The organism is Prevotella dentasini JCM 15908, assembly GCF_000614065.1.
Taxonomy (GTDB): domain Bacteria; phylum Bacteroidota; class Bacteroidia; order Bacteroidales; family Bacteroidaceae; genus Prevotella; species Prevotella dentasini.
This window is the reverse complement of the sequence record NZ_BAKG01000003.1, coordinates 1-192,899: the sequence shown is the minus strand read 5'-3', so window position 1 is coordinate 192,899 and position 192,899 is coordinate 1. Positions and strand designations below refer to the sequence as shown.

Annotated in this window: 132 protein-coding genes, 2 tRNA genes, 1 other RNA gene and 28 pseudogenes; 77 read left to right on the top strand and 86 right to left on the bottom strand. The window is 51.8% G+C overall.

Annotation, left to right across the window (positions count from 1 at the left end):
• Positions 1-247 precede the first annotated feature (247 nt).
• The 6 genes and pseudogenes from JCM15908_RS02705 (at position 248) to JCM15908_RS11840 (ending at position 6,271) form a co-directional block, all read left to right on the top strand.
• Positions 248-739, top strand: coding sequence for a pyridoxamine 5'-phosphate oxidase family protein (locus tag JCM15908_RS02705; protein WP_025002174.1), 492 nt, complete (start codon positions 248-250; stop codon positions 737-739).
• A gap of 120 nt (positions 740-859) precedes the next feature.
• Positions 860-1,711, top strand: coding sequence for a patatin-like phospholipase family protein (locus JCM15908_RS02700; RefSeq protein ID WP_025002173.1), 852 nt, complete (start codon positions 860-862; stop codon positions 1,709-1,711).
• 135 nt (positions 1,712-1,846) lie between these two features.
• Positions 1,847-2,692 carry a hypothetical protein gene (locus JCM15908_RS02695; RefSeq protein ID WP_025002172.1) on the top strand — a complete coding sequence of 282 codons (846 nt, stop codon included), beginning with the start codon at positions 1,847-1,849 and terminating at the stop codon, positions 2,690-2,692.
• A 400-nt stretch (positions 2,693-3,092) separates the two neighbouring features.
• Positions 3,093-3,985, top strand: a pseudogene (locus JCM15908_RS15705) (peptidase U32 family protein); the annotation flags it as partial.
• Positions 3,986-4,207: 222 nt separating this feature from the next.
• Positions 4,208-5,047: pseudogene (locus JCM15908_RS15700) on the top strand (DUF3656 domain-containing protein); the annotation flags it as partial.
• Positions 5,048-5,145: 98 nt separating this feature from the next.
• Positions 5,146-6,271 (top strand): annotated as a pseudogene (locus tag JCM15908_RS11840) (TFIIB-type zinc ribbon-containing protein).
• Between the two features lie 234 nt (positions 6,272-6,505).
• Here JCM15908_RS11840 and JCM15908_RS02680 read toward each other — a convergent pair.
• The 4 genes from JCM15908_RS02680 to JCM15908_RS02665 form a co-directional block, all read right to left on the bottom strand.
• Positions 6,506-7,504 carry a glycosyltransferase family 2 protein gene (locus JCM15908_RS02680; RefSeq protein ID WP_025002171.1) on the bottom strand — a complete coding sequence of 333 codons (999 nt, stop codon included), beginning with the start codon at positions 7,502-7,504 and terminating at the stop codon, positions 6,506-6,508.
• Complete coding sequence (locus JCM15908_RS02675) at positions 7,501-9,000, bottom strand: oligosaccharide flippase family protein (protein ID WP_025002170.1); 1,500 nt, start codon at positions 8,998-9,000, stop codon at positions 7,501-7,503. The genes JCM15908_RS02680 and JCM15908_RS02675 overlap by 4 nt, the downstream gene beginning before the upstream one ends.
• A gap of 238 nt (positions 9,001-9,238) precedes the next feature.
• Positions 9,239-10,600 carry a dipeptidase gene (locus JCM15908_RS02670; protein ID WP_025002169.1) on the bottom strand — a complete coding sequence of 454 codons (1,362 nt, stop codon included), beginning with the start codon at positions 10,598-10,600 and terminating at the stop codon, positions 9,239-9,241.
• Between the two features lie 214 nt (positions 10,601-10,814).
• Entirely contained in the window at positions 10,815-11,018 is a 204-nt protein-coding gene (locus JCM15908_RS02665; protein WP_025002168.1) for a hypothetical protein, read from the bottom strand.
• 231 nt (positions 11,019-11,249) lie between these two features.
• Here JCM15908_RS02665 and JCM15908_RS14880 point away from each other — a divergent pair.
• The 5 genes and pseudogenes from JCM15908_RS14880 to pyk all read left to right on the top strand — a co-directional run bounded on the left by JCM15908_RS14880 (position 11,250) and on the right by pyk (position 17,071).
• A pseudogene (locus tag JCM15908_RS14880) lies at positions 11,250-13,728 on the top strand (TonB-dependent receptor).
• A gap of 714 nt (positions 13,729-14,442) precedes the next feature.
• Positions 14,443-14,958 (top strand): hypothetical protein, encoded by a 516-nt coding sequence (locus JCM15908_RS14010; RefSeq protein ID WP_051530744.1) that lies wholly within the window; start codon positions 14,443-14,445, stop codon positions 14,956-14,958.
• 20 nt (positions 14,959-14,978) lie between these two features.
• Positions 14,979-15,281 (top strand): hypothetical protein, encoded by a 303-nt coding sequence (locus JCM15908_RS14005; protein ID WP_051530743.1) that lies wholly within the window; start codon positions 14,979-14,981, stop codon positions 15,279-15,281.
• Positions 15,271-15,600, top strand: a complete 330-nt coding sequence (locus tag JCM15908_RS02645) for a hypothetical protein (protein WP_234396354.1) — start codon at positions 15,271-15,273, stop codon at positions 15,598-15,600. Before JCM15908_RS14005 ends, JCM15908_RS02645 begins: the two co-directional genes overlap by 11 nt.
• A 22-nt stretch (positions 15,601-15,622) precedes the next feature.
• Positions 15,623-17,071, top strand: a complete 1,449-nt coding sequence (gene pyk / locus JCM15908_RS02640; RefSeq protein ID WP_025002165.1) for a pyruvate kinase — start codon at positions 15,623-15,625, stop codon at positions 17,069-17,071.
• Positions 17,072-17,415: 344 nt separating this feature from the next.
• On the opposite strand, the gene rpiB is transcribed toward pyk, so the two are convergent.
• The 5 genes from rpiB to JCM15908_RS02610 all read right to left on the bottom strand — a co-directional run bounded on the left by rpiB (position 17,416) and on the right by JCM15908_RS02610 (position 22,755).
• The gene (gene rpiB / locus JCM15908_RS02635; protein ID WP_025002164.1) at positions 17,416-17,862 is read right to left on the bottom strand and encodes a ribose 5-phosphate isomerase B; all 447 of its coding nucleotides are present in this window, start codon (positions 17,860-17,862) and stop codon (positions 17,416-17,418) included.
• A 55-nt stretch (positions 17,863-17,917) separates the two neighbouring features.
• A complete protein-coding gene (locus JCM15908_RS02630) occupies positions 17,918-19,936 on the bottom strand; it encodes a transketolase family protein (protein WP_025002163.1) in 2,019 nt (672 codons plus the stop codon).
• 200 nt (positions 19,937-20,136) lie between these two features.
• On the bottom strand, positions 20,137-20,814 hold the full coding sequence (locus tag JCM15908_RS02625; protein WP_025002162.1) for an NUDIX hydrolase: 678 nt from the start codon (positions 20,812-20,814) through the stop codon (positions 20,137-20,139).
• Positions 20,815-21,329: 515 nt separating this feature from the next.
• Positions 21,330-21,953 (bottom strand): anthranilate synthase component II, encoded by a 624-nt coding sequence (locus tag JCM15908_RS02615; RefSeq protein ID WP_025002160.1) that lies wholly within the window; start codon positions 21,951-21,953, stop codon positions 21,330-21,332.
• 94 nt (positions 21,954-22,047) lie between these two features.
• Complete coding sequence (locus JCM15908_RS02610) at positions 22,048-22,755, bottom strand: phosphoribosylanthranilate isomerase (RefSeq protein WP_025002159.1); 708 nt, start codon at positions 22,753-22,755, stop codon at positions 22,048-22,050.
• Positions 22,756-23,037: 282 nt separating this feature from the next.
• On the opposite strand from JCM15908_RS02610, the gene JCM15908_RS15345 reads away from it, so the two are divergent.
• Positions 23,038-23,166, top strand: coding sequence for a hypothetical protein (locus JCM15908_RS15345; RefSeq protein ID WP_262498836.1), 129 nt, complete (start codon positions 23,038-23,040; stop codon positions 23,164-23,166).
• 5 nt (positions 23,167-23,171) lie between these two features.
• Entirely contained in the window at positions 23,172-23,840 is a 669-nt protein-coding gene (gene rpe, locus JCM15908_RS02595) for a ribulose-phosphate 3-epimerase (RefSeq protein WP_025002157.1), read from the top strand.
• A 168-nt stretch (positions 23,841-24,008) separates the two neighbouring features.
• On the opposite strand, the gene JCM15908_RS02590 is transcribed toward rpe, so the two are convergent.
• The gene (locus JCM15908_RS02590; protein WP_025002156.1) at positions 24,009-24,605 is read right to left on the bottom strand and encodes a sigma-70 family RNA polymerase sigma factor; all 597 of its coding nucleotides are present in this window, start codon (positions 24,603-24,605) and stop codon (positions 24,009-24,011) included.
• A gap of 154 nt (positions 24,606-24,759) precedes the next feature.
• Positions 24,760-25,257 carry a DUF6359 domain-containing protein gene (locus JCM15908_RS02585; RefSeq protein WP_025002155.1) on the bottom strand — a complete coding sequence of 166 codons (498 nt, stop codon included), beginning with the start codon at positions 25,255-25,257 and terminating at the stop codon, positions 24,760-24,762.
• A gap of 583 nt (positions 25,258-25,840) precedes the next feature.
• On the opposite strand from JCM15908_RS02585, the gene JCM15908_RS14975 reads away from it, so the two are divergent.
• Both JCM15908_RS14975 and JCM15908_RS14285 read left to right on the top strand, forming a co-directional pair.
• A complete protein-coding gene (locus JCM15908_RS14975) occupies positions 25,841-26,581 on the top strand; it encodes a chitobiase/beta-hexosaminidase C-terminal domain-containing protein (RefSeq protein ID WP_051530742.1) in 741 nt (246 codons plus the stop codon).
• Positions 26,569-27,303, top strand: coding sequence for a hypothetical protein (locus JCM15908_RS14285; protein ID WP_234396353.1), 735 nt, complete (start codon positions 26,569-26,571; stop codon positions 27,301-27,303). The genes JCM15908_RS14975 and JCM15908_RS14285 overlap by 13 nt, the downstream gene beginning before the upstream one ends.
• Positions 27,304-27,944: 641 nt before the next feature.
• On the opposite strand, the gene JCM15908_RS02570 is transcribed toward JCM15908_RS14285, so the two are convergent.
• The 6 genes and pseudogenes from JCM15908_RS02570 to gap form a co-directional block, all read right to left on the bottom strand.
• Positions 27,945-29,366 carry a glycoside hydrolase family 57 protein gene (locus JCM15908_RS02570; RefSeq protein WP_025002154.1) on the bottom strand — a complete coding sequence of 474 codons (1,422 nt, stop codon included), beginning with the start codon at positions 29,364-29,366 and terminating at the stop codon, positions 27,945-27,947.
• 28 nt (positions 29,367-29,394) lie between these two features.
• Entirely contained in the window at positions 29,395-30,699 is a 1,305-nt protein-coding gene (locus JCM15908_RS02565) for a glycosyltransferase family 4 protein (protein WP_025002153.1), read from the bottom strand.
• 16 nt (positions 30,700-30,715) lie between these two features.
• Positions 30,716-32,658 (bottom strand): annotated as a pseudogene (locus tag JCM15908_RS11815) (glycogen debranching enzyme N-terminal domain-containing protein).
• 301 nt (positions 32,659-32,959) lie between these two features.
• Complete coding sequence (locus JCM15908_RS02555; protein WP_025002152.1) at positions 32,960-33,898, bottom strand: diacylglycerol/lipid kinase family protein; 939 nt, start codon at positions 33,896-33,898, stop codon at positions 32,960-32,962.
• Complete coding sequence (miaA, locus tag JCM15908_RS02550; RefSeq protein WP_199897202.1) at positions 33,891-34,841, bottom strand: tRNA (adenosine(37)-N6)-dimethylallyltransferase MiaA; 951 nt, start codon at positions 34,839-34,841, stop codon at positions 33,891-33,893. The genes JCM15908_RS02555 and miaA (JCM15908_RS02550) overlap by 8 nt, the downstream gene beginning before the upstream one ends.
• Before the next feature lie 171 nt (positions 34,842-35,012).
• On the bottom strand, positions 35,013-36,041 hold the full coding sequence (gap, locus tag JCM15908_RS02545) for a type I glyceraldehyde-3-phosphate dehydrogenase (protein WP_025002150.1): 1,029 nt from the start codon (positions 36,039-36,041) through the stop codon (positions 35,013-35,015).
• 263 nt (positions 36,042-36,304) lie between these two features.
• On the opposite strand from gap, the gene mscL reads away from it, so the two are divergent.
• Positions 36,305-36,730 carry a large-conductance mechanosensitive channel protein MscL gene (mscL, locus tag JCM15908_RS02540; RefSeq protein ID WP_025002149.1) on the top strand — a complete coding sequence of 142 codons (426 nt, stop codon included), beginning with the start codon at positions 36,305-36,307 and terminating at the stop codon, positions 36,728-36,730.
• 404 nt (positions 36,731-37,134) lie between these two features.
• Here mscL and JCM15908_RS14875 read toward each other — a convergent pair whose 3' ends face one another.
• The 9 genes and pseudogenes from JCM15908_RS14875 to JCM15908_RS02490 all read right to left on the bottom strand — a co-directional run bounded on the left by JCM15908_RS14875 (position 37,135) and on the right by JCM15908_RS02490 (position 44,185).
• Positions 37,135-37,293: a hypothetical protein gene (locus JCM15908_RS14875; RefSeq protein ID WP_199897201.1), complete on the bottom strand. Its 159-nt coding sequence runs from the start codon at positions 37,291-37,293 to the stop codon at positions 37,135-37,137.
• A gap of 85 nt (positions 37,294-37,378) precedes the next feature.
• On the bottom strand, positions 37,379-38,266 hold the full coding sequence (locus tag JCM15908_RS02530) for an RluA family pseudouridine synthase (RefSeq protein WP_025002148.1): 888 nt from the start codon (positions 38,264-38,266) through the stop codon (positions 37,379-37,381).
• An 88-nt stretch (positions 38,267-38,354) separates the two neighbouring features.
• A pseudogene (locus tag JCM15908_RS11805) lies at positions 38,355-39,466 on the bottom strand (DegT/DnrJ/EryC1/StrS family aminotransferase).
• A gap of 47 nt (positions 39,467-39,513) precedes the next feature.
• Positions 39,514-40,497 (bottom strand): GNAT family N-acetyltransferase, encoded by a 984-nt coding sequence (locus JCM15908_RS02520; RefSeq protein WP_025002147.1) that lies wholly within the window; start codon positions 40,495-40,497, stop codon positions 39,514-39,516.
• Complete coding sequence (locus tag JCM15908_RS13990) at positions 40,485-40,889, bottom strand: PH domain-containing protein (RefSeq protein WP_025002146.1); 405 nt, start codon at positions 40,887-40,889, stop codon at positions 40,485-40,487. Before JCM15908_RS13990 ends, JCM15908_RS02520 begins: the two co-directional genes overlap by 13 nt.
• Positions 40,886-41,262 (bottom strand): annotated as a pseudogene (locus tag JCM15908_RS11795) (sugar 3,4-ketoisomerase). The gene JCM15908_RS13990 and the pseudogene JCM15908_RS11795 overlap by 4 nt, the downstream one beginning before the upstream one ends.
• A 379-nt stretch (positions 41,263-41,641) precedes the next feature.
• Positions 41,642-42,150, bottom strand: a pseudogene (locus tag JCM15908_RS11790) (metallophosphoesterase family protein).
• Positions 42,151-42,162: 12 nt separating this feature from the next.
• Positions 42,163-42,792: a cytidylate kinase-like family protein gene (locus JCM15908_RS02495; protein WP_025002144.1), complete on the bottom strand. Its 630-nt coding sequence runs from the start codon at positions 42,790-42,792 to the stop codon at positions 42,163-42,165.
• Positions 42,793-42,799: 7 nt separating this feature from the next.
• Entirely contained in the window at positions 42,800-44,185 is a 1,386-nt protein-coding gene (locus tag JCM15908_RS02490) for an MATE family efflux transporter (protein WP_025002143.1), read from the bottom strand.
• Between the two features lie 425 nt (positions 44,186-44,610).
• Here JCM15908_RS02490 and JCM15908_RS02485 point away from each other — a divergent pair, with 425 nt between their 5' ends.
• The 8 genes from JCM15908_RS02485 to JCM15908_RS02455 all read left to right on the top strand — a co-directional run bounded on the left by JCM15908_RS02485 (position 44,611) and on the right by JCM15908_RS02455 (position 54,312).
• Positions 44,611-46,227 (top strand): ABC-F family ATP-binding cassette domain-containing protein, encoded by a 1,617-nt coding sequence (locus tag JCM15908_RS02485; RefSeq protein ID WP_025002142.1) that lies wholly within the window; start codon positions 44,611-44,613, stop codon positions 46,225-46,227.
• 104 nt (positions 46,228-46,331) lie between these two features.
• Positions 46,332-46,910, top strand: a complete 579-nt coding sequence (locus JCM15908_RS02480) for a nucleotide exchange factor GrpE (protein ID WP_025002141.1) — start codon at positions 46,332-46,334, stop codon at positions 46,908-46,910.
• A 147-nt stretch (positions 46,911-47,057) separates the two neighbouring features.
• Complete coding sequence (gene dnaJ / locus JCM15908_RS02475; protein WP_025002140.1) at positions 47,058-48,221, top strand: molecular chaperone DnaJ; 1,164 nt, start codon at positions 47,058-47,060, stop codon at positions 48,219-48,221.
• A 185-nt stretch (positions 48,222-48,406) separates the two neighbouring features.
• The gene (locus tag JCM15908_RS02470) at positions 48,407-49,699 is read left to right on the top strand and encodes a bifunctional folylpolyglutamate synthase/dihydrofolate synthase (protein WP_025002139.1); all 1,293 of its coding nucleotides are present in this window, start codon (positions 48,407-48,409) and stop codon (positions 49,697-49,699) included.
• A gap of 552 nt (positions 49,700-50,251) precedes the next feature.
• Complete coding sequence (locus JCM15908_RS15340) at positions 50,252-50,374, top strand: hypothetical protein (RefSeq protein ID WP_262498835.1); 123 nt, start codon at positions 50,252-50,254, stop codon at positions 50,372-50,374.
• 78 nt (positions 50,375-50,452) lie between these two features.
• A complete protein-coding gene (locus tag JCM15908_RS02465) occupies positions 50,453-51,766 on the top strand; it encodes an MFS transporter (RefSeq protein WP_025002138.1) in 1,314 nt (437 codons plus the stop codon).
• 419 nt (positions 51,767-52,185) lie between these two features.
• Positions 52,186-53,772 (top strand): capsule assembly Wzi family protein, encoded by a 1,587-nt coding sequence (locus tag JCM15908_RS11785; RefSeq protein WP_036892613.1) that lies wholly within the window; start codon positions 52,186-52,188, stop codon positions 53,770-53,772.
• A gap of 69 nt (positions 53,773-53,841) precedes the next feature.
• Positions 53,842-54,312, top strand: coding sequence for a lipocalin-like domain-containing protein (locus JCM15908_RS02455; protein WP_036892611.1), 471 nt, complete (start codon positions 53,842-53,844; stop codon positions 54,310-54,312).
• A 35-nt stretch (positions 54,313-54,347) separates the two neighbouring features.
• Here JCM15908_RS02455 and JCM15908_RS02450 read toward each other — a convergent pair whose 3' ends face one another.
• Positions 54,348-55,457 (bottom strand): MraY family glycosyltransferase, encoded by a 1,110-nt coding sequence (locus tag JCM15908_RS02450; RefSeq protein ID WP_025002136.1) that lies wholly within the window; start codon positions 55,455-55,457, stop codon positions 54,348-54,350.
• A gap of 200 nt (positions 55,458-55,657) precedes the next feature.
• Between JCM15908_RS02450 and JCM15908_RS02445 the strand changes: the two genes are divergently transcribed.
• The gene (locus JCM15908_RS02445) at positions 55,658-57,091 is read left to right on the top strand and encodes a CotH kinase family protein (protein WP_084607807.1); all 1,434 of its coding nucleotides are present in this window, start codon (positions 55,658-55,660) and stop codon (positions 57,089-57,091) included.
• A 543-nt stretch (positions 57,092-57,634) separates the two neighbouring features.
• Here JCM15908_RS02445 and JCM15908_RS02440 read toward each other — a convergent pair.
• The 11 genes and pseudogenes from JCM15908_RS02440 to JCM15908_RS02385 form a co-directional block, all read right to left on the bottom strand.
• Positions 57,635-59,446, bottom strand: coding sequence for an aminotransferase class I/II-fold pyridoxal phosphate-dependent enzyme (locus tag JCM15908_RS02440; protein ID WP_025002134.1), 1,812 nt, complete (start codon positions 59,444-59,446; stop codon positions 57,635-57,637).
• 16 nt (positions 59,447-59,462) lie between these two features.
• Entirely contained in the window at positions 59,463-60,257 is a 795-nt protein-coding gene (locus tag JCM15908_RS02435; protein ID WP_025002133.1) for a LicD family protein, read from the bottom strand.
• Positions 60,250-61,089 carry a glycosyltransferase family 2 protein gene (locus JCM15908_RS02430; protein ID WP_025002132.1) on the bottom strand — a complete coding sequence of 280 codons (840 nt, stop codon included), beginning with the start codon at positions 61,087-61,089 and terminating at the stop codon, positions 60,250-60,252. Before JCM15908_RS02430 ends, JCM15908_RS02435 begins: the two co-directional genes overlap by 8 nt.
• Positions 61,064-61,936: a glycosyltransferase family 2 protein gene (locus tag JCM15908_RS02425; RefSeq protein ID WP_025002131.1), complete on the bottom strand. Its 873-nt coding sequence runs from the start codon at positions 61,934-61,936 to the stop codon at positions 61,064-61,066. The genes JCM15908_RS02430 and JCM15908_RS02425 overlap by 26 nt, the downstream gene beginning before the upstream one ends.
• Positions 61,933-62,784, bottom strand: a complete 852-nt coding sequence (locus tag JCM15908_RS02420) for a glycosyltransferase family protein (protein ID WP_036892630.1) — start codon at positions 62,782-62,784, stop codon at positions 61,933-61,935. Before JCM15908_RS02420 ends, JCM15908_RS02425 begins: the two co-directional genes overlap by 4 nt.
• Positions 62,785-63,151: 367 nt before the next feature.
• Positions 63,152-64,372 carry an O-antigen polymerase gene (locus JCM15908_RS02415; protein ID WP_025002129.1) on the bottom strand — a complete coding sequence of 407 codons (1,221 nt, stop codon included), beginning with the start codon at positions 64,370-64,372 and terminating at the stop codon, positions 63,152-63,154.
• Between the two features lie 3 nt (positions 64,373-64,375).
• Complete coding sequence (locus JCM15908_RS02410; RefSeq protein WP_025002128.1) at positions 64,376-65,698, bottom strand: MATE family efflux transporter; 1,323 nt, start codon at positions 65,696-65,698, stop codon at positions 64,376-64,378.
• A complete protein-coding gene (locus JCM15908_RS02405) occupies positions 65,676-66,656 on the bottom strand; it encodes a hypothetical protein (RefSeq protein WP_025002127.1) in 981 nt (326 codons plus the stop codon). The genes JCM15908_RS02410 and JCM15908_RS02405 overlap by 23 nt, the downstream gene beginning before the upstream one ends.
• The gene (locus JCM15908_RS11780) at positions 66,649-67,950 is read right to left on the bottom strand and encodes a Wzz/FepE/Etk N-terminal domain-containing protein (RefSeq protein ID WP_234396352.1); all 1,302 of its coding nucleotides are present in this window, start codon (positions 67,948-67,950) and stop codon (positions 66,649-66,651) included. The genes JCM15908_RS02405 and JCM15908_RS11780 overlap by 8 nt, the downstream gene beginning before the upstream one ends.
• A 193-nt stretch (positions 67,951-68,143) precedes the next feature.
• Positions 68,144-70,761 (bottom strand): annotated as a pseudogene (locus JCM15908_RS11775) (SLBB domain-containing protein).
• Positions 70,762-70,768: 7 nt separating this feature from the next.
• Positions 70,769-71,389 (bottom strand): sugar transferase, encoded by a 621-nt coding sequence (locus JCM15908_RS02385; protein ID WP_025002125.1) that lies wholly within the window; start codon positions 71,387-71,389, stop codon positions 70,769-70,771.
• Between the two features lie 116 nt (positions 71,390-71,505).
• On the opposite strand from JCM15908_RS02385, the gene dinB reads away from it, so the two are divergent.
• Positions 71,506-72,606, top strand: coding sequence for a DNA polymerase IV (gene dinB, locus JCM15908_RS02380; RefSeq protein WP_025002124.1), 1,101 nt, complete (start codon positions 71,506-71,508; stop codon positions 72,604-72,606).
• Positions 72,607-73,187: 581 nt separating this feature from the next.
• Positions 73,188-74,110, top strand: a pseudogene (locus JCM15908_RS11770) (hypothetical protein).
• Between the two features lie 323 nt (positions 74,111-74,433).
• Here JCM15908_RS11770 and JCM15908_RS02355 read toward each other — a convergent pair.
• Positions 74,434-74,952, bottom strand: coding sequence for a histidine phosphatase family protein (locus JCM15908_RS02355; RefSeq protein ID WP_025002122.1), 519 nt, complete (start codon positions 74,950-74,952; stop codon positions 74,434-74,436).
• Positions 74,953-75,082: 130 nt separating this feature from the next.
• On the opposite strand from JCM15908_RS02355, the gene JCM15908_RS02350 reads away from it, so the two are divergent.
• The gene (locus tag JCM15908_RS02350) at positions 75,083-75,703 is read left to right on the top strand and encodes an HdeD family acid-resistance protein (RefSeq protein ID WP_025002121.1); all 621 of its coding nucleotides are present in this window, start codon (positions 75,083-75,085) and stop codon (positions 75,701-75,703) included.
• Positions 75,704-76,064: 361 nt separating this feature from the next.
• On the opposite strand, the gene udk is transcribed toward JCM15908_RS02350, so the two are convergent.
• From udk to JCM15908_RS02335, 3 genes are all read right to left on the bottom strand, one after another.
• Positions 76,065-76,691, bottom strand: a complete 627-nt coding sequence (gene udk / locus JCM15908_RS02345) for a uridine kinase (RefSeq protein WP_025002120.1) — start codon at positions 76,689-76,691, stop codon at positions 76,065-76,067.
• A gap of 59 nt (positions 76,692-76,750) precedes the next feature.
• Positions 76,751-77,347: a uracil-DNA glycosylase family protein gene (locus tag JCM15908_RS02340; protein WP_025002119.1), complete on the bottom strand. Its 597-nt coding sequence runs from the start codon at positions 77,345-77,347 to the stop codon at positions 76,751-76,753.
• A gap of 207 nt (positions 77,348-77,554) precedes the next feature.
• Positions 77,555-78,598, bottom strand: a complete 1,044-nt coding sequence (locus JCM15908_RS02335; protein WP_025002118.1) for an endonuclease/exonuclease/phosphatase family protein — start codon at positions 78,596-78,598, stop codon at positions 77,555-77,557.
• 272 nt (positions 78,599-78,870) lie between these two features.
• On the opposite strand from JCM15908_RS02335, the pseudogene JCM15908_RS11765 reads away from it, so the two are divergent.
• The 6 genes and pseudogenes from JCM15908_RS11765 to JCM15908_RS15420 all read left to right on the top strand — a co-directional run bounded on the left by JCM15908_RS11765 (position 78,871) and on the right by JCM15908_RS15420 (position 85,485).
• Positions 78,871-81,449: pseudogene (locus JCM15908_RS11765) on the top strand (TonB-dependent receptor).
• A 14-nt stretch (positions 81,450-81,463) separates the two neighbouring features.
• Positions 81,464-82,690: a DUF5689 domain-containing protein gene (locus tag JCM15908_RS02325; protein ID WP_025002117.1), complete on the top strand. Its 1,227-nt coding sequence runs from the start codon at positions 81,464-81,466 to the stop codon at positions 82,688-82,690.
• A gap of 27 nt (positions 82,691-82,717) precedes the next feature.
• Positions 82,718-84,061, top strand: coding sequence for a choice-of-anchor J domain-containing protein (locus JCM15908_RS02320; RefSeq protein WP_025002116.1), 1,344 nt, complete (start codon positions 82,718-82,720; stop codon positions 84,059-84,061).
• A 139-nt stretch (positions 84,062-84,200) separates the two neighbouring features.
• Positions 84,201-84,452 (top strand): type B 50S ribosomal protein L31, encoded by a 252-nt coding sequence (locus JCM15908_RS02315; RefSeq protein WP_025002115.1) that lies wholly within the window; start codon positions 84,201-84,203, stop codon positions 84,450-84,452.
• 90 nt (positions 84,453-84,542) lie between these two features.
• Positions 84,543-85,319, top strand: a complete 777-nt coding sequence (locus JCM15908_RS11760) for a DNA/RNA non-specific endonuclease (protein ID WP_051530740.1) — start codon at positions 84,543-84,545, stop codon at positions 85,317-85,319.
• Positions 85,297-85,485 (top strand): DNA/RNA non-specific endonuclease, encoded by a 189-nt coding sequence (locus tag JCM15908_RS15420; protein WP_051530739.1) that lies wholly within the window; start codon positions 85,297-85,299, stop codon positions 85,483-85,485. The genes JCM15908_RS11760 and JCM15908_RS15420 overlap by 23 nt, the downstream gene beginning before the upstream one ends.
• A gap of 143 nt (positions 85,486-85,628) precedes the next feature.
• On the opposite strand, the pseudogene JCM15908_RS11755 reads toward JCM15908_RS15420, so the two are convergent.
• The 7 genes and pseudogenes from JCM15908_RS11755 to JCM15908_RS11745 form a co-directional block, all read right to left on the bottom strand.
• A pseudogene (locus JCM15908_RS11755) lies at positions 85,629-86,254 on the bottom strand (radical SAM protein).
• Complete coding sequence (locus tag JCM15908_RS02300) at positions 86,227-86,949, bottom strand: carboxypeptidase-like regulatory domain-containing protein (RefSeq protein WP_025002114.1); 723 nt, start codon at positions 86,947-86,949, stop codon at positions 86,227-86,229. Before JCM15908_RS02300 ends, JCM15908_RS11755 begins: the two are co-directional and overlap by 28 nt.
• 468 nt (positions 86,950-87,417) lie before the next feature.
• Entirely contained in the window at positions 87,418-88,824 is a 1,407-nt protein-coding gene (gene dnaA, locus JCM15908_RS02295) for a chromosomal replication initiator protein DnaA (RefSeq protein ID WP_025002113.1), read from the bottom strand.
• A gap of 378 nt (positions 88,825-89,202) precedes the next feature.
• Positions 89,203-90,183, bottom strand: coding sequence for an MlaD family protein (locus JCM15908_RS02290; RefSeq protein WP_025002112.1), 981 nt, complete (start codon positions 90,181-90,183; stop codon positions 89,203-89,205).
• Positions 90,180-91,467, bottom strand: a pseudogene (locus tag JCM15908_RS11750) (N-acetylmuramoyl-L-alanine amidase). The gene JCM15908_RS02290 and the pseudogene JCM15908_RS11750 overlap by 4 nt, the downstream one beginning before the upstream one ends.
• 51 nt (positions 91,468-91,518) lie before the next feature.
• Positions 91,519-91,902: a dihydroneopterin aldolase gene (gene folB / locus JCM15908_RS02280; protein ID WP_025002111.1), complete on the bottom strand. Its 384-nt coding sequence runs from the start codon at positions 91,900-91,902 to the stop codon at positions 91,519-91,521.
• Position 91,903: 1 nt separating this feature from the next.
• Positions 91,904-94,501 (bottom strand): annotated as a pseudogene (locus JCM15908_RS11745) (adenosylcobalamin-dependent ribonucleoside-diphosphate reductase).
• Positions 94,502-94,594: 93 nt separating this feature from the next.
• Here JCM15908_RS11745 and JCM15908_RS02255 point away from each other — a divergent pair.
• Positions 94,595-95,335, top strand: coding sequence for a nitroreductase family protein (locus JCM15908_RS02255; protein ID WP_025002106.1), 741 nt, complete (start codon positions 94,595-94,597; stop codon positions 95,333-95,335).
• A 471-nt stretch (positions 95,336-95,806) separates the two neighbouring features.
• Here the strand turns inward: JCM15908_RS02255 and JCM15908_RS11740 are convergent.
• Positions 95,807-98,305: pseudogene (locus JCM15908_RS11740) on the bottom strand (YfhO family protein).
• A gap of 98 nt (positions 98,306-98,403) precedes the next feature.
• On the opposite strand from JCM15908_RS11740, the pseudogene JCM15908_RS11735 reads away from it, so the two are divergent.
• Together JCM15908_RS11735 and JCM15908_RS02240 are read left to right on the top strand one after the other, a co-directional pair.
• A pseudogene (locus tag JCM15908_RS11735) lies at positions 98,404-99,110 on the top strand (5'-methylthioadenosine/adenosylhomocysteine nucleosidase).
• A gap of 60 nt (positions 99,111-99,170) precedes the next feature.
• Positions 99,171-99,650 carry an S-ribosylhomocysteine lyase gene (locus JCM15908_RS02240; RefSeq protein WP_025002105.1) on the top strand — a complete coding sequence of 160 codons (480 nt, stop codon included), beginning with the start codon at positions 99,171-99,173 and terminating at the stop codon, positions 99,648-99,650.
• 883 nt (positions 99,651-100,533) lie between these two features.
• Here JCM15908_RS02240 and JCM15908_RS02235 read toward each other — a convergent pair.
• The 3 genes from JCM15908_RS02235 to JCM15908_RS02225 form a co-directional block, all read right to left on the bottom strand.
• Positions 100,534-101,235, bottom strand: a complete 702-nt coding sequence (locus JCM15908_RS02235) for a porin family protein (RefSeq protein ID WP_025002104.1) — start codon at positions 101,233-101,235, stop codon at positions 100,534-100,536.
• Positions 101,236-101,457: 222 nt separating this feature from the next.
• Positions 101,458-101,835, bottom strand: coding sequence for a hypothetical protein (locus tag JCM15908_RS02230; RefSeq protein ID WP_025002103.1), 378 nt, complete (start codon positions 101,833-101,835; stop codon positions 101,458-101,460).
• The gene (locus JCM15908_RS02225; protein WP_148295492.1) at positions 101,832-102,365 is read right to left on the bottom strand and encodes a hypothetical protein; all 534 of its coding nucleotides are present in this window, start codon (positions 102,363-102,365) and stop codon (positions 101,832-101,834) included. The genes JCM15908_RS02230 and JCM15908_RS02225 overlap by 4 nt, the downstream gene beginning before the upstream one ends.
• Positions 102,366-102,995: 630 nt before the next feature.
• Here JCM15908_RS02225 and JCM15908_RS02220 point away from each other — a divergent pair.
• Together JCM15908_RS02220 and JCM15908_RS02215 are read left to right on the top strand one after the other, a co-directional pair.
• The gene (locus JCM15908_RS02220; RefSeq protein WP_025002101.1) at positions 102,996-103,955 is read left to right on the top strand and encodes an SPFH domain-containing protein; all 960 of its coding nucleotides are present in this window, start codon (positions 102,996-102,998) and stop codon (positions 103,953-103,955) included.
• Positions 103,956-103,993: 38 nt separating this feature from the next.
• Positions 103,994-104,212: a type II toxin-antitoxin system antitoxin gene (locus JCM15908_RS02215; RefSeq protein ID WP_025002100.1), complete on the top strand. Its 219-nt coding sequence runs from the start codon at positions 103,994-103,996 to the stop codon at positions 104,210-104,212.
• A 451-nt stretch (positions 104,213-104,663) separates the two neighbouring features.
• Here JCM15908_RS02215 and typA read toward each other — a convergent pair.
• Positions 104,664-106,465 (bottom strand): annotated as a pseudogene (gene typA / locus JCM15908_RS11730) (translational GTPase TypA).
• Positions 106,466-106,668: 203 nt separating this feature from the next.
• Between typA and rpsO the strand changes: the two are divergent.
• Positions 106,669-106,943: pseudogene (gene rpsO, locus JCM15908_RS02205) on the top strand (30S ribosomal protein S15).
• Between the two features lie 201 nt (positions 106,944-107,144).
• On the opposite strand, the gene ettA reads toward rpsO, so the two are convergent.
• Both ettA and JCM15908_RS02195 read right to left on the bottom strand, forming a co-directional pair.
• Entirely contained in the window at positions 107,145-108,842 is a 1,698-nt protein-coding gene (gene ettA, locus JCM15908_RS02200; RefSeq protein ID WP_025002098.1) for an energy-dependent translational throttle protein EttA, read from the bottom strand.
• Between the two features lie 704 nt (positions 108,843-109,546).
• A complete protein-coding gene (locus tag JCM15908_RS02195) occupies positions 109,547-110,446 on the bottom strand; it encodes a diaminopimelate dehydrogenase (protein WP_025002097.1) in 900 nt (299 codons plus the stop codon).
• A gap of 319 nt (positions 110,447-110,765) precedes the next feature.
• Here JCM15908_RS02195 and JCM15908_RS02190 point away from each other — a divergent pair, with 319 nt between their 5' ends.
• The 8 genes and pseudogenes from JCM15908_RS02190 to JCM15908_RS11715 all read left to right on the top strand — a co-directional run bounded on the left by JCM15908_RS02190 (position 110,766) and on the right by JCM15908_RS11715 (position 121,355).
• Positions 110,766-111,986 (top strand): HD domain-containing protein, encoded by a 1,221-nt coding sequence (locus JCM15908_RS02190; protein ID WP_025002096.1) that lies wholly within the window; start codon positions 110,766-110,768, stop codon positions 111,984-111,986.
• Between the two features lie 46 nt (positions 111,987-112,032).
• Positions 112,033-113,073: a UDP-3-O-(3-hydroxymyristoyl)glucosamine N-acyltransferase gene (gene lpxD, locus JCM15908_RS02185; protein ID WP_025002095.1), complete on the top strand. Its 1,041-nt coding sequence runs from the start codon at positions 112,033-112,035 to the stop codon at positions 113,071-113,073.
• A gap of 171 nt (positions 113,074-113,244) precedes the next feature.
• Positions 113,245-114,632, top strand: a pseudogene (locus JCM15908_RS11725) (bifunctional UDP-3-O-[3-hydroxymyristoyl] N-acetylglucosamine deacetylase/3-hydroxyacyl-ACP dehydratase).
• A 10-nt stretch (positions 114,633-114,642) separates the two neighbouring features.
• Complete coding sequence (lpxA, locus tag JCM15908_RS02175; protein WP_025002094.1) at positions 114,643-115,413, top strand: acyl-ACP--UDP-N-acetylglucosamine O-acyltransferase; 771 nt, start codon at positions 114,643-114,645, stop codon at positions 115,411-115,413.
• A gap of 9 nt (positions 115,414-115,422) precedes the next feature.
• Positions 115,423-116,320, top strand: a pseudogene (miaA, locus tag JCM15908_RS11720) (tRNA (adenosine(37)-N6)-dimethylallyltransferase MiaA).
• A 72-nt stretch (positions 116,321-116,392) separates the two neighbouring features.
• Complete coding sequence (locus JCM15908_RS02165) at positions 116,393-118,918, top strand: transglycosylase domain-containing protein (protein WP_025002093.1); 2,526 nt, start codon at positions 116,393-116,395, stop codon at positions 118,916-118,918.
• Between the two features lie 2 nt (positions 118,919-118,920).
• Positions 118,921-120,678 carry an AAA family ATPase gene (locus JCM15908_RS02160; protein ID WP_025002092.1) on the top strand — a complete coding sequence of 586 codons (1,758 nt, stop codon included), beginning with the start codon at positions 118,921-118,923 and terminating at the stop codon, positions 120,676-120,678.
• Positions 120,679-120,812: 134 nt separating this feature from the next.
• Positions 120,813-121,355: a hypothetical protein gene (locus tag JCM15908_RS11715; RefSeq protein WP_025002091.1), complete on the top strand. Its 543-nt coding sequence runs from the start codon at positions 120,813-120,815 to the stop codon at positions 121,353-121,355.
• Between the two features lie 150 nt (positions 121,356-121,505).
• Here the strand turns inward: JCM15908_RS11715 and JCM15908_RS14520 are convergent.
• From JCM15908_RS14520 to rnpB, 4 genes are all read right to left on the bottom strand, one after another.
• A tRNA-Cys gene (locus tag JCM15908_RS14520) sits at positions 121,506-121,576 on the bottom strand.
• 374 nt (positions 121,577-121,950) lie between these two features.
• On the bottom strand, positions 121,951-122,358 hold the full coding sequence (locus JCM15908_RS02150; protein WP_025002090.1) for a YkvA family protein: 408 nt from the start codon (positions 122,356-122,358) through the stop codon (positions 121,951-121,953).
• Positions 122,359-122,379: 21 nt separating this feature from the next.
• Entirely contained in the window at positions 122,380-122,805 is a 426-nt protein-coding gene (locus JCM15908_RS02145) for a hypothetical protein (protein WP_025002089.1), read from the bottom strand.
• Positions 122,806-122,879: 74 nt separating this feature from the next.
• An RNA gene (gene rnpB, locus JCM15908_RS14015) (RNase P RNA component class A) lies at positions 122,880-123,258 on the bottom strand.
• A 174-nt stretch (positions 123,259-123,432) separates the two neighbouring features.
• Here rnpB and JCM15908_RS15335 point away from each other — a divergent pair.
• The 6 genes and pseudogenes from JCM15908_RS15335 to JCM15908_RS02110 all read left to right on the top strand — a co-directional run bounded on the left by JCM15908_RS15335 (position 123,433) and on the right by JCM15908_RS02110 (position 132,563).
• A complete protein-coding gene (locus JCM15908_RS15335) occupies positions 123,433-123,564 on the top strand; it encodes a hypothetical protein (protein ID WP_262498834.1) in 132 nt (43 codons plus the stop codon).
• 175 nt (positions 123,565-123,739) lie between these two features.
• Positions 123,740-125,443: a glutamate formimidoyltransferase gene (gene ftcD / locus JCM15908_RS02135; RefSeq protein WP_025002087.1), complete on the top strand. Its 1,704-nt coding sequence runs from the start codon at positions 123,740-123,742 to the stop codon at positions 125,441-125,443.
• A 19-nt stretch (positions 125,444-125,462) separates the two neighbouring features.
• Positions 125,463-127,457, top strand: a complete 1,995-nt coding sequence (gene hutU, locus JCM15908_RS02130) for a urocanate hydratase (protein WP_025002086.1) — start codon at positions 125,463-125,465, stop codon at positions 127,455-127,457.
• Between the two features lie 214 nt (positions 127,458-127,671).
• Positions 127,672-129,146: pseudogene (gene hutH, locus JCM15908_RS11710) on the top strand (histidine ammonia-lyase).
• A 196-nt stretch (positions 129,147-129,342) separates the two neighbouring features.
• Complete coding sequence (gene hutI, locus JCM15908_RS02115) at positions 129,343-130,590, top strand: imidazolonepropionase (protein ID WP_025002084.1); 1,248 nt, start codon at positions 129,343-129,345, stop codon at positions 130,588-130,590.
• 341 nt (positions 130,591-130,931) lie between these two features.
• Positions 130,932-132,563: an anaerobic C4-dicarboxylate transporter gene (locus tag JCM15908_RS02110; protein ID WP_025002083.1), complete on the top strand. Its 1,632-nt coding sequence runs from the start codon at positions 130,932-130,934 to the stop codon at positions 132,561-132,563.
• Between the two features lie 101 nt (positions 132,564-132,664).
• Here JCM15908_RS02110 and JCM15908_RS15330 read toward each other — a convergent pair whose 3' ends face one another.
• The 8 genes and pseudogenes from JCM15908_RS15330 to JCM15908_RS02065 form a co-directional block, all read right to left on the bottom strand.
• On the bottom strand, positions 132,665-132,796 hold the full coding sequence (locus tag JCM15908_RS15330) for a hypothetical protein (protein ID WP_262498833.1): 132 nt from the start codon (positions 132,794-132,796) through the stop codon (positions 132,665-132,667).
• Between the two features lie 384 nt (positions 132,797-133,180).
• Positions 133,181-134,659 carry an MBOAT family O-acyltransferase gene (locus tag JCM15908_RS02100; RefSeq protein ID WP_025002082.1) on the bottom strand — a complete coding sequence of 493 codons (1,479 nt, stop codon included), beginning with the start codon at positions 134,657-134,659 and terminating at the stop codon, positions 133,181-133,183.
• A gap of 75 nt (positions 134,660-134,734) precedes the next feature.
• Positions 134,735-135,508 carry an SGNH/GDSL hydrolase family protein gene (locus tag JCM15908_RS02095; protein WP_025002081.1) on the bottom strand — a complete coding sequence of 258 codons (774 nt, stop codon included), beginning with the start codon at positions 135,506-135,508 and terminating at the stop codon, positions 134,735-134,737.
• Positions 135,509-135,513: 5 nt separating this feature from the next.
• The gene (locus tag JCM15908_RS02090) at positions 135,514-136,266 is read right to left on the bottom strand and encodes an exodeoxyribonuclease III (RefSeq protein WP_025002080.1); all 753 of its coding nucleotides are present in this window, start codon (positions 136,264-136,266) and stop codon (positions 135,514-135,516) included.
• 35 nt (positions 136,267-136,301) lie between these two features.
• Complete coding sequence (gene folE, locus JCM15908_RS02085; protein ID WP_025002079.1) at positions 136,302-136,895, bottom strand: GTP cyclohydrolase I FolE; 594 nt, start codon at positions 136,893-136,895, stop codon at positions 136,302-136,304.
• A gap of 105 nt (positions 136,896-137,000) precedes the next feature.
• Positions 137,001-137,744 (bottom strand): SPOR domain-containing protein, encoded by a 744-nt coding sequence (locus JCM15908_RS02080; protein ID WP_025002078.1) that lies wholly within the window; start codon positions 137,742-137,744, stop codon positions 137,001-137,003.
• 86 nt (positions 137,745-137,830) lie between these two features.
• Positions 137,831-139,929 (bottom strand): annotated as a pseudogene (locus tag JCM15908_RS14280) (BT_3928 family protein).
• Positions 139,916-140,470 carry a DUF1599 domain-containing protein gene (locus JCM15908_RS02065; protein ID WP_025002077.1) on the bottom strand — a complete coding sequence of 185 codons (555 nt, stop codon included), beginning with the start codon at positions 140,468-140,470 and terminating at the stop codon, positions 139,916-139,918. Before JCM15908_RS02065 ends, JCM15908_RS14280 begins: the two are co-directional and overlap by 14 nt.
• Positions 140,471-140,842: 372 nt before the next feature.
• Between JCM15908_RS02065 and JCM15908_RS02060 the strand changes: the two genes are divergently transcribed.
• The 3 genes and pseudogenes from JCM15908_RS02060 to JCM15908_RS11700 all read left to right on the top strand — a co-directional run bounded on the left by JCM15908_RS02060 (position 140,843) and on the right by JCM15908_RS11700 (position 144,699).
• Positions 140,843-142,276 (top strand): CCA tRNA nucleotidyltransferase, encoded by a 1,434-nt coding sequence (locus JCM15908_RS02060; protein ID WP_025002076.1) that lies wholly within the window; start codon positions 140,843-140,845, stop codon positions 142,274-142,276.
• Between the two features lie 372 nt (positions 142,277-142,648).
• Positions 142,649-143,218, top strand: coding sequence for a xanthine phosphoribosyltransferase (xpt, locus tag JCM15908_RS02055; RefSeq protein WP_025002075.1), 570 nt, complete (start codon positions 142,649-142,651; stop codon positions 143,216-143,218).
• 138 nt (positions 143,219-143,356) lie between these two features.
• Positions 143,357-144,699: pseudogene (locus JCM15908_RS11700) on the top strand (nucleobase:cation symporter-2 family protein).
• 99 nt (positions 144,700-144,798) lie between these two features.
• Here the strand turns inward: JCM15908_RS11700 and JCM15908_RS02045 are convergent.
• Positions 144,799-145,581 (bottom strand): radical SAM protein, encoded by a 783-nt coding sequence (locus JCM15908_RS02045; protein WP_025002074.1) that lies wholly within the window; start codon positions 145,579-145,581, stop codon positions 144,799-144,801.
• A 235-nt stretch (positions 145,582-145,816) separates the two neighbouring features.
• On the opposite strand from JCM15908_RS02045, the gene JCM15908_RS02040 reads away from it, so the two are divergent.
• The 6 genes from JCM15908_RS02040 to folK all read left to right on the top strand — a co-directional run bounded on the left by JCM15908_RS02040 (position 145,817) and on the right by folK (position 150,528).
• Positions 145,817-146,695, top strand: coding sequence for a cell division protein FtsX (locus tag JCM15908_RS02040; protein ID WP_025002073.1), 879 nt, complete (start codon positions 145,817-145,819; stop codon positions 146,693-146,695).
• A 123-nt stretch (positions 146,696-146,818) separates the two neighbouring features.
• Positions 146,819-147,061: a DUF3098 domain-containing protein gene (locus JCM15908_RS02035; RefSeq protein ID WP_025002072.1), complete on the top strand. Its 243-nt coding sequence runs from the start codon at positions 146,819-146,821 to the stop codon at positions 147,059-147,061.
• The gene (locus tag JCM15908_RS14970; RefSeq protein ID WP_025002071.1) at positions 147,061-148,077 is read left to right on the top strand and encodes an undecaprenyl-diphosphate phosphatase; all 1,017 of its coding nucleotides are present in this window, start codon (positions 147,061-147,063) and stop codon (positions 148,075-148,077) included. Before JCM15908_RS02035 ends, JCM15908_RS14970 begins: the two co-directional genes overlap by 1 nt.
• 27 nt (positions 148,078-148,104) lie before the next feature.
• Entirely contained in the window at positions 148,105-148,803 is a 699-nt protein-coding gene (gene truB, locus JCM15908_RS02025) for a tRNA pseudouridine(55) synthase TruB (protein WP_025002070.1), read from the top strand.
• A gap of 122 nt (positions 148,804-148,925) precedes the next feature.
• Positions 148,926-150,110: an S-adenosylmethionine:tRNA ribosyltransferase-isomerase gene (locus tag JCM15908_RS02020; protein WP_025002069.1), complete on the top strand. Its 1,185-nt coding sequence runs from the start codon at positions 148,926-148,928 to the stop codon at positions 150,108-150,110.
• A gap of 10 nt (positions 150,111-150,120) precedes the next feature.
• Positions 150,121-150,528 carry a 2-amino-4-hydroxy-6-hydroxymethyldihydropteridine diphosphokinase gene (gene folK, locus JCM15908_RS02015; protein ID WP_025002068.1) on the top strand — a complete coding sequence of 136 codons (408 nt, stop codon included), beginning with the start codon at positions 150,121-150,123 and terminating at the stop codon, positions 150,526-150,528.
• 93 nt (positions 150,529-150,621) lie between these two features.
• On the opposite strand, the gene JCM15908_RS14275 is transcribed toward folK, so the two are convergent.
• Positions 150,622-151,050: a Fur family transcriptional regulator gene (locus JCM15908_RS14275; protein ID WP_084607804.1), complete on the bottom strand. Its 429-nt coding sequence runs from the start codon at positions 151,048-151,050 to the stop codon at positions 150,622-150,624.
• 97 nt (positions 151,051-151,147) lie between these two features.
• Positions 151,148-151,953, bottom strand: a pseudogene (locus JCM15908_RS11695) (GSCFA domain-containing protein).
• Between the two features lie 96 nt (positions 151,954-152,049).
• On the opposite strand from JCM15908_RS11695, the gene JCM15908_RS02000 reads away from it, so the two are divergent.
• Positions 152,050-152,508 carry an NUDIX domain-containing protein gene (locus JCM15908_RS02000; RefSeq protein ID WP_025002066.1) on the top strand — a complete coding sequence of 153 codons (459 nt, stop codon included), beginning with the start codon at positions 152,050-152,052 and terminating at the stop codon, positions 152,506-152,508.
• Between the two features lie 178 nt (positions 152,509-152,686).
• Here the strand turns inward: JCM15908_RS02000 and JCM15908_RS11690 are convergent.
• From JCM15908_RS11690 to JCM15908_RS01960, 8 genes and pseudogenes are all read right to left on the bottom strand, one after another.
• A pseudogene (locus JCM15908_RS11690) lies at positions 152,687-155,166 on the bottom strand (bifunctional UDP-N-acetylmuramoyl-tripeptide:D-alanyl-D-alanine ligase/alanine racemase).
• Between the two features lie 740 nt (positions 155,167-155,906).
• The gene (locus tag JCM15908_RS01990; RefSeq protein ID WP_025002065.1) at positions 155,907-157,979 is read right to left on the bottom strand and encodes a TonB-dependent receptor; all 2,073 of its coding nucleotides are present in this window, start codon (positions 157,977-157,979) and stop codon (positions 155,907-155,909) included.
• Positions 157,980-158,102: 123 nt separating this feature from the next.
• The gene (locus JCM15908_RS01985) at positions 158,103-160,604 is read right to left on the bottom strand and encodes a carboxypeptidase regulatory-like domain-containing protein (RefSeq protein ID WP_025002064.1); all 2,502 of its coding nucleotides are present in this window, start codon (positions 160,602-160,604) and stop codon (positions 158,103-158,105) included.
• Between the two features lie 37 nt (positions 160,605-160,641).
• A complete protein-coding gene (locus JCM15908_RS01980; RefSeq protein ID WP_025002063.1) occupies positions 160,642-161,532 on the bottom strand; it encodes a GLPGLI family protein in 891 nt (296 codons plus the stop codon).
• Positions 161,533-161,580: 48 nt separating this feature from the next.
• Positions 161,581-162,474, bottom strand: a complete 894-nt coding sequence (locus JCM15908_RS01975; protein WP_025002062.1) for a GLPGLI family protein — start codon at positions 162,472-162,474, stop codon at positions 161,581-161,583.
• A gap of 593 nt (positions 162,475-163,067) precedes the next feature.
• Positions 163,068-164,186: an energy transducer TonB gene (locus tag JCM15908_RS01970; protein WP_025002061.1), complete on the bottom strand. Its 1,119-nt coding sequence runs from the start codon at positions 164,184-164,186 to the stop codon at positions 163,068-163,070.
• Positions 164,187-164,270: 84 nt separating this feature from the next.
• Complete coding sequence (locus JCM15908_RS01965; protein ID WP_025002060.1) at positions 164,271-164,792, bottom strand: DUF4251 domain-containing protein; 522 nt, start codon at positions 164,790-164,792, stop codon at positions 164,271-164,273.
• A gap of 60 nt (positions 164,793-164,852) precedes the next feature.
• Positions 164,853-165,317: a hypothetical protein gene (locus tag JCM15908_RS01960; protein WP_025002059.1), complete on the bottom strand. Its 465-nt coding sequence runs from the start codon at positions 165,315-165,317 to the stop codon at positions 164,853-164,855.
• A 733-nt stretch (positions 165,318-166,050) separates the two neighbouring features.
• Between JCM15908_RS01960 and JCM15908_RS01955 the strand changes: the two genes are divergently transcribed.
• The 4 genes and pseudogenes from JCM15908_RS01955 (at position 166,051) to lpxA (JCM15908_RS01940) (ending at position 173,304) form a co-directional block, all read left to right on the top strand.
• Entirely contained in the window at positions 166,051-167,382 is a 1,332-nt protein-coding gene (locus tag JCM15908_RS01955; RefSeq protein ID WP_025002058.1) for an efflux RND transporter periplasmic adaptor subunit, read from the top strand.
• A gap of 187 nt (positions 167,383-167,569) precedes the next feature.
• Positions 167,570-170,832, top strand: a pseudogene (locus JCM15908_RS11685) (efflux RND transporter permease subunit).
• 149 nt (positions 170,833-170,981) lie between these two features.
• Positions 170,982-172,360 (top strand): annotated as a pseudogene (locus tag JCM15908_RS11680) (efflux transporter outer membrane subunit).
• Between the two features lie 161 nt (positions 172,361-172,521).
• Entirely contained in the window at positions 172,522-173,304 is a 783-nt protein-coding gene (gene lpxA, locus JCM15908_RS01940; protein ID WP_025002057.1) for an acyl-ACP--UDP-N-acetylglucosamine O-acyltransferase, read from the top strand.
• A 376-nt stretch (positions 173,305-173,680) separates the two neighbouring features.
• Here lpxA (JCM15908_RS01940) and JCM15908_RS01935 read toward each other — a convergent pair whose 3' ends face one another.
• A complete protein-coding gene (locus JCM15908_RS01935; RefSeq protein WP_306303694.1) occupies positions 173,681-174,631 on the bottom strand; it encodes a DMT family transporter in 951 nt (316 codons plus the stop codon).
• A 201-nt stretch (positions 174,632-174,832) separates the two neighbouring features.
• Positions 174,833-174,906: transfer RNA gene (locus JCM15908_RS01930), tRNA-Pro, on the bottom strand.
• A gap of 191 nt (positions 174,907-175,097) precedes the next feature.
• Here JCM15908_RS01930 and JCM15908_RS01925 point away from each other — a divergent pair.
• The 5 genes from JCM15908_RS01925 (at position 175,098) to tsaE (ending at position 182,573) form a co-directional block, all read left to right on the top strand.
• The gene (locus JCM15908_RS01925) at positions 175,098-176,360 is read left to right on the top strand and encodes a 3-phosphoshikimate 1-carboxyvinyltransferase (protein ID WP_025002055.1); all 1,263 of its coding nucleotides are present in this window, start codon (positions 175,098-175,100) and stop codon (positions 176,358-176,360) included.
• 20 nt (positions 176,361-176,380) lie between these two features.
• The gene (locus JCM15908_RS01920; protein ID WP_025002054.1) at positions 176,381-176,779 is read left to right on the top strand and encodes a hypothetical protein; all 399 of its coding nucleotides are present in this window, start codon (positions 176,381-176,383) and stop codon (positions 176,777-176,779) included.
• Positions 176,780-176,924: 145 nt separating this feature from the next.
• On the top strand, positions 176,925-180,449 hold the full coding sequence (gene porW, locus JCM15908_RS01915) for a type IX secretion system periplasmic lipoprotein PorW/SprE (protein WP_025002053.1): 3,525 nt from the start codon (positions 176,925-176,927) through the stop codon (positions 180,447-180,449).
• A gap of 70 nt (positions 180,450-180,519) precedes the next feature.
• Positions 180,520-182,124 carry a T9SS response regulator signal transducer PorX gene (porX, locus tag JCM15908_RS01910; protein ID WP_025002052.1) on the top strand — a complete coding sequence of 535 codons (1,605 nt, stop codon included), beginning with the start codon at positions 180,520-180,522 and terminating at the stop codon, positions 182,122-182,124.
• A 38-nt stretch (positions 182,125-182,162) separates the two neighbouring features.
• Positions 182,163-182,573 carry a tRNA (adenosine(37)-N6)-threonylcarbamoyltransferase complex ATPase subunit type 1 TsaE gene (tsaE, locus tag JCM15908_RS01905; protein ID WP_025002051.1) on the top strand — a complete coding sequence of 137 codons (411 nt, stop codon included), beginning with the start codon at positions 182,163-182,165 and terminating at the stop codon, positions 182,571-182,573.
• Positions 182,574-182,779: 206 nt separating this feature from the next.
• On the opposite strand, the gene trxA is transcribed toward tsaE, so the two are convergent.
• Positions 182,780-183,094, bottom strand: a complete 315-nt coding sequence (trxA, locus tag JCM15908_RS01900; RefSeq protein ID WP_025002050.1) for a thioredoxin — start codon at positions 183,092-183,094, stop codon at positions 182,780-182,782.
• A gap of 82 nt (positions 183,095-183,176) precedes the next feature.
• Positions 183,177-186,891: pseudogene (gene dnaE, locus JCM15908_RS11675) on the bottom strand (DNA polymerase III subunit alpha).
• Between the two features lie 133 nt (positions 186,892-187,024).
• Here dnaE and JCM15908_RS01890 point away from each other — a divergent pair.
• The 3 genes from JCM15908_RS01890 to JCM15908_RS01880 all read left to right on the top strand — a co-directional run bounded on the left by JCM15908_RS01890 (position 187,025) and on the right by JCM15908_RS01880 (position 188,815).
• Positions 187,025-187,717: a phosphatidylserine decarboxylase family protein gene (locus JCM15908_RS01890; RefSeq protein ID WP_025002049.1), complete on the top strand. Its 693-nt coding sequence runs from the start codon at positions 187,025-187,027 to the stop codon at positions 187,715-187,717.
• 128 nt (positions 187,718-187,845) lie between these two features.
• Positions 187,846-188,541 (top strand): CDP-diacylglycerol--serine O-phosphatidyltransferase, encoded by a 696-nt coding sequence (gene pssA, locus JCM15908_RS01885; protein ID WP_036892591.1) that lies wholly within the window; start codon positions 187,846-187,848, stop codon positions 188,539-188,541.
• A 25-nt stretch (positions 188,542-188,566) separates the two neighbouring features.
• Positions 188,567-188,815, top strand: a complete 249-nt coding sequence (locus tag JCM15908_RS01880; protein WP_025002047.1) for a DUF4834 family protein — start codon at positions 188,567-188,569, stop codon at positions 188,813-188,815.
• Positions 188,816-189,530: 715 nt separating this feature from the next.
• On the opposite strand, the gene pyrH is transcribed toward JCM15908_RS01880, so the two are convergent.
• The 3 genes from pyrH to JCM15908_RS01865 all read right to left on the bottom strand — a co-directional run bounded on the left by pyrH (position 189,531) and on the right by JCM15908_RS01865 (position 191,496).
• The gene (gene pyrH, locus JCM15908_RS01875; protein ID WP_025002046.1) at positions 189,531-190,241 is read right to left on the bottom strand and encodes a UMP kinase; all 711 of its coding nucleotides are present in this window, start codon (positions 190,239-190,241) and stop codon (positions 189,531-189,533) included.
• Entirely contained in the window at positions 190,228-191,016 is a 789-nt protein-coding gene (locus tag JCM15908_RS01870; RefSeq protein ID WP_025002045.1) for a biotin--[acetyl-CoA-carboxylase] ligase, read from the bottom strand. Before JCM15908_RS01870 ends, pyrH begins: the two co-directional genes overlap by 14 nt.
• A gap of 114 nt (positions 191,017-191,130) precedes the next feature.
• A complete protein-coding gene (locus JCM15908_RS01865; RefSeq protein WP_025002044.1) occupies positions 191,131-191,496 on the bottom strand; it encodes a YraN family protein in 366 nt (121 codons plus the stop codon).
• Positions 191,497-191,911: 415 nt separating this feature from the next.
• Between JCM15908_RS01865 and JCM15908_RS01855 the strand changes: the two genes are divergently transcribed.
• Positions 191,912-192,367 (top strand): nucleoside deaminase, encoded by a 456-nt coding sequence (locus JCM15908_RS01855; RefSeq protein WP_025002042.1) that lies wholly within the window; start codon positions 191,912-191,914, stop codon positions 192,365-192,367.
• Positions 192,368-192,899 lie beyond the last annotated feature (532 nt).

Sequence of the window (192,899 nt, the reverse complement as noted above, 5' to 3'; positions counted from 1 at the left end):
AAAAATATTTCTATACGTATAGAAATTTTCCGCTAACCGTATATAATTTTTCCGCTAACCGTATATAAATTTCACCCCCTCCAAACGGCCGTCGGAAACGGACAGGGAAGGCCGTCGGAGGCCACCGCCCGGGCTGCGTCATATTTCTCCTTTCACAATTACAATAAACTCGTGCGAATATGCGTTTTCAAGTAGCGGCCGCATCCGCCGGCCGCCAACAAGGACACGACAAATAAAAACAGAAACGATGAAATACATCAATGAGACCGTGCGCCGGCAAGACCGGCTGATGGACGAGGCGCGCGCCACCGAGCTGCTTGCCACGGCAGAGTACGGAGTATTGAGCATGGTGGCGGACGAAGGAGGGTACGGCGTTCCCGTCAACTTCGTCTGGGACGGCAAGGACAGCGTCTACATCCACTGTGCGCCCGAAGGCCGGAAGCTGCGCGCACTGGAAAAGAACCCCAAGGTGTCGCTCTGCGTCATCGGCAACGTCCGCCTGCTGCCGCGGAACTTCACGACCGAATACGAGAGTGCCCTCTTCTTCGGCGAAGCACGCCTCCGGCTCAGCGACGAAGAGAAGATGGCGGCACTCCGCCTGCTCATCGGCAAGCTGTCGGCAGACTACAGGGAGATTGGCGACAAATACGCCCACAAGAGCTTCCACCGCACGGAGGTCATCCGGATAGACATCAGCGAGTTCAGCGGAAAGCGCAAGAAGGTGCACGTGCCCGACTGAGCAGGAATCCCTGCACCGCCTGCCCTGCTGACGGACACAGGCGGCACGGACGCCGGCAAGCCGCTACGGGCAGACAGAACAAGACAAAACAAATCTCCCACCCCACGAAAAAAAGATTCTATGAAGAAAGGATTAGTACTGGAAGGCGGTGCACTGCGCGGCCTCTTCTCCGCCGGCGTAACCGACGTACTGGCAGAGGCCGGCATCGAGTTCGACGGAATGGTCGGAGTCTCGGCAGGAGCTGCCTTCGGCTGCAACGTGAAGTCGCGGCAGCCCGGACGCGCACTGCGCTACAGCCAACGCCTCGCCCACGACTGGAGATACTGCTCGCTGCGCTCGCTCCTGACCACGGGCGACATCTTCGGGGCCGAATACGCCTACCACTATATGCCCCGCCACATCGACATCTTCGACGAACGGGCCTTCGAGGAAAACCCGATGGAGTTCTGGGCCGTTTGCACCGACGTTGGCTCGGGGCGCGCCCACTATCAGCGTCTCAACCGCGTCGACGACGAATGTCTTGAGTATATCCGCGCCTCCGCCTCAATGCCGCTCGTCTCGCGCATCGTGCGCATCAACGGGAAGAAGCTCCTCGACGGCGGCGTTGCCGACTCCATACCGCTCAAGTTCTTCCAACGGCAGGGCTACGGGCGCAATCTCGTCGTGCTCACCCAGCCCGACGGCTACCGCAAGGAGCCGAACCGCCTCATGCCCCTGATGCGCCTGTCGCTCCGCCACCACCCGAAGATGATACGCGCCATTGCCAACCGCCACCTGATGTATAACGCACAGCTCGACTATGTACGGCAGCAGGAGCGCGAGGGCAACACGCTCGTCATCCGTCCCGACGCCAAGCTGCCCATCAGCCACATCTCCCACGACCCCGAAGAGATGCAGCGCACCTACGACGCAGGCGTGGCGGTAGCCAAGAGGCAGATAGACAAGATACGCAGCTTCCTCGGCAGGGAATAGAAGGCCGGCGCCCTCACCCGGCCCGGCAGCCTGACCGCCCGACGGGAGCCGTCAGCCTCCCACGAAGAAAGAATAAAGTCTAATTTGTATTAATTTCTTTGGCAGTTGGCAGAGGAACTGCTATATTTGCACAATATGAGAAGAATCATCCTATTAGCTACCACCATAGCCCTGTCGCTCACCGCATACGCACAGAGCGGCAACGGCACGGAGAGGAAGGACACCGCCCGCGTCCAGCCCATCGAATCAGCACGCCTGCAAGGACCGAGAGAGGCGACCGAGACCGAGAAAGCCTACGCCCGGCAACTGGCAGAAGAGCGCGAGCAGCAGGAACAGATAGACCGGAATCTTCCGCTCGTGGACACGAACGCGCAGACGCTCACCGCCAACGACGCCTGCTATCCCTACTGGAACTACGGTTGGGGATGGGACACGTGGCGGCTGCACAAGGGACTGAACGTCAACGTGGGCGCATCGGTCTTCGCCAACTTCGGCGACGGATGGGGACACGGCGCAGGCTTCGCGCAGGACGTGTCGCTCATGTACGTCAGCAACCTCTCCAAGAAAGCCACGCTCGCGGTAGGCGGCTATCTGAACAACACCATCTACAGCGGCGACAACTACACTACCGCAGGCATCAACGTTCTCTTCGGCTATCGGTTCGACGAGCACTGGAGCGCATACGCCTTTGTGCAGAAAGCCTTCGTGTCCGACAATTACAGCCGCCTTTACTACGACGGGTACGGCCCTTGGGGCTATGCAGGCTACGGAATGGGCTTCGGCGGATGGGGCTACGGTCCGATGGCGTTCGGCTACGGTGCCAATCCCACCCGGTATATGGACCGAATCGGCGGCGGCGTTACCTACCAGTGGGGCAAGGACAACCAGAACTCGCTCAACATACAGGTTGAGTTCGACCATGTACCCAGCCAGCACGACGGCTTCTACAACAACCGGCGGTACGACTATCCCGTAAGATAACGAATCCCGAAAGCAACAGACCTGACAAGCAACCGCCACTGCCTGTCAGGTTTTTTCTTTATTCCGTTCTTTCACAAGTTCTCCACGCAGGGAGCGAAATGCCCTTACGCACACTGCGCCTTCCCATAACGCAGGGAGCGAAATGCCCTTACGCACGCTGCGTCTTCCCACAACGCAGGTGTCAAAACAGGCGTTCAGCACCCGGCTTTCCTCCCTGCTCATCCGCCATATAAAGCATTTTATATTCATAGTGTTTGCCTAATCTGACGTAAATCACTATCTTTGTGCTTGAATTACAGCTGCCGACGGCAGCGGCGGACACTCGCAGAGGATTAGATACGCCCAGCAACACCTGTCTCCCTGCATCCGAAAGAACAACCCGTTAACATCCAACGCCCGAATGAGCACTCCATCAACACGCGGCACCTCTCGCCCAACACCCATAGAACTCCTCGCCCCGGCCAAGAACCTCGAATGTGGAATAGCCGCCATCGACCATGGTGCCGACGCCGTCTATATCGGTGCAGCCAAGTTCGGGGCGCGGCAGTCTGCCGGAAACAGCGTCGCAGACATCCATACGCTCTGCGACTACGCCCATCGGTTCGGTGCGAAAGTCCACGTTACGGTCAATACGATTATCTACGACGACGAGATGGACGACATGCTCCGGCTCGTCAGGGAACTGGAAGAGGCAGGGGCCGATGCCCTCCTGATTCAGGACATGGGACTTCTGCAGCAGTGCCGCGAGACGCTCCGCACGAAGATGGCACTCCATGCCAGCACGCAGTGCGACACGCGCAGTGCGGAGAAGGTGCGGTGGCTTCGCTCGCTCGGATTCGACCGCGTGGTGCTGGCGCGCGAGCTTTCGGCAGAGGAGATAGCCGCAATACACCGCGAAGTCCCCGACGTGGAGATTGAAGCTTCGTGCACGGTGCGCTCTGCGTCAGCTACAGCGGCGTCTGCTACGTGTCGCAGCACTGCTTCGGACGCTCTGCCAACCGTGGGGCCTGTGCGCAATTCTGCCGCATGGCGTTCGACCTGAAAGACTCCGACGGCAAGGTAATCGAACGGCAACGACATCTGCTCTCGCTGAAGGACATGAGCCAGATTGACCATCTGGAAACGCTGATGCGGTCGGGAGCATGCGCCTTCAAGATAGAAGGGCGGCTGAAAGACATCAACTACGTGAAGAATGTCGTCTCGGCCTACAGCCAACGGCTGAACAAAATCATAGCGCAACATCCCGGCGAGTTCTGCCGGGCTTCGCTGGGAAAGGTTTCATACACGTTTACGCCCGACCTCAACAAGACCTTCAACCGCGGCTACACGAACTACTTCCTCAACGGCAGGCAGCCCGACATCTTCTCGCCCGATACGCCCAAAGCCTTGGGCGAGTTTGTAGGCAGGGTGAAGGAACTGCGCCACGACTCGTTCAACGTGGCAGGTACGGCATCCTTTGCCAATGGCGACGGACTTTGCTTCATCAACAGGGACAACGGCGAGCAGAAAGAAGCCCTTGAAGGATTCCGCGTCAACCGTGCCGTGGGCAACCGCCTCTATCCGTACAAGATGCCGCACGGGCTGAAGCCGGGAATGGCCCTCTACCGCAATCAGGACCAAGCGTTCGACAAGGAGCTGAACGGAAAGACGGCCGACCGCCGTATTCCCGTCAGCCTGCGCTTCTCGCTCACTCCCGACGGCTTTGCCCTTGGCCTCTCGCTCCCGACAGACAAGACTTCCGAAGCCATCGCGACGGTCGTCTTCGACCATCAGCCGGCACAAAAGCCGCAGCGCGACAACATTGTCCGCCAGCTGTCCAAGCTCGGCACGACAATCTACGACTGCGAAAGCGTGGAGATAGAAGACGGTGCCGACCGCTGCTTCGTACCGAGCAGCGTGCTTGCCGAGCTTCGCCGGACAGCCGTCGAGAAGTTCGACGCCCAACAAGCCGTACGGAAGGCTGCCGACCGCCGTGCAGCCGTCCCGCGTGCCACAGCCAGCGAAGGAGGAAGGGCATCGGGGCAGTCCGGCCTCACGATTGCTAATCCGCCGCAATACGGAAAGTTCCCCTACCTTTACAATATCTCCAACCATGCCGCCCGCGCCTTCTACGAACGGCAGGGGATGCAGGACACAAGCCCTGCCTACGAATGTGAGACCACCCACGGCGACGACGCGCTGCTGATGCAGTGCCGGCATTGCATCCGCTTCTCGCTCGGCTACTGCACAAGACGGGGCGGACGCAAGCCTGCATGGCGCGAGCCGCTCTATCTAGAGCTGGGCGACAAACGCCGTTTCAGGCTTGAGTTCGACTGCAAGGACTGCCAGATGAACGTCATCGCCTGCCAGCCGTAATTCAAAGTCCATTACTATTAATTGAGACGACGCCCCGTCCGGTGTCCCCAGACACCGCTGCGGAATAAATAAAGTTCAAACAAAAAAGCCCCACGACAATGAAGACCAACGGACATAAGCGACAGCTGCCTCTGCAGACAGCCACGGCTGCCCTGCCCCTTCTGGCTTTCTGCCTCTCGCTGCTATTACTGACAGGCTGCTATCACAAGAAGACTCCGTCCTACTTCCACCTCCCCGACAGTATTCAGGAGGCACAGATAACCAGCCGCATCAAGGCAAACGGCGACTCGATAAGGCAGCATGGAGAAGCTGACGGACAAGGCGACTGGCAACGGTCTGCCAACCGCACCGACTCGTTCGCCTTCCGCGTGAAGCACCATTATTCGCAGGGATTCAACTTCATCGTCCGTTCCGACTCGCTGATGCTGCTCCGCCAGCAGCCCGAGGAGGCGGTCAACAAGATGGAAACCGACTCGTTCGCCGTCATGCAGGGCAAATCGCTCGTCGTTGCGACATCCGTATTCTTCCGAACGACAAGACCGACTCCGTCTGGGTGCACATCGCCACCGAGGACTATACCTTCGGATGGATTCACGAGAGCCGGCTGCTGAAGCAGGTAGACCCCGACGACCCCATATCGCAGTTCATCTCGCTGTTCTCCAACATGCACCTGCTCATCTTCCTCATCGTCATCTCGCTCATTGCCGTAAGCTACCTGATGCGGAAGATACTCAAGCAGAACGCCCGGATAGTGCACTTCAACGACATCAACTCCTTCTATCCCACCCTCCTTGCCGTCATCGTGGCAGCCTCGGCCACGTTCTACGCCAGCATACAGCTCTTCGCCCCCGAGACGTGGCGCGAGTTCTACTTCCACCCCTCGCTCAACCCCTTCTCCCAGCCGGTGCTGCTGAACATCTTCCTCGTGCTTGTCTGGGCCATGCTCATTATTGCCATCGCCGCCTTCGACGACGTGCGCCGCTGCTCAAGTCGGGCGACGCCATGCTCTACCTCTGCGGACTGGCGGCCGTCTGTGCGGTCAACTACATCGTCTTCTCCGTCCTTACCTTATATTATATAGGCTACCTGCTCCTCGTGGCATACATCGTCTATGCAGTCCGCATATTCCTCCGCCGGAACATTGACACCTACATCTGCGGCAAATGCGGTGCGAGAATCCACCGAAAAGGACGCTGCCCGCACTGCGGCACGCTCAACGAATAAAGCCAAGGGAACAGAGGGACGACAAGACAAGCAAAAACATTCATCCGCACGCTCCGGCAGATTTTTGGACAAAATACCTGAGCTTTTCGGAGAAAGCTCTAAAGCTACTAAAAGAAAGCTCCCGACCATTCAAAAAAAAGTTGGCGAACAATTTGCAAAAAGTTCGCGAACTTTTTGCGAAAAGTTGGCGAACTTTTTGAAATATGCTCATTTGCCGGTTTCAACAACCTGATTTTATCCGGTTTTTCCGATACCCTGTCTTTTCAGAATCCTGCGCAGAAAGAAATACGCCTCTTCCTGCACCCGGAACAGAAACCACGAGAAACGCAAAGGCATGTATCCGAACTTATGGATGCTGCCCCGACGGTCGAGCCGCCCGGTCTCCATAGTCTTCCATACACGGTGCAGCTCCCCCAGTCCGTATGCCGCCCCGGACGGAGAAAGCTCCCTGCGGTGCGTGAAATAGAAATAGTAACGGTCTATCAGATAGAGCCAGCGCATGTTCTCGTAGAGATTCAGTATATCTTCCGGGACATTCAGCTGCTGCAATTCGCGCTTCATCCTCTCGTTCGCCTTCAGATAGTCGAAGCGGCGGACATCTACCCTGTGCGTTACCGACTGGCTGTTCTGCCAGTAATAGTAGATTCCGCCACAGCACCGCACCTCGCGCGAATTGAGATAGTGGAGCCGGGTAACGTTCTCGTCGCCATACACCCCGCCCTCAGCGTCGTAGGGAAACTTCCTGTGGATGGAGGCCCTGACGGCATAGACGCCATGAATACTCCAGTCCAGACTCCGCACGAAGGCATCCCGGCCCGGCAATACGGCAAAAGATTCCATCGGATACTCCCTCTCCTTCTTGTCCTCAACCTCTATCACCCGGAAGAGGACACAGTCCGTCTCGGGACTGGCAGCAAAGACCTCCGCCATCCGCTCCACAGCGTCGGAGGCAAGCCAGTCGTCGCTGTCCACGAAGGCAATCACTTCGCCCTCCGCACGCTTCAGCCCCTCGTTGCGCGCCCGGCCCGGCCCGACGTTCCCGTCCAGCCCTATCACCTCGATACGCCCGTCGCGGAGCGCATAGTCGCGGAGCACCGACAGCGAACCGTCCGTACTGCAATCGTCTATGCAGACAATCTGCAAATCGCCGTAAGTCTGGGTCAGAAGACTATCCAAGCACCGTGGCAAAGTATCGGCAGCATTATAGACTGCAACAAGAATGGTTACCTTCATCTGTTTCCCCGGAATAGCTTTATTATCCGCTGCCTGATAGATTCGCTCAACTGCGTCCTGCGCTTCAAGGCAGACACCGACAGCGAGAGGCTCGCCATGAACAGGACACCGCCCAGCAGCCAGTAGGCCACGCGCGACTCCACTCCCGTACACAGAAACGACAGCACACCGATGGCAACATGGCCCAAGGCATACGACAGCACCGACCTTGAAGGATGGTAGCCGTACTTCCATCCTGCATAGCCATAGTTGCACAGCCATGTGAGGAAGCCTGCCACGAGAATACCGACGCCCGTGCCGTCCAGCCCGTACCTGTCGTAGCAGAAGACGACGGCGGCGACAAGCAGGATGTCGTACACCATCTCCATCAGCAGATACGACTTGGAATCGCCCCGGGCCAAGGGAATATACTCCACGGGCAGCTTGAGCGCACGGAAGTACATGACGAGGATGATGAAGCGCATCATGCCCATGGCCGGATTGAACTTTCCGCTATACAGGAGCGGCAGCAGAACGGGAAGCCCCACCATGAACGCTACCAGCAGCGGCGATACCAAAAGCAGCATTACCTCTATCTGGCGGTTCACCATCGTATTGAACGTAGTCCCCAGCTGCGCCACCCCGGAAAGACGGGGGAAATAATCGGTCTCCATGGCTGAGAAGACCATCCCCACGTAGGTCATGGTCATCATAAAGCCGGCATTATACAGCCCGACCGTCTCCGTACACGAGACGCTGTTCAGGTAGGTCCGTATGAGAAAGTCGGCACCCGACCCGAGCACGCCCGCAATCACGAACGCCGTTCCCAGCCTCACCATTCCCAGTCCCTCACGGAACAGGGTCTTGTGCGACTTCAGGTTGAACGGAAAGATACGGTAGGAACAGACAATGACAAGAAGCATCTGCACCAACGCCATCAGGAAAAGCGACGGGACGATGCCTGCATCGCCGAAGAAATAATAGATGGGGACGGAGATGACAAGGGCTGCCAGCAGGTTATACACCGTCACCGCAGCCAGATGCCGCAGCCTGCGCGCACCCTTCAGTATGGCAAGCTCTCCGCCCGTAATGGCCATCATGCCAACAATGGGCGAAAGAAGGATAAAGTGCAGCAGATGCCCCGACCACGAAAAGGTATAATGGTTGAACAGCGGACTCAGCACCACGCAGAGAACCGTGCCCAACGCCGCCGCCAACAGGCTCCAGTAGCGTATGAGCGCGACGGCACGCTCTATCTTTCCGCTGTCGCTCTGCTCAAACGCCTCCGATATGTGCCTCACGCCGCTCATGGAGATGCCGAAATTGGTAGAGTCGGAAACAAACTTGATGGTAGAGTTGAACAAAGACACAAGCCCCATGCCCTGAGGCCCGAGGATGACGGCTATCAGCTTGTTGCGCACAATACCGACAAGGATGCCCACCCCCTGCACACCGCCAAAAAGCCCGGTATACTTGAGGATATGCGAATAGCTGTCGGTACGCGTTGTCTTTCTCATACTTTACCAAAACGTATATTGATGCTTTTTATTTTACAACAGACTGATTTATTTACATGCCCTGCGAAAGTTTATCCCTATTCCCGTCAACGGGGCACACAGGCGGAACAGACACAGAAAGGGAGCATCGCCCACCCTGCTTCCATATCGCCTCCGACGATACCGGCAGAACGGCCGATGCTCCGTTACTTTCATTGTGGTGCAGGAGAATACTTTCTGCACCGTCCTTGCAGCTCTCCTACAACTTATCGTACTCCTCATGGAAGTGTGCCACCGCCTCTATTCCCTTCCAGAGCATGTCGAGCGGAATATTCTCGTTCGGAGAATGGATGGCGTTCGACTCCAGACCGAAGCCCATCAGTACGGTCTTCACGCCCAGTACGCGCTCAAAGGCAGAGATGATGGGGATGCTTCCTCCGCGGCGAACGGGCAGCGGACGCTTGCCGAAGACTTTCTCGAATCCCTTCTCGGCAGCCTTGTAGGCAGGCAGGTCTATCGGGCAGACATAGCCCTCGCCGCCATGAAGCGGTTGAATGTTGATTTTCACGCTGCGCGGGGCAACACGGTTGAAATAGTCTGCCACGAGCTGCCCTATCTTCTCGTGGTTCTGATGAGGAACGAGTCTGCACGAGAGCTTGGCGTACGCCTTCGACGGAATAACCGTCTTCGAGCCTTCGCCCGTGTAGCCGCCCCATATACCGCACACGTCGAAGCTGGGACGGAACCCGTTGCGCTCTATCGTGCTGTAGCCTTCCTCGCCGAAAAGTTCGTCCACGTCGAGCGATGCCTTATAGCGGGTTTCGTCGAATGGGATTTCCGCAACCAGTCTGCGCTCCTCGGGCGATATTTCCTCCACATCGTCATAGAAGCCGGGAATACGAATCTTCCCGTCTTCGCCCGTAACGTCGGCTATCAGCTTACAGAGTACGTTGATGGGATTGGCCACCGCACCGCCGAAATGCCCGGAATGGAGGTCGTGGTTCGGACCCGTTACCTCTATCTGCCAGTAGGCCAGACCGCGCAGTCCGGTAGTAAGCGACGGCAGGTCGGCAGAGAGCATGCTCGTATCCGAAACGAGGATGACATCACACTTCAGCAGTTCCTTGTTGGCCGCACAGAACTGCGTCAGCGAGGGCGAGCCTATCTCTTCCTCGCCTTCGAGTATGAACTTGACATTATGGCGGAGCTTCCCCTGTCCGGCGACATACTCAAACGCTTTGGCCTGAATGAACGACTGGCCCTTGTCGTCGTCCGCGCCGCGTGCCCAGATATGTCCGTCACGTATTTCCGGCTCGAAAGGCTCGCTCTTCCAAAGCTCGAATGGCTCTGCCGGCATCACGTCGTAGTGGCCGTAGACGAGCACGGTCTTTGCAGCCGGGTCTACTATCTTCTCGGCATAGACGACGGGATTGCCCTCGGTAGGCATTATCTCCACACGGTCTACGCCTGCCTCGGCAAGCAGTTCCGACCAACGACGGGCACACCGCTGCATGTCGTCCTTGTGCAGTTCGGGCTGTGCGCTCACACTCGGAATACGGATGAGGCTATACAGCTCCTCGAGCATCCGCTCCTGATTCTTCTTTATAAATTCCTGTATCATAATATTAAGTTGGGTTGAAAGTTTTGTCTCGTTGTATAGGCCGACCGATTGCCGGTACAGAGCATCTGCGGGAAAGAGTGTTAAACACTGACAGGGAAAGGTGTTAAACACCTATTACGCAAGATAAATTATATTCCAAAGTCGATACTCCGTACCTCCGAAGACCGCAACGAAGCAGCTCCACCGCAAGGTACTGAACACCTTTTCCACTCGCTTACAGCAAAGTCAGCCCGAACTCCGTCAGTACATCGGCTACGTCGGAAGGCTCGTTGAAGAGCATGCCCTCCTCCAACTGCTCGTCCGAAAGCTGTGCCAGCAGTTCCTGTGCCGCCTCTTCGCCCATCAACGGCTCCCCTTTGACATTTCTGCGGTTGAGGAGTTCCGACAATATTTCCTGTTTATAGTCTGCTAATTCCATAGGCTTCCTTTCTTTAACCGTTTGCGTCTTCCCCTCTTCCCCCAGACGGAGGCAACGGGAAGCGGTTTAGGTCGGTAAAGATACAATATATTTTTGAAATAAAAGGGATTATTGCGCCTTTTTCGCCATTTCATCATAAATAAGGATTGCCCCTTAAATAAATTCTCAGTACCTTTGCAACAGCAACCTGAACATTAAGAAATAATATATCCGCAAGCGATGAAACATTACATGACATATCTGGGCAGTCTGCTGCTCTCCCTTACGGCAGTCAGTGCATCGGCTTTTCCCGACGACGTCCCTGCCGACTCGTCGAAGGTCTGCGACATTGACGAAGTCGTCGTGATAGACCAACCCAAGGAAGCCTACCGCCTCCGGCAGCAGCCCCTGAGCAGCTACTCGTTCGACGCTGCCACCCTGAAGCAGCTGAACGTGCAGGACATCCGGCAGCTCTCGGCCTTCGTCCCCTCCTTCTCCATGCCCGAGTACGGCAGCCGCTACACGTCGGCCATGTATATCCGCGGCATTGGCTCGCGCGTCAATGCGCCCACGGTCGGCATCTATGTCGACAACATGCCCTTGCAGAGCAAGAGTGCCTTCAATTTCCAAACCTACGACATCGACCGCATGGATGTTCTTCACGGTCCGCAGGGAACGCTCTATGGCGTGAATACCGAGGGCGGACTCATCCGCCTGTACAGCAAGAATCCATTCAGCTATCAGGGCACTGACCTCCGCCTTTCCTTAGGTACGAAGCTATGGAGAAAGGCCGAAGCAAGCCACTACGCGAAACTAAGCGACAAGGCCGCCTACTCGCTCGCTGTCTTCTACGACGGCCAGAACGGCTTCTTCCGAAACCAATACAATGGCGGACATGCCGACCTCTTCAACGAGTTCGGCGGAAAGGGGAGGCTGCTTTGGCGGCCCTCCAACCGCTGGAACTTCGACTTCATGGCCGACTACCAGTACGTCCGCCAGAACGGATTCCCCTACGGGCAAATCGTCAGTGCCGGAGAGATAGCCGCTGCACCCCTCACCTCGCCCCTCTACGGGCTGAAGGCAGGCACGCAGCGGCCCAGTCAGAACCGCCAGAGCAACTACCGCCGCAATATGCTCAACACGGGTGTAGGCATCAGGTACGCAGGCAACGGATTCGACATCAACTCCATGACGACATGGCAGTTCCTCAAGGATTACATGCTGATGGACATTGACTATCTTCCGCAAGACTATCTGCACGTCGTCCAGCGTCAGCATCAGAACTCGCTGACCGAAGAACTCTCCATCAAGAGCCGCAACGACAGCCCTTGGCACTGGACGTTCGGCCTCTTCGGTTCCTACCAATGGGCAAAGAACAATACGCCCGTCTACTTTGGAAAGGAAATGAACGGCTATCTCTCCAAGACCATCACCGACTTCGCTACAATGGCATGCTCAACGCCATGGCACGGACGATGGCAGAAGGACTCATAGCCAAGGGGATGGATGCCGGACAGGCAATGGCTACGGCACGCGCAACCATGGCCGGAGCGATTGCAGCGGCAGGAGGATGCCGCATTGATATGGAGATGAACCGATTCCGGGGCTTTTCCGTACCCCTGCCTTCAATGCAGGAGTCTACCACGAGAGCAACATCAACCTGACTCCCCGGCTGACCGCTACCCTCGGCCTGCGCTACGACTATTCGCACGTTGCCATCGACTATGCCACATCGGTACGGGTTCAGATGCAGGAAGACGTCATGGGCGTAAAGCTCAGCCCGGTCGTAACCTCCTCCCTGTCCCACCGCGAGAGCGACCACTTCGGGCAGCTGCTTCCCAAAGTCGCACTAACCTACCGCCTCAATAACGGCAGCAACGTATATGCCGTATGGTCCAAGGGCTACCGTGCAGGCGGATATAACTTCCAGATGTTCTCCGACATCTTGCAGGCCGAAGTGCGCAATGCCTCCAACAGGCTGATGGCAGACCTTGACATCCAGCACGACGATGCCGCCTACGAGAACATACGCAAGACCATTACCTACAAGCCGGAAACCAGCTGGAACTACGAAATAGGCTCGCACCTCAACCTGCTCGGCGGACAGATGCACCTCGACTTGTCTGCCTACTACATGCAGATTCGCAACCAGCAGCTCTCCGTCATGGCAGGCAACTACGGATTCGGACGCATGATGACCAATGCCGGACGCAGCCACTCCACAGGCATGGAGGCTACCCTGCGAGGCGGAGCACTCGACAGCCGGCTCTCATACGCCCTCGGCTATGGATTCACCAGTGCACGGTTCGACGAATATACCGACGCTACTCCCGAAGGAACCGTCAGCTACGACGACAAGCGCGTGCCCTTCGTGCCGCAGCATACCCTTTCCGCCAATGCCGACTACCGAATAGACGTTGACCCGGCCGCACTGCCCGACCCCTCCCACCGCTTCCATCTGCGCAGCGTCATGGTAGGACTGAACCTCTCCGCACGGGGCAATACCTACTGGGACGAGGCCAATACCATCAGTCAGAACTTCTACGCCACCCTTGGCGCGCATGCCGATGCCGACTTCGGCCCACTGCACGTAAACCTCTGGATACGCAACCTGACCGATACAAAGTACAATACGTTTGCCGTGCAGAGTGCTGCCACGGGTATGAAATACACCTTCGGACAACTGGGCAATCCCTTCCAGATGGGGGTAGACTTCGCATATCATTTCTAAACCACATATATTATACTGTTAAGAATTGCACGAAACCGCACTGCTCCGTTGAGGAGTGGCGCGGTTTTCCATTGACAGACGGCAAGTCAAGAACGCCCGTAGCCCTACTCCCCTTTACGGCTTTACCGCTCCTTCATCGGCCGACAAGAATACATACCCTGCACCATTAATCACAGCCGCAGCCCTGTCCATAGAAACCATCCGCAACATCCGTTTTCTAAACGCTCCGTTCTCTCCTCGCGAAAGGGACACTTTCGTGCAATGAAAACGACACTTTCGCCGGGCGAAAGTGCCGTTTTCGTCATGCGAAAGGTGCTTGCAGCTTTATCCGTTTGGATGTCCTTGATTGTCAGCTGTTTATGTTTTGCTTTTTCTTGGCCTTGTTTATGATGATGGTCTCAGGCTTATTGGCAGAATTTTCTTTACACAATGATGAGGCCTTCCCCTGTCGGCAGCATTTTTTCCCGAGCATCAGGGACTGTTTGTAGACGGAGAATAAGAAGATGTTTTTTGTGTTCCGATGGTTCGTCCTCGTCCACGGGAGCTGCTGACCGAACCGTATGAGGGCACTTGGGGGGAGACCTCTTGCCATGAGTTCCTTGTCTGCTCGTGTCGGCAGGCCATACCGGGATTTTCGGACAAACAATAAAAGAGGGGTGGAACTTCGGTAATATTGCCTAAAATATTTCCTGTTCCCAAAGAAAAAACTTAATTTTGCAGAATATACAGCTGTTTCCGGCAATTGCGCCAAAGGTTTTTGTTGCGGTGGCAGCGGCTAAGACAGACGAAGAGACGGCAGTCATGGAGTATCGGGTTACTTGCAATCATTGTAGGGGGAGATTTCAAATAGAATCCGGCGATAGGGAGCAGATGCGCTGCACATGTCCCTATTGCTCGCAGTCGCTGTTGGTCAGGCTGCCCCGCCGGCCTGTTGTCGTGTCCCAGCAGGCAGGCTCTTCCGAGCCGCATCCGACAGCCCGGCCACTCCCTGAGAAGCCGGGCGGTATGGCAAGGATGCTCGTTGCGGTATTGGGGGTTGTGCTGTTGGGGGGCGGTGCCGTTGCCGGCTTCGTCTGCTGGCAGCACCATGAGACGGAAGAAGCGGCTCTGGAGCAACGTCAGCGGAAAGCCCACCGCGACTCCGTAGCCCGTCTGCAACAGGCTCTACGAAACAAGGCCATTGCCGAGCTCAGGCCCGACGCCGGCAGGAGTCTACTTGCAGGTTTATAGAGTCTTTCTACAGAAAGGCGGTGCTGGCCGGAGGCGACCCTACCTTTTATGGGCAGTATCTGACGGACAATTGTCGGGTGCGCCTCTTCGGTGCTCCTGTGTTGGACGAACGCTACGAAGCTATTCAGAGAGTAGCATGGTGGGAAACTTTCGGAAGCCTTTCTGCCTCTCCCGACCTCTCGGTCCTCGCAGCAAATCTCCGCGTCTGGCCCGACCACGACGACTGGTACAGGGTACGGCTCTCGCAGGATGGCGTAACAGAATTCAAGTTGGTAAAGGTCGTGTATACGGACGGAAGTTTCCTGATAGACGATGTGGAATAGAAAATCAAGTCAGATGCAGTTTCAGATTACTTGTAAACATTGTGGCAAACCTTTCGGCATAGAGGCGCAGCAGGGACAGACGGTCAGATGTAACTGCCCGTTCTGCGGTCAGTCTGCGGTGGTGGCTACCCCCATGGCAGAGGTTTCGGAACGGCAGGATGCTCCTCTTGATGTCCGACGGCAGCCGGCAGTGCAGTCTGCAAGGCCGGATGGTTGGTCTTTGGGCAGGAAGGTAACGGTCGTGTTCATTGTAGTGCTCTTCTCCCTCATCGCTCTTTCTGCCTTCCTGTACATAATATTCTCCGCCATGTCCAATTAAGTTAAATATCAAACACACAAATATGAAACAGACCAAAATCGTATGCTCTATCAGCGACCGCCGCTGTGATGTAGACTTCCTCCGCAAGCTGTTCTTTGCCGGAATGAATGTAGTGCGCATGAATACGGCTCATGCCACACCCGATGGCATCCGTCAGATTATTCGCAATACGCGTGCCGTGTCTTCCCATTTGGCCTTGCTCATCGACACAAAGGGACCGGAAGTGAGGACGACAGGGGTAGACGAACCTATCAGCTATAAGACGGGCGATATGGTGAAGATATTTGGCCGCCCGGAGGTAGAGTCATCCCACGATATCGTAAACGTCTCTTACCCTGACATTGCACGGGATGTAAAGGTCGGCGACAATATACTTTTCGACGATGGCGCGCTCGGTATGAAGGTGTTGGAAAACGATGGTCCGATGTTGGTGGCACAGGTACAGAACGACGGAGAACTGGGCTCGCACAAGAGCGTGAACGTCCCGGGCGAGCATATTGACCTTCCTGCCCTGACAGAGAAAGATAAGGCGAACATTCTCCTTGCCATTGAGGAGGATATAGACTTCATTGCCCATTCGTTCGTGCGGTCGGCTGCCGATGTGATGGAGGTACAGAAGATTCTCGACGAGCACGGCTCGGACATCAAGATTATCTCCAAGATAGAGAATCAGGAGGGCGTTGACAATATCGACGAGATTATTGATGCCTCCTATGGCATCATGGTTGCGCGTGGCGACTTGGGTATTGAGGTACCTATCGAGCAGATTCCGGGTATTCAGCGCAGCATAATTCAGAAGTGCATTGCCAAGAAGAAGCCGGTTATCGTGGCGACGCAAATGCTCCACACGATGATTAGCAATCCGCGTCCTACCCGTGCAGAGGTAACTGATATAGCCAATGCCATTTACAGCCATACCGACGCGCTGATGCTCAGTGGAGAGACGGCGAGCGGAAAATATCCCTTGGAGGCGGTGCAGACGATGGCCCGTATTGCCGAACAGGCAGAGCAGGATGCCCATAAGCACGGTTTTATGGCTATGCCGTTGAGCAATCGCAGCGACCAACGCGAGTTTTTGGCAAAGAGTGCCATTGAGTCGACGGAGGTATTGGGCGTGAAGGGTATCATCACCGATAGTTCTACTGGACAGACGGCACGCAATCTGGCAGCCTTCCGCGGCCCTAACCCAGTGCTGGCTATCTGCTACAGGGAAAAGGTGCAGCGTTGGCTGAACCTCAGCTATGGCATTATTCCCATCTATCAGCAGCAGCACAAGTCGAGCCAGTATATGTTTAATGCAGCCTTGCGCATGTTACGGCAGAAGGGATATATCAGCCTTGACGACAAGATTGCCTATCTTTCAGGTTCATTTGGTGTTGGCGGTGGCACGAGTTTTCTTGAAATCAACGAGGTTCGTAAGGTATTCGATAAAGATTACCAGTTCCATCTGCCCGACGGGTCGGTAGAATAGCAGGAAGGAAGTTTGAGATACGGGAGACTGAAGTTTGAGACCGGCAGTGCAATTGTCCGTCGAATCGGTCTTCGGCACTGCTCTCGTATGATTTGTTCGGGCTTGAGCGATTTGTGTCTGTAAGCAGATAGCCGTATGATGATTGCCCAATGGGGTTGACTTCTTTCAGGTTCAGGCAAATCGGACAATTTCCTGCAAATGCTTTTCTTTGGCGTTGAGCGTCTGAATGGTCATGGCAGGGCCTGCCGGTTCTCAAAGGCTATGAAGCAATTCAGGGCACCTCCCGTTGGGAAGTGCCCTGTTTTGTTGTTTTTTACTTAGGTTAGTGCAATGAAAGACGGTTGTTATTCGCCCCCCAGTGCAATCTTCTTGACACGGCGTTCGTGGCGGCCGCCCTCAAAACTTGCCTTGAAGAACTCATCCAAAATCTTTTCTGCGGTCTTGTTGTCGATGAACCGGCCCGGCAAAACAAGCACATTGGCATCGTTGTGCTGTCGGATTAATTCGGCTATGTCCTTGTTCCAAGCCAGTCCTGCACGTACACCCTGATGCTTGTTCAGCGTCATTGCCATGCCTTCACCGCTGCCGCAGACAGCTATACCCGGATAAACCTCACCGGCTTCAACGGCTTCTGCCAATGGGTGTGCGTAGTCGGGATAGTCGCAACTGAGGTCGCTGTTGCAGCCAAAGTCCTTTACAGGATAGTTATGCTCTTCGAGATACTGGATAACGAACTGCTTCAATGGGAAGCCTGCGTGGTCGCAAGCAACACCTACTGTCTTAATTTCCATAAGCGTTTAGGTTTTATGAATCCTGTAGCAGCAAAGCTACAGGATTCCGGTTAAATTATTTAGCTATAAACTCTGTTACTTGTTTGCGAACGTTTTCCGCCGTAAAGCCGAGTTTCTCGTCCAATACTTTGTAAGGCGCAGAGAAACCGAAGCTGGACATGCCGAATACTTTGCCGTCGGCACCTACCAGTCCTTCAAGCGTAACGGGGAGTCCGGCAGTGAGTCCGAACTTCTTTGCAGCCTTGGGAAGAATACTTTCCTGATACTCTGCTGACTGGCGACGGAAGAGTCCTTCGGAAGGAACGCTGACTACGCGAACCTTGTAGCCATCCTGACGGAGAAGCTCTGCTCCCTCAACACAGGTAGACACTTCCGATCCGCTGGCAATAAGGATAACGTCAAAGTCTTCGTCCGAACCCTTCACGATATATGCTCCCTTACGTACCTGTTCGTAGTCGGTTCCTTCGGGGAGGCTCTTTATAGCCTGACGAGAGAAGATAAGGGCTGTCGGGGTGTCCATGTTCTCCATGGCCATCTGCCAGCATACCGTGGCAGCCTCGCTGTCGGCAGGGCGGAATACGCGCACGGAGTCCTGTCCGGCATGATTTTGCAACTTCTCCATAAGGCGTATCTGCGCCTCCTGCTCTACAGGCTCGTGTGTCGGCCCGTCCTCTCCAACGCGGAAGGCATCGTGACTCCATACGAATTTGACGGGAGTCCGCATCAGCGCTGCCATACGGACGGCAGGTTTCATGTAGTCGGAGAAGACGAAGAATGTGCCCATTGCCGTGATGACACCACCGTGCAGCATCATGCCGATGCACATGCAGGCCATTGCAAGTTCGCTGACTCCTGCCTGAAAGAAGGCACCTGAAAAGTCGTCGCGCGTCAGTGAATGGGTCTTATTGAGGAATCCGTCTGTCTTGTCGGAGTTGCTGAGGTCAGCGGAAGACACTATCATGTTAGGAACCTGCTCTGCCAAGAGTCCGAGACAGGCTGCCGAAGCGTTTCTTGTAGGCGCATCGCGTTTCTGCTCCAAGCCGCTCCAGTCTATCTTCGGGGCTTCCCCAGAGAACCACTGCCTCATCTGCCCGGCCTTTTCCGGGTTGTTTGCGGCCCATTCTGCCTCTTCCTTGTGGCGTTGTGCCACTATCTTGCGCAGTTCGGCATTGCGTTCGTCGTACATCTTCTGTACTTCGGGGAATATCTGGAACGGGTCTTCAGGATTGCCGCCAAGATTCTTTATCGTGTTGGCATAGGCATCGCCGCCAAGCGGTGCACCATGAGTCTTTATGCTGTGTTCGTAGCTGCTGCCATCGGCCTGTCTGGCCCCCTTGCCCATAACGGTGTTGCCGATAATCAGCGTAGGCCGGCTCTTTTCATCATTGGCCTGCTTGAGAGCCTCGCGGATGGCATCGGGGTCATTGCCATCAATGGTTATGACGTTCCATCCCCAAGACTTGTACTTCATGGCCGTATCTTCGTTCATAACGGCACCGCACTCCGTGGAGAGCTGAATGTCGTTTGAATCGTAGAACATGATGAGATTGTTGAGGCCGAGCGTGCCTGCCAGTCTGCCGACCTCGGCACTGATGCCTTCCTGTACGCCGCCGTCCGAGATGTAGGCGTAAATCTTGTGTTGCATCATGGTACTACCCAAGCGTGCTTCGAGGAACTTTTCAGCAACCGCCGCACCTGCTGCATAGGCGTGTCCCTGTCCGAGAGGGCCTGAAGAGTTTTCTATTCCGTGCTTGATGTCGCGTTCGGGATGTCCCGGAGTGATAGAACCCCACTGGCGGAACTGCCTGATGTCATCGATAGTGAATTTTCCCTGTAGCGTCAATGCGGAATAGAGCATTGGCGACATGTGTCCGGGGTCGAGGTAAAAGCGGTCTCTTCCCGTCCATTCTGGTTGGTCTGGGTCATATACGAGGAACTCGGAAAAAAGCACATTAATAAAGTCTGCTCCGCCCATAGCTCCACCGGGATGTCCCGATTTCGCTTTTTCTACCATCGATGCAGCAAGTATTCGGATATTGTCTGCCGCGCGGTTCATAAGCAATTTGTCGTTCATATTATAGATAGGATTTGTTTTTAATTGTTGCAAATATAGCTAATAATTAGCAGAAAGCAAAATAAAATGGAGACAATTTTCAAAAGATTTATAATCTACCGTGTTGTTGTTTCCTGCCGCTTCTTTTTCTTCTCCCTATTCAAGGCCGTAGTTTGGTATTGGGACACCCGGCTTTGTGGAGCGTGGGGAGTATCTTTTGGTCAGAGCTTGAAGACGGGTGCTATCCGATATGCCTTCAGATTGAATCGGAAAAGTGCCGCTCCGCGTTTACTGCAAGTCTTGTCTATCAGTTCGGTCTTCTCAATATATTCTATCTGCTTGATACGCTTGCGGAAGTTGCGCTTGTCTATTTTCTCGCCTAATACGGCTTCATGAACATGTTGCAGCTGGGTGAGAGTGAAGAGGTCGGGAAGAAGCCGGAAGCTGACAGGTTCGCTCGTGATTTGCTTTCTGAGCAGGATGAGTGCCTTGTCTACCATTTCGGCATGGTCGCCGTAGAGCGGGGGAAGCTGGTCGAGGCTTGCCCATTGCAGTTCAAACTGCTGTAGGAGACTCTCATCGTAGTCGCTTACGTTGATGAGGGCATAGTAGGCAACGGTGATGACGCGGTCGCCGGGGTCGCGGTCTACCTTTCCGAAGGCTCCCACCTGCTGTATGAAGGTCTTGCTGATGCCGGTACACTCGAGCAATACGCGGTTGGCGGCGTCTTTCAGATTCTCGTTGTGCCGGACGAATCCGCCATAGAGCGACCATTCTCCTGCTCCCGGCTCAACTTTTCTGCGCCCGATGAGAAGTTTCAGCTGATTGTCTTCAAATCCAAAGACTATGCAGTCAACAGAGACCAATATCCGCTCTGCCTCCTGATAATATTTTGTCATGTGGCTTATTTTTTAAGTTTCTGTGCCGTAAAATTACTATTTTATTTTCAAAGAAGCAGTAATTTTTCCAATAATTTATTGTATTCATCTTATATTTTTGTGTTCTTCGCCATCTGGCAGGCCTATATGGTGGCATCATCCACCGGCGAACGGCAGGTTCTGTCTTTGCATTTTGCCTGTTATATATAAAAAGGTGTGTGGGTATGGAAACGCTCTTCCTGCCATTTTTCAGAAAGTCTGATAGTTTTATTTGGTCATGCCCGCCTTTCGGCAGAGCAGCACATGTGGTCTTGATATGATAGCACGAATACAGAGGATGGAGATTGCTGATAGTCAGAAGGATAGAGACGGTGAAACGAAAATGCCGCTTTCGCACTGCGAACAAGCCCGTTTCGCGATGCGAAAACGGCACTTTGACATTACGAAAACGGCGTTTTCATTTTACCATTGTAAGCCGTTAATAATCTGATATTTACAAGCCCATCCCTCTATAGGATGATTTCCTGCCGCACATATCACTCTTCCAGCCAGTTGACTATTATCTTCTTTCCCATCGGGGTCAGCACGCTCTCGGGATGAAACTGGATGCCGTGGATAGCGAACTGGCGGTGGCGAAGAGCCATTATATTGCCTTCCGCGCTCTCGGCAGTGATTTCCAAGCAGTCGGGAAATCCCTCTCTCGAGACTGCCCAACTATGATAGCGTCCCATCGTGAGCCGGCCGGGAAGTCCACGGAAGATAGGGTCGTCGGCCACTATGCGCCCTTCGGTCGTCATTCCATGATAGACCTCGGAAAGATTCACCAACTTTCCGCCAAAGACCTCTGCTATGGCCTGATGCCCCAGACACACGCCCAGTATGGGCTTCAGCCCGGCATACCGCCTGATGACGTCGGACAGCAGTCCGGCCTCCGAGGGTACACCCGGTCCGGGACTGAGAATGACTTTGTCGAACGGTTCCAACTGAGAAAGCGCGAACTGGTCGTTGGCATACACCGCAGCATCGGCACCCGCCTCGCGCACCAAGTGGGCCAGATTGTACGTAAAGGAATCGTAATTGTCTATAATGACACAGTTTGTCCGTCTGTGCCTCTGTTTTCCTTCGTAGGAAAAAGCTCTTGTATCTGCCTCTTTATTCATAGGATTCTATCTTCAAGGTTACAGCCCCTTCCCTACCCGTTCGGAACATGGAAGAGGCACACGCCTGTGGCTTCGTGCCGGTGTGCGTGCATTGTCAGTATGCCGGCTGCTTGCGCAAGGCCTGCACGAATGGGACGAGCGTTTCCAAATTCTTGACCGCCGGTCCGACCTCGAAACCGGCGTTTACGTCTACTCCCACGAACCGGGGATGGGAAAGCGAGCGGATGGCCTCCGCATCTTCCGGACCGATACTGCCACCGAGAAGAAACGGCACATCCCCCTCATAGGCTTCGAGAAGACGCCAGTCCGCCGCCTCGCGGCTATCCAGCGTCGCCGATGCCTTGACCTCAAAAAGGAAATAGTCTGCATGGCCTGTGTATTCCCTGCATTTCGCCAAGTCGGCTTCCGACGACAGGGGCAGCGTCTTCACTATCAGGATGCCGGGACGGATGTCGGGGTCAAGCGTCCGGCGCAGGTTATCAATCATCACGCCACTTTCCGACCCATTCAGCTGAACCATGTCAAGACTGTAATTGACCACCCTCGTTATGATATTCTGCGGCATGTCGTCTGCAAAAACGCCACACATCCTGACTTTTCCACACAAAGCGTCTTGTTCCTCACCCGGTTTCAATATCTTGCCGAAGCAGCCATAGTCGGGTATAATGCCTGCCCGGGAGGAGACTTGCCGCACAAAGCGGGGACTGCCGGGGCGGAAATCAAGCCCCAGCCAGTCTATTCCGAGCTGCGCAACGTCGCGGATGTTGTCGGCTTCACGCATGCCACATACCTTTATTATCATAGTTTCTATAAATCTTTATATGCTTATCGGGTAATATTCTTTTCATACTCCATGATTCCGCACTATGGTTTCAGAAGCAGAGTTCCAGTCCCTGAACCATTGGAAACAATACCCTCAAAGGCCCTTTTGTACCGGCAAAGTTAATGAAAAATCGGCAGTCTATGCGGAGTTTACGGGTTTAATTATACAAAATAAAGGAAAACATTTTCAAGCAAAACATAATAATACTACGTTTAAGGCGTTCTTAGCATATAAAAACTCTCTAATAAAAGTATATAGCCTATGATGCAACTATTTACCCCCGAAGAACTGAATCCTTCTGAAAAGACACTCCGCCTTATCAGACAGATTGCTTACACCTATCGTGCCATACAGATAAATGGCAAAACAGAAACCTATTGCCTGAACTAACCAATATGGAAACAATTATTTCCCCCTCACTTCTCTCTGCCGACTTCCTGCATCTGGACCGCGACATAGAGATGATTAACAACAGCGAGGCCGACTGGATTCACATGGACATCATGGACGGCGTCTTCGTACCTAACATTTCATTCGGCTTCCCCGTACTCAAGGCCGTGGGAAAGGCTTGCAAGAAGCCAATGGACGTACACTACATGATAGTGCATCCCGAGAACTACATTCAGCAGACTGCCGATGCCGGTGCCGCGCTGATGAGTGTCCACTACGAGACCTGCCCCCACCTGCACCGCACGGTACAGCAAATCCACCAGACAGGAATGAAGGCCGGCGTCGTCCTCAACCCTTCTACGCCTGTCAGCGTACTGGAAGACATCATCTGCGACGTAGAAGTCGTACTGCTGATGAGCGTCAACCCCGGTTTCGGCGGACAGAGCTTCATCGAGGGTACTATTAATAAGGTAAAGCGGCTACGTGAGCTGATAGCACGGGAAGGCAGCCATGCCATCATCGAAATAGACGGTGGAGTCCAAGACGAGACCGCACCGCGCCTTGTCAATGCCGGTGCCAATGCACTCGTAAGCGGCAGCTATGTCTTCAAGCAGAAAGACCCGATTGCCACCATCCACGACCTGAAGATACTGAGACCGCAAAATCAATTATAACATACCGAAAAAGAATACAGGAACAAACACCCTGCTTGTCTGTCAGATATATGAAAGCTGGCAGGCCGGCAGGGTGTCTGTCCCTATACCTTAGTAAATATTTTATTGCCGATACGGGCATTACCGCCTACCCGTCAGCTTGCGCCAAGACAAGAACGGGAGCTGCTCTTACATCAGCTGCAGGGTTACGTTATTCTCGCGAACCATTCTCCGCATATTCAGAATGGCGTAGCGCATGCGTCCAAGGCTCGTATTGATGCTGACACCTGTCGTCTCTGCTATTTCCTTAAAGGACATTTCCTGATAGTAGCGCATGAAGACCACCTCGCGCTGCGGTGCCGGCAGGAGGTTCATCATCTTCTTGATGTCATTCAGGGTCTGTACGTTTACAAACTGGTTCTCTATGTTTCCTATCGCCAGCTCGCTGCCGGCAATGTTGGACAGGTCGTTCTCCCGGGGGCCGTCGGTCAGCTTCTCGGCACGCTGCGCCCTGTACCAGTCCATTATCACGTTATGGGCAATACGCATGAGCCACGCGCCGAACTTGCCGCTCGGTGCATATTTTCCCTGCTGCAACTTGGTGATGGCCTTTACGAACGTCTCCTGAAAGATGTCATCAGCCACATCGCGGTCGCGAACCACAAAGAGAATATAGGAAAAGAGTTTGGTCTGATTGTGTAGCAACAATAGATCGAAAGCCCTGTTGTCCCCATTAATATAAGATAAGGCCAACTCTTCGTCGGTCATCTCATTCAGATTCTTCATTCCTTAAAGTTTTAATTATGAAGTAATGCTGTTTCGATAGGCTTATTGTTACTACTTGAATAATATATGTAAACGGATTGCAAATATAGTTACTTTAATTGTTTTGACCAAATTTTCGGCACAAAAATATAACAAAACGCTTATTTTCCCGTTATCAGTCGAACCATCCGTAATCTATAATATCCTCCTTCATTCCCCATATACCGAGGTATGTCCGCCTCATTCCGTAGAAGCAGGCTATCCTGCCATAGTTTTCGGGGACACGGCGCAGGCTGAAAATCTCTTTCAGCTCCTTATTGTGCAGCTGTATGGCTATCACTTTCTCCGGATCGGTCTCGCCGGGAGTGTCGGCCAGCAGGATGGCGGCATCATACGAGAATGGCGGTTCCCACTCCGCGCGGCTTATGCTCCTTGCGCAGGCACCGACAATATATCCCCCTACCCAGACCGGACCGTCTAACTGACTGGCTTCCATAAATTCCGGGACCGACAGCAACTGAGCCTCATCATCATCTTCCCCGTCGGCAAATACTGAGTCGCAGCCGGACGAAGGCTCCTCCCCTGCAAGCGTTTCCAGCTCCGCCTTCTCGCAGCCTCCGAAGAATAACATAACCGACAAGCCCAACAGAAACAGAACAAAGATATTTTTCATACGGCAAAAGTTTTTGCAAAAATAGCAAATAATAAGGAGATTGTCAAACTTTTCAGAAGTAACTGTCAAGCTTTTGTGTTGTAACTATCAAGCTTTTCAGAGACAATTATCAAGCTTTTCAGAGACAACTGTCAACCTTTTCAGAGACAATTATCAACCTTTTCAGAATCAAAGGACACACAGATGCAGAACATACGCCCCATTCCGGCGTCATCGGCCGAGCCTGCCGCAGCCGTATCCCTGCACGGCACCGCCCGAGATCATCCAACCGACAAAAAGAGGTTGGTGCAGGATGCTACCAACCTCGGGGAAGATTTAGAAAAATCCAAATCATAAAAAACACATAGGCAAATATAGGAGAAATATTACAAAACGCCAAATATATACCGTGCAAAAACGAGGAATTAACATTGTAGGCGCGCACAGGGGACGCCATGACGCTGCCTGCCGAATATTCGGGCACGCCCAACCCTTAAAATAAACAGACAAAACATTTGCGTTACCAAATAAAAGCCGTATATTTGCAATCTCAAATAATTCATATTCAACTAACAGACTTTATATTCAACTAACAGACTTTATTATGAACAAAATTTTACGCTATGCAGCAGTTGCTGCATTGGCCTTGGTCAGCAGCCTCTCTTTCGCACAAACAACCGTAACGTTCGTTGCCGGAACCGACAACGGACAGAATACCAAAAGCGACAAGCCCGACCAAGTGGTGAAGGAGGGCGTTACCATTGCAGCCGACAACGCCGCATTTGCTGCCGTCAACGGCGGAACGCAGGCCGGAGAGTACCGCATCTACAAGAATGCAACCTTCACCATTACGTCCACGGCGGGCAACATCACCAAGGTTGAGTTCACCTGCGCAACCGCGACCGACAAGAAGACCGGCGACATAAAGTACGGCGGCGACGGATTCGATGAGAACGAGAGCCTGACCGTCAGCGACGACAAGAAGACCGCAACATGGACGGGCGACGCCGCAACCATGTCGCTGACGACCAACAAGGCACAGGTACGCGCAAGCCAGATTGTAGTTACCATAGCAGGCGGCGACACTCCTGCCGGCGTGGCAGCACCGGTCATCAGCGGCGAGGAGTCGTTCTCCGAGGCCACGACCGTAACCATCACCGGGCCGGAAGGCGCAACCATCTACTATACCACCAACGGCCAGACGCCCGACGACCGCGAGGGAACCAAGTACACCGAGCCTTTCACCCTCACCACCAGCGCGACCGTAAAGGCCATCGCCTACGTAGCGACAAGGAAAGCCCCGTCGCCACGAAGGAATTCGTCAAGCAGGAAGTGCACGTGGTAGACAACATTGCCGCCTTCAAGCAGCTCCAGAAGGGCGAAAAGGCCACTCTGGCCCTCAACAACGCACAGGTAATCTACACTTGGACCTCCAACAAGGGCAACACCTCCGCCTACATCCGCGACAACACGGGTGCCATCGTCTTCTACAAGAGCACCCTCGGCCTTGCCGCCAACGAGATTCTGAACGGCCCGGTCAGCGGCAGCTTCGACCTCTACAACTCGCTTCCCGAGTTCCTTGAGATAGAAGGCCTGACCAACCTCAACAACGTAACGCGCTCAAACGGAGAGGCAGCAGCAGCGAAGGCCATCACCGTAGCCGAAGCGATGGACAACCTCTGCGACCTCGTGAAGATTGCAGACACCGAGATTACCTCCGAGACCGTAAAGGACAAGAACGGCAAGGACGTAGTCAACTACTACCTCGTCAGCGGCGAGGCAAAGGTCCAGCTCTATAACGGCTTCCACCTCGACGCCTTCAACGACCTCGGCTCGTTCGCAGTTGCAGGCAAGAAGTACACCGTAGAGGGTATTCTCGGCGCGGTATTCAAGGGCGTTGCCGAAATCTACCCCACCTCCATTACCGAAGAGGCCAACGGCATCAGCAGCCTCAACAACGACGCCCGGAGCCTGAACGCTCCGATTTACAACCTCGCCGGACAGCGCGTAAGCAGCGACTACAAGGGCGTGGTCATCCAGAACGGCAAGAAGATGCTGAAGAAATAAACGGCTCCGCGGCACGATTCGCCGCAAGCCCACTCATCAAAGGCCCGTTGGAAGATTTTCCGACGGGCCTTTTCGTTCAGCGAAACCCGGAGACCTCACGGGGAAGCGCACGAAGTCTGTCCGTATTTTTTACCCCTGCCTCCTGCCCTCTCCTCCCTGTCCGCCGCTCTCCGCAACCCGTCTCCGCATGCGGCAGACGGGCAGAAAAAGACCTTCCCCAAGAACCGTTCACGGATATTTCGGAAGAAATGCAATACGCTGACCATCAGAATATTACAAAAAGCATCAACGCTTCATAAAAAACGTAATTATATTTTAGCGAAAAAGTACGTACTTTTTGCAGAAAAAGTATATACTTTTAGGTGAAAAAGTACGTACTTTTTTATGAAAACGTATATACCTTTTTGTTGGAAGCTATATACCCTTTGCAGAAAAGCACTATAGGCTGTATGAAAAAGCACTATGCCCGTCGCCCGAAATGTAGTATTATTTTACCAAAAACACAATTGCGTTTTCAGCAAAGTCCCGCCTTCCCACGGCCGTCCGGACGGGATGCAGGGGGATAAAGCAAATGCCAGCCGGAAAAATTCCGGCTGGCATTATTCAGAGAAACTTTGCAGGACAGCCCTGCGGCATGCCGGCTACGTCCGTCCGCCGTCCGCCGCCGCATCCTCCGAGCTGCCCTTCCGCGGTGCGGCCTTCTTGGACGCAGGCTTCTTGGCAGGCTTTTTCCGCGCCAGCTGGCCGCGGAGCCTCAGTATCTCGGCATCCATCTTCTCCACCTTCGACTGCAGGCGCGCCACCTCCTTGTCCTTCATCTCTATCTCGTCGCCCTGATTGCGTATGGTCGTCAGCAGGCTGTCCAGCTCGTCGTTGTCCACGTCGGCAGGATAGAGGGTGCTTACCCGGCTGATGAAGTCGCCCAGAATGTTCATGTAGTTGGTGAAGGCATCGAACGGGCTGCTGTAGATGCCGCGGTCTATGCCTACGTGCGTCGGCTTGGTAGACATAAACCTGAAGTTGTTGCTCGCCTGAAGATAGTCCCAGTCCTGATTCAGGCGCGGGTCGTCGGCAATGCGCACCCGGTCGGCCACGCTGTACAGTTCGCTGAAGGCCTCGCGCTGCATCGCATTGCCCAGCCACGTGCTGACGTCGCGCTCCTCGTCCATCCAGCTCAGCGTGTCGGGCACGTCGAGCTGCCCCACGCTCTTCATCTTCATGCAGACCTCGGTGGGCGTGGAGAACGTGATGCCCCTCTGCCGCGCACAGGCCGGCAGGGCCTTGACGAACTCGAGGATGTTGCTCGACAGCGGCTGCTCCATTCCGAGGGCCGAGAGGTTCATGAAGATGCCAATCATCTGCTCCTCCTCGGGCAGCGCGGCAATCTCGTCCATATAGTTGTCGGCAAACAGCGGATAGCCCTCCCACGTGGAGTCGTTGAAGCGCAGGGAGATGTCGTCGCTCAGCTTCACGTCGCGCAGCAGGAGCTTCAGCTTCGGTGCTTGGGCGCAGTGGTAGACGTAGTGCGGGCTCTTCCATCCGAGCACGTGCTTGGCACCCTCGGTGAGCATGGCCTTGAACCCCATCTTCGAGGCAAGGTAGCCAATCTCGTCGCTGTATATCAGCGAAGAGTTCCGGAGCACCTTCGGCGTCTGCCCGAAGTACTCCTGCATCTTCCTGCTCTGGCGTTCCACCTCGGCCCGGAAGCAGTCTTCGTTTGCCAAGGATGACAGGCCGTGCGAGTAAGGCTCTGCCAAGAACTCCACGCATCCCGTGGCGGCGAGTTCCTGCAGCTTGTCGAGTACCGGCTGCGCGTAGGTCTCAAGGCTCTCGAGCCCCACGCCCGAAATGGAGAAGGCCACCTTGAAGAACTTTCCGTTCTCCCGTATCATCTGCAGGAGCGCGTCGAGGGCCGGCAGGTAGCTGCGCTCGGCAATCTCGGTGATGCTGCGCTCGTTCTCGTAGGAGTCGTAGTAGTAATGGTCGGTGCCGATGTCGAAGAAGCGGTAGCGTCTCAAATGGACGACCTGATGTATTTCAAAATATAAGCAAATTGTTTTCATCGTTGTTGAGTTTGGTTCATTATAACTTTTACTGGAATCCCGTGCCGCGGGCAGGCCCGGGAGGGCTATTTCCATCCAAGGTGCGCATGTACAGCTCGCGAATCCACGCGCCTGTCTTCTCCCACGTTATCTGGTCCACCTCGCGCTTTCCCTCCTCCGAGAGATAGTCGAAGAGGCTGTCGTTGTGGCAGATGGAGTACATGGCGTCCGCCATGGCGTGGATGTCCCAGTAGTCTACCTTGATGCAGTTGCTGAGAATCTCCGCACAGCCGCTCTGCTTGGAAATGATGGTCGGCGTCCCGCACTGCATCGCCTCCAAGGGCGAGATGCCGAAAGGCTCGCTGACCGACGGCATGACGTAGACGTCCGAGTTCTTCAGGCACTCGTACACCTCGTTGCCGCGCATGAATCCCGGGAAGTGGAAATGGTCGGCAATGCCGCGCTTGGCCGCCAACTCTATCATCTGCTCCATCATGTCGCCCGAGCCGGCCATGCAGAAGCGCACGTTGCGCGTCCGGCGGAGCACCATGTTGGCAGCCTCGACGAAGTATTCGGGACCCTTCTGCATCGTCAGCCGCCCGAGAAAGGTTACTATCTTCTCCCCGTTCCTGTGGTTGGGACGCGGCAGGGCGGCCACCTCTTCCTTCAGGGGGTAGACGGCGTTGTGAACGGTGAATACCTTCTGCGGCGGCTGGTGGTACTGCCTGATGACCGTCTGGCGCGTCAGCTCCGATACGCACATGATGCAGTCGGCATTGTCCATTCCGTCCTTCTCTATCGAATAGACCGTCGGATTGACCCGTCCGCGCGAACGGTCGAAGTCGGTGGCATGCACATGGATGCACAGCGGCTTGCCCGAAATGCGCTTGGCATGGATTCCCGCAGGATAGGTCAGCCAGTCGTGTGCATGGATGATATCGAAATCGAAGGTACGCGCAACCACGCCCGAAATGATGGAATAGTTGTTTATCTCCTCGTGCAGGTTGCCGGGATAGCCTCCGGCAAAGTCTATCGCCCCGAGGTCGTTGGGGTTCATGTAGTTGAAGTCGGCATAGATATGGTCGCGCAGCCTGAAGTAGAGGTCGGGCTCCATGATGCTTCCGCACCGGTTGGCCACATAGTCGCGGTTCAGCTCTCGGTACGCTACCGGCACGCAGTTCATCGCGACGATATGGGCGTATGTATGGTCCTCGTCGCCGAAGGGGCGGGGAAGGCACAGGACGGTCTCTATGTCGCCTTGGGCATGGAGTCCTTCGGAGATACCAAAGTTTGCAGTAGCAAGTCCGCCATAGACATGAGGTGGATATTCCCACCCGAACATTAAAACTTTCATACTGTTTCCTCCTCCTTTAGTATTTATATTTTTCCAGTAATTCCAACGTGCGGAGCACCTCTGCCACGTTCATTGCAAACGATATGGCACCGCGCCCGTGGAACGGCGGGTTGCCGTCGAACAGCTCGGGCAGCGTCCCGAGGCAGTGATTGAAGATTTCGTCCTCATAGCCGGCCATCTGCCGCTCCACGAAACTGAGGCGCGTCTGCTTGTAGAGCTTCAGGCAGGCCTCGAGATAGAATCCCCCAGCCAAGGCCATGCAGTCCCCTGATGGTAGGCATAGTCGCGCTGGCTCTGCGTCCCGGTATACATCGGATTGTAGCCTCCGCTCTTTGGCGAGAGCGACCGCAGCCCTTTCGGTGTCAGCAGCTCGCGCGTGCAGACGTCGACGACTCCTTTCTTCTGCTTCTGGTCAAGGGGAGAATAGTCGAGGGCAGCCGCCAGAATCATATTCGGACGGACGCTCCAGTCCACCATGTTGCCGTCTACATAGTCGTAGAGGTAGCCGTATTCGTTCAGGAAAGTATCGACGAAGGCCGCCTTGCACTTGTCCGCCAGCTGCTCATAGTGTTGTGCAACCTGCGGATGATTGTTTTCGGCAGCCATCGAGGCAAGGAAGCGGAGGTCGTTGTACCACAGCGCATTGAACTCTACGATATAGCCGGAACGAGGAACCACCGGGCGTCCGTTGGCCGTGGAGTTCATCCACGTGATGGCTTCGTTCTTGCCGTCGGCATAGAGAAGTCCGCTCTCCTCCAGAGTGAGCGTCGGATGCTTGCCGGCCTCAATATAGTCGATTATCTCCCTCAGCAGCTTCCCATAGAGCTTCAGGCACTGCTGCTTGCCGGCAGAACGCGCATACTGCTGGATGGCCCATATACACCACAGCGGAACATCGGGCTTCTCCATCTCGTATATCTTCACCGACAGAGGCTTCCCTTCCATAAACTCACGCAGCCCCTTGGTAGCCGTCTTCATGACCAGCTCGAAGTAATCCTGCTCTTCTATGCTCAGGGTCAGGCCCGGGAGGGCAATGAACTGGTCGCGGGCACGGCACTTGAACCAAGGATAGCCTGCCAGAATGTAGCGTTCGTCGCTCTTGGTGCGGTTGCGGAACTGATGGGCCGCATTTATCAGGCAGTGGAAGAAGCTGTCCCGGGACTTCCGGGCCTCCATCTCCTTCTCGAAAAGCCGCTTAAGGCCCGATGTGCCAATCTCGGAAACAGATGCCGAGAACACAATGCTCTCTCCTTTCTTAATAGGCATCTCGAAATAGCCCGGCACATACAGGTCTTCATTGGAGTCGTAGCCGCGCTCCTGCTCCTTGGGATATTCCAGTCCACGATACCAATACGGCTCAAAATGGAACTCGTTCTTCTTCGAGAACTGCATGAAGAGAGAGGGATAGCCGGCATACATGCACGTGCTGATGCCATTATCTACCTGTGCATAGTCGCGGCTGGCGGCAGAATTTTCATGCGTGAACTGCTTTACGCTGCGGAAGGCAAGGAACGGACGGAACTGAAGGGTTGTCTGCGAATGAGCGTCGACAAGAGTATAGCGGATAAGGATGCGGTCTTCATAATGCTGGAAGACCACCTCCTTGCGTAAAACCACGCCACCGACACGATAGAGTGTCGTAGGAACCTTATCGCAATTGAACTCCCGGATGTACTTATGCCCCTTAGGACTGAAGCTCTCACCCCGATACTTGTGCAGACCCAGATTGAACGCTGCCCCGTGCTGAATGACTGTAGGGTCCAGCGAACTGAGAAGCACATGGTTGTCGTCATCCAGTTCAGGAACGGGAACGACCAAAAGCCCATGATACTTGCGCGTGTTGCAGTCTACAATCGTAGAGCACGAGTAAGCTCCCGAGCGGTTGGTACGCAGCACCTCCCTCGGCAACGAATCCTGTAGGTTCGTCATCAGAGCCTTCTCAAATTTCAAATAGCTCATGTTTCTAAGGTTTTTATTGTATATATTATTGTTGATTCTCACGTTGTCGTCAAAAGCTCGATTTGGTATCCGACCGATGCCATCCTCAAAGGTACGCAAAATATTCCTATTTCCCCCCGTATCCCGACACAATTTTATCGCTCTGAAATATTTTTTATAATACTTGAAACAAATGTTACAAAGACCGCATGTCATTTCCGGGAGCAAACGGGGAACGGATAGGAAAAAACAATCCGGGCTGCCAAAGGCATCCCGGACTATATCAATCAGACTGCATCCGAACATACAAGCTCCCAACCGTCTAAGCCGGGATAAGGAAATTAATGATTTCCTTTTCTACCGTTACCCTGAAAGGCCCTGTAGGCGTGGTATTCATCAGCCGCCCGTCAATACCGACCAAGGTACGCGGGTCAACATGCAATTCCATCTCACGAGTCCGATAAGGGTGCACACTCCGATGATTGAGAAACCTTCCGCGCATAAAGAGGTAGATGCCCTCAAACAGCTGTGTTACTTCCGGGTGATAGACCACCGACACATCAAGCATGCCATTGTAGGGGACGGCATTGGGAGTCTGTCCGTAGCCAAGCGCATTGCCAATGCAGACGGTCATAATCTGCCGCTTCAGCCTGTCCTCATTGATATGCAGGTGCATCATGTAGTCCATCCGCTGAAAGAGGAGAAGCAGAAACGAGAAGAGGAAAGAGAGGGAACGCGACCCCAGCACATGCCGCGTACGCCGGCGAAGATTCATTATATTGGCTATCAGACCGACATTTACACAATTCAGGAAATACCGATGACAACGCTCGGCATCACGGTTCTTGTAGTGGACGCAGCCTAAGTCTATCTTCCGTATCCTGCGTTGCTGCAGCCAGCCGATGGTCTGCTCTATATCGTCCTCATCGAACTGCCAGAAGTGGGCAAAGTCATTCATTACTCCATTGGGAATCAAACCGAGCACGATACTGTCGCGGACGGCAGCACGTTCCTGCATCAGGCAGTTAACGGCATCGTTGAGTGCCGAGTCGCCTCCGAAGATAATGATGGTCTTATAGCCATTGTTGACCAACATTCTTACCAAGCGTTCCACACTGCGCGTGTTCTCGCTCTGCACCATATCGTAGTCGATACCTCTTTCTTTCAGGCACCGTTCTGCACGTTCCCAGCGTTTGCGCGACTGCCGGCCTGCACCTCCTTTGGGACAATAGAGTATCCCCCACTTTTTCTCGTCAACCATTTCTGTATAGTTTTATGATTGTTTCCACCTTCTTTTCCATTGGCAGCGCAGCGTCAATCCAATGGATATGAAGTCCGCGCCGTTCCATTCCACGAAACCATGTCATCTGCCGCTTGGCAAACTGATGGATGGCGATTTCAAGACCGCGGTACATCTCTTCACGGGATGTCTTGCCCACGACATATTCCGTCACGTATTTGTATTCCAGACCATAGTAGACAAGGTCTTCGGCAGGGATGCCTCTGTCCAGCAATCCCCGTATCTCTTCGGCCATTCCCTGCTCCAGACGTTCCCTCAGCCGATGAGAAATCTTGGCCCGACGGGCTTCACGGTCAATGTCAACGCCTATTATCAGCGATTTGACGGGCGGACAGAAACGCTCCTCCGTAGGCGTATGAAGGTTGTAGGTTTCTATTTCTATGGCCCGGACAGCACGTTGGCAGGAGTCCACATCGGTCGTGTTGTGCATCTTGGTTCCTGTTTTCGCCTTCAGGTCCTTAAGCATTGCTGTCAGCTCTTCAAGACTTTTCCCTTCCAGTTCCGCCCTTAAAGACGGATTCGGCGGAACAGGAGAAAGACGGTATCCCTTCAAAACGGCTTCTATATAAAGTCCCGTTCCTCCACAGAGGATAGCCTGCACGCCCCGTCGTTGAATATCTTCATAGACGTTGAGGAAATCGCGCTGGTATTCAAAAAGGTTATACTTCGTTCCCGGCTCGCAGATATCTATCAGATGATAGGGTATTTTTTTCCCGTCCACCACATAGTCGTCCAAGTCCTTTCCCGTCCCAATGGTCATGCCACGATACACCTGACGCGAGTCGGCACTGATGATTTCCGCATCCAGACGGGCGGCAAGTCGAGCGGCAAGGGCTGTCTTGCCACTGGCAGTAGGACCGAGAATCGTAATCAGACACCGGGAACCGCCACCCGGCGTTTCCATATCCGCCTGACTATTCCCACTCTCACGGAAATTCACGATGCCCCGATTACTTTCATTCTTCATAGCGCAAAGATAATAAAAAAATCCCTGCCAGCAAGCTGACAGGGATATATTTTATCCGGCTTTCGCTTTCCCGAACGGAAAGGACAGCGGATTCGGTTGCGAATGGTATTACTTCAGCTCTGCGAAGAACTTGATAGTACGAACCATCTGAGAAGTGTAAGAGTTCTCATTGTCATACCAAGATACAACCTGTACCTGATATGTATCGTCGTCTATCTTGCTCACCATTGTCTGAGTAGCGTCGAACAGAGAACCGAAGCGCATGCCGATGATGTCGGAAGAAACAATCTGATCCTCCGTGTAGCCAAAGCTCTCGTTGGAAGCAGCCTTCATGGCAGCATTGATACCTTCAACGGTAACGTCCTTGCCCTTAACGACGGCAACGAGGATGGTCGTAGAACCTGTCGGGGTAGGAATACGCTGTGCAGAACCTATCAGCTTACCGTTCAGCTCAGGAATAACCAGACCGATGGCCTTGGCAGCACCTGTAGAGTTAGGAACGATGTTGCAGGCACCTGCACGCGAACGACGGAGGTCGCCCTTGCGCTGTGGACCGTCAAGAATCATTTGGTCGCCGGTGTAAGCGTGGATAGTTGACATGATACCAGACTGGATAGGAGCGTATGCGTTCAAAGCTGCTGCCATAGGAGCAAGGCAGTTTGTGGTGCAGGAAGCTGCAGAAATAACGGTGTCAGCTGCGGTCAAAGTCTGGTGGTTGGTGTTGTAAACGATGGTTGGGAGGTCATTGCCTGCAGGAGCAGAGATAACCACCTTCTTTGCGCCTGCTGCAAGGTGAGCAGAAGCCTTTTCCTTAGAGGTGTAGAAGCCGGTACACTCAAGAACTACGTCTACATTGTTGGCAGCCCATGGGCAGTTTGCAGCATCCTTCTCGGCAGAAATCTTAATTTCCTTACCATCGACGATGATAGAGTCTTCTGTTGCCTCTACAGTGTGCTTGCCTTCACCGAACTTGCCTGCGAAACCACCCTGAGCGGTATCATACTTCAACAGATGGGCAAGCATCTTAGGGCTTGTCAAGTCGTTGATAGCGACAACTTCATAACCTTCAGCCTCGAACATCTGACGGAATGCGAGACGACCAATACGGCCAAAGCCGTTAATTGCTACATTTACCATTTTGCTTTATTGTTTTTATAAAAGTATATAAAATGTTTTCTTTTTATCCTTAATTCCAAAGATTTTCCCTATTACGATTGCAAAGATACGATTTTTTTTTTATTTTTGCAGGCGCATTGAATATTAAATATATTAAAAAGTGCGTGCCGTCCCGGCATACCCCACCCTGCTATATGCTTTTTCCAAGAGATTGCAAAGCAGATATGACAAAAGGGGCGACCTACTTTTTTAATCCATTGCACACTTTATTTTATATTATACAAATGGGTAAATTAATTCAAGAGTTTAAAGAGTTTGCCGTAAAAGGCAATGCTGTCGACATGGCTGTCGGTGTAATCATCGGCGGTGCCTTTGGTAAGATTGTCTCATCTATCGTGGACGACATCATCATGCCTCCTATCGGGTGGCTGATTGGCGGCGTAAAGTTCAGCGACCTGAAGTTTACGCTCCCCACCGTCGACATTCCCGGCGTAGAGAAGATGGAGGCTGCCACCATCAACTACGGCAACTTCATCCAGACAACCCTCGACTTCCTCATCATCGCTTTCTGCGTATTCCTGCTGGTGAAAGGCATCAACAAGATGTCAAGGAAAAAGGCCGAAGAGCCGGCAGCTCCAGCCCCTGCTCCGGAACCAACGGCAGAGGAGAAGCTCCTCAGCGAGATTCGCGACCTGCTGAAGAACAAGTAGGCTACGTCTTGGCAGCAGCCTTCCTGCCACATGGGGAAAACACCGCGACAAGCGGTCCTGCGCGAGCAAAAGGCTTCTACCATCTACCATACAGAGGGGTGCCCAACGGGTACCCCTCTATTGCTTTTTAACGGTATGAACATGACCCGTACAAGACAGGAAAAGCACACTCTGATTCGGACAAACGGGAATGGCAGCAAGCACGGGGACAGACTTCCCCGTCTGCCGGATAAACCTGCAATATACCATACGGGCACTTTCGCTGTACGAAAGTGCCCGTATGACATGATGAAAGTGCCACTTTAACCTTGCGAAAACGGCACTTTGGTTTTTCCTTCCAACCACACGGCAGGACAGACGGCATTTATTCCTTATACCTATGCTGCAATTCCTGCCAGAGCAAACTACCCTAACAGGCCCAACACCGACAAGCCCCAACCCAGTATGGCGAGTATGATGATACCGACAACAATGCGGAAAAGACAGCTCGTTATCTTTTTCAACAATACTACTCCTACGATGATAACCGCCAGAAGGGCTATATAATATTCTAAATTCTCCATTGTTCGGATTACTATAAACAGGTCATAAAATATACATGTCGTTCTCTCTGCATGGCTACAGTGCATCCCTTTCTATGCCAAAAGCCTAAAACAGCTTTCGGAAAGGGACGGGAATGGGTGTTTCAAACTCCATCCGCTGATGATTTACCGGATGGTAGAAACAGAGCACATAGGCGTGCAGGCAGAGCCGGTGGAGAGGGTCGTCTCCGTTGCCGTACTTGATGTCGCCACAGACAGGATGCCCCATGTCTGCCGAATGGACCCGAATCTGATTCTTCCGCCCCGTCTCCAACTGGAATTCTACGAGCGAATAGGTCGTCGAACGGTCAAGTACATGGAAGTGGGTAACGGCATACTTGCCCCCATTGTCTACGAGCGAGCTGTAGGTTACGTATGCCTTGTTGTCTTTCAGCCAGTTGGCTATCGTCCCTTCATCGTCAGCCATCTCGCCGCTGACCACGGCTACATAGCGTCGGTCGTAGACTATGTTGTGCCAATCGTGTTCCAGCAGCTGCTCGGTCTGCATGTCCTTGGCATAAATCATCAATCCCGAGGTATCGCGGTCGAGCCGGTGAACGACATGTGCCGTACATTTCTGCCGCGTCCTCCGGAAGTATTCGTCAAGTATGGTCTTCACGTTGAGTGAGGAGTGCCCGGCAGCCATCGAAAGAATACCGACGTTCTTCTCCACCACTACCAGATAGCGGTCTTCGTAGACAATCTTTACGAACCGGTTCCGGAACTGGTCGTTCTTCTTGGTTTTGCTGACCGAGACCTTGTCGCCGGGACGAAGCATGAAATCAAACTGCGTTACGAGTTTTCCGTTCACCTTGATGCCACGATTCTGCAACGTGGCCTTCACCTTGCTCTTACTCTGCTTCAGGTTGGCAAACAGCCACTCCAGCAGCGGTGCCTCTTCGCGGACGACCAAGTGGTCGTACTTATCTTTTTTGTATGGATTCTGTTGTCTCATTGTCTGCAAAATTAGATATTTTTCCTGATATTACAGGAAAATGGTCCCGAAATCAGCCGTCTGGGATATGAAAACAGCCGTATCACGGCTATAACACTACCCTATTGACAGCTTCTGCCACATAGCTTATCTCTTCTTCCGTCATTGCCTGATGGCAGGGAAGGGAAAGTTCCTGACGGTGAATCTGCTCAGTGAGGGGCAGGGAACGGCCGTTCCACTCCCTGTAGGCCTCCTGCCGGTGAGGGGGATGGGATAGTGGATGATGGTCTGTACGCCGTCTTCGCGAAGGGCTGCCTGTAGTTCGTCGCGCCTTTCGGCAAGTATCGGGAAGATGTGGTACACGTTGTCATTCCCGTTGAAACGAGGCAGACAGACAAGCGGCTGGGCAATCTTCTCCCGATACGCCCCGGCTATCTTCCTGCGCCGATTGTTGTCGGCATCAAGGTACTTCAGCTTCACGCTGAGCACGGCTGCCTGAATCTCGTCCATACGGCTGTTCCTGCCCCGATAGGGAAAGACATATTTCCGGGACGAGCCGTAATTGGCTATCGTACGGACAGTCTGTGCCAACAGCTCGTCGTCGGTCGTTACAGCTCCGGCATCTCCCAGTGCTCCGAGATTTTTCCCCGGATAGAAGCTGTGGGCTGCTGCATTGCCAAGACTGCCCGTGCGGTGGTTGCCAAAGCGGCAGCCATGAGCCTGAGCATTGTCTTCCACGAGCAAGAGTCCGTACTTCCGGCAAAGTTCACCCATATAATCGGTATAGGCACATTGCCCATAGAGATGGACGACGAGAATAGCACGGGTACGCGGCGTTATGGCTGCCTCAATGAGACGGTCGTCTATCTGAAGCGTATTCATGTCTGGTTCGACAAGGACGGGGGTCAGCCGGTTCTCCGTGATGGAGAGGATGGAGGCTATATAGGTATTGGCCGGCACAATGACTTCGTCGCCCTCATTCAACCTCCCCAATTCTATGTAGGAACGGAAAATGAGCGACAGGGCATCCAAGCCATTGCCACAAGACACGCAATGGCAAGAACCGATATATCGGGCATATTCGCTTTCAAACCCTTGCACGGCCTTTCCCTGTAGATACCAGCCGGAATCTACCACCTGCTGTACGGCTTCCGAAATCTCAACCCCGTGCATTGCCGTGATGCGCTTGAGCGGCAGGTAGTCTATCTTCATGTTTTCCATCTCTCTTTGTCGTTTTGTTCGTAACGGAATCATTTTGAGTACGAGTTTCAGACAGCCTTGCCTGCCGTTGCAGGACAGCTGCCGGAGCCGGTCTCCCATTCGTACCAGTCGTAGCAGACACCCCTTCCGCCAAAGCCTTCTTTCTGAAAGATGAGGGCGGAATTGAGCTGGCGGCCGTCGCCGTCGGAACTTTTCCCGAAGTCGAAAAAGCCCTTACGGTCGGCATACACCTTATTTATTATATAGTCGAAGAGGAAATCGAGTGCGCCTGTAGCCTTTCCCTCGGGCGAAGCGGATATATATTGGGTATGGACGACCCGTGGCGTCTCATAGACAAGTGTTCCGCCGATGGGCAAGCCATCGGAATTGGAGGCAAGAAAAAGTCTTATGGCTTGGGGGAAACGTGCTTTCAGAAGCTGTAATTCGGAAAGAGTATGGACGGGGTGCGTACCGTATTTCTGTTCCAGATTCCCATTGAGAATAGCCCAAAAAGCAGCAAGGTCGGTGCTTTCACTTACGGCTATTCCTGCGCGCAGGGCCTTGCGGATGCCGCTCCGACGGCTCTCGGTAAACTTCATCCGACAGGAAAACGGAATGACAGAGGAGATGTGGCGCACCGTCAGACGGGCATTGCAAATACTGGTCAGCGCATAGAGGTCTTCCTCGGCAGGCAGCTGGTGATAAATCCACGGAATGGCCTTATATACGACACGGCTGATACCCTGCCCTGCAAGATAGCCATTGATGGCCTCGAAGACCGTACACACACCGGCTGCCGTTGCCTTTGTGCCGGTAATAAGTCCACCGTAGGTCAGTCCCTGATGGGAATAGAGTATGCTGCCCGACTGACAGGCAGGCAGAAGAGCATATATCCGGCCATTGCGGAAGACGACAAGCGAATGGTCTGCAAACCTGTCGGCATGATAGTCCATATAGGACCGGTCGACGAGGAAAGTTCCCTGCTTCGACAATCCGACAAAGCGGTTCCATCCGTCCTGCTGTTCTGCGGTGTATCTCCTTACTTCAAACATTCTATATTGGGATTTATGCTGCACAGAAGTTCCACGAACTCGGCTTGTGCCTTGGGTGAAACAAGCGTGTAGATTCCTTTATTGTAGTCTATGCGCAGACGCCTCATGGAAAGGGCCGGTGCGCTTGACAGGTCGCTCGACTTTGCTATTCTGCTGATACTTCCAATGTCTATGTGCTCGCTTCGGAAACCGCACCGTATGCGCAGGTCGTTGCCGTCTATCATATAGTTACAGGGTATCATACAAACGGCTATCAGAGCATAGCAGAAGAGTATGACAACAAGCCCCGCCCAGCTGAAGTCTTCCACTAAACCGGGAAGAGCTAAAGCGAGAGGCAATGCCACCAGCAACACCAGCCATACATCTACCTTAGACGGAAAAGTCTTCTTCATTTGCCTTTCGTTTCCATATAGTGCAGATAGTCGGAGTAGTCGCGGATGTAATCCTCCTCAAGGAAAGGGTCTTCTGCAAGCACGAGGCAAACTGCCCCGGAGGAGAAGTCTTCGAGCGTTCGCCAGATGTCGGTATCTACCAATAACCCTGATAGGGATGGTTGAGAAGATAGGTGTGCCGTTGTTTCCCGTCGGTCAGCGTAACCGTAAACGAACCACTGACGGCAACGATGAACTCGCGGCAGTGCCGGTGGGCATGTCCGCCGCGACTCTCTCCACCGGGCACGTCGTAGACCCAGTACACCCGAGAGACATTGAAAGGAATATCCTTCAGCTGCTCCGCTACGGTTAGGTTGCCCCTACGGTCGAGCATTTTCGGCAGGTCGATTATTCTGCCTATAGTTGGTGATTGCTGCATGTTCACAATAATTTAAGATAAGTTGGCGTCTCTATTTCTTGGGGTGAATAAATAATTCGTCCGACAAATTCCCGGATGATTCGTATTTCCCGGATTGAAGGTGCGATACCCGTAACTCTTCCGTCTGGCCTGTTTTTCCGTACCTCAAGCGTTTCCCTATAACCGGGACCACTGCTATAGATATGGTTAAGCACAGACAAAAGACAATTCCTTTCTCTATAGCGCATGGAGCAACATCGGGCCCAAACACGCAATTCCACGGCCACATGAATACAAGGAACAGCGGAGCATACTGCATAATCTGCCTGACAAAGCCTTTCATACACTCCATTTCTTATAGTATGTTCTGATGCCTCCCCAAAGTTATCACTTCGCAATCGGAAAACCGGCTGCCGTCAATGACCAATCTTACGAGTGTCCGCTCCCTGTGCCAGCCCATCAGCCTGCCGCACCGGGATTGACATGCAGCAGACTGAGAGTCTTGTCGAACTTCACTTTCAGTATATGCGAGTGTCCGTCCACAAACAGATTGGGCGGTGAGGAGAAGAGCACGCTCCGCACCGAAGGGTCGTAGTTGCCGGGATAGCCGCCTATATGCTTCAGGAGCACGTCCACATCCTCGCACTTGAAACGGAGCATTTCCCTGTAACGGGCACGCAGGTCGTGCCCATCGCAATTGCCGCAGACGGCACGGAATATGGGCTTCATGGACTCAAAGCGGTCAGCAACCTCCAAAGAGCCGATGTCGCCGGCGTGCCAAATCTCGTCGCAGCCGGAGAAATAGTGCTCATATTTCTCGTCCCAATGCCCGTGAGTATCGGAGATGATTCCTATTTTCTTCATGATGGTGTGGGCTTATGGCATAGTATCCTCTTTCCGCCTAATAAATTCTGCAATAAATTCCCTCGTCGCCTCCAGTCCGAGTATACTGGCATCTACGCAGAGGTCATAACATTCGGAATGTCCCCACACCTTGCCTGTATAGTAATTATAGTATTTTGCCCTTTCACTCTCGCCGTTCTCTATCAGCTTTCGGGCGAAGTCTTCATCACATCCCCGCCGTCCGCATACATGATGTATGCGGAACTCCATGGATGCCTTGATGAAAATATTGACGGCTTCGGGCCTGTCGCGCAAAACATAGTCTGCCGTCCGCCCTACAAACACACAACGCGGATTCCTCTCAGCAGCCTCGCGGATGGCATCGCTCTGAAACTGGTAAAGACCTTCCTGCGAGAACTTGCTCGTATAGAAGTTGTTGTCGGGCATCAAGGGGAGATGAATATGGAAGTGGGTCTTGAGAAATCGCTTCTGCTCGTCGTTCTGTTCAAAAAACTTCTCTGAGAAACCACTTTCCTTGGCTGCCAGATTGAGTATCTCACGGTCATAGAACTTACAGCCGAACTCTGCAGCCAGTTCCTTTGCAATGATTCGTCCGCCACTGCCAATCTGCCGTCCAATATTGATGATAAGTTTCTTTTCCATAGTCTATTCACTTCGTTTCCTGATGCTGCCGAACAGCTTCAGTCTTCATCTTTCGGTTAAGTGCACGCATAAAGTAGGCCATTATGATGGCTGCTACAAGGAAAGCCGTAAAATCGCTTACGGGCAGGGAGGCCCAGACTCCGTCCAACTGGAAGAAATGGGGCAGGACAGCCAGCAACGGGAGCAGGAAGAGCAACTGACGGGAAAGCGACAGAAAAATGCTGACCTTCACCTTGCCGATACATTGGAAGAAATTGGTTACGACAATCTGATAGCCGATAAAGGGGAACATCATCATGTTTATCTGCAATGCCTTCATGGCCTCCCTGATGAGGACGGGGTCTGTAGTGAACATTCGCGCGCAGGCATACGGGGCTACCTGCACCACCGTCCACCCCACGACCATAATGGCCGTGGCCACAACCATAGACAGCTTGACCACGCGCATCAGCCTGTCGGTCTGCTGCGAACCATAGTTGTAGCCGGCAATAGGCTGCATGCCCTGATTGAGACCAATGACGAACATGACGAAAATCATCGCAACGCTGTTGGCTATGCCATACGCTCCCACGGCTATATCGCCTCCGTACCTGACCAACTGGTTGTTTATGAAAATGACAACAATGCAGGCACAGACGTTCATCAAAAAAGGAGAAATGCCTATGGCAAGAATATTTTTCACGAGAGCCGGCTTGAGCCGGTAGATGCCCTTTTGGAGATGCAGCAGCTCATTCTTGTCGGCAAACAGCCGCATCTGCCACGCAAGGGCCATCACTTGCGAGATAACGGTAGCCATTGCAGCCCCCCTGATGCCCCAATGCCACCACCAAATGAAAACGATGTCAAGCAGAATATTCATCACGACGGTGAAAATCGTAGCTGCCATGGCGTGCCGCGGCTTGGAGGCAGCACGCAACACTGCATTCATGCCAAAGTACATGTGGGAGAAGACGTTCCCCGCAAGGATAATCTGCATGAAGCTGCGGGCGTACGGCAGAGTGGCGTCGCTGGCACCAAAAAAGCGGAGAATCGAATCAAGGAAAATCAGGCAGACGACGCCGAATGTCAACCCGATAATAAGATTCAGCGTAACCGTATTACCAAGGATATTGACGGCAGTCTTGTAATCGCGCTGGCCGAGCTTCACGCTGATTGTAGTAGAGGCTCCTATTCCGACACCGGCTCCGAAGGCTCCTGCAAGATTCATGAACGGAAACGTAATGGCCAGACCAGAGATGGCCAAGGAACCAACTACCTGACCGATAAAGACACGGTCAATAATATTATAGAGCGAGGCAGCCACCATCGCAATGACGGCAGGCATGGCATACTGCGCCAATAACCTTCCGACGGGCTTTGTCCCCAGCTCCAGAGTTGCTTTCTTATTGTCCATTGAGTATCTCTTCCTTCTTTATACCCTGCAAATGTACGAAAAAAATACGATATGGTAAACGAGTTATGGCATTTTAATTTCCCAAATCACCACACAAAGCCGCAAAAGCAAACCGTTTCGCCCTATCGACGGACACGACGGAAACAGACGAAACAGCCCCGGCCGGCTGTCAGTCCGGACAGCTCTGGAAAGACCGAAAAAACATGACGTCATATTCCCGCAAATATGACGTCATATTCTATTGGAAATGACGTCATATTTTCGGGTATAAACTCCCATAAATCCAAGCCCCCCTGACTTCTGAACTTGCCGGCTGACTCTATGACGCCTGCCCACACGAATATGGTTTTGTTTTGGCAGTCTCATAATATTATTGTACCTTTGCACGGAAATTATCATATAATTAAAGGTATCAGCTACAGACAATGATCACACTTTCAAACCTTGCCATCCAATTCGGAAAGCGAGTTCTTTACAAAGACGTAAACATCAAATTCACCCACGGCAACATCTATGGCGTCATCGGAGCCAACGGTGCCGGCAAGTCGACACTGCTGCGTGCCATCTCCGGCGAGCTTGAACCCAACAAGGGAACTGTAGAGCTGGGGCCGGGCGAACGCCTTTCCGTATTGGAGCAGGACCACTTCAAATACGACGAGTACATCGTCATGGACACCGTCCTGATGGGACACGAGCCACTATGGAAAAACATGAAAGAGCGTGAAGCTATCTATTCCAAGGCAGAAATGACGGAGGAAGACGGCAACCGTGCCGCTGACTTGGAGCTGAAGTTCGCAGAAATGGACGGTTGGGAGGCCGAAAGCAACGCAGCCCAGCTGCTTCAGAACCTCGGCATCAAGGAGGACATGCACCAGAAACAGATGTCTGCACTCTCCAATACCGAGAAAGTGCGCGTCATGTTGGCAAAAGCCCTCTTCGGAAAACCGGAGAATCTGCTCCTCGACGAGCCTACCAACGACCTTGACCTCGAAACCGTAGAATGGCTGGAGGAATACCTCGGAGAAATAGACGAGAATCAGACAGTCCTCGTCGTATCCCACGACCGCCACTTCCTCGACTCTGTCAGCACACAGACCATTGACATTGACTTTGGCAAGGTAACCATCTTCTCCGGTAACTACTCGTTCTGGTATGAAAGCTCACAGCTTGCCCTCCGCCAGGCACAGAATCAAAAGATGAAAGCCGAGGAGAAGAAAAAGCAGCTGGAAGAGTTTATCCGCCGTTTCTCTGCCAATGTCGCCAAAAGCAAACAGACCACCTCGCGCAAGAAGATGCTTGAGAAACTTAACGTAGAGGAAATCCGCCCATCAAGCAGAAAGTATCCCGGCATCATCTTCTCCATGGAGCGTGAACCCGGAAACCAAATTCTCGAAGTACAGGATTTGAAGGCAGTTGACACAGACGGAACGGTATTGTTCGACCATGTCGACTTCAACATCGAAAAAGGACAGAAAACAGTCTTCCTTTCACGCAATCCCAAGGCTATGACAGCCCTCTTTGAAATCATCAATGGCAACCGCGAAGCCACCGCAGGAACCTATAATTGGGGCATCACCATTACGACGGCTTATCTTCCGCTCGACAACACCGAGTTCTTCGACAGCGAACTAAACCTTGTCGACTGGCTGTCGCAATATGGCCCGGGCAATGAAGTGGTAATGAAAGGCTTCCTCGGACGCATGCTTTTCAAGCAGGAAGAGGTCGAAAAGAAAGTCAATGTCCTCTCAGGAGGCGAGAAGATGCGCTGCATGATTGCACGCATGCAGCTTCAGAACGCCAATTGCCTCATTCTCGATACCCCAACCAACCACCTTGACTTGGAGAGTATTCAGGCCTTCAACAACAACCTTGTAGGATTTAAGGGAAATATCCTTTTCAGCTCGCACGACCATGAATTTATCAATACCGTAGCCGACCGCATCATAGAGCTGACGCCCAACGGCATCATCGACAAGCTGATGACCTACGACGACTACATCCACGACGAGCAGATAAAGGAACAGAGAGGAAAGATGTACTAAAGGCACAGGCACATTGAAACAATCTGCCCCAACATAGAAATAAGTCCGACGAAAGAGTTGGCATACAATTTGCAAAGTCTTTATAGATAAATTGTAAAACCGAAATGAGCAACAAAGAAAAGAAGATAAGCATCGAAGGCGAAGAGCCGGAGAAGAACAACGAAGAGACCATTCAGCAGCAGACTGAAGAACAAGCTGAAACCGAGGAGAAAGAAGAAAACAACGAGACGGAAGAAGCAGACCCCATCACTGCCGCCCAAAAAGAGGCCGAGGAATGGAAAGACAAGTTTGTACGTCTCTACGCAGAGTTTGAAAACTACAAGAAGCGCACCCTGAAAGAGAAGGCAGAGCTTATTCTCAATGGCAGCGAGAAGACTATCTCTGCCGTACTTCCTGTCTTGGACGACTTTGAACGGGCTTTAGCAGACAAGACCGAAGAGCCCGAAGCCATCCGCGAGGGCTTTGACCTCATCTTCAAGAAGTTCTACAAGACACTCGAAACACTCGGGGTAAAGAAGATAGAAACCGAAGACAAGGACTTTGACGTTGATTTCCACGAGGCCATTGCCATGGTTCCGGGTATGGGCGACGACAAGAAGGGCAAGGTAATTGACTGTGTTCAGACAGGCTACACCCTCAACGACAAGGTCATCCGACACGCCAAGGTGGCAGTAGGACAATAATATCATCTGAGAAATTAAAGAAGTCAGCAAAGTCAGATAGAGCTGAAGAACAAACACGCAGCATCCTATAACAGACGGGAGAAGGCGTTGTCCTTTAATTCCATCCAACCTTTCCAACTCCCTTTACTCCCAAGCAACATAGAACAAATGGCAAAAAGAGATTACTACGAGGTACTCGGCGTGAGCAAAAGTGCCTCGGAAGACGAGATAAAGAAGGCATACCGCAAACTTGCCATCAAATATCACCCCGACAGAAATCCCGACGACCCACAGGCGGAAGAGAAGTTTAAGGAAGCCGCTGAGGCTTACGACGTTCTCCACGACCCACAGAAGCGACAGCAATATGACCAGTTCGGATTCGACGCGCCGGGTGGCGGATTCGGCGGAGGCAGCCCGTTCGGAGGCGGAGGCTTCTCTATGGACGACATATTCTCCATGTTCGGCGATGTCTTCGGCGGACGTGGAGGCTTTGGTGGCTTTGGCGGAGCAGGCGGACATCGCCAAGCCCCAAAATACCGTGGCTCTGATTTGCGCCTGAAAGTGCGTCTGTCGCTTCAGGAAGTAGCTACAGGAGTTACCAAGAAGTTCAAGGTCCGCAAGGACATTGCCTGCTCCCACTGCCACGGAACGGGTGCCGAGGGTGGCAGTGGTACAGAGACCTGTCCGAATTGTCATGGCAGCGGTATGGAGATTCGCACCCAGCAGAGTATCTTCGGCATGATGCAGACACAGACAACCTGCCACGTCTGCGGGGGAGAGGGAACAGTCATCAAGAACAAATGCACCCACTGCCACGGCGACGGTGTTGTCAAGGGCGAGGAAGTCGTAGAAATAAACATCCCGGCAGGCGTCGCAGAAGGAATGGTCGTAAACGTTCCGGGCAAGGGAAATGCCGGTAAGCATAATGGAGTATCGGGAAACATACAAGTATATATAGAAGAGGAAGAGAACGAAACCTTTGTCCGAGACGGCCAGAACATCATTTACAATCTCCTGCTCGATTTCCCGACAGCTGTCCTTGGTGGGCAGGTAGACATTCCGACTCTTGACGGCAACAACGTGAAGATAAAGATTGAGCCGGGCACGCAGCCGGGCAAAACCCTCCGCCTCCGCGGAAAAGGACTTCCTGCCGTACAAGGCTACGGTAACGGTATGGGCGACCTGATAGTGCAAATCAGCATTTACGTGCCGAAAGAACTCAATCGCGCAGAGAGGAAAGCAATAGAAGAGCTTCGCGAAAGCGAGAACTTCCGCGGCGACTCCTCCACCAAGCGTTCCATTTTTGAGAACTTCAAGAAGCTGTTCAGCTGATAATGCCGGCAAGATAACAGGCCTCTCAATTGTCCGTCCTGTCAACAACAAAATATCATTAGCCCCATTAGGCATATTGGGCCAATGGGGCTAATAAGATTATAAGGCCATTCCCTACAGAAAAGGGAATGACGAATCACCCCTCTTCATTCATAATAACTTCTCCAGAATTTCCGACAAAGCAAATGACCTATCAAGAAACAACGGAATATTTATTCAACAGCACACCCGTTTTCGAGCATGTAGGAGCTTCCGCCTACAAGGACGGACTTGACAACACGCTCGCTTTGGACAAACATTTCGGGCATCCACATACCCATTTCCGCTCCATTCATATTGCCGGCACGAACGGCAAAGGCTCCTGCTCTCATACTTTAGCATCCATCCTACAGGCAGACGGCTATAAGGTGGGACTTTATACAAGTCCGCATCTCGTTGATTTCCGCGAGCGCATCCGCATCAATGGCGAAATGATTCCAGAACAATACGTCATTGATTTCGTAGAACAGGAACGCGGATTCTTCGAACCGCTCCATCCGTCATTCTTTGAACTGACCACCGCCATGGCTTTCAAATACTTTGCCGAGCAGCATGTAGACATTGCCGTCATTGAGGTCGGCTTGGGTGGACGGCTGGACTGCACCAACATCATTACCCCCCTGCTCTCCGTTATTACCAACATCTCTTTCGACCATACCCAGTTCCTTGGCGACACTCTGGGCAAGATAGCTTACGAGAAAGCCGGCATCATCAAGCAGGGAACACCCGTCATCATCGGTGAAGCCGTTCCCGAGACACGGGTGGTATTCGAATCAAGGGCACAGAAGATGGATTCGCTCATCGTCTTTGCCGAGGACATACCTGCCATTACCGCCTCAGCGTCTCTTCCCAGCGGTGGCAGGCATTACGACACCCGGTATTTCGGCCCTGTCAACGGAGAGTTGGGAGGCATCTATCAGGACAAAAATGCCAACACCGTCCTCACGGCAGCCATCCAACTATACAATCAGAATATTATCAGGAGCGTGGACAGCGTTGCCAGAGGATTCGAGACGGTCTGCCAGTCAACAGGACTCATGGGGCGGTGGCAGAAGATACACGATAGCCCCATTGCCATCTGCGATACAGGGCACAATGCAGGAGGATGGAAATACATCTCCCAACAGATTCGCGCACAGCACAATAAGGCGAAACATATTGTATTCGGAATGGTCGACGACAAGGATATCAATACCGTAATGGAACTGCTTCCCGACGACGCACACTATTATTGGACACAACCTTCCAACAAGCGTGCCGTCTCAGCAGAACGCGTCGCAGAGCTGGCAGAGCACCACGGCCTGACAGGAAAAGTCTGTCCGAGCGTGCCGGAAGCCTACCAGACAGCCTTGGAAAATGCCCATGCCGACGACTTCGTCTTTGTAGGAGGTTCCAGCTACGTCGTAGCCGACCTGCTCACTTCGCTGAAAGACAAATAGAAAGGTCCGTCCAACAAGTTTTCTGACAAGTTTTCCGTCAGAAGACATATCCTTGCGGGACTTGTGAAAAATCAATGACCTCTACCCGATTTGAACAGATTTGTCAGCTTTCTGACCACAGGCAGCTCTCCGACAGCAAGGCTATGCCCGTGAGAGCTGACAAATCTGTTCTGATTAAACAAACAATGACTTTCTTCCATAGCAAACGGACAGACCCTGCTAAAACTTAGCACGGCCAACCGACATCCCCACCCGCTTGATTACAAAACCAAATACTGACTCATCAACATGTAATCAAAATGCAACTTAATTGTTTTTAACACACTTAAAAAGTATATTTTCAACGGATGAAACTTGCCATATTCATTTATTTTTAGTTACTTTGCAAAACATCCGCAAATGGCTATAGACAAGGAATAATGGACTACTCCGAAGATATACGACGCCCGTGTGGCTTGAAGCACGAGGATTTTCAGACTACTATTGACGATAAGCCAACCGACTTATATATCTTAAAAAACAGCCGAGGAACAAAGATTGCCGTTGCCAACTATGGCAGTAGCATCGTCGCCGCACTTCCCCGACACTCCCAGCCTTCCCTATCTCCCCTCGGCCATCATAGCCCCACACGAGGAATACACCCCAAAGACTATCCACAGGCTTGGTACAGAATAGAACAACGGGCGAAAACATCCCACAGCGTCCGTCTCCTGCCCGCATCATTAGGAAACAATCAAACAACAATATAGCAAAATGAGCAACACTAAACAAAATGGAAGTATCATTGCCATCATAACAATGATGTTCCTCTATGCAATGATTTCGTTCGTTACGAACCTTGCAGCACCTATCGGAGTAATATGGAAAAGCTCCTTCGGAGGCGAGAGTGCCAACACGGTAGGCATGCTGGGCAATGCCATGAACTTCCTTGCCTATCTCTTCATGGGTATTCCGGCAGGCAAGATGCTGACCAGAGTCGGCTATAAGAAGACCGCCCTCATCGGTATCGGAATAGGTTTTCTCGGCGTTCTGACCCAGTTCTGCTCGGGATTCTTCGCCGATTCCAGAATGACGGGCTTCATTATTTACCTTGTCGGTGCCTTTATCTCCGGCTTCTGCGTCTGTATGCTGAACACCGTTGTGAACCCGATGCTGAACCTTCTCGGCGGCGGCGGCAACCGCGGCAACCAGCTGAACATGATTGGCGGCACGCTGAACTCCCTCGCAGGCACGCTGACACCCCTCTTCGTCGGTGCGCTGATAGGTCAGGTAACCAAGAACACTTCCATGGTAGACGTGAATCCCGTACTCTACATAGCCATGGGCGTGTTTGCAGCAGCCTTCGTCATTCTCAGCTTCATCCCCATTCAGGACCCGGAACTCGGCAAGACAGGTGCCAATACCGTCTTCGAGCACTCACCGTGGGCGTTCCGCCACTTTGTCATGGGCGTTGCAGCCATCTTCGTCTATGTCGGAGTTGAAGTGGGAATCCCCGGTACGATGATTTACTATCTGTCCGACACGACTGCTGCCGGGGGCGGTCTTAACCCACAGACAGCCACGGCCATCGCCGGATCGGTGGCAGCCACCTACTGGTTTCTGATGCTTGCAGGCCGCTTCTGTGGCGGTTTTATTGCCGATAAGATTTCAAGCCGTTCCCTGATGACGGGTGCAACTTCCGTCGCAATGGTTCTGATACTTTCGGCCATGCTCCTCGGCAAGAGCACCACCATTTCCATGCCGGTATTCACGGGCAGTTCTTTCGAGATGGTAGTCGTACCCATCTCCGCCCTGCTTTTGGTTCTCTGCGGACTCTGCACGAGCGTCATGTGGGCCTGCATCTTCAACCTCGCCACCGAGGGACTGGGCAAATACACCGCCTCTGCCTCGGGTATCTTCATGATGATGGTCGTTGGCGGCGGTATCATACCACTGCTCCAGAACTTCATCGCCGACCACGCAGGCTATCTGACCTCCTACATCGTACCATTCTTAGGCGTAGCCTACATGTGCTTCTACGCCATTATAGGCAGCAAGAATGTCAACAAGGACATTCCCGTAGACTAAGTCTGTCTGCCCCATACGGCCCTTCTCCCTCGCGGAGGAGGGCTTTTTCTTTATCCACACTTGCTATCCAGAAAAACTGCCACTTCCTTTATAACGTACGATAAGACCGCCATCGGAACAGGCCATGGACGCATAAGATTTCAGATTCCGAAAGGCCCATTCTAAGAAATAAGAACAGAGGGGAAATGAAGGTGCCGCTTTCGCACCATGAAAAAGCCGTTTCAATGATGCGAAAGCAACACTTTGACACCGCGAAAGCGGCACTATCGTCCTGCCGTTGGGCCGTTGCCGGATGATGGTTTTGAATTTGTTTTACACTCTTGGCCTTCCTTCTGCCTTGCCTTTCTCATTCTGTCCGTCGCTTTGTTGGCAGGTTTCGTTTTTTTTGTTAACTTTGCGGATGAAACTAACTGGAATATATGAGACTTCTTTTGCTTGCTCTTGCAGCATGGACGATGGGCAGTGCAGCCTTTGCACAATACAGGGAACCTGTCAGGAAAGATACTACGAGCCTGCAACCTCTGATGAATTTGCAATACAAGGTGGAGATACAAGGGACTTTCTCGGATAAGAAGACGCCCCTGTGGCTCAATGCCAACCGACACGGATTGAGTTCGTTGGAGGACATGAACGGCTATTTGCGTGGTGCGGTCTTTCGTCCGCTTTCTACCGACGACGGACGCATGTTCGGTCTTGGCTATGGTGTTGATGTGGCTGTACCCCTCGGCTATACGAGCAAGGCGGTAGTTCAGCAGGCATACGTGGAGGGACGCTGGTGGCACGGAACACTGACCGTCGGTGCGAAGGAGCAGCCGTTGGAACTGAAGAACAACCGGCTCAGTTCTGGTTCTCAGACCCTTGGCATCAACGCCCGTCCTGTTCCGCAGGTTCGTCTGGCCTTGCCCGACTACTGGACACTGCCTTTCGGCAACGGATGGCTGCACCTGAAGGGGCATGTAGCTTACGGTATGATGACCGACCAGAACTGGCAGCACGACTTCACCCACCGTCAGTCTAAATATTCTGACCGTGTGCTCTATCACTCAAAGGCCGGCTATCTGAAGATTGGCAACGAAGAGCGGTTTAGTCCGTGGTCGTTGGAGATGGGGCTGGAGATGGTGTCTCTCTTTGGCGGAACCTCGTATGTGCCTGCTGCCGACGGTACACTGGAGCAGAGCAAGGGCGGAACGGGAGTACGCGACTTTTGGAACGCTTTTGTTCCCGGTGGTGCCGATGCCGGCGAGACAACCTATAAGAACGTGGAGGGCGACCAGCTCGGCAGCTGGGTGCTGCGTCTTAACTATGACGGCGACTGGAGCAGTTTCTCGGTTTATGCCGACAAGTTCTTTGAAGACCATTCCTCAATGTTTCAGCTTGACTATGACGGCTACGGAGAAGGAGACGAGTGGCAGGAGAAGAAGCGAAGCCGCTATCTTCTCTACGACTTCAAGGACTGGATGCTGGGACTGGAATACAATTACAAGCCTGATAGCTGGCTGAACGATTTCGTACTGGAGTATCTTTATACCAAGTATCAGAGTGGCCCTGTCTATCACGACCATACCAAGACCGTGCCCGACCATATCGGTGGAAAGGATAATTTCTACAATCACTACATCTTCCCCGGGCATCAGCATTGGGGACAGGCAATGGGCAATCCGCTCTATCGGTCGCCCATATACAATACGGACGGGACTATTTCGTTTGCCAATAACCGCTTCATGGCGTTTCATTTAGGGTTGGGCGGGCATCCTTCCGACTTTCTCAACTGGCGATTTCTTGCCACATGGCAGGAGGGATGGGGTACTTATGACAATCCTTACACGAAAGTGCACCATAACGTCAGTCTGTTGGCAGAGGCCTCCTATACTCTCCACGGGACGAGGATGGCAGACTGGATGAAAGGAATGAGCGTGAGAGTAGGGGCCGGTACTGACTTCGGTGCCATTTTTGGCGGCATAAACTATGGTTTGCAACTGACTCTCAGCAAGTCGGGCCTGTTCTGAAACCAATAATACAAAACTACTAATCAGGCCGTGTCGCCTCGCAGACGACATGGCACAATAAAGCAAAATATGAAGTTAGGGAAATTACGAATATTGTTGTTATTCCTGCCTCTTGTCGTTCTCCTGTTGTCATCTTGCTCGTTGGAGACCGACAATGATGCCGAAGAACTGGAGGGGATGTGGCATCTGACCAAGATAGAATATGTGGCGGAAAGCTCAGAAACGCCTGCCGATCCTGTCGACTTGAGCCGGCAGCACATCTTTTGGTCGTTTCAGGGGAGGCTGTTGGAGCTTGACGACAAGGGCGGCCCTAACAGAAGCTATCTTTATCGCTTCTCGCTGAATGGGGATAAACTGGCATTGACCGACCCGTATATCTTCGACCGTACCTCCGGCGACCGTCCGCTGGAAGCCTACGAGCCGGCTTTGGCCAATTATGGCATTACGGTGCTCACTCCGGTCTTGACGGTCGGGAGCGTGAATAGCAGCAAGCTGATGTTGGATGGCGGCACGGTCCGTCTGTATTTTACGAAGTTTTAGTCTCTCGGTAGTAGTCCTTTCCCGTGTGAAGCGTTCTAACTCTCGGCGAAAGGACTATTTCCTTTCTTTCTGATGGCAATGTCCATACCATAGTGGAACAGGATGTAGGCAACCATATCTATACAGATAATCCATGTTACAAGAATATGATTGAACAGCAAAAGGTTGATTCCTACGAAGAAAAACGACAGGGCTATAATGGAAATCAAGGCCTTGTGGTGGGATAGTCCTGCCCGGATGAGCTTGTGGTGTATGTGGTTCTTGTCTGCCCCGAAAATAGGCTTGCGGTGCTGCAGTCGCACTATGATGACCCGCATTACGTCGAAGATGGGAACAATGAGTAGGGTTATGGACAAGAGCATGGAACCCTTGCGGTAGGGCATGACGTTGGGATTGTGCATGCAGAACTTGATGAGCATCACGCCAAGTATGTATCCCAGTGTGAGACTTCCCGAATCGCCCATGAAAATCTTTTGATGTTTCTCTACTTTCCCCCATATATTGTAATACATGTAGGGAATCAGCACGCCCATCAGGCCTGCTATGAGAATGGAATATATCCAAAGCTGCTCTATGAAGAAGGCATAGAAGAAACCGCCCAAGGCTATGAGGGAGAGGCTGGCGGAAAGTCCGTCAATACCGTCAATGAGGTTGATGGCATTCATAACGAAGACAAGGACGATTACCGTCAATGGTGCACCGACGAGAAAGGGGATATGGTGAATACCGCAAAAGCCGTAGAAATTGTTGAGATAGAGCCATGAAATGGGAAGGAGGCAGGAAACCGCTACCTGAATGATGAACTTCACCTTAGCCTGTAAGCCGAAAATGTCGTCCAGAAGTCCTGTAATGTAGATGACGGCAAGCCCTAAGGCAAAGGAGATGCTCCAAGGGCTGATGCTGATTTTGCACCCTTTGCTGGTGTTTACCCATACGATGGTGGCTACAAGTGCCGCTACAAGCATGCTTGGCATGAACGACACTCCGCCCAGACGTGGGATGGCGTTCTTGTGAACCTTTCGTGCGTCGGGTACGTCATAGAGTTTTCTTTCTTGGCAGAAAGCCATAATCTTGGGTATAATAACGAATCCGCACACAACACTTAGCACGAAGGAAAGCAGGCAGATAGCAAGATACATCAACATATTATTAGAATCTTTTACACTATATAACCCCTCTCCGTGGTAAAATATTGTATGCCGGGCGTATAAAATTGTTTGTTTTTCCTTTGCAATATGCTGGAAAAGGACTATCTTTGCATTATTACGCATGATGTTCAGAACGTCAAGGGCTTGTCGTTCAAAGTAATTGCAAGTTTTTATACTTTAACTTAATATATCTGTTTATGAAATTATTAACTATTAGAAAAATTCTGTTCGGATTGTTGCTGAGTGTTTTCACCGTCCCTGCAATGGGGCAAAATGCTTCGATTGGTACTGATTCGGTGCTCAGTCTGGGATTGCCTGTAGTCTTGGTTACCACGGTAGATGCCGAGGAACCCTCCTGCGAATACGTATCCCATCCCGAAGGATGTATCGGAGACGGTACGAAAAACGCGACGAAAGTTCCCGGTCGTGTGGTGGTACGGCAGGGAAACGATGTTCTTTTCGACAGTGGCGACTATCTGAAGAAAGAGAGCGGAATGACCATCAAGATACGCGGAAACTCCAGTGCCTATCAGGACAAGAAGTCATTCAAGATAAAGCTGGAGAAGAAGGGGGACATGTTGTCGCGCGGTGACGACAAGACCTATAAGGACAAGAATTGGGTTCTGCTGAAGAATGATGTTCTCTGCCTGAACACCCTCATCGGTATGAAGACGCAGGAACTGCTGCATCGTGGATGGACTCCTGCCGTTCGCTGTGTCAATGTGGTCATCAATGGCGACTATAGGGGCGTGTACATGCTCGGAGAGGCTGTGGAGAGAAACGAGAAGTGCCGAATTGATGTAGATAAGAACAATGGATACGTCATAGAGGAAGACCCCTACTGGTGGAACGAGGACGTATCGTTTGCCGGAGGCTACCTTTCCGACTGGTATCTGGACTATTTTAAGTACACGTTCAAGTATCCCGATGCCGATGAGCTTACCCCGGAGCAGTTGTCGTACATAAAGACTGCGGTCTACAATCTCGAAAAATCAATCGAGGATGGGACTTATCCCGATTATATGGATGTCCGCTCCTTTGCGTCATGGCTGCTCGCCCATGATTTGCTGGGCGACAACGACAGTGCCGGATCGAATATGTTTTTGACCAAATACGACGATACTGCGGAATCTAAGTTCAGAATGGGGCCACTATGGGACTTTGACGCCATTATGCGGATGCCCGACATTTGGGCCAGAATACACGACGAATACTACTTCGGGCGTTTGTTCGGCAGTTCCAACCGTACTTTTGCAGAGACATACGAGGCCCTGTGGAATGAAATAACTCCCACTTTTTTCGATGAAATGACTGCTTTCTTGCAGGCTTATCCGCAAACAGAGGAAGGAAAGGCAGCGGAAAGGTCGCGTCAGGCAGACTGGGACAGATGGGCGGACAGCAATTTCAATCCGAAGGGCGGAACGCTTGCTGAGGATGTTGTGGCGGCTGTCAATTGGTTTACGGCCCGCAAGGCTTTCCTTTCCAGCCAAATAGCGACTTTGGGTGTTTCCACTGTGTCGGCGGATAAGCCGCTACGGTCGGGTGAATACTACAATCTGCAAGGTCAGAGAGTAAGTCCGACGACCAAGGGACTGCTTATCCACAATGGCAGGAAAGTATTTAACCAGTAAGGTTCCATCGGACAGAACCGTCTGCTATGCAGAGCTGAAACCGTATAATCAGTCTCTCTGATTGTATTTAGCGTGAATTCGGTATAAGGCAACGCGTTTATGGTATGGCCATAAGCCTTGTTCTTATACCGAACTCGCGTTATTTTTAAGCAGCGACCATTGTCCTTATGCTTCGACGATTCGCTTATTGTTATATGCAACTCGCATAAATTCGCTTCGCTGTAGAGACAGATTGCATGTCTGTCCGCATGCCTATCCCCTTGTCTGTGTCGTCTTTTAGGGACGGACTGGCTGAAAGCCTGCCCTTACATTCGCTTGTTGTTGTATTCAAACAATGCTTATCATTGTTTTGGAATTTTTGCTGTCAGTTTTAACATTCTCTGTAAAAGGTTGAAAAACAGCCTTTTGGGGCATGCTTCCCGCTGACGGGCTGACAGCAAGTTTGGAAACTGGAGTTTTTGACACCTTTACTTCTCTATATGATAAAAGGATGGCAGCCATGACTATGCAATGGCTACTATCCTTTCTTGATAGGAAATGACGTTATAATTCTTTCAGTGCTTTTACCAGACAGTCATTATCCCGTTGGTCGCGGATGGCTATTCGGATGTAGTTTCTCTCCTTCAAAGCATTCTTGCTGTTGCAGTCCTTGATGAGAATGTCGTGTTCCAAGAGCAGGCGACGGGTCAGTTCACCGGATGTGTGTGGCGCATTGACCTTGCAGAGGAAGTAGTTGGCCTGTGAAGGAACTACCTTCAGCCAAGGAATGGCTGTAAGCTCGTGTAGGAAACGGTTGCGCTCGGCTATGAATTTCTTGCAGGCGAGATTGTAGTCTCCGCTGTATTTGTCGTAAATCTGCATGTAGAATTCTGCAAAGGAGTTGATGTTCCAGATGCTTACGTCCTTTTTGATGAAGTCGATGAGTTCTTTATCGGCACTTGCCAATACACCAAGGCGCAGCCCCGGTACTCCGTATGACTTTGAAATGCTCTTCATCACGCACAGATGCCTGTGGCATTGCAGGACGGTATCGTCGAGCAGGGAGTTGGTGGCGTAGTCGTCAGTGAAGTCTACAAACGATTCGTCGACGATGAAACGGATGTTCCGCTCCCCTGTCCATTCTGCCAGCCGAAGCACGTCTGCCTTGCCAATGAAGTTGCCCGACGGATTGTCGGGATTGATGAGCAGCAAAGTGCGGATAGCCTTGTCTTCAAAGAATCGCATCAGGTCGTCAGCAGTATAGGCGCAGTCTTCGTTCCCGGGTACGAAACGAACGATGTCTTCAGCCTTGTAGCGGTTGGGATATTCCTCGAAGGTAGGGAATACGACTCCGATTTTCCCCTCCAGCTTCTCCATAGCACTCTTGATGAGTTCCGCCGCACCGTTTCCGACTACTATATAGTCCTGACTGACTCCGAAATACTTGCCTGCCAGCAGGGAGTTGACGAACATCCCCGACGGGTATTGCGTAAGCAGTGTATCAAAATTAGCCCGCATCTCGTCCTTCATCCGTCGGGACGGGAAGTAGGGATTGACCAGATAGCAGAAGTCCAGCAGCTTCGGAAATCTCCAATAGCCTCCATACCGCCTGTTGAATTTCTGCAGTCGGTCTTCGCCATCGGCAAAGATGGTCTCGGCAATGTCCTTGTCCTGCACGTCGTCTATTTCGTACCACTTCCTGTCTCCGATGGGCAAGGCCTTCACGTCGGTAGAGTTGAGGAATGTAATGATGCGCAGCACCTGTTCGTAGTATTCGTTGTTGCCCAGTGCCTCGCAATAGGCATTGAGGAAAGGCACGTACTTGTGTTTTGAGAACTCCTTGCTGAACTTGTAGATGTTTACCGTCTTATAGTACGAATCGGCATCCTCGTATTTGAAAGCCTGCTTGCCGATGAAGTCGATGATATTGTTGTCCTCGTCTATCTTTACTACCGTGCCGTCCATCCACGTTTCCCACTTGGCTACGAGGGCGATGTTCTGTGCCGGATTGTCGGTAATCAGTTGCAGGATACTATCCTCGTAGATGAGGTCAGACTCCAGAAGAATCGTGTCGTCCTGTGCCAACTGCTCCTTGGCCAATGCGAGCGAGTAGATGTTGTTGGTCTTGTTGTAGACGGGGTTGTTGATGTATTCTATCTTCAGGCGGTCATCGTAGCGGTGCCCGATATAGTCCGTCAGGTTCTGTGCCTGATAGCCTACGACGATGATTACCCTGCTGAGGCCGAGCCGGGACAGCTGTGTCAGCGTGCGGTCTATGAGCCTTATGCCATTGATGGGTAGCATACACTTGGTGTTGTCCTTTGTGTACTCTCCGAGGCGGCGTCCCATTCCTGCTGCCAAAATGATTGCTTGCATGCTTTGTCTTGTTATTTTAATATTTCCCAAAGTCTATGCCCGTGTGGTGGGCAGGCACTTGTTGGTCTGCCGGGGGCAGTTGCATATAATCGCCAAAGACCCCACGGAGATATTCGTCGCAGAGACTGGGTACTGGAAGCTCCGTATCTTCAAACGGCATACGCTTGGTTCCGGCAAAAACCTCCTTGCGGCAGAAAGCCTGACGATAGGTTATCCGTTCCGAAAGAAAGGCATAATAGCCCGTTTTCTCGCCGTCGTATTTCTCTTTCTCGTGCTTGAAGAACCGTTCTATGCAGGGGATGTATTGCGGAACCGACAATGCCATGACGAGTTTCTTAAGCCTTGACGCACTCTTGTAGCCTCTCCGCCTCATCAGGAAGGCCATCCGGTAGCGTGCGCAAAAGTATTGCCACATCCGGCCGGCCTTGGTCGGTGCTGCACCGTCTACCCTGAATATGTCGACAAAGATGCCTAGCTGATTGTTCTTGCCGGCATAGCCCTCCGTCTCTTCCATTCTCGTGCCGCGGAGCTTCACCTTGCAGAAGTCGAGCGGCCAGTCTACCAAACCTTCCTCAAAGTAATACTTCTCCTTATCGAGCTGTTCGCGGCAGATGGATATGAATTTGCGGTAGTTGGGAGGGGTCATCTGTATGTCGAGGTCGTCGTCCCATGGTATGAAGCCCTGATGCCGGACAGCCCCGATGGCAGAACCGCCGTTGAGACTGTATTCTATTCCGTTTCTGCTACAGAGCGCATCAATGTCCTTTGCTATGCTTAAGATGACAAGCTGAAGATGTCTTAGTTCAGTCATTCTGCTTTCTCAGTATTTTTTTATAAGTGAAAACCCTCAGGGAGTTTGGCACGATGCGCACTATGCCGCGGATGGCAGAGTTGGTGAGAAACTCATAGAACGAGGTGAACCCCATCTTGTGGAAGTGCCATTGTGCCCTGATGTCGTCCTTGGCATACTTCCATCCGCCACGGCGGCGGTAGACATCGTAGGAGAAACGGAACCAGAGGAGGCTTTCCTGCAGGTTGTAGAACTTGCAGCCTGTCAGTATCATGTTTATCCAGAGAATGTAATCCTCGGGGAAACTCTGGTAGCCGCCTGCCTTGAGCACCTTGCTCCGCTTGTAGACTACCGTCGGATGATTGACGGGGCAACGGCGACGGGCATATTTCAGTATGTCTTTGTGAAGTTCGGGAAGCGTCCGCTGCGAGCGGATGTTCTGTATATTGTCCTCAAACTCGTCTATGAGCGAGCTGCAAATATCTATATCGGGGTGCGAGGTCATAAACGCGATTTCGCGTTCAAAGCGGTTGGGCTTGCAGATGTCGTCCGTGTCCATGCGCGCCACCAGCTCGTAGGAGCAGTGTTGCAGTCCTATGTTGAGGGCTGTTCCCAGTCCGCGGTTCTCTTTCTGTGGGAAAACCTTTAGTTCGGGATGGCGTTTCTGATAGTCGCTGACCACCTCGTGCAGCTCGGGTGTGAGCGGCCCGTCCTCAATGAGTATGACCTCGTCGGGGGGGAGCGTCTGGTTGAAGACGCTGTCGAGACTCTGCCGCATCCACTGAGGGTTCTCCTTGGCATAGACAGACATCAGGACGGAGAATCTGTTACTGCTGTTTTCCTTTGAGTCCATCTTTCACTCCTTTTGTTATTTGTCTGAAATAAGAACGCCTGCCGGGGCTGATTATTGTATAATAAAAGAACTTGACAATGTATTTTATGCCATTGCCGGCCACCCATCTCTTCGGTGTATAGCGTCGGCGCAGCAGCCAGAGGTAGTTGCGGTACTGATAGTACATGCGGAAGGCTGGCGTAATGTGTATCGCACGCTTCCCTGCCACCTTCTTGGTAGCGATGCCCAAGGTATGTTCCATGAATATATGCGTGTCGTAGAACGACCGTGCGCCGGCCTTGTGCCTTGCCCTCCAGCACCATTCGCAGTCTACTGCATCGATAAAGAGGTCTTCCTCCATTCCTCCTATCTCCTTGAAGAGCGGAACGGGAATAAGCGACATGGAGTTCATCGTGTGGGTTACTTCCAACAGGTCGTGCCCTGCTATCCGCGTCTTCCCTATCTTGGCAATGTTGTAGGTAATCGGCTGGTGGCTGTAATGGTCAATACCGATGGGCGCGACGGCTGCTACCTTGATGCCCTCCTGCTGTAAGTCGGTCATTGTTTGCAGCAGGCGGGCTATCGTATCGTCGTCGATGAGCGTGTCTTGGTCGCACGATATGAGATAGTCGAAGCCACGTTCGGCGAAGTGGCTGATACCCCGGTTTTGTGCAGCGGCTATGCCCTTGTTGCCACCCATGAAGATGTAGTGTGTCTTGCCGTCCGTTTGGTCGAACAGGGCCTTGTTGTTCTGGTCTGAATTGTCTACGATGCAGACTTCTTCCACCTGTCTTAGCAGGCAGCCGACCACCTTTTCCGTCATTTCCCTGTCAGGATGGTAGAGGACGATGAGCGCGCCTATTTTCATTTTTCTTTCTGTTTCGTTAATCCGGCAGCCCATCCCCTGACCATGAATTTCCACCTCTTGCATCCGCCTTTTACCAGTAACGGGAAGTAGACGAAGCGCAGCAGCTGTTTGACGCCCTGTGCCACCTTCCACTGGCGCGGCACATACGTCCGGTGCAGCAGCCACAGATAGTTGCGGCAAGAATAGTAGTAGCGTATGGGGGCAGAGATAATGACGGTGTGCTGCCCTATCCGAAGCTCGTCGGCCCCCACCTTGTGGCGTATCTGCACCTTGGGGGTGATGCCGCAGACATAGCCCTTGGATTCGGCACGCCAGCACCACTCGAAGTCTACAAAGTCGATGAAGAGCCGTGCATCGTTCAGGCCTACCTCGCGCAGTACCTCTGTTGCCACGCAGCTGCCCGACGAGATGACGTCTCTTCTGACGATGAGGCCGTCTTCCGGGGCTGTGTCCTTGTGGAGGGCAGAACGGTATTCCTCTCCGCTGTCGTTTCTTACGACGGTCGGACCCAGCAGGGCGAGCCGCGGCTGCCTTGCCCTGACAGCCTCATACTGCGCGGCTATCTCGTCAGGATAGCCGGCCGATACCCGTGAGTCTTGGTCTAAAAAAACGATATGGCTGATGCGGCCGTCTTCCATAGCCCGTTCCATCCCCCGGTTCTGCGCCTCGGCTATGCCTAAGTTGCCGTGGTTGAAGATATAGTCCATCTGTCCTATATGGTCGGAGGACAATGAGGGCATGGCGGAATTGTCTACAACGACTCCTCTGTAGCGTTCTGCGAGTTGGCGAACGTGGTCGATGTCGGTAGGCTTGGGGTTGTATAAGATGATGATGACCGCTATTTGCATGGTTGTCTTTTTCTCTCCCACAAAGGTAAGTAAAAAGTGCGGACTGACCAAATAATATGTTTTCAACCTTTCCTATGAGTGTTTCCCAGACGAGGAAAAGAGTTTACAATTGTAGCTCTTTTCCCCTTCCGACGGGATATGTTGTTTAGAGTTATTTAGACTTGTAATAGTCGTATAATCAATGGATTATATCTATTTATAAAAACAGGTTTGCGCGTGTGGTTAAAGTGTCTTTTTCGTCATGCGAAAGTGCCACTTTCGACGGACGAAAGTGGCACTTTGGCGTGGCCGTTGAGGCTGAATGGAAGAATGAACGGGGAATTTTCCTTACATTCTCTGACAAGGTCAATCGTATGGATGCTTTTCTCTATTCAGTTTGTTTGCCTGTTATCGCCACCCATCTGACCCGTTGCTGGAGTACCAGCGTGAAGACTATCAGGTACTGGAAGAGCAAGGAGAGACTGAGGATGAGGTTCTCCTGAAAGAACTGGAGTACGAGAATCTCTACCACGTAGGCATAGAGGCAGCGCGAGATAGTGCCACCGTTGCGGCACTGGCGGTAGAGCCAGCCCGTAAACACGCCATAGACCGACGAGAAGAAGGCGACGCCTTTGTAGCCGAAATCCTCGAAGAAGGGTTGGAAGGTGGTGTAGACGTTGGTCGGTATGGGCACCTGTACAAACTCCTGCAGCTTGGGTTCGACGATGAAGTTGCCCCACCCCATCTTGGAGGCAAAGGCATAGAAGAAGGCAAACGAGCGCGACCCGAACTGCGGCGTCAGCTTTTCCTGTACCTGCTCGAATGCCACCGGGGGCGAGAGAATGTACATGGCGAAGAAGTCGAGGAAGGTCGATTCCTCTGTCTGCTTGGCATCGGTAGAGCTTCGCAGGATGTTGATGCCATAGAAAAGAAAGACGGCCAGCCCGCCCCATAGGAGGATGCTCCTCAATTTTATCTTCTCCTTTTGGTAAAGTATGAAGAGGGCCGTGAACATTAGGAAGAACAAGGCTCCCTTCTCCATGATGGCAACGGCACACATGAGGTTGGCTATCGTAACGGTAATGAGCGTTGCCTTGCTGATTTTAGGATATTTCCATACGCAGATGATGAAGAGTGCCTGATTGACGGCATTGATGTATTTCAGGAGTTTGCCCAAGGTGTCTTCTTCCCCTGCATTGGCGAGAATACGGAGATTGAAGAGCAGGTTCTCCGTTCCGAACATGGAGACCACCTTGTATATCTTGTAGACATAGAGAGGAGTGCAGACTATGGAGAGGATATAGAAGGCGAGAAAGAAAAATTTGCTGTAGTTCATCTCCTCTCTGATGGCAGCTGTAGAGCAGTCTACGCCGGGGAAGGCATAGTAGGTCAGTATTCCTGTCAGGCTCATCATCGGAACCCATATCAGCACGCAGGTATAGAAGCGGCTCTGAAGCGGGTAGAGGTCGGTCGTGCTGATTTGGAACATTACGACGATAGCCAGCCACACGCCTGCCGTAATGAACCACGGCGAGAATATATCACCGATGCGGAAGGTGAGGAATGTGGCAAGGAGAATACCTAATATGATGATAATGATTGCAGCCATATACTAATTTTTCCAGATTCCTTTTGCAGTTCCGTCCATCAGCTTCCTGTATTGCAGCCGGTTGACGACGGCTCCGGGCAGATTGACCGTGGCGAGGGCGAGTATCATCCCGGTAATGCCAATATACCGGCTCAAAAGCCACGACAAGGGGAAGTAGGCGACGGCCGCCCCGACGGTGAAGATGAGCTGAAGCGAGAGTGTGCCGATGCCGTTAAGTATGTAGGAGTAGCAGAGACTGCATATAACGATGAAGATATACAGGGCCATGGCTGCCGACATGGTGGTGGGGATTTCTACCGATGTCCCTACCCAGAGACGGTAGACGGGACGAGAGACGGCAACCATCACGACAAGGAGAACGGCGATGCCGAGCAGAATGAGGTGAAGTCTGTGCATGGAGCGTTTTATCCATGCAAAGTCCTTTTTGGTATAGGCATCGGTCGTGGCACTCCAGAAGGGAACGGCTATGACGGTGAATAGCATCATCGTCATGGAAAAATAGCGGTAAGATACCTGATAGGGCGTTACCATGTCGGGAGAGAAGAATCTCGATACCAGCGCATTGGAAGACGCGAAGAGGACGACGCCGGCTATTTGCAATACGAAGAATTTCACGCCGATGCTGAACAGTTCACGTACTGCATGCTTGTTGAAATAGCGGAGGGATGGACGCAGCTTGGGGTAGTAGATGCCGAACGTGACGGGATAGGAGAGCAAATAAACAAGCAGGGGAGCAAGCGTGTAGCAGAGAGCCACCATCAGCAGAGAGTGGATTTCCTGCCAGCGGAGCAGGTAGACGCCGATGAGGGTAAGGGTCTGTCCGCCTACTACCAAGGCGTTGTTGACGGCAGGAAGCTGTAGTCCGAGATATACGTTGCCGATAAAGCGGAAAATGAAGGTTGCGCATACAAGGGCAATGCACATGGATAGAATCTCCTGAAGATTAGGGACTATGGCACTGCTGATGTTCAGCAGATGATAGATGTCTGCCGTATTGACGAGCAGCATCAGGACTATGGCGACGGGAACTATGATGCATACCAGCATGGCGAAGGTGGAGGAGACGCTTTCGCGTGCCTTTTCGTAGTCACCGTTGGCAATCTGTTCGGAGAGCTTGTTGCGGAGTCCGTTGCCCAAACCTATGTCGAGCGAGTCTATCCACAGCAGAATGGAGCTGATGGTCATCCATATCCCGTTCTCGTAATTGCCGAGGCAGAAGAGGGTAACGGGGACGAGCAGCAGCTGTACCATTCCCGACCATCCTTTTATCAAGAAAGAGAAAAGGATGTTCTTGCGTATCAATTTAGATCTGTTGTCTAAGTTCATCGGTCTCGCCTTTCTTTCTTAATTTTATCTTATGCCTTATGAGGACTATCCAGAGTGTAATGAAGAACGTGTAGAACAGCCATACGGCAATGTTCACGAGGCGTTTGGGATGAGAGGGCTGTTGGGGATACGTCTCGTTGACAAGCGTGATAAAGTAGGGGATGGTGCGCTGTACGTGCATCTCCGCCAGCTTGTACTGCTGAATAGAGTTGTTGTATTCCGCCAAGGCATTGTCTACCTTCTGCTGTAACAGGCTCTCTTCAAGTTGTACGGAAGGCTCGAATATGTCCGTGTGGCTGTCTACGAAGCGGGAGTAGGCTTTCATTGCCTTCTCGTATTTGGCCTTCGATTGCGACAGCTCCCGGCTTCGGTTGCCGAGGTCTATCTCTGCTTTCCTGCGGCTGTAGTCGGTAAGATAGGTTTGCAGGCGGGTACAGACGGAGTCGAGGAGTGTAAAGGCGATGTGAGGGTCTTGAGCTGATGTCTGTATGGTAATGACCCCATTGTGCATGTTTACCTCGCACTTGACATTTTCGTCAATGAGTTCGGGCAGCTTTTCTTTCCCCGTGAAGCGTGTCCACCAAGGCTGCTGATAGTCTTGTAGCAGGTATTGGGCAAATGTTTTGGGGCTTGTTCCGTCTTTCTTGCTGACGGTGATGTTCCCCAATTCCATGCGGAAAGTGGACGATTCAAGTATGTTTCGGTAGAGCCATGGGTCGGTGGTAAGGTTTCCCTCCTTCATGCCGAGCTTCTGGGTAATGGAGGAGAAGGCATCGGTACGCTTGAACACCTTGTCCTCGCTGGCATCTATGGAAATCTTCCGCTGTACGTCGTAGGAGTGATGGGAAAGGTCTGTCAGTATCCATGCTATTGCTACGGCAATGGCACAATTGGTAAGGAACAGCCACTTGTGCCGTAGACATTCCTTCCTGACGCTCCATAGCTTTACGCTACTCATTGATGATGACGATGATTTCCCGACGACGCTTGATGATTAGGGCTGTCAGGGCAATTGCCCAGCCCAAGAAAAGAAAGACGGCAAGAATGTATATCTTTGGCGTATTGGCGTGCTTGACGGGGACGGTAGCCGATTGTACGACAGTAAATGCAGGTACCCGCTCTTGCAGTTTGGCGCGTGCCATCTGCAATTGCTGTACGAGCTGGGTGTAGATGTTGTACTTCAGCTGCATGTCGTTCTCAAGGTCTTCCTGTTGAGACCTGATAGACTCCAGTACTATGTCGGTGTTGGCGTCGCTGAAGACGGCATACTTCTTTCGTGCGTCCTCGTAGTTCTTCTTGGCTTCCAGAAATAGCCGCTCCATGTATTTGAGGTCGTTGCGTGCCTTGGAAGTCCTGTATCGGGTGATATATACTTGGAGGCGTTTCTTAACGGAGTCTGCCATGGTTGCCGATACCAAGGGGTCTTGGCTGGTAACTTCTATGTTGATGACATTGGTCTTCTTGTCTACTGAGCAGGCAATATCTCCCTTAATGGAGCTGACAATGTTGAACTGGTCTTTGGTCAGCTCGAATGGATTGACCTTTGTGGAGTCTCCGCGGCTTATTTCTTTCTTCTTGATGAACTTTTTCCCGATGTATTTGGTAAAGCTTTCCATCTGTTTGCTCCACCAAGGTTGCTTTTGGTGGTGTCGGAGATAATCGTAATAGGTGGTGTGGACGGATTTGTCAAGGGTTTCGACTGGAATATCGAACAAACCGATAATGAAGTCGTTGGAACTCATTAGGTCGGGATAAATCTCGGGATAGATGGCATCGCCGGTCGGGTTGGCATCGTTGTATAGTCCGACCATTGAGGCGAGCGACGAAACGCCCGACAACATGTTGTTGTTGGCCGTTTCCGGTGCAAGCATTACGTTGGCCTTGTATATCTTGGGTATCTGAAAGGCTGCCCAAATGCCCAATACTGCAAAGGCAACCGTGCAGGCAGTGGGTATCCACCAGTCCTTTTTCATTGCACGGAATAGCCCGACTACGTTGAAGCCAATCTTGCTTTTCCTTATTGGCTTTTCGTCATTGGCCTGTTGAGGGTTTGGGGAAGAATGTTTTGCCCGCTCTTCTTTGCCTTCTTCTTTTACGTCGGAGGCAGTGTCGTTGTTGCCGTCTTCCTTTGGCATTTCCATGTATTTTTTATTGGAAATATCCTCTGCCTCCCCGGCGCTGTCCGTAGCAGGGGTTTTCTTCCACCTTTCTTGCAGGGCAATCCACTTGCGTTTTAAGTCAAATATATTCATTTTGGGTATGTCTCTATGTTTGTTTGCCATTAACCTTGCTTCTCTCTCAGCTCCAGAATGATGTCGTTCACGAGATAGGTATCGCTCATAAAATGTATCTGATACTTTGGGGGGTGCATCATGCGGCAGGTGTCGGTTCTATAATCTCTTTGTTCAGGATATAGAATCCGTTATACCCGTATAGCTTTCCTGTTTATTTCAGCAGGTTGGCGATGGTTGCAATGACAGCCGCAATACTTGCCGCACTTGATCCGATACTCAGGGTCTCGGCAAGGCTCAGCTTGCTCTGTGCCTTGGTGGGGACAATAATCTCGCATCCCGGACGAACCTTGGCGTTGTGTCCAACCTTAGCCTGCATGCCATTCATGTAGAAAATGTAAGTATTGCGCTTCTTGGCGTCGCTGGAAAATCCGCCGGCCTGATCAATGTAATAGCTGACGCTCTTGCCTTCTACGTATCCTACGGTGTTCGGATTCATAACCGCTCCGTTTATCTTCACCGTACCATTGTATTGTGGAATAATCAGGCGGTCTCCCTCTCGGAGGATAATGTCGGCATCGCTGCCAACGTTTGCAATAGCCTTGTCAAGCTCTATGCCTACAGGATAGGTCTCCGGCACTCTGAATTTCTTCAGTTTGGCTCATTACTTTGCTGTGCTGCCTGAAGCACGGAGGCGTTATTGGTCTTGGAGGCCATTGCCAGCAGGTTCTTTTGCTCCTCTTCCTGCTGTTGCCTGAAGGCGGTTTCCATACGCATTTTTTCTATATCGTTGGGGCGGCGTTCCAGTCGTGCACCCTGAATATAGGCTAAGTCTGTAGCTCCTCCGGCTGCCTTGAACAGGTCGCTCAACCGCATAGAGCGCGACGTCAGCGTATAGTTGCCTGCGAACATGACCTCTCCCTCAACACTAACGTTCTTCAAATCGGACGTACCCGGACTTTTGCGCACGTAGACCTCGTCGTATGGCTGCAGTGTAAATCCGGGAACGCCATCAATAACAAATCCGTCTTTAAGGGCAAAAGAGTAGGAATGGGAAATGATGGAGTCTGTTCTCATTGCCTGAGGATTGATTATCCTACGGGCGACGTCGACCCTGACGGTAGATGCAGTCTGCTTCAAGCCGCCGGCCTGAATAATGAAATCCTCCAACGTCTCGTTGTCTGCATACTTGTAGATGCCGGGGTAGAGCACTTCGCCGTGGATGGTGATGGTCTGTTCTTCCTGTACATCCGTCCTTGTCGGTACAAAGAGAACATCCTCGTTCTGCAAGGGAATGTCAGCAGCCTTTCCTGTCAGTATGCCGTCAATGTCTACAGAAATGACTTCGAGCGAGCGGTCGGCCTTCTGCCGATGCAGGATTGCGTGCCCTCCGAAGGCGACTTCAGTCAGTCCTTCTGCCGCATCGACCAGTCCGCGCACGCTGTTTATCTGTCCGCCTACCTCGTACATGCCGGGGCGGAACACGGCTCCCTTCACCTCTACCATGTTCTCGTAGCGTGGGATAACGGAGTCTACGCTGATTGAATCCTCGTCGGAAATTCGGAAACTGTTCATGTCAAACTCGTTGACATTGAAGATAGAATACTGCCGCCCCGTCTTTCTGCGTACACGTACCGACCGGGTGTAGGCATCGCCTGCGAAGCCTCCGGCATATCCGATGAGCGTCTTGAGGTTCTCGCCTCGCTTCATCTCGTAGTACATGGGGCGTTTCACCTTTCCGCTCACTTGCGCAATCATGTCGTAAGGACCTACAACAATCACGTCGTTGTCCGCCAACCGCACGTTTCCACTCAGATGGCCGCGGCGCAGAAAGTCGTAAACGTCAACCGTACTGATGAGCGATCCTCCTCTATATACCTTAATATTACGCAGTGTACCCAATTCTCCGATACCGCCTGCCATATACAACGCGTTGAAGACGGTGGCAAAGGCAGACAGCGTGTAGGTACCCGGGGTCTTCACTTCACCCACAACATTGACAATAATGGTATGCGTCTGCCCGACGGAAAGCCGGATGCTCGAGCTGCTGTAGCGTTTGCCCAGCTTTTCTCGGATGCGTCTGTTGGCCTGTTCTACAGACAGACCGCTTACCTGAATAGGGCCGAACCCCTCTATGGTAAGAACCCCATCGGGAGCAACAGTGGTCTGATAGGATTTCTGCGAAGCCCCGTAAATGTCGATGAATACGGCATCGCCCGGCCCGAGCCGGTAGTTGCGCGGCAGTGCCATGTTCATGTTCGGCTCGAACGACAGGTTCTTGTTGCTGAAAATATCGCGTCCCCACACCTCTTTTTTATTATGGCTGAGTTGCTTGAGCAGCATTTCGTACATGGCAGCCGTGTCCTGCGGCAGCCAGTTATCCATTTCGTCCTGCATCATCAGGAACTCTCCGTCCTCCTCGTCGTACGTGTGTTGCCGGGAGCGGTTATTGGATATGCGTCCGTTGGAGTAGAGTTCAGTCTCCTGCTGGTCGCGGCTGTACTCCTGACGTGTTTCGTCTGCTATCTGCTTCTTGTTCTTTCCGGGGCGTTGTTGTCCGTTGTTGGTCCGGTTGCGGTCGGCGGTCTTGTCGGTGGTTGATCCAATGGCAACATCGCCTTTCTTCATTTTCTCGTATGTTTTCCTTACCCTTCGTATCTGCGATATATCCACGCCGTTTTGCATCAGCTTGGTAATAATCTGTGCCTGTGCCGTTCCCTTCGATTGTTCCTTGACGATGAAGTCCATCACCTGCGTATCGGTCATGGACGACTGGGCGAAAGTGCCGAGTGTGCACAATGCCATCAGAAAAAGCAGAATGTATCTTTTCATATTCCTTTTAGAATGTTTTGCCACTGATAATTTTTAGTACGGTCTTGACAACGATAGAGAAATCCATCCACAGCGACCAGTGTTGCATATAGTGGATGTCCATCTCCATGCGTCGGAGCATCTTCTCCATCGTGTCCGTGTAGCCGTTATAGATGGTTGCCTCCGACGTTAGTCCCGGCCTAACCTGATATATGAGCGGATAGCGGTCGGTATGCTCCATAATCTTGTCTATGAAGTATTTGCGTTCAGGACGAGGTCCTACGAACGACATATCTCCACGGACGACATTCCAAAGCTGCGGAAGCTCGTCGAGATGATGGTTGCGCAGGAGCTGCTCGAGGGGGGTTGAGGTCGTGCTGTCGCACTGGGCGACCAGTCTGGGTCCCTCTTCCTCGACGACGCTGCTCATTGTCCGAAATTTGAAGATGACGAACGGGCGGCCTTTGTATCCTATCCTGACCTGCCGGAAAAACACCGGTCCGTTGCCCTGCAGCTTCATGGCAATGGCGATTATGGCGAATACGGGAGACAATGCGACAAGTCCAAGGAGGGCCAGACAGAAGTCCAGCAGTCTCTTGATAGTCTTTTGTGCCCAGTTCAGCGGTGCACGGCCATGGTGTAGCGTCATTTGTTTCTTGCGTACTTTCTCGTTCTATATAACTGAATTATTCGTATTTTGTTGCAAAGGTACGTTTTTTTATTTATTTCCCGAATAAAATTTGTGTATCTTTGCAACGCATTAGGATGGAGAAACCTGCTTTGCAACGTAAAATAATACATATAGACATGGATGCGTTCTTCGCTTCTGTAGAACAGCACGACCGTCCCGAACTTCGCGGATTGCCCTTGGCAATAGGCCGCGACGTGCCGCGTGGCGTGGTTTCCACGGCAAGTTACGAGGCGCGTCCTTTCGGTGTGCGCTCCGCCATGTCCATTATGCAGGCCAAGAAACGCTGTCCCGGTCTGCTGATAGTACCGCCGCGGTTCGGGCGTTACAAGGAGGTATCTGGCCAGATACACGCTATCTTCCATGAGTACACCGATTTGGTTGAGCCGCTCTCCATAGACGAGGCCTTTCTCGACGTAACGGAGAACAAGAAGGGCATGGGGTTGGCTATCGACATTGCCCGTGCCATCAAACGGGAGATATACGAGAAGACGGGACTGACGGCGTCGGCAGGTGTCAGCTACAATAAGTTTCTGGCAAAGATAGCGTCTGACTATCGGAAGCCCGACGGTCTTTTCCTCGTCCATCCCGACCGTGCGCTTGACTTTGTCGGGCGTCTGCCCGTTGAGAAGTTTTGGGGTGTGGGGCCCAAGACAGCTCAGACGATGCACGGGATGGGTATCGTTACGGGCGAACAGCTGAGGGAGGTTTCGCTGAGCCATCTGTTACAACGGTTTGGAAAGCAGGGAAAGATTTATTTTGACTTCGCCCGGGGGATAGACAACCGCCCTGTTGTCGTCGACCACGAGAGAAAATCGGTGGGCTGCGAACGTACTTTCATGGAAGACATCAGCTCGAAATCTACCGTTATCATAGAACTCTACCACACCGTACTGGAGTTGGTGGAACGGCTGGAGCGTTCCGGCTTCGAGGGCAGGACGTTGACGCTGAAACTGAAGTGGGATGCCATGACTCAGATTACGCGCAGCATTACCCATACGAAGGCACTCCGCACAAAGGACGAGATACTCCCTTTGGCTAAACGGCTTTTGTCACAGACGGAGTACGGCAGCCGCCCTGTCCGGCTGATGGGGCTGTCGGTTTCGTCTCCAGTCCACGATTCCGACGGTCAGAAACCATGGCAGGAATGGGTGGAGGGATATTTGCAGTTCCATTAGTCAGATGGAGCGGGACGAGAGTCTGTCAATATCTTTCAACAAAAAGATATTGACAAATCCGTAAATGTTATGTGCCTGCGGTGCGACAAGGCCGTTTTGGCCCAGTCGAAGTGCCACTTTCGCATGCTCAAAGTGCCGCTTTCGCATCATCATCAGGCTGTTTCGCAACACCGTGCAGCCGCTTTTAAGAGAGATTCGTATATATCTAATTATCAGATAATTACAAACAGAGTATTCAAAGCCATCCGAAAGACTACAAAGATAAGGATGAAAGAATCGTGTAAAATAAATTCATCCATTCCCCTTCCATCCATCATCAGAAAGCCGATACCTTCCTCCTCATTATAGCCCATGCGCAAGCCACAAGCCTACGCAGCCAACACCACCTTAGTATAATAGGCAGACAGAAACAACCGCACCGCCCCTTCCGTCTTCTCGGCTTGCCCACCGACACCTTTAGGGAAATTCCCCCACCTTATTAGGGAAAATCCTTTCCATTGCTTGTTTTTTATTCGTTTCTTTGCAACGTGATACAGCGAGTCTGACACTTAAGCTAATTATAACAATAAGGAGAAAAGAGTATGAAAAGAATATTAACAGCCTTTGTCGCTTTATTTGCCTTCATAGTAACGGCAAGCGGCATGAGTTACGAACAGGCTCGAAGGCAGGCGTTGTTCCTGACCGACAAGATGGCATATGAACTGAACCTTACCGAAGAGCAGTACGAAGCTGCCTACGAGATTAATCTTGACTACCTGATGAGCGTCAACACGGCAGACGACCTCTACGGAACCTACTGGGCGCACCGCAATCAGGACCTCTGCTACATACTGCTCGACTGGCAATACAGGTCGTTCGTAGCCGCATCTTACTTCTACCGCCCCCTCTGGTGGGATGCAGGCTACTGGCATTTCGGCATCTATGCACGCTATCCGCACCGAGACTACTTCTACTTTGGCCGGCAAGATTCTACGCCCACTACCGCGGAGGCCATAGCTGGAGAATGAACGGAGGAAGAAGCTGGTACAGAGAACGAAACTTTTACGGACGGCGGAACGATAGCGCAAGGTTCGGAATGAGAGACAGATTCCATAGAGGAGACTACAGAAACGGATTCGACGGGCGTCCGACACGATTTGCACAGAACGACAGGACACGTTCATTCGGCAATCATCCGACGCGCTCGTTCGGAGGAAACCGAACAGGAATACCACGCGAAAGCTCTACACGGACGACCGTAAGCCGCGGACAACGTCCCTTCGGCAACGGAGCGGGAGCACCCGGAAGAAGCAGAAACTTCAACGACACGCAACAATACTCCCCCAGTAGGTCGTTCACGCCGTCGGGAGGAAACCGCACCTACAGCACTCCCAACAGGTCGTTTGGCACATCGGGAAGCTCATTCAGGACAAACCGCTCATTCAGCTCGCCCAGCCGCAGTTTCGGAGGCAGTACGAGAAGTTTCGGAGGAAACCGCAGCGGTAGTTTTGGAGGACACAGATAAGACAGACAAACAGAGATGCAGTAACAACAAAAGCCACTTGATACAATATATATACATTACCAACTGCACTACAATTCGCGATAATAGCAGACACAAGCCTACTCACATAGATAATAAAAGGCAATTAGAGAGTTATTTACAGAGAGAGAGGAATTCTACGAGATGTAGAGTTCCTCTTGTTTTTATACCGGCAACGGGAAACCTGACATGTCTGTGACGGCAGCGGCAGGACTATATTCCCTCAGAAAAAACGACGGACAAACCTTGCCGAGCACCCTATCTGACAGTCAAGGGAAAAGAGAGCCGTACTGCATGATGCAGTTCTAAAGCTCCAGCACCCGCACTTCCAGATTCTTCATTGGCAAAATCTCATTCATCGGCTTGGAATAATAAACACTCTGCACCGCCTTGTTGATGATGCCATGTCCGACGGCCAACACCGTCTGACCGGGATATTTCCCGCGAATCCAAGCCAAGAACTTCTCGGCACGCTCCTTCATTGCCGGAAGCGTCTCAATGTCTTTCGGCCACAGCGTGGGGTCGTCGAGATGGGAAAGGCTGGGAATATGCTTGCCCGTAAACGAACCCCAATCGCGCTCACGCAACAAGGGAGTAACGGCAACGCTCCCCCCATGAGGAGCGGCAAGGATGGTACAGGTATCGATGCTGCGCTGCAAATCGCTCGACACAAAAGCATCGATGTGCCTCTCCTGCAAGGCCGTGGCAGCCTCACGTGCCTGTTCCACACCGTGTTCGTTGAGCTGTCCCGGTGTCTGCCCCTGCATAATGCGGTTAACATTGTCGACCGTCTCACCATGCCGAACCAATAGTAATGTTGTCATAGATGTTTATATTTAACGCAAAAGTACGAAAAAACGCTCAGGTAAGCGAGCACAACAGATAATATTTTGTACATTTGCACCATAATCCGACATAGACGACTATCGTCTGTTACACTTATAAGAAACAATTATGAAAGTATTGCAAAGTTCGGTTATCCGTGCCATTGTGGCAATCGTAGTAGGTGTGCTTCTGGTCAAGTACCGGGAAGAGACCATGACATGGATGACCATTACCGTAGGTCTGCTGTTCTTCCTTTCTGGAGCGGTTTCGTGTATCGCCTATTACATGGAACGCGAGCGGACGGCACGACTCAATGCCCAACCCGACAAGAACAGCAACGAAGTTGCCCTCAAGGCTCCCATGTTCCCCATCGTAGGCTTGGGAAGCCTCATTCTCGGTATCATCCTCGCGATGATGCCCGGTACATTCATCACATGGGTAGTCTACATCCTTGCAGCCATCCTTATTCTCGGTTCTATCAACCAGTTTATGAATCTGGCTGCGGCACGGCGGTTTGCTCACGTGCCCGTTGCCTACTGGCTCTTTCCCGTAGTAACGCTGATTGTTGGCATCATCGTCGTTTCCAAACCAATGGAAACGGCCACGCTTCCGCTGAAGATTATCGGGTGGTGCCTGATGTTCTACGGAGTGGTTGAGCTGCTGAACGCTCTGAAGATTAACCAAATGAAGCGGACGTTCGACAAGAACGAGGAAAACAAAATAGTAACGGGAATAGAGATAAAGGAATAAAACACCCGCTGCCTCTTTCTCCCCCCGAAGGAGGAATGTGCCCGACAGGGAAGCAGAAAAAGAAGGTCAGAGCTTCCTTTATCAATACGTGGAAAGTCTGCAAACAGACAGTACGACTTCCCCGCCAGCGTAGAAACCAAAGAGACGCAACACCGTGGAAGGATAGACTTGGCCTATCCACCAAAAAGAACTTTCGGGCTTGCCTTGCCATTCCAACTGGCCGGACAAGCCCGAAAGCCGTCATGGCCCATCCGAGAAATTACTAATAGCAATCCGAAAATATCAACAAAAAAGGGCGATACAGCTTTCTTTCCTTTCGGAAAGACTTGGAAAGGAGTCCTGCCGGCCCTGTGCAGAGTGTTTATTCCTGCGGCACCAGACCTTCGATATACTTGGAGAGGATACCGATACCCTTGACATTCTCGCCTCCCTGCGGAATGATGATATCGGCATACCGCTTGGTCGGCTCGATAAACTGCTCGTGCATGGGCTTCAGCACCTTCAGATAGCGGTCTACCACCATAGAGACGGTACGGCCACGGTCGATGGTGTCGCGCTGAATGTTGCGTATCAACCGTTCGTCGGAGTCGCAGTCTACGAATATCTTCAGGTCCATCATCTCGCGCAGGCGTTTGTTGATAAGTGCCATAATGCCCTCGACGATGATAACCGGCTTCGGTTCCACATGTATGGTCTCGGACAGCCGGTTGCACAGAATATAGCTGTAAGTAGGCTGTTCTATGGCCTTGCCCTCGCGAAGTTCGTTGATTTGCCTGATGAGCAGCTTCCAATCGAAGGCATCAGGATGGTCGAAGTTGATGGCGCGACGCTCCTCTTCGGTCATGTGGGTGGTATCGTTATAGTACGAATCCTGCGGAACGACGGCCACATAGTGAGGTGGCAAGGCCTCGACTATCTTCTTCACGACAGTGGTCTTGCCTGACCCTGTGCCTCCGGCAATGCCGATAATGGTTATCTTATCTTCCATTTTATTGTTTGGTTTTGCTTTTGCTGTTCTGGAAATGGGACTGCCCGGCTCTGCACGACTTACAATCCGGATTCTCCCAACAGGCCTATCTCCTTAAACATCTGTTCATAGTACTCTGCTTTCTTTTCCACTTTCATGGGATAGGCACGGCTGCTGCTTGGCTGACGGTAAAGGCGCAGCACCCTGCCCTCGAAAGAAAACTCCCGGTAGTCGCCCATCTTCATCTTGCGTGCATCAATGCCATAATGGCCGGTGAAGACTTTCGTTGCCAATTGTCCGGCTGCCAAAACAGCCTTGCAATCGGGCAACGAGCGCAGCATGCCATCAAGGTCGGCAGGCTCTACTATCTCCAAATCCTTATCCGAAGCCGTCCCCGTCGTGCGACGGATGCGCAGGGCTGTATCGAAGATGGCTATGCCCTTCTCCTGCAAGAAAGGTTTCAGCAGGCTGAGACGGTAGGTTTTGTTCTCCTCATCAACGAAATGGAGCTTGTCTCCAAAGAAGATGTATCCGAAAATACGCCACATATCGTTGGTGTAGTTAGGATAATACCAGTCCATGCACCATCGTTTCGGTGCCGGAGGAAAAGTCCCGAGCAACAGCAGACGGCCATTCTTGGGTAGCCAAGGCTCAAAAGGATGAGTCTCTATGTCCATTTTCTTTAATTCTATATGAGGATTTAAGGGAACTATAGGAGCTAAGGCAAATGTCTATAGGGAGACGGGGGATGAATGTTGGCTGCCTGTCTATTATCTTATTCGGAACTCCTTGTTGCCCGACATCTCATGCTTGCCACCCACCATCCAACGGAGCTGCAGGCTCAGTTCCTACAGCTCCTCCTGATTCTGCTACTCAGCGGAATATTATTGTTCCTTTACCAAATAGGTTACAACGGGCAAATGGTCGGAGTAGCCGTCCAGCCAGACACCGCCGGCAGTGGTTCGCTTGGTGTTTCCCTTATGCTTTCCAGCTTCTTGAAAGAGATAGTCGCGACGGAAAATCTGACTTTTCCAGTATTTCAGAGAGCTGAAGTCCTTTTGTCCGTTAAGGTTCAGAAGTCCCGGAGAAAGGATAATCTGGTCGAAAAGATTCCATTTTCCCTGATACTGCAACGTACCCGTACCTTCTTTTACCAGCATATTGTACCACGGACTATACATGTCTCCTGCACCAACCTTACTGATTTCTCCCTTTGCCGACAAACACTCGTGCATGCTTTTGTCGGTAGGATCATCGTTCATGTCGCCCATGACAATGACTTTCACCTGTGGGTCGTCAGCAAGAAGCGAGTCTTTCAGCGCCTTCACCTGCCTGCCGCCCGACTCACGATAATACGAACCGGCACCACGACTCGGAAGATGGCAGACTATAAAAGTAACATGCTCGCCTGCCAATGTACCGCTGACGGTCAGGAAACCACGGGTAGCACGGGCACTGTCTTTCGGCAAGTCGTAGACGTATGGGACGAGTTTGCTGTCAAAGACGGTGAATAACTGGGGATTATAGAGCAGCGCGCAGTCAACGCCACGGTGGTCGGGGCCTTCTATATGTATGTATTTATAACCACGACCTGACAACGACGGCTGTGCCACGAGGTCTTCCATAACATGCGCGTTCTCTACCTCGCTCAGGCCGATAACGGCACATCCCACGTTTGGCAGTACGTCCGTACCCATCTCCGATAGCACACGCGACATGTTGTGCAGCTTGTGCGTGTACTTCATTTCGTTCCATTTATAGGAACCTCCAGGCGTAAATTCATAGTCGTTTTTCCCCTCGTCGTGGGTGTAATCGAAAAGATTCTCCTGATTATAGAACCCAACGGCATAGACGGAATACTTTTTCTGAGCTGCCAAAGGCATACATACCAAGACCGCAGCCAAAAGGAAAAATAAATGTTTTCTCATTATTGTTTACTTGTTTTTATTCGATGAAAGAGTCAGACTACCTGCGAGAAAAGTCCCGGGGACGGCATCTGCTCTGCAAATATCGTGAATTATTCCGAAAAATAAGCATCTTTCATAAAAAAATAATCAAAAAATGCTTCTAATTTCAAAATATATTTTGTTACTTTGCACAAGGTAGTCTGTAGACGAGCTGTTTGCAGACAAGGATTTGCAGACTCTGTCTATTTTATCCATACCGCCAAATTATAAAATCAATTAACTATATATCAACTATGCAGAAAAAGCTGACAATTGCCCTGCTTGCTCTTTGCAGCTCGTCGGTGGTATTCGCCCAGAATCCCAAGACCGATGCCAACCGACAGGAACAAACGGCAAACACGATGGATGAATCGGCATTTACCTTCACGGAAGCACAGTTGGGAGAGGACAATGAAATGACGGACAACATTACAATCCTCAATTCCAACACCAATGTCTATGCTTCTCAGGTAGCTATCTCTATTCGCCCATGCGCTTCCGCTACCGCGCGCTCAACCAGAAGTACAACGATGTCTACATCAACGGTGCTCCGATGAACGACATGGAGTCGGGACAGTTCCGCTACTCTATGGTAGGCGGTATCAACCAACAGACCCGCAACGTCGACTTCGCGCTGCCATTCGAAAACAACAACTTCTCCATGACGGGGCTGGCAGGAAGCAACAACTATGATTTCCGTGCCGGTTCTATGGCAGCAGGCAACCGCCTGACACTCTCTGGAGCTAACCGCAACTACACCATCCGCACCATGTACAACTATGCCAGCGGCTTCAATTCCAAGGGATGGGCCATTGCCGCCAGCGTGGCCTACCGATGGGCAAACCGCGGATACGTCGAAGGAACATTCTACAACTCGCTCTCCTACTTCTTCGGCGTGCAGAAGAAATGGGAAAACGGTAACTCTCTCAGCTTCTCCACATGGGGAAATCCCACCGAGCGTGCTTCTCAGGGAGCGAGCACCGACGAGGTTTACTGGCTTGCCAACGACTATCAGTACAATCCATACTGGGGCTATCAGAACGGACACAAGCGCAACAGCCGCGTCGTCAACGATTTTGCACCGTCTGCTATCCTCACATGGGACTGGGACATCAACAAGAAGATGAGGCTGACAACGAGTCTCTTTGCCAAGTATTCGATGTATAAGAGCACGAAGCTGAATTATAACAACAGCGATAATCCTCAACCCGACTACTGGAAAAATCTCCCGAGCAGCTACTATGACGTATGGGGGCAGAATGAGGCACGCCTCCGCACCTCGCAGGCTTTTGCCGACTGGAACACGGCAGTGGCTTGGTGGGGAAGCAAGGAGAACAGACAGATTCAGTGGGACCGCCTCTACTACGCTAACCGACAGGCTGCACAGAATGGTCAGGATGCCCTCTACTATGTACAGGCAAAGCACAACGACAACCTGCTGACCACCCTGTCGTCTTCTTTCACCAACCATATCGGCAAGGACAAGCTCTTCAATGCCGGATTCATCTTGGGACAGAATCTTGGCCGCCACTACCAGACAATGGAGGACTTGCTTGGTGCCAAGAGCTTCCACAACGTCAACACGTATGCCATCGGCACCTATGACGCATCAGATCCACGCGTTCAGTACGACCTTAACACAATGGGCACACAAGGCCTTGGCAACCTCGTCTATGAGGGAGACAAGTTCGGCTACGATTACAACCTCAACGTCCGTCGTGCCAAAATATGGGCCAACTATGCCCAAACCATCGGCCACATCCACTATATGATTGCTGCCAAGATGGGCTACGACAACATGTACCGCCACGGACACATGCGTAACGGCATGTTTGCAGACAACTCCTTCGGCAAGGGAAAGCATGCTGACTTCGTCTCTGGAGGCATGAAATTCAATGGAACATGGACTATCGGAGGCGGAAACGCCCTCTCTCTCGGTCTCGGCTATGAGCATCGTGCACCCAATGCCAGCAATGCCTTCGTCTCGCCGGAGATGAACAACGACTTCATCAAGAACCTCCGCAACGAACGCATCTTCTCCAGCGAACTCAGCTATCAGTATTCCGGCAGTTGGCTTCACGCCAATCTGAGTGCCTACTATAATCATCTGACACATGTAACCGAATGGCAGAACTTCTATTTCGATGACGCCAACTCCTTTACCTACGTCAGTATGACAGGCATCAAGAAGGATTACTATGGCGTAGAGTTCGGGCTGGACTTCAAACTGACGAGCTTCCTTAACTTCAAGACACTCGGCACATGGAGCGAGGCCAAGAACATCAACAACGCAGACGTTGTTTACATGAACTCTACCAAGAACACCTACTACAAGGACATTGTATATAATAAAGGTATGCACGAGGCAAGCACTCCGCTGTCTGCCTATAGTGCCATCATCAGTTTCCATAAGTCGGGCTGGTTCATTGACCTTTCGGGCAACTACTACGACCGCATCTATCTTTCATACGCACCAAGCCTGCGCTATGGAAAGACTTTAACGACAATGGGAACCAAGTTCGGCGGCATTGATACAGACGGCAATTATACACCGTATGCACAGAGTGAAGGCAAGGGCGGCTTCATGCTCGATGCCTCCATCGGCAAGAGCATCTACTTGCCGCACGGAAGCCTGTCCATCAATCTAATGATTACGAATCTGCTGAACAACCAGAGAATAGTCAGCGGTGGCTATGAACAAAGCCGCAGCAACTACACTGTCAACCAAACAACAAGCGAAACGTCAGCCCGTACCTACGACTTCTACCGCAACCCTAAGAAGTATTACGTCAACGGTATCAACGGTATGCTGAACATAGCTTACAAATTCTAAATGTTAGGACCATTATGAAGAATCTGAAATATATATTCATGGCAGCCGTATGCGCCCTGTTCGCTTCCTGCATGGGCGACAGCTACGCCGGAACCGACGAAGACGCACCGGCTCCCTACGGCAATAACGAACTGACAGAGACCAACGTTGTCAGCATTGCAAAGCTGAAAGAGAAGTTTGCGAACTATATTGCGACTGACTACCGCAACGGTGTCAGCTATGCGCAGGTAAAGGAAGACATGCAGATCAAGGGCGTTGTAACCAGCAGCGACGCACAGGGCAACATCTACAACGAGATAGCCTTGCAGGACGAAACAGGTGCCATCATCATTGCCGTAGCGCAGAGCGGCATCTACGGAAGCCTTCCCGTAGGTACTCAGGTATTGGTAAACCTCAAAGATCTCTACGTAGGCAATTACGGAAAACAGGCAGAAATAGGTGTGCCGACAACCAATAAGAACAACGCCACATACGTTGGACGCATGAGCCGTGCCACATGGGACAGCCATTACAAAATACTCGGCAAGGTCAGCAACGTAGAGCCGGCAGAGTTTGCCGTAGGCTCAAACCCGACCAAATGGGACATCAACACCGACGGTGGGAAGCTCGGAATCATCCGCAACGTCAGCTTCAAGAGCAACGACAAGGGAGTTGACGGTACTTTCGCCAATCCCAATGGTGGTGCGGGCAGCGTTAGCTGGACACTGAACGAGCAGGACAGCAAATCTGTCATTGTCTACAACAGCAACTATGCCGACTTTGCCAATGCGAAGATTCCGACAGAAAAGGTAGACATCACAGGTATCTTCAAGCGTTTCAACAACCAGTGGGAAATCATTATCCGCTCTCTCGACGACATTCAGCCGGCTCAGACAGTTGACCCTCTCAATGGTTTGGACGGTACAGGCAAGGGAACGAAAGACGATCCTTTCGATGTCGTACGTGCACTTAGCCTTGCTAATTCCGGGAAAGCCGATGCCACAGATTATTATATCGAAGGCATCATCTCCCAGATAGACGAGATTTCCACACAATATGGCAACGCCACATACTACATCTCAAACGACGGCAAAACCGACAAGCAGCTCATGGTCTTCCGCGGCAAGTTCATCAATGGCGAGAACTTCACCTCTGCCGACCAACTCCGGCAGGGTATGCAGGTGCTTATCATCGGCAAGCTGAAGCTCTACAACGGTACGCCGGAAGTAGACAAAAACAATTGGATTATAGAAATCAAATAACAACAACAGAAATAAAACAAAATCAATATGAAAAAGATATTTTTTTCCATGATGGCACTGGCCGCGGCAGCTTTCGGTTTCACAAGCTGTGAAGATGTACCCATGCCTTACGACATGACTTTTGAAGAGCAAGGCAGCACGCCTACACCCGGTTCGACGGCAGAACCTAAGGGAACAGGAACGGAGGCAGACCCATTCAACGTTGCGGCTGCTATGAAATATATAGAAGCAGGCGAAAATCTCGACAAGGAAGTCTACGTTTCCGGCACTATCGTCAGCGTCAAGGAAATTGATACTGGCAGCTTCGGCAATGCCACTTATTATATATCTGACGACGGCAAGGCAGCAGGTCAGCTGACCGTTTACCGCGGATACGCTCTCGGAAACAAGCACTTCACCTCTGCCAATCAAATCAAGGCAGGCGACAAGGTTGTCGTTTACGGAAAACTGGTCAACTTCAACGGTACAAAGGAGTTTACCCAAGGCAACTACATTTACTCCCTCAACGGAGCCAAGGACAGCTCAGAGCCTGTAGCAGACCTCAATACCGAGGCTACCGCTTGGACGGTTGCAGACGCCATCCAGAAGATTAAGGACAACGGCGGCAACGCCCTCTCAGGCGAAGCATACGTGAAGGGTATCATCTCAGAGGTTGTTTCTTACAACGAACAATACAAGAGCATTACCTATTACATCTCTGACGACGGCAAGGAAAAAGCTCTCCAGATTTATTCCGGCAAAGGCCTTAACGGGGCAGACTTCGCTTCCAAGGACGACTTGAAGGCTGGCCAGACCGTCGTTGTCAAGGGAATCCTGAAGGCATATACCAACAAGGCCGGCGAGACTATAATGGAAATGGACAAGAGCAGCAAGATTGTCGCCCTATCGGAAAGCGGCGAACACTCATCAACAGGTCTCAATGTAACTTTCGCCAAGGACATGGGCAACTTCACCATCGTAGACCTTACCCTTCCGGCAGAACTCACCTTCGTATGGAAACACGATGCCGACAACAGCCAAATGAAGGCATCGGCCTACAAAGACAAGAAGAACTATGCCGCACAGAGCCGTCTCGTTTCCCCTGCCTTCAGCCTTGAAGGCCTGAAAAACGCCACCCTCTCTTTCCAGCACACCGGCAAATACTTCGGAACTGCGGCAGACGAGTGCAAGGTACAGGTTTCTACCGACGGCAAGACATGGAAAGACCTCACCATTTCGGCCTATCCTGACGGGCAGTCTTGGAAATTCGTAGATGCCACCTGCGACCTTTCATCCTACGCAGGCAAGTCTGCCGTCTACATAGCCTTCCTCTATACCAGCACCGACAAGGCCGCTCCAACATGGGAAGTAAAGAACGTCGTAGTAAAGTAAAAAACAATTGAAATATTTGGCAGGGTGCAGAATTATTCGTAATTTTGCACCCTGTGAGTGTCTATACGGCTCAACGAAGCCAAGGCAACACACTGACAAGAACAGGAAAATAGTATTAACAAATTATCATAAACAGAAAATGAAACAAGGTATTCATCCCGAAAACTATCGCCCCGTCGTATTCAAGGATATGTCCAACGGCGATATGTTCCTCTCAAAGTCTACATGCAAGACTACAGAGACAGTAGAATTTGAAGGCGAAACTTACCCAGTGGTAAAGATTGAAATCTCAAGCACCTCTCACCCGTTCTATACCGGCAAGAGCAAGCTTGTTGATACTGCTGGTCGCGTAGACCGCTTCATGAACCGTTACGGTAAGCTGAAGAAGTAGAAGATTAATACCCTATCACATAAAGTGCGGACCGGCATAGTTGCATATATGCTTGCCCGCACTTTTTCTATCCACCAAAAGCCCACTGACATGCCCCACAATAAGAACTTACCATTTCTGTTTTACTTCGCCCTTGCACTCTGCCTGACCGCTTGCAGCAGCGACGACGACAATCCCGACAACAGCAGCAGCACCCCGGCGATTGCAAACGTCAACTCCAACCTGCTTAATTCCAACACTGCCACCCACCGTCTGGAGTTTCCAAAGGTCAAGGGCGGCAGCAGCCTTGTCCTTGTTCACGAAGCACAATTGGCCATTCCAAACAGGAACAAGAACACTTCATACGAGTATGGAATCAATTACAGCACCGAATGGGACACCGGCCTGAAGTCGCAACGCTGGAGCTGTTACCAAATGTACGGCAACAACAGCATACAGAACGTCTCCCGATACGTTGCCGACACCTCTAAGGGCGAAGTGCAGTATCCCTTCAATCCGCTCCTCGGAAGTAACTACGGATTCAATTCAGACCCTTTCTACCGCTCGGGATACGACCACGGACACATCTGTCCGTCGCAAGACCGAGTCAGCACACGCGAGTCAAACATCCAGACCTTCTATCTTACCAACATGCAACCACAGCTGCACACCTTCAATGCCGGTGTGTGGGAGAAGATGGAAACATGGCTGCGCAGCATGAACAAGGCCTCTTTCCGCGACACACTCTATGTAGTGAAAGGCGGAACGATAGACAGCAGCGACAAAATCATCAGGAGGCTGGGCAACGCTCATCGTCCCGAAATATTATTTTGCTGCCATCCTCTGCAAGAAAGGCAGCAGCTATATGGCCATCGGGCTGTGGTTTGAGCACAAGTCAGACGACAGCAGGCTCTCCTCGCCGTACATCCGCAATATCAACGAACTGGAACAGCTGACGGGAATCGACTTTTTCTGCAATCTGCCCGATGACATTGAGAAACACATAGAGACACTGCCACGAGAGAATATTGCCCGTGTGTGGGGAATACAATAGGATTCCTACTGGCAAAAGAAGCACCGTTCATCCTATCACAGTGCAGGGACAATTGTCCCTACACTGCCGTTTGTCCGAATCTCCGATATATTTCTGTATATATTTCAAGCTCTTCGCTCTTGGAAAGGGCTTGAAAACGATTTTTATTTCAGGTATAGTCTCCTATACTTGAACCTTTCAAAACGCGTGAAGCTCATCTTTCTCAGCTCCATTTCGCTTGCTGCCCGGTTTTCTTCCGTATTGAAACTCGGTATCAAAGGCAAGCGAACCAGTACCTTTTCCTGTAAATTCTGACTTGCCAGCCATTCCAGATTACGACATACAAACAGATTGCTGCTACCCGTATAAGCCTGTAGACAGAAGCGTCCATATCCTTTATATCTACAATCCACTCACTGGCAAGCGGAGCAACAGCCTGTACGGAAGCGACGGGCACATTCAGCGAAGTCTCAAGCGTCAGTTTCCAAGCAGGATTCATTATGTCAGAAAACGACCGGATAAATTCTGTCTGCAACAGCGGTTCGCCGCCGCCGAAACAGATACCACCACCTGTCGCGACAAAGTAAAGGTCGTCCATTTCCACCTCACCGTATAGTTCGCCGGGCGTCATTGTCCGCCAAACGCCATCACCATTCAGACATTGCGGATTCAGACAATACCGGCAGCGAAGCGGACAGCCATGAAAGGCAACGAGCGTCGTTACTCCCACTCCGTCGGTAGCCATTCTGTGCCTGCCGATACCTATAAAGGGAGCTGTTGTTTCTCGCATTTCTCCTTGTGCGACTTGGGTTTGTCGTTTTGTCTGTAATACATATCGTCCCCATTAACAGCGCTCACCTCGCCTAAGACAACCACCTCGCCCTGCAATTCAAGGTCATTATCATCCAAGACAATAGCATTGTACCACGAGGTTGAAAGGTCTTCCACCTTTATCGTCTTATCGTTATAGCCGATATACTTTACAACCAACGAGCCGTCCGCAGGGACGCGCACGGCAAACATACCGTCCATATCCGTTATTGTTCCCTTATTCGTTCCCTCCAAAAGAATACTGGCCCCTATCAGGGGTTCGCCGTCTGTCGCGCCTACAACTTTCCCACGCACCGTTACCGAATCGGCACGACCGCCCGACAAGTCTTTCACCTGAACCGTGTCCTTCTTTATCACAGGTGCAGCACCCCGGACTACAGGAGCTTCGTCCGCACTCTGTGCAGCAGCTGACAGGGGCATTATGGCAGCGCATACTCCGGCAGCCACCCCTGCCACCTTTGCTCCCAGACCACTTCGGGAATGTTCCTTGAGCTGTTTCTCCAAATAGCGCACTTCCTGCTCGCACGCCGGACAAGTACCCGGGCAGTCCCCTTCGTAATGGCACTCATGGGGCTGGTAGCTGATGCCGTTCGCATCCGCTATCCGTTGCCGAATCTCTTTCAGCACCTTGCAAGTTGATTTTCCTTTCGCCATAACATCATCTTTTATCGGTAACTGCCGCTCTCTGCTGACACAGAAAACAACATCTCGTCCTTGCAAAGATAGTCTTTTTTATTCAAAAGCCCACACTTCTCCGTCAGAAAAACAACCTTCGGACAAGATGACGAAAAAGAAGAGCGGCAGAGCATGCACCGTCTCCGACGATGGCCGCCCATCAACAAAACAAACAGGAAAGACTAACCGTAAAATGACTATGACGAAGCGGCAAAACGAAAGTGCCGCTTTCGCTGTGTCGGAAAGCCGTTTTCACCATGCGAAAGCGGTACTTTCGTTCATCAGGAAAAACTCATCCAAAACATGAGTGCCAAATGCCCGGAACAACGCTCCCCCCTATTCACTGATGCGATAGACAACGGCCATCTTATCAGGCCTTCCATAAGACGAAATGAAAAAATCCTGCTTCCCCATCCGGGAAGCAGGATTTATGGTTTTTGGATGTATCTATGCCTTCAGCTTGAAGGAGTTTTCAATACTTGCAATCTCGGCATTGAAACCCTTATCCACTTTCAGGCGGTCTTCAATCTTCGTGCAGCTATGAATGACGGTACTATGGTCGCGGTTGCCGACGAGCTTTCCTATTCGGCTGGCAGGCATCTTCGTGTACTTCTGCGCCATATACATGCTCACCTGACGGGCTATGACAATGTCTTTCTTGCGCGAACGCGAGTTGACCGCCGTGGCCGTTACATTATAGTGGGTGCACACTTTCTCCAGAATATCGTCGATGGTCAGCGGCTCGTCGTCAATCTTCACGGCACGTTTGATGACCCTTTCCGCCAGTCGCATGTCAATGTCGCTGTTGTAGACCACGCTGTAGGCGAGGAGCGAATTGATGACACCCTGCAAGTCGCGGACGCTTCCATTGGCAGTCTCGGCAATGAAGCGGACAACGTCTTCGGGGATGTTGAGACCGTCGCGCTTTATTTTATTGTGGAGAATATCGACACAAAGCTGCACATTCGGCTTCTCTAACTCCGCGATAAGACCGCATGCAAAACGGGTCAGCAGGCGGTCGTTCATTCCCTTCAGCTCTACCGGCGGACGGTCGCAGGCCAGAATGATGCGCTTGCCGTTGCGGAAGAGATGGTTGAAGATATGGAAGAAAGTATCCTGCGTCTTCGTTGCCGTTGCCCATTCCTGAATATCGTCAACAATAAGAACGTCTATTGTCTGATAGAAATTAATGAAGTCGTTGGTCGTATTGTGCAGTACGGAGTTGGTATATTGCACCTGAAACAATCGCGCGGAGATATACAGGACACGCTTCTGCGGGTAGAGCTGCTTCGTGCGCAGTCCGATGGCATTGACGAGATGAGACTTTCCGCAACCGGAAGGGCCGTAAATAAACATCGGATTGAACTGCGACGTGTTCGGATGCTCGGCAATGGACAGACCGATGGAACGCGGCAGCTTGTTGCTGTCGCCTTCAATGTAGTTGTTGAATGTCTTATGGATGTCGAGCTGCGGGTCGAGTTCCTGCTCGGCTGCGTCGAGTACGGTCGGACTCTGATTGGCTCTGACAGTAGGATTCTGCGAAGAAATGTCTTCGGCAGTGTCTGCCTGAATATCTTGTGTGAGGTTGTGCGCCTTATCGGTAACCACACGGTAAGTCAGGCGCACGCCTTGTCCGTAAACACGTGTCAGTACCTTGCTGAGCAAACTGACGTAGTTGCCTTCCAGATACTCATATACAAACGGGCTGGATACCTGTACCAACAGCGTCTTCGTAGCCGGCTGATACGACTCGAAGGCTATGGGCTTGAACCACGTATTGTACTGCTGCTCGGAGACATTTTCCTTTATGAGCTGGAGACACTGCTCCCAGAGCATCTTGGGTTGTACGTTCATGTTTACAGATATGTTATCTTTATGTCTTTCGGCAAATCTTCCAATCTATTGAGTCAATTGTTAACTTGCAACTGCAAAGTTAGAAAAAAAATATGAAACCTTATTTATCGCAAATTGCCTCCGTCCGCTCTAAAAGCCGTGTAAGCCTTTCTGTTATTGGGGCTTAGCCATATCACCAAACGAACATTATATTTTCGATGGTTGTATATATCCAACCCCTTATATTTCAAAGACTTACAGGAAGTAGAAAGCAAAAGAACAATGATGGTGAAACATCCTTTATGGGGAGGCAAACGGCTTGATTCTCAAAGCCGTTATGCCTTTGACTTAAAGTGTGGAACTTTAGTTGAGCTATTTAGACTACTTCTAAATTACCCGCTACTTGTCCTTCCGTCCAAAGATAGAGAAGTGCACGTAACGCTTCGGGTGCGCTTTCAGATTGACAAGCAGGCTGTCAGCATCGCGCACAGTATTGGACAGGTGGTGGTAGAGCGAGGGATCGTTCATCAGAAGCCCCATGCTGCCTTCGTTGCTGTTCAGCTTTGCAGTCAGCGTATTGATATGCTCAAGGGCTTGGTTGACCTTGCTCATTGTACCTGCAAGGTCTACTTCGTTCACCTTATTATTTAGATTGTCCATCATTCCACTCGCTCCGCGGATAGCACCACGGGCTTCCGTTATGCCACCATTGGCATTGGCCATCATTCCGCTGGCATTGCCGAGCAGCCCATTGGTACGGGCAATCATACCCGGCAAAGCCCCGTTGACCTGCGCCATGAGCGCATTGAGCTGCCGGGTAGAAGTAGTAAGGTCGGCCGTAATCTTGCTGACGTTGTGCACAGAAGCCTTAACGGCCGGATCAGAGAGGAGCACGTTCACACTGGCAAGGATGCTGTCTATCTTCGGGAGCATCTTCTCAATGGCCGGAACCATCTTCTTTGCCTCACCCAAGGCACCGTCATTGACACGTCCGTCAATCGTTCCGCCGACTGCAAGGTACTCGTTGGTATGGGCAAGGATAAGATTCACCTTCACGTTGCCCATCAGGTCGCTGACGATTTCAGCCGTAGAACCTACCGGAATCTTCATGCTCTCGTCTACATCCACTCCCACCGATATGCCTTTCTCCGGATTGGCGAAGTCGTAGTTGATGCTTTTCACTGCTCCAATCTTATAGCCGTTCGCATAGACAGGACTGGTAATGCTCAGTCCGTCTATATTGTTGAACTTCATTTCGTAGTGTGATTCGGAGGCAAAAAGGTCGAGTCCTTTCAGGAATTGCATCCCGAAAAACAACACGACAATGCCTGCTATTGCCACAAGAGCTATCCTTACTTCAGGAGTAAATAATTTTTTCATTTCGTCTCTGCTTTAGTTTTCTTATTCTTTACGTACTCTGCTATGGCCTCACTGGTGTTTATCCGCCTGCCTTTCTTGAAGGCTACGACAAATGCCTGTGGGAAATCCTTATTCAGTTTATTGCGGAGCCTTACCATTTCGTTATAGTCCTGACTTTCCCCGATGGTATACTTAAACATGTCGCCATCCATAAAATACACCGCGTCCTTGTGTCCCTTGAACTGTTCGCTGCCCGGACGCAGCTGACGGTTAACGGCAAAAATCTGCACCTTGAAGATTGGACTCGGGCGAGACTGCCGCAGCAGATTTCTGCGCCTTGGGCTTCTGTTCTTTCTTTTTGCCGGAAGGCTGTGCCGGAGCAGACTTGGCAGACGCAGCTGTACGCCCGGCAGGCGAACTCACCTTGACGGGTTTCAGGGATTGTCTCGCAGGTGCTGCCACCTCTACCGACGACGGCAGAACACGACCGACCGATATTTGTCGGTTGTTCGCTCCACGATAAGGCAATACAAGATGGTCATCGTACATGTTCTTATATTGTACAAACGCTTCGTAAATGCCACGCGACATGACTTCTACACCCATGTCAGAGTTAAGAAACTGCTCTTCCTCGTCATTGGATATGAAACCCAGCTCTATCAGGCAACTCGGCATGGAAGTCTCACGAAGGACGAGGAAGCCTGCCTGATGGACCCCCTTGTCAGCCCGGTGAGCCGAACCGCAGACCGAACGCTGAATCAATTTAGCAAGCTCTATGCTCTTTGACATGTTCGCATTCTGCATAAACTCAAACATAATATAGCTCTCCGACGACTTCGGGTCAAACCCCTGATAGGTTTGTTGGTAGCCTTTCTCCAACGAAATAACCGAGTTCTCTCGCATGGCCACATCAAGATTGTCCTTCGCACGGTGCATACCGAGCGTATAAACCTGAAATCCCGCAACGCTCGAATGACCTGCAGGAACAGAGTTTGTATGCACGGAAATAAAGAGATCAGCCTTTGCCCGGTTTGCTATTCCGGCACGCTCATGCAACGGAATGAACACATCCGTCCTTCGCGTATATATCACCCGAACTTCCGGCAGATTTTGTTCGACATACCGCCCGAAAGCCAAAGCAACCTTGAGATTGATATTTTTCTCTTGCGAAAAGACCCCGACAGCACCCGTATCGTGCCCGCCATGTCCGGCATCTATAACAAGCGTAAACTTCCCCTTGGCACACGAAGGAGCCAAAAGGAAGACAGAACTCAATACAAAGAGGAGGAATATCTTCTTGACCATACGAAACTAATGAGAGACAAAGATACTAATTTTCAGCTTAAAACAGAGGTTCTACTCCTTGGTTTTATCATTTATTAAATGTAATTCCACACTTGCGCCCGTACAGTCTGCGCCCATCGGCGGATTGAGCTTGGTCAACTCAATATCCAAAGCAGAGATTTCCGGAAACGATTCCTCCAGCCTCCGCGCCAGATTGCCTGCCGCGTGCTCCAAGAGACGGCAGGGCTGTGCCATCACTGCCTTGACAACGGCAAACACCTCGGCATAGTTCAGCGTGTCGGCAACGTCGTCCGACTCCATCGCACGCGCAAAGGGGTATCGCAGGCGAAGGTCAACAACGTATTCGTTGCCAACCTTCTGTTCCTGCTCTCCCACACCGATAAAGGCGTGGAAGCGCAGTCCCTTCAGATGAATACAGCTTGACATCACCCGCATACTATCCACATCTCGATGCACCGCAGTTGGTACAGATAAGGCATCCCTCCTGATAGACAAGCGTCTCCTGCCCACAGACAGGACAGGTCTGCCCGCTTGCCTTCGTGCCGTCGGTTACATACTTCTTCAGCGCACGCTCTACACCATTCTTCCATGTGTTGATGCTCTCGGTCTTCAGCTGCAGCGAACCGACGAGCTTAATGACATGGTCGATAGGCATACGGTAGCGCAGCACTCCGGAAATGAGCTTTGCATAGTTCCAATACTCAGGATTGAACTTCTCGGACAACCCTTCGACGGTGGTTTTATATCCGCGCTTGTTCTCGAACTGGAAGTCGTAGCGGTGGGAGCCGTCGGGATTGGAGTTCTTGATAATCTTTCCCTTCGTAACGCTCTTCGGAAGAGCAATGCCCTCCTCGTCGTCCTGAAGACCCGTAAATATCTCGTAGGGATAGCCATCGAGCAGCCCGACGAACGCCACCCACTTGTCCTTGTTGTTCTGGAAACGCACCACGTCGCAGTCAAGTTCCTTCGGACGCACCTCCACCACGTGAGGCGTATGCAGCATAGGTGCTCGTGCTTCTCCTCGGCAGAAGAGAGGTCTTTCTCCTTCTCCTCGTCTTGCTTGCCTTCCTTCTTCTTATCTTTCTTCGAGACCGAAATCATCACACCCGAACGGCTGCCATCACGATAGATGGTACAGCCCTTGCAACCACTCCGCCAAGCCTCGACATAGAGTTTGTTGACCAAAGCCTCATCGACATTGTTCGGCAGATTGACCGTCACGGAGATGGAATGGTCTACCCATTTCTGTATGGCTCCTTGCATGCGCACCTTCATCAGCCAGTCAACGTCGTTGGCTGTGGCTTTATAATAAGGTGAACGCTTGACCAAATCGTCGATTTCCGCCTGCGAATACTTCTTGGTCGTATCAATGCCGTTAATCTTCATCCACTCCAAGAACTTGCGGTGATAGACAATATACTCCTCAAAGGCATCGCCCACCTCGTCGACAAAGTCCACATGCACGTCCTTATCGTTCGGATTCACCTTGCGCCGACGCTTGTAGACAGGCATGAATACTGGCTCAATGCCCGATGTGGTCTGTGTCATCAGCGAGGTTGTACCCGTCGGGGCTATTGTCAGGCAGGCGATATTCCGGCGTCCGTACCTCACCATATCCTCATAGAGCTGAGGGTCGGCCTCCCTGATGCGGTTGACAAACGGATTGTTTTGTTCGCGCTCTGCGTCGTAAACCTCAAATGCCCCACGCTCTTTCGCCATCGTAACCGACGAACGGTAGGCATTGAGGGCCAAGGCCTTGTGCACGCTGACCGAGAAGTCGGTTGCCTCCTGTGTTCCATAACAGAGTCCCATAGCGGCTATCATGTCGCCCTCGGCAGTGATGCCGACTCCTGTACGGCGTCCCATTCCGCTCTTGCGCCGTATCTTTTCCCAAAGGTGATATTCCGCATCCTTGACCTCAGAAGTCTGCGGGTCGCTCTTGATTTTAGCCATGATGAGGTCTATCTTCTCCATTTCGAGGTCGACAATGTCGTCCATCAGCCTCTGCGCAAGGACAACATGCTGTGTGAACTTTTCGAAATCGAAACGGGCATCCTTCGTAAACGGATTGACCACATACGAATAAAGGTTGACGGAAAGCAGGCGGCAGCTGTCATAAGAGCAAAGCGGTATCTCACCGCAAGTTGGTAGAGACGGTCTGGAATCCCAAGTCGGCATAGCAGTCGGGGATGCTCTCGCGTATGATAGTGTCCCAGAAGAGCACGCCCGGCTCTGCACTCTTCCACGCATTGTGAACAATCTTTTCCCAGAGCTTGGCTGCCGATATTTCCTTGCTGAACTCGGGGTTGTCCGAGTTGGTCGGGAAGGTCTGCCGATAGGGCTTGTCGCCGATGGCTGCTTCCATAAACTCGTCGGTTATCTTCACCGAGACGTTGGCACCGGTAACCTTTCCCTCCTCCATCTTTGCATCGATAAAGGCCTCCGAATCGGGATGTTTGATACTGACAGAGAGCATCAGCGCGCCCCGCCGTCCGTCCTGTGCCACCTCGCGCGTACTATTAGAGTAACGCTCCATAAAGGGCACAAGCCCCGTCGAGGTGAGTGCAGAGTTGTTGACCGGCGACCCTTTCGGACGGATGTGGCTGAGGTCATGCCCTACTCCGCCACGCCGTTTCATCAGCTGAACCTGCTCCTCGTCGATGCGCATAATGGCACCATACGAGTCGGCATCACCGTCCAAGCCGATGACAAAGCAGTTGGACAGCGACGCAACCTGATGATTGTTGCCGATTCCCGTCATGGGACTGCCTGCAGGAATAACGTAGCGGAAATGGTCGAGAAGGTCGAACACCTGCTGCGCACTCAACGGGTTGGGATACTTACGCTCTATCCTTGCTATCTCGTTGGCAATGCGCCAGTGCATATCTGCGGGCGATTGCTCGTAGATATTGCCGAAGCTGTCCTTCATTGCATATTTATTGACCCAAACTCTGGCTGCCAATTCGTCGCCGCCAAAGTATTCCAAAGACGCCCTGTAGGCCTCTTCAGACGAAAAAGTCTGACTTTCTTCCATGTTCGTTTAGTAATTTTTGTGAGTGCGAAGTTACGAATTGTTTTCCGAAATCGGAAACAATTACGTAACTTTGTAGCAATAAAATTTCTAAAAATGAACACTATCAATACACGACGGACCATCAGAAAGTACTCTGAGAAAGAAGTTTCAAACACGCTCTTGAAGAGATTGTTGAGCGAATCCGAGCGAACCCCGACCATGGGCAACCTACAGCTCTACTCCGTCATCGTTACACGCGACAAGGAAATGAAACGAAAAATAGCACCGGCACACTTCAACCAACCCATGGTTGCGGGCGCGCCCGTCGTGCTGACCTTCTGTGCCGACTTCCGCCGTACCACCGTCTGGGCCGAGAACCGGAAAGCAACCCCGGGCTACGACAACTTTCTGTCGTTTCTCAATGCGGCTACCGATGCCTTGCTCTACTGCCAGACATTCTGCAATCTTGCCGAGGCGGAAGGTCTCGGCACTTGCTTCCTCGGAACGACCATCTATCAGCCGCAGGCTCTCATCGATGCTTTCCGCCTGCCACGCCTCGTCATGCCCGTAGCGACGATTACCCTTGGATGGCCCGACGAGCAGCCTGCACTCACCGACCGGCTGCCCTTGGAAAGCATTGTCCACGAAGAGACTTATCGGGACTATACGCCTCAGCTCATTGACGAATACTATTCGCCCAAGGAACAGCTTGAGAAGAACCGCCATTTTGTGGAAATCAACAACAAGGAGACGCTTGCGCAGGTCTTCACCGACCTCCGATATACTAAAAAAGACAACGAGGCGATATCTGAAGGGCTGCTTGAAGCACTGAAACGGCAGGGTTTCCTGAAATAGGACTATTCCGCCTTTGCCCCACGGCAAGACCATCTTCGATGCAAGACAGATACCGACGGAAAGACCGGGAGGTAACAACCTGTCTCTCAACCTCATACAAATGGAAAAACGAAAGTACCGCTTTCGCATGGTCAAAGTGCCGTTTTCGCGCTGCGAAAACGGCACTTTCGCTTTGCCTTTATGGCTTACTCGCAACGGCAGCCCGACTATATCGTGGGCTTCGCCTGCTATCCCGGCCTAACTGTCATGGTACTCCCGTACATAGGAGACTGCCATATACATATTAGCAGAAGGCCATCACACATTCCTATCCCGTGACAATGGACAAGAAAAATCCCGTCCGATGCACCGCCATTGCGGACAGCACAATGCTGCGGAAAAACATTTTCTGCAAACGGGAACATTCCTCCCTATAACAGAGAAAGGGACACAAGCCCCTTGCGCCCCTTTCTCTCTTGATATTTCAAGGCTCTACTTGCGTCGCTTCCACTCCAGATAGCCAGCACCGATGATAGACAACAGCAAGATGACGATGGCTATGTAGGCGATGGTCTCGGTCGTCTGGACACTCGACGGATGGAAGTCAAGCACCACCTTGTGCTGTCCTGCCTTCACGTTGAGCGCGCGGAGAATGTAGTTGACACGCCCTATCACCACAGGATTTCCGTCTACCGTTGCCGTCCATCCGGGATAATAGATTTCGGAGAAGGCCACGATGCCGCCGTTCTTCGAGCCGACGGCGTACTCCAAATGGTTCGGGGCATAGCTTTCGAGCTTCACGGTGGCAGTGGAATCGTTCGCCCTTGCCCCTCCGAGCACGCTCTTAAAGCGTTGGTCAGCGACTGCCTCATGGCGCACGTCTATCCTGCCTACACCGGCATATTCCGCATTGGCATCGGCCACATAGTCAATCTTGTCCACAAACCATCCGTTGCCCTGTGCGTGAATGTTCGTCAATGGTACTGTAGTGCCGTCCTGCATCGGGAGGATAAAGTACTTGGCGTTGAGCATATTCAGTACAGGGAAGGTCTTGTATCCCTGAATCTCGGCCATGTTTCCTCCCTTGGCGGAAATCTCGCGCATGGCAGCCTGCATCTCGGGAGCGATATACTTGTCTATCATCTCCTGATAGCGGCGGAGCTTTGCAGGGTGATAGCCACCGATACTCTTATGGAAGTAGGAGGTAGTATTGTCGTTGAAGGTACTCGTAGAGAAGTTCAGCACACGATAGCCGAGGCTCTTATCGTTCAAAATCTGGCTGTCAGCAGCCGTCGCCTGCTGCGGCATTTCGCGCTCGCTCTTCGGCACAAACATGCCGTCGTTGAGATAACGCTTGTCCACCTGCCACAGGTCAACCAGACAAAGCACGGCCAGCACCACTATCATATAGTTGGCACGGAGCTTCCCGTACCTGTAAAGAATCAGGCTGCAAAGCCTATAAGGATAATGGCCACCGAACGCCAAGCGTCCGCGCTGACCATGGCCTCGCGCATCGAGGCGATGTTGGCGAGAATCATGCTCTGAGTTGACGAGTCCATTCCCTGAATACCGGCTATCATCTGCGTTTCCTGCGCATTGACAAACGGACCATCATGCCCGGCATCAGGGCTATCAGGGCAGCCACACCTGCCGTCAGGGCAAGGCTGATGTAGACAAATTTCATGTTCTTACGGAGCACATCGGGCTCATCCACAATGCGTTTCAGGGCCAAGGCGGCCAAAAGCGGTATGGTGAACTCGGCTATGACGAGGATGCTCGCCACCGTTCGGAACTTGGCATACATCGGTATGTAGTCGAGAAAGAAGTCGGTGAAGCCCATGAAGTTCTTACCCCAAGCCAACAGGACGGAAAGGACGGTAGCTCCGAGCAGTGCCCATTTCATGGGGCCTCTGACGAGGAAGAGGCTGAGAACGAAGAGGAAGATGACAAACGCACCCACATAGACAGGGCCGCTCGTACCGGGCTGTGTGCCGAAATACTGTGGGAAGGCATCGTAAATCTGCGGCAGCATAGACTGAATCTGTCCGTCGGCCTTTGCCATAGCATGCTCGTTCTGACTCAATGGTACACTTGCACCACCCTTGGCATCGGGTACGAGGAGCGTCATGGTTTCGTCTATGCCGTAGCTCCACTGCGTAATGTAGTCGCGGTCAAGCCCGGAACTGGTCTGGTTGGCACTATTCGCCTTCGTCAGCTCGCTCTTTCCGCGCATGCTCTCCTTCTGATACTCCCACGTATGGTACAGATTCGAGATGTTAATGGCTATTCCTATGGCTGCCGCGACGGCCAATGTGCCGATGCCTTGAGGAATCCGGAGAGCTGTTTCTCCCGAATGGCCTTCACAAGGTAGGCAATGACCATGAAAAGAACTATGAACAGATAGTAGTAAGTCATCTGCACATGGTTCGCCTTCACCTCAAACGCCGTGAAGAGAGCCGTAACGATAAAGCCGGAAAGATATTTCCCGCGATACGCGAGCACGATACCGGCTATCATCGGGGGCAGATAGGCCAACGCCATCACCTTCCAGAGGTGTCCGGCAGCAATAATGATGAGGAAATAGGAAGAGAACGCCCAGAGGATACTGCCCAATGCGGCCAACGACTGGCGGAAATCGAAGGCACGGAGCAGGATGTAGAAGCCCAGAAGATAGGCAAAGAGGAACCACACATAGTCGGGAAGCCACAGGTGGTAGGCACTCATCACCTGCGACAGACCGTCGGTAGAGCTATACGACGGGGCGAGCTGATAGGTCGGCATACCGCCGAAGACGGCATTGGTCCAACGGGAAGTCTCGCCCGTTGCCTCCTGATAGTCTTTCAGTTCCTTGCCCAAGCCAACACTGGCAGCCGCATCGTGCTGGAAGAGAATCTTTCCCTGCGTTACGGGCACGAAGAAATAGGCAAAGGAGATTGCTGCAAAAAGCACTACAACGAGCACATCAGGCAGCCACTTCTTCAAAGTATTCATATATTCTTGTCTGTTTGTTATTTGATAAGATGCTTGCAAAGATACAAAAAACTCGTTAGTTACAGCCCCGTCCGTCAACTTTTTCGTATCTTTGCACTATGAAAATAGGAATTATAGTAGCAATGGACAAGGAGTTTGCCCAGCTCAAATCCATTCTTGACAAGGCGACAACGGAACGCCATCATCATAAAGACTTCGTTGTAGGAGAGGTCGGAGGCAAGGAGGTAGTACTACAGAAGTGCGGCATCGGCAAGGTAAATTCCGCTGTAGGAGCCGTTGAGCTTATCAGCAACTACCATCCCGACCTGATAGTATCAAGTGGCTGCGCCGGTGGTGCCGACACATCGCTCAACGTGCTCGACGTAGTTGTCGCCTCGGAATGTGTCTACCACGATGCCTATTGTGGCGACGAGGTGGAGTTCGGACAGATTATCGGCATGCGGCCCGGTTCAGGACGCAGCAGGAATACATTGACAAGGCACTGTCGCTGAACGACCTGCAATGGGAGGGAAAGACCACCGTGCGTGCCGGACTGACCGTCAGCGGTGAATGGTTCGTGAACAGCCGCGAGAAAATGCAGTCCATCCTCAACCGCTTCCCCACGGCCACGGCCGTTGATATGGAGAGCTGCTCCATCGCACAGGTATGCCATATCTACGACGTTCCCTTCGTTTCGTTCCGCGTCATCAGCGACGTGCCCCTCAAAGACAGCAATGCCAGCCAGTACTTTGACTTCTGGAGCCGGATTGCCGAGGGCAGTTTTGAGGTAACAAAGCACTTTATTGAGGCAATTCCCAATTCATGATGTATCACTCATAATTGCGTCAGCAATAAACTCCTAATCCAAACTTCAACATTCAAGACTATGGATAAAATCCCCTCCTTCACCATCAACCACGAGCTGTTACTCCGTGGCATCTATGTCAGCCGCAAGGATGCGGTCGGCAATGAGACCGTAACGACATTCGACATACGAATGAAAGAACCCAACCGCGAGCCGGCCCTGCACGTAGGTGCGCTTCATACCATCGAGCATCTTGCCGCCACCTACCTGCGCAACGACCCGGAATGGAAAGACCGCATCGTCTACTGGGGGCCGATGGGATGCCTGACGGGCAACTACCTTCTGCTGCGTGGCGACTATGAATCGAAGGACATCGTAGAATTGATGCGCCGTACATTCCGCTTCATTGCCGACTATAAGGGCGACATTCCCGGCGCGGCACCACGCGACTGCGGCAACTACCTGCTGCAAGACCTGCCCATGGCAAAGTGGGAAGCACGAAAGTTTCTTGCGGAAGTGCTGGACAATATACGGGAAGAGAACCTGAACTATCCCCAATAAGAGACGGGGAAGGACAACAAACCATCTCGCCCAGCCACCGACATTCGCATGGCCGGTTATTCGGTACATGCTCCTCTATATCGAAGTCTTTGTACCGATTATTCACGAGTACGATTAAAAAAGGCCGGGTGATATATTTCTGTGCGTCGTCCTGACAGATTTGATAAGTCAGGGCCAAAGTATTGCTGCCCTTTTTCTTCATTGACAAGAGCCTTATCTCCGTAGAGCGGAATGTCTCGGGGAGTACCTTCACGATGGCGAACTGCTTGGAGAAATCTATCCGTGTGGTCCCGCCACCTTTTCCCATGAAAGCCGCCATGCCAAAATGGCGGTCGAACTCTTGCTGCGAAGTGATTTTCTCACTGGCAGGAGTCGGTGTTTCGCCGTTGCAGAAATAGTTTTCCGCTACCGTGAAGGAGACATCCTCCCCCGTCCTGCAAGCCGTCAGCACCAACAGGACAACACACGATAAAAATATCAACTTCTTCATCTTGCCATATAATTTCGTTCGTTTTGACAGCGATATATAAGTCTAAGCCTATAGCAAAGCCATCCGCCTAACAAGCGGACAGGACACGGTCTGTACCGTAATAAATATTTACTAAACAAATTCCGAAACACTTCTGCCCGACGATAGTACACCATCCGCCACAGTCAGCTAACACCTTGGCTCACAAGACATTACTTTTCAATCCATTCAAAATGCCACTTCCACATTGCGGAAGTGGCATTTTGAGGATGCGAAAACAACACTTTCGCAGCATGAAAACATCACTCTGACCTTATCATCTTGCCCCTCCCCTTCCGTCAATGCGAATTTTATTTACAATCGGAGACAAGGGGGAGCAAATTCGTTAGAACAGAAAAGCACACCTACCGACCGTTACAAATCGAACTTATAGCCAAGGGTGAACAAAAAAGAACGGTTCTTAGACGAGCCAAAACCATATTTATATATCTTGGTCAGGCCGACATTATAGCGTGCATCCAAAACCACGTGCTGATACTCGTAGCTGATGCCCAACGGGATTGCAATGTCAAACTTCCTCAGAGAATGTGTACCCGTCGTCTCCCACGCATCGTTTTGCCCGTACGTTCGTGCCCCGGTATCGGTGTCAATGGTGAAGTCCTGATTCTCACTGTGCATTTTTGCGCCAATCAGGAAACGGGGCAGGACACCCGCCTTGATGGCAAAGCCTTTCGCAAGATAAATATTCTCCATGATGGGTATCTCAATATAGTCCAAGCTGATGTAGGTGTCGTGGAAGACAGTACCCTTGTTGGCATCCGTCATAACCATAGCATCCTCATATCCGCAGCCCAACCGCGAATAGGCGACACCGGCAGACAAGGCCGACCCGACGGTCATCTGATAGACAACATCCGCGCCCCCGGAGAATCCCGAGGCATATTTGCTTGACATAGGGTTATCGCTGCTTGAGCCGCCTATAAAGATTCCATCAGGAGTCAATGTCGAAACCGATGCCCCGATATGCGGAACAACCGACCATGTTCCCAACTCTGCCTGTGCGCTTGCACCCAATACAGCTGTCAATACGGAAAAAATAGCAATAAGACGCTTCATAATTTATAATGTTGTTTTCTTATAAAACGCCATGCGAAAAGGATTATTATATCAAGGAGGAAGATTTTCCCTGATGGTCTGCTTGAAAACAAATACACAAGTGTCTGTCCCTACGACTACGGATGGCTCCTGCATCCTCCCGAATCATTCCCCAAAACAGCAAGCCACAGCAACAATGTCTCCAATGATTGCACCTAACATAAGTTTCCGTCTTTTGACATTTTATCTTACAACATCTATCTCCTCGTGCGGAAGCTCCATACTCCCCAGTCGGACTCCATCTGTAGAATAAGCGTGCAGAGAAGGATGAATGAAGTTCCTAACAGCGAAATCAGCATCCTCGGGTGCGGGAAGGTCTTCATGCGACAGCTTTACCGTAGTTGTCAGAACCATCCTCCTTGCAAATTCTTGCTCCGCAGCGGGAAGGCTTTTGTCGTCCATACCCATGAAGCCTACAAACTTCTCCTTTAGCACAGTATGCCTGTTCGTTACAGGGTTGATAATGACGGTTAAGAAACCGGGATGTGGAGTATAAAGAACAGTCCTTCCTGCTATCACGACAACAGGGCTTGCCTTTTTCTTATGAATTGCACCCTTCACCCTGTTAGGGTAATATAAGGTTCGTCTTCTGTCTGTATATCATAATTCCAATGCACTTCATCAACCTGCATCTCCGTATATGCACCTATATGGTGTGAGAAAATCTTACTGAGTTTCCTTGCCGACTTATCATACATCCAAATATTATAGAAGTCACAGGTCTCATCCTCGGAATCAGCAATAGGCTGAACAAAGAAATAGAATGTTCCAAAATCATGGACGCCGTTGGCAAGGCAGCTTTGCTGGAGATAGGCCTGCTTTCGGGATGCTTCCAACTGGCCATACGGAATGGTGTCCTGCCCAAGATAGGCTGCGGGGTAGGCATCATCAGGCAAGCCACATGAATGAAAAACAGACAGAGGGTCAGCCCCTGCGGTTGTCTCATTGTTTTTCGCCTCCTGCCGATTCTCCTTGTCAGGAGATTGCGCACGCATGCAAGATGTTAAAGTCAGCATAACCGCCATCAGTACAACGATCTTCCTAATATTCAGCAATAGAGGTAAGGACATATAAGTATTCTCTTTTTCCATCAGAAGTCTGGTCTTATAGTTTATCATTCATGTTGTCAAGTATGCCATGGGGACATCTGACAATGTAGCCCATGGAAATCCTTATACCTTAATTCAACCACAAAGGTAGTAAAAAGAATGATACGAAATACGATTTGTGCATAAAATTATTCTGACTGGGTATTACAAAGAGCGTTATACACAAAGGAGGCAATCCAAATAAACAGGGCAGACTTCTCCTGATAAAAAATCTATCTTCCAGTCTGGCTGACAGGAGTTTGCTGTCAACCCGTCAACGTTTTTAACATTTCTCCCATTGATAATCAAAGTATTACGCAACTTGACAGAATGACAGAAAAAACAAAAAAACTTTTTAGCTGTTCCGTAGGTTGAAAGCATGGGTAAATAAATAGAGGAAACACAAGGAAGAAACACCCGGAACGGATAACCTAAATTGACAGGACATGGGGATAACATCCATGCTCTCTGATAAAGCATGAGAAACGAAAAGATATAGAACATCTGCTTTAGAGCCCATCTGTTAATCAATACTAAAAACACAAACAAACCTATCACAAATATAAAACAAAAAGCATATCTTTGCAATATCATTTTAATATCACAACGTATTAACTTAAAACAAATAGAAATATGGAAACGAAAGAATGTTCATTCTCAGGAGTTGTAATCAATGGCTTTGTCATGCTGATTCTTGACATTATCATGCTTTTGGCAGCTGGCTATCTTGCGGTTATCGGCATTGTCAAACTTGACAACTATGACTATTCGGGTACCTACATGCTGATTGGAGGAATCCTCTTAGGCCTTTTGGGAATACTGACATGGCGTGGCTTCGTGAAGATTGAACCCAACGAAGCGTGCGTGATGATGTTCTTCGGACAATATAAAGGAACATTCACCAAAGTGGGATTCAACTGGGTAAATCCTTTCATCGTAACCAAACGCCTCTCTTTCCGCGCTCGCAACATCGACGCAGAGCCAATCAAGGTGAACGACAAGATGGGCAATCCTGTCATGATTGGCATGGTGTTGGTATGGAAGCTGAAAGACACTTACAAGGCTATTTTCGAGATAGACTCCGAGACGATGGCAGGCGGAGCGGTAACTACCAACAAGGTAAACGACCTGATGAGGGCTTTTGAGCGTTTTGTCAAGATTCAGGGCGACGCCGCCTTGCGCCAAGTTGCCGGGCTGTACGCTTACGACAACAACGAGGACGAAAATGAATCCCAAACACTCCGTGACAACAGCGAAGAAATCAACAAACTACTCGAAACTACGCTTGACGAGCGTCTCGACATGGCAGGCATAGAGATTGTCGAAGCGAGAATCAACTATCTGGCATACGCTCCCGAGATAGCCGCCGTGATGCTTCGCCGTCAGCAAGCAAGTGCCATTATATCCGCACGCGAGCGAATTGTGGAAGGAGCTGTCTCAATGGTAGACATGGCACTGAAGAAACTGAGTGAAGACAACATCATAGAATTGGACGAGGACAAAAAGGCAACTATGGTCAGCAACCTGATGGTGGTTCTGTGTAGCGAGAACGGCACGCAGCCGGTAGTCAATACGGGCACGTTGAACATGTAACACTATTTCGCAACAGTCTTTTGTATTAAAGGGTTAGCATGGCTAAAAAAGAGAGCAAGACAAAGAGCTTCGTCCTACGGGTAGATGCCGATGTCATGGCAGCCATAGAGAAATGGGCTGCTGACGAGTTTCGGTCTACCAACGGGCAACTGCAATGGATTATCACCGAAGCACTGAACAAGGCTCGCCGACTGCCCAAGAAAAGGATAAGAACAAACACGGAAGCACCAGAAGATAGTCAGACAGATGTGAAATAAAAGCAAGAATATGGGAAATATACGCTTGAACAGGACGAAACAAGCATGTCCTTTCCTACAAGAGTTAGCAGGCAGCTGCCTTTGATAGGCTATACGCTACGAAAGTGTGCCATTGTGCTTGCCGTCATTTTGTTCCTCACTGGATTTGAACCATTTTTTCCTCGCGATATTATAACATTTCTAAACACGCTGCCCACTGCCCTAATCACAGGCATCCTTGTCTATTTAATATCAAGCAAAGAATTTAAGAAATAAGAAAGGATACAGATAACGACAAACAAAGAAGGACAAAGTCTTGAGACTTTGTCCTTCGTGTTTTGATGATATGAAATGAGTTTTACTAAGCAAACTGAAAAACGAAGCCATCTGCCTGTCCAAAACTCATGGATACTTGGAGATGGATGCACTGCTATGCCGGAACCACCTCCCGACTTACAATTCAGGATAAGACTTACTCCTTATTCTCTCGCTTGCGCTCCAAGTGGTCGAGTGTAATCTTACGCATACGAATGTTTTCCGGCGTTACCTCAACATACTCGTCTACCTTGATATATTCCAGACATTCCTCAAGGCTCATCTCCGTCTTGGGGATAACACGCGCCTTCTCGTCGGAACCTGACGCGCGGACATTGGTCAGCTGCTTAGCCTTGGTAACGTTGATGACAAGGTCGTTATCGTGAACATGCTCACCGACAACCTGCCCACCGTACACCTCTTCTCCAGCATCAATAAAAAACTTACCGCGGTCTTGCAGCTTGTCAATGGCATAGGCGTAGGCCGTACCTGCCTCCAAGGCAAGCATGGATCCATTGGTGCGACGAACAATATCGCCCTTGTACGGCTGATAGTTCTTGTAGCGGTGTGCCATAATCGCCTCACCCTGACTAGCAGTAAGCACATTGGTACGCAGGCCGATAATACCACGCGAAGGTATCTCGAAAGTGATGTTGACACGTTCGCCCTCAGCATCCATACCGAGCAACTCTCCCTTACGACGGGTAACCATATCAATCATCTTGCTGGAGAAGTCGGTCGGAACATTAATGGTCAGCTCCTCAATAGGCTCGCACCTTTGTCCGTCTATTTCCTTGTAAATTACCTGCGGCTGTCCAACCTGAAGCTCGTAGCCCTCGCGGCGCATTGTCTCTATCAGTACCGACAGGTGGAGCACACCACGGCCGCTGACAATCCACTTGTCCATAGAGCCTTCCACCTGACGGACTCGCAAAGCGAGATTTTTCTCCAGCTCCCTTGCCAACCGCTCACTGATGTGCCGCGAAGTACAGAACTTACCCTCGCGCCCGAAGAACGGCGAATCGTTGATGGTGAAAAGCATGCTCATGGTCGGTTCGTCAACGGCAATAGGCGGCAATGGCTCGGGATGCTCAAAGTCGGCAATCGTGTCGCCAATCTCGAAACGCTCCAACCCGATAACGGCACAGATGTCGCCAGAGTCTACATGGTCGGTCTTCTTGTGTCCCATTCCCTCGAACGTGTGCAATTCCTTAATCCTTGTGCGTTCATGGCTGCCGTCGCGATGGCAGATGGTGATATTCTGACCGTCTTTCAGTGTCCCGCGATGCACGCGCCTACGGCTATTCGCCCCGTGTAGCTTGAATAGTCGAGCGAAGTTATGAGCATCTGAGGTGTTCCCTCCAACTGCTTCGGTGCAGGTATCACCTTAACTATAAGGTCGAGAAGATAGTCAATGTTGTCGGTAGCCGCCTTCCACGACGAACTCATCCAGCCGTTCTTGGCAGAACCATAGACGACTGGGAAATCCAACTGGTCCTCGGTCGCATTGAGGTCGCACATCAGGTCGAACACCATTTCGTAGACCTCTTCGGGGCGGCAGTTGGGTTTGTCTACCTTATTCACGACAACTACGGGCTTCAATCCCAGCTGCAAGGCCTTCTGGAGCACGAAGCGCGTCTGCGGCATCGGCCCCTCAAAAGCGTCGACAAGCAGCAGACAGCCGTCCGCCATATTGAGCACGCGCTCCACCTCGCCACCGAAATCGGAGTGTCCCGGTGTATCGAGAATATTAATCTTTACTCCTTTCCAATTGATACTTACGTTCTTACTAAGAATTGTTATCCCTCTCTCGCGCTCCAAGTCGTTGGAGTCGAGTACTTCCCCACTGTTGTCTTGTCCGTCACGGAACAGTTTGCCAGCGAGCATCATCTTGTCTACCAAGGTCGTTTTACCGTGGTCAACGTGCGCAATAACTGCGATGTTACGAATATCTTGCATGAATTATACTTAAAAGTCTTTCTAAAATCAGGTGCAAAATTACAAATAATATTCGGAAAAGGCTTGTGGTTCAGATAAAAAGTTGTAACTTTGCACCGCATTTTCGGACAATCCGATACATTCGATGTTGCAACCTGTTGTGATTAAGGCAGGTAGGGCGACGGAAGGATGTAATTGCACAAAACATTAATCAACTTAGAATTATGTATTTAAGCAAGGAAAAGAAGACAGAGATTTTCTCACAGTATGGCAAGGAACAGAGCACAACCGACACTGGTTCGGCTGAAAGCCAGATTGCACTCTTCACCTACCGCATCAAGCACCTCACCGAGCACGTAAAGCAGCACCGCAAGGACTTCGTTACTACCCGCTCGCTGACGCAGCTCGTAGGTAAGCGTCGTGCGCTCCTCGACTATCTCTACAGAATCGACATTGAACGTTACCGTGCCATCATCAAGCTCTCGGCCTCCGCAAGTAAGACCTGTCTTGACAGAAATAAAGTCCCCACAGCCATTTGGCCGTGGGGACTTTTCGTATGGCCTGATGCCATCCTACTATAAAAAAGCAGGGCTTAACAGGCAAGTAATGGGTACAAGCCGTCAAGCCCTGCATACGTTATCCAGCCTTAGACGCCCCTCCCCTATCTTTGGAAAGGAGGAGAGGCCAATCAATAAACGCCCTATTCTTCCATCAGCTTGCGATACCGCCCTTTCTTTATATCCTCATTGCCCAAGCGGCGGGCCTTGTTGATTTCGTAATCGGAGAATCCGCCCTCGAAGAATACTACCTCTCCATTGCCCTCAAAGGCAAGGATGTGGGTACAGATACGGTCGAGGAACCAACGGTCGTGACTAATGACAACGGCACAACCGGCAAAGGCCTCCAGACCCTCCTCCAAGGCGCGGAGCGTATTCACGTCTATATCGTTGGTCGGCTCGTCGAGAAGAAGCACGTTACCCTCCTGCTTCAGTGCCAAGGCAAGCTGCAAGCGGTTGCGCTCGCCGCCCGAAAGGACGGAACAGAGCTTGCTCTGATCGGTTCCCGAGAAGTTGAAACGGGAAAGGTAGGCACGGGAGTTGATGTCGCGTCCGCCCATGCGGATGGTTTCGTTTCCCTGCGAAACAACGTCGTAAACCGTCTTCGAGGGGTCAATATCCTTGTGCTGCTGGTCCACGTAGGCAAGCTTTACGGTCTCGCCCACCTCGAATGTGCCGCCGTCGGCCTGTTCCAAGCCCATAATCAGCCGGAAGAGCGTTGTCTTGCCTGCACCATTCGGGCCGATGACACCGACGATGCCGTTAGGCGGAAGCATGAAGTTGAGGTCGCTGAAGAGCACTTTCTCGCCAAAGGCTTTCTGCACGTGCTGCGCTTCTATCACCTTATTACCGAGTCGGGGACCATTCGGGATAAAGATTTCGAGCTTTTCCTCGCGCTGCTTCTGCTCCTCGTTGAGCATCTGCTCGTAGGAGTTCAGACGGGCCTTGCCCTTTGCCTGACGCGCCTTCGGTGCCATGCGCACCCATTCCAGTTCCCGCTCCAAGGTCTTGCGCCGCTTGGATGCCGACTTTTCTTCCTGCTCCATGCGCTTTGTCTTCTGGTCAAGCCATGAAGAGTAGTTGCCCTTCCAAGGTATGCCCTCGCCACGGTCGAGCTCGAGAATCCACTCGCTCACGTCGTCGAGGAAGTAACGGTCGTGGGTAACGGCAATCACCGTACCCTCGTATTGCTGCAAGTGCTGCTCGAGCCAGTCGATGCTCTCGGCATCGAGATGGTTGGTAGGCTCGTCGAGAAGAAGCACATCGGGCTTCTGAAGCAGCAGGCGGCAGAGTGCCACGCGACGACGCTCACCACCCGAGAGATTGGTTACGGGCAGGTCGCCCTTCGGACAGCGCAGTGCGTCCATCGCACGCTCCAGCCGGGAGTCGACGTTCCAAGCGTCGGTAGCATCGATGAAGTCCTGAAGCTCGGCCTGACGCTGCATCAGCTTATCCATCTTGCCGGGGTCGGAATAATACTCTTCCATTCCGAACTTCACGTTGATTTCGTCGTACTCCTTCAGTCCGTCGTAAATCTTCTGAACTCCTTCCATTACATTTTCCTTGACGGTCTTAGTCTCGTCAAGCGGCGGGTCCTGCGGCAGATAGCCCACCGAATAGCCCGGACTCCACACTACCTCGCCCTGCGTAGGCTCTACAAGTCCGGCGATGATTTTCATCAGCGTGGACTTACCTGCACCGTTAAGACCTATGATGCCTATTTTCGCACCATAGAAGAACGAGAGGTAAATGTTCTTCAGAATCTGTTTCTGGTTCTGTGGGATAATCTTCGATACGCCCACCATTGAGAAGATAATCTTCTTGTCGTCTACTGTTGCCATTGATTGTTTCGTTTGTTTTGCCCACAAAGATAAGGAAAATAATCCATATAGGCAAATCGGCACCCTGCCTGCAAGGGCAGACAGGGAGAGACAAGACCGGCCCTTAGACGGCAGGGGGCTTGTCCACAGGCCGCTTCAGGTCTTCTACATGTCCATTTCATTGATATACCTACGCCTCTGACAGACTTTTTTTGATACAGCCCCGATTACCCCGCCCTCGCCCGGCAAAAGATACTATGAACGGGAAAGGCCGAAAGGGCAGCCTTCTGTCTCAGGCAACCAAGGCAGGACGGAAAGCATAAGGGATTTGCGCCGTGGCCTTCATATACGCTATGCGCATCGCCATTGCCACGACAGCATGCCTACAATGGTCGAAGTCCTTAGTCAGTAAACTTCTCAGCGTATTGAAATAACCGTCTCACAATAGTGAGACAACCGTCTCATAATAGTGAGACAATCGTCTCATAACAGTGGGACAATCGTCTCATAATAGTGAGACGATAGCAGAAGCCCTGCACCGGCATTACAGACTACGTATATCCGACTGTCGTCCTGTACGCCAGACAAGCCTGTCCATGTACACCAAACGGCCTAAGCCGCAAAAAGCGTGGCCGCTGTCGGTAATTCAGACTACACGACAACGGCCACGCGCCATTAACAGGGCAGGATGCCAATACGGCCGGCATCCTGCCGCATACAACCGGTTACACCAGCGTTGCTACTATTTCCTCGCGCGTTCCCGGAAGCATATCGATGACCGGAATCTCCGGCATCGTATAGCATCCCGGGGCAAGACGCATGCTCGCACGGGCAACGTTGACCAACACCTGAGCGGTGAGGGCCGGATTGTTGATGCTCATGTTGAACTCGAACCGCTGGTTGGGAGTCTTGCCGCTGACGCCCTTGCGGACCAAGTTCACGCCATGCCCCATATCGCGGACGTCATCGACGCTGGCAACGGCAAAGACATGCGTTTCGTCGTGGGCGAAATAGGGGTCTGCCTTGATGTCGGCAGTAACCTCATCGAGCCTTGCACCCTCTTCCAGTTCCACATACACCATGCGGCGGTGGATTCCCTCACCGAGCGGAATCGTTACAGACAGGGCGTTCCTCACCCCTTTCTTGCCACGGGCGCAGACAGAGTGCCCCATCGACATGCCCGGGCCGAAATTGGTATATGACAATCCCTTGGGAGCGAGGCTCTCCACCAGTACGCGGACGACCGAGTCGGAGCCGGGGTCCCATCCTGCCGAAATGACGCTGACGCGGCCCGCCTTCCTGCAAAGCTCCATCTGCCGGCTGCGGTAGTCGAGTATTCCCGTATGAATGTCGTAAGAGTCGACGGTATTGATGCCGAGAGCCACTATCCTTTCGGCATACTCCGGGCAACTTCGCGTAGGAGTGGCAAGCACGGCCACATCTACGTCCTTCAGCTTCTCTATATCGTCCACCACCTCGTACGGGGTCAGTGCCAGCGGCTTGTCCTTTCCGCCCTGACGGCGTACGACACCCGCAATCTCAAAATCACTTGCTGCCTCCAGTGCCTCAACGGCATATCTGCCGATATTGCCATAGCCGACAACAGCTGCTCTAATCTTCTTCATAACTATACAAACATTGATTTGATAATCGTTTAATTGCGTGCAAAAGTACGCTAAATTTACAAGAACGGTTACTCACGACACGTTTTTTTTAACAAAAAACAAACATAGCTCCACTTCCCCGGAACGGCCGCCCTGCGAGCCTTGCTCCTCCCTTCCGCACGCTCCGGAACAGCCTCCACCTTTCCGAACGCCCTGTCCTGTCCCACCCACGCCCACAACAAAACCAGACCGAGGGCAATAAAGACCCACTTTGGCTGTTATATACAACGGGAAAGGGATTTATCCGACGCTCCCCACTCCTCCAACAATCCAACAGAATATGGCAGACAGCAAGATTATCAACGACCCGGTATTCGGATTCATCAAAGTGCCGCGCGGACTGCTCCTCGACGTCGTGCGCCATCCGCTCATGCAACGGCTCACGCGCATCAGGCAGCTGGGACTGAACCAAGTGGTCTATCCCGGAGCACAGCACACCCGCTTCCAGCACTCCATCGGTGCCTTCCACCTCATGAGCGAGGCCATCCTGCTGCTTCAGCAGAAAGGCATCTATATCTTCGACAGCGAGGCGGAGGCGGTACAGGCAGCCATCCTCATGCACGACATCGGGCACGGGCCGTTCTCGCACGTCTTGGAGAATACCCTCATATCGGGCATCACCCACGAAGAAATATCGCTGATGATGATGGACCGCATCAACCGCGAGAAGCACGGGGCACTGAACCTTGCCATCAGCATCTTCAAGGACGAGTACCCGAAGAAGTTCCTTCATCAGCTCATATCGAGCCAGCTCGACATGGACCGGCTTGATTACCTCCGGCGCGACAGCTTCTTCACGGGAGTAACCGAGGGAAACATAGGCTCGGCACGCATCATCAAGATGCTGAACGTCGTAGACGATGCCCTCGTCGTGGAGTCGAACGGCATCTACTCCATAGAGAACTACCTCACCTCGCGCCGCCTGATGTACTGGCAGGTGTACCTGCACAAGACTACCGTCGGCTACGAGAAGGTACTCGTGAACGCCCTGCGACGTGCAAAGTATCTGACAAGACAGGGCGTAGAGCTGTTTGCCTCGCCTGCCCTGCGTTACTTTCTCTACAACGACGTGGATGCAGCGGTCTTCCATTCCCACAGCGAGGCGCTGGACAACTATGCCGAACTCGACGACAACGACCTCTGGACGGCCATCAAGGTCTGGCAGCACAGCGACGACCGCATCCTCGCCCTGCTGGCCTCCGACTTCGTCAACCGCCGCATCTTCAAGGTAGAAGTCAGCCGCGACCCCTTCCCCGGGGAGCGGATTGCAGCCAAAAGGCTTGAGATAGCCTCGCAAATGGGCATCAGCGAGGCCGAGGCTGCCTACCTGATGGACGTTGCCACCGTGCAGAAAGACATGTACAATATTGACGACGACCATATCGACATACTCGCCAAAGACGGCACGCTGCAAGACATTGCAGAGGCGTCAGACCTGCTCAACGTGGAACTTCTTTCAAAAAAAATTCGTAAATATTACTTTTGTTATCAACGATTCTGACAAAAGTTTGTTATCTTTGCACAATTAAAGACCATATATATAAGGAATGGAATTTACTGCAAAGCAAATAGCGCAATTCATACAAGGCCGTGTCGAAGGCAACGAAGATGCTACCATCAGCACGTTTGCCAAGATAGAGGAAGGCAAACCCGGGGCCATTTCGTTTCTGGCCAATCCCAAATATACACATTACCTTTACGAGACACAATGCTCTGTCGTGCTTGTCGACGAGGACATTCAGATTGACCGGCCCGTCGGCGCGACGCTAATCCGCGTGAAAAATGCGAGAGACTGCGTTGCAAAGCTGCTGCAACTCTATGAGGGAATGAAACCGAAGAAGCAGGGGATAGACCCACTGGCCTTCATCTCCCCGAAGGCAAAGATTGGCGAAAATGTATATATAGGCGCGTTTGCTTACATTGGCGACAACGTAGAGCTGGGCGACGGATGTCAGGTCTACCCCCATGCCACCATCATGGACGGCACTCAGATTGGCAAGAACTGTATCATCTATCCCAACGTGAGCATCTATCACGAGTGCCGCATCGGCAACAGCGTCATCGTACACTCGGGCAGCGTGATTGGCTCTGACGGGTTCGGATTTGCCCCCAACCCCACCTCCAACGCCTACGATAAGATTCCCCAAATAGGCATTGTTACTATTGAGGACGATGTGGAAATAGGAGCAAACACCTGTATAGACCGTTCTACCATGGGCAGTACCTACCTGCGCAAGGGCGTAAAACTCGATAATCTTGTTCAGATAGCACACAATACGGATATCGGCGAGAACACCGTCATGTCCGCCCAAGTAGGCATTGCAGGTTCTACCAAGGTAGGACAATGGTGCATGTTCGGCGGACAAGTGGGCATCGCAGGCCATATCACCATCGGCGACAAGGTTTTCCTCGGTGCGCAATCAGGCGTACCGGGCAGCCTGAAGACCAATCAGTCGCTCATCGGCACACCGCCCATGGAGCCACGTCCCTATTTCAAGTCGCAAGCTATCTTCCAGCGTCTTCCCGACCTGTACAAGCAGATAAACGACTTGCAGAAACAAGTAGACGAACTGAAGAAGAATCAATAACAGACGGTTTAATTTTCAGGGATATAAAGAGAAAAGAAGAAAGTCCGTTTTATCGGACACGGATAAGCAAACAGGATGATGCCCGGCACCCCTACCCGATGTATGGTGGAACGACACCCCAAGGCAGAAAGCATCAGTTCCTCATCTACCCTGACCCTCACATAACAGACAATGGAAACAACAAAGCAGAAAACGCTCAAAGGAAGTTTCTCCCTCTTCGGGAAAGGACTCCATACGGGACTGAACCTCACCGTAACGTTCAATCCGGCTCCAGAGAATCATGGATATAAAATTCAGCGTATCGACCTTGAAGGACAGCCTGTCATTGATGCTGTAGCCGAGAATGTCGTAGACACACAACGGGGTACCGTACTCGCTAAGGGCGAAGCGCGCGTCAGCACTGTAGAGCACGGCATGGCAGCCCTCTATGCCATGGGAATAGACAACTGCCTTATCCAAATCAACGGCCCGGAATTCCCCATCCTTGACGGCTCGGCCGCCATGTATGTAGAGAAGATAAACGAAATCGGAATCGTTGACCAGAACGCACCAAAAGACTATTATATCATTCGCAAGAAGATAGAAATAAAGGACGGACGCGGCTCGGTCATTACCATTCTCCCCGACGAGCAGTTTTCCATCACGGCAATGTGCTCGTTTGATTCCAAGTTCATCAGCAGCCAGTTTGCTACACTTGACGACATCAACAAGTTTGCAGAAGAAATTTCTCCTGCCCGTACCTTCGTTTTTGTACGCGACATTATGCCCCTGATTGAGGCCAATCTCATAAAGGGAGGAGACTTGGACAATGCCATCGTTATCTATGAGCGACAGGTTGCGCAAGACACACTCGACCAACTGGCAGACCTGCTTAAGGTGCCGCGCATGGACGCAGCGAGCATCGGCTACATCCAGCACAAGCCGCTGATGTGGGACAACGAATGTACCCGCCATAAGCTGCTGGACATCATCGGCGACATGGCACTGATAGGAAAACCCATTAAGGGACGCATCGTGCCACACGGCCGGGACATACGGTAAACAACAAGTTTGCCCGACTGATGCGTAAGGAAATCCGCAAACACGAGGTACAGGCTCCTATATACGACCCGAACGAGGAACCGCTGATGGACAACATCCGCATCCGCGAGCTGCTGCCCCACCGTTATCCGATGCAGTTGGTAGACAAAGTCATAGCTATGGGTGCCACCAGTATTATCGGTGTGAAAAACGTAACCAACAACGAACCGTTCTTCCAAGGACACTTCCCACAGGAGCCGGTAATGCCCGGAGTACTTCAGGTAGAGGCCATGGCACAGTGCGGCGGTCTGCTCGTACTCTCCCAACTGGAAGAGCCGGAACGTTGGTCGACCTATTTCCTGAAAATAGACAACGTCAAATTCCGACAGAAAGTAGTTCCCGGAGACACACTCCTCTTCCGCGTCGAACTACTCGGCCCCGTCCGTCACGGCATCAGTTCTATGAAGGGCTATATGTTCGTAGGCGACCACGTTGTAGCCGAAGCGTCATTTACCGCACAAATTGTAAAGAACAAGTAAATCAGACAAAATGAATCAGATAAGTCCGCTGGCTTTTATACACCCGGAAGCAAAGTTAGGCGACAACAACATCATAGGCCCGTTCTGCTATATTGACAAGAATACTGTCATCGGTGATAACAACATCTTCCAGAATAGCGTTACAATCAACTATGGAGCACGCATAGGCAATGGTAACGAGATATTCCCGGGAGCAAGCATTTCTACCAAGCCGCAGGACTTGAAGTTCAGAGGCGAGGACACTATTTGCGAGTTGGGAGACAACAATTCCATCCGTGAGAATGTTACCATCTCCCGTGGCACGGCATCGAAAGGAACTACCAAGGTTGGCAGCGACAATCTGCTGATGGAGAACATGCACGTTGCCCACGACTGTGTACTTGGTTCTCATCTGATTATCGGAAACTCCACGAAGTTTGCCGGTGAGGTTGTTGTAGACGACAATGCCATTGTTTCTGCCTCCGTGCTCTGCCATCAGTTCTGCCATATAGGCGGATATGTCATGGTACAGGGCGGCAGTCGGTTTTCGATGGATATTCCACCTTATATTATAGCAGGCAAGGAGCCTACGCGATATATGGGAATCAACATCATCGGCCTGCGCCGCCACAACTTCTCCAGCGAGCTGATAGAACTCATACACAATGCCTACCGCATACTCTATGGACAGGGTACACGCTCCGAGAATATTCAGAAAATCAAGAGCGAGCTTCAAATCACCAAAGAAATACAGAACATCATAGACTTTGTAGAAGCCTCGCAACGCGGTATTATAAAATAAGTTACGAGTTTGAAAGACAAGACTCTAATCGTCATTACCGGTCCGACGGGAGTAGGCAAAACGGAGTTGACACTCCGACTGGCAGAGCATTTCCACATCCCAGTCCTCAATGCCGACTCCCGTCAGATATTTTCCGAGATTCCAATCGGTACGGCTGCCCCCACGAAAGAGGAGCTTCAGCGAGCTGAACATTACTTTGTCGGCAGCCTTCACCTTACAGATTATTATTCGGCAAGCCTTTTTGAACACGATGTTTTGCAGCTTATAGACAGGCAGCCTTCCCAGCTATCACTCCTTTCCGGAGGTTCTATGATGTATATTGATGCCGTTTGCAATGGCATTGACGACATTCCAACCATATCCCAGCCACTCCGGGACAGTCTCAAGAAACGTCTAGAGACAGAAGGACTCCCTGCACTGCTTGCACAACTCCGGGAATTAGACTGAGCACGGGAAAATAGTCGACCCAAACAATCCAAGAAGAATTGTACATGCCTTGGAAGTATGCCTGCAAACAGGGAAGACCTATTCGTCCTTCAGGTCTAACCGCAAGAAAGAAAGGCCATTCAGAATCATCAAGATTGGCCTAAACAGGGCACGCCAAGAACTATACGACCGCATCAATCAGCGTGTACTACAAATGATTGATAAGGGAATGATAGAAGAAGCGAGGCAAGTCTATCCATACAGAGAGCTAAATTCTCTGAACACCGTCGGCTACAAGGAGCTATTTAACTATTTGGACGGACTTCTCACTTTGGATGAAGCGATTTTCCAGATACAGAGCAACACTCGCCGCTACGCCCGAAAGCAGCTGACATGGTTCAAGCGCGATTCTGACGTACACTGGTTTCATCCCGACAACATTGAAGAAATCTTAAATTATATAGCATTGAACAGCTTGTAATCAACTATTTCGCTATTTTTGTATATCCATCTCTCTAAGTAGGAATATATTCAGACAATTCGATAACATAAAATGATAAAAGGATTCATCAACTTTGCCAAAAAGATTGTTCGAGGGTTTATCAACTTTTTTCCTTGGTATGCAAAACTCTATAAAGGCCGTACATGGTATACCAAGACTGCTCTCGGAATAGTCTCATTCTTTGTAGCCATCTTTCTCTACCTCGGCATGGTAGACATCAATTTCCTATGGCTGTTTGGCAAATCACCCGGATTCATTGAAATAAAGACTCCTCCCACATACGCAGCTTCAGAGATTTACAGTGCCGATTCTGTTCTTATTGGGAAATTCTTCAAGGAAAACAGAACACCTGTAAAATACAACGAAGTAACGTCTGACTTTTGGCACGCTCTCGTAAGTACCGAGGACGAACGTTTTTACAGCCACCATGGGGTCGACTTCATGGGCATTGCAGGTGCCATAAAAGATGCCGTTACCCATCGTGATGCCCGCGGTGCGTCGACGATTACCCAACAGTTGGCAAAGAATATGTTCCGCGTCCGCACACAATACTCCACAGGTCTGCTCGGCCATGTGCCCGGACTGCGCATGCTCGTTATGAAGAGCAAGGAGTGGATTATTGCCATCAAGCTGGAAATGGTATATTCCAAGAAGGAAATTATCACAATGTACGCCAACACCGTAGACTTTGGCAACAATGCATACGGCATAAAAACAGCCGCCAAAACCTACTTCAATACGACTCCCTCCAAGATGACGACGGAGCAGGCAGCCACTCTTGTGGGCATGCTGAAAGCTACAACATTCTACAATCCTATCAGCAACCCGAAGAATTCCATTTCCCGTCGCAACACGGTATTGTACAACATGGTTACTCACCATAAGCTAACCAAAGACCAGTATGAAAGACTGGCACAGCTGCCCATCAGGTTAGACGTCCATGTAGAAGAAACTTACGACGGACAGGCACAATATTTCCGCAGCTATATAGCCGACTACCTTAAGGAATGGGCCAAGGACAATGGCTACGATCTATACAGCAGCGGTCTTAAAATATACACAACCATAGACACGCGCTTGCAAAAATACGCAGAGAAAGCAGTAACCAAGCAAATGCGGAAGATTCAGCGCGACTTCGATAACCACTGGCGTGGCCAAGATCCGTGGCGTGATGCGAAAGGTAACCTTGTTCCCGGATTCATAGAAGGTATAGCCGAGCATCAGCCATTCTACAAGAAACTGGTACAGAAATACCCCAATCAGCAAGACAGCGTACTTTATTACCTGAACAAACCGCACAAGGTGAAGCTCTTCGACTACGAGAAAGGCTATATAGAAAAGGAAATGTCGTCCATGGACTCTATCCGATACATGGTGAAGTTCATGCACTGCTCAATGGTCGCCATGGAGCCGCAGACAGGAGCCGTGCGTGCATGGGTAGGCGACATAGACTTCAACACATGGAAATACGACAAGGTTACCGCTGAGCGTCAGCCCGGTTCTACCTTCAAGCTCTTTGTCTACTCCGAAGCAATGAACCAAGGTCTGACCCCCTGCGACAAGCGACGCGACGAATATATCAGCATGCAGGTGCTCGACAAGAAGACTGGGCTAATGAAAACATGGACTCCCAACAATGCCAACGGAAGATTCTCCAATGACTCCCTTCCCCTGAAAGTGGCCTTTGCCCGAAGCATCAACTCGGTCGCTGTTCGTCTGGGACAGGAGATGGGCATCAAGAACATCATCCGGACAGCACAGGACATGGGCATCAAAAGCCCCTTGGAAGACGAGCCTTCACTGGCTCTTGGCTCCAGCGACGTCAACCTCTTGGAAATGGTCAACTCCTATTGCACCGTTGCCAACGACGGCGAGCATCACGAGCCTGTTGTCGTCTCAAGTATCGTAGACCGGAATGGCAATGAGGTCTACGTAGGTCCGAGAGACAACAACAAGGTTCTGCCCTACAAGACGGCCTTCCTTATGCAGCAGATGCTCAAGGCCGGACTTACCGAAAGTAACGGAACAAGCCAGTCGCTCCGCCAGTATATTACAGCCGATACCGACTGGGGAGGCAAGACCGGCACCACCAACAACCATTCAGATGCTTGGTTTATGGCAGTGAGTCCCAACTTGGTAGTCGGCTCATGGGTCGGAGGTGAATATCGCTGTATCCATTTCCGCACAGGCGCACTGGGACAAGGCTCCAAGACGGCCCTCCCTATCTGCGGCAATTTCATCTACGACGTGATGCGCGACAAAGCTTTCCAGAAATATCATGCCAAATGGCCGACGGAACCTAACGAAGACATCGACCCCACACTATACAACTGTCAGTCGCAGACAACATACAAACCGTTGCCCGACAGCATCAATGCCTATTACAGAGATGAGGAGAACGACCGGCACAGACAGCACGACAATGAGGATGGGGACGAAAACACAGACGAACAGGATGCCGAGAATGAAAATAACAACACGGCCCAGCCTGCTACAGAAAACAACAATACGCAGGAAGGACAACCGGCATCCAGATCCTCGCGCAGGCCACACATAGAACCCATCGAAAGCGAATAGGAATGACGAGAACGGCGTCAGAACTACAACAAACAACAGAAATAGACCTGAATAATCCGGAGTTGCAACAAGCACTCCAGATTATTCAGTTTACGCATAATTCCCTTTTCCTCACAGGAAAAGCAGGAACCGGAAAATCCACCTTCCTCCGCCACATAGCCACAACCACCCGCAAGAAGTGCGTTGTGCTTGCCCCGACGGGCATTGCTGCCATCAATGCCGGTGGCAGCACACTGCACAGCTTCTTCAAACTGCCCTTTCATCCACTGCTACCCAACGATATCCGATACTCGGCAAGGAACATCAGAAAAACACTAAAGTACAACGGAGACAAATGCAAGCTGCTTCGCGAGGTAGAACTTTTCATCATTGACGAAATCAGCATGGTGCGGGCAGACATCATAGACTTCATAGACAAGGTGCTCCGCATCTACAACCGAAATATGCGCGAACCTTTCGGCGGCAAGCAGATGCTGTTTGTAGGAGACATCTATCAGCTCGAGCCCGTAGTCAGGGAAGAAGACCGCCGGCTGCTACAACCTTACTATACAAGCAACTATTTCTTTGATGCTAAGATATTCGGCAACTATCCGCTCATCAGTATCGAACTACAGAAAGTTTATCGCCAGACCGACCCCGTCTTTATTTCCATCCTCGACCACATCCGAACCAATCAGGCATCGGAAGCTGACCTGCGCCTTATCAACCAGCGCGTACAGCCCAAGGAGAATCCGGTAGAAGAAGACCTGACCATAACGCTTTCCACCAAACGTGATACGGTGGACTGGATAAACAATCAGGAGCTTGACAAACTACCGGAAGAACCTATCATGTTCGAAGGCGAAATCAAGGGAGAATTCCCTGAAAGCAGTCTCCCCACCCCGATAGAACTGACACTGAAAACAGGGGCACACGTCATGTTCATCAAGAACGACTCGGAAAAACAATGGGTCAACGGAACACTGGGAATCATCATCGGTATTGACGAGGAGGCAGGACTGCTCTACATCCATACCGACGATGGGAAAGACCTGCAGGTGCAACGCGAGATGTGGGAGAACCTACGCTACCGATTCAACGAAAAGGAACAAAAGATAGAAGAGGAGCTGATAGGCACCTACACCCAGTTTCCCGTCAAGCTGGCATGGGCCATTACCGTACACAAAAGTCAGGGACTCACATTCAAGAAGGTACGGATAGACTTCTCTGGAGGCGTCTTCGCAGGAGGACAGGCATACGTTGCCCTTTCCCGGTGCACCTCGCTTCCCGGCATCACACTGGCAGAACCCGTCCGCAGAAGCGAGATATTCATCAAGGCAGAGGTAGTCAGCTTCGCCCGGCACTACAACGACAACAAGGCCATCCACCTGGCATTGAGGCAGAGCAAGGCCGACAAGGAATATTTCGATGCAGCACAGGCCTTCAAGCGTGGCGACTTCGATGCGTTCATAGACAACTTCTTCCTTGCCATTCACAGCAGGTACGACATTGAGAAACCTGCTGCCAAACGCTACTTCCGTCAGAAACTCAATATCATCAACCAACTGAAAGAAGAGAACAAGGCACTTCGTGCCGAACAAGTCCGACAGCAAGACTATCTGAAAAAGCTGTCGGCCGAATACGTACTGATGGGAAAGGAATGTGAGCACGAAGGAATGACGGAGGCAGCCATCAACAACTACAAGAAGGCACTGGAACTATGCCCCGAACACCCGACTGCCACCAAAAGGCTAAAACGCTTGGAAGACCATCCTACATGAATCTGACCGCCAAGAAGAATACCCATCTCTGTCCGACGGTTTACTTAAAAAGTATCTGAAAACCAAAAGGGCAACAACAATTATCCCATTTACCAAGCAAAGACAAGAACTCAACTTCTCACACCCAACGCAACATGAAAGCAACAAACACTCACCAACTCCTCCCCCTCTTTGCCACAGCCATGATAATTATCGCTGCCCTCACCTCCTGCCGTGCTGGCAGAACAGAAGTAGGACCTATCGGAGATACCGTGGCTGCCAGCGAGTTTGCCCCACTACAGGGCGACACGCTACTCCCGATAGACCTGAAAACCATTACCGGCATCAGGTTTCCAAAATACAAAATTAAGTCGGAAGAGTCCATTACGCCCGATTCGGTCAGCCTGTCCATGGACGAGGAGACCCCTGCAAGCGGCAACTACCTTGCAACCCTCCTGTTAGACACCGTTCCCGAAAAACACTTCTACACCCTGCTTGACAGTATAGCCATGAGAGACTCTTGCTGGGAAACCAACAACTCAGCCTACCAATATGTCAGGAAAGACCGACAGGGAGGAGTCTACAAACTGAACATCATCAAAGGCAGCAGACAAATAATCCTTTCGCATCTCAATGCCGACATGCTGCCCAAGGAGAAGCCTGCAACAGGAAAGAATAAGGCAAGGAAACGCCGTTAGCTCCCCACGACGCGAACATCAGCTGCCCATACGTTATTAACAGAAGCCAAAGAACAGCTGATGATCAGACAGAAACCAATGCCCCTGCATCGCCAAGCTATAACCGGATATAACGAAAAAGGCTTGAAGATAATTCTTCAAGCCACTTAGAGGTGCCTGGCGGAATCGAACCGCCCTACACGGTTTTGCAGACCGTTACCTAACCTCCCGGCCCAGGCACCATTTGCTCGCTGTATCAACCACCGCAATGATTTCACTTAAGCGGTTGCAAAGGTAATAAAAAGAATCTATCCCTCCAAATCTTTCCTTTACTTTTTATCGGGACAGACTGCTTTTCTCCCTATTCTCTTCTTTTGCTGCCGCTGAAATTGCTCGCGTACGGCACATCCGCTGCATCCATGACAAGGGTCATTGGCAGCCCTGACAGCCTTCACGACGAGCCAGACCGCATAGCTACGGCCGACAAGACGAAGACAGCTACGAAACCATACTGTATCAACATAGAGCCTACTAATAAATTATCGGACAGCCCATACCATGCCCCGGGACACGAAATGCCGGTTTATCCTGACTCCCCCATAAAGGGACGGAAACGTCAGACAGGCCCCTCCGTAGGATTGTCGGAGAACAAGCTGTCCACAGCACCGACTTCCTCCTCGTCGAACCACCGCAGCAACCGCGCACGGGCCTTCGCCTTTACTTCTTCGCTCACCTGTCCCCAAAACTTATGAAGCACATAGATGAGCACTGCAAGGTCGTCGCCCAACCCGGCAATAGGGATGGCATCGGGAACAACGTCAAGCGGAGAAATCAGATAGCCGAGTGCTCCCAGTATGATAGCCTTGTCCTTTACAGACACCTTGTCGCTTTCCAACGTATAGTATAACAGCAGTGCTGCATAGACCAGTTTGGCACCGGCCCGCTTTGCCACTCGCTGAATCTTCTCAACGAAACCCTCTTGAGAAAACTTGTCCTTGTAGGACAGAAAATCGGGAAGTTCCATAAACCTGATGTTTAATCGTCATTAAAATTGCCGGACGGCATCCACATACTCTTTCGCCTTCGGATAGTCGCGGTTGGCACGTGCTATGCGCTTCCGCACCAAAGCCTTCATCAGCACCTTATAGATGCCGAAGAGGACGAACCCGACGGCTATGGCAGCCACGACATTCAGATATCCCCGGAAAGGAAGGCTCTTCTCCGGGAAAGCCGACATGACGAGAATAGGAAGGCAGAGCAATATCCCTGCCACCGTATACTGCGACCGCTCCGTCCCCTCGCTGTCCAATGCCGCCTGATAGTCGAACAGATAGTCAGACAGTTCCTGCTCGTCCAGTCCGTGAGGCATCTGCGGAAAGCCGGCCTCGTCCTTATGATGCTTGATTTTATTCTCTATACGATGCTGGAAATCGTCCAGAACGGTCGTATATCTTTCTTCCAAATCGTTCATAATATTCCTCCATGAAGCCCCTCTCACCTTCTCCCCCACCCGGTCGGTCGGCAGGCAGAGCAGGGAGTATGGGTAAAAGCAGTTGTCCTATAAGCCGGGTTCTGTCCCTCCCGTGCGTTTCCGCAAGCGAGGTGCTTGTCATTTATCCAATCCACAAGTCGCCCTGTGGCTTCAGCGTTCTACCCTCCGTCGTGCACTTGGCTCGGACAGGCAATCCTCAAACGACGGTATACATGAACTTGCAGCTCCTGAACGGCACAGCCAGACCGTCGCCAGCCTGCTGGTAGTCTCTTACACCACCTTCTCACCCTTACTGCCCAAGGGCAGCGGTTATTCTCTTCTGCCTACATCTACTGTTACCAATAGCTTCTGTTTTCGGAAGCAGGATGCCTTATGCTGCCCGGACTTTCCTCTCACACTTCAAGAATGTCAGCGACAAAGCCAGACAACTGCCTTTAGAACTGCAAAGATAGCACAAAGGAAACGAAAACCCAAATATATTTATATTTTTTAGGCAGATGGGCGGCAGAAGCCTCTGTGCGAAAACAGCCTGCCAGAACCGTAAGGTGAAAGTGCCGTTTTCGCATGGTCAAAGTGCCGTTTTGACACCGCCAAAACGGCACTTTCATGAAACGATTCCTCCATGCCCGTTCTGGCAGGGCGGAAGAAGGAGAGCATCTTGCCAAAGTTCCGGACGGCAACGGCAGTCGCCATGCAGACGGGAAGAGCCGTCCACGGCATGCCCGCGCAACAGGCTGACATCGGGGAGAACACACCCTGCCGACAGCCGCTCATCCCTCTATTAGAACTAAAATCCGCCCTTAAATCAATTATTTTGTATAGTTTAAGGATAAATATTTTGTATTCCGGCTACTTATTACTACATTTACACCCGAAAAGCTAAACGCCTAAAGTTTAATATCTATATAATTATATGGTACAAGAAAAACAAATCATTGAGTGCGTTCCTAATTTCAGTGAAGGACGCAACAAGGAAGTAATCAAGCAGATTACCGATGAAGTAGAGCGCGTAAAGGGTGTCAAGTTACTCGACGTAGACCCGGGAGAAGCCACCAACCGCACCGTTGTAACCTTCGTGGGCGAACCGCAAGTGGTCGTAGAGGCCGCTTTCCAGTGTGTGAAGAAGGCTGCACAGCTCATCGACATGCGCCAGCACCACGGCGCACACCCCCGTATGGGAGCGACAGACGTCTGCCCCCTCATTCCCGTCGCAGGCATCACGCTCGAAGAGTGTGCAAAACTGGCCCGTCAGCTGGCAGAACGTATCGCTACCGAACTGAAAGTACCATGCTACTGCTATGAGGCTGCCGCAAGAACGCCCGAGAGAAAGAATCTGGCAATCTGCCGCAAGGGCGAATACGAGGGGCTGCCCGAGAGAATGACCGTAGAGAAAGAAGCTCCCGACTTCGGTGCACGCGCATGGGACGAGGGCGTGGCACGCACAGGCTGCACGGCCGTAGGCGCGCGCGACTTCTTGATTGCTACTAACTTCAACCTCAACACCACCTCCACGCGTCGTGCCAACGCGATAGCCTTCGACGTGAGAGAAAAAGGCCGTCCGCAGCGCGAAGGTGGCTCACCAGTAGGAAAGCCGATGAAGGATGCCAACGGAAAGACCATCATGATTCCGGGTACGCTGAAATCGACAAAGGCCATCGGATGGTATATCGACGAGTATGAAATAGCACAGGTTTCGATGAATATCACCGACATCAACGTTACGCCGCTCCACGTGGCCTTCGACGAGGTGTGCCGCTGCGCACAGAACCGCGGCGTACGGGTTACGGGTACGGAAATCGTCGGACTGATTCCGAAGCGCACGCTGATTGAGGCAGGAAAATACTTCCTGAAGAAACAGAACCGCTCTACGGGTATTCCGGAGGACGACATACTGAAAATCGCCATCAAGTCGATGGGCCTCGACGACCTGAAACCGTTCAACCCACGCGAGAAGGTCATCGAGTATCTGCTGGAAGACGCACAGAAGAGTGCCAAGCTCGTAGACCTTACGGTGAAGGGATTTGCCGACGAGACATCGCGCGAGTCTCCTGCCCCGGGCGGCGGTACCATCTCTGCCTACATGGGCGCACTCGGTGCGGCTCTCGGCACAATGGTAGCCAACCTCTCGAGTCACAAGGCCGGCTGGGACGACCGTTGGGAAGAGTTCAGCAACTGGGCCGAGAAGGGCCAGGCCATACAGGCAGAGCTGATGATGCTCGTAGACGAAGACACCGAGGCCTTCAACCGTATCATGGAAGCATTCGGACTGCCGAAGGGAACAGACGAGGAAAAGGCTGCCCGCTCTGCCGCCATTCAGGCTGCTACTTTGTTTGCGACCCAAGTTCCTTTGCACACCATGCAGGCATCGTTCAAGGTGTTCGAACTTTGCAAGGCGATGGCAGAGGAAGGCAACCCGAACAGCGTTTCCGACGCAGGCGTAGGCGTACTCGCTGCCCGTGCCGCCGTACTGGGCGCAGGCCTGAACGTCAAAATCAACGCTTCCGGCCTGAAAGACCGCGAAACTGCCGACAAGCTCGTTGCCGAGGCTAACGAGCTCATCAAGAAAGCCAACGAGGCAGAGGCGGAAATCATGAAGACCGTAGAAGCAAAATTGTAATTTCAAAAAACCTACTACAATGACTAAAGAACAGTTTATAGCTGACATACGTGCCGGCATTCCCGACACGCTGCCTGAATTGCAGGCTTACGACAAGGAAATCAACCACGCCCCGAAGCGCAAGGACATCCTGACAGCAGAGGAGAAGAAGCTCGCGCTGCGCAACGCACTGCGCTATTTCCCAAAGAAATTCCACGCAACGCTCGCACCCGAATTTGCCAACGAACTGGAAACCTACGGACGCATCTACATGTATCGCTTCCGTCCTACATACGAAATGTACGCCCGTCCCATTGACGAATATCCGCACAAGTCGCAGCAGGCTGCCGCCATCATGATGATGATACAGAACAACCTCGACAAGGCTGTGGCACAGCATCCGCACGAGCTTATCACATACGGCGGCAATGGTGCCGTGTTCCAGAACTGGGCACAGTATCGCCTCGTGATGAAATACCTGAGCGAAATGACCGACGAGCAGACCCTCGTGATGTACTCCGGCCATCCGCTCGGACTTTTCCCCTCGCATAAGAACGCACCGCGCGTGGTTGTAACAAACGGCATGGTCATCCCCAACTACTCAAAGCCGGACGACTGGGAGCGTTTCAATGCACTGGGCGTGAGCCAGTACGGCCAGATGACTGCCGGTTCGTATATGTATATCGGCCCGCAGGGTATCGTTCACGGAACTACCATCACCGTGCTGAACGCCGCACGCAAGGTAGGCGGCGATAACATGAAGCTCTTCGTAACTGCCGGTCTCGGCGGTATGTCGGGCGCACAGCCAAAGGCCGGCAACATCGCAGGCGTGGTGAGCGTAACGGCTGAAATCAATCCGCTCGCAGCACGCAAGCGTTATGAGCAGGGCTGGGTGGACGAACTCCACGAAAGCCTTGACGAGCTGATACCTGCCATCCGCAAGGCCGTCGAAGAGAAGCGCGTAGTTTCCATGGCATACGTCGGCAACGTGGTAGACCTCTGGGAGCGTCTCGCAGAAGAGAACGTACACGTAGACCTCGGCTCCGACCAGACCTCGCTCCACAACCCATGGGCAGGAGGCTACTATCCCGTCGGTGTCTCGTTGGAGGAGAGCAAGCGCATGATGGCAGAAGAGCCGGAGAAGTTCAAGGAGAAGGTGCAGGAGTCGCTGCGCCGTCAGGTAGCAGCCATCAACAGACTGACTGCCAACGGTATGTATTTCTTCGACTACGGCAACGCCTTCCTCTTGGAGTCGAGCCGCGCAGGTGCCGACATCATGGGCGAGAACGGCAAGTTCCGCTATCCTTCCTACGTGCAGGACATCATGGGCCCGATGTTCTTCGACTATGGCTTCGGCCCATTCCGCTGGGTATGCTCGTCAGGCGACCCGAAGGACTTGGAGGCTACCGACCGCATCGCCACAGAAGTGCTCGAAGAAATCCGAAAGACCGCAACGCCCGACATCATCGGCCAGCTCGACGACAACATCCACTGGATTAAGGAAGCAGGCAAGAACAAGCTCGTAGTCGGCTCGCAGGCCCGTATTCTCTACGCCGACTCTGAAGGCCGTACAAAGATAGCCTTGGCTTTCAACGAGGCCATCAAGCGTGGCGAAATCAGCCGTCCTGTCGTTCTCGGCCGCGACCACCACGACGTTTCCGGCACCGACTCTCCGTTCCGCGAGACTTCCAACATCTACGACGGCTCACAATTCTGTGCCGACATGGCCGTCCAGAACGTCATCGGCGACTCTTTCCGCGGTGCAACGTGGGTTTCCATCCACAATGGCGGCGGCGTCGGTTGGGGCGAAGTGATGAACGGAGGCTTCGGCATGGTCATCGACGGTGGCGAGGATTCAGAACGCCACATCCGCCAGATGCTCCTCTGGGACGTGAACAACGGCATCTCGCGCCGCAGCTGGGCACGCAACAAGGGTTCAATGGACGCTATCAAGCGTGAGATGGAGCGCACTCCGGGCCTGACCGTAACGCTTCCCAACCTCGTGGAAGACGACATCATCAACAAAGCATTTTAATCAATGAAAACAAGAGGATAGGGAAGCAGCGGAAACGTCCCGGGGAAGCCCTCAAATGGTTCCCAAGGAAGCCCTAAAGCGATTCCTAAGAAAGTCCTAAAGAGATTTCCAAGGAAGTCCTTCGGCCGCTCCCAAGAAAGCGTTTGCACCGCCCGGGCATAACGGCTTTCGGCTGTTTCCCCATCCTTAATAATAATATAACAAATCAACAACAATGACACATCAAATAAGTGCAGAACATCTCTCCATCGAACGCATCGGGGAGATAATAGAAAAAGGTATCAAACTTGAACTCTCTGACGACGCACGCCAGCGCATTGTCCGTTGCCGCGAATACTTGGACAAGAAGATAGAGACATCAGACAAACCAATCTACGGCGTAACTACCGGCTTCGGTTCGCTCTGCAAAATCTCCATCGACAAGCAGCAGCTCTCCGACCTTCAGAAGAACCTGATGATGTCGCACGCCTGCGGTGTGGGCGAACGCGTGCCTAATGACATCGTGAAGATAATGCTTCTGCTGAAGATTCAGTCCCTGAGCTACGGCTTCTCCGGCTGTCAGCTCGTAACGGTAGAGCGTCTGATAGACTTCTTCAACAACGACATCTATCCCGTTGTATACATGCAAGGCTCGCTCGGGGCATCGGGCGACCTCGTGCCATTGGCTCACCTCTGCCTTCCGCTGCTGGGAATCGGCAGCGTGGAACTGAACGGCGAGGTAATCTCCGGCGAAGAAATGCTGAAGAAGATGAACTGGAAGCCCATCCAGCTCGTGTCCAAAGAGGGTCTGGCACTGCTCAACGGCACGCAGAACATGAACGCATTTGCCGTTTGGTGCCTGCTTCAGGCACAGCGTCTGAGCGACTGGGCAGACAAGATTGGAACCATGTCGCTCGAGGCTTACGACGGCCGCATCGAACCGTTCACACACGCCGTACACGCCGTCCGTCCGCATCAGGGACAGATAGAGACCGCTGCACGCATCCGCGAACTGCTCGAAGGCAGCGAGCTTATCAAGCAGCCAAAGGTCAACGTGCAGGATCCATACTCCTTCCGTTGCATGCCGCAGGTTCACGGTGCATCGAAGGACACTATCCGCTACGTGAAGTCAGTCATTGACATCGAAGTGAACGCAGCTACCGACAATCCGACCGTCTGCCCCGACGAAGACCTCGTCATCTCTGCCGGCAACTTCCACGGTGAGCCTATCGCACAGCCGATGGACTTCCTTGCCATCGCACTTTGCGAACTCAGCAACATCTCCGAACGCCGCATCTACAAGCTCGTTTCCGGCACACGCGACCTCCCAAGCTTCTTGGTTGCCAAACCGGGCGTAAACAGCGGCTTCATGATTCCGCAGTACACCGCAGCCTCCATCGTAAGCCAGAGCAAGATGTATTGTACGCCGGCTTCTGCCGACAGTATTCCTTCCTCGCAGGGACAGGAAGACCACGTCAGCATGGGTGCCAACGCAGCCACGAAGCTCTATCAGGTAGTGCTGAACACCGAGCGCGTGCTCGCCATTGAACTCTTCAATGCAGCACAGGCACTCGAGTTCCGTCGCCCTTTGAAGTCTTCTCCGGCCATCGAAGCCATCTTCGATGCCTACCGCAAGGTAGTGCCGTTCGTCGAGAACGACCAGTTCATGCTCCGCACATCGCCAAGTCGGTGGAGTTCCTGCGCAAGTAAATAAAATCCGCTTCCCCTCTCCGAACCGGAGAGGGGGAAACGGATACCGCTACTTGCCGTATTGCAGGCTGTTCCCTTTCTTTCCAAGAGAACTATGAAGCTGTTAAATCATCATTAACCCTATAACAAAATCCTATCCCTCCTCATGTTTCCCCTCCCCTCGCTTTGAGGGAGGACAGAGGGAAAGGCCTCTACTATGAAACTATTAATAACAAACATAGGCATCCTCGCAGGTATCGGACACGACGGCAAACACTGCCTGAAAGGCGAGGAAATGGCACAACTCAATGCCATAGAAAATGCTTTCCTCTATGTAGAAGACGGACGCATCGTGTCGTATGGCCCACGCATTGACACGCCGCAGGTAGACCGCAGCACAATGATTGTGGATGCAGAAGGCGGTGCAGTGCTGCCGTCATTCTGCGACTCCCACACCCACGTCGTCTATGCAGGAAGCCGCGAGGGCGAATTTGTAGACAAGATTCGCGGACTGAGCTATGCGGAGATTGCCAAACGAGGCGGCGGCATCCTCAATTCCGCCGACCGGCTGCACGAACTTTCGGAAGACGAACTCTACGAGCAGGCAATGAAGCGCGTAGACGAAGTCATCCGCAAGGGTACGGGCGCAATGGAGATAAAGAGCGGCTACGGACTGAACCTCGAAGACGAGCTGAAGATGCTGCGCGTCATCCGCCGTATCAAGGAGACCGCTCCCGTAAAGGTGGTGGCAAACTTCCTCGGTGCACATGCCGTAGGACGGGCCTATGCAGGCCGGCAGGCAGAATACGTAGACCATATCATCAACGACATGCTCCCGGCAGTGGCAAAGGAAAACCTTGCCGACTTCATCGACGTCTTCTGCGACGAAGGCTTCTTCACCCCCGACGAAACCCGCCGACTGCTGCAGGCCGGCGCCAAGTATGGCCTGCGCGGCAAGATACACGGCGAGGAACTTGCCGTTTCGGGTGGCGTAGAGGTGGGCGTAGAGTGCAATGCCCTCTCCGTAGACCATCTCGAAGCGATGGACGACCACGACATCCAGCTCCTCAAGGATTCCGAGACCATACCTACTGCCCTGCCCGGCACGTCGTTCTTCCTCAACATGCCGTTTGCTCCGGCCAGAAAGATGATAGAGGCAGGACTGCCGGTGGCCATAGCCTCCGACTACAATCCCGGCTCCACGCCGTCAGGCGACATGAAGTTTGCCGTATCGCTGGCCTGCATCAAGATGCGTCTGATGCCGGCCGAAGCCATCAATGCGGCAACACTGAACTCCGCCTGCGCCATGGGACTGAGCGAGGATTACGGTTCGATAACCGTAGGAAAGGTCGCCAACTTCTACATCACCGCCCCCATCCCGTCCATCGACTTTATTCCCTACGCCTACACTACCCCCATCATTCAGCGCGTATTCCTCAAGGGCGAAGAGTATATACGGGGATAGCCCCATGCACAGGGCCGTTTCCGGCACACTCTCCGCATAACTGCAAATCATCCGACAGGGAAGAACGGTACAACATCGTTCTTCCCTGTCTGCCTTTACGGCATTTTGCAGCCTCAACGATACAGGCATCACCACTTCAACATACACCATCAGACCTGCCGCACATACATCACACAGCCGCCACAACGCCCAAGGGAAACCCCGAGCGACATGCCACTTTTCAACTAAACGCCCGATTTCTTAAGCAAAAAGACAGATAAGCAACAAATAATATAACAGAATTGTCGTACTTTTGCAGTATCCTTAACTGGGTCATTACATAAACATTAAACAAAAAGCCTATGACAATCTTAATGATTATTGAGTTGTTAGTCGTACTCATCGCCCTATGGGTAGGAGCGCGCTATGGTTCGCTGGCCCTCGGTGCCATTTCCGGTATTGGCCTCGCCATCCTCGTATTCGGCTTCCAGCTGAAACCGGGCGAACCGCCTACGGATGTGATTTACATCATCATCGCCGCCGTAACCTGTGCCGGAATCCTCCAAGCCTCGGGAGGAATGGACTGGATGATACAGATTGCAGAGAAACTCCTGCGGAAGCATCCCGACCGTATTACCATCCTCGCCCCGTTCACCACATTCTTCCTGACAATACTTGTAGGTACCGGACACGTCGTCTACACGCTGATGCCCATTATCTGCGACATCGCCCTGAAGAAAGGAATACGTCCCGAGCGTCCCTGCGGAATAGCCAGCATCGCCTCTCAGATAGGCATCACGTGCTCTCCCATTGCAGCCGCAGTAGTGGCCTTTGCCGCCATCTCGGGCGACAACGGATTCAATGTCAGCAACATTCAGGTCATCATGGTGAACATCCCTGCCTGTATTCTCGGAATACTGGCAGCCGTAGCCTATAGCTGGAAGAGGGGCAAGGACTTGGACAAAGACCCCGAATTTCAGAAAAGAATAAAAGACCCCGTCCAGTACGACTACATATACGGCAGCACCGCAACCACCCTCGACAAGGAAATATCGCCCGAAAGCAAGCGTGCCGTGTACATATTCATGGCATCCCTCGCCGTCATCGTCGTCTTCTCCGTTACCAGCATGTTCGGCATCAACATACTGCCTGAATACAGCAGTGTAAAGGCGGTAGACCATGTAACGTCCGTCAGCATGCTTCCGACACAGGAAGACACCACGCTCGTCAGGTCGTACTACATGCAAGGAGCGAAGAAAGTCTACCTCGCAACGGACAAAGACGTCAGGACGGCAGAAGCCAAGGGCCTTCTGATAGAGCACGAGCCTGACACCGTCACCATTGCGGCAAAGACCCCGGGCAGAGTAAGCATAGACACGAAGAAGCTGGTAAGGAGCAGCATCGTCGTGGACGGAATCACGCAGAAGGCCTCCAAGCCGCTCGCCATGAACATCGTCATTCAGATAATCATGCTGACAGCCTGCGCCCTGATGATTGTATGCTGCAAGGCAAAGCCCAAGGCTGCCATATCGGGTCCCGTATGGCAAAACGGAATGGTGGCCGTCGTGGCCATCTACGGCATCGCATGGATGAGCAACACCTACTTCGACAACTATCAGGAAGAGATGCAGCTGCTCCTCGGCGGCATCGTTCAGGACTATCCGTGGGCCATCGCCTTTGCCTTCTTCGCCGTCTCCGTACTCATCAATTCGCAGGGGGCGGTCGTCGTCAGCATGCTGCCCCTCGCCTATTCGCTGGGCATCCCGGGATGGATACTCTTAGGCGTCATGCCGTCGGTCTACGGCTACTTCTTCATCCCCAACTACCCGTCGGACATTGCGACCGTCAACTTCGACCGCTCGGGCACAACCGTCATCGGCAAGTATCTGCTCAACCACTCCTTCATGGCACCGGGAATGATTCACGTCGTCGTCGCCACCATTGCCGGACTGGGCATCAGCTACATCTACCACTTCCTGCTGGGCATGTACTGACAAGCATCCCCAAGGCAAGGAAGGACAAACAGCACAAACGACACACAAGCAGAGACGGGGCGCAGTCCCGTCTCTGTCATTACAGGCACGCCGCAGCGGCATCAACCGTGGCCCTGCATACCGGCATGGCCGTGCCTGTCCAATCCATACGCCACAACATGCTCCACAGAGAGCCTGCCGATGCCCCATCCCCCCTGCACCACCGAAAAGACACCGATTCGCAGCACTGCCATACCGGCACTACAAACGTATCCGACTCATAAAGCCCTTGGACATAGTTTATTATACAAACGTGTATAACTTATTATACAAGCGTATACAGATCATTATACAAACGTGTATAAACCATAAAACGAAAGGGACACTTTGACACGACGAAAGTGTCGCTTTGACGATGCGAAAACGGCACTTTCGTTTTGCTGCCATAAGACTTTCCAAATGGAGCTGTAATAAGTTGAAAACAAAGTGCCGTGAGAGAGGTTCATAAAGACTGACGGACAGCCCTGCCGCTTCTGCCGACTTAACTAATTTGCCTTGGGCTGCCTGCTACGCCACGGGCAGAATTCAATGAGTGGGAAAGGGCGTGGCTGCCGTTTCCTCTGAAGACAAGGGGCCGCCTAAAACTGGGTATATACAAACGGCTGAACGTTGTCCATACTGAGATGAATGACCATTTGGACGACAACGGCAAAGACAATGAACTTCACTATCCACGGAAAGCGGACGAAACGCTGCTGCATCCAGAGGTAATCCGACTCACGAATGGAGTGGAGTTCCAATCCGACGGCAAGAAGAAGCATCCACAGCGGACGTGCCATTACAAAGGGATGGAAGTCGGCCAAGGTAAAATCGTCGCAGACGTTGCCTATCAGCGCAAAGGCTGTGTCTATATCCGGCGAGCGGAAGAATATCCACGCAAAGGCCACGTATCCGAAAGTGACGGACCAGCTGATCACCCTGACGGCGAGGTTGTCGGGGATTCGCTTCAGCAGATGGTTGTTCAGGAACTTGTGGCAGACCAGCCCCACACCATGGAGAAGTCCCCAGACGACGAACATTCCCGATGCTCCGTGCCATAGTCCTGCCACTATCATGGCTATGAAGCTGTTGGCGTAAGTGCGGAGATTCCCCCGCCTGTTGCCTCCGAGAGGAATATAGAGATAGTCGCGAAACCACGTAGACAGCGAGATATGCCAGCGGTGCCAGAACTCTGTCAGGTTGAGGCTCTGGTAAGGAAAGCGGAAATTATCCTTCAGCTCGAATCCCATGAGGGCTGCTATGCCTATGGCGAGGTCGCTGTAGCCGGAGAAGTCGCTGTAAATCTGAAGGGTGTAGCCGAGCACTCCCATCACGTTCTCGAAGCCGGAATAGGCTGTAGGGTCGCTGAATATCCAGTTGTTGTATTGCGCCAGATAGTCGGCAATGACGCCTTTCTTCAATAGTCCGCAGACGATGAGCCACAAACCGCGGTCGACGAGTTCCTTACTGACGGGACGAGGCTGGCTGATTTGGGGTATGAGCACTCCGGCACGGGTGATAGGCCCGGCAACAAGGAGGGGAAAGAAAGTAAGATAGAAGAGATACTCTACAAGTCCTGTTGTCTTCGGAAAGCGTTCTTTGTAGACATCAACGGTGTAGCTGATGGCCTGAAAGGTATAGAACGAGATGCCGATTGGCAGGAAAAGATGTTGCAGGGCAAAGTTGGTCTTCAGCAGGTCGTTGAAGATACTGAGCGTGAAGTCGGTGTATTTATAATACAGAAGGGGCAGAAGTTCAATGAGAATGACGAGCCACAAGCCTGCCCTACGGGGTGTACCGCGCCTGAGACGCATCATCTTCGGGGTGAGAAACCACGAGAGCAGTGCCGTCGTGGGGAGGAGGACCATCAGCGCGCCGTTGGCCTTGAAGGCGAAGAAGAGGCTGAACGCTACGACATAGAGCTGCATCCAGCTCCGCCGCTCCTTGCAGAAGACGAGATAGAGGGCAAAGAACGCCACGAAGGCTGCCATGAACGGAATCGTGCATAGCGACCAACTGCCGTCGGAAGTGGAAAGGAACGACAGCAGAGAGGGGAGTAACTGGCTCGGTTCTATCATCTTTCTGAAGGCTTTGCCGGGTGGAAAGGCATGTCTGGAAGACTGTATTCTGACAGGCGACGCTGCCTTTGTTCATTATTTGGAGGCTCTCTCTCCGTATCCCTCGAATGTGGGTTGAAGAATCTGGGTAGAGGCTGCCTTGTGGTGGCTCTCGGGCTTCTTCAGGAGCAAAGGGCCGGCACAATGGCGGCTTTGCAGGAAGACGGCCACGCTGTCCATCCATTGCGCGGCAGCGGCCCGGGTGGGATGGTAGTGGTCGGGGCCGCGCTTGAGTTGCAGGTGCCGGCTGTCGAAGAAGTGTTCTTCCCCGACCTCTTTCCTGATAATGTCCACGATGCCCGTGTCGCCGTTCCAGTCGGCAGGACCAATCCATACGAATGGAAGCGTGGAGAGCTTGCCGGCAAGCGTTCGGATAAACCGGGTACGCTCCGGAAGGTCGTTGACAAACAGTTCGTTGCTTCCAAGGCAGATTAGCAGGTAGGTGGGCTTGTACTGCTGCACGTAGTGTTCGAGCGTTTGGGTGTTGGCCCACCGTTCCGTGGTAGAGCTGTACCATATCACGGTGTGAAGGGTATGGCCATTCTCCTTGGCATAGTCGCCCAACCGGAGGGAAAGCCCTTCGAGCATCGAATCGCCTATAAAGAGTATTGTCTGACGGGTGGCAAGATGCCGCTGAATCCTTGTCTTCGGTACGGCGGCAGCAGGCCGGAATGGTCGTTCCAAGGCTGCCAAGTTGATTTTTCGCAGTATCAAGCCGCCTATCGACCATTCCGTGGGAATGGCTGCATAGACAATGACGGCTGCCAATACGGCAGCCATCAGCAAAAGCAGCTTGATTTGCTCGCGCATATCATTTATATCTTCAGGTCAACTTCCACTGGACAATGGTCGCTGCCATATACTTCGGTGTGGATTTTGGCTTCTTCGAGCTGGTCGCGAAGACGGTCGGAAACGAGGAAATAGTCAATGCGCCATCCTGCGTTCTTCTCTCTCGCCCTGAAACGGTACGACCACCACGAGTAGGTTATCTGTTCGGGATAGAGCGTGCGGAAGGAATCGAAGAAGCCGTTACCCAACAATGTTGTCATTTTCTCGCGCTCCTCGTCGGTGAAGCCTGCGTTCTTTCGGTTGCTCTTCGGGTTCTTCAGGTCTATCTCCTGATGGGCTACATTCAGGTCTCCGCACACTATGACGGGCTTTTTCTCGTCCAGCCGGTGCAGGTAGGCTTGGAAGTCGTCCTCCCACTGCATACGGTATTCAAGCCGGCGAAGCCCGTCCTGCGAGTTGGGTGTATAGACCGTAACAAGATAGAAGGTCTCCATCTCGAGCGTGATGACCCGTCCCTCATGGTCGTGCTCGTCTATTCCTATGCCATAACCGACGCTTAGGGGCTTGTGCCGTGTGAAGATGGCAGTACCTGAATAGCCTTTCTTGTCGGCGTAATTCCAATAGGAATCATATCCGGGGAAACTGATGTCGAGCTGACCTTCCTGCATCTTCGTCTCCTGCAAGCAGAAGAAGTCGGCATCCAGAGCCTCAAAGCTCTCCTTGAATCCCTTGCCCACGCAGGCTCGCAGCCCGTTGACATTCCATGAAATGAACTTCATTATCTAATTGAATGTTGCTTTACGGTTAATCTTGATTATATTCTCTTGGACTCGGTACGCAGCAGATTCATAAACTCTTCGCGTGTCTTGGCCTGATTGAAGGCTCCGCTGAAGGCACTGGTCGTCGTGATGGAGTTCTGTTTCTCTACTCCGCGCATCTGCATGCACATGTGTTTGGCCTCCACGATGACCATGGTTCCGAGAGGATGAAGCGTATCCTGTATGCAGTCCTTGATTTGTTCGGTCAGCCGTTCCTGCACTTGCAGGCGGTGGCTGAATATATCGATGACACGGGCAATCTTGCTCAATCCCGTGATGTAGCCGTCGGGGATATATGCCACATGCACTTTGCCATAGAAAGGAAGTATGTGGTGTTCGCACATGGAGAAAAAATCGATGTCCTTGACTATTACCATCTGATTGTATTTCTCGGCAAAGAGGGCGTCGGTGAGCACCTTGTGCGGATCCTGCGTGTAGCCTCGGGTCAGTATCTGCATGGCCTTGGCGACGCGCATCGGCGTCTTCTCCAAGCCTTCACGCTGTGGGTCTTCGCCCAAAAGGGTGAGTACTTCCTTATAATGTGCGGCGAGCTCATCAAGACCGTCGCGGAATTGCGTTTCTGGATTCATTGTATCTTTATTTGATATGATTAGATTTTGAATATGAAATTTCGTTGGAAATGACCGGGTCATTGGGGAGGGATAGGGCTTGCCTGACGTTTTCGGACAGCAAACTCATTCCACGGGCGTACTGGTCTTGATTGTTACCATGGTGCGAATGACACAAGCGTGTGGAAATCCTGACGCCTTCAGCTTGCGCATTACCTTGCGTGCTTGTTCATAAGTGGTAAAATTGCCCACTTGACACATCCATCTCGGCGAATAGAAATGCACGTAGACGGGCTGATCGGGATATATCATCTTCACCGACTGACCTGTTTTTTCTGCTTTTTGACGGGCTGCGCGCGTGTTGCCTCCCGAATACGCCTGTACGCGGAAGCCGCGGACTTTCTTTAAGGTCTTCAGTACGCGCTTTACAACTACGCGTCGTTCTCCCGTTTCTCCGTCTGTTGCAGAACGTTGCCGACGCACTTTCCTCATGACGAGCTTTGTTCTCGGGGCAACGGGAGTAGGACTGACGACTACTCGTGGGGCTTCTATCTTGTGATTGTCGGGCTTGGGTGCCGCAATCTTCTTGGTTTCTTGTGTAAGTGTAGTGGTGGTATTGGGCGTGGGAGTCTTTACGGCACCGGCACGGTGGAGCCGTTCCAGTTCCTTGGCTCTTCTCTTTTCTTCTTTCGCGGCTTTCTTTGCCGCTCTCTTTTCAGCCTTGATTTGTTCCTTGGTCTTGGCTGCTGATTTCTTGCCATTGACCAATGCGTCAATGTCAGCACTCTGCGTAACAGTAACGTTTCCTTGCGCACTGGCCGTCATCACGGCACAGCAGGCAATGAATAATATGGTCAGGAGTCTTTTCATCTTCTTGTCTGATTAAAAGGATTCGGCAAGCAGCCGTCTCTGAAAAGGCGGACTGCTTGCTGAATCGGAATGGGACGGAAGTATGATTACTTCTTCCAAGCGTCGATGATACCCTTGAAATCGGCAGCCTTCAGGGAAGCCCCACCTATCAAGCCACCGTCAATATCAGGCTTGGAGAAAAGTTCCGGCGCATTGCTGGCCTTACAGCTGCCACCGTAGAGGATAGAGGTCTCTTCAGCAACTTCCTTGCCATACTTCTCTGCTACAATAGAACGGATGTATGCCAACATCTCCTGCGCTTGGTCAGAGGTTGCAGTCTTGCCTGTGCCGATGGCCCATATAGGTTCGTAAGCGAGGATAATGCTTTTCCATTCCTCGGCTGTCAGGTTGAAGACAGAGCCGTCGAGTTCAGCCTTAACTACCTCGTTCTGCTTTTCAGCCTCGCGCTCTTCGAGAGTCTCACCGCAGCAGAAGATTACTTTCAGACCGTTGGCAAGAGCGAGCTTTACCTTTTCCTTCAGAATCTCTGCAGTTTCTCCGTAGTACTGACGACGCTCGGAATGGCCGAGAATGACGTATTGCGCCCCCGTGCTCTTGACCATGGCAGCAGATACTTCGCCCGTGTAGGCTCCCTTTTCCTTATCTGCACAGTTCTCGGCACCGAGACCAACAATTCCGCTGTCAAGTACACCCGCAACGCTTGCAAGATGAATAAACGGTGTGCATATAACTACATCGCAGTTTGGCTTCTCAGCTTTCAGAGACTCGTTGATTTCCTTTGCCAGTGCGATACCTTCCTGCAAGGTTTCATTCATCTTCCAGTTACCTGCTACAATTTTCTTTCTCATTTGTCTTTTACGTTTTATAAGTTGATATAATCTGTTGGATTGCTCTTTCTGCTTCACCCACTCCTCACGCTTCTTCACCCATTGCGTCCATGCCCAGATGCGGTCGGTGATAATCAGCAATATCAGTGGGAGAATATAGCAAATGATAATCAACACTATCTTCATCCACGTATGATTTTCCGGCTCGTGCCCTTCCTGAATGAGAGATAGCGGTGCGTTGAGCCTCCCGGCAGTGGGAAGGTCGTTCTGACTCCATTTATTGATGATAGTTCCCTGATAGAGCAGTACCAGCCCCGGGCTGCTTCGGATAACCGTTTTCAACGTTATGCCATCAGTGATATAGAACGGATATTCCGCCCCTGTGATGTCGCGCCAATGCCCGATACCCTTTTCCGTACTCGCGGTAAGACCGTAAAAGGCATAGCCATTCGCTTTGGCATATTCGTAAATATGGTTTATCTCATCGAAATTGCTGTCATCTGCCGTCTCCAAATAGGGAGCGACGAGCAGGAATGTATAGCCTTTCTTGTCAAGAATCTGCTGTGTCAGGTCTTCGCCCGTCTCCCCGTCGGTGATGGAAAAATCATGAATGGGCGGCTCGTAACCTTGTTCCAGTATCTCCTGCCTGCTGTCCTTGAACACCCACGTGGTGTCGTTGTACGGGTAATTGTTCTCATCGAATTCTTTCTCTACTCCGTTTTTTACACAGACAAAGGTCGTCTTGTACTTCGTCTGCTTTGCTCCCTCAGGCACTTTCATCCCCTCACTGATATTCTGTCCGATATAATAAGGACGGAAATCGAAGATGGCAGGTGGTAAAGGCTCAATGCCGACGCAACGAGCGTGAAGATTATCGTAAAGTAGATGGCTATCCACTGGTTCGTCTTCGATATAAACCGCACCTGATAGAGAGGATATCTGACAACGACAAGGGCAGCCAAAAGCAGCACTACATTCTTGCCGAACGTCTGCATGTTGGTCAGCCGGATGGCATCACCAAAGCAGCCGCAGTCCTGAATAGGCTCTCCGATAGCCAGCCACAGCGTGACGGCAGTCATAAGAACCATGAACACCGTCGTCATCTTGCTGACCACACGCCGCTGAATAGCCAAGAGCAGCAACACTCCCAACGTAAACTCCATACCGGAAAGCCCGATGGAAACCAGCAACTGCACCCAGTCGGGCAAAGAACCAGCCAATCCCACAGCTTCAAGATAGTCGCCTATCTTGTATTGGGTGCCCAACGGATCAATCGCCTTGACGAATCCGGAGAAGATAAACGTCAATGCCAACAGGGCGCGACAGGTATTGACCAAGTATGACTTAAACTTGTTCATTCAGTTGGATAGCTCCGAAAACGGCGTAATTGATTATGTCCATATAGTTGGAGTCTATCCCCTCACTGACGAGGGTGGCTCCGTTGATGTCCTCCATCTCCTTCACGCGTTCTATTTTCGTGAGGATGAGGTCAGTGTAGCTGCTCACGCGCATATCCCGCCAAGCCTCTCCGTAGTCGTGGTTTTTCTTAAGCATCAGCTCGTAAGCCTCCTTGGCATGCCGGTCGTACAACTCCAGTGCCTCTTCTGCCGATATGTCGACCGTGTCCACAAACCCTTTCTCCAGCTGTATCAGCCCTATCACGCCATAGTTGATAAGGGCAATGAACTCCGAGCGGATATCATCGCCTACCAGATTCTGCCCCGTTATCTCTATGGAACGGATGCGCTTGGCCTTGATGAAGAGCTGGTCGGTAAGCGAGGAAGGACGCAGGATGCGCCACGAAGCACCATAGTCGTGCAGCTTCTTGGCAAAGAGCGTCCTACATTCCACCAGCACTCCCCTAAATTCCTCCTTGGTTTCTGAAGTCTGAGTTGTCATTATCCAATTCTTATTTGACTGCAAAAATACAGAAAATCATTCTAATAAACGAATGATTTACCAATATTCCTGCTCCCGGCAACAAATAACTGAAGCGCAGAAACAAAGCAGCAGCATATCCAAACGCGTTTTAGCGGCTACACCGACTCAGCCTTTCAAAAACTTGAGAGTTCGTTTTTTGGTACTATCTTGGCATTAGACAAACAACGAAAACATCAGAAGCGACGGGAAAGTATTGTGCACCAAACAAGCTGCAAAGCAAGTTTCCGTCCGCTGTTTTTCAGCAGCTGCCATGCCGCTTTGTCTCACTGACGATTTGTGAGACTTGAAGAAAATGATTACCTTTGCAGCCACGAAATAATAAAAACTTATATGCGAGACCTCTCAAATGCCGAACTGGCAGAACTTCTCAATAAAGACATATTCCACAAAATATCCGAGGCGGCCGACAAGCTGGGCCTTGAGTGCTACGTCGTGGGCGGATACGTGCGCGACCTTTTCCTCGGACGGCCTTCCAACGACATCGACGTAGTGGTCGTGGGCAGCGGCATACGGGTGGCAAGCGAGCTGAAGACCATGCTCGGCAAGAAAGCCCATCTCTCCGTTTTCCGGAACTTCGGTACCGCACAGGTGAAATACAAGGGAATGGAAGTGGAATTTGTCGGGGCGCGAAAGGAAAGCTACAGCCACGACAGCCGGAAGCCCATAGTGGAGAACGGTACGCTCGAAGATGACCAAAACCGCCGCGACTTCACCATCAACGCGCTTGCCGTCTGTCTCAACCACAAGCGATTCGGCGAACTGATTGACCCCTTTGGCGGTGTCGACGACCTTTGGGATGGCATCATTGCTACGCCACTCGACCCAGACATCACCTTCTCCGACGACCCCCTGCGCATGATGCGCTGCATCCGCTTTGCCACCCAACTCAACTTTTTCATCGAAGACGAGACCTTTGCCGCCTTGGAGCGGAACGCCGACCGAATCAAGATTATCAGCAGTGAGCGAATAGCTGACGAGATGAACAAGATTATGTCCACTCGCACCCCAAGCAAAGGGTTTATCGATTTACAGCGTTGCGGACTCCTACAGCTCATTCTTCCCGAACTGACAGCACTCGATATAGTAGAAAAACGCAACGGAAAGGCACATAAAAACAACTTCTACCACACCCTCGAAGTGCTGGACAACATCTGCCTCCATACCGACAACGTGTGGCTGCGGTGGGCGGCTCTCTTCCACGACATCGGGAAACCGAAGAGCAAGCGTTGGGATGCAGCGACAGGATGGACGTTCCGCAACCACAACGTCATCGGAAAAAAGATGATTCCGGGCATCTTCCGAAGGATGAAACTGCCCATGGACAGCAAGATGAAGTACGTGCAGAAACTTGTCGACCTCCACATGCGCCCCATCGCGATAGCCGACGACGAGGTTACCGACTCGGCTGTCCGCCGACTGATGAACGATGCTGCCGAAGACATCGACGACCTGATGACGCTGTGCGAAGCCGACATCACGAGCAAGAACTACGTGCGAAAGCAGCACTTTCTCAACAACTTTAGGATTGTTCGCAAAAAACTGGCAGACCTAAAGGAGCGCGACTACAAGCGCGAACTGCAACCCTGCATCGACGGCGACGAGATAATGGAACTGTTCCACCTGAAGCCCAGCCGCGAGGTAGGGGAACTAAAAAAGCACCTGAAAGACGCTGTCCTCGACAACCGCGTGCCCAATGAGCGCGAGCCTCTACTCGTCCTGCTGAAAGAAAAAGCTGCCCAAATGGGGCTGACACAACAGTCCTGAAGACCGGGCCTCCTCACCCGTTTTGCCAAAGTGCCACTTCCGCCTTGTGAAAGTGGCACTTTGACCCTGCGAAAGTGCCGTTCTCGTTTTGCGAGTACGGCACTTTCATTTTTCAAGAAATCCATCTGACAAACACGGATGCCCACAAAGATATGTCCCTACGGACTTTCCCGAATACCGACACATATTTTCCCAACAAGACCTGCAGCTCCGCCGTTTCTCCGCATGGCGTAAAGAATGGATGACGATGACGGAACGACAACTACTTTTTATATGTGGAAAATAACGAAAATACAACATTTTTTTATTACTTTTGCATGCAATTAATTCGGGAGAGCACCTTTGGCTTTCCCCTTAAAAGAATATTATACAATGAAAGCATTAATAGACCGTATCCTGCGCGATGGCAAGTGCTATCCGGGAGGTATTCTGAAGGTAGACAAATTCATCAATCACCAGATGGACCCGAACCTAATGAAGCAGATTGCCGTAGAATTGATTCGCCGCTACGCTTCGACCGAAATCAACAAGATTATCACCGTGGAGGCAAGTGGCATAGCCCCGGCCATCATGATGGGCTTCCTCTTGGATTTGCCCGTGGTCTTTGCCAAGAAAAAGAAGCCGTCTACCATGGCTGACATGCTTTCTACTACCGTCTTCTCGTTTACCAAGCAGCGCGAATATCACATTGTCATCTCGAAGGAATACCTGACCAAGGACGACAAGGTGCTTTTCGTCGACGATTTTCTCGCCTACGGCAATGCCGCCAAGGGCATCATCGACCTTTGCCGTCAGGCAGGTGCGGAGCTTGTCGGGACGGGATTCATCATAGAAAAGGCCTTCCAGCACGGCCGGGAAGTCATAGAGGGGGCAGGAGTGCGCTGCGAGAGCCTTGCCATAATAGACTCTTTGGACAACTGCGAGATAAAACTGAAAGGCTGAGCCTCCCCCATCCTCCCAAGAAAGAGGTGAGAGCCTCACGAAATGCAGCTTTCCGACAGCCGGGCAGACGAAAGCTGCCCGATGCTAAAGGTTCGTTTAGCAGACTATAATACTTCTAACAAAAATAAAAACACACAAATGGAAGAATCGAAAGAACTCATCTATGGACTCGAAGACCGTCCACCGCTGCGCGAGACACTCTTTGCAGCACTTCAGCACCTGCTTGCCATCTTTGTCGCCATCATCACACCGCCCCTCATCATCAGCTCTGCGCTGAAGTTTGACTTGGAGACTACGGGCTTTCTCGTGTCGATGTCGCTCTTCGTATCGGGAATAGCCACCTTCGTTCAGTGCCGCCGTATCGGGCCGTTCGGTACGGGACTGCTCTGTATTCAGGGCACTTCCTTCTCGTTCATCAGTCCGATAATCGGTGCAGGTATGCTTGGAATGGCAAACGGAAAACTTGATACGGAGCAGGCTTTGGCCTATATCTTCGGTGCCTGCCTCGTAGCGTCGGTTGTCGAGATGGTCGTCAGCCGCCTGCTGCCCTATACCCGTAAGATTATCACCCCGCTCGTCTCGGGCATCGTAGTGTCGCTGATAGGTATGTGCCTTATCAAGGCAGGCATCAATTCGTGCGGAGGTGGTCAGTCGGCAGTTGATGCCGGCACATTCGGGTCAATGCAGAATCTGGGCCTTGCCCTCTTGGTACTGGTCAGCATCATTGCTTTCAACCGCTCCAACAACCGCTTCCTGCGCATGGCTTCCATCGTCTTGGGACTCGTCATAGGATGCGTGGCAGCCTACTTCTTGGGAATGATAGACTTTTCGCAGTTGGGCAATGGCAGCGGACTGAATGTCCCCGTGCCTTTCAAATACGGCCTGAGCTTCGACGCAGGCTCCATCATCGCCTTGGGACTTATCTATCTTGTTACGGCCGTGGAGGCTTTTGGCGACATCACTGCCAACTCGCTCATATCGGGGCAGCCCGTTGAAGGCCCTGTCTTTATGAAGCGCGCTCAGGGAGGTATCCTTGCCGACGGCTTCAACTCTATGCTGGCAGCGGTCTTCAATAGTTTCCCGAACTCTATCTTCGCCCAAAACAACGGCATGATACAGCTGACAGGCGTTGCCAGCCGGTATGTAGCTACTTTATAGCCGGTGCGCTCGTAGTGCTGGGACTATTCCCCATTGTCGGGCAGATGTTTTCTCTGATTCCCGACAGCGTCCTTGGCGGTGCTACGCTGCTGATGTTCGGTACGGTGGCTGCCGCAGGAATCCGCATCATAGCCTCTACCGAAATCAACCGCAAGGCTGTTCTCGTCATGGCCATCAGCTTTGCCATGGGTTTGAGCGTAGAACTTGTGCCGGGCATCCTCGACCAGATGCCGGACATAATCAAGAGTATTTTCTCCAGCGGAATCACTACGGGAGGACTTACTGCCATCCTTGCCAACGCCTTCATCAGGATAAAGGAGTAGCCAAACAACACCGGGCACATTCGCCTGCATGCAGTGAACGTGCCCAGATATGAAATCAGGGGGCAGCCGCTTCGGGACTGCCCCTTTTTGCTGTCCTGTTCAGTATGAGGCCGTACAGGGGATTCCGAGTGCCACGACGCGGTCGCGGATGGCATCGAGTTCTTCACGGGTGGCCTTCAGAAGATTCTTGTCGGGCGTCTCGCGGTCGATGGTATAAATCATCACCTCGCGCGGAGCAATGTCGCGGACGGCTTCGAGCCACGGTGCAACGTATGCCTCGCCCGTGTTGTCTACGTCGATGCCGTCTTCGGAAGTACCTTTCATAAAGAGTGTCTGAATGATAGCCTGCCCGTTGAACGACTTGATGCCGTCAACGATACGGCCAACATCGTATGACGGCTGTGTAGGGCGGTCCACCTTATTAATATAGTCGGCACTGATGGTGTCGAGCTTCAGGATATTGTTATCTACCTTTGTCAGTGCCTCGTGAATCTTGGGCCGGTGTATAAACGTGGAATTGCTGAGAACCGAAATCTTCGCCTGCGGGCAATACCTGTCGCGCAGACGAATGGTGTCGTCTATGATTTCGGGGAAGTACGGGTGCGAGGTCGGCTCTCCATTTCCGGCAAAAGTCAGCACGTCGGGGCGTATATCCTCTTCGTGCATTTCCTTCAGCTTGGCTTCCAAAGCCTCGGCAACGGCCTCACGGGTGGGGTGTGGGGTCTTGGTACGGTGGTCTTTGTTGAATCCGCACTCGCAGTAGATGCAGTCGAAGGTGCACACCTTTCCGTCGGCCGGCAACAGATTGATGCCAAGCGAGATGCCGAGACGACGGCTATGTATGGGGCCGAATATGGGAGAGGGGTAAATGATGGTGCTCATAATGATTGTATGAATATGAGATTGAAAAATAACGGGACGCGAAATTTGATACACCGACGGGGTGAATCCGCCGGGCACAATATTCTCAAGCAAAGGTAAGATAAATAAATTGTTTAGTTCGGAGGTTGCAGAGAAAACTTTGTGCAACTCTAAATAAAGCCTAAATTCTTTTGTTTTTCCTCGCTTTTACCGTACCTTTGTATCCAAATACATTGTATTATACGCTTTTTTAGGAATGGCAAAAAGACGAAATAAGGCCCGCAGTCATCACAGTCTGCAGGTTGTTACACTATGTATAAGCACGGCAATGGTGCTTATACTTATCGGCATGGTGGTACTTACCGTGTTTACAAGTCGCAATCTCAGTTCATACGTCAAGGAGAATCTTACGCTGACAATGATTCTTCAGCCCGACATGAGCAACGAGGAGGGGGCACAGCTCTGCAACCGCGTGGAAGGATTGGAGTATATCAACAGTATCAGCTATATCAGCAAGGAGCAAGCCCTCAAGGAGGGCACGAAGGAACTGGGGGCAAATCCTGCCGAGTTTGCAGGGGAAAACCCGTTTACGGCAGAAATAGAGGTGCAGCTGAAAGCCAACTATGCCAACAACGACTCCATCAAGTGGATTTCCAAAGAGCTTCGCGCCTATCGTGGGGTGAGCGATATAACCTATCGGCAGGACCTGATAGAAAGCGTCAATCGGACATTGGGAAAGATTGGACTGGTGTTGCTCATTATCGCCGGACTGCTGACAGTGGTTTCATTCTCGCTGATTAACAATACCATCCGCCTGAGCGTCTACGCCCGTCGTTTCACTATCCATACGATGAAACTCGTCGGTGCTTCGTGGAACTTTATCCGCCTGCCTTTCCTCCGCCGTGCGGTCATCGAGGGATTTATCTCTGCCGTGATGGCCATTGTTGTACTTGGCATCGGCATGTACTTCCTTTATCAGTACGATTCTGAAATATCGGTAGTGCTGAACTGGGAGGTGCTCGCTATTACAGCGGCTGTCATGTTGGCCTTTGGCATCATTATCACCTTCTTTTGCTCTTGGCTTTCTGTCAACAAATTCTTACAGATGAAAGCCGGCGACCTGCATAAGATATAAGGAATATAAGAAGTAAAATAGCAGAAGGGAAAAGAATCTGACAGGCGTTGCCCCGTGTCGGCCATGCCGGTTACGGAAATTCACTGTCGCCTTTCAGGTTCTTAGACATCGAAACAACAGAATATGGATAAGAGAAATTTAGCTTTTGGCAAGGTCAACTTCATCTTGTTGGCTATCGGACTGGCCGTGGTTATCATCGGCTTTGTGCTGATGAGTGGTGGGAACTCAAATGAAACGACATTTGACCCGGGCATTTTCAGTGCCATGCACATAAAGGTTGCCCCCGTCGTTACTTTTATAGGATTCATTTCCATCATCGGTGCCATCATATACAGACCGAAAGATGCCAACGACGCGGAGGTATAATGACACTGCTACAGACCATTATTATCTCTATCGTGGAGGGACTGACGGAGTTTCTTCCTGTCTCGTCTACGGGCCACATGATTATCACTCAGAATCTTCTCGGAGTACCACAGGGCAATGAGTTTGTCCATGCCTTTACGTTTATCATTCAGTTCGGGGCCATCCTCTCGGTAGTCTGCCTGTACTGGAAACGTTTCTTCAAACTTGAAAGCAATCCGGTCATTGCCGAAAACTCCCTATTTGGCAAATTCATAAAGAAGTACTGGTGGTATTGGGGGGTGCTGACAGGATTCGTTGGGGGCTGCATAGCAGGCTATTCCCTTATCAAAGGCGTTTTCCTGACGGGACTGCTGACAGCCGCTATTGTAGCTTTGACGGTGGTGGTACTGGGGTTTGTACTCAGAATCTTCATAGAACGACTGCAATTCTATTGGTTGCTTGTCGTTGGAGTCATTCCTGCGGTGATTGTGGGACTTCTTGCCAAGAAGAGCGGTCTGCTTGACTGGTTGCTCGACTCTGTCTGGGTCGTAGCCGTAACACTGGTTTTGGGTGGAATTTTCATGCTCTTTTGCGATAAGATTTTCAACAAGGGAGCAGACGAGAATATCGTCAACGAAAAGCGCGCATTTCATATCGGTATGTTTCAGTGCCTTTCGGTAATACCGGGCATGAGCCGTTCCATGTCTACAATCGTCGGTGGCATGGCATGCGGACTTACCCGCCGCCGTGCAGCAGAGTTCTCCTTCTTCCTTGCCGTACCCACTATGGCGGGGGCAACGCTACTCGATTTGATTGACTTATTGAGGGGAGACAGCTCTTGGGCTACCTCCGACAATCTGACAATGCTTGCCGTTGGCTGTGTGGTCTCTTTCATTGTGGCTCTCCTTGCGATGAAATGGTTTGTCGATTTCCTTGCCAAATATGGCTTTAAGGCGTTTGGCTGGTATCGTATCATCGTTGGCGGAATCATCCTTGCGATATTGCTATCGGGTGTTTCGTTGAACATGGTAGATTAACACTAACACTTCTAAACCGCCATTCCTATGAATTTCAAAGAGGGAACCATTATCCCGATAGACAAACCATACGGCATTACGAGCTTCAAGGCGTTGGCACACGTGCGCTATCTCTGCACACAGGCGAACGACGGAAAGGTGAAAATCGGACATGCCGGTACACTTGACCCTTTGGCAACAGGAGTCCTGATACTTGCTACGGGCAAGATGACCAAACAGATAGAGACCTTGCAGGCCCACACAAAGGAATATGCGGCAACCATTCAGCTGGGTGCAACTACTCCGAGCTACGATATGGAGCATGAAGTGAACGAAACCTTTCCGACAGAACACATTACCCGTGAACTGATAGAGCAGACATTGCCACTCTTTATGGGTGATATTGAACAAATTCCGCCTACTTACAGTGCTGTAAAAGTAGATGGAAAGCGTGCTTTTGACTACCGTCGGAGAGGTAAGGATGTTACATTGAAACCCAAAAACATACATATAGACGAGATTGAAATCACGGATTTTGATACTGAAAAAATGCAGCTGATGATTCGTGTAGTCTGTGGAAAAGGCACCTATATACGTGCCCTTGCACGCGATTTGGGCCGAGCTCTGAATAGCGGAGCCTACCTGACGGCTCTCCGCCGTACCCGTGTAGGCGAAATTAGGGTGGAGAATTGTGTCGATTACGAGCATTTCGACGAATGGCTCCAGCAGCAGGAAATAGAGAAGTAAAGAGATAAAGCATACAAGAATATAAAAGTAAAAGGTTTCAACAGGCATTGCCGCTTGTCCCCTTGGATGACGCAAGGAGATAAACAGACATACCTGAACACCTTAACTCCTCAAATAGAAATATGAAGCTTTCACAATTCAAATTCAATCTGCCCAAAGAACAGGTGGCTTTGTACCCACATTCGTCCGAGCGCACATTGACGCGGAACGACGGTTCTACCCAAGTCTTCAAGATAACTCGCCGTGATGAGGCTCGCCTAATGGTGTTGCACCGCAAGTCGCAGACCATAGAAATGTACAACAAAGAGGTGAAAGGGAAGGCCACGGAAGAAGATTACATCCGTTTTAAGGATGTTTTCAACTACTTCAATGAGGGTGATACATTCATCTTCAACGATACAAAGGTATTCCCGGCACGCCTCTATGGCACAAAGGAAAAGACAGATGCGAAGATTGAAGTATTCCTGCTCCGTGAACTGAATCAAGAGATGCGGCTCTGGGACGTGCTGGTAGAGCCTGCCCGGAAAATCCGTATCGGGAACAAGCTCTTTTTCGATGAGTCGGGGACAATGGTAGCCGAAGTGATAGACAACACCACTTCGCGAGGAAGAACCCTTCGTTTTCTGTATGATTGTCCGCACGAAGAATTCAAGCGCGAACTCTATGCGCTCGGCGAAGCTCCGCTCCCTCGTTACATCATAGACAACCGGCCGAAAGTGGAGGGAGAAGACTTTGCGCATGCAGATGCCGAGGATATGGAGAACTTCCAGAGTGTCTTTGCTGCCAAGGAAGGAGCCGTAACGGCACCGGGCACCAACATCCACTTCTCAGACCAGATGATGAAGATGATGGAAATACGCGGACTGAAAGCAGCTTTCATTACCCTTCATTGTGGCTTAGGCAATTTCCATGACATTGAAGTGGAAGACCTGACCAAGCATAAAATGGACTCCGAGGAGATGCACATAGATGCCAAGGCCTGCCAGACGGTCAATGACACGAAGCGCGAAGGCCACCATGTCTGCGCGGTTGGGGCCAGTGTAGTGAAAGCCACGGAAACAGCGGTCGGCACAGACGGACTTCTGAAAGAGTATGACGGATGGACCAACAAGTTCATTTTCCCTCCATACGACTTTGGCTTGGCCGATTCCATGCTCGTAAACTTCTATCATCCTTATTCCACCCTGCTGATGGAAACAGCTGCCTTTGGCGGTTACGACCTTGTCATGGAAGCGTATGACAAGGCCGTCAAGGCAGGATACAACTTTGGCTGCTTCGGTGATGCACTGCTGATTTTGAACGATTAAGCAACGAAACATGCACACAGTATATTTAGGTCTTGGCTCCAACCTTGGCAATCGCAAGGCAATCATGCACGAGACCATCGGTAAAATAAACGAGACGATTGGGGACATTGTGCTTCAATCGTCTTTTTTTGAGACTGAACCATGGGGATTCGACAGCCCCAACAAGTTTCTCAATGCCTGTGTCTGCGTTGACACCCAGCTCGCACCCCGTCAGCTGCTGGAGCAAACACAACGGATAGAAAGGGAAATGGGGCGCACGCACAAGTCGGTCAACGGGCGATACGAAGACCGCATCATCGATATTGACATCCTGCTCTATGACGACCTACATATCAACGAACCTGACCTGAAAGTCCCCCACCCTCTGATGGAGGAGCGTGAATTTGTGATGAGACCACTGAAAGAGATTATGAAATAGCTCACAAAAGCATACTTTGCAAGCTCATTTCTATACGCTGCTTCCTCCAATGTCCGTCATAAATGGCCCTATATGACTATACCCATAGCTGCATTATAGGAGCTTCTTCCGTGAGCATTGGGGGCACAACCCCTTGACCATAAAGTTTACGGTCTGGAGAACATAGTCTTCGGGCAGCTGAACTTTGGGGACGGGGATGTCGCTGAGGCAATACGTGCGATGACAATGCTCGCAATAGAAATGGACGTGCATGTCTTCGTCGTGATCCTCGTTATGGCTAAGGCACAATTCATAACGTACAACGTCGTTGCCATCCTCCACCTGATGTACCAAATGGTGATTGCGGAAGAGCGTCAGCGTCCTGAAGATGCCCGACTTATCTATAGTCTGCAGCTTTACTTCCAGTTCTTTCATCGACATTGGATAGCTTTCAGCAGCCAGCGCACCTGCTATCAGCAGCCGGTTGGCGGTCGGCTTGACACCGTGCCGGGTCAGGAGCGAGATTATAGTGTCTTCAGTCATAAGCAAATGCTATAATATAAGGAACTTTCCTTGTTTTCTTTTTCTATTCAGGGCCAGACCTTGACTACATGCGCAGGCAGCCACAACATGGCCATTCTTATGTTTCAGTACAGATTCCGTACTTAGCCATCAGCTTTCTTTCCTTTTCTCGCACGCCGGCTATGAACGCCTTGTACTCCTCGCTCTCGGGATGGAAAGGACGATGCGCCAGAGCCGCCTTCACAGGACTCCATTCCCGCAGAAACTCCCGGGCCGCTTCAGAGAAGCAGACTGCTGCCAAGCGTTCCCAAATATACTCCACCGCCTGATCGGTAGGATGAAGCATGTCGGCCTTATAAAAGCGATAGTCGCGCAGTTCGTCGTTGACAATCTCGTAGGCAGGGAAGTAATAAACCGTGTCCCCATAGAGTTTAGTCAACCTGTCGGCTGCCAAGAGGAGGACTGACTTGGAGAGCTGACTCCCATGATAGCCGTACTTGGCATAGCGGATAGGGCTGACGGTCAGGATAAACCGTGCTGACGGATTTCTGTGCAGGACTTTCCCAACGGCACTTTCAAGGCTTCCACACATTCTTCTACCGATAGTTCCCGCTCCTCAAAAAGCCGTTGGGGACGTTTCCGGCAGTTATCCACTATCTCACCCGTCTCCTTTTCTATATATACGTGGTTGGTTCCCAGCGTGATAACGACCGTATCGAAAGTCCCCTCCACCTTATCTACAGTATGGAGGATGGACACCGGATTGTACATCACGCCAAAAGGATTGACCACCGTGCGAAAACGTTCTTCGCTGAATCGCCGGCCGATATTGTCAGCAAAGCACGAGCCAACAAACAGCATCCGTTCGCAGGGATGCAATTCAAACGCCGGGCGTGGCAGATTGACTATGGTTCTGAAATCCATAGCTACAAAGTTAATAAAAAATAAACAGAGGAAGACAGCTCTATAGGAATATTTTTATACTTTTGTACTGACAATGACACTTAAAGCACTTACCCGATGTACACTTACAGATACCCTCATCCGGCCGTTACGGCCGACTGTCTCGTGTTTGCACACACGAATGACGGCATGAAAATCCTGCTCATTCAGCGAAAGAACAATCCCTGCAAGGGGCAATGGGCGTTCCCCGGCGGATTCATGGAAATAAACGAGACCACAGCCGACGCAGCCCGACGAGAACTGAAAGAAGAGACAGGACTAACCGTAGGAAAGCTCCATCAGATTGGCGCGTTCGACGCCGTAGACCGCGACCCGCGCGAGCGAGTCATCACCGTTGCCTACTATACGGTTCTCGACCATCCCATAGAGGCCACAGGAACCGACGATGCCGCCAAGGCCGAATGGTTTCCGCTGAAAGCGTTACCCCAACTGGCGTTCGACCATCAGGAAATCCTCAGACAGGCAACCGACAGAATCTGCATTGCAGAAGTACAAGGCCGTATGGACGAAAAGTAATCTGCCAAGGGCACAACGGCCCGTTTCTCCAACCTGAACAGCCCCCTCCGAATCACGGACACACTGTTCCGGCCGTCCGGCTAACGGACAAAACGCAGACGATATACCAACAGAAGATGCCGCCCTTCCTGACTATCAGGAAGGGCGGCATCCTCGTCTGTCATCGGCCAGCCTCGCACTAATCCTGAAAATACACTCGCTTCACACGGTTGCTGACCGTTGTCAGCACCTCATAGGGAATCGTTTCGAGCACATCGCTCAAGACCGTAACGGGCAGATGGTCGCCGAATATCTCGACCATATCCCCTCCTTGCAGTCAATGCCCGTAACATCAATCATCGCAACGTCCATGCAGATGTTGCCGACGTACTCTGCCTTCTCCCCGTTTACCAGACAATAGCAGTGCCGGTTGCCCAACCTGCGGTTGAGTCCGTCGGCATATCCGATAGGAATAGCGGCGATGACGCTGTCGCGGTCTGTCGTTCCGCGACGCGAATACCCTACCGTCTCGCCTGCCGGAACGTGCCGGAGCTGAAGTATGGTCGTCTTGAGCGTCGATACATTGTTGATGATTTCGTTGTTGCGCGGATTGATACCGTAAAGCCCCAGCCCCAGCCGGCACATGTCCAACTGCCGTCCCGGGAAGTGCTCTATGCCGGCAGAGTTGTCTATATGGCGGAGAATCCTGTGGCTGAACGATGCCTGCAACTTCTTGCTCCCGGCATCGAAACGGGCAAACTGACCGGCGGAGAAATCGTCGAACCCGTCGCTGTCCGACCCGACAAAGTGGGAGAAGACCGAACGGGGAATGACGGCGTTCTGATGTTTCAGCCGGTCTATGAGCCTGTCCATGTCCGTATCGGGATTGAATCCGAGGCGGTGCATGCCCGTATCGAGCTTGATATGGACAGGAAATCCCGTGATACCCTCCTTCCGGGCAGCCCTGACAAGGGCATCGAGCAGGCGGAAGCTATACACCTCAGGTTCGAGGTCGTAGTCGAAAAGCGTCTTGAACGACGACATTTCCGGGTTCATTATCATGATGTTGCTCGTAATGCCGTTCTTTCGGAGCGTTACACCCTCGTCGGCAACGGCAACGGCAAGGTAGTCCACGCGGTGGTCTTGCAGTGTCTTGGCTATCTCCACCGCACCTGCACCATAGGCGTCCGCCTTAATCATACAGACGAGCTTGGTCTCCGGCCTCATCAGAGAGCGATACCAGTTGAGATTACCGACGACGGCATTGAGGTTGACCTCGAGCACTGTCTCGTGTACTTTCTTTACCAGAAGCTCCGTCAGCCGGTCGAATCCGAACGGGCGCGCCCCTTTCAGCAGAATCACCTCGTCGTGCAGGCTCCGGAACTCCCTGCTGTGAATGAAGTCGGTAACGGTAGCGAAGAAATACTTTTCGCGCAGATGGCGAAAGGCAGCACGCTGCGCCTGCAATGCCGTGCCGATGCCGATGAACTTCTCCACACCGCGCTTCTCGCTGAGGTCGGCCACTTCCTGATAAAGACTCTTCTCGTTTTCTCCCGTCTGGAAGATATCGCTGAGGATGAGTGTACGCCTGCGCCCCTTGTAGTCGGGGCGGCGGTTCATAAAGTCGAGGGCAATGTCGAGGGAGTTTACGTCGGAGTTGTACGAATCGTTGATGAGCGTGCAGCCGTGCTGCCCCTCCTTCACCTCAAGGCGCATGGCGACCGGCTCAAGCCGCAGCATCCGCTCCGCAAGGGCCTCGGGACTGACGCCGAGCCTCAGCGACACGACGGCACAGGTGATGGAGTTGCTGATGCTGGCATCGTCGATGAACGGCAGCGTGTATGCTCCTTCCCTTTCACCCTTCCATACATAGCTGATGGTCGTACTGATGTCTTTCTTCTCAACGGAGCGGATATGGAAAGCCGCCTTGTCGTCTCTCTCCGACCACGACAGCCGCTCGCCCTTATAGTCGAGCACGCCGACGCAGGCGGCTATCGTCTCATCATCTGCCGGATAGACTATGGCCTGAGTGTCGCGGAAGAGGACGAGCTTCTCCCTGCACTTGGCTTCCAAGGTTGGGAAGTTCTCCTGATGGGCGTCGCCCAGTGCCGTCAGCACGCCGATGGTCGGCTGTATGATGTCGCGGAGGGCAGCCATCTCGCCCGGCTCGCTGATGCCTGCCTCGAACACGCCCACCTGCGAGCTCTCGCTGAGCAGCCAGACCGAGAGCGGAACTCCAATCTGCGAATTGTAGCTACGCGGCGAGCGGGTAACCGTCATCTGTGGCGAAAGCAGCTGACAGAGCCATTCCTTGACCATCGTCTTGCCGTTCGACCCCGTGATGCCCACGATGGGAACAGCGAACTCGCTGCGGTGGCGTTCGGCAAGCCGCTGCAACGCCTCCAGCGTGTTGGAAACCCTGAGGAAGTTGGACTGCGGATAGAGTGCCGACCATCCGTCGGGCAGGCTTTCAACTACGAAGTTGCGCACGCCCCGGCGGTATAGCTCGGGAATATAGTTGTGCCCGTCGTTGCGTTCGCTTCGGAGCGCGAAGAAGAGCGTTTCTTCCGGGAAACACAAGGAACGGCTGTCGGTAAGCAAAAAGCCGATGCTGGCATCAGCCTCGCCAAGGCGGTGCGCACCTATGAGCATTGTTACCTTTTCGATGGAATAGTTCATTGTCAATGACTTTTTGAGGGAGGCAGGAGGCCCCTGTCTATGTCCTTCTACGGCATGGCGGTCTGAAGGCTGCCTCCCGTTCTTCGTTCTATTTTGGCTGCAAAGGTAAAAAAAACTATTGACTATGAGTAGCCGCCTTATGTTTTTTTTGCTTTTACCGTCTGTCGTTCCGCCGTTCTGACATCCTCCCGCAGGCTTCTGGCAGACTTAAGCGGAACGGACGAAACCGTTCCCGTATTCCGCCTTCCTTTCTGTTTGCTTTTCAGCCAGAGGCAAAGCCGTTTCATGCTCCTGACGGAACGAATTTATGAGACAAGCTGAACCGAAAAACGAAAGTGCCGTTTTCGTAGGATGAAAGTGCCGTTTTGACCGTGCGAAAACGGCACTTTCATTGTGTCAAAGCGTCCCTTTCATTTCATGGACTATACACGTTTGTATAATAAGTTATACACGACTGCATAATCAGCTATACATGCTTGTATAATAAACTATGTCCAAAGGCTTTATGAAACGGATACTTTCATCGCATCAGACAAACAGAACGGAGGAAGCAGTCTGAACATATCGCCAAGACATCCTTGCTGGACAGGCATGCCGCACAGCCTGCGAGGGGCTTCCGTCAGGCGGGCCGGCAAAACAGACAGAGGCCTTACCCCAATACCGGGCAAGGCCTCCGAACGGTGTATATGGTTGAGATAACGGTGCGGCAATGGCATTGCCGCCTATTCGCTCAAAGACCGTTACAGGCTGACGGCAACACCTGCCACTATCCAAGCACCCGGCTGGACGACGTTGCCATAGTCTACATAGTTCTTGCCAAGGACGTTGTTGCCCTCCACGTAGACATTCCACGTGGCTTCGCTCCAGCTCAGACGGGCATCGAGCACGCCGTAGCCGGCATATTTGCGGACAGCATTGTCGGTGTCAAGATACGTTCCCATGCGGTGCTGAAAGCGGTATCGGGCATCGAGGACGAGCTTTCGCCATACGTTCAGGGAGAGATGGGACGCCAGCTTGTTCTTCAGATACTCCAAGGCATACTTGCTGACAATGCCTGCATGCTCGTTTTCGTGCTGGTTCAGGTAGGTATAGGCTATCTCAAAACGCTTGAAAAGGCGTTGCGAGGGGAACATCCGCCGGAGATTGAAGTCCAACGAAGCCTCTACGCCCAAAGTCCTGATTTTGCCATAGTTGACACTCTGCCAGAGCGGTGCGCCCTTCTCGTCGGTCGTACCGTCGCTAATCCAGTCGATAAGGTTCTTGTGGCGGTTGTAGAAGATGCTCGCCTTGCCCGTTACGGCAGCCGAAGCGTAGCGCACGCCAGCCTCCCATGCCGACAGCTCTTCGGGCTTCAGATGAGGATTGGCCTTGTGTCCGCCTACCGAATAGAAGAGTTCGGTGATGGAGGGCATGCGGAGCGAGGAATTGTATGAGGCATAAATCTTCCAGTCTCTGCCGACCCGGTAGCTGAAGTCCACGCCCGGATAAACGCGCATGTTCATGTCGGCCTGCGTGTTCTTCACGGCGACGAGTCCGGCGGACAGCGTGAAGCGGTCGAGAATGACGTTGTGCTCTGCCATCAGCTGGATATTGGTTCGGTTCAAGCCCTTTTCGTAGCTCCGGCCGGTCTTGTGGACAGGACGGACACGGGCGAGCGGATTGCCGAGGTTGGTGCTCACGAGGTCTTCATTGCGCAGTTCCGCCCCAAGAGCCGTGCGCCCCAGCAGCCAGTCGAAGTAGGCGTTGAGGTTCAGCCCGTACACGTCTGTCCGGTGATAGTTGAAAGGATATTTGCCGGGAGCGTCGCGGAACAGCTCGAAACGGTCCATGCTCCTGTTCCAATAGACGGAGGGCCGGAAACGGAACGCCCCCTGCAGGTTCTCCGCGGTAATGGCGGTGAACGTCTTCAGCGTGTGTTCAAACTGGTCGTCGTACTTTGCGCCATAGAAGGTATTGGAGCCGAAGTCCTTCAGACTGACGCCTGCGTGCCAGCCGACAGCCACCAAGGCATCGTGATAGTTGCCTTGGTAAAATGCCTTTGCGGCACGATAGTCGGCACTGAGCCGCCCTGCCTTGTTGCGAAGATAGCCGTCGCTGCGGAGACAGGAGGCAGACAGCTGGTTGTTCCAGCGTCCGAGGGCAAGGTTGCCCCGCACGCCTGCACCCAGATAACCGTAGGAGCCGGCTTCGGCATGGGCAGATAAAGATGTTGATGAGGGAGTTTTGGTTACTATGTTTATCGCACCCAATAACGAGGAAGTGCCATAAACTCTGCCGGCAGGCCCTTCGAGGACTTCTATCCGCTCGATTTCTCTGATGTCTACGGGGAAATCGAAGGCGTTGTGTCCCGTCTGCGCATCGCCAACCGGGATGCCGTTGAGCAAGACCGTGATTTGCTCGGAGTTTCCTCCACGTATGCTGACGTCCGTGAGTGCCCCCATGGGGCCTTTCTGACGCACATCCACGCCCGTGGCATACTTCAGCAAATCGTTCACACTTTGTACCGGGGCCGCCAGAATGTCCTCGCGGTTCAGTACAGTTACCATTCTCGCCTGCTGACTAACCGTCAGCGGCGCACGCGTTCCCGTTACGCTGACTTCCTCCAACAGCACGTTCCTATTGGCAACTGCCGTGTCGCTCGTAACCTTGTCTTCCTCTACGCTGATGCCCTTGGCTGTAGCATGTTGTAAGGTTGCGACACTCAGTACACCAATAATCACTTCCTTGCCGAGAACGGCAAAGAGCGAGTAGCCGTGGTTGGTGAAGCGGGTAAACTTCAACGCCCTGCGCTTGTTAAAAATTGGTTTGTACATAATAATTATAATATTGCGTCCGCTGCCCCGAATGTTTGGGGACAGCCAGACATTCGGAGTGCAAAATTAGGCAAAATTATCCGTATTAAAGACAGGCAAGGGCTGTTTTTAATAGGGAAACCGTTACAACGAGAACTGCATTTCGACCATCAGCTCTCTCGGACGCAGCTCATACTCGTTGGTAAATACACCGACTCCGCTATACGTTGTGGTGGCGTAGACACGCTTGTTGAGGAGATTGCGGAGCGAAGCCGAGAGGCGGACACGGCGGAGTCGCCACGTCAGTCTGGCGTCAGCAAGGAAAGTATTGACCGATGGCGACGCCTGCAACTCGTTGTGATAGTAGACTCCCGAAACGGAAAGGTCTACTTTCCGAATCGTCGAAGTAAGGGTCAGCCGCTGTACCCAATTGAAAAGCGTAGGCATGGAGGTGCTTCCGCTGTGCGAATTGCCGAGCGTGAACGTACCTTCGTAGTCGGCCTGCATCCACGAAGGGGCGAAGCTGACGGTCGGGTTGAACGACAACTGCCTGTAGCTATAGCCGATGACACTGCCCTGCGAGTATTGGTCGCCGCGGCTGTAAGCTCCCCCGACGCCAAGGGAAGTCTTCAGGTGGAGGTCGTAGAAGCCTTTGGAGACGGTCGCGGACAGGCTGACGTTGTCGCTATGGGTATTGTGCTGCTGATAAGCGAAGAAATAATCACCGTTCAGGACCTGCATGTCGACGACCGAATTGCTCCACATCCGGCTGGCGTTCAACTTCCAATTGATGAAAAATTCCTTTGTAAGCCGCTTGTAAGAGTGGCCAAGATTGACATAGAGCGTGCGGTATTCGGGCAGGAAATCGGGCGAAATGCTGAACGAGCGGTAATCGGTCTGATGCTTTTCCAAGGCAAACTGCGACAGCGAGTTTCCCGATTCTGAGTAGCCGACGGTCAGCCGCGACTCACTCCGATTACTGGCCTTGAACTCCGTATAGAAGTTAGGCGAGAGGAGAAGGTTCCACTTTCCGAGATGCGTATAGCGTTGCAGATTAATACTTTGGAAAAAACTGAGGCGGAGACGACCGCGCTCATACATCCACGAAGGATGGAATTGGAGGAACAGCTTGGCATCGTTGTGCTGCACATGGAGGGCTTCCGTCCCCAAGGCAGTGTAGTAATTCTGTGTCCAATATCTCCGTTTAACATTCCAAGAAAGGCTGTGCTCCGTATGCCAGAGGTTGTTGTTGAGCGACTGGCGAGCCTCATTGAGGTAAAGATCATTGCGCGAATGGTGATAGTCGAGGATAGAACCCCAGCTCATTGTGCCCCTGCGGGTGGTGTAAGTCTTGTTGATGGAACCCGAAAGGTTCAGTTCCGGATTGCGCACCTGCTGCGTTGTCGCCTCGTGTCCCGTACTGTTGAGCTGCGAGAGGGCGTCGCTCTGCGCGGCATCAATGCTGAATTTCAGGCTGCCGAAGTTGTCGTCGTTGTTTAACTTGCGGTTATAGCTCATCTCGAAAGCATCCTCTCTCAATGTCATTCGCTTGCTTTCTTCGGTTCGGGCAGGCATATCGGCAAAGTGATAGACCGACCGGTTGGTGGTGGTCTGGCGGACAACGTTGCGCAGATAACTTGCCACCAGCCTCACTTCGGCGTCGTTCCTGCCTTTGGTCAGATGGTTCAGGCTATAGCTCTGGGAGGTATTGAAGCGCAGGCGTTCCTCGCGGATGGGCGCACTGAGGCCAGCCACCGAATACCAGTTGGGCAATGACGCCGCCTGCGGCGCACCGAAATCGAAGTAAAAACGCTGATTGTTCTGATTGACATCCTGCCCCGAACGGTCGTAGGCGATGTCGTACATCATCTGTTTGCGCTTTCCTATCTGCATAACGTTGACATTTCCCCCCACGTGGGTGGGCTTACCGACCAACAGATGCGGCCGGAGCGTATACGAAAGCTGGTCGCGCGCCGAGTCTTTCAGCACTACATTCATTGCCACGTTGTCGGAATAGACCTTATTGCGCAGTGCCTTGACAGGCTGGTCGTGCTCAATGACCTCGGCTTTCTTTACGTCCTGTGCCTTAATATTCTCCGTCAGCTTGTTGTATTTGCCGTCGCTGAGGTCCAGTCCCTCCACGGTGAAGCGGCTAAGTGCCTTTCCGTTGACGCTGATCTGGCCGTTCTTGGCCACTTCTACGCCCGGGAGCTTCTTCAGAACGTCCTTCAGCGAGTTGTCGCGTTCGGACGCATAGCGTGTCAGGTCGAAGGTGATGGTGTCCTTCCTGCCCGTTACAGGCCCTGCCTTCACGGTAACTTCCTTCATCTCGAACGTCTTCTGCGACAGCCCGATACGGTTTCCCGCCGCTCTGCCTATCCGCTGCCGCTTCTTCGCATAGCCCATTGAGGTAGCTTGCAGCTCCACGTCTGCCAGACGGTACGTACCCGGCAAGGTGAGCCGGAAGCCGCCTTTGTCGTTGGTCCGGGCAAAGGTGATGGTCTTTCCCCCGTGGGTCAGCATGACGGTTGCCTTGGCTACGGCTGCGCCCGAGAGAGAGTCGACCACCGTGCCCGTTACTTCCGTCTGGGCATGGAGGGAGAGTGTGCTGAAAAACACAGTCAGAAGAAGTAGGAAATGTTTCATAGTTACAGGTATATAGAAGTTGAATGTCAGAATAAAACTACCGCTCTATCGGGTTATAAGGCTGTCTGCGCCTGAACGCATCCTCCATCCTCTCCGTACCACCATCGTCGGTAGGAATGGCAACATCGTCGAAGCTAATCTTGATTCCTGCTGCGGTAAGCTGGTCAATAGGGCTTGTCTTGCGCTTCAGTTCCGTAAACTCCTGCGCCGATATAGTCTCCGCCTTGTCGTATTCCTTTCTATAGGTAATATCGGCACTTCCGTCCAGCTGCTGCAAACCGACACCTTCGAAGATATACTGGCGGCTATCGTCGTAGGCACGGAGTATCAAGCCGGGCAGACCGCAGAGTTTCCACGGGCCGAAGTCGAGGGGAATGTCTTCCGTGTACCACGCCGTCCACGTGCGGCCCTTGAAGTTCGCGCGTGCCATCTGGCAGGAATAGCCCATGATGGTGGCACTGCTGTCGGCAACGATGTTCCACCCGGGCTGCCGGGTGGTTTCTTCCATGCGGTAGACATCCCTGAACATACTCTCGAAAACGACCGTCTTGCCTTCGGGATAGTTCTTATAGAGCACCCACGCCATGCTTCCATACTTCATGGAAGGGATGGGGAAATAGTTGCCTTTGTCCAGTTTGGCAGCAATGACAGAATCGTTTTGCTGAATCAGATAACTATAAAAACGGCTCACCTTGTTGCCGATATCGAGCCGCATCACGTCATCCTCGTAGCGATAGTTGCCTGCCGAGTCGCGATAGTTTTCGTCCTTGACGCTCTTCACGCTGTAGGTGATACGGTAGTTCACCTTGTCTATCACCACTTCCGGCTTGGCGTGCTTCGCTTTCCTCGCGTTCTGTGCCTCCACGCCCTGCGTTTGGACGGTCAGTGCCAACAATGTCAAGGCGAAGATAAGGAGTTTTCTCTTCATAGTCTATGGTACTTTATTGCAACAACGCGCCTAAGGAGGAAACCCGTTCTACCGCTCAATCGGATTGTAAGGCATCTTCTGGTTGAGCACATCATCCAGATTCTCCTCGCTGCCGTCGAATGTACTGATGGTCGTATTTTCTGCCGTCATCTTTATTCCCTGCGCAGCCATGATGTCGCCAAAGGTAATCCTGCCGGCGGTCTTGACGAAATCCTTCATTGAGATGCGCTCCGCCATGTCGTTACTGCCATTGTAAATCAGGTCGAAGCTGCCCTTCGGCTGTTGCAGACCGACGCCGTCGAAGATGAATTGTCCCGTCGCATCGCTTGCACGGAGGATAAGGCCGGGCAGGCCACAGAGCTTCCACGGGCCGAAATCGAGGGGAATGTCTTCCGTGTACCACGCCGTCCACGTGCGGCCCTTGAAGTTTGTGCGTGCCATCTGGCAGGGATAGCCCATGATGGTAGCACTGCTGTCGGCAACGATTTCCCATTCGGGCTGCTGCGTAGGCTCCTCTATGCGGTAGCGGTTGCTGAAAATCGCGTCGAAGAAAGACGTCTTGCCCTCGGGATAGTTACGATACATCTCCCACCTGATGGAACCTGAGCTGACACCCGGGCTGGTATCAAAATCGCCCTTCTCCATATTGGCATACAAAATCGAGTCGAAGCGTTCGCGCGTATAGCTGTAAAAACGGCTTACCTTGCTGCCGATGTCAAGCCGCATGTCGTCCATGCCGTAGTCGTAGTTGCCCAGCGAATCCCTTTCCTCGGTGTTGTTGACGCTCTTCGTGCGGTAAGTGATGCGGTACTGCACCTTGTCAATGACAATATTCTTGCCCTGCAGCTTGCCGTCAATGCTGCGTGAGACAGTGCGGCTACCCTGCGCGGCCAGCGACAGAGTAACGAATAATAAACAGAGAACGGTCAAAGTCTTCTTCATTGTAGTATGTTTAAGTGAATGATGGAAAGGCAAAGAGAACACAAAGGCATGTCTTAGGTTTCTCCATGCTTGGTTTTCAATTATTTTGCAAAGATACAACAAACCCGTCAAACCAGAACATTTATACTACAAAAAAAACATAACGGGGTAAAATATCCCGTTTCCGACAGGGCGGCTTCCGTTCCCTGCCGCGGTAAAGAAAGCCCCATCAGGGCAGGATGAAGGGGAGGGGAAGTCCCGGCATGGACAAAATCACGACATAAGCATGACGGTTCTGCCCTGTCATAAACACCTCCTGCACAGACTACGCCGTGGAAGCCGTTGCTACACCGACACGATTTCGGATAGTCTGAAAATAATTTACACACTCATACACCGCCACTCTCACACAACGACAGACAGGAGCAGGGACGAAGATTGGTAAGCTGTTGATAATCAAGGCCATAAAAAGGAGACGGCAAAACGGTATCTGCCACATGCCGAAAACGGCACTTCCGTCTCGCGAAAGTGCCGTTATGACCAGACCGCCAAGCCCCTTTCGCAAGGCGAAACGAGCATTGCGGATGAGCGATTGCGAAGAATCTTTACAACTGCTAATTGATGTTGAGGGGGAAGACGATGTGCGACCAGACCGGCTTTCCGCCCACCTGCGCAGGCTTCCACCGGGGCATCACACGCAGGGCATCCACAACCGCCCTACAGAGACGGCCATCGTAGGAAGCCGTTGTGGGAAGAGCCGTCAGGCATTGCACCGCGCCCGCGTCGTCGATAAGAAAACTTGCCATCACCCTTCCGCTGGGCAGGACGGCAGGGGGAAGCGTCATATACTGCCCAATGAAGTCGGACAATGCCCGATTGCCACCGGGGAACGCTGCCGCAGAGTCGGGCTGCATGCACACCTTGGCTGCCTGCTGTCCGTAGACGACGGTCATGGGCTGTCCGCTGATTTCGTTTCGTGCCGGCATCCTCCTCCAATTGCGGAACGATTTGGAAAAAAGCTCGTCCAGAAAGCTCACTGGCAACAGGGCATAATGGTCTTTTCCCGGTGTCCCGGGGATGGAGAGGCGCACCTCGCTGCCCATAAGGGCAAACTGGCCGGGCACGCTGTCTATCCTGACCTCTCCCTTCTCGGTCGGGTCAACGACCATTGTCTGCCCAATAGCCTGCTCGAAAGAGTAGCGGTAGTCGTAGCTTTCCCAAGTACGCCGCTGGTTGAAGACATCCTGCTGCGTCAGTATCGCCCGGTTGATGAGGTCATAGGTGAAACAGGCGAGGCGTCTTGCCACTACCGCCGTGTCGTTACGCTCCTCCACGGAAGCCATGAACGAGACGTAACGGCCCGTCTCAAGCCAGAGATTTTGCAGTTTCAGGTCGTAGTACGACACCTTCACGCCTTCCCCTTCGGGCATCTTGCCCACTTCGTTGCCCATCGGGCGGATATATGATGCCCATGCCTCGCCGGGCGACGGGGCTGACGTGCCGAAGAAAAACGTCGTCAGGTAGTCCTGCAAAGGCTGTTGCACGTCGCCGGCAAGCAGTCGTGGCCACTCCAAGTCGAGGGAGACGAGCGACAAATGGCCGTCCTTCTCGTAGAGATGGCGTTCCTGCCGGTAGCCGATGGCGTTGCCGACGGTAATCGCGGCTGCCGTCTGGGCGACGGCAGAGAATACTGCCAGCAAGGGCAGCAAGGCGGTTAGGATAATCTTCTTCATAACTATTATGGGTTGACCTCCCGGCAGGCAGTCTGCGACAGGGAACGAACGGCCCCTTTCGTGCCGTTACGAAACAGGGGGCAGTTAACGCTTCGGACTGAACCTGTCGTTGAGTTCCATCTCTCCCGTGAACCGTATCATCTCCTTATTGTCCGGGACTATCGTCAGGTCGATGGCGGCATTGTCGTAGACCAACAGCGTTATCTGATAGCTTTCTATGCCAGAGCGCGTGGTCATCGTGATTCTCACGCCGTCCTTCACGGCCTCCTCCCTGTAAGAGGTAAGCGGCTCTACAAAGTTCAGACCGAGTCCCCTGCCATACGGTACCTGATAGACGCGCCCGAAATAGGGAAGGAACAAGCCGATGGAATCGCCGCTCAACTCCATCCCCCAGTCGTCGCGGAGCGTGTGAGACGGGCCTCGCATCGGGTAGACACGGTCTACAAAGACACGGAAACGGCGTTCCTGAAGGTGCGACTTCACTGCCACCGCCTTCAGCTGTGCCATCTTCTCTTTGGGAACGACGTTCCCCTCACTGTCGTAATAGGTCGTAGCGCAGCCTGCCAGCAGCACGGCCGCCATACAAAGGAATAACCATTTCTTCATCATAACCCTCCATTTCTTTTGATGTCATATACGATTCGGATGGCGCAAGTCCGCCGCTTCCTACTGCTCTATGCTCTCTACCCGGGGCGCGCTAATCTTCTCGACACTCGGAACAGGGGCTGCTTCCGGAGCCGGTCCGGCAGACGGGACAGAGGCCGGAGCCACCTCGTCGACAGGGGCAGCATCGGGAATCTTGACGGCACGGACGGCCGCGGCATCTTCTTCCGCCTTGTCGCTGCTGCCCTTCTTGGCAGCTTCGGCTGCCTTCGCCTTTTCCTCGTCGGTCATCATGTCCTCCTTCGAGGGCTTCATCCTCGGCCAGAGATAATCGCCGACAATGTCGAGCGTGTCGAGCGAGGCTTTCCGCTTCTGCTCTTCCACCTGCTCCTGTTCATCGGCCACGGTATCGTCGTCGTTGACTATCCAGTTATAGAGCATGCCCAACAAGAATAGTACGACAAGACCACAAAGGAGCTTGAAGGTGAGCGAGTGCCTGAACCCGTGTTTCTTTTTCTTTTCTGTCATATCAGAGACTTTATCTTTTTCAGGGATAATGCCGGCAAGGACAACGAAAGCCTGCTTTCCAATTGCCGCGTGCGGTTTATCTCCTGCAAAAATAAAGATTATATTTGGAAACTGCAACAGCCACGTCTTTAAATAAGACGGTGTTTTAGGTTATGTTGTCTCTCCCAAACAAAAAATTAAGGTTATTTAGCAGGCAGTTCCCCGGGCGGCAATGAAGCCTCAACGGAATACAAACAGCGAAACGACCATCACGGCTACGTCTTCCGGGCAACACACAGCCGCAAGACGAAAGTGCCGTTTTCGCATGGTCAAAGTGCCGTTTTCGCATTGCGAAAACGGCACTTTCGACATACGGGCACACCCTTCCAAAGCCGGGACTGAAAAAGAAGTACCGGACGGCTATACACCGCCCAGCCTGACGGCTTGCCAAGATTGCTTTTCCGAAACATTCGGCCTCCCGCTCCTCAGTCTTTTAACAATCGGCAGACAGAGTTGCACAGAATACGGAACAGGGGCCAACCAACGAAGACAAACAGCATAATATTTGTTAATATACCATTGGGGGAAGTACGTCTTTCGGCAGAATTATGTACTTTTGCATGCGAAAACTCTAACACCGTTGTTGGTTTTTCGCTTTTCTATTTTCAGTGGAAGATGAAACTGGCCTCCCATGCCCAACCAATGGAAGACATGGGAGCAAGGAATATAAATTACATTAATTATTAATATAGGTATGAAGAAAAACAAGTTTCTACTGCTGATAGCCTTTGCTGTTGCGGTACTTACAAGTTGTGGTGGTGGACGGCAGAGCCTGCCTACCAGCAATGAGTTTCCTGTAATCACGATTGGCGCGTCCAATGCCCAGCTGAAGACGACCTACCCGGCTACCATCAAGGGAATTCAGGACGTAGAGGTCCGTCCGAAGGTGAGTGGCTTTATCACCAAGCTGTATGTCCATGAGGGAGAGGCTGTCCGTGCAGGACAGGTGCTCTTCGTGGTAGACAACGAGACCTATCAGGCAGCTGTCCGTCAGGCACAGGCACAGGTCAACTCTGCCCAGAGTGCGGTAAATCAGGCACGGGCAGGCGTGGTTCAGGCCAATGCCGCCCTCAATTCGGCCAACGCACAGGCTGCAACGGCCCGTCTGACTTACAATAACAGCAAGAGTCTCTATGATAACAAGGTGATTGGAGAGTATGAACTCCAGACCGCCAAAAACTCTTACGAGACCGCAATGGCCGCCGTCAATCAGGCACAGAGCGGCATAGCCTCTGCCAATGCAGCCGTTCAGCAGGCACAGGCAGGCGTGAAGCAGGCGCAGGCAGGCTTGGCCAGTGCCAAGGAGAACCTTAGCTTCTGCTACGTCAAGAGTCCCGCAACCGGCTTTGTGGGCAGCCTGCCCTTCAAGGAGGGCGCACTCGTCAGCCCGTCTTCGGCACAGCCCGTAACGACTGTGAGCAATGTGTCTACCATGGAAGTGTATTTCTCCATGACGGAATCCGATATTCTCAACCTTTCCCGTACCAACAACGGACTGAACAATGCCCTCAAGGCGTTCCCGAGCGTCAGCCTTCAGCTGGCCGATGGAACAACCTACAATCACGAGGGTACCATCGTGAAGACCAGCGGCATCATAGATGCTGCCACGGGTACGGTCAGCGTCATCGCCCATTTTGCCAATCCGGAACATCTGCTGAAGAGCGGTGGCAGCGGTCAGATAATCATTGCGAAGAACAATAACCACGCCTTGCTCGTTCCGCAGGAAGCAACCGCACAGGTGCAGAACAAGACTTTCGTCTATATAGTGGACGCCAACAACAAGGTGCACTATACAGAAATCACCATCGAACCGCAGAACGACGGCATCAACTACATCGTTACCAGTGGGCTGAAGATGGGCGACAGAATTGTCTCCAAGGGCATAACAAGTCTCGAAGACGGCATGGAAATCAAGGCACTTACGCCTGCCCAGTACGAGGAAGTCATCAAGAAGGCAGAAAAACTCGGCGAGAATCAGGGTTCGGCAGCCGGCTTTCTGAAAGCCATGAAGGGAGACGACAAGTAAGGGAGAGAAAGAATCAGGAAGAACGAAAGCCACGGAGAAACGGCAGACGTTTCGGAACAGAAAGCTGAACGCTCCTTTTAGTATATATAAATAAGGTAGTATCGCGGCCTGCTCTCCCCGGTTCAAAGTTGCTCCGGCAAGGTGTTCCCTATTCTAAAGTCCCAGTTCAACATTATAAAAAGAGATTATGACATTTACTAATTTCATAAAACGACCGGTGCTCTCAACGGTGATTTCCATTGTATTCGTACTTCTCGGTACGATTGGATTGGTATCGCTGCCTGTTGAGCAATACCCCGACATTGCTCCTCCTACGATTTCCATTATGACAGCATACCAAGGTGCCGATGCACAGACGGTATTGAACTCTGTCATTACACCCTTGGAGGAGAGCATAAACGGTGTGGAGAACATGACGTACATGACTTCAACGGCTACCAATGCCGGCTCGGCCATGATTACGGTGTACTTCAAGCAGGGGTCAGACCCCAACATGGCTGCCGTCAATGTGCAGAACCGAGTTTCTCTGGCACAGGCTCTGCTTCCGGCAGAAGTAACGCGCGTCGGCGTTACCGTATCGAAAAGGCAGACTTCCAACGTGCTGATGTACTCTCTGACAACCGACGACGGACGATACGATGACGAGTTTCTGACGAACTACAACAACATCAACATCGTCCCGATGGTAAAGCGCATCAATGGCGTCGGAGACGTTCAGACGCCCGGTATGAAGAGCTACTCCATGCGTATATGGCTGAAGCCGGACAAGATGAAGCAGTACGGGCTTGTTCCCTCCAACATCTCGGCGGCTCTGGCAGAACAGAACATTGAGGCCGCTCCGGGTTCTTTCGGTGAGCAAAGTAACCTGAAGTATGAATACACCATGCGCTATAAGGGCCGCCTGAAGACTGCCGAAGAGTACGGCGACATTATCATTTCCAGCAATACCAGCGGTCAGACGCTGCACTTGCGCGATGTTGCCGACGTGAAACTGGGCGGTCTGCAATATTCCGTGGCTATGAAGAACAACAATCGGGCTGCCGTCATAGGCATGGTCAACCAGATTGCCGGTTCGAACGCCACACAGATAGCCAAGGACGTGAAGGCCGCGCTTGCCGATGCCCAAAAGCAGATGCCGCCGGGAATGAAGGTTACCATCGAACAGGACGTTACCGAGTTCCTCTTTGCTTCTATTGAGGAGGTTGTCTTCACCTTGATGATTACGCTGGCACTCGTTTTCTTCGTAGTGTATGTCTTCCTGCAAGACTTCCGCTCCACGCTGATTCCGATGATAGCAGTGCCGGTTGCCCTGATAGGTACGTTCTTCTTCCTTTGGGTATTCGGCTTCTCGGTCAACCTGCTGACGCTTTCCGCCCTGCTCTTGGCAATTGCATCGTGGTCGACGATGCCATCGTGGTCGTTGAGGCTGTCCATGCCAAGCTCGACCTCGGCTATAAGAGCGCGCTTTCAGCTTCCATTGACGCCATGAACGAAATATCAGGAGCTATCATTTCCATTACTTTGGTGATGTCTGCTGTGTTTGTCCCTGTATCTTTCATCGGTGGAACAGCAGGTACATTCTACCGAGAGTTCGGTGTTACGATGGCGGTTTCAATCGTCATATCGGCCCTGAACGCCCTGACGCTCTCCCCTGCCCTCTGTGCCATGTTCCTGAAACCACACAGCAAGGACGAGGAAGGGAAGAAGCTGTCTCTCGTTGACCGCTTCCACGCAGCGTTCAATGTGCAGTACGATAAGATTAACAAGAAATATCAGAAAGGCGTAGAGAACATCATCAAACACAGCGTTGTTGCCGGTGCATCCGTCGTTGTCGGTATCGTAGCCTTGGTTGTCTCCATGTCATTTACCAAGACCGGACTCATCCCCGACGAAGATACGGGTACACTCTTTGCCATGGTCTCCCTCCCACCGGGCACCTCTCAAGTTGAAACCCAAAAGGTTACCGACCAGATTGACGCCATGTTGGCAAGCAATCCCTACATAGAGCGTCGCGAGCAGATAGTAGGTTACAACTTCCTCGCGGGTCAGGGATCTGATCAGGCAACCTTTATCATCAAGCTGAAGCCGTTCGCTGAGCGTGAATATGGAATGTTCGACCGCATCAAGGCAGTATTCTCGGGCGCAGGCATCGCAGGTCTGTTCATTGACCCTACCTCCTCCAATATGGTGCTCGGCATGATTTACAAGCAGACCTCAAGCATCAAGGGAGCCAAGATTATTGCTTTCGGACCACCGATGGTGTCAGGTTTCGCCATGTCTAACGGTCTTACGTTCTCCTTGCAGGACAGAACGGGCGGCGACCTGAATAAGTTCTTCCAGATAGCACAGGACTATCTGAAGGCCCTCGGCGAACGTCCGGAGTTCAGCCGTGCGCTGACAACCTACAATCCTAACTATCCTCAGTACATGGTAGACGTGGATGTAGCCAAGGCAAAGCAGGCGGGGACATCACCGGCAGCCATCCTTTCCGTACTGCAAGGGTATTATGGAGGTATGTATGCTTCCAACTTCAATGCCTACGGAAAGCTGTTCCGCGTCATGATTCAGGGTACGCCGGAAAGCCGTATGAGCGAAGCAGGACTGAACAGCATCTATGTCCGCACCACCAACGGCATGTCCCCGGTAGGCGAGTTCTGCACTTTGAAGCGCGTCTACGGCCCATCCAACATCGCACGCTTCAACCTCTTCACCTCCATCTCCGTCAATGCCACTCCGGCTGAGGGCTATTCATCCGGTCAGGCCATCAAGGCAGTTGAGGAAGTAGCCAAAGAGAAACTTCCACAAGGCTACAGCTACGACTTTTCTGGCCTGACCCGATCCGAGCAGGAGTCCTCCAACTCTACGGCAATGATATTTGTTCTCTGTATCGTCTTCGTGTACCTGATTCTGAGTGCGCAGTACGAGAGCTACATTCTGCCGCTGGCCGTTATCCTTTCCATTCCTTTCGGTCTGGCAGGAGCGTTCATCTTCACGATGCTCTTCGGACACAGCAACGACGTATATATGCAGATTTCCCTAATCATGCTGATTGGTCTGCTGGCCAAAAACGCCATCCTCATTGTGCAGTTCGCCCTCGAACGCCGCCAGACAGGTATGGCAATCAAGTACGCTGCCATCCTTGGCGCAGGCGCACGCCTTCGTCCTATTCTGATGACTTCCTTGGCCATGATTATCGGTCTGCTGCCATTGATGTTCGCCAGTGGCGTAGGCCGAAACGGAAACCAGACCCTCGGTGCTTCCGCTGTGGGCGGTATGCTGATTGGTACACTCTGCCAAATATTCATCGTACCTGCTTTGTTTGCCTTCTTCCAATACCTGCAAGAGCGCATCAAGCCGTTGGTATTCGAGGATGAAGACAACAAGGATGCAGCCAAGGAACTGGAGCAGTACACCAAAGGCGCACCTCGCGACTACGTGATAGAAGAGTAGAACACAAGGAGACAAAGAAGCGAAAGGAAGTCAAGAGCAATACAGCCTGCCCAAGACACCCAAGCCTCCACCCCCAACAAGAGGAAAGGCACAAGAGCCTGACTCCTTTTCGCTTCCAAATCCTCAACTCCCATAAAACAAAGACTTCAATGAAGAAAACAAATATCATCATCATCGCCTTTGCAGCCCTGTCCCTGACAGGATGCAAAAGCCTGTATGGCAACTATGAGCGTCCTGAAGTGAAGACTGACGGCATCGTCCGCGACCCAGTCAACGACCATGCCACGCTCGAAGGAGCCAACGACTTCGGTAATCTTCCATGGCGCAGCGTCTTTACCGACCCACAGCTACAGACACTCATAGAGAAAGCTCTCGACAACAATCCTGACCTGTTGAACGCTGCCCTCAACATAGATATAGCCGAGCAACAGCTCAAGACCTCGAAACTGGCGTTCCTCCTTCCGTTGCCTTTGCACCGACAGGAACCATCTCCCACTTCGGTTCGCATACCGAAGCAACCCGCTCCTATACCCTGCCCATCACTGCCAGCTGGAACGCAGACCTCTTCGGAAAGCTCCGTTCTGCCAAGAAAGCGGCACAGATGTCGCTCATTCAGATGCAGGACTACAAGGTAACCGTACAGACCAACCTCGTCTGCAACATTGCCAACCTGTACTATACGCTGCTGATGCTCGACCGTCAGAACGAGATTGTAGCCAACATGCAAAACCTCACCAAGGACACATGGGACATGATGAAGCTCCAGATGGAACTGGGACGCGCCCGTTCCACCAGTGTGCAGAGTGCGGAGGCAGCCTATTACAGAGTTCAGACACAGGCAGCAGACATCAAGCGGCAGATTCGCGAAACAGAAAACACGCTCAGCCTTCTCCTCGGTGAGCCGGCACAGGCCATAGCCCGCGGTTCGCTCGACAAGCAGAGCCTGCCGACCAACTTCTCCGGCGGCATCGGCGTAGAACTACTCAGCAACCGTGCCGATGTCCATGCTAAGGAAATGGCACTGGCACAATGCTTCTACATGGTACAAAACGCGCGTGCACAGTTCTATCCCTCCCTGAACATCTCTCCTACCGGCGCATGGACCAACAGCAACGGGATGGTCAACCCGGGCAAACTTCTCCTGACCGCCGTTGCCAGTCTGACGCAGCCCATCTTCGCCCAAGGCAAGCTGAGAGCCAACCTCCGAGTATCGGAAGACCAGTACAAACAGGCCTACAACACTTGGCAGAACAGCATCCTTACCGCAGGTTCCGAGGTCAGCAATGCCCTTGTGGCATACAACGCTGCCGACGAGAAGAACAAATTGGAACAGCAGCAGGTAGACATTCTAAAGAAGAACGTAGAGCATACGGAACTCCTTTACAAGCAGAGTTCAAGCAGCTATCTTGAGGTCATCACCGCACAGCAGAATCTCCTGAACGCCCAAATCTCTCAGATTCAGGACCAGTTCACCAAGCTGCAGTCCATCGTCAGCCTGTACTCTGCACTGGGCGGAGGCTCTAAATAACAGTCTCCCCAAGCCCCTCCGAAAGGAGGGAATGTGCCTGACGGGACACCCGGCCACGCCTGCCCATCCCGGGCAACCGGCCTGCCACGCGTTCCGTGCCCTGCAATCTGATTGCCGGAATCAGGCCATCATCAATAAATCAACATTCAATATTCAAGATTATGAGCAGCGAAATAAGCCCAAGAGCCGAAGTATCTCCTAAAGCAAAGATAGGAAACGGCTGCAAGATATTCCCCTTCGCGTACATAGAGGATGACGTTGTCATTGGCGACAACTGCATTATCTTCCCCTTCGTGAGCATCCTCAACGGGACACGGATGGGCAACAGCAACAAGATTCACCAAGGAGCAGTGCTTGCCGCCCTGCCACAGGACTTCAACTTTGTAGGCGAGAAGAGCGAGCTGATACTCGGGGACAACAATATCATCCGCGAGAACGTAGTCATCAACCGCGCCACCCACCGAGGCTGCAAGACCGTCATCGGTTCCAACAACTTCCTCATGGAGGGTGCACACATCAGCCACGACACCGTTGTCGGCAACAACTGCGTCTTCGGCTACGGCACGAAGATTGCCGGCGACTGCGAAATTGGCGACGGCGCCATCTTCTCGTCCAGTGTTATCGCAAACTCCAAGACCCGTGTAGGCCAGTACTCAATGATTCAGGCCGGCACCACCTTCGCCAAGGACATTCCGCCCTACATCATTGCCGGAGGCACACCTATAGCATACGGCGGAGTGAACAACACCATCGGACGCTCAAGAGGCGTAGACGAGAAGATTCTCAAGCACATAGCCAATGCCTACCGTCTGGTATTCCACGGTCAGACATCCGTCTTCGACGCCTGCATCCAGATAGACCAGCAGGTGCCCGACTCACCGGAGATTCGCAATATCGTGGAGTTCATACGAGGCACCAAAGAAGGAATCATCTGCAAATTATAAAGTTCATACCTATTAAATTTCATGATGAAAAGGAGGGGACAACCGTGAGGTAGCCCCCTCTTCCTTTTTCCGCAACGGCAAGGGAACAGACAGCTTTGCCGTCAGCAAGACTTCCCTTATCCTCCAAGCCGACATGCACACACTATAAGGCTGCAATCTGTATCCATCAGCAACTGACGAGAAAAGACAGAAAGTACGATGGCGACAGAGAATAAAACGACTTCATGCAGCAAGAAAGACAAGACAGAATAACGTCCTTACAACACTCTAAGAGCCAGACGATTAGAAAGACAAAACGAAAGGGGCTTGCTGACCATGCGAAAGTGCCTCTTTCACATGGTCAGCAAGCCCCTTTCGCAAGCCGAAACCATCACAATCAGATGAAGAACAGCGATACACCCACCACGGAGATGACCGCCCCGACAACTCCCTTCAGTGTTATCTTCTCATGGAAAAAGTAATGAGCCGGCAACAGAATCATAATCGGACTGGTCGCCATCAGCGTGCTCGCAATACCGGGATTGGTATATTCGCCTGCCATCAGCGAGAAACTGACTCCGATAAAAGGCCCTGAAAGTACGGCAACCACCATGGCCAACATTCCCTTCAGGTTCTTTACGCTCCCTGCCCAGCGAGGGCCGTCTCCCTTCAGTATCAACCAGATACTCCAGCAGAGCAGACCTGCCACACACCTGATGAGGTTGGCACCAAACGGCATGTAGCCTTCCATTCCCTGCCAGTCGCTCTCCGACACCACAGCCTGCACGTCTGCCTTGTAATATTCCTGCCCTATAAGGCTCAGTACATAGCCTACGCCCTGTCCCATTCCGGCACCGATGCCGAGCAGCACACCCTTCAGAGGAAGCTGCAACGCCACTTTGTGCTTTCCGTCTCCCTTGCTCAACACCGAGATGGCTATACCCGAGATAGTTACAATCATTGCTATCAGACTGATGAAGTTCATTTTCTGCCCCATCATCACCCATGCGCAGAAAGCCGTAAACACAGGCGCGAGGGTCATAAACAACTGTCCGTAGCGCGAGCCTATTACCAAGTAACTGTTGAACAGACACCAGTCGCAGAGGAAATAGCCCACGACGCCCGAGAGCGACAGCCACAGCCACGTATCGTAAGTGGCATGAACAGGCAGCGCATCGCCTGTAAACCACCACATCAGCAGCAAGGACAGCACGAGGGCAAGTCCCATTCGCCACACGTTGGTAACGACCACTCCGAGCCGTTTGCTTGCCACTTCGCACGACATGGCTGCTATCGTCCAAGAGAAGGCAACTCCCAATGAAATAATTTCTCCTAAATAGTGCATCATATTGCTGTTATCATATTCTTTTCGCAAGTACTCTCAAGTACCATTCACGCATATACTCCCTTATTTTAACCCCAAAAGAGGGATAAGCCATAATAACTTATCCCCCTTCTTCTGCTCCAACAAAACGAAAAATCGGTCAGAGCGGCTCTTTATAGGGCAAAGAAAAAGGGACAAGTACAAAGACTTATCCCCATATTTCTGTCGGGATGAGGCGACTCGAACGCCCGACCACTGGTCCCCCAGACCAGCATTCTAACCTACTGAACTACATCCCGATTTCTTTATTGCACTGCAAAATTACTTACTTTTTAAGACATTAGCAAACTTTTCGACTTCTTTTTTCATCTATCACGAGTTTATTTCGTAATTTTGTCAGATATAAAACAACACATCAGCGTTGCTCCCCCCTATTCCCTAAGCATTTATTCAGAGGGAAAGGCAACACGCGTCAAACACGACAAACAATATGCAATATATCGTCAAAGCCCCTACCCTTCTTCGTTCCACCATCTCGCTGCCGGCATCCAAAAGCATCAGCAACCGCGCGCTTATCATCCACTCACTGGCAGGAGGTAAGGCACGGCCCGACAACCTCTCCGACTGCGACGACACAGAAGTCATTGTCCGCGCCCTGAAAGACCGTCCCCATACCATCGACATCAAGGCATCGGGAACGGCCATGCGCTTTATGACAGCCTATCTCAGCACCACGGAGGGAGAACATGTCCTTACCGGAACAGAGCGCATGCGCCACCGGCCCATCAAGGTTCTTGTAGACACACTCCGCTTTCTCGGTGCAGACATACAATACGAAAACGAAGAAGGATTTCCCCCACTCCGCATCCGCGGCCAAAAGCTCGAAGGAGGAACGGCAGAGATACCCGGCAATGTCAGTTCGCAATATATCTCCGCACTGCTGATGGTAGCCCCCACTCTCGAAAAAGGCTTGCAGCTCCGCCTCATAGGCGAAATCGTATCCCGACCCTACATTGACCTGACGCTGCACGTGATGCACGAATATGGCGTGAAGGCCGAATGGAGCGATGTGGACACCATTTCCATTCCGCCCCAGCACTATGCCGACCGCCCGTACACGATAGAAAACGACTGGACAGCATCCGGCTACTGGTATGAGATGCTCGCCCTCACCACCGATGCCGAAGCGAAGATTACGCTGCCGGGGCTGAAAGACGCTTCCCGGCAGGGCGATGCTGCCGTCAAATACATATTTTCGCTGCTCGGTGTGAAAACGGTCTTCGAGGAGAAAGGCAGCGAACTCCCTACGAACGTACACCTGTCGCGGAACAACCGCACCCTGCCCCAAATCGACTACGACTTCAACTATCAGCCCGACTTAGCCCAGACGCTTATCGCTGCGTGCCCCGTGCTGGGCATCCCCTTCCACTTCGAGGGACTGAAAAGCCTCAAAATCAAGGAGACTGACCGCATAAAGGCAATGAAAACAGAAATGCAGAAACTCGGCTATGTCCTCCACGACACCGAAGACGGTGAAATGACATGGGACGGAGAACGATGCGAGCCACAGACACAGCCCGTCATTGAGACCTACGAGGACCATCGGATGGCGATGGCGTTCGCTCCGCTCGCCCTCCGCCTCGGAGAGATTCGCATCAACCATCCCGAAGTAGTGTCGAAGTCCTATCCCCACTATTGGGACGACCTCCGGCAGGCAGGCTTCACGATAGAGAAGACAGACACAACCGACTAACTGCACACTTCCACCGACTTATGAACATTATACTACTGAGCATTGCGGCCATCACCGCCTTGGGTGTACTCGCAGGGGGCATCAGCCTTTTCTCCAAACGGAAAGGAGGCGAGGAAGACCAGATAGTAATAGCCAAAGGCGACTGCTCCACCTGCAACGGAGACGACGAAGCCTGCGAGCAGACCTGCATGATGGAAGCTGCTACCAAGCCCATAGAGTATTACGACGACGAGGAACTCGACCGATTCAAAGGGCGGGCCTCTACCGACTATTCGCCCGAGGAGGCCGAAGAGTTCAGCGAAGTTCTCTATACGATGCGGCCCGAAGAGGCGAAAGGATGGAACCGCAGCCTCATTCTCCGGGGCATTAATGTTCCCAATCAGATAAAGGACGAACTGATAGCCATGATGGAGGAATAGGACGATTCAAGAATCATCATTCACAACACCAAATTATAATTACCGTCCGCAAATGGGCCGCTTCGCCGTCCTGCAACCGGGTAGCAAGGAGCACCATTCTCTCTCGAAAAGGCAATAAACACGGCAGAACAGAGTTAATAATTACGTGAAGCAAAAGACTACAAGATATATCGCCCCACTGCTGTTGGCAGTCGTCCTGATGACGGTTGTCGGCTGCTCTACCAATAAAAACACCTCGCAGTCGCGTTGGTGGCACGCGTTCAATGCCCGTTACAATACCTATTATAACGGTGCGCAAGCCTATATTGACGGTTCTCTGGAGAAGGAGAACGGAAACAAAGATAACTTTACCGAACTCATTCCGCTCTATACAGTCGGCAACAAAGACAGCAAGGAGATTGGAAAAACCAACTTTGAACGTGCCATCACCAAAGCTGAGAAAGCCATCGCAAGACACAGCATCAAGCGGAGACCCGAATGGAACAAGACAAGACGCAAGACCGAGAAGGACATAGAGTGGCTGTCGCGGCGAGAGTATAACCCTTTTTTATGGAAAGCATGGCTGCTGATGGGGCGGTCGCAATTCCATAAAGGTGCCTTCGACGAGGCGGCATCTACCTTTGCCTACATGAGCCGCCTCTACAAGGGACAGCCCGCCATCTACGGAAAGGCACGTGCATGGCTCGCGAAATGCTATATAGAGGAGGGATGGCTCTACGATGCCGAAGACGTTATCCGCAACATGAAGCGCGATTCCCTCGACTGGCGTGCGGTGAAGGAGTGGGACTACACATTTGCCGACTATTATATTCACACCGGCGAACTTGAGAAAGCCGTTCCGTATATGCGGAAAGTTATCAAGCACGAGATGCGACGGAAGCAGCGTGCACGCGAGCTGTATCTTTTGGGACAGCTTCTGGCGGCAACCGGGAAGAGGCAGGAAGCACAGAAAGCGTTCCGACGCGTCATACGCTCTAACCCTCCCTACGAACTGGAGTTCAATGCCCGGATAGCCGAAACCGAAGTGATGGCGGCAGGACAGAGCCGGAAGATGATTTCAAAACTGAAGCGGATGGCGGCTTCGGACAACAACAAGCAGTATCTTGACCAAGTATATTACGCCATGGGCAACATCTACTTGACAGAAAAAGACACCATGTCGGCCATATCGGCCTACGAACAAGGCAACAAGAAAGCGGTACGCAGCGGTATAGAGAAAGGCGTGCTGCTGCTACACCTTGGCGACCTTTACTGGGCAAAACAAAAGTTCGGCGATGCCCGTCGCTGCTACAACGAGGCGTTAGGTCTGCTTGACAAGGACCGCAAGGACTACGAACAACTCGCCCAACGCTCCAAAATTCTGGATGAGCTGGTGCCCTTTACCGACGCCGTACAGCTACAAGACTCGCTTCAGTACTTGGCAAAATGCCCGGAGAAAGAACGCTTCGAGGCTATTGACCGCGTCATAGAAGCCTTGAAGAAAAAGGAAAAGGAAGAACGCGACAGACAGGCCGAACAGGAAGCACAGGAACAACAGCAAAAGAACGGCGGCATGGGCAACATGCCCCAAAATGCTCCTCAACAGCGGACCAACCAACAGAACAGCACTTGGTACTTCTATAACCCGATAGCGGTGCAACAGGGTAAGACCACTTTCCAACAGCTATGGGGCAAGCGGGAGAACATAGACAACTGGCGACGCATCAACAAGACCGTGGTCGGCAATATCGGCTCGAATTCCGACATGGCCGAACTGACCGACGAGCAGCGCGACTCCATTGACAGGGCCGAGGCACTTCTTGACTCCATCAAGCACGTTACGGACTCTGCACAGAACGATCCGCACAAACGCGAATACTATCTTGCGCAGATTCCTTTCACACCCGAACAGCTCAAAGCAAGCAACCTGATTCTCGAAGAGGGGCTGCACCAGTCGGGCGTTATCTTCAAAGACCAGCTCGACAACCTCACCCTCGCCGAGAAAGCCCTGCGCCGCGTCAGCGACAACTACCCCGACTACGAGAAAATGGACGAAGTCTTCTACCATCTGTACCTATTGTATATGCGGCGCAATCAGCCTGCGACAGCCGACAGCTATATAGAAAAGATGAAGTCGGCCTATCCGAAAAGCGAGCTGACCACTCTCCTTACTGACCCTTACTACACGCAAAACGCCCAGTTCGGAGTACATATTGAAGACTCGCTCTATGCTGCCACGTATGATGCCTTTAAAGCAAACAGGTATGGTGAGGTGGCTGCCAACAGCCGTATCTCGGAAAGCCGCTTCCCGATGGGAGCGAACCGCGACAAATTCCTCTTCATCGGCGGACTCAGCAAACTAAACAACGGCGATGCCAATGGCTGCGTATCGGACATGAAGGCGGTTGTGGAGAAATATCCGCAGAGCCGTATCAGCGAGATGGCAGGTATGATAGTCAATGGCGTACAGGCCGGAAGGAAGCTCCGCAACGGGCGGTTCGACCTTGACGATGTATGGAACTACCGTGCCAATGTACTCAACGACAGCGACAGTATCAGACAAGCGAAGTTCTCGCCCGACCGCATAGCCGATTTCAAGTTCCTGCTTCTGTATCATCCCGACTCGCTCAAGGAGAACAAACTCCTCTTCGAGATGGCACGGTTCAACTTCACCAACTTCCTTGTGCGCAACTTCGACATGACCATAGAGGATATGGAAGGTCTCCACCAGCTCCAGATAGCAGGGTTCCGCAGCTTTGACGAGGCTTACCAGTACGCCCGTCAGCTTTTCGACACGAGGGCTGTAGTAGAGCAATTCGGCAAAACGGCACGCGGAATCATCATCAGCGACAAGAACCTACAGCTCATTGGCACAGCCTTCAGCTATAAGGACTACGATGATTTCTATGCCCAACACTTCGCACCACTCAAGGTTACACAGCAATACCTCCTCTCCGAACCTGCCGAGGTGGCAACACCGCGCGAGCGAGACCTGCAACAGGAGATAGAAGACCGTAATCCGACTGAACGCGACCTCAACATGCAGGAGCAGAAGCAGGTGGAGCCACCATTGGATATGGTCATACCGACAGACGAAGAGCAAACAGCCGAACCCGAAAAGCCTGTCAATGAACTGACGATTCCTGTAGAGCAACCTGTGCAAAAGGAAACTCCGGCAACACCAAAGCAGGAAGCTCCGAAACCAGAACCTGCTCCACAGACTCCTCCAAAGGAAGAACCGGCCGCACCGACAGATGACAATACGATTGAGATTCCAACGGACGAACAGCAGAAACCGACGGAGGAAACCAATGTCATCCCTATAGACGAGCCTGCAAAACTGCCTGTAGAAAACATGAATATCATTCCGCTGGAAGAGCCTCAGCAGCAACCTTCCACACCGGAGAAGCCTGAGCCGAAGGTTAAGACTCCAAATCCGGCCCAGCCGAATACACCGAAACCGGCAGAAAAAAAGGACAACTCGGACAGTGAGACGAAAGAGACTGCCCCCGAAACTCCACAGCCTCCACAGCCGAAGAAGCCCGAGCCGACTCCTCCTGCCAACAATCCTGACGAGCCGGTATTCTACTTCGACGACGACAATACGCCACAGCAAGCACCTGAAAAGAAAAAACAGGAGCCTGCACTTGACGATGTAGACGACGAGTACTACGACCTTGACGGTTTTTAAGTTCACATACGCTTCGCCGGACAATGACATTCTCCCATCCCAAGAAACAAAAGAAAGGAAGAAAACAGATATGAACAACGGACTATTGCTCTGGGTAGATGATGAAATTGAGCTGCTGAAAGCTCACATTATCTTCTTGGAAAAGAAAGGATACGAGGTCATCACGGTCAGCAATGGCACGGATGCAATTGACCAATGCCACGCACAGACCTTCGATCTCATACTGCTTGACGAGCAGATGCCCGGCTTGTCGGGACTTGAAACCCTTCAGCAAATCAAGGAAATACAGCCTGCCACGCCCATCGTAATGGTTACGAAGAGCGAGGAAGAGGACATTATGAATCAGGCTATAGGCTCGAAAATAGCCGACTATCTGATTAAGCCGGTCAATCCCAATCAGATAATCCTAAGTCTGAAAAAGAACATTCATCGCCGGGAAATAGTAACGGAAGTTGCCCAAAGTGGCTATCAGCAAGAGTATCAGCAGATAGCCATGCAGATAAGCGACTGCCGCAGCTTCGCCGACTGGAAGGATGTGTATCGCCGTCTCGTCAAATGGGAACTCGAACTAAGCAGTGCCGACAGCAGCATGACTGAAATGCTGAAGATGCAAAAGGAGGATGCAAACATAGGATTTGCCAAATACATATCCAAAAACTATCTTGACTGGGTTGCCCCAAAACCGACTGGCGGACTGGCGGAGAAGTTTCGGACTAATCAGAAGCAAAGAACGACAGACGAACGGCCCGTGATGAGCACGGACATCTTCAAGCAGCATATCTTTCCCTTGATAGACCAAGGAAACAAAGTGTTCCTTATCGTTATTGACAACTTCCGATTTGACCAGTGGAGAACCTTGGCAGAGGAAATCGGCGACCTCTTCGACATAGAAGAAGACCTCTACATGAGTATTCTCCCGACAGCCACACAATATGCACGCAATGCCATATTCAGCGGACTGATGCCCCTCCAGATAGCCTCAATGTTTCCCGAATTATGGGTAGACGAAGATGAGGAAGAGGGCAAGAACCTCAACGAAGAGCCGCTGATTCAGACACAGATAGACCGCTATCGCCGTCACGATAAGTTCTCGTACCACAAGATTAACGACTCCGCGGGGGCTGAGAAATTCATGCAGCAATTCAGGAATCTTGACCAAAACGACCTGAACGTGCTTGTTGTCAACTTTATCGACATGCTCTCTCATGCCCGCACGGAAATGAAAATGATACGCGAACTGGCCAACACCGAAAGTGCCTACCGATCAATAACACTTAGTTGGTTCCGGCACAGCGTCCTTGCCGATGTTATCCGCGAACTGGCTCAGTCCGATTACAAGATTGTCCTCACAACAGATCATGGTTCAATCCGCACCACACAGCCCGTCAAGATTATCGGCGACCGCAATACGAATACGAATCTGCGCTATAAACTCGGCAAGAATCTGAGCTATAATCCTAAGGAAGTATTCGCCATCAAGAATCCGCAACAGGCACAACTCCCCTCCCCCAACCTCAGCACGAGTTACGTTTTTGCAACGGGCGATGCCTTTTTCGCCTATCCTAACAACTATAATTACTATGTTTCCTACTATAAGGACACGTTCCAGCATGGTGGAATCTCCATCGAAGAGATGGTTATTCCTCTGATTACGCTGACACCAAGGAAAAGATAAGAGGATAGAAAACGACAAACTACGACATTTATTACAAAATGGAAATCAAAATAAACAGCCTCAAAAATATACATGAGGCAGCAGAGGAATTTATAAAGAATATCGGTACAAGAAAGGTATTTGCCTTCTACGGCAAGATGGGAGCAGGAAAAACGACTTTCATCAAGGCTATCTGCGAAGTTCTTGGTGTTGAGGACGTGATTACATCTCCCACCTTTGCCATCGTCAACGAATACACCGACAGAGAGAACAACCCCATCTATCATTTCGACTTCTACCGCATCAAGAAGCTGGAAGAAGTCTACGACATGGGCTACGAGGACTATTTCTATAGCGGCCATCTTTGTCTGCTTGAATGGCCGGAGCTTATTGAGACCGTTTTGCCCGAGAATGTCATCAAGGTTACAATAGAAGAACAGGAAGACGGCAGTCGACTCATCAGCTTCTAACATTCTTCTATGTTTCTGAGTATCGCCCGTCCATTCCCGAAAACCAATACAATAAGAAATTTTCAGACGCTATTACTTATAGCGACCAAGCAACAGAGCTTGTATTCGTAGCCCGTCCACATAACTTGTTCACATTATGAACAACTAAAAAAAGAGCACCAAAGCTGAAGCCTTGATGCTCTTTTCCTTTTACGGTTTCCTCTGTTTTACAGCAGTGCCTTAAACTTCTCATCGAGTTTGTCCTTCGATGCAGCACCGACAAACTTGTCTACAAGCTGTCCGCCCTTGAAGAACAGGATAGTAGGGATGTTGCGTACGCCAAACTCAATGGCTACGTCGTCATTATCTTCTATGTCGCACTTGCCCACGACAATCTTGCCGTCGTAATCATTGGCGAGTTCGGAGATGATTGGGCCGACCATCTTGCAAGGGCCACACCATGTAGCCCACAGGTCAACAACTAATGGCAATTCACCATTCTTGTAAGTCTCAAAGTTCTCGGTTGTAATTTCTACTTCCATTGTTATTCGTTTTTCTTTGTTGATAAATATATTTTAATTATATGAATATGTACAAGCGAATATCATGCCAAAAAAGATTGTGTCAGTTAATATGATACTCCAACTTCTCATTGGCAGCAACAAAATCTATCAATTGTCGGTCAACGTTAATGCCACGGTTGCGGCTATGCAGCAGGATATTGTTCTGGTCGGGTGTCCGCAATTGTATATAGAGCTGCGTGTTGCCTTCACTTTCACCGACCACGGTTGAGAGTTCAGAAACAAACTCGTCATCAAGCGAGGTAGCATCCAACGAGATGGTAAAGCGTTCCAAGCGGTGCGCCTTTACGTCGTAAAGCTGTTCTACATTTTGCACCTTCAGTTCAAAAATATTGCTGTTTCGGTAACGCGGCTGACATTTGGCTTTCAGATAGATAGTATAATTTACCTTCATCAGCCATTCCACCGTGCCCAATCATCGCCGAAGAGGGCCAGCTCTCCCGAACCCTCAAAATCCTCAATGGTAACAAAGCCAAACGGCTTCCCCGTCTTTTGGGAAAAACGCTCGTCAACAGACGTAACGATACCTCCAAAGGTAATCTCGTCGCGCTTGGAAAGGCCTTCAAGGTCGGCTCCCCGTCCTATTTCCTGACAATGCGTATTGCACATATTGTTCAGGATGACACTATACTCGTCAAGCGGATGAGCCGAAAGATAGACACCTACCAGCTCTCGCTCCTTGTTCAGCTTCTCAATCGTAGCCCATTTCTCGGCCTTCGGGACAACCGGGTGCATCACTTCCACTGCATCGGCACCACCAAACAGCGAGTTCTGCTGCTCGGCCTGCTCTTGCTGAAACAGCTGCCCATAGCGCACAATGGTACTGATAAAGGTCTCATTCTTCCCATTCAGGGCAAAGAACTGTTCGCGCTGTAAGCCAAAACTATCGAAACCTCCACTATAGGCAAGACTTTCAAAAGCTCCCTTGTTCACGTTGGTTAGATCAACTCGCTCTGCAAAATCAAAAATATCCTTATACGGTCCATTCGTCTCGCGTTCGCGGACAATGGCCTCTGCCGCACTCGTTCCCATACCCTTGATGGCCGATAGTCCGAAACGTATCTCTCCCCTTTTGTTCACACCAAATCCCATCTGACTTTCATTCACGTCGGGACCCAAGGTTGCAATCTTCAACGCCTTGCACTCCTCCATCAGCTTCGTTATCTCGGTAATCTGACTGAACCGGCGCGTCATCAGCGCAGCCATATACTCCGCAGGGTAATGGGCTTTCAGGTAGGCAGTCTGATAGGCCACCCACGAATAGCAGGTTGCATGCGACTTGTTAAACGCATAACTGGCAAACTTCTCCCAGTCGCTCCATATCTTTTCAAGCACGGCCGGATCGTGTCCGTTCTCTTGTCCCTGCTTGATGAACTTCGGCTTCATCGCATCAACAATGGCTTTCTTTTTCTTTCCCATTGCCTTACGGAGGGCATCGCTCTCTCCCCGGGTGAAATTAGCCAACTGCCGGCTCAAGAGCATCACCTGCTCCTGATAGACCGTAATGCCGTAAGTATCCTTGAGATACTTCTCCATACACGGTATGTCGTACTTGACAAGCGACGGGTCGTTCTTGCGCCTGATGAAATCGGGAATATAATCCATCGGTCCCGGACGGTAGAGGGCGTTCATCGCAATAAGATCCTCAAAGACCGTAGGATGCAATTCACGCAGATACTTCTGCATACCTGCCGACTCAAACTGGAACGTTCCGATGGTCTGACCACGCTGATAGAGCTGATAGGTCAGCTCGTCGTCAATGGGAATATTATCCAAATCGATGATGTCGCCCTTCGTCTGCTTGATAACCTTACAGGCTTCTTTCAGCTCTGACAATGTCTTCAGGCCGAGGAAGTCCATCTTGATAAGTCCCGTCGTCTCAATGACATGTCCGTCATACTGTGTTACAGGCACTTTCTTTCCCGGAAAATCGGGGTCGTCGGCCGTCGAAACGGGTACCCAGTCGCTAATGGGATTGCGGCAGATAATAAATCCGCAGGCATGTATGCCAGTTCCGCGGACTGTTCCCTCCAGCATCTTGGCATATTTTATGGTGTTCCGCTCCCTCAAGTCCTCGCTCACCTCGGCATCCTGCAACTGTGGCGTACACTTGATAGCATTGGCCAGATTCATCTTCATGCCGTCAGGAAGACGCTCGGGAATAGCCTTACAGAGGGCATTGGAGACAGCGATAGGCAGACCTTCGACACGCGCCACGTCCTTGATGGAGTTTTTGGTCGCCATTGTAGAATAAGTGATGATATGGGCACAATTCTCGTGTCCGTACTTATCCATCACCCATTGGAGCACTCTTCCACGTCCGTCGTCGTCAAAATCGGTATCAATATCAGGAAGATTGACACGGTCAGGATTCAGGAAACGCTCAAACAGCAAGTCGTACTTAAGTGGATCAATCTTCGTAATTCCCAGACAATAAGCCACAACCGACCCGGCCGCAGAACCACGCCCCGGACCCACCATGACCCCCAGCTCTTGCCGGGCTGCATTGATAAAGTCCTGAACTATCAGGAAGTAGCCGGGGAAACCCATTGTCTTCATCACGTGCAACTCAAATCGGATATGGCTGACCACCTCCTCCGACAGAGGATTGCCATACAACTTCCTTGCACCGTCGTATGCCAGTTTGGCAAGATAGTCGGCCTCGAACTTTATACGGTATATCTTTCCATATCCTCCCAACCGCTCAATGACCGCCTGTCCGTCTTCCTCGCTCAACGGATTCTCGCCATTCTCGTCGCAGGTAAATTCCTTATACAAGTCCTCCTCCGAAAACTTCTCGCGCCATTCCTCCTCTGTTCCAAAGCTCTCTGGTATAGGGAAGAAGGGCATAATAGGGCCATTGTCTATGCTGTAGCCTCTACCTTGTCAAGAATCTCCAACGTATTCGCCATTGCCTCGGGTATATCGCTGAAGACCTCGTTCATCTCGGCACGCGTCTTGAACCATTCCTGCTTCGAGTAGCGCATGCGGTTGGGGTCGTTCAGATTTTCATTGGTAGAGAGACAGAGCAGATGGTCGTGCGCCTCGGCGGTTTCCTTGTCCTCAAAGTGGCAGTCGTTCGTACAGACGAGCTTGATGCCATACTCCTCGGCAAACTGCATGAGTACCTTGTTGGCTTTCTGCTGTAGGGGGAACGCTTCCCGGTTGGCTACCAGATGGGGGTCCTTCACCTCGTGGCGTTGCAGTTCCAGATAGTAATCATCGCCGAACACACGCTTATACCACTGGCAAGCCTCGCGTGCACCCTCTATGTCGCCATGCAGAATCTTCGAAGGAACTTCACCGGCAATACACGCCGAACAGACGATAAGGTCCTCATGGAAACGCTCCAAATCCTCACGGTCGGTTCGCGGACGGTAATAATAGCCGTCAACCCATGCTCTCGACACGAGCTGTATAAGGTTTTTATAGCCGTTATAGTTCTTCGCCAGTACTATAAGGTGATAGCCCGAATTGTCGTGCATCTCCTTTTGCTTGTCCGTCTTCCTACGGCGGGCAACGTACATTTCACATCCGAATATGGGCTTGAAAGGCTCAAGTCCCTCCTTCTTGCGTTCTCTGTTGATTTTCGCGCAATAGTCGGAAAACTCCTTGATGCCGAACATGACGCCATGGTCGGTTATCGCCATACCTCTCATGCCGTCCCTGACGGCCTTGTCTACAAGGTAGGGCACCTTCGACTGACCATCCAAGATGGAATAATGGGTGTGGACATGTAAATGTACGAAATCTTCCATATTCTTTCCTTACGAGAAATTAAGTTCCAAAGTTACAACAAAAGAACAGCACTTCCAAGGAATAAAGTCAAAAATTTGCAGGAACAACAAAAAAGGAGTACCTTTGCAGCAAACAAGAAACTGACCCTCCACCATGGGAAAAATTAAAAAGAAGTTCAAGAAAATAAGAATACATCACGAAGGAACCAACACTTTGCTTTACGGAGCTATCGGCATTGCCCTCACGGCACTAATTCTATGGTTTGCCGTTCCTGCCAAGATTGTATTCTGGTTATTTGTTGCCGTATTCGGAACAATATACGGAATTGTACTCAACTTCTACCGCTGCCCTATCCGATACTACGGAGGCGAGGATACCGAAAAGATTGTCGTAGCTCCTGCCGACGGTCATATTGTCGTCATAGAGGAGGTGGAGGAAAACGAATACTTCCACGACAAGCGGCTCATGGTTTCCATCTTTATGAGTCTGTGGAACGTCCATGCCAATTGGTTTCCCGTAGACGGCAAGGTGAAATTCGTCAAGCACTTCGACGGAAACTTCCATAAGGCATGGCTGCCAAAAGCAAGCGAGGAGAACGAACATGCCGACACCATGCTAACAACCCCCGACGGGCGCGACATATTGTGCCGTCAGATTGCAGGGGCAGTGGCCCGGCGCATCGTTACATACGCCAAGGAGGGAGAAGACTGCTACATCGACGAGCACCTCGGCTTCATCAAGCTGGGCAGCCGCGTAGACCTATTTCTTCCTATAGATTCCGAAATCTGCGTAAAGATGGGACAGAGCACGACGGGCGACCAGACCGTCATTGCCAGACTGAAGTAAGCCAAAAGCATAGCAGGGACTTCGCAAGAGTCCCTCTCTTTTATTTCCCTGCCTGCACCATCCGCAACCACTCCACATATCAATCCACCGCTATCCAACACTTATCATCCAACATCCATCACCCGACAATGTCTATCAAGAAACATATTCCCAACGCCATAACCTGCTGCAACCTCATTTCAGGCTGCGTGGCTACGACATACGCCTTCTCAGGAAATGCGGAGATGGCTCTTCTGTGGATTATCATCGGAGCCGTATTCGACTTCTTCGACGGAATGACAGCGCGGCTGCTGCACGTCAGCTCGCCCATAGGGAAAGAACTGGACTCGCTTGCCGACGACATCACCTTCGGTGTTGCACCGGCAACCATCGTCTTCAGCGAGCTTCAGGTCATGGAGTATCCTGCTTTCATGGAGTCCCTGCGCGGCTTCCTGCCTTTCGCCGCCTACATCATGGCGGCCTTCTCGGCACTCCGCCTTGCCAAGTTCAACCTCGACGAGCGTCAGGCTCTCGGCTTCATCGGACTACCTACACCTGCCAACGCCCTTTTCTGGGGTTCACTCGTTGTCGGTGCCGGACAGTGGATAGAGAGCTATCCGTGGATGGTCTTTATCGTTGTGGCAGGACTTTTCGTCAGTTCGTGGCTCTTGGTTTCCGAGATTCCGATGTTCGCCCTGAAGTTCAAGCAGTGGGGATGGAAAGGAAATGAAGTCAAATACATCTTCCTGATGACGTGCTGTCCGCTTCTTGCCTGTTTCGGTATATCGGCCTTTGCCATCATCATTGCATGGTACGTAGTTCTTTCTGCTATCATCAGAAGGTAAAGTTCACCTCGTTCAACAACAGCCTATGTTTTTCTTCAAGTTTGCCCTCTTCGTTTTTATCGCTTTCTTGGCGGTTATCGGTTGGATTATCTATAGTTTCTACAGGCAGATTCACCGCACCGTTCATCGCTTCAAGGGTGATTTTCAGCACGAACAGGAACAGCATCCCAATGCCGACGGAAACATTATCGTAGACCAACGTCCCGAAGCGAAACGCCACCGGCAGGTTATCAAGGACAATGAGGGTGAGTATGTAGACTTTACCGAAGAGTAGTAGTATTGCCGTGGACTGCCTCCCTGCCGCTATCAACAGGAAAGGGAGATTTTACTATATTATATTGAATATAGTGCTCTGTCTTAGAAGTAAACCCATATACAAATAAAAAGTTGATGGTTTGGCGATAAACTTGCGTTGAATATTATCTGAGATTATTCTTAGGAAGTAATTTCTTGTATTTTCTTAAACTATAATTTGTTTTATTTATCTGCCATCGGGAATTTCATCAACCATTCGGTATGAACCAGCAAATATGCCCTGCTTGAAATATAGAATCCCATATATAAATTTATACTTTGTTCCTGTCAGTTCTTCGTAGAAGCGTTTACTGTATTTATACCTTACATAACTCTTGCCTTTTCGCTGTTTTCTAACCGACTATAGCCAGAAGTGAATCCTGCACTTGTGCTGCAGGATTCTAAGATTAGACAAAGAGAAATTGCCACAGAAATTAATATTAATGCGGACTTGGTAAATTTCCTTGCCATTGTTTCTTGTTTGCTATAAAGTTTTTTTGTTTAGATAAATCCTATACCACCATAATTACCTATTTTCCCATTAAAAGGTATGGCACATGGAGCAATTCTAAACACTGCCTTATTGCGCTTATAAAACTATCAATTTCTCCTCCCATGTATGAAAAACACCCCAAAAGTTTGATGTATACTTTTGAGGTGTAGTTCATACAGGGAAGAATAATGGGGATGAGGCTTTAATTATGTACGAGCGTACCTATTTCCTCACCGTCCATGACTTTCTTCAGATTACCCACAACATCCATATTGAAGACATAGATAGGCAGATTGTTCTCCTTGCACATGGTTGTTGCCGTGAGGTCCATCACCTTTAGTCCTCTGTTATAAATCTCGTCGTAGGTTATCTCGCTGAATTTCGTTGCCGTAGGGTCTTTCTCCGGGTCGGCGGTATAGATACCATCCACACGCGTACCCTTCAGCATCACGTCGGCTTCTATCTCTATTCCACGCAGGCTTGAGCCGGTATCGGTCGTAAAATAAGGGTTGCCCGTTCCGGCCGAGAAGATACAGACGCAGCCTGCCTCCATCGCCTCAATGGCCTTCCACTTGCTGTAGAACTCGCCGATAGGCTCCATGCGGATAGCCGTCATCACCTTCGACTTCACACCGATGGCCCCAAGTGCGGAACTCAATGCAAGGGAGTTGATTACCGTGGCACACATGCCCATCTGGTCGCCCTTCACGCGGTCGAAGCCTTTCTGACTGCCACTGAGTCCGCGGAAGATGTTGCCGCCGCCTATCACGATACCTATCTGTACGCCCATCTCGTGCACTTCTTTAATCTGACGCGCATAGTCGCTCAGTCGCCCGGCATCAATGCCGTAGCCTTGGTTGCCCATCAGACTCTCGCCAGAGAGCTTGAGGAGGATTCTCTTAAATCTTGCCATATTCTATTTCCTTAAATAAATAACTTCTGATTACTCCCTCCCGGTCGCGGAGAACGAGATGTCCGTCATCCTCTACTTCCACGATGGCACCCTCAAACTCTCCGTTGTTGTCGGTAAAGGAATGGAAACCGTGCTTGCGGTAGAGAGAGTCGTGATAGAGGGCAGGCAAGTCGATATAGCCGCCGCCCAACAGCTGCGGATAGAGCCGGCGGAACGATGAGACGATGCACCCCAAAAGCTCGTCGCGGTCTATCTCCCGGCCGAGTATCTGGCACAGCGAGACGGGATTGGGAGCGTCGCTCCGAAACTCAGTCTGGTTAACGTTCAGCCCTACACCAAAGATACAGTCCCTAATTCTTCCCCCACTAAGCCTCGTTTCTATCAGCGTTCCGCTCAGCTTAAGGTCATTCCAGTAGATGTCGTTGGGCCATTTCAGCGTAATGCCTTCCCTGACATAGTTTCCGAGAGCGTCTTTCAGGGCTACAGCTCCGAACTCCGACAACAGGAACTGCCGTACCACCGGCACATGGACAGGATGGAGCAGGACAGAGAACAGCAGGTTCTTGCCAGCCTCGCTCTCCCATCGGTTACTGCCCTGTCCGCGCCCCTCGCTTTGGTAGTCGGCCACAACGACCGTCATTTCCTCCCCCTCCCCGGGTTGATAGTTGCGCAGATAGTCGTTGGTGCTCCCCGTCTCTCCGAGGCGGATTATCTTCACGGCATTGTCTTCCTCTTTCTTTCCAAAGAGACTTTTTATTGTATCGTATATCTTCATACCTCTATTTTATCGACACTTCAATCCGTTTCGGCTTCCACCGCTTCCCCGAAGACGCAACCCCAAACACCCATCCGAATTACGGATTTTGAATGATGGATTGTGAATTACAGCCTACACAAACGGCAAGAACGCATCCTTCACATGGCGCACCTCGACGCCCGTCTCCGGCGTCCCCACCACGGTGATGATGTCAAAGCGTATATCGCCGTCGAAACAATAGTTTTTTACATACGCATTGGCTGCCATCGCAAGCGACCGCACCTTCTGTGGCGTTACAGCCATGTCGGCATCGGCATGCCGTTCGTTGCAACGGGTCTTCACTTCTACTATGACGAGTACATCGTTTTCTATAGCAACGATGTCAAGGTCGCGGTGCCCATGCTTCCAATCACGTGCAAGAACACGGTAGCCGCCCTCGCGGAGATATTTCTCGGCAAGGTCCTCGCCCCATCGTCCTAAATCGTTGTGCTGTGCCATATACTTCGGAGGTTGAGAGAAACAGAGGGAAATGTAGAGCCGGAAAGGCTTGCCATTTTCGGGCAAACCCGTTTTCCTGTGCTCCGCCGTTCCGTTTCAATTCTACAAAGTTAAGGCTATCTTTCGGAAAAACAAAATAAAAAACGTACTTTTGCATCCGTATGCAGGGACAAGACCGTACCGCAGCGGTTGTCGGCGAGGTTTGTCTACATACGGGCACCGGGCAGACAGCCCCTCTGCCTGACTTCAGAAAAAGCTCACCAAGACAGGCTAAGTCATCCACCCCATTGGAGCGGACACGCGCTACTGCCGGCAAGGCGAGTCCAGTCAACCGGCATACAGAAGCCGAAGTCCCTTTTTCGGAAAAGAAAATTAAAATATTTCTTGATAGCCAAGACTATCTCAACTACACGATATGAGCACAGAAGAGCAAATAAAAAAGGATGAATACTATATGGGCAGGGCACTTGCCGAAGCAGAGGCAGCTTACAGGGAGGGAGAAATACCCATCGGGGCGGTGGTAGTCTGTCGTGACCGCATCATCGCACGGGCACACAACCTGACCGAGACTCTCAACGACGTTACTGCCCATGCCGAAATGCAGGCAATAACGATGGCAGCCAACGAACTGGGCGGAAAATATCTGCAAGACTGCACACTCTACGTTACGGTAGAACCTTGCACGATGTGCGCAGGTGCCTTGGGATGGGCACAGGTGCGTCGTGTCGTCTATGGTTGCCGTGACGAGAAACGCGGCTACCTCGAATATGCTCCCCATGCCCTCCATCCACGCGCCAACACGGTCGGGGGAGTGATGGAAGCAGAGTGCAGGGAAATCATGCAACGCTTTTTCAAGGAAAAAAGGAAATAGGGCCTCGGCAAGAGGAATATCCGAAATATCCCCAAAAAATCTTTTCCCCCGTGCCTATCATCCTCCCATCTCTCCACATTTCCGGTTATGAACACCCATCTTTCCTCCCTGAATATCCGAAAGTCCTTATACATCTTAACGTCTTGATTCACAGCACATCCCAACCTTATCTAACGAAAACGGTATTTTGGCCCATCCAAAGTGCCGTTTTCGCCTTATCAACAAGCCTTGTTCGCTACACGAAAAAGCCGGTTTGACCTATCGGGAAAGCCTATCCCTGACATCAGGAAGAAAATTCCCAACAGCCCTCCCTATACACCGACAACTCACCCTTCCTGTAGGACAGGCCCCGTGCCTGTCCGCATAGCCAGCTCGCAAGTCTGTCCGCATTTATCCTTCGCGTCCGGACAGGCGCGGGGCCTGTCCGCATAGCCTGCACGCAAGTCTGTCCGCATTTGTCCTTCGCGTCCGGACAGGCACGGGGACTGTCCGCATAGCCTGCTCGCAAGTCTGTCCGCATTTATCTTTCGCG

Bases quoted from the DNA above. Each gene is read 5' to 3' on its own strand.
- JCM15908_RS02705 (WP_025002174.1), top strand. From the start codon at position 248: ATGAAATACATCAATGAGACCGTGCGCCGGCAAGACCGGCTGATGGAC.
- JCM15908_RS02700 (WP_025002173.1), top strand. From the start codon at position 860: ATGAAGAAAGGATTAGTACTGGAAGGCGGTGCACTGCGCGGCCTCTTC.
- JCM15908_RS02695 (WP_025002172.1), top strand. From the start codon at position 1,847: ATGAGAAGAATCATCCTATTAGCTACCACCATAGCCCTGTCGCTCACC.
- JCM15908_RS02680 (WP_025002171.1), bottom strand. From the start codon at position 7,504: ATGAAGGTAACCATTCTTGTTGCAGTCTATAATGCTGCCGATACTTTG.
- JCM15908_RS02675 (WP_025002170.1), bottom strand. From the start codon at position 9,000: ATGAGAAAGACAACGCGTACCGACAGCTATTCGCATATCCTCAAGTAT.
- JCM15908_RS02670 (WP_025002169.1), bottom strand. From the start codon at position 10,600: ATGATACAGGAATTTATAAAGAAGAATCAGGAGCGGATGCTCGAGGAG.
- JCM15908_RS02665 (WP_025002168.1), bottom strand. From the start codon at position 11,018: ATGGAATTAGCAGACTATAAACAGGAAATATTGTCGGAACTCCTCAAC.
- JCM15908_RS02645 (WP_234396354.1), top strand. From the start codon at position 15,271: ATGTGGAATAGAAAATCAAGTCAGATGCAGTTTCAGATTACTTGTAAA.
- pyk (WP_025002165.1), top strand. From the start codon at position 15,623: ATGAAACAGACCAAAATCGTATGCTCTATCAGCGACCGCCGCTGTGAT.
- rpiB (WP_025002164.1), bottom strand. From the start codon at position 17,862: ATGGAAATTAAGACAGTAGGTGTTGCTTGCGACCACGCAGGCTTCCCA.
- JCM15908_RS02630 (WP_025002163.1), bottom strand. From the start codon at position 19,936: ATGAACGACAAATTGCTTATGAACCGCGCGGCAGACAATATCCGAATA.
- JCM15908_RS02625 (WP_025002162.1), bottom strand. From the start codon at position 20,814: ATGACAAAATATTATCAGGAGGCAGAGCGGATATTGGTCTCTGTTGAC.
- JCM15908_RS02615 (WP_025002160.1), bottom strand. From the start codon at position 21,953: ATGAATAAAGAGGCAGATACAAGAGCTTTTTCCTACGAAGGAAAACAG.
- JCM15908_RS02610 (WP_025002159.1), bottom strand. From the start codon at position 22,755: ATGATAATAAAGGTATGTGGCATGCGTGAAGCCGACAACATCCGCGAC.
- JCM15908_RS15345 (WP_262498836.1), top strand. From the start codon at position 23,038: ATGATGCAACTATTTACCCCCGAAGAACTGAATCCTTCTGAAAAGACA.
- rpe (WP_025002157.1), top strand. From the start codon at position 23,172: ATGGAAACAATTATTTCCCCCTCACTTCTCTCTGCCGACTTCCTGCAT.
- JCM15908_RS02590 (WP_025002156.1), bottom strand. From the start codon at position 24,605: ATGAAGAATCTGAATGAGATGACCGACGAAGAGTTGGCCTTATCTTAT.
- JCM15908_RS02585 (WP_025002155.1), bottom strand. From the start codon at position 25,257: ATGAAAAATATCTTTGTTCTGTTTCTGTTGGGCTTGTCGGTTATGTTA.
- JCM15908_RS14975 (WP_051530742.1), top strand. From the start codon at position 25,841: ATGAACAAAATTTTACGCTATGCAGCAGTTGCTGCATTGGCCTTGGTC.
- JCM15908_RS02570 (WP_025002154.1), bottom strand. From the start codon at position 29,366: ATGAAAACAATTTGCTTATATTTTGAAATACATCAGGTCGTCCATTTG.
- JCM15908_RS02565 (WP_025002153.1), bottom strand. From the start codon at position 30,699: ATGAAAGTTTTAATGTTCGGGTGGGAATATCCACCTCATGTCTATGGC.
- JCM15908_RS02555 (WP_025002152.1), bottom strand. From the start codon at position 33,898: ATGGTTGACGAGAAAAAGTGGGGGATACTCTATTGTCCCAAAGGAGGT.
- miaA (WP_199897202.1), bottom strand. From the start codon at position 34,841: ATGGAAACGCCGGGTGGCGGTTCCCGGTGTCTGATTACGATTCTCGGT.
- gap (WP_025002150.1), bottom strand. From the start codon at position 36,041: ATGGTAAATGTAGCAATTAACGGCTTTGGCCGTATTGGTCGTCTCGCA.
- mscL (WP_025002149.1), top strand. From the start codon at position 36,305: ATGGGTAAATTAATTCAAGAGTTTAAAGAGTTTGCCGTAAAAGGCAAT.
- JCM15908_RS14875 (WP_199897201.1), bottom strand. From the start codon at position 37,293: ATGGAGAATTTAGAATATTATATAGCCCTTCTGGCGGTTATCATCGTA.
- JCM15908_RS02530 (WP_025002148.1), bottom strand. From the start codon at position 38,266: ATGAGACAACAGAATCCATACAAAAAAGATAAGTACGACCACTTGGTC.
- JCM15908_RS02520 (WP_025002147.1), bottom strand. From the start codon at position 40,497: ATGTTTGAAGTAAGGAGATACACCGCAGAACAGCAGGACGGATGGAAC.
- JCM15908_RS13990 (WP_025002146.1), bottom strand. From the start codon at position 40,889: ATGAAGAAGACTTTTCCGTCTAAGGTAGATGTATGGCTGGTGTTGCTG.
- JCM15908_RS02495 (WP_025002144.1), bottom strand. From the start codon at position 42,792: ATGGAAAAGAAACTTATCATCAATATTGGACGGCAGATTGGCAGTGGC.
- JCM15908_RS02490 (WP_025002143.1), bottom strand. From the start codon at position 44,185: ATGGACAATAAGAAAGCAACTCTGGAGCTGGGGACAAAGCCCGTCGGA.
- JCM15908_RS02485 (WP_025002142.1), top strand. From the start codon at position 44,611: ATGATCACACTTTCAAACCTTGCCATCCAATTCGGAAAGCGAGTTCTT.
- JCM15908_RS02480 (WP_025002141.1), top strand. From the start codon at position 46,332: ATGAGCAACAAAGAAAAGAAGATAAGCATCGAAGGCGAAGAGCCGGAG.
- dnaJ (WP_025002140.1), top strand. From the start codon at position 47,058: ATGGCAAAAAGAGATTACTACGAGGTACTCGGCGTGAGCAAAAGTGCC.
- JCM15908_RS02470 (WP_025002139.1), top strand. From the start codon at position 48,407: ATGACCTATCAAGAAACAACGGAATATTTATTCAACAGCACACCCGTT.
- JCM15908_RS15340 (WP_262498835.1), top strand. From the start codon at position 50,252: ATGGCAGTAGCATCGTCGCCGCACTTCCCCGACACTCCCAGCCTTCCC.
- JCM15908_RS02465 (WP_025002138.1), top strand. From the start codon at position 50,453: ATGAGCAACACTAAACAAAATGGAAGTATCATTGCCATCATAACAATG.
- JCM15908_RS11785 (WP_036892613.1), top strand. From the start codon at position 52,186: ATGAGACTTCTTTTGCTTGCTCTTGCAGCATGGACGATGGGCAGTGCA.
- JCM15908_RS02455 (WP_036892611.1), top strand. From the start codon at position 53,842: ATGAAGTTAGGGAAATTACGAATATTGTTGTTATTCCTGCCTCTTGTC.
- JCM15908_RS02450 (WP_025002136.1), bottom strand. From the start codon at position 55,457: ATGTTGATGTATCTTGCTATCTGCCTGCTTTCCTTCGTGCTAAGTGTT.
- JCM15908_RS02445 (WP_084607807.1), top strand. From the start codon at position 55,658: ATGAAATTATTAACTATTAGAAAAATTCTGTTCGGATTGTTGCTGAGT.
- JCM15908_RS02440 (WP_025002134.1), bottom strand. From the start codon at position 59,446: ATGCAAGCAATCATTTTGGCAGCAGGAATGGGACGCCGCCTCGGAGAG.
- JCM15908_RS02435 (WP_025002133.1), bottom strand. From the start codon at position 60,257: ATGACTGAACTAAGACATCTTCAGCTTGTCATCTTAAGCATAGCAAAG.
- JCM15908_RS02430 (WP_025002132.1), bottom strand. From the start codon at position 61,089: ATGGACTCAAAGGAAAACAGCAGTAACAGATTCTCCGTCCTGATGTCT.
- JCM15908_RS02425 (WP_025002131.1), bottom strand. From the start codon at position 61,936: ATGAAAATAGGCGCGCTCATCGTCCTCTACCATCCTGACAGGGAAATG.
- JCM15908_RS02420 (WP_036892630.1), bottom strand. From the start codon at position 62,784: ATGCAAATAGCGGTCATCATCATCTTATACAACCCCAAGCCTACCGAC.
- JCM15908_RS02415 (WP_025002129.1), bottom strand. From the start codon at position 64,372: ATGGCTGCAATCATTATCATCATATTAGGTATTCTCCTTGCCACATTC.
- JCM15908_RS02410 (WP_025002128.1), bottom strand. From the start codon at position 65,698: ATGAACTTAGACAACAGATCTAAATTGATACGCAAGAACATCCTTTTC.
- JCM15908_RS02405 (WP_025002127.1), bottom strand. From the start codon at position 66,656: ATGAGTAGCGTAAAGCTATGGAGCGTCAGGAAGGAATGTCTACGGCAC.
- JCM15908_RS11780 (WP_234396352.1), bottom strand. From the start codon at position 67,950: ATGAATATATTTGACTTAAAACGCAAGTGGATTGCCCTGCAAGAAAGG.
- JCM15908_RS02385 (WP_025002125.1), bottom strand. From the start codon at position 71,389: ATGACGCTACACCATGGCCGTGCACCGCTGAACTGGGCACAAAAGACT.
- dinB (WP_025002124.1), top strand. From the start codon at position 71,506: ATGGAGAAACCTGCTTTGCAACGTAAAATAATACATATAGACATGGAT.
- JCM15908_RS02355 (WP_025002122.1), bottom strand. From the start codon at position 74,952: ATGACAACATTACTATTGGTTCGGCATGGTGAGACGGTCGACAATGTT.
- JCM15908_RS02350 (WP_025002121.1), top strand. From the start codon at position 75,083: ATGAAAGTATTGCAAAGTTCGGTTATCCGTGCCATTGTGGCAATCGTA.
- udk (WP_025002120.1), bottom strand. From the start codon at position 76,691: ATGGAAGATAAGATAACCATTATCGGCATTGCCGGAGGCACAGGGTCA.
- JCM15908_RS02340 (WP_025002119.1), bottom strand. From the start codon at position 77,347: ATGGACATAGAGACTCATCCTTTTGAGCCTTGGCTACCCAAGAATGGC.
- JCM15908_RS02335 (WP_025002118.1), bottom strand. From the start codon at position 78,598: ATGAGAAAACATTTATTTTTCCTTTTGGCTGCGGTCTTGGTATGTATG.
- JCM15908_RS02325 (WP_025002117.1), top strand. From the start codon at position 81,464: ATGAAGAATCTGAAATATATATTCATGGCAGCCGTATGCGCCCTGTTC.
- JCM15908_RS02320 (WP_025002116.1), top strand. From the start codon at position 82,718: ATGAAAAAGATATTTTTTTCCATGATGGCACTGGCCGCGGCAGCTTTC.
- JCM15908_RS02315 (WP_025002115.1), top strand. From the start codon at position 84,201: ATGAAACAAGGTATTCATCCCGAAAACTATCGCCCCGTCGTATTCAAG.
- JCM15908_RS11760 (WP_051530740.1), top strand. From the start codon at position 84,543: ATGCCCCACAATAAGAACTTACCATTTCTGTTTTACTTCGCCCTTGCA.
- JCM15908_RS15420 (WP_051530739.1), top strand. From the start codon at position 85,297: ATGGCCATCGGGCTGTGGTTTGAGCACAAGTCAGACGACAGCAGGCTC.
- JCM15908_RS02300 (WP_025002114.1), bottom strand. From the start codon at position 86,949: ATGGCGAAAGGAAAATCAACTTGCAAGGTGCTGAAAGAGATTCGGCAA.
- dnaA (WP_025002113.1), bottom strand. From the start codon at position 88,824: ATGAACGTACAACCCAAGATGCTCTGGGAGCAGTGTCTCCAGCTCATA.
- JCM15908_RS02290 (WP_025002112.1), bottom strand. From the start codon at position 90,183: ATGAAAAAATTATTTACTCCTGAAGTAAGGATAGCTCTTGTGGCAATA.
- folB (WP_025002111.1), bottom strand. From the start codon at position 91,902: ATGCGGGTGATGTCAAGCTGTATTCATCTGAAGGGACTGCGCTTCCAC.
- JCM15908_RS02255 (WP_025002106.1), top strand. From the start codon at position 94,595: ATGAACACTATCAATACACGACGGACCATCAGAAAGTACTCTGAGAAA.
- JCM15908_RS02240 (WP_025002105.1), top strand. From the start codon at position 99,171: ATGGATAAAATCCCCTCCTTCACCATCAACCACGAGCTGTTACTCCGT.
- JCM15908_RS02235 (WP_025002104.1), bottom strand. From the start codon at position 101,235: ATGAAGCGTCTTATTGCTATTTTTTCCGTATTGACAGCTGTATTGGGT.
- JCM15908_RS02225 (WP_148295492.1), bottom strand. From the start codon at position 102,365: ATGGAAAAAGAGAATACTTATATGTCCTTACCTCTATTGCTGAATATT.
- JCM15908_RS02220 (WP_025002101.1), top strand. From the start codon at position 102,996: ATGGAAACGAAAGAATGTTCATTCTCAGGAGTTGTAATCAATGGCTTT.
- JCM15908_RS02215 (WP_025002100.1), top strand. From the start codon at position 103,994: ATGGCTAAAAAAGAGAGCAAGACAAAGAGCTTCGTCCTACGGGTAGAT.
- ettA (WP_025002098.1), bottom strand. From the start codon at position 108,842: ATGGCAACAGTAGACGACAAGAAGATTATCTTCTCAATGGTGGGCGTA.
- JCM15908_RS02195 (WP_025002097.1), bottom strand. From the start codon at position 110,446: ATGAAGAAGATTAGAGCAGCTGTTGTCGGCTATGGCAATATCGGCAGA.
- JCM15908_RS02190 (WP_025002096.1), top strand. From the start codon at position 110,766: ATGGCAGACAGCAAGATTATCAACGACCCGGTATTCGGATTCATCAAA.
- lpxD (WP_025002095.1), top strand. From the start codon at position 112,033: ATGGAATTTACTGCAAAGCAAATAGCGCAATTCATACAAGGCCGTGTC.
- lpxA (WP_025002094.1), top strand. From the start codon at position 114,643: ATGAATCAGATAAGTCCGCTGGCTTTTATACACCCGGAAGCAAAGTTA.
- JCM15908_RS02165 (WP_025002093.1), top strand. From the start codon at position 116,393: ATGATAAAAGGATTCATCAACTTTGCCAAAAAGATTGTTCGAGGGTTT.
- JCM15908_RS02160 (WP_025002092.1), top strand. From the start codon at position 118,921: ATGACGAGAACGGCGTCAGAACTACAACAAACAACAGAAATAGACCTG.
- JCM15908_RS11715 (WP_025002091.1), top strand. From the start codon at position 120,813: ATGAAAGCAACAAACACTCACCAACTCCTCCCCCTCTTTGCCACAGCC.
- JCM15908_RS02150 (WP_025002090.1), bottom strand. From the start codon at position 122,358: ATGGAACTTCCCGATTTTCTGTCCTACAAGGACAAGTTTTCTCAAGAG.
- JCM15908_RS02145 (WP_025002089.1), bottom strand. From the start codon at position 122,805: ATGAACGATTTGGAAGAAAGATATACGACCGTTCTGGACGATTTCCAG.
- JCM15908_RS15335 (WP_262498834.1), top strand. From the start codon at position 123,433: ATGAAACGATTCCTCCATGCCCGTTCTGGCAGGGCGGAAGAAGGAGAG.
- ftcD (WP_025002087.1), top strand. From the start codon at position 123,740: ATGGTACAAGAAAAACAAATCATTGAGTGCGTTCCTAATTTCAGTGAA.
- hutU (WP_025002086.1), top strand. From the start codon at position 125,463: ATGACTAAAGAACAGTTTATAGCTGACATACGTGCCGGCATTCCCGAC.
- hutI (WP_025002084.1), top strand. From the start codon at position 129,343: ATGAAACTATTAATAACAAACATAGGCATCCTCGCAGGTATCGGACAC.
- JCM15908_RS02110 (WP_025002083.1), top strand. From the start codon at position 130,932: ATGACAATCTTAATGATTATTGAGTTGTTAGTCGTACTCATCGCCCTA.
- JCM15908_RS15330 (WP_262498833.1), bottom strand. From the start codon at position 132,796: ATGGCAGTGCTGCGAATCGGTGTCTTTTCGGTGGTGCAGGGGGGATGG.
- JCM15908_RS02100 (WP_025002082.1), bottom strand. From the start codon at position 134,659: ATGATAGAACCGAGCCAGTTACTCCCCTCTCTGCTGTCGTTCCTTTCC.
- JCM15908_RS02095 (WP_025002081.1), bottom strand. From the start codon at position 135,508: ATGCGCGAGCAAATCAAGCTGCTTTTGCTGATGGCTGCCGTATTGGCA.
- JCM15908_RS02090 (WP_025002080.1), bottom strand. From the start codon at position 136,266: ATGAAGTTCATTTCATGGAATGTCAACGGGCTGCGAGCCTGCGTGGGC.
- folE (WP_025002079.1), bottom strand. From the start codon at position 136,895: ATGAATCCAGAAACGCAATTCCGCGACGGTCTTGATGAGCTCGCCGCA.
- JCM15908_RS02080 (WP_025002078.1), bottom strand. From the start codon at position 137,744: ATGAAAAGACTCCTGACCATATTATTCATTGCCTGCTGTGCCGTGATG.
- JCM15908_RS02065 (WP_025002077.1), bottom strand. From the start codon at position 140,470: ATGACAACTCAGACTTCAGAAACCAAGGAGGAATTTAGGGGAGTGCTG.
- JCM15908_RS02060 (WP_025002076.1), top strand. From the start codon at position 140,843: ATGCGAGACCTCTCAAATGCCGAACTGGCAGAACTTCTCAATAAAGAC.
- xpt (WP_025002075.1), top strand. From the start codon at position 142,649: ATGAAAGCATTAATAGACCGTATCCTGCGCGATGGCAAGTGCTATCCG.
- JCM15908_RS02045 (WP_025002074.1), bottom strand. From the start codon at position 145,581: ATGAGCACCATCATTTACCCCTCTCCCATATTCGGCCCCATACATAGC.
- JCM15908_RS02040 (WP_025002073.1), top strand. From the start codon at position 145,817: ATGGCAAAAAGACGAAATAAGGCCCGCAGTCATCACAGTCTGCAGGTT.
- JCM15908_RS02035 (WP_025002072.1), top strand. From the start codon at position 146,819: ATGGATAAGAGAAATTTAGCTTTTGGCAAGGTCAACTTCATCTTGTTG.
- JCM15908_RS14970 (WP_025002071.1), top strand. From the start codon at position 147,061: ATGACACTGCTACAGACCATTATTATCTCTATCGTGGAGGGACTGACG.
- truB (WP_025002070.1), top strand. From the start codon at position 148,105: ATGAATTTCAAAGAGGGAACCATTATCCCGATAGACAAACCATACGGC.
- JCM15908_RS02020 (WP_025002069.1), top strand. From the start codon at position 148,926: ATGAAGCTTTCACAATTCAAATTCAATCTGCCCAAAGAACAGGTGGCT.
- folK (WP_025002068.1), top strand. From the start codon at position 150,121: ATGCACACAGTATATTTAGGTCTTGGCTCCAACCTTGGCAATCGCAAG.
- JCM15908_RS14275 (WP_084607804.1), bottom strand. From the start codon at position 151,050: ATGACTGAAGACACTATAATCTCGCTCCTGACCCGGCACGGTGTCAAG.
- JCM15908_RS02000 (WP_025002066.1), top strand. From the start codon at position 152,050: ATGTACACTTACAGATACCCTCATCCGGCCGTTACGGCCGACTGTCTC.
- JCM15908_RS01990 (WP_025002065.1), bottom strand. From the start codon at position 157,979: ATGTACAAACCAATTTTTAACAAGCGCAGGGCGTTGAAGTTTACCCGC.
- JCM15908_RS01985 (WP_025002064.1), bottom strand. From the start codon at position 160,604: ATGAAACATTTCCTACTTCTTCTGACTGTGTTTTTCAGCACACTCTCC.
- JCM15908_RS01980 (WP_025002063.1), bottom strand. From the start codon at position 161,532: ATGAAGAGAAAACTCCTTATCTTCGCCTTGACATTGTTGGCACTGACC.
- JCM15908_RS01975 (WP_025002062.1), bottom strand. From the start codon at position 162,474: ATGAAGAAGACTTTGACCGTTCTCTGTTTATTATTCGTTACTCTGTCG.
- JCM15908_RS01970 (WP_025002061.1), bottom strand. From the start codon at position 164,186: ATGAAGAAGATTATCCTAACCGCCTTGCTGCCCTTGCTGGCAGTATTC.
- JCM15908_RS01965 (WP_025002060.1), bottom strand. From the start codon at position 164,792: ATGAAGAAATGGTTATTCCTTTGTATGGCGGCCGTGCTGCTGGCAGGC.
- JCM15908_RS01960 (WP_025002059.1), bottom strand. From the start codon at position 165,317: ATGACAGAAAAGAAAAAGAAACACGGGTTCAGGCACTCGCTCACCTTC.
- JCM15908_RS01955 (WP_025002058.1), top strand. From the start codon at position 166,051: ATGAAGAAAAACAAGTTTCTACTGCTGATAGCCTTTGCTGTTGCGGTA.
- lpxA (WP_025002057.1), top strand. From the start codon at position 172,522: ATGAGCAGCGAAATAAGCCCAAGAGCCGAAGTATCTCCTAAAGCAAAG.
- JCM15908_RS01935 (WP_306303694.1), bottom strand. From the start codon at position 174,631: ATGATGCACTATTTAGGAGAAATTATTTCATTGGGAGTTGCCTTCTCT.
- JCM15908_RS01925 (WP_025002055.1), top strand. From the start codon at position 175,098: ATGCAATATATCGTCAAAGCCCCTACCCTTCTTCGTTCCACCATCTCG.
- JCM15908_RS01920 (WP_025002054.1), top strand. From the start codon at position 176,381: ATGAACATTATACTACTGAGCATTGCGGCCATCACCGCCTTGGGTGTA.
- porX (WP_025002052.1), top strand. From the start codon at position 180,520: ATGAACAACGGACTATTGCTCTGGGTAGATGATGAAATTGAGCTGCTG.
- tsaE (WP_025002051.1), top strand. From the start codon at position 182,163: ATGGAAATCAAAATAAACAGCCTCAAAAATATACATGAGGCAGCAGAG.
- trxA (WP_025002050.1), bottom strand. From the start codon at position 183,094: ATGGAAGTAGAAATTACAACCGAGAACTTTGAGACTTACAAGAATGGT.
- JCM15908_RS01890 (WP_025002049.1), top strand. From the start codon at position 187,025: ATGGGAAAAATTAAAAAGAAGTTCAAGAAAATAAGAATACATCACGAA.
- pssA (WP_036892591.1), top strand. From the start codon at position 187,846: ATGTCTATCAAGAAACATATTCCCAACGCCATAACCTGCTGCAACCTC.
- JCM15908_RS01880 (WP_025002047.1), top strand. From the start codon at position 188,567: ATGTTTTTCTTCAAGTTTGCCCTCTTCGTTTTTATCGCTTTCTTGGCG.
- pyrH (WP_025002046.1), bottom strand. From the start codon at position 190,241: ATGGCAAGATTTAAGAGAATCCTCCTCAAGCTCTCTGGCGAGAGTCTG.
- JCM15908_RS01870 (WP_025002045.1), bottom strand. From the start codon at position 191,016: ATGAAGATATACGATACAATAAAAAGTCTCTTTGGAAAGAAAGAGGAA.
- JCM15908_RS01865 (WP_025002044.1), bottom strand. From the start codon at position 191,496: ATGGCACAGCACAACGATTTAGGACGATGGGGCGAGGACCTTGCCGAG.
- JCM15908_RS01855 (WP_025002042.1), top strand. From the start codon at position 191,912: ATGAGCACAGAAGAGCAAATAAAAAAGGATGAATACTATATGGGCAGG.